Annotated in this window: 193 protein-coding genes and 1 riboswitch (2 of these 194 only partly in view); of the genes, 78 read left to right on the top strand and 115 right to left on the bottom strand. The window is 55.6% G+C overall.

What is annotated here, in order from left to right; genetic code table 11:
* On the top strand, nucleotides 1–1,367 hold the 3' portion of the coding sequence (proS, locus tag ABLU86_RS14335; RefSeq protein ID WP_126338388.1) for a proline--tRNA ligase. Its footprint begins 352 nt before the window's first position; 1,367 of the gene's 1,719 nt are visible here — the last part of the coding sequence; the start codon falls outside the window, past its left edge; its stop codon occupies nucleotides 1,365–1,367.
* A 62-nt stretch (nucleotides 1,368–1,429) separates the two neighbouring features.
* Here the strand turns inward: proS and nlpE are convergent, their stop codons facing one another.
* The 3 genes from nlpE to ABLU86_RS14320 are packed head-to-tail and all read right to left on the bottom strand — an operon-like array spanning nucleotide 1,430 to nucleotide 3,126.
* Complete coding sequence (gene nlpE, locus ABLU86_RS14330) at nucleotides 1,430–2,128, bottom strand: envelope stress response activation lipoprotein NlpE (RefSeq protein ID WP_015704456.1); 699 nt, start codon at nucleotides 2,126–2,128, stop codon at nucleotides 1,430–1,432.
* Nucleotides 2,129–2,170: 42 nt separating this feature from the next.
* The gene (gene arfB, locus ABLU86_RS14325) at nucleotides 2,171–2,584 is read right to left on the bottom strand and encodes an alternative ribosome rescue aminoacyl-tRNA hydrolase ArfB (RefSeq protein ID WP_015368143.1); all 414 of its coding nucleotides are present in this window, start codon (nucleotides 2,582–2,584) and stop codon (nucleotides 2,171–2,173) included.
* Nucleotides 2,581–3,126 (bottom strand): YaeQ family protein, encoded by a 546-nt coding sequence (locus ABLU86_RS14320; protein WP_015368144.1) that lies wholly within the window; start codon nucleotides 3,124–3,126, stop codon nucleotides 2,581–2,583. The genes arfB and ABLU86_RS14320 overlap by 4 nt, the downstream gene beginning before the upstream one ends.
* Before the next feature lie 196 nt (nucleotides 3,127–3,322).
* On the opposite strand from ABLU86_RS14320, the gene ABLU86_RS14315 reads away from it, so the two are divergent.
* Nucleotides 3,323–3,523 carry a YaeP family protein gene (locus ABLU86_RS14315; protein ID WP_015368145.1) on the top strand — a complete coding sequence of 67 codons (201 nt, stop codon included), beginning with the start codon at nucleotides 3,323–3,325 and terminating at the stop codon, nucleotides 3,521–3,523.
* Nucleotides 3,510–3,770, top strand: coding sequence for a Rho-binding antiterminator (gene rof, locus ABLU86_RS14310; RefSeq protein WP_015368146.1), 261 nt, complete (start codon nucleotides 3,510–3,512; stop codon nucleotides 3,768–3,770). Before ABLU86_RS14315 ends, rof begins: the two co-directional genes overlap by 14 nt.
* 15 nt (nucleotides 3,771–3,785) lie before the next feature.
* On the opposite strand, the gene tilS is transcribed toward rof, so the two are convergent.
* From tilS to rpsB, 21 genes are all read right to left on the bottom strand, one after another.
* Nucleotides 3,786–5,087 carry a tRNA lysidine(34) synthetase TilS gene (gene tilS, locus ABLU86_RS14305; RefSeq protein ID WP_142689476.1) on the bottom strand — a complete coding sequence of 434 codons (1,302 nt, stop codon included), beginning with the start codon at nucleotides 5,085–5,087 and terminating at the stop codon, nucleotides 3,786–3,788.
* A 68-nt stretch (nucleotides 5,088–5,155) separates the two neighbouring features.
* A complete protein-coding gene (locus tag ABLU86_RS14300; protein ID WP_015704453.1) occupies nucleotides 5,156–5,545 on the bottom strand; it encodes a VOC family protein in 390 nt (129 codons plus the stop codon).
* Between the two features lie 62 nt (nucleotides 5,546–5,607).
* On the bottom strand, nucleotides 5,608–7,746 hold the full coding sequence (locus ABLU86_RS14295; RefSeq protein WP_142689475.1) for a lysine decarboxylase LdcC: 2,139 nt from the start codon (nucleotides 7,744–7,746) through the stop codon (nucleotides 5,608–5,610).
* 100 nt (nucleotides 7,747–7,846) lie between these two features.
* Nucleotides 7,847–9,631, bottom strand: a complete 1,785-nt coding sequence (locus ABLU86_RS14290; RefSeq protein WP_045359003.1) for a chitinase — start codon at nucleotides 9,629–9,631, stop codon at nucleotides 7,847–7,849.
* Between the two features lie 191 nt (nucleotides 9,632–9,822).
* The gene (gene accA, locus ABLU86_RS14285) at nucleotides 9,823–10,782 is read right to left on the bottom strand and encodes an acetyl-CoA carboxylase carboxyl transferase subunit alpha (protein ID WP_015368151.1); all 960 of its coding nucleotides are present in this window, start codon (nucleotides 10,780–10,782) and stop codon (nucleotides 9,823–9,825) included.
* Between the two features lie 12 nt (nucleotides 10,783–10,794).
* Complete coding sequence (gene dnaE / locus ABLU86_RS14280; RefSeq protein WP_142689474.1) at nucleotides 10,795–14,277, bottom strand: DNA polymerase III subunit alpha; 3,483 nt, start codon at nucleotides 14,275–14,277, stop codon at nucleotides 10,795–10,797.
* A gap of 17 nt (nucleotides 14,278–14,294) precedes the next feature.
* The gene (rnhB, locus tag ABLU86_RS14275) at nucleotides 14,295–14,894 is read right to left on the bottom strand and encodes a ribonuclease HII (protein ID WP_015368153.1); all 600 of its coding nucleotides are present in this window, start codon (nucleotides 14,892–14,894) and stop codon (nucleotides 14,295–14,297) included.
* Nucleotides 14,891–16,039: a lipid-A-disaccharide synthase gene (gene lpxB / locus ABLU86_RS14270; RefSeq protein WP_015704449.1), complete on the bottom strand. Its 1,149-nt coding sequence runs from the start codon at nucleotides 16,037–16,039 to the stop codon at nucleotides 14,891–14,893. The genes rnhB and lpxB overlap by 4 nt, the downstream gene beginning before the upstream one ends.
* Nucleotides 16,039–16,827, bottom strand: coding sequence for an acyl-ACP--UDP-N-acetylglucosamine O-acyltransferase (gene lpxA / locus ABLU86_RS14265; protein ID WP_015368155.1), 789 nt, complete (start codon nucleotides 16,825–16,827; stop codon nucleotides 16,039–16,041). Before lpxA ends, lpxB begins: the two co-directional genes overlap by 1 nt.
* 3 nt (nucleotides 16,828–16,830) lie before the next feature.
* Complete coding sequence (gene fabZ / locus ABLU86_RS14260; RefSeq protein WP_004145858.1) at nucleotides 16,831–17,286, bottom strand: 3-hydroxyacyl-ACP dehydratase FabZ; 456 nt, start codon at nucleotides 17,284–17,286, stop codon at nucleotides 16,831–16,833.
* Between the two features lie 107 nt (nucleotides 17,287–17,393).
* Nucleotides 17,394–18,419 (bottom strand): UDP-3-O-(3-hydroxymyristoyl)glucosamine N-acyltransferase, encoded by a 1,026-nt coding sequence (gene lpxD, locus ABLU86_RS14255; RefSeq protein ID WP_142689473.1) that lies wholly within the window; start codon nucleotides 18,417–18,419, stop codon nucleotides 17,394–17,396.
* A gap of 3 nt (nucleotides 18,420–18,422) precedes the next feature.
* Nucleotides 18,423–18,908: a molecular chaperone Skp gene (skp, locus tag ABLU86_RS14250; protein WP_015368157.1), complete on the bottom strand. Its 486-nt coding sequence runs from the start codon at nucleotides 18,906–18,908 to the stop codon at nucleotides 18,423–18,425.
* Nucleotides 18,909–19,030: 122 nt separating this feature from the next.
* A complete protein-coding gene (bamA, locus tag ABLU86_RS14245) occupies nucleotides 19,031–21,451 on the bottom strand; it encodes an outer membrane protein assembly factor BamA (protein WP_015704448.1) in 2,421 nt (806 codons plus the stop codon).
* A 31-nt stretch (nucleotides 21,452–21,482) separates the two neighbouring features.
* The gene (gene rseP / locus ABLU86_RS14240; RefSeq protein WP_015368160.1) at nucleotides 21,483–22,835 is read right to left on the bottom strand and encodes a sigma E protease regulator RseP; all 1,353 of its coding nucleotides are present in this window, start codon (nucleotides 22,833–22,835) and stop codon (nucleotides 21,483–21,485) included.
* A gap of 11 nt (nucleotides 22,836–22,846) precedes the next feature.
* Nucleotides 22,847–23,704 carry a phosphatidate cytidylyltransferase gene (gene cdsA, locus ABLU86_RS14235; protein WP_015368161.1) on the bottom strand — a complete coding sequence of 286 codons (858 nt, stop codon included), beginning with the start codon at nucleotides 23,702–23,704 and terminating at the stop codon, nucleotides 22,847–22,849.
* A 12-nt stretch (nucleotides 23,705–23,716) separates the two neighbouring features.
* Nucleotides 23,717–24,478 carry a (2E,6E)-farnesyl-diphosphate-specific ditrans,polycis-undecaprenyl-diphosphate synthase gene (gene ispU, locus ABLU86_RS14230; protein WP_015368162.1) on the bottom strand — a complete coding sequence of 254 codons (762 nt, stop codon included), beginning with the start codon at nucleotides 24,476–24,478 and terminating at the stop codon, nucleotides 23,717–23,719.
* A 266-nt stretch (nucleotides 24,479–24,744) separates the two neighbouring features.
* Nucleotides 24,745–25,929, bottom strand: coding sequence for a 1-deoxy-D-xylulose-5-phosphate reductoisomerase (gene ispC / locus ABLU86_RS14225; protein WP_045411616.1), 1,185 nt, complete (start codon nucleotides 25,927–25,929; stop codon nucleotides 24,745–24,747).
* Nucleotides 25,930–26,158: 229 nt separating this feature from the next.
* Entirely contained in the window at nucleotides 26,159–26,716 is a 558-nt protein-coding gene (gene frr / locus ABLU86_RS14220) for a ribosome recycling factor (protein WP_015368165.1), read from the bottom strand.
* Nucleotides 26,717–26,866: 150 nt separating this feature from the next.
* Nucleotides 26,867–27,592, bottom strand: a complete 726-nt coding sequence (gene pyrH / locus ABLU86_RS14215; RefSeq protein WP_004098747.1) for a UMP kinase — start codon at nucleotides 27,590–27,592, stop codon at nucleotides 26,867–26,869.
* 150 nt (nucleotides 27,593–27,742) lie between these two features.
* Nucleotides 27,743–28,594 carry a translation elongation factor Ts gene (gene tsf, locus ABLU86_RS14210; protein ID WP_015368168.1) on the bottom strand — a complete coding sequence of 284 codons (852 nt, stop codon included), beginning with the start codon at nucleotides 28,592–28,594 and terminating at the stop codon, nucleotides 27,743–27,745.
* A 119-nt stretch (nucleotides 28,595–28,713) separates the two neighbouring features.
* Entirely contained in the window at nucleotides 28,714–29,439 is a 726-nt protein-coding gene (gene rpsB, locus ABLU86_RS14205) for a 30S ribosomal protein S2 (RefSeq protein WP_004858107.1), read from the bottom strand.
* Nucleotides 29,440–29,761: 322 nt separating this feature from the next.
* On the opposite strand from rpsB, the gene map reads away from it, so the two are divergent.
* The 5 genes from map to ABLU86_RS14180 all read left to right on the top strand — a co-directional run bounded on the left by map (nucleotide 29,762) and on the right by ABLU86_RS14180 (nucleotide 37,813).
* Nucleotides 29,762–30,556 (top strand): type I methionyl aminopeptidase, encoded by a 795-nt coding sequence (gene map / locus ABLU86_RS14200; RefSeq protein ID WP_015704444.1) that lies wholly within the window; start codon nucleotides 29,762–29,764, stop codon nucleotides 30,554–30,556.
* A 57-nt stretch (nucleotides 30,557–30,613) separates the two neighbouring features.
* Entirely contained in the window at nucleotides 30,614–33,277 is a 2,664-nt protein-coding gene (glnD, locus tag ABLU86_RS14195) for a bifunctional uridylyltransferase/uridylyl-removing protein GlnD (RefSeq protein WP_020079581.1), read from the top strand.
* 31 nt (nucleotides 33,278–33,308) lie between these two features.
* Nucleotides 33,309–34,133, top strand: a complete 825-nt coding sequence (gene dapD, locus ABLU86_RS14190; protein WP_015368172.1) for a 2,3,4,5-tetrahydropyridine-2,6-dicarboxylate N-succinyltransferase — start codon at nucleotides 33,309–33,311, stop codon at nucleotides 34,131–34,133.
* A gap of 107 nt (nucleotides 34,134–34,240) precedes the next feature.
* Nucleotides 34,241–34,627 (top strand): DUF3461 family protein, encoded by a 387-nt coding sequence (locus tag ABLU86_RS14185; RefSeq protein WP_015368173.1) that lies wholly within the window; start codon nucleotides 34,241–34,243, stop codon nucleotides 34,625–34,627.
* 198 nt (nucleotides 34,628–34,825) lie between these two features.
* Nucleotides 34,826–37,813 (top strand): putative mucin/carbohydrate-binding domain-containing protein, encoded by a 2,988-nt coding sequence (locus ABLU86_RS14180; RefSeq protein WP_348796421.1) that lies wholly within the window; start codon nucleotides 34,826–34,828, stop codon nucleotides 37,811–37,813.
* 36 nt (nucleotides 37,814–37,849) lie between these two features.
* Here ABLU86_RS14180 and ABLU86_RS14175 read toward each other — a convergent pair whose 3' ends face one another.
* From ABLU86_RS14175 to dgt, 3 genes are all read right to left on the bottom strand, one after another.
* On the bottom strand, nucleotides 37,850–39,007 hold the full coding sequence (locus ABLU86_RS14175; RefSeq protein WP_015368175.1) for a CdaR family transcriptional regulator: 1,158 nt from the start codon (nucleotides 39,005–39,007) through the stop codon (nucleotides 37,850–37,852).
* 175 nt (nucleotides 39,008–39,182) lie between these two features.
* Complete coding sequence (gene degP / locus ABLU86_RS14170; protein WP_015704441.1) at nucleotides 39,183–40,616, bottom strand: serine endoprotease DegP; 1,434 nt, start codon at nucleotides 40,614–40,616, stop codon at nucleotides 39,183–39,185.
* Nucleotides 40,617–40,757: 141 nt separating this feature from the next.
* Entirely contained in the window at nucleotides 40,758–42,272 is a 1,515-nt protein-coding gene (gene dgt / locus ABLU86_RS14165; RefSeq protein WP_059305356.1) for a dGTPase, read from the bottom strand.
* Between the two features lie 83 nt (nucleotides 42,273–42,355).
* On the opposite strand from dgt, the gene mtnN reads away from it, so the two are divergent.
* Genes mtnN through ABLU86_RS14150 form a run of 3 tightly spaced genes read left to right on the top strand, consistent with a single transcriptional unit; the run spans nucleotide 42,356 to nucleotide 44,508 of the window.
* The gene (gene mtnN, locus ABLU86_RS14160) at nucleotides 42,356–43,054 is read left to right on the top strand and encodes a 5'-methylthioadenosine/S-adenosylhomocysteine nucleosidase (protein WP_015704439.1); all 699 of its coding nucleotides are present in this window, start codon (nucleotides 42,356–42,358) and stop codon (nucleotides 43,052–43,054) included.
* A complete protein-coding gene (gene btuF, locus ABLU86_RS14155; RefSeq protein ID WP_059305355.1) occupies nucleotides 43,047–43,847 on the top strand; it encodes a vitamin B12 ABC transporter substrate-binding protein BtuF in 801 nt (266 codons plus the stop codon). The genes mtnN and btuF overlap by 8 nt, the downstream gene beginning before the upstream one ends.
* A gap of 34 nt (nucleotides 43,848–43,881) precedes the next feature.
* Nucleotides 43,882–44,508: a TRIC cation channel family protein gene (locus ABLU86_RS14150; RefSeq protein ID WP_015704437.1), complete on the top strand. Its 627-nt coding sequence runs from the start codon at nucleotides 43,882–43,884 to the stop codon at nucleotides 44,506–44,508.
* A 76-nt stretch (nucleotides 44,509–44,584) separates the two neighbouring features.
* Here the strand turns inward: ABLU86_RS14150 and erpA are convergent, their stop codons facing one another.
* Both erpA and clcA read right to left on the bottom strand, forming a co-directional pair.
* Entirely contained in the window at nucleotides 44,585–44,929 is a 345-nt protein-coding gene (erpA, locus tag ABLU86_RS14145) for an iron-sulfur cluster insertion protein ErpA (RefSeq protein ID WP_015368181.1), read from the bottom strand.
* 81 nt (nucleotides 44,930–45,010) lie between these two features.
* Nucleotides 45,011–46,429 carry a H(+)/Cl(-) exchange transporter ClcA gene (gene clcA / locus ABLU86_RS14140; protein WP_075206038.1) on the bottom strand — a complete coding sequence of 473 codons (1,419 nt, stop codon included), beginning with the start codon at nucleotides 46,427–46,429 and terminating at the stop codon, nucleotides 45,011–45,013.
* A 179-nt stretch (nucleotides 46,430–46,608) separates the two neighbouring features.
* Between clcA and hemL the strand changes: the two genes are divergently transcribed.
* Nucleotides 46,609–47,889 (top strand): glutamate-1-semialdehyde 2,1-aminomutase, encoded by a 1,281-nt coding sequence (hemL, locus tag ABLU86_RS14135; protein WP_015368184.1) that lies wholly within the window; start codon nucleotides 46,609–46,611, stop codon nucleotides 47,887–47,889.
* 222 nt (nucleotides 47,890–48,111) lie between these two features.
* Here hemL and fhuB read toward each other — a convergent pair whose 3' ends face one another.
* The 6 genes from fhuB to hrpB all read right to left on the bottom strand — a co-directional run bounded on the left by fhuB (nucleotide 48,112) and on the right by hrpB (nucleotide 59,644).
* The gene (gene fhuB / locus ABLU86_RS14130) at nucleotides 48,112–50,094 is read right to left on the bottom strand and encodes a Fe(3+)-hydroxamate ABC transporter permease FhuB (RefSeq protein ID WP_045411611.1); all 1,983 of its coding nucleotides are present in this window, start codon (nucleotides 50,092–50,094) and stop codon (nucleotides 48,112–48,114) included.
* The gene (gene fhuD, locus ABLU86_RS14125; protein ID WP_020079586.1) at nucleotides 50,091–50,981 is read right to left on the bottom strand and encodes a Fe(3+)-hydroxamate ABC transporter substrate-binding protein FhuD; all 891 of its coding nucleotides are present in this window, start codon (nucleotides 50,979–50,981) and stop codon (nucleotides 50,091–50,093) included. The genes fhuB and fhuD overlap by 4 nt, the downstream gene beginning before the upstream one ends.
* Nucleotides 50,981–51,778 carry a Fe3+-hydroxamate ABC transporter ATP-binding protein FhuC gene (fhuC, locus tag ABLU86_RS14120; protein ID WP_072383422.1) on the bottom strand — a complete coding sequence of 266 codons (798 nt, stop codon included), beginning with the start codon at nucleotides 51,776–51,778 and terminating at the stop codon, nucleotides 50,981–50,983. The genes fhuD and fhuC overlap by 1 nt, the downstream gene beginning before the upstream one ends.
* A gap of 45 nt (nucleotides 51,779–51,823) precedes the next feature.
* The gene (gene fhuA, locus ABLU86_RS14115) at nucleotides 51,824–54,049 is read right to left on the bottom strand and encodes a ferrichrome porin FhuA (RefSeq protein WP_015368188.1); all 2,226 of its coding nucleotides are present in this window, start codon (nucleotides 54,047–54,049) and stop codon (nucleotides 51,824–51,826) included.
* 242 nt (nucleotides 54,050–54,291) lie between these two features.
* Entirely contained in the window at nucleotides 54,292–56,844 is a 2,553-nt protein-coding gene (mrcB, locus tag ABLU86_RS14110) for a bifunctional glycosyl transferase/transpeptidase (protein ID WP_015368189.1), read from the bottom strand.
* Nucleotides 56,845–57,214: 370 nt separating this feature from the next.
* On the bottom strand, nucleotides 57,215–59,644 hold the full coding sequence (gene hrpB, locus ABLU86_RS14105; protein ID WP_348796422.1) for an ATP-dependent helicase HrpB: 2,430 nt from the start codon (nucleotides 59,642–59,644) through the stop codon (nucleotides 57,215–57,217).
* 72 nt (nucleotides 59,645–59,716) lie between these two features.
* Between hrpB and thpR the strand changes: the two genes are divergently transcribed.
* From thpR to panD, 9 genes are all read left to right on the top strand, one after another.
* Entirely contained in the window at nucleotides 59,717–60,253 is a 537-nt protein-coding gene (gene thpR, locus ABLU86_RS14100; RefSeq protein ID WP_015368193.1) for an RNA 2',3'-cyclic phosphodiesterase, read from the top strand.
* A complete protein-coding gene (gene sfsA, locus ABLU86_RS14095) occupies nucleotides 60,253–60,969 on the top strand; it encodes a DNA/RNA nuclease SfsA (protein WP_015368194.1) in 717 nt (238 codons plus the stop codon). Before thpR ends, sfsA begins: the two co-directional genes overlap by 1 nt.
* Before the next feature lie 163 nt (nucleotides 60,970–61,132).
* A complete protein-coding gene (gene dksA, locus ABLU86_RS14090; protein ID WP_007373199.1) occupies nucleotides 61,133–61,588 on the top strand; it encodes an RNA polymerase-binding protein DksA in 456 nt (151 codons plus the stop codon).
* 60 nt (nucleotides 61,589–61,648) lie between these two features.
* Complete coding sequence (gluQRS, locus tag ABLU86_RS14085; RefSeq protein ID WP_015368195.1) at nucleotides 61,649–62,530, top strand: tRNA glutamyl-Q(34) synthetase GluQRS; 882 nt, start codon at nucleotides 61,649–61,651, stop codon at nucleotides 62,528–62,530.
* A gap of 119 nt (nucleotides 62,531–62,649) precedes the next feature.
* On the top strand, nucleotides 62,650–64,047 hold the full coding sequence (pcnB, locus tag ABLU86_RS14080) for a polynucleotide adenylyltransferase PcnB (protein WP_026612395.1): 1,398 nt from the start codon (nucleotides 62,650–62,652) through the stop codon (nucleotides 64,045–64,047).
* Nucleotides 64,044–64,523 (top strand): 2-amino-4-hydroxy-6-hydroxymethyldihydropteridine diphosphokinase, encoded by a 480-nt coding sequence (gene folK / locus ABLU86_RS14075; protein ID WP_015368197.1) that lies wholly within the window; start codon nucleotides 64,044–64,046, stop codon nucleotides 64,521–64,523. The genes pcnB and folK overlap by 4 nt, the downstream gene beginning before the upstream one ends.
* A 120-nt stretch (nucleotides 64,524–64,643) precedes the next feature.
* Nucleotides 64,644–65,435: a 3-methyl-2-oxobutanoate hydroxymethyltransferase gene (gene panB, locus ABLU86_RS14070; RefSeq protein ID WP_015368198.1), complete on the top strand. Its 792-nt coding sequence runs from the start codon at nucleotides 64,644–64,646 to the stop codon at nucleotides 65,433–65,435.
* A gap of 11 nt (nucleotides 65,436–65,446) precedes the next feature.
* Nucleotides 65,447–66,301 carry a pantoate--beta-alanine ligase gene (panC, locus tag ABLU86_RS14065; protein ID WP_063411261.1) on the top strand — a complete coding sequence of 285 codons (855 nt, stop codon included), beginning with the start codon at nucleotides 65,447–65,449 and terminating at the stop codon, nucleotides 66,299–66,301.
* 80 nt (nucleotides 66,302–66,381) lie between these two features.
* On the top strand, nucleotides 66,382–66,762 hold the full coding sequence (gene panD / locus ABLU86_RS14060; protein ID WP_015368200.1) for an aspartate 1-decarboxylase: 381 nt from the start codon (nucleotides 66,382–66,384) through the stop codon (nucleotides 66,760–66,762).
* 34 nt (nucleotides 66,763–66,796) lie between these two features.
* On the opposite strand, the gene ABLU86_RS14055 is transcribed toward panD, so the two are convergent.
* The 4 genes from ABLU86_RS14055 to ABLU86_RS14040 form a co-directional block, all read right to left on the bottom strand.
* Complete coding sequence (locus ABLU86_RS14055; protein ID WP_015368201.1) at nucleotides 66,797–68,050, bottom strand: polysaccharide deacetylase family protein; 1,254 nt, start codon at nucleotides 68,048–68,050, stop codon at nucleotides 66,797–66,799.
* A gap of 56 nt (nucleotides 68,051–68,106) precedes the next feature.
* On the bottom strand, nucleotides 68,107–68,547 hold the full coding sequence (locus ABLU86_RS14050) for a PTS sugar transporter subunit IIA (protein WP_015368202.1): 441 nt from the start codon (nucleotides 68,545–68,547) through the stop codon (nucleotides 68,107–68,109).
* Nucleotides 68,548–68,670: 123 nt separating this feature from the next.
* A complete protein-coding gene (locus tag ABLU86_RS14045) occupies nucleotides 68,671–69,441 on the bottom strand; it encodes an ABC transporter permease (protein WP_015368203.1) in 771 nt (256 codons plus the stop codon).
* Nucleotides 69,438–70,364 (bottom strand): ABC transporter ATP-binding protein, encoded by a 927-nt coding sequence (locus ABLU86_RS14040; protein ID WP_015368204.1) that lies wholly within the window; start codon nucleotides 70,362–70,364, stop codon nucleotides 69,438–69,440. Before ABLU86_RS14040 ends, ABLU86_RS14045 begins: the two co-directional genes overlap by 4 nt.
* A 230-nt stretch (nucleotides 70,365–70,594) precedes the next feature.
* Between ABLU86_RS14040 and can the strand changes: the two genes are divergently transcribed.
* A complete protein-coding gene (gene can, locus ABLU86_RS14035) occupies nucleotides 70,595–71,257 on the top strand; it encodes a carbonate dehydratase (RefSeq protein ID WP_015368205.1) in 663 nt (220 codons plus the stop codon).
* A 57-nt stretch (nucleotides 71,258–71,314) separates the two neighbouring features.
* Here can and hpt read toward each other — a convergent pair whose 3' ends face one another.
* The gene (gene hpt, locus ABLU86_RS14030) at nucleotides 71,315–71,851 is read right to left on the bottom strand and encodes a hypoxanthine phosphoribosyltransferase (RefSeq protein WP_015368206.1); all 537 of its coding nucleotides are present in this window, start codon (nucleotides 71,849–71,851) and stop codon (nucleotides 71,315–71,317) included.
* A gap of 202 nt (nucleotides 71,852–72,053) precedes the next feature.
* On the opposite strand from hpt, the gene ABLU86_RS14025 reads away from it, so the two are divergent.
* Nucleotides 72,054–74,444, top strand: a complete 2,391-nt coding sequence (locus ABLU86_RS14025; protein WP_015704425.1) for a glucose/quinate/shikimate family membrane-bound PQQ-dependent dehydrogenase — start codon at nucleotides 72,054–72,056, stop codon at nucleotides 74,442–74,444.
* Nucleotides 74,445–74,522: 78 nt separating this feature from the next.
* Here ABLU86_RS14025 and cueO read toward each other — a convergent pair whose 3' ends face one another.
* Nucleotides 74,523–76,118, bottom strand: a complete 1,596-nt coding sequence (gene cueO, locus ABLU86_RS14020; protein ID WP_087877142.1) for a multicopper oxidase CueO — start codon at nucleotides 76,116–76,118, stop codon at nucleotides 74,523–74,525.
* Between the two features lie 145 nt (nucleotides 76,119–76,263).
* On the opposite strand from cueO, the gene ABLU86_RS14015 reads away from it, so the two are divergent.
* From ABLU86_RS14015 to speD, 5 genes are all read left to right on the top strand, one after another.
* Nucleotides 76,264–76,611, top strand: a complete 348-nt coding sequence (locus tag ABLU86_RS14015; protein ID WP_015704423.1) for a YacC family pilotin-like protein — start codon at nucleotides 76,264–76,266, stop codon at nucleotides 76,609–76,611.
* 264 nt (nucleotides 76,612–76,875) lie between these two features.
* Nucleotides 76,876–77,289, top strand: coding sequence for a hypothetical protein (locus ABLU86_RS14010; RefSeq protein ID WP_020079597.1), 414 nt, complete (start codon nucleotides 76,876–76,878; stop codon nucleotides 77,287–77,289).
* Between the two features lie 8 nt (nucleotides 77,290–77,297).
* Nucleotides 77,298–78,587, top strand: a complete 1,290-nt coding sequence (locus ABLU86_RS14005) for an FKBP-type peptidyl-prolyl cis-trans isomerase (RefSeq protein WP_125992540.1) — start codon at nucleotides 77,298–77,300, stop codon at nucleotides 78,585–78,587.
* Nucleotides 78,588–78,708: 121 nt separating this feature from the next.
* The gene (gene speE, locus ABLU86_RS14000) at nucleotides 78,709–79,569 is read left to right on the top strand and encodes a polyamine aminopropyltransferase (protein ID WP_015704420.1); all 861 of its coding nucleotides are present in this window, start codon (nucleotides 78,709–78,711) and stop codon (nucleotides 79,567–79,569) included.
* 24 nt (nucleotides 79,570–79,593) lie between these two features.
* Nucleotides 79,594–80,388 (top strand): adenosylmethionine decarboxylase, encoded by a 795-nt coding sequence (speD, locus tag ABLU86_RS13995; protein ID WP_015368213.1) that lies wholly within the window; start codon nucleotides 79,594–79,596, stop codon nucleotides 80,386–80,388.
* A gap of 74 nt (nucleotides 80,389–80,462) precedes the next feature.
* Here the strand turns inward: speD and yacL are convergent, their stop codons facing one another.
* Together yacL and acnB are read right to left on the bottom strand one after the other, a co-directional pair.
* Nucleotides 80,463–80,825, bottom strand: a complete 363-nt coding sequence (yacL, locus tag ABLU86_RS13990) for a protein YacL (RefSeq protein ID WP_015368214.1) — start codon at nucleotides 80,823–80,825, stop codon at nucleotides 80,463–80,465.
* A 186-nt stretch (nucleotides 80,826–81,011) separates the two neighbouring features.
* Nucleotides 81,012–83,609: a bifunctional aconitate hydratase 2/2-methylisocitrate dehydratase gene (gene acnB, locus ABLU86_RS13985; RefSeq protein WP_072201386.1), complete on the bottom strand. Its 2,598-nt coding sequence runs from the start codon at nucleotides 83,607–83,609 to the stop codon at nucleotides 81,012–81,014.
* Nucleotides 83,610–83,964: 355 nt separating this feature from the next.
* Between acnB and ABLU86_RS13980 the strand changes: the two genes are divergently transcribed.
* Nucleotides 83,965–85,578 carry a DUF3300 domain-containing protein gene (locus ABLU86_RS13980; RefSeq protein WP_125992539.1) on the top strand — a complete coding sequence of 538 codons (1,614 nt, stop codon included), beginning with the start codon at nucleotides 83,965–83,967 and terminating at the stop codon, nucleotides 85,576–85,578.
* A gap of 10 nt (nucleotides 85,579–85,588) precedes the next feature.
* Nucleotides 85,589–86,395: a DUF2950 family protein gene (locus tag ABLU86_RS13975; RefSeq protein WP_015368218.1), complete on the top strand. Its 807-nt coding sequence runs from the start codon at nucleotides 85,589–85,591 to the stop codon at nucleotides 86,393–86,395.
* Between the two features lie 44 nt (nucleotides 86,396–86,439).
* Here the strand turns inward: ABLU86_RS13975 and ABLU86_RS13970 are convergent, their stop codons facing one another.
* The 5 genes from ABLU86_RS13970 to pdhR all read right to left on the bottom strand — a co-directional run bounded on the left by ABLU86_RS13970 (nucleotide 86,440) and on the right by pdhR (nucleotide 94,010).
* Nucleotides 86,440–86,724, bottom strand: a complete 285-nt coding sequence (locus tag ABLU86_RS13970) for a hypothetical protein (RefSeq protein WP_015368219.1) — start codon at nucleotides 86,722–86,724, stop codon at nucleotides 86,440–86,442.
* Nucleotides 86,725–86,888: 164 nt separating this feature from the next.
* The gene (gene lpdA, locus ABLU86_RS13965) at nucleotides 86,889–88,313 is read right to left on the bottom strand and encodes a dihydrolipoyl dehydrogenase (RefSeq protein ID WP_015368220.1); all 1,425 of its coding nucleotides are present in this window, start codon (nucleotides 88,311–88,313) and stop codon (nucleotides 86,889–86,891) included.
* 206 nt (nucleotides 88,314–88,519) lie between these two features.
* Complete coding sequence (gene aceF / locus ABLU86_RS13960; protein ID WP_015704415.1) at nucleotides 88,520–90,412, bottom strand: pyruvate dehydrogenase complex dihydrolipoyllysine-residue acetyltransferase; 1,893 nt, start codon at nucleotides 90,410–90,412, stop codon at nucleotides 88,520–88,522.
* A 14-nt stretch (nucleotides 90,413–90,426) separates the two neighbouring features.
* A complete protein-coding gene (aceE, locus tag ABLU86_RS13955) occupies nucleotides 90,427–93,090 on the bottom strand; it encodes a pyruvate dehydrogenase (acetyl-transferring), homodimeric type (RefSeq protein WP_015368222.1) in 2,664 nt (887 codons plus the stop codon).
* Nucleotides 93,091–93,230: 140 nt separating this feature from the next.
* Nucleotides 93,231–94,010 carry a pyruvate dehydrogenase complex transcriptional repressor PdhR gene (gene pdhR / locus ABLU86_RS13950; protein ID WP_015368223.1) on the bottom strand — a complete coding sequence of 260 codons (780 nt, stop codon included), beginning with the start codon at nucleotides 94,008–94,010 and terminating at the stop codon, nucleotides 93,231–93,233.
* Nucleotides 94,011–94,655: 645 nt separating this feature from the next.
* Between pdhR and aroP the strand changes: the two genes are divergently transcribed.
* The 3 genes from aroP (at nucleotide 94,656) to ABLU86_RS13935 (ending at nucleotide 98,557) form a co-directional block, all read left to right on the top strand.
* Nucleotides 94,656–96,029: an aromatic amino acid transporter AroP gene (gene aroP / locus ABLU86_RS13945; protein ID WP_161801884.1), complete on the top strand. Its 1,374-nt coding sequence runs from the start codon at nucleotides 94,656–94,658 to the stop codon at nucleotides 96,027–96,029.
* A 171-nt stretch (nucleotides 96,030–96,200) separates the two neighbouring features.
* Nucleotides 96,201–97,607 (top strand): MFS transporter, encoded by a 1,407-nt coding sequence (locus ABLU86_RS13940; RefSeq protein ID WP_045411574.1) that lies wholly within the window; start codon nucleotides 96,201–96,203, stop codon nucleotides 97,605–97,607.
* Nucleotides 97,607–98,557 (top strand): family 43 glycosylhydrolase, encoded by a 951-nt coding sequence (locus ABLU86_RS13935; RefSeq protein WP_020079602.1) that lies wholly within the window; start codon nucleotides 97,607–97,609, stop codon nucleotides 98,555–98,557. The genes ABLU86_RS13940 and ABLU86_RS13935 overlap by 1 nt, the downstream gene beginning before the upstream one ends.
* 178 nt (nucleotides 98,558–98,735) lie before the next feature.
* Here ABLU86_RS13935 and ampE read toward each other — a convergent pair whose 3' ends face one another.
* Together ampE and ampD are read right to left on the bottom strand one after the other, a co-directional pair.
* Nucleotides 98,736–99,590 (bottom strand): beta-lactamase regulator AmpE, encoded by an 855-nt coding sequence (gene ampE / locus ABLU86_RS13930; protein WP_032709890.1) that lies wholly within the window; start codon nucleotides 99,588–99,590, stop codon nucleotides 98,736–98,738.
* Nucleotides 99,587–100,150, bottom strand: a complete 564-nt coding sequence (gene ampD / locus ABLU86_RS13925) for a 1,6-anhydro-N-acetylmuramyl-L-alanine amidase AmpD (protein ID WP_015704411.1) — start codon at nucleotides 100,148–100,150, stop codon at nucleotides 99,587–99,589. The genes ampE and ampD overlap by 4 nt, the downstream gene beginning before the upstream one ends.
* 137 nt (nucleotides 100,151–100,287) lie before the next feature.
* On the opposite strand from ampD, the gene nadC reads away from it, so the two are divergent.
* From nadC to hofC, 4 genes are all read left to right on the top strand, one after another.
* Nucleotides 100,288–101,181 (top strand): carboxylating nicotinate-nucleotide diphosphorylase, encoded by an 894-nt coding sequence (nadC, locus tag ABLU86_RS13920; RefSeq protein ID WP_348796302.1) that lies wholly within the window; start codon nucleotides 100,288–100,290, stop codon nucleotides 101,179–101,181.
* A 180-nt stretch (nucleotides 101,182–101,361) separates the two neighbouring features.
* The gene (gene ppdD, locus ABLU86_RS13915; protein WP_142689466.1) at nucleotides 101,362–101,793 is read left to right on the top strand and encodes a prepilin peptidase-dependent pilin; all 432 of its coding nucleotides are present in this window, start codon (nucleotides 101,362–101,364) and stop codon (nucleotides 101,791–101,793) included.
* A gap of 10 nt (nucleotides 101,794–101,803) precedes the next feature.
* Complete coding sequence (gene gspE, locus ABLU86_RS13910; RefSeq protein ID WP_032706646.1) at nucleotides 101,804–103,189, top strand: type II secretion system protein GspE; 1,386 nt, start codon at nucleotides 101,804–101,806, stop codon at nucleotides 103,187–103,189.
* The gene (gene hofC, locus ABLU86_RS13905; protein ID WP_348796303.1) at nucleotides 103,179–104,384 is read left to right on the top strand and encodes a protein transport protein HofC; all 1,206 of its coding nucleotides are present in this window, start codon (nucleotides 103,179–103,181) and stop codon (nucleotides 104,382–104,384) included. Before gspE ends, hofC begins: the two co-directional genes overlap by 11 nt.
* Nucleotides 104,385–104,414: 30 nt before the next feature.
* Here hofC and ABLU86_RS13900 read toward each other — a convergent pair whose 3' ends face one another.
* Complete coding sequence (locus tag ABLU86_RS13900) at nucleotides 104,415–105,458, bottom strand: GMP reductase (protein WP_015368234.1); 1,044 nt, start codon at nucleotides 105,456–105,458, stop codon at nucleotides 104,415–104,417.
* A 337-nt stretch (nucleotides 105,459–105,795) separates the two neighbouring features.
* Here ABLU86_RS13900 and coaE point away from each other — a divergent pair, with 337 nt between their 5' ends.
* The 3 genes from coaE to yacG are packed head-to-tail and all read left to right on the top strand — an operon-like array spanning nucleotide 105,796 to nucleotide 107,363.
* Nucleotides 105,796–106,416 carry a dephospho-CoA kinase gene (gene coaE, locus ABLU86_RS13895; protein ID WP_042894009.1) on the top strand — a complete coding sequence of 207 codons (621 nt, stop codon included), beginning with the start codon at nucleotides 105,796–105,798 and terminating at the stop codon, nucleotides 106,414–106,416.
* Entirely contained in the window at nucleotides 106,416–107,159 is a 744-nt protein-coding gene (zapD, locus tag ABLU86_RS13890; RefSeq protein ID WP_042894006.1) for a cell division protein ZapD, read from the top strand. Before coaE ends, zapD begins: the two co-directional genes overlap by 1 nt.
* Nucleotides 107,160–107,168: 9 nt before the next feature.
* The gene (gene yacG / locus ABLU86_RS13885; protein WP_015368237.1) at nucleotides 107,169–107,363 is read left to right on the top strand and encodes a DNA gyrase inhibitor YacG; all 195 of its coding nucleotides are present in this window, start codon (nucleotides 107,169–107,171) and stop codon (nucleotides 107,361–107,363) included.
* A 67-nt stretch (nucleotides 107,364–107,430) separates the two neighbouring features.
* Here the strand turns inward: yacG and mutT are convergent, their stop codons facing one another.
* From mutT to leuO, 23 genes are all read right to left on the bottom strand, one after another.
* Nucleotides 107,431–107,823, bottom strand: a complete 393-nt coding sequence (mutT, locus tag ABLU86_RS13880) for an 8-oxo-dGTP diphosphatase MutT (protein ID WP_015368238.1) — start codon at nucleotides 107,821–107,823, stop codon at nucleotides 107,431–107,433.
* Nucleotides 107,824–107,883: 60 nt separating this feature from the next.
* Nucleotides 107,884–110,589 carry a preprotein translocase subunit SecA gene (secA, locus tag ABLU86_RS13875; RefSeq protein ID WP_015368239.1) on the bottom strand — a complete coding sequence of 902 codons (2,706 nt, stop codon included), beginning with the start codon at nucleotides 110,587–110,589 and terminating at the stop codon, nucleotides 107,884–107,886.
* Nucleotides 110,590–110,650: 61 nt separating this feature from the next.
* Complete coding sequence (secM, locus tag ABLU86_RS13870) at nucleotides 110,651–111,148, bottom strand: secA translation cis-regulator SecM (RefSeq protein WP_015368240.1); 498 nt, start codon at nucleotides 111,146–111,148, stop codon at nucleotides 110,651–110,653.
* 322 nt (nucleotides 111,149–111,470) lie between these two features.
* Nucleotides 111,471–112,388, bottom strand: a complete 918-nt coding sequence (gene lpxC, locus ABLU86_RS13865) for a UDP-3-O-acyl-N-acetylglucosamine deacetylase (RefSeq protein WP_015368241.1) — start codon at nucleotides 112,386–112,388, stop codon at nucleotides 111,471–111,473.
* Between the two features lie 100 nt (nucleotides 112,389–112,488).
* A complete protein-coding gene (gene ftsZ, locus ABLU86_RS13860; RefSeq protein WP_004857884.1) occupies nucleotides 112,489–113,640 on the bottom strand; it encodes a cell division protein FtsZ in 1,152 nt (383 codons plus the stop codon).
* A gap of 62 nt (nucleotides 113,641–113,702) precedes the next feature.
* The gene (ftsA, locus tag ABLU86_RS13855; protein WP_002888625.1) at nucleotides 113,703–114,965 is read right to left on the bottom strand and encodes a cell division protein FtsA; all 1,263 of its coding nucleotides are present in this window, start codon (nucleotides 114,963–114,965) and stop codon (nucleotides 113,703–113,705) included.
* Entirely contained in the window at nucleotides 114,962–115,795 is an 834-nt protein-coding gene (gene ftsQ, locus ABLU86_RS13850) for a cell division protein FtsQ (RefSeq protein WP_015368242.1), read from the bottom strand. Before ftsQ ends, ftsA begins: the two co-directional genes overlap by 4 nt.
* A 1-nt stretch (nucleotide 115,796) precedes the next feature.
* Nucleotides 115,797–116,717 carry a D-alanine--D-alanine ligase gene (locus ABLU86_RS13845; protein WP_015368243.1) on the bottom strand — a complete coding sequence of 307 codons (921 nt, stop codon included), beginning with the start codon at nucleotides 116,715–116,717 and terminating at the stop codon, nucleotides 115,797–115,799.
* Entirely contained in the window at nucleotides 116,710–118,185 is a 1,476-nt protein-coding gene (gene murC, locus ABLU86_RS13840; protein ID WP_020079611.1) for a UDP-N-acetylmuramate--L-alanine ligase, read from the bottom strand. Before murC ends, ABLU86_RS13845 begins: the two co-directional genes overlap by 8 nt.
* 47 nt (nucleotides 118,186–118,232) lie before the next feature.
* Nucleotides 118,233–119,303: an undecaprenyldiphospho-muramoylpentapeptide beta-N-acetylglucosaminyltransferase gene (murG, locus tag ABLU86_RS13835; RefSeq protein ID WP_015368246.1), complete on the bottom strand. Its 1,071-nt coding sequence runs from the start codon at nucleotides 119,301–119,303 to the stop codon at nucleotides 118,233–118,235.
* Nucleotides 119,300–120,574: a cell division protein FtsW gene (ftsW, locus tag ABLU86_RS13830; protein WP_015368247.1), complete on the bottom strand. Its 1,275-nt coding sequence runs from the start codon at nucleotides 120,572–120,574 to the stop codon at nucleotides 119,300–119,302. Before ftsW ends, murG begins: the two co-directional genes overlap by 4 nt.
* A complete protein-coding gene (gene murD, locus ABLU86_RS13825) occupies nucleotides 120,574–121,890 on the bottom strand; it encodes a UDP-N-acetylmuramoyl-L-alanine--D-glutamate ligase (protein ID WP_015704401.1) in 1,317 nt (438 codons plus the stop codon). The genes ftsW and murD overlap by 1 nt, the downstream gene beginning before the upstream one ends.
* Before the next feature lie 2 nt (nucleotides 121,891–121,892).
* Nucleotides 121,893–122,975: a phospho-N-acetylmuramoyl-pentapeptide-transferase gene (mraY, locus tag ABLU86_RS13820; protein WP_004204335.1), complete on the bottom strand. Its 1,083-nt coding sequence runs from the start codon at nucleotides 122,973–122,975 to the stop codon at nucleotides 121,893–121,895.
* Nucleotides 122,969–124,327 (bottom strand): UDP-N-acetylmuramoyl-tripeptide--D-alanyl-D-alanine ligase, encoded by a 1,359-nt coding sequence (gene murF / locus ABLU86_RS13815; protein ID WP_260576903.1) that lies wholly within the window; start codon nucleotides 124,325–124,327, stop codon nucleotides 122,969–122,971. Before murF ends, mraY begins: the two co-directional genes overlap by 7 nt.
* Complete coding sequence (gene murE / locus ABLU86_RS13810) at nucleotides 124,324–125,811, bottom strand: UDP-N-acetylmuramoyl-L-alanyl-D-glutamate--2,6-diaminopimelate ligase (RefSeq protein ID WP_015368250.1); 1,488 nt, start codon at nucleotides 125,809–125,811, stop codon at nucleotides 124,324–124,326. Before murE ends, murF begins: the two co-directional genes overlap by 4 nt.
* Nucleotides 125,798–127,564, bottom strand: coding sequence for a peptidoglycan glycosyltransferase FtsI (locus ABLU86_RS13805; protein WP_015368251.1), 1,767 nt, complete (start codon nucleotides 127,562–127,564; stop codon nucleotides 125,798–125,800). The genes murE and ABLU86_RS13805 overlap by 14 nt, the downstream gene beginning before the upstream one ends.
* Nucleotides 127,565–127,579: 15 nt before the next feature.
* Nucleotides 127,580–127,945, bottom strand: a complete 366-nt coding sequence (gene ftsL / locus ABLU86_RS13800; RefSeq protein ID WP_015704398.1) for a cell division protein FtsL — start codon at nucleotides 127,943–127,945, stop codon at nucleotides 127,580–127,582.
* Entirely contained in the window at nucleotides 127,942–128,883 is a 942-nt protein-coding gene (gene rsmH, locus ABLU86_RS13795) for a 16S rRNA (cytosine(1402)-N(4))-methyltransferase RsmH (protein ID WP_015368254.1), read from the bottom strand. The genes ftsL and rsmH overlap by 4 nt, the downstream gene beginning before the upstream one ends.
* 1 nt (nucleotide 128,884) lies before the next feature.
* Complete coding sequence (gene mraZ, locus ABLU86_RS13790) at nucleotides 128,885–129,343, bottom strand: division/cell wall cluster transcriptional repressor MraZ (RefSeq protein ID WP_015368255.1); 459 nt, start codon at nucleotides 129,341–129,343, stop codon at nucleotides 128,885–128,887.
* A 638-nt stretch (nucleotides 129,344–129,981) separates the two neighbouring features.
* Nucleotides 129,982–130,986 carry a catabolite repressor/activator gene (gene cra, locus ABLU86_RS13785; protein WP_015368256.1) on the bottom strand — a complete coding sequence of 335 codons (1,005 nt, stop codon included), beginning with the start codon at nucleotides 130,984–130,986 and terminating at the stop codon, nucleotides 129,982–129,984.
* A 197-nt stretch (nucleotides 130,987–131,183) separates the two neighbouring features.
* The gene (gene ilvN, locus ABLU86_RS13780; RefSeq protein ID WP_015368257.1) at nucleotides 131,184–131,675 is read right to left on the bottom strand and encodes an acetolactate synthase small subunit; all 492 of its coding nucleotides are present in this window, start codon (nucleotides 131,673–131,675) and stop codon (nucleotides 131,184–131,186) included.
* A gap of 2 nt (nucleotides 131,676–131,677) precedes the next feature.
* Nucleotides 131,678–133,402 (bottom strand): acetolactate synthase 3 large subunit, encoded by a 1,725-nt coding sequence (gene ilvI, locus ABLU86_RS13775; protein ID WP_032706640.1) that lies wholly within the window; start codon nucleotides 133,400–133,402, stop codon nucleotides 131,678–131,680.
* A gap of 389 nt (nucleotides 133,403–133,791) precedes the next feature.
* Nucleotides 133,792–134,760 carry a transcriptional regulator LeuO gene (gene leuO, locus ABLU86_RS13770; protein WP_015704394.1) on the bottom strand — a complete coding sequence of 323 codons (969 nt, stop codon included), beginning with the start codon at nucleotides 134,758–134,760 and terminating at the stop codon, nucleotides 133,792–133,794.
* A 603-nt stretch (nucleotides 134,761–135,363) separates the two neighbouring features.
* Between leuO and leuL the strand changes: the two genes are divergently transcribed.
* From leuL to aroD, 9 genes are all read left to right on the top strand, one after another.
* Complete coding sequence (leuL, locus tag ABLU86_RS13765) at nucleotides 135,364–135,450, top strand: leu operon leader peptide (RefSeq protein ID WP_020079614.1); 87 nt, start codon at nucleotides 135,364–135,366, stop codon at nucleotides 135,448–135,450.
* Between the two features lie 93 nt (nucleotides 135,451–135,543).
* Nucleotides 135,544–137,115 (top strand): 2-isopropylmalate synthase, encoded by a 1,572-nt coding sequence (gene leuA / locus ABLU86_RS13760; RefSeq protein WP_015368261.1) that lies wholly within the window; start codon nucleotides 135,544–135,546, stop codon nucleotides 137,113–137,115.
* Entirely contained in the window at nucleotides 137,115–138,206 is a 1,092-nt protein-coding gene (gene leuB / locus ABLU86_RS13755) for a 3-isopropylmalate dehydrogenase (RefSeq protein WP_045359089.1), read from the top strand. The genes leuA and leuB overlap by 1 nt, the downstream gene beginning before the upstream one ends.
* 2 nt (nucleotides 138,207–138,208) lie before the next feature.
* A complete protein-coding gene (gene leuC, locus ABLU86_RS13750; RefSeq protein ID WP_015368263.1) occupies nucleotides 138,209–139,609 on the top strand; it encodes a 3-isopropylmalate dehydratase large subunit in 1,401 nt (466 codons plus the stop codon).
* Between the two features lie 10 nt (nucleotides 139,610–139,619).
* A complete protein-coding gene (gene leuD, locus ABLU86_RS13745; RefSeq protein ID WP_047058206.1) occupies nucleotides 139,620–140,225 on the top strand; it encodes a 3-isopropylmalate dehydratase small subunit in 606 nt (201 codons plus the stop codon).
* A 369-nt stretch (nucleotides 140,226–140,594) separates the two neighbouring features.
* A complete protein-coding gene (locus tag ABLU86_RS13740; RefSeq protein WP_020079615.1) occupies nucleotides 140,595–142,628 on the top strand; it encodes an FAD-dependent oxidoreductase in 2,034 nt (677 codons plus the stop codon).
* 11 nt (nucleotides 142,629–142,639) lie between these two features.
* Nucleotides 142,640–143,503: a shikimate dehydrogenase gene (locus ABLU86_RS13735; RefSeq protein ID WP_015704391.1), complete on the top strand. Its 864-nt coding sequence runs from the start codon at nucleotides 142,640–142,642 to the stop codon at nucleotides 143,501–143,503.
* Nucleotides 143,504–143,513: 10 nt separating this feature from the next.
* Complete coding sequence (locus tag ABLU86_RS13730) at nucleotides 143,514–144,728, top strand: MFS transporter (RefSeq protein ID WP_015368267.1); 1,215 nt, start codon at nucleotides 143,514–143,516, stop codon at nucleotides 144,726–144,728.
* Between the two features lie 30 nt (nucleotides 144,729–144,758).
* The gene (aroD, locus tag ABLU86_RS13725; protein ID WP_015704389.1) at nucleotides 144,759–145,514 is read left to right on the top strand and encodes a type I 3-dehydroquinate dehydratase; all 756 of its coding nucleotides are present in this window, start codon (nucleotides 144,759–144,761) and stop codon (nucleotides 145,512–145,514) included.
* A gap of 37 nt (nucleotides 145,515–145,551) precedes the next feature.
* On the opposite strand, the gene ABLU86_RS13720 is transcribed toward aroD, so the two are convergent.
* Nucleotides 145,552–146,448 carry a LysR family transcriptional regulator gene (locus ABLU86_RS13720; RefSeq protein ID WP_042893987.1) on the bottom strand — a complete coding sequence of 299 codons (897 nt, stop codon included), beginning with the start codon at nucleotides 146,446–146,448 and terminating at the stop codon, nucleotides 145,552–145,554.
* Between the two features lie 230 nt (nucleotides 146,449–146,678).
* Here ABLU86_RS13720 and ABLU86_RS13715 point away from each other — a divergent pair, with 230 nt between their 5' ends.
* Complete coding sequence (locus tag ABLU86_RS13715; protein ID WP_015368270.1) at nucleotides 146,679–147,989, top strand: MFS transporter; 1,311 nt, start codon at nucleotides 146,679–146,681, stop codon at nucleotides 147,987–147,989.
* Nucleotides 147,990–148,032: 43 nt separating this feature from the next.
* On the opposite strand, the gene ABLU86_RS13710 is transcribed toward ABLU86_RS13715, so the two are convergent.
* On the bottom strand, nucleotides 148,033–149,217 hold the full coding sequence (locus ABLU86_RS13710) for a sugar efflux transporter (RefSeq protein WP_015704386.1): 1,185 nt from the start codon (nucleotides 149,215–149,217) through the stop codon (nucleotides 148,033–148,035).
* 160 nt (nucleotides 149,218–149,377) lie between these two features.
* Entirely contained in the window at nucleotides 149,378–149,530 is a 153-nt protein-coding gene (gene sgrT, locus ABLU86_RS13705) for a glucose uptake inhibitor SgrT (protein WP_015704385.1), read from the bottom strand.
* An 87-nt stretch (nucleotides 149,531–149,617) separates the two neighbouring features.
* On the opposite strand from sgrT, the gene sgrR reads away from it, so the two are divergent.
* From sgrR to thiQ, 4 genes are all read left to right on the top strand, one after another.
* Entirely contained in the window at nucleotides 149,618–151,273 is a 1,656-nt protein-coding gene (gene sgrR, locus ABLU86_RS13700) for an HTH-type transcriptional regulator SgrR (RefSeq protein ID WP_348796304.1), read from the top strand.
* A 37-nt stretch (nucleotides 151,274–151,310) separates the two neighbouring features.
* A riboswitch (TPP riboswitch) is annotated at nucleotides 151,311–151,530 on the top strand.
* Between the two features lie 31 nt (nucleotides 151,531–151,561).
* On the top strand, nucleotides 151,562–152,545 hold the full coding sequence (gene thiB, locus ABLU86_RS13695; protein ID WP_042893984.1) for a thiamine ABC transporter substrate binding subunit: 984 nt from the start codon (nucleotides 151,562–151,564) through the stop codon (nucleotides 152,543–152,545).
* Entirely contained in the window at nucleotides 152,521–154,131 is a 1,611-nt protein-coding gene (gene thiP / locus ABLU86_RS13690; protein WP_116326372.1) for a thiamine/thiamine pyrophosphate ABC transporter permease ThiP, read from the top strand. Before thiB ends, thiP begins: the two co-directional genes overlap by 25 nt.
* Entirely contained in the window at nucleotides 154,115–154,816 is a 702-nt protein-coding gene (gene thiQ, locus ABLU86_RS13685) for a thiamine ABC transporter ATP-binding protein ThiQ (RefSeq protein WP_213193359.1), read from the top strand. Before thiP ends, thiQ begins: the two co-directional genes overlap by 17 nt.
* Here the strand turns inward: thiQ and ABLU86_RS13680 are convergent.
* A complete protein-coding gene (locus ABLU86_RS13680; RefSeq protein ID WP_015368276.1) occupies nucleotides 154,803–155,570 on the bottom strand; it encodes a DedA family protein in 768 nt (255 codons plus the stop codon). The two genes, thiQ and ABLU86_RS13680, sit on opposite strands and share 14 nt — an antisense overlap.
* Nucleotides 155,571–155,698: 128 nt before the next feature.
* A complete protein-coding gene (gene araC / locus ABLU86_RS13675; protein ID WP_015368277.1) occupies nucleotides 155,699–156,544 on the bottom strand; it encodes an arabinose operon transcriptional regulator AraC in 846 nt (281 codons plus the stop codon).
* A 334-nt stretch (nucleotides 156,545–156,878) separates the two neighbouring features.
* Here araC and araB point away from each other — a divergent pair, with 334 nt between their 5' ends.
* The 6 genes from araB (at nucleotide 156,879) to rluA (ending at nucleotide 167,534) form a co-directional block, all read left to right on the top strand.
* Nucleotides 156,879–158,588 (top strand): ribulokinase, encoded by a 1,710-nt coding sequence (araB, locus tag ABLU86_RS13670; RefSeq protein ID WP_348796305.1) that lies wholly within the window; start codon nucleotides 156,879–156,881, stop codon nucleotides 158,586–158,588.
* A 10-nt stretch (nucleotides 158,589–158,598) separates the two neighbouring features.
* Nucleotides 158,599–160,101, top strand: coding sequence for an L-arabinose isomerase (araA, locus tag ABLU86_RS13665; RefSeq protein ID WP_015368279.1), 1,503 nt, complete (start codon nucleotides 158,599–158,601; stop codon nucleotides 160,099–160,101).
* Nucleotides 160,102–160,154: 53 nt separating this feature from the next.
* The gene (gene araD / locus ABLU86_RS13660; RefSeq protein ID WP_015368280.1) at nucleotides 160,155–160,850 is read left to right on the top strand and encodes an L-ribulose-5-phosphate 4-epimerase; all 696 of its coding nucleotides are present in this window, start codon (nucleotides 160,155–160,157) and stop codon (nucleotides 160,848–160,850) included.
* Nucleotides 160,851–161,466: 616 nt separating this feature from the next.
* Nucleotides 161,467–163,824, top strand: a complete 2,358-nt coding sequence (gene polB / locus ABLU86_RS13655) for a DNA polymerase II (RefSeq protein ID WP_348796306.1) — start codon at nucleotides 161,467–161,469, stop codon at nucleotides 163,822–163,824.
* Nucleotides 163,825–163,955: 131 nt separating this feature from the next.
* Complete coding sequence (rapA, locus tag ABLU86_RS13650) at nucleotides 163,956–166,862, top strand: RNA polymerase-associated protein RapA (protein ID WP_015704377.1); 2,907 nt, start codon at nucleotides 163,956–163,958, stop codon at nucleotides 166,860–166,862.
* 12 nt (nucleotides 166,863–166,874) lie between these two features.
* Nucleotides 166,875–167,534, top strand: a complete 660-nt coding sequence (gene rluA / locus ABLU86_RS13645; RefSeq protein ID WP_002888348.1) for a bifunctional tRNA pseudouridine(32) synthase/23S rRNA pseudouridine(746) synthase RluA — start codon at nucleotides 166,875–166,877, stop codon at nucleotides 167,532–167,534.
* 61 nt (nucleotides 167,535–167,595) lie between these two features.
* Here the strand turns inward: rluA and citX are convergent, their stop codons facing one another.
* Nucleotides 167,596–168,135, bottom strand: coding sequence for a citrate lyase holo-[acyl-carrier protein] synthase (gene citX / locus ABLU86_RS13640; protein ID WP_015368283.1), 540 nt, complete (start codon nucleotides 168,133–168,135; stop codon nucleotides 167,596–167,598).
* A 169-nt stretch (nucleotides 168,136–168,304) separates the two neighbouring features.
* Nucleotides 168,305–169,669 (bottom strand): 2-hydroxycarboxylate transporter family protein, encoded by a 1,365-nt coding sequence (locus ABLU86_RS13635; protein WP_015368284.1) that lies wholly within the window; start codon nucleotides 169,667–169,669, stop codon nucleotides 168,305–168,307.
* Between the two features lie 275 nt (nucleotides 169,670–169,944).
* Between ABLU86_RS13635 and ABLU86_RS13630 the strand changes: the two genes are divergently transcribed.
* Nucleotides 169,945–171,570: a sensor histidine kinase gene (locus ABLU86_RS13630; RefSeq protein WP_348796307.1), complete on the top strand. Its 1,626-nt coding sequence runs from the start codon at nucleotides 169,945–169,947 to the stop codon at nucleotides 171,568–171,570.
* Entirely contained in the window at nucleotides 171,560–172,258 is a 699-nt protein-coding gene (locus ABLU86_RS13625; protein WP_015368286.1) for a response regulator, read from the top strand. The genes ABLU86_RS13630 and ABLU86_RS13625 overlap by 11 nt, the downstream gene beginning before the upstream one ends.
* A gap of 32 nt (nucleotides 172,259–172,290) precedes the next feature.
* Here ABLU86_RS13625 and djlA read toward each other — a convergent pair whose 3' ends face one another.
* A complete protein-coding gene (djlA, locus tag ABLU86_RS13620; RefSeq protein WP_047041562.1) occupies nucleotides 172,291–173,130 on the bottom strand; it encodes a co-chaperone DjlA in 840 nt (279 codons plus the stop codon).
* A 241-nt stretch (nucleotides 173,131–173,371) separates the two neighbouring features.
* Between djlA and lptD the strand changes: the two genes are divergently transcribed.
* The 6 genes from lptD to apaH all read left to right on the top strand — a co-directional run bounded on the left by lptD (nucleotide 173,372) and on the right by apaH (nucleotide 180,205).
* Nucleotides 173,372–175,720, top strand: coding sequence for an LPS assembly protein LptD (lptD, locus tag ABLU86_RS13615; RefSeq protein WP_020079626.1), 2,349 nt, complete (start codon nucleotides 173,372–173,374; stop codon nucleotides 175,718–175,720).
* Between the two features lie 54 nt (nucleotides 175,721–175,774).
* The gene (surA, locus tag ABLU86_RS13610; protein WP_045397288.1) at nucleotides 175,775–177,061 is read left to right on the top strand and encodes a peptidylprolyl isomerase SurA; all 1,287 of its coding nucleotides are present in this window, start codon (nucleotides 175,775–175,777) and stop codon (nucleotides 177,059–177,061) included.
* A gap of 112 nt (nucleotides 177,062–177,173) precedes the next feature.
* Entirely contained in the window at nucleotides 177,174–178,154 is a 981-nt protein-coding gene (pdxA, locus tag ABLU86_RS13605; RefSeq protein WP_049052656.1) for a 4-hydroxythreonine-4-phosphate dehydrogenase PdxA, read from the top strand.
* Complete coding sequence (gene rsmA, locus ABLU86_RS13600; RefSeq protein WP_032713334.1) at nucleotides 178,151–178,972, top strand: 16S rRNA (adenine(1518)-N(6)/adenine(1519)-N(6))-dimethyltransferase RsmA; 822 nt, start codon at nucleotides 178,151–178,153, stop codon at nucleotides 178,970–178,972. Before pdxA ends, rsmA begins: the two co-directional genes overlap by 4 nt.
* 2 nt (nucleotides 178,973–178,974) lie before the next feature.
* On the top strand, nucleotides 178,975–179,352 hold the full coding sequence (apaG, locus tag ABLU86_RS13595; protein WP_015368292.1) for a Co2+/Mg2+ efflux protein ApaG: 378 nt from the start codon (nucleotides 178,975–178,977) through the stop codon (nucleotides 179,350–179,352).
* 4 nt (nucleotides 179,353–179,356) lie between these two features.
* Complete coding sequence (gene apaH, locus ABLU86_RS13590) at nucleotides 179,357–180,205, top strand: bis(5'-nucleosyl)-tetraphosphatase (symmetrical) ApaH (RefSeq protein ID WP_015368293.1); 849 nt, start codon at nucleotides 179,357–179,359, stop codon at nucleotides 180,203–180,205.
* Nucleotides 180,206–180,835: 630 nt separating this feature from the next.
* Here the strand turns inward: apaH and folA are convergent.
* From folA to kefF, 3 genes are all read right to left on the bottom strand, one after another.
* The gene (gene folA, locus ABLU86_RS13585; protein WP_015368294.1) at nucleotides 180,836–181,315 is read right to left on the bottom strand and encodes a type 3 dihydrofolate reductase; all 480 of its coding nucleotides are present in this window, start codon (nucleotides 181,313–181,315) and stop codon (nucleotides 180,836–180,838) included.
* A gap of 197 nt (nucleotides 181,316–181,512) precedes the next feature.
* Complete coding sequence (gene kefC, locus ABLU86_RS13580; protein WP_015368295.1) at nucleotides 181,513–183,378, bottom strand: glutathione-regulated potassium-efflux system protein KefC; 1,866 nt, start codon at nucleotides 183,376–183,378, stop codon at nucleotides 181,513–181,515.
* The gene (gene kefF / locus ABLU86_RS13575; RefSeq protein ID WP_015704370.1) at nucleotides 183,371–183,904 is read right to left on the bottom strand and encodes a glutathione-regulated potassium-efflux system oxidoreductase KefF; all 534 of its coding nucleotides are present in this window, start codon (nucleotides 183,902–183,904) and stop codon (nucleotides 183,371–183,373) included. The genes kefC and kefF overlap by 8 nt, the downstream gene beginning before the upstream one ends.
* Before the next feature lie 370 nt (nucleotides 183,905–184,274).
* On the opposite strand from kefF, the gene ABLU86_RS13570 reads away from it, so the two are divergent.
* Nucleotides 184,275–187,085, top strand: coding sequence for an autotransporter outer membrane beta-barrel domain-containing protein (locus ABLU86_RS13570; RefSeq protein WP_173426169.1), 2,811 nt, complete (start codon nucleotides 184,275–184,277; stop codon nucleotides 187,083–187,085).
* A gap of 52 nt (nucleotides 187,086–187,137) precedes the next feature.
* Here ABLU86_RS13570 and ABLU86_RS13565 read toward each other — a convergent pair whose 3' ends face one another.
* From ABLU86_RS13565 to citC, 9 genes are all read right to left on the bottom strand, one after another.
* Nucleotides 187,138–187,371, bottom strand: a complete 234-nt coding sequence (locus ABLU86_RS13565; protein WP_015704368.1) for a YgdI/YgdR family lipoprotein — start codon at nucleotides 187,369–187,371, stop codon at nucleotides 187,138–187,140.
* A 167-nt stretch (nucleotides 187,372–187,538) separates the two neighbouring features.
* Entirely contained in the window at nucleotides 187,539–190,763 is a 3,225-nt protein-coding gene (carB, locus tag ABLU86_RS13560; RefSeq protein ID WP_020079631.1) for a carbamoyl-phosphate synthase large subunit, read from the bottom strand.
* A gap of 17 nt (nucleotides 190,764–190,780) precedes the next feature.
* Nucleotides 190,781–191,929 carry a glutamine-hydrolyzing carbamoyl-phosphate synthase small subunit gene (gene carA / locus ABLU86_RS13555; protein WP_015704367.1) on the bottom strand — a complete coding sequence of 383 codons (1,149 nt, stop codon included), beginning with the start codon at nucleotides 191,927–191,929 and terminating at the stop codon, nucleotides 190,781–190,783.
* Between the two features lie 455 nt (nucleotides 191,930–192,384).
* Nucleotides 192,385–193,206, bottom strand: a complete 822-nt coding sequence (dapB, locus tag ABLU86_RS13550; RefSeq protein ID WP_015704365.1) for a 4-hydroxy-tetrahydrodipicolinate reductase — start codon at nucleotides 193,204–193,206, stop codon at nucleotides 192,385–192,387.
* Nucleotides 193,207–193,433: 227 nt separating this feature from the next.
* Entirely contained in the window at nucleotides 193,434–194,342 is a 909-nt protein-coding gene (citG, locus tag ABLU86_RS13545; RefSeq protein ID WP_015368305.1) for a triphosphoribosyl-dephospho-CoA synthase CitG, read from the bottom strand.
* Between the two features lie 19 nt (nucleotides 194,343–194,361).
* Complete coding sequence (gene citF / locus ABLU86_RS13540; protein WP_045411537.1) at nucleotides 194,362–195,888, bottom strand: citrate lyase subunit alpha; 1,527 nt, start codon at nucleotides 195,886–195,888, stop codon at nucleotides 194,362–194,364.
* A gap of 10 nt (nucleotides 195,889–195,898) precedes the next feature.
* On the bottom strand, nucleotides 195,899–196,768 hold the full coding sequence (citE, locus tag ABLU86_RS13535) for a citrate (pro-3S)-lyase subunit beta (protein ID WP_015368307.1): 870 nt from the start codon (nucleotides 196,766–196,768) through the stop codon (nucleotides 195,899–195,901).
* Nucleotides 196,765–197,058 (bottom strand): citrate lyase acyl carrier protein, encoded by a 294-nt coding sequence (gene citD / locus ABLU86_RS13530; protein ID WP_012542888.1) that lies wholly within the window; start codon nucleotides 197,056–197,058, stop codon nucleotides 196,765–196,767. Before citD ends, citE begins: the two co-directional genes overlap by 4 nt.
* A 30-nt stretch (nucleotides 197,059–197,088) precedes the next feature.
* Nucleotides 197,089–198,117: a [citrate (pro-3S)-lyase] ligase gene (gene citC, locus ABLU86_RS13525; protein WP_046883337.1), complete on the bottom strand. Its 1,029-nt coding sequence runs from the start codon at nucleotides 198,115–198,117 to the stop codon at nucleotides 197,089–197,091.
* Between the two features lie 255 nt (nucleotides 198,118–198,372).
* Here citC and citS point away from each other — a divergent pair, with 255 nt between their 5' ends.
* The 6 genes from citS to ABLU86_RS13495 all read left to right on the top strand — a co-directional run bounded on the left by citS (nucleotide 198,373) and on the right by ABLU86_RS13495 (nucleotide 205,714).
* Nucleotides 198,373–199,713, top strand: coding sequence for a citrate/sodium symporter CitS (gene citS / locus ABLU86_RS13520; protein ID WP_042893961.1), 1,341 nt, complete (start codon nucleotides 198,373–198,375; stop codon nucleotides 199,711–199,713).
* 157 nt (nucleotides 199,714–199,870) lie between these two features.
* Nucleotides 199,871–200,119: an oxaloacetate decarboxylase subunit gamma gene (locus tag ABLU86_RS13515; protein ID WP_015703617.1), complete on the top strand. Its 249-nt coding sequence runs from the start codon at nucleotides 199,871–199,873 to the stop codon at nucleotides 200,117–200,119.
* Nucleotides 200,120–200,134: 15 nt separating this feature from the next.
* Nucleotides 200,135–201,901: a sodium-extruding oxaloacetate decarboxylase subunit alpha gene (gene oadA / locus ABLU86_RS13510; protein ID WP_110916580.1), complete on the top strand. Its 1,767-nt coding sequence runs from the start codon at nucleotides 200,135–200,137 to the stop codon at nucleotides 201,899–201,901.
* A gap of 15 nt (nucleotides 201,902–201,916) precedes the next feature.
* The gene (locus ABLU86_RS13505; RefSeq protein WP_020079636.1) at nucleotides 201,917–203,218 is read left to right on the top strand and encodes an oxaloacetate decarboxylase subunit beta; all 1,302 of its coding nucleotides are present in this window, start codon (nucleotides 201,917–201,919) and stop codon (nucleotides 203,216–203,218) included.
* Nucleotides 203,219–203,388: 170 nt separating this feature from the next.
* Complete coding sequence (locus ABLU86_RS13500; protein WP_045358816.1) at nucleotides 203,389–205,017, top strand: sensor histidine kinase; 1,629 nt, start codon at nucleotides 203,389–203,391, stop codon at nucleotides 205,015–205,017.
* Nucleotides 205,010–205,714 carry a response regulator gene (locus ABLU86_RS13495; protein WP_015368314.1) on the top strand — a complete coding sequence of 235 codons (705 nt, stop codon included), beginning with the start codon at nucleotides 205,010–205,012 and terminating at the stop codon, nucleotides 205,712–205,714. The genes ABLU86_RS13500 and ABLU86_RS13495 overlap by 8 nt, the downstream gene beginning before the upstream one ends.
* Before the next feature lie 5 nt (nucleotides 205,715–205,719).
* Here the strand turns inward: ABLU86_RS13495 and ABLU86_RS13490 are convergent, their stop codons facing one another.
* On the bottom strand, nucleotides 205,720–206,349 hold the full coding sequence (locus ABLU86_RS13490) for an alanyl-tRNA synthetase (RefSeq protein WP_032715994.1): 630 nt from the start codon (nucleotides 206,347–206,349) through the stop codon (nucleotides 205,720–205,722).
* A 92-nt stretch (nucleotides 206,350–206,441) separates the two neighbouring features.
* Between ABLU86_RS13490 and ABLU86_RS13485 the strand changes: the two genes are divergently transcribed.
* Complete coding sequence (locus tag ABLU86_RS13485; protein WP_047080133.1) at nucleotides 206,442–207,374, top strand: LysR family transcriptional regulator; 933 nt, start codon at nucleotides 206,442–206,444, stop codon at nucleotides 207,372–207,374.
* Here ABLU86_RS13485 and ABLU86_RS13480 read toward each other — a convergent pair.
* The 5 genes from ABLU86_RS13480 to ABLU86_RS13460 all read right to left on the bottom strand — a co-directional run bounded on the left by ABLU86_RS13480 (nucleotide 207,319) and on the right by ABLU86_RS13460 (nucleotide 214,089).
* Nucleotides 207,319–207,684 carry a DUF805 domain-containing protein gene (locus ABLU86_RS13480; protein WP_047080134.1) on the bottom strand — a complete coding sequence of 122 codons (366 nt, stop codon included), beginning with the start codon at nucleotides 207,682–207,684 and terminating at the stop codon, nucleotides 207,319–207,321. The genes ABLU86_RS13485 and ABLU86_RS13480 overlap by 56 nt on opposite strands.
* A gap of 189 nt (nucleotides 207,685–207,873) precedes the next feature.
* The gene (locus ABLU86_RS13475) at nucleotides 207,874–210,159 is read right to left on the bottom strand and encodes a hydratase (RefSeq protein WP_348796308.1); all 2,286 of its coding nucleotides are present in this window, start codon (nucleotides 210,157–210,159) and stop codon (nucleotides 207,874–207,876) included.
* A gap of 54 nt (nucleotides 210,160–210,213) precedes the next feature.
* Complete coding sequence (locus tag ABLU86_RS13470) at nucleotides 210,214–211,476, bottom strand: SLC13 family permease (protein ID WP_045388739.1); 1,263 nt, start codon at nucleotides 211,474–211,476, stop codon at nucleotides 210,214–210,216.
* Nucleotides 211,477–211,555: 79 nt separating this feature from the next.
* Complete coding sequence (locus ABLU86_RS13465) at nucleotides 211,556–212,989, bottom strand: anion permease (RefSeq protein WP_163389678.1); 1,434 nt, start codon at nucleotides 212,987–212,989, stop codon at nucleotides 211,556–211,558.
* A gap of 44 nt (nucleotides 212,990–213,033) precedes the next feature.
* A complete protein-coding gene (locus ABLU86_RS13460; protein WP_348796309.1) occupies nucleotides 213,034–214,089 on the bottom strand; it encodes a 4-oxalomesaconate tautomerase in 1,056 nt (351 codons plus the stop codon).
* Nucleotides 214,090–214,355: 266 nt separating this feature from the next.
* Here ABLU86_RS13460 and ABLU86_RS13455 point away from each other — a divergent pair, with 266 nt between their 5' ends.
* Entirely contained in the window at nucleotides 214,356–215,294 is a 939-nt protein-coding gene (locus ABLU86_RS13455) for a LysR family transcriptional regulator (protein WP_020079641.1), read from the top strand.
* A 3-nt stretch (nucleotides 215,295–215,297) separates the two neighbouring features.
* Here the strand turns inward: ABLU86_RS13455 and rihC are convergent, their stop codons facing one another.
* The 6 genes from rihC to ribF form a co-directional block, all read right to left on the bottom strand.
* Nucleotides 215,298–216,212 (bottom strand): ribonucleoside hydrolase RihC, encoded by a 915-nt coding sequence (rihC, locus tag ABLU86_RS13450; protein WP_020079642.1) that lies wholly within the window; start codon nucleotides 216,210–216,212, stop codon nucleotides 215,298–215,300.
* Between the two features lie 67 nt (nucleotides 216,213–216,279).
* A complete protein-coding gene (gene ispH, locus ABLU86_RS13445) occupies nucleotides 216,280–217,230 on the bottom strand; it encodes a 4-hydroxy-3-methylbut-2-enyl diphosphate reductase (protein WP_015368325.1) in 951 nt (316 codons plus the stop codon).
* Nucleotide 217,231: 1 nt separating this feature from the next.
* Entirely contained in the window at nucleotides 217,232–217,681 is a 450-nt protein-coding gene (gene fkpB / locus ABLU86_RS13440; RefSeq protein WP_015368326.1) for an FKBP-type peptidyl-prolyl cis-trans isomerase, read from the bottom strand.
* Nucleotides 217,682–217,806: 125 nt separating this feature from the next.
* Nucleotides 217,807–218,304 carry a signal peptidase II gene (lspA, locus tag ABLU86_RS13435; protein WP_015368327.1) on the bottom strand — a complete coding sequence of 166 codons (498 nt, stop codon included), beginning with the start codon at nucleotides 218,302–218,304 and terminating at the stop codon, nucleotides 217,807–217,809.
* Entirely contained in the window at nucleotides 218,304–221,120 is a 2,817-nt protein-coding gene (ileS, locus tag ABLU86_RS13430) for an isoleucine--tRNA ligase (RefSeq protein WP_015704353.1), read from the bottom strand. Before ileS ends, lspA begins: the two co-directional genes overlap by 1 nt.
* A gap of 45 nt (nucleotides 221,121–221,165) precedes the next feature.
* The gene (ribF, locus tag ABLU86_RS13425) at nucleotides 221,166–222,104 is read right to left on the bottom strand and encodes a bifunctional riboflavin kinase/FAD synthetase (RefSeq protein WP_015704352.1); all 939 of its coding nucleotides are present in this window, start codon (nucleotides 222,102–222,104) and stop codon (nucleotides 221,166–221,168) included.
* Nucleotides 222,105–222,434: 330 nt separating this feature from the next.
* Between ribF and rpsT the strand changes: the two genes are divergently transcribed.
* Nucleotides 222,435–222,698 (top strand): 30S ribosomal protein S20, encoded by a 264-nt coding sequence (rpsT, locus tag ABLU86_RS13420; protein WP_001518655.1) that lies wholly within the window; start codon nucleotides 222,435–222,437, stop codon nucleotides 222,696–222,698.
* A gap of 72 nt (nucleotides 222,699–222,770) precedes the next feature.
* On the opposite strand, the gene nhaR is transcribed toward rpsT, so the two are convergent.
* The 9 genes from nhaR to ABLU86_RS13375 all read right to left on the bottom strand — a co-directional run.
* Complete coding sequence (gene nhaR, locus ABLU86_RS13415; RefSeq protein ID WP_015368331.1) at nucleotides 222,771–223,670, bottom strand: transcriptional activator NhaR; 900 nt, start codon at nucleotides 223,668–223,670, stop codon at nucleotides 222,771–222,773.
* A 50-nt stretch (nucleotides 223,671–223,720) separates the two neighbouring features.
* Nucleotides 223,721–224,893: a Na+/H+ antiporter NhaA gene (nhaA, locus tag ABLU86_RS13410; RefSeq protein WP_015704351.1), complete on the bottom strand. Its 1,173-nt coding sequence runs from the start codon at nucleotides 224,891–224,893 to the stop codon at nucleotides 223,721–223,723.
* Nucleotides 224,894–225,013: 120 nt separating this feature from the next.
* Nucleotides 225,014–225,304, bottom strand: a complete 291-nt coding sequence (locus ABLU86_RS13405) for a hypothetical protein (RefSeq protein WP_015704350.1) — start codon at nucleotides 225,302–225,304, stop codon at nucleotides 225,014–225,016.
* Between the two features lie 59 nt (nucleotides 225,305–225,363).
* Nucleotides 225,364–226,203 (bottom strand): DsbA family protein, encoded by an 840-nt coding sequence (locus ABLU86_RS13400; RefSeq protein ID WP_048230094.1) that lies wholly within the window; start codon nucleotides 226,201–226,203, stop codon nucleotides 225,364–225,366.
* 58 nt (nucleotides 226,204–226,261) lie between these two features.
* Nucleotides 226,262–226,960 (bottom strand): pili/flagellar-assembly chaperone, encoded by a 699-nt coding sequence (locus ABLU86_RS13395; RefSeq protein WP_046883347.1) that lies wholly within the window; start codon nucleotides 226,958–226,960, stop codon nucleotides 226,262–226,264.
* Entirely contained in the window at nucleotides 226,953–227,471 is a 519-nt protein-coding gene (locus tag ABLU86_RS13390; protein WP_032710055.1) for a fimbrial protein BcfF, read from the bottom strand. The genes ABLU86_RS13395 and ABLU86_RS13390 overlap by 8 nt, the downstream gene beginning before the upstream one ends.
* 10 nt (nucleotides 227,472–227,481) lie before the next feature.
* Entirely contained in the window at nucleotides 227,482–228,018 is a 537-nt protein-coding gene (locus tag ABLU86_RS13385) for a fimbrial protein BcfE (protein WP_046883348.1), read from the bottom strand.
* Nucleotides 228,019–229,026, bottom strand: a complete 1,008-nt coding sequence (locus ABLU86_RS13380) for a fimbrial protein BcfD (protein ID WP_047036877.1) — start codon at nucleotides 229,024–229,026, stop codon at nucleotides 228,019–228,021.
* A protein-coding gene (locus ABLU86_RS13375; RefSeq protein ID WP_164514947.1) for a fimbrial biogenesis usher protein crosses the window boundary here: on the bottom strand, nucleotides 229,027–230,686 show its 3' portion. It continues 944 nt past the right edge of the window; only the last 1,660 of its 2,604 coding nucleotides appear in the window; the start codon falls outside the window, past its right edge; its stop codon occupies nucleotides 229,027–229,029. It lies immediately after the preceding gene.

Genomic DNA, 230,686 nt, shown 5'->3' with positions numbered 1-230,686 from the left:
TTCGCAATGAGCTGAACTCGTACAAACAGCTGCCGCTGAACTTTTATCAGATTCAGACCAAGTTCCGCGATGAAGTTCGCCCGCGTTTTGGCGTGATGCGCTCCCGTGAGTTCCTGATGAAAGATGCTTACTCTTTCCATACCTCTCAGGAATCGCTGCAGGAAACCTACGATGCGATGTATACCGCTTACAGCAAAATCTTCAGCCGTATGGGGCTGGATTTCCGCGCGGTACAGGCTGACACCGGTTCGATCGGCGGTAGCGCTTCCCATGAGTTCCAGGTACTGGCGCAGAGCGGCGAAGATGACGTGATCTTCTCTGACAGCTCCGACTACGCGGCGAACATTGAGTTTGCCGAAGCCGTCGCGCCGAAAGAGCCGCGCGCAGCCGCGACGCAAGAAATGACGCTGGTAGACACGCCGAACGCGAAAACCATCGCCGAGCTGGTTGAGCAGTTCAATCTGCCAATCGAAAAAACCGTTAAGACCCTGCTGGTGAAAGCGGTAGAAGATAGCAGCTACCCGCTGGTCGCCCTGCTGGTACGCGGCGATCACGAACTCAACGAAGTAAAAGCGGAAAAACTGCCGCAGGTCGCCAGCCCGCTGACCTTCGCCAGCGAAGAAGAGATCCGCGCTATCGTTAACGCCGGCCCGGGTTCTCTCGGTCCGGTAAACATGCCGATTCCGGTGGTTATCGACCGTACCGTCGCGGCCATGAGCGATTTCGCCGCCGGCGCCAACATTGATGGCAAACACTATTTCGGCATTAACTGGGATCGCGATGTCGCGACTCCGGAAGTTGCTGATATTCGTAATGTCGTTGCCGGCGATCCGAGCCCGGATGGTAAAGGTACTCTGCTTATCAAGCGTGGTATCGAAGTGGGACACATCTTCCAGTTAGGCACCAAGTACTCGCAGGCGATGAATGCCGCGGTACAGGGTGAAGACGGCCGCAACCAGGTCCTGACCATGGGCTGCTACGGTATTGGGGTGACCCGCGTGGTGGCCGCCGCTATTGAGCAGAACTTTGACGATCGCGGCATTATCTGGCCGGACGCCATCGCGCCGTTCCAGGTCGCTATTTTGCCGATGAACATGCACAAGTCCTATCGCGTGCAGGAGCTGGCAGAGAAGCTCTACGCCGAGCTGCGCGCACATGGCATCGACGTGCTGATGGACGACCGTAAAGAGCGTCCTGGCGTGATGTTCGCCGATATGGAGCTGATCGGCATCCCGCACACCATCGTGCTGGGCGACCGTAACCTCGATAACGATGATATCGAATACAAACATCGTCGCAACGGCGAGAAGCAGCTGATTAAGACCGGGAATATCGTGAACTACCTGGTGCAGCAAATTAAGGGTTAATTTCCCCTTAAAAGCTAAAAGGCCTCGCAATAGCGAGGCCTTTTTTATAGCAACTGCAAGAATTAATTACCGCAGTCTTTACCCGGAATAAATTTGCTGTCTTTATCCGTCATTAGCGTTTTCATCATCTCGCCGGTATCGGGATTCGCTTCGAGGGTAAAGTGCCCTTCAACCACCAGCAATACCGGACGAGTATCGGTCCCGCGCGCTGCCGCGTAATCACGTTCAAGCTGGGCGTTATTGGCAACCGCCACCGTTTTACCAGTGACGCAATCGGTAAAGGTTGCCGCATCCGCCATATAGAAATACATCCCGCGCATCGCCATCGGCGTTGTCGGCAGGCTGGCCTTCACCGACTCCAGCGTATAGTTAAGCGCAGAGTTAATCGGGTTGCCGTCGCGATCGAGCATCTCAAGCTTATCGCCTTTCGCCCGATAGTAAGATTTCTCGCCTTTACTGTTGGTCAGCACTAGCTTATCAGCGGTACGCGCCCAGGTGCCATACGAAGCGAAAGATGACGGCTCGCGGCTAACGCCCTGATAACGTTCGTTCATTACCCAGGTGCCATCTTTCTCAAGAAATAACGAAGTCTCAATCCCTTCGCAATCCGCGCAAGGCAAAATACCGCGCCAGCTTTGCTGCATCGGCTTCAGCTCTTCCATTGCCGTCGGCTGTACCGTCTCCACCTCAGCGCGATGGTTACAGCCAAACAGCGCAAAGAGCGAACAGGCCGCTGCGAGCGAAAATACAATTTTCTTCACTGTGAATTCCTTATAATCCATTCCACCCGTCCGCCATGCCGCTCAATGGCGAACTTTCCCACGCAGCGCTTTGACTGAGGACTTTTGTGCCTTGGAGGCAAGTCGTCGCTCTTTTGACGCCCGAGTCGGTCGCGTCTCCCGGCGGCTTTTTTGCACTGCGGTTAATTCTTTTATTAACGCAACCAGCCGCGAGATCGCCGCTTCGCGGTTCATCTCCTGGCTGCGATATTCCTGAGCCTTAATGATAACCACACCGTCAGCAGAAATTAAGTGGTGACTGGCGGCAAGCAGGCGCTCTTTATAAAACTCCGGCAGGCTCGATGCTTTAATATCAAAACGTAAGTGAATCGCCGTCGAAGCCTTATTCACGTGCTGACCGCCCGCCCCCTGTGCGCGGACCCCGGTAAGCGAAATCTCCTCATCCGGGATGGAAACGCTGCGGCTAATCATGATCATGCCGGCTGCTGCCAGGCCGTTAAATGAATTTCCAGATTATTCCGATCGTCAGATAACCAGATGCCGCCGTCCTGCAGGGTTGCCTGCAGCGTCATGGTGCGATCGGCAAAAGCGCTCAGCTGCGCCAGTTGCGCATCATCAAGATACCAGATGGTCAGCTTCGGATACGCCGCAAGCTTATTCTGATTCTGCTGCCACCAGATTTCAGCCGCCCGGCTATTATAGGCGAATAGCGCCACCTCCTGCGCCCGCGAGCAGGCTTTCTTGAGGCGCTTCTCGTCCGGCAGCCCCAGCTCAATCCACAGATCGATGCCCAAATGGTCGTTTAACTGCCATAGCTCCGGTTCATCATCCGAGGACAACCCGCGGGTGAACTGCAGGCGCTCGTTGGCATATTTTATCCACGCCAGCAGGCGCAGCATCATACGCTCCTGGGTTTCGGAAGGATGTTGCGCCAGCGTCAGGTTAGCATCCAGAAACTGGTTGCGATCCAAATCGGCAACGTTAACCACAGCTTTATAAATCGTCGCTTTCAGCGCCATGAATAAACTCCTGAAAAAAATGGCATACATTGTAGCGAAACTAGCGACAAAAGGCTGTCGTCAATCGCGGGTCCTCCTTTCATCCTGCTGATATTGCTTAGATGACTATGGTATAGTCACCTTGCTAAACAGAGTTTATCTTCGTAGGCTTAAACTTGCATCCCACGGTTAAGTCAGAACGCTGACAGGAGGGCATGTGGATCAATATTGTGAGTTAATACGCAAGCGGTATGCGGAAATAGCCAGCGGAGACTTAGGGTATATCCCGGATGCGCTGGGCTGCGTGTTGAAAGTATTAAATGAGGTTGCGGCGGATCAGGCCCTTTCGGAGTCAGTCAGGGAAAAGGCCGCTTATGCGGCAGCAAACTTATTGGTGAGCGATTATGTCAATGAATGATACTTATCAACCCATTAACTGCGATGATTATGACAACCTCGAGCTTGCCTGCCAGCATCACCTGGTGCTGGCGCTGGCCCTGAAAGATGGTGAACAGCTGCAGGCCAAAGCAAACGATCTTATCTCGCGTAAAAATGTCGAGTATCTGGTGGTAGAACTTGGCGGTAACGTCCGTGAGCTACGTCTGGATAAAATCGCCAGTTTCAGCCATCCTGAAATCGGCACCGTGGTGGTCAGCGAATCCTGAAGCCCATCGGGCGGCTTAGCCGCCCGTTTTCCGCCATACCAGCTGTAACCCCTCGCCTTCCTGTACTTGCCCCTCTCTGGTGACAAACAGCCCATCGGCCGCCGCGATCAACGTTTCGCCATAAAACAATAGTGGCGTGGTATCGCGACGCCAGGGCGCGACCGCCATTTCCTGCCAGATTTTCTTAAGCTTACGCCCGCCCGGACGCCCGACGATGTGCAGATTACCGCTGGCGCGAAAACGTATCGTTACCGGTTCATCCGCGCGTGGCGCGCGTAGCGGCCCACCGGGCTGCAACGCCAGTTCTCCCAGCGTTTCCGGTAGTGTCAGCGCTTTAGTCGCATCACCCCATGGTATTTCCCGTTCCGTCAGGCTTGCCAGATGCTTTACCCAAAACAGGCGCTGCTGGTAGCGCCGGACGGCAAAACCGCCTAACCGCAGACAAGGCGCGGCGTCTTCACGCGCCAGCGCCACTTCCTGCCAGATGCGCTCCGGCATTTCGCGCGACGGCATCGGCGCCTGTTGGGATGCCAGCCAGCGGCGCAACAGCGCCGCACGACGCGGCGCGCTCATCGCGCTCAGCGGTTCTATCGCCAGCGAACCACGCTCATCAACCAGCGCGGCAAGCTCCGCCGACAGCATTTCATCAAGCAACTGTTCCTGTTCGCCACATAAGCTGGCACTGCGGGCGACAGCATCGGCAAAATGCGGCCAGCGCTCGCTCAGCAGCGGCAGTACTCGCAGGCGCAGAAAGTTGCGATCGTAGGCATCGTCCTGATTACTTTCGTCTTCAATCCACCGCAGTTGATGAGTCAGCGCCCATTGATGCAGGGATTCACGGCTCTCATTGAGCAGCGGACGTAGCAATTTTCCGCCAGCGAACTCGCTACTGGCGGCCATCGCCGACAAGCCGGTCGGGCCGCTACCGCGCTTAAGCGCCAGCAGGAAGGTCTCGCATTGGTCGTCGAGATGTTGTGCCGTCAATAACGCCTCGCCTGGCAGCAGCGCCTCACGGAAAGCCTGATAGCGCGCCTGGCGAGCATGCGCTTCGATCCCCAATCCCTCATCCGCCAGCGTCACGCGCACCACCTGTAACGGTACCTGCCATTGCTGGCAAATCTGTTCGCAATGCTCAACCCAATGGTCAGCGTTGGCGCTCAGGCCGTGGTGAATGTGAATCGCGCGCAGCTGAATCGCTGGCTCGCGCTGGCGCCAGCGTACCAGCCGGTGCAGCAGGACGGTTGAGTCCAGGCCGCCGCTGAAGGCCAGCAGAAACTGACGATGTGGTCGAAGCGATGAGGCAATATCCGGCGTCATGATCGTGCTTACGCAGCTAAGAAGAGATAGCCCGGCACGTTACGCGCCAGGGCTGGTTCTGGCAAGTATTACTGTTGGTAAATCTCCAGCGGCAGGCCGTCGGGATCGTTGAAGAAGGTGAAACGCTTATCGGTAAACGGATCGATGCGGATAGCTTCACAGGCGACGCCATGCGCCTGCAAATGCGCAACCGCGGCATCAATATCGTCGACGCTAAACGCCAGGTGGCGCAGACCACAGGCTTCCGGACGGCTTGGGCGCGCAGGAGGGAACGGGAACGAAAACAGCTCGATAACGTACTCGCCGTTCAGCGCCAGGTCGCCCTTCCATGAATCACGCTCGGCGCGGTAGAACTCGCTCTGCAGCGTAAACCCGAGGATGTCGCAATAGAACGCTTTGCTCTTCGCGTAGTCTGTCGCGATGATGGCAATATGGTGAACTCGTTTTAAACCCAGCATGGTTGTTCTCCTCCTGTTGAAGCCCAACACGTTACTCGCGCCGCCCGCCGCCGCGCAAGCCCCTAATTATTTTTTAAGACTCGTACACGGTAGACGCCGTCTTCATCGCGTTTGGCCCCGTGGATGTCGGTTTCAAAACCTGGGTAGTGGCGACCGATCGAACAGAGCATCAACAGGAAGTCGAGCACCGCGCGGCTCTCTTCGGTGATCATCTCCCCCGGCATCAGCAGCGGCACGCCAGGCGGATACGGCAGGATCATGTTTGCCGAAATACGCCCCACCAGATTCTCCAGTTCGATGGTTTCGACTTCGCCCTTAATCTGCCGCTGCCAGGCCTGATGCGGGGTCATTTTCATCTCCGGCAGCACGTCGAACGCCCGCAGCATCAGCTGTGAGAGCTGATGCTGACGGATCAGGCGGTGGATCCCCTGCGCCAAATCCTGGATGCGCATATTGCGGTAGAAGTCAGGATCCTCAGCATAGAGATCCGGCAACATATTTTTCACCCTCAGGTTGAGATCGTAGGCGCGTTTAAACTCGGTCAGACCGCGCAGCAGGCCCATCGCCCGGGTTTTATCGATACCGATACTGAACAAGAACAGCAGATTGTACGGTCCGGTTTTCTCCACCACCACGCCGCGCTCATCGAGGAATTTGGCCACCAGCGCCGCCGGGATCCCCTCCTCCGCCATATTGCCCTGTTCATCCATACCCGGCGTGAGAATGGTGACTTTGACCGGGTCGAGGAACATATGGTCGGCATCGGCATCCTGGAATCCGTGCCACGCTTCTCCTGGGGAAACTGGCCAGCATTGCGCTTCGTCGACCTCCTCCGGTTGCCAGATATCAAAGAACCAGCCGTCGGCCTCCTCACGCAAGCGCTGCACCTCCTTACGGAAATGTAGCGCGCGTTCGATAGAGCGCTGAATCAGGCGTTTTCCGGAGTTGCCGCGCAGCATCGCCGCTGCGGTTTCTATCGAGGCGACGATCGGATAGCTCGGTGAGGTAGAGGTATGCATCATAAAGGCTTCATTGAAGGTATCTTCATCGTAGCTGCCTTTAATATGGATCAACGAAGCCTGCGACAACGCCGCCAGCATTTTATGCGTCGACTGGGTTTCGAAGATCACTTTCCCCGGTACGCGATCGCCGCTCATGCCGCTTTTCCCCTGATAAATCGGGTGAAAGTGGGTATAAGGCACCCAGGCGGAATCGAAGTGGATCGACGGCACGTCAAGGGTCTGTTTAATCCAGGTGGTGTTATACAACAGCCCGTCATAGGTGGAGTTGGTGATCACCGCATGCACCGGCCACTGCGCGCCGCGAGTTGTCTCTACTTTGCGCTGGACGCTGTCGCGGGTAAATTCCCGTTTCGGAATGCCGCCGAGGATCCCCAGCGCGTTACGCGTCGGTTTTAGCCATAGCGGCACGATATCGCTCATCATCAGCAGATGCGCCAGCGATTTATGACAGTTACGATCGATAAGCAGCGTACTGCCGGCAGGCGCCGTATACATGCCGACAATTTTATTTGAAGTCGAGGTACCGTTGGTCACCATGTAGCTCTGCTCGGCGCCAAAGGCGCGAGCGATATACTCTTCCGCTTCCAGATGCGGGCCGGTATGGTCCAGCAGCGACCCCAGTTCGGTAACAGAGATAGAAACATCGGCTTTCAGCGTATTACCGCCGAAGAAATCATAAAACAGGCAGCCGACCGGGCTTTTCTGATAGGCGGTTCCCGCCATGTGTCCGGGTGTACAAAAGGTATATTTCCCCTCCTGCACATAATTAAACAACGCTTTGGTAAATGGCGGCGTGATGTTGTCCAGATACTCATTGGTATACTGGCGAATACGGGTAGCGATATCTTCCGCCAGACCCAGCGCATATTCGAAGAACCACAACGCCATCCGCAGGTCCTGGCTACTGACGTCCATCGTCGAGTGCGTATTGATAAAAGCATACAGCGGGAGATATTCGTTCAGGCGATTGATATCGCTGCATAAATCAACGCTGTACTCGTCCCAGTCGAAGATCACGCCGCAGATACGCGGGTTGTGCTCGATAAACTGCAGCAGGTCGGCGCTGTTTTGCGGCCAGATAGTCTGGAATCCTTGCTTCTGCAGAGCGGCTTCCAGCTCTTTGATCGGTTCGTCTTTATGGTAGACGCCGTGGGGCCCCATGATGGCGATGATATTCACGCTTTCCTCCTGGATTTACCTAAGGTAAGCATAATATCAATCGCGCCAGTGCTTAGCACTGGCGGATTTATCTTAGTCCTGAGTCATAGCAAAGCGATGATTACAGCGCTTTCCACGCATCACCCCAGGCCAGACCTGCGCCAGGTTCGTAGTAGGTTGGCGCCACGTTGCACCATGCCCCTTCCGGCAGCGGTTTACACTGGAAAAGCGCGCCGTGGTTATTGACGATGTCACCTGGTTTCCAGCTCTGGCTGGCGCTCCACGCTGGATAGTTGATAACGCCGCTATCGCCTGCCGGCTCATCCTTCGCGTCATCCGCCGCCGCCTTCGCCTTCACATTCAGAGTATAGGTGGCCGTGCTGGATAAACTGCCATCGCTAACGGTCAGGCTAACGACATACTGGGCATCTTTGTCGCTCTCTGGTGCGCTAAAATTGATCACCGCTTTATCCGCGCCGCTCAACGTCTGGCCATCCTGCGACATCCAGCTATAGCTCAGCTTATCGCCGTTGGCATCGGTAGAGGCTTCCGCGCTCAGCGACACCAGGCTACCGGCTTCGACTGCGCCGACCGGGCCGGCAATACGCGCCACCGGCGCGACGTTTACCTGTGGAGCAGGCGTAACATCATCCGTCTTATCAGACGCGCCATCACTACCCGCATCATCAACCACGGTTACGTTGAAGTAGTGCTGCACGCATTTGCTGTAATCCCCCTCTTTAAACGCGCTGTACGGCGTCTGATAGCTCACCAGCTGGCAGGCATTGGTTTTACCGTCCGCGGTGTTCGGATCCCATCCCCAATCCTGTTCCCAGTAGATTGGCAGCGCGCCGGCGCCGCCTTCATCAAACTGCTTCATGTTCTTACAGCCCAGCACTTCATCATCGGCAATAGGTACTTTGAGGTAGTTGGCGAACTCTTTGTAATAGGCAATACGGTTAAGCGATTGGGCGTTTTCCGTTGCGCCGCCGCACTCGACGCCGCCGTTGATGATCTGGATGCTCACGCCAAACCCTGGCACCAGGCCATTGCTCTTATCGCGATCGTTGGGCTGCCAGGTACCGTCGATAACGTGCAGCATGGAAGGTTTTGGCGGCTGCGGATAGACAAAGAAGAACACGGCGCTGGCGAGGTTCATCCATAAATCGGCCACCAACTGTGGTTTATCCAACAGCGGGCGAACGTCGCCATACATCGCCTCTGAGAACGGGCCGTAGTTGTAGTTATAGGAGAGCTGTTTAGCGCCGCGGCCAAAATAGCTGAGGAAATCGCCATCAGCATCTTTACCGCAAGGCCAGGTCTGCCCCTGCCAGACATCCGGGTTACATTCGCCGTTATAACCGCCCTTTTGACCTTCGGTCCAGCCGACTTCGCGCAGATAGACCAGCGCCTGGCGCCATTCCGGAATATCGCGCCAGCTTTCGTGGCCGCCGGTTTCCTGAGCAAAGTGGGCAAACATCGTCGCCAGCGATTTACGGCAGATAGCATCGCTATCGCGACCATCGGTATAGGTACCGCATACCGCCGGGAATTTACCGATCGCCTTCAGGAAATTGCTGTAGGTATATTCCGGCGCGCGCATCGGGAACAGATAATCCCAATCCTGCTCGCTAAGCATGCCTTCAACGCGCTTAACGTTCTCCGGATTCGCCGCCCTGCCGGGTTCAATCTGCTCCACCACGGCATTATCGAGGGTGCGAATAGAGGATTTAACCGCTTCCATCAGCGGAAAGTCGGTTAGCGCTTTTTCTTTTGCCGCCAGTTCGCTGGCGGTCATGGTGGTTGTTTCAGTGGCGCTGAGCAGCGGCGCCGCCTGTGCGGCCCCCAGACTTAACATGATCCCTGCCGCCACGGCGCTTAAGGCGACGGTTTTATGAATTGCCATAATATTATTCTCCTTTCCCTTATGAACGGTCTGCCCAGGCGTTGTCCCCGGCAGTGAGCGCAGTGTCACGGGAAAAAGACATCATCGGCTAATCACATCACCTCATTGACGTATCATCTTACCTCAGTGAAAAAATGATAAAAAAAGGGCCGGAAATCCGGCCCCTTAGAGAATTGTGATGCGCTGATAAATCAGGCGTAGCCGTAGCTCATCAGACGCTGATAGCGGCGATTACGCAGCTCTTCTTCGCTGAGAGTATCCAGGTCAGCCAGGTCGGCCAACAGCTGTGCCTTCAGGCTCGCCGCCATCGCTTCCGGGTTACGATGAGCGCCGCCCAGCGGTTCTGGAACGATGGAATCAATCAGCTTCAGCTCTTTGAGGCGTGGCGCGATGATACCCATCGCTTCCGCGGCCAGCGGCGCTTTATCCGCGCTTTTCCACAGAATGGACGCACAGCCTTCCGGCGAGATAACTGAATAGGTGCTGTACTGCAGCATGTTGACTTTATCACCTACGCCGATCGCCAGCGCGCCGCCGGAGCCGCCTTCGCCAATCACGGTGCAGATAACCGGCACGCTCAGACGCGACATTTCACGCAGGTTGCGGGCAATCGCTTCCGACTGGCCGCGCTCTTCCGCGCCAACGCCCGGATAGGCGCCAGGGGTGTCGATGAAGGTAATGATCGGCATTTTGAAACGCTCAGCCATTTCCATCAGGCGCAGCGCTTTGCGGTAGCCTTCCGGCGCCGGCATACCAAAGTTACGACGGATCTTCTCTTTGGTTTCACGGCCTTTCTGATGACCGATGATCATCACCGGGCGACCATCAAGACGCGCAATACCGCCGACGATAGCTTTATCGTCAGCATAAGCGCGATCGCCTGCCAGCTCGTCAAATTCGTCGAAAGCCAGGCGGACATAATCCAGGGTATAGGGACGACGTGGATGACGCGCCAGCTGGGCTACCTGCCATGCGCCAAGATCGGCGAAGATTTTGCGCGTCAGCTCTACGCTTTTTTCGCGCAGACGATGCACTTCTTCATCGATGTTAATATCCAGTTTCTCATCCTGACGGCTTACAGCAGTCAGGGAATCGATTTTCGCTTCCAGCTCTGCGATAGGCTGTTCAAAATCTAGGAAATTCAGACTCATAGTATTCCTGTATTAGTCAAACTCCAGTTCCACCTGCTCCGAGCCGATAAGGCCACGCAGATCGTTGAGTAAACGATCGCTCGGAGAGACGCGCCATGTTGCGCCAAAACGCAACCGCGCGCGCGCATCCGCCCTCTGATAATAGAGGTGTACTGGAATGGTTCCCGAACGGTGGGGTTCCAGAGACTGACGGAGTCGGTTTAAAAGCTGGTCATCAATTTGCCTGTCCGTCAGCGAGATAGCAAGCCCGCGAGCATATTTTTCCCGGGCTTCGTCAATATCCATGACTTCACGGGCGGTCATTTTAAGGCCCCCGCTGAAGTCATCAAAGCTGACCTGTCCGCTGACGATAAGTATGCGGTCTTTTTCCAGCAACTGCTGGTATTTATCCAGCGCGTCGGTGAATAACATCACCTCCAGACGCCCGGAACGGTCATCCAGCGTACAGATGCCGATACGATTGCCGCGCTTGGTGACCATTACCCGCGCAGCAATAACCAGCCCCGCCGCCGTGGTCACTTTACCACGATCGGTTGGGTGCATGTCTTTGAGTCTCACGCCGCCAACGTAGCGTTCGATCTCTTTTAGATATTGGTTAATCGGGTGGCCGGTCAGATATAGCCCCAGCGTTTCCCTTTCACCATCCAGCACCACCTGCTCTGGCCACGGCTGGCAGCTGGCGTAGGATTGCTCGATTTGTTCCGGCTCTTCCGCCAGCACGCCGAACATATCCGCCTGACCGATGGCTTCGGCTTTGGCGTGCTGATCGGCGGCTTTCAGCGCATCGTTCAGCGAGTTCATCAGCGCCGCACGATGCGGGCCGAGGCGGTCGAACGCCCCGGACATAATCAGTTTTTCCAACACCCGGCGATTGAGTTTTTTAATATCGGTACGGGCGCACAGGTCAAACAGCTCGCGGAAGTAACCGCCATTGTTACGCGCTTCAATGATGGCTTCAATCGGGCCTTCGCCGACGCCTTTAATGGCGCCGATACCATACACGATTTCCCCATCATCGTTGACGTGGAAATGATACAGGCCGGAGTTAATGTCCGGCGGCAGGATTTTCAGCCCCATGCGCCAGCACTCATCGACCAGGCCCACCACCTTCTCGGTGTTGTCCATATCGGCAGTCATCACCGCCGCCATAAACTCGGCCGGATAGTGGGCTTTCAGCCACAGCGTCTGGTAGGAGACCAGCGCATAGGCGGCGGAGTGGGATTTGTTAAATCCATAACCGGCGAATTTCTCCACCAGGTCAAAGATTTTCATCGCCAGTTCGCCGTCAACGCCATTTTTCTTCGCACCTTCTTCGAAGACAGAACGCTGCTTGGCCATCTCTTCCGGCTTTTTCTTACCCATCGCACGACGCAGCATATCCGCGCCGCCGAGGGTATAACCAGAGAGCTCCTGGGCTATCTGCATGACCTGTTCCTGGTACAGAATGATGCCGTAAGTCGGCTCCAGTACAGGTTTCAGACATTCATGCTGCCACTGCACGTCCGGGTAGGAAATCTCTTCACGGCCGTGCTTACGGTCGATAAAGTTATCTACCATCCCCGACTGCAGCGGGCCCGGACGGAACAGGGCCACCAGTGCGATCATGTCTTCGAAGCAGTCAGGCTGCAGGCGCTTAATCAGATCTTTCATGCCGCGCGATTCAAGCTGGAATACCGCGGTGGTTTCCGAGCGCTGCAGCATGTCGAAGCTTTTCTTGTCATCCAGCGGTATCGCGGCGATATCCAGCGGCCCTTCGCCGTTCTTCGCCCGGCGCTTGTTGATCATCTCCAGCGCCCAGTTGATGATGGTCAGCGTACGCAGGCCGAGGAAGTCGAATTTTACCAGCCCGGCATATTCAACGTCGTTCTTATCAAACTGGGTAACCGGGTGCAGCCCCTGCTCATCGCAGTACAGCGGCGCGAAATCGGTGATTTTGGTCGGCGCGATAACCACGCCGCCCGCGTGCTTACCGGCGTTACGCGTTACGCCTTCAAGCTTACGCGCCATATCGATCAGCGCTTTAACTTCTTCGTCCGCTTCGTAGATTTCCGGCAGCTGTGGTTCCGCTTCAAAGGCTTTCGCCAGCGTCATGCCAGGATCCGGCGGCACCAGCTTAGAGATTCGGTCAACAAAGCCGTAAGGGTGGCCCAGCACGCGGCCCACGTCGCGAATAACCGCCTTCGCCGCCATGGTACCGAAGGTGATGATCTGCGATACCGCGTCGCGGCCATACATATCCGCCACGTGCTCAATCACCTGGTCGCGTTTCTCCATGCAGAAATCGACGTCGAAGTCGGGCATCGAAACACGTTCCGGGTTGAGGAAACGTTCGAACAGCAGGTCGAACTCCAGCGGGTCAAGGTCGGTGATTTTCAACGCATAGGCTACCAGCGAGCCGGCGCCGGAACCTCGCCCCGGCCCTACCGGCACGCCGTTATCCTTGGACCACTGGATAAATTCCATGACGATCAGGAAGTAGCCAGGGAACCCCATCTGGTTGATAACCTGCAGTTCCACATCCAGACGTTGGTCATATTCCGGGCGACGCTTAGCGCGCTCTTCGGGATCCGGGAACAGGAATTCGAGACGCTCTTCCAGCCCCTCTTTCGACTTCATCACCAGAAAATCTTCGGTAGTCATGTCGCCGGTCGGGAACTGCGGCAGGAAGTATTCGCCAAGGCGCACGGTGACGTTGCAGCGTTTGGCGATCTCAACGGTGTTTTCCAGCGCTTCCGGGATGTCAGCAAATAGCTCGCACATCTCCTCCTCGCTGCGCATATATTGCTGCGGCGAGTAGTTACGCGGACGCTTCGGATCGTCGAGGGTGAAGCCATCGTGAATGGCGACGCGGATTTCATGAGCGTCGAAGTCGCCGGTTTCCAGGAAGCGCACATCGTTGGTCGCCACTACCGGCAAACCATGCTCTTCCGCCAGTTGAACCGCGGCATGAAGATAGCTTTCTTCGTCCTGACGACCGGTACGGATCAGCTCCAGATAGTAGCGATCCGGAAAATGTTGTTGATAGAAGGCGAGACACTGCTCTACCAGCGGCATATTTCCGCGGATCAAGCTGACGCCAATGTCGCCTTTACGCCCGCCGGACAGCAGAATCAGCCCTTCCTGATGCTCAACCAGCCAGTCGCGATCGATCCATGGCCCCAGCGCGCCATAGCCGCGCTGATAGGCACGAGAAATGAGCAGAGTCAGGTTCTGATAGCCGGTATTGTTGGCCGCTAAAACCGTCAGCTCGGTGAATTCATCGCCAAGCAGATCGCACTGAACATGGAAGTCAGCGCCGACAATGGGTTTAATCCCGGCGCCATGGCCCGTTCCGTAGAACTTAACCAGACCGCAGAGGTTGGTGAAATCGGTGATCGCCAGCGCAGGCATGCCCAAAGCGGCCGCCTTTTTCACCAGCGGCCCGGTTTTCGCCAGCCCATCGATCATGGAATAGTCGCTGTGCACCCGCAGGTGTACGAAACGTGGTTCAGACATCTTTAGATCCCAGTGACTTAGTTGGACGCCAGGCCCAGCGCGCGTTTCACCGGGCCGAAACTACGCCGGTGGTGCTCTGTTGCGCCGTGTTCCTGCAGTTTTTGCAGATGTACAACGGTAGGATAGCCTTTGTGCTGGGCAAAACCGTATTGCGGAAATGCAATATCCAGCGTAGCCATTTCGGCGTCGCGAGTGACTTTAGCCAGAATAGACGCTGCGCTGATTTCCGCCACCCGGCTATCGCCTTTCACTACCGCCTGCGACGGCATCGGTAGCGATGGACAGCGGTTGCCGTCGATAAGCACGAACTCAGGGGTAATACTCAGACCAGCGACGGCGCGCTGCATCGCCAGCATCGTGGCATGCAGGATGTTTAGCTCGTCGATTTCATGCGGCTCGGCGCGCCCCAGGCTCCAGCACAGCGCTTTGTCTTTGATTTCATCAAACAGCGCCAGGCGGCGCTTTTCGCTTAATTTTTTAGAGTCGTTGAGGCCTACGATAGGCTTACGCGGATCAAGGATTACCGCGGCAGTGACCACCGCGCCGACCAGCGGCCCGCGGCCTACCTCATCGACACCGGCGACCAGATGGGTATGTGGATAAACGAACTCCATCATTTTGCTAACTCCAGTACTGCGTCCGCCGCCTGCTCGTCCGCGTTGCAGCGGATCTGCTGATGCAGCGCGCGGAAAGTATCATGCATATCGTGGCTGGTTTTGCCGTCGGCCAGCAGCGGTTTCAGAGCGGCGGCCAGCGCCTGCGGCTCGCATTCATCCTGCAGCAGCTCTTTCACCAGCTCGCGCCCGGCCAGCAGATTTGGCAAGGAAACATAATCGGTTTTCACCAACCGCTTCGCCAGCCAGAAGGTAAACGGCTTCATGCGGTAGCCAACGACCATCGGGCATTTCGCCAGCATGCACTCCAACGCCGCCGTCCCCGAGGCCAGCAGCGCGGCATCACTGGCGATCATCGCATCGCGCGCCTGACCATCCAGCATATGTACCGTCATATCCGGCGCCGTCTCAGCTTTGATTCGCTCAAACTGTTCCCGCCGTTTGGCATTGACCAGCGGCACCACAACCTGCAGGTCGGGATAAGCATTACGCAGAAGCTGCGCGGTTTTCAGGAAGTCGGCGCTGAGCATTTCGACCTCCGCGCCGCGGCTACCGGGCAGCAACGCCAGGCAGTGAACGTCATGCGGGATGCCCAGACGGTCACGCGCTGCGCCCTTATCAGGATCCAGCGGCATGGCATCCGCCATGGTGTGGCCGATGAAACGGCAGGGAACGTTAAATCTATCGTAAAACGCTTTTTCGAAAGGCAGGAATGCCAGGACCAGATCGGTGGATCTGCCAATTTTGAAAACGCGTTTTTGTCGCCATGCCCAAACGGACGGGCTGACGTAATGAATGGTTTTGATGCCCTGCTTTTTCAGGTTACCTTCGAGGGTAATATTGAAATCAGGGGCGTCGATGCCAACGAAGACATCGGGACGCAGTTCACCGAAGCGGCGCGTTAAATCGGCGCGAATATGCAGTAAGCGGCGCAGTCGACCAAGCACTTCAACAATGCCCATCACGGCCAGCTCTTCCATTTCGTACCAGGCTTCGCATCCTTCCGCCTGCATCAGCGGCCCCGCCACGCCGACAAAGCGCGCATCCGGGACGCGAGCTTTGAGGGCGCGGATGAGACCGGCGCCAAGAATATCGCCGGAGGTTTCTCCGGCGACCAGGGCAATCGTCAGGGGACGCTGTTCGGCCATTAACGAATCAAGCCGCGAGTTGAACGGGCAAAGAAATCGACAAATGGCTGAACTTCAGGATGCTGAGCCGCCAGTTCGGCGATTTCCGGCTTGGCTTCGTCCAGCGTTTTGCCACTGCGGTACAGCAGTTTATAGGCGTTACGAATCGCGGTAATCGCTTCACGGCTAAAGCCGCGGCGTTTCAGACCTTCGATGTTGACGCCAAACGGCGTGGCATGGTTGCCTTGGGCAATCACGAACGGCGGAACGTCCTGAGCGACGCCGGAGCAGCCGCCTACCATAACGTGCGCGCCGATGATGCAGAACTGATGTACTGCAGTCATGCCGCCGATGATGACGAAATCATCCAGAGACACGTGACCGGCCAGCGTCGCGTTGTTGGCCAGGATGCAGCGGTCGCCAAGCGTACAATCGTGCGCCACGTGGGCGTTGATCATCAGCAGGTTATCGCTGCCCACCTTCGTTAATCCACCGCCCTGTACTGTGCCGCGATGAATGGTGACGCTTTCGCGAATGCGGTTGCGATCGCCAATTTCCACTCGAGTCGGCTCGCCAGCATATTTCAGATCCTGGTTAACTTCACCGATCGAAGCGAACTGGTAGATCTCATTGTCGCGGCCAATTTTAGTGTGGCCATTCACAACGACATGAGACTTCAGTACGGTGCCCTCGCCAATTTCGACGTTGGCGCCCACAATACAAAACGGACCAATGTGGACGTTAGCGCCAATGACGGCGCCTTCTTCTACAATGGCGGTAGGATGAATAAAGGCGGTTTTATCAATCACGTATCAGGCCTCCCGGCTACGCGCACACATCATCGTCGCTTCGCAAACCACTTTACCGTCAACCAGCGCAACGCCTTTGAAACGGGTCAGGCCGCGGCGGGTTTTCTCGAAAGTGACTTCCATAATCATCTGGTCGCCTGGCACTACCGGACGTTTGAAACGCGCTTCATCGATACCCGCGAAGTAGTACAGTTCGCCCGGTTCAAGTTTTCCAACGCTTTTGAAAGCCAGAATGCCGGTGGCCTGCGCCATCGCTTCCAGAATCAGCACGCCAGGTAAAATCGGCTTACCAGGGAAATGCCCCTGGAAAAACGGCTCGTTTACGGAAACATTTTTTACTGCGCGCAGAAAACGACCTTCTTCAAAATCCAGCACGCGGTCTACCAGCAGGAACGGGTAACGGTGAGGCAGAAGTTCCAGAATCTCTTCAATGTGCAGAGTATGAGTGTCAGTAGTCAAAATACTCTTCCTGTCTAAATATACTAAAAGGCAATAATAACACGGCCTGCGGCAATCTTATTAACGAATGCAACAGGCCGGGAATGTAACGTGACCGAATGATGAATTTAGTCTTGTTGATTAACCTTGCGCTCAACCGCTTTAAGGCGCTTGCTCATCTCGTCAATATTCATCACCAGCGCCGCAGTTTTACGCCACGCCTTGTTCGGCTGCAGCGGAATACCTGAGGAATAGACGCCAGGTTCAGAGATAGGACGCATAACCATCCCCATCCCGGTTACGGTGACTTTATCGCAGATTTCCATATGGCCGTTAATCACGCTGGCGCCGCCAATCATGCAGTAACGCCCAATTTTCAGGCTGCCGGCCATAATCACGCCGCCAGCGACGGCGGTATTGTCGCCAATCACCACGTTGTGCGCAATCTGGCACTGGTTATCAATGATAACGCCATTGCCGATCACGGTATCGTCCAGCGCGCCGCGATCGATGGTGGTACAGGCGCCGATCTCCACACGATCGCCAATAATAACGCGACCAAGCTGCGGGATCTTCACCCAGTTACCGCGATCGTTAGCGTAACCGAAACCGTCCGCGCCGATCACCGTACTGGACTGGATCAGGCAATTTTCACCGATCTCAATCTCGTGGTAAATGGTAACGTTGGCCCATAAACGCGAGCCGGCGCCGATTTTGCTATTTTTGCCAACGAAACAGCCAGCGCCGATAACCACGTTATCGCCCAGCACCACGCCGGATTCGATAACGGCATTCGCGCCGACGGAGACGTTGTTACCCAGCTTCGCCGTTGGGTCGATCGCCGCGCTTGCGGCGATGTCTTGCGCCGGCTGCGGCGTGGTATCTAAAATTTGAGCCATGCGCGCGTAGGTCAGGTAGGGATTACGCACTACCAGCGCGGCGCTATGGGCAAACGGTAAATCGTCCGGCGTCATGACAACGGCGGAGGCCTGGCAAGCGGCCAGGTGTCCACGGTATTTCGGGTTTACCATGAAAGTAATTTGGCCTGCTTTAGCGCTCTGCATGGACGCAACGCCGGTGATGACGATATCGCCATCACCGTGTAATTCTGCATCCAACTGCTGTGCTAAGTCAGCCAGTCGAATTGAAGGCATTACTTATTTAACCTGTTTCAGTACATCAGCGGTGATGTCTTTAACATCGCTGCTGTTGTATGCCACGGCATTAGAGTCAACAACCAGATCGATGCTCTGATCTTTCGCTACGCTCTGAACGGCAGTCTGGATACGGGTAACCAGTTTGCCACGTTCTTCATTGGAACGACGTGCGCGATCCTGCTCAAAAGCCTGTGCTTTCTGAGAGAAGGTCTGACGCTGAGACATCACGTCTTTTTCCAGTTTGGTACGATCTGCGCCCGGTTTCATGGACTGCAGACGCTGCATTTTAGACTGCAGATCGCCTTCCATACGCTGCAGTTCGCTAGCGCGGCCTTTGAACTCGTTCTCCAGCGTTTTGGAAACGCCAGTTTTCTGAGCAACCTGCTGGAACAGGTTATTCATGTTAACCAGAGCAATTTTATCTGCCGCCTGAGCGGAAGTTACCATTGCTAAACCCAGACCTGCAGCTAATAACCACTTTTTCACAATTGACTCCTTACCATCCCATGAGTACCCAGGGGTACCGTTATTTGCGTGGCCAGGCGATAGCATCCGCCATCGCCTACAGTCAGCGCTATACTGCACTTACATTCCGTTGTCGCCGACAATTACCAGGTTTTACCAATGTTAAACTGGAACTGCTCGGCTTTGTCTCCATCGTACTTTTTAAACGGTTGGGCGTAGGAGAAGACCAACGGCCCCAACGGCGACATCCACTGTACCGCGATACCCGCAGACATACGAATGTTGCTTGGATCGCTGTAATCAGGGTAGCCACCGTACTTCGTGGAATCCCAGTTAGTATCCCAGACGGTCCCCATATCCATAAACACGGAAGTACGCACCGAGTTAGCGTATTTATCGCTGATAAACGGCGTTGGGGTAATCAGCTCAAGGCTGGCGACCGCCATGGCGTTACCGCCCACCGCATCGTCCGATTTACAAGGCGCGCTTTCAGTGCTCGCACATTCCGTATCATAGTCATCACGACTGGTAGTTGAAGGGAGATAAACCGCTTTCGGACCAATCGTATTCGACTGGAAGCCGCGAACGGTACTTGAACCACCGGCATAGAAGTTCTCATAGAACGGCATCTCTTTACCGCCGAGTCCATCACCGTAACCGAAGCGCGTACGACCAAGCACGACCCACTGATGATCGTCATCGATCGGTACATAGGTCGCAGTATCCAGCGTCACTTTGTAGTATTCGTTATCAGAGCCCGGAATAGTGACTTTACCGTTCAGGTTGACACGCGAACCTTCAGTCGGGAAGTAGCCGCGATCGAGGCGGTTGTACGTCCAACCATAGTTGAAGGTGAAGTCGTCGGCGCTAAACGAGTTATTATCGTTAGTGGTATCCGGGTACTGCCCCATCGAATTCAGGTAACGCCACATCGCCACCTGCGGCTGCATATTGGACAGGGAGTTATGAACGTAACCTAAACCTGCGCGCAGCGAGTTGTATTCGTTGATCGGGAAGCCGAGGGTGACGTCTGTACCATAGCTTTTGTTGGTATAGTCAGACAGATCCGCGTCGTTCGCATCGAAGTCGTTATAGAAGATGCGGCCGCCGAGGCTCACGCCATCTACGGTGAAATACGGGTTGGTGACCGACAGTTCAGCATAGGTCTGGTAGTCGTTCTTGGTCCCGTTAATGCCAACAGAGTAGCCGGTGCCTAACCAGTTATCCTGCTGAACGCCTGCCTGGAAGCTGACGCCGCTTTCGGTACCGTAACCGATACCGAAGTTCAGGCTACCGGTGTTACGCTCTTTCACCTTGTAAACGACATCGACCTGATCCGGGCTACCCGGCACGCGCTGGGTATCGGTATCGACGGTTTCGAAATAACCTAAACGGTTAAGACGGTCTTTACCCTGATCGACCAGGTCACTGCCCAGCCACGCCCCTTCCATCTGGCGCATTTCGCGGCGCAGGACGGAATCTTTGGAGGTGTCGTTACCTTCGAAGCGAATTTTACGCACGTAGTAACGGTTACCGGCATCAACGTTGATATGCAGCTTCACGGTTTTATCCGTGTCGTTGATTTCCGGCTGCGACTGGACGCGCGGATAGGCGTAGCCATAGCGACCGAGGAGTTTCTTAATATCATTCTCCATTTTGGTCACTTTGGTGCCGTTATACAGCTCGCCCGGCTCAATTTTGGTCAGCGATTCGATTTCCGCGGAATGGCCCGCCAGATCGCCCGTAATCTGCACGCCGGAGAGCTTGTACTGCTCGCCTTCGGTGATGTTTACGGTGATATAGATGCCTTTCTTGTCCGGCGTCAGGCTAACCTGCGTCGAATCGATGTTGAAACGCGCGTAGCCGCGATCCAGATAGTAACTGCGCAGGGTTTCAAGGTCGCCCGCCAGTTTCTGTTTCTGGTATTTACGATCGCCGACGACGTTCCACCACGGCACTTCATCGCGCAGTTGGAAGTGAGAAATCAGTTCGTCAGTGGTGAAAGCGTGGTTACCGACAATGTTAATCTGCTGGATTTTCGCCGAGACGCCTTCCTGGAAAACCAGTTTCAGGTCGACGCGGTTACGCGGCAGCGGCGTCACGACAGCTTTAACGCTGGCGCTATATTTACCGACGCTGTAGTAGAAATCTTCCAGCCCTTTTTCGATATCGGCAAGCTTGGTGCGATCGAGAGATTCCCCAACGCGAACGCCGGATGCCTCAAGGTTTTGCTTGAGCATGTCATCCTTCACCGACTTGTTGCCGGAGAAGGTAATGCTCGCAATCGTTGGGCGCTCTTTCACCTGCACCAGCAGGGTATCACCATCGCGCAGGACGCGGACGTCCTCAAAGTTGCCAGTGGCAAACAGAGCGCGAATGGTGTTACTGATATCATCATCGGTCACCGTATCGCCAGGACGCACTGGCATGCTGAGGAGGGCCGCACCAACAGCGACACGCTGCAAGCCTTCGAAATGAATGTCCTTCACCACGAACCCTTCAGCACCGTATACAGTCGCGCTGCTAAACAGCAGCGACGCTATGAGCAACTTTTTCATCGCCATCGTTATTATGCGTTCTTCCTAACAAACTCTCTTACAACCGAGAGAAATCATTGAAAAGTGCAAGCCCCATTAACAGCACCAGCAGTATTGAGCCAATGCGATAACTAAAGTCTTGAACTCGCTCGGATACCGGTCCGCCCTTCAGCTTTTCAATCGCCAAAAACAGCAGATGCCCCCCGTCGAGGACGGGTAGCGGGAACAAGTTGATTATTCCAAGGTTCACGCTAATCAGCGCAAGGAACATCAGATAGTAAATCAACCCAAATTCCGCTGACATTCCAGCCCCCTGAGCGATAGAAATCGGCCCACTGAGGTTGTTCAGTTTGACATCACCGGTTATCAATTTGCCCAGCATCCTGACCGTTAACGACATCAGTTGCCAGGTTTTATCCGTGGCTTCGGCGATGGCGGCAAACGGCCCGTACTGACGCACTGTCTTGTATTCATCAGGCAGCGGGATAACCTTTGGTACTACCCCTGCAAACCCTTCAGCCTTGCCTTTCACCGACTTCGTATCCGGAGTCAAAGTCAACGACAGCGGCGTACCTTGTCTGTCGACCTCCAGAGCCAGCGCCTTGCCCGGATTATCGCGCACCAGATTAACAAACGTCATCCACTGCGTTAACGGTTGACCATCGACTTTAACGATCCTGTCTCCCGCTTGCAAACCTGCTTTCTGCGCGGCCGACTGAGGTTGTACCTCAGCCAGGGCGGTATCAATCTGCGCGCTATGCGGCTTGATACCCAGCGAGGCCACCGGATCTTGTTTATCCGGCTCAAACGCCCAGTGACGCAGATCGAGGATTTTATCCTGACGTTGGTTCGTCCCGAAAGGGGCGACGGTAAGTATTGTTTGTTGGTCGCCGATCTTCGCGACTAACGCCATACGAACTGCATCCCAATCAGGCGTTTCGATGCCATCTATCGCTTTAAGTTCCATTCCTTTTGCAATTTGTGCTTGCGCAGCTATGGAATTGGGCGATATTTCATCAACAACCGGACGTACGCCAGGGACGCCGATGATAAACACCAGCCAGTAAGCAAAGATGGCAAAAATGAAGTTGGCGATAGGGCCTGCGGCAATGATGGCCGCACGCTGACCGACGGTTTTATTGTTGAACGCATAATGGCGTATTTCCGGCGCCACTGGCTCAACGCGTTCGTCGAGCATCTTCACATAGCCGCCGAGTGGGATCAGCGCGATAACGAACTCGGTACCCTGCTTATCCACACGGCGCCACAACGCTTTACCAAAACCAATGGAAAAACGTTCAACACGCACGCCGCAGCGACGAGCCACCCAGAAATGGCCGAACTCGTGCACGGTGATCAGTACGCCAAGCGCAATAATAAAAGCGGCCAAATTCCAGAGAACGCTCAGCATAAAACCTTCCGTCAAATCGTCCTGAAGACTAACAACAGCAGACAAGCGAACACCGGCACCGCAGCCGTCAGGCTATCAATGCGATCTAAAATACCGCCATGTCCAGGGATCAGATGCCCGCTATCCTTGATGCCGGCTTCACGCTTAAACATACTTTCCGTCAAATCGCCCAGCACTGAAGCCAGCGCCGCCACCACCGAGCAAATCAGCAACACAGTTGGGGTGACATCCAGATGAGCCCACATGCCGTACGCCCAGGAGATAACCGCGGCCGTCAGCAGGCCACCGAAGAAACCCTGCCAGGTTTTCCCCGGGGAAACCTTTGGCGCCAGCTTATGCTTGCCGAACATTTTACCGAACATGTAGGCGCCCGAATCCGCGCCCCACACCAGAATCATGACGTACAGCAGCCACACCGCGCCGCTATAGTGGTTATCGGCATAATGCCAGGCCCGCAGCGCCAGCATGCCCCAGAAAAACGGGACAATAGTCAGCACGCCGAAGATAAGACGCAGCGCTTTCGAATGACGCCACAACGCCGCCGAAGCCGGATAAGAGAGTACCAGCACCAACGCGACAATCCACCAGCCAAACGAAGCCCATAACGATCCCTCAACCATCGGTTGATGAGCGTCATAGTGATATTCGGGCAACATAAAGAGCATTAGCGCCAGCAGCAGGCCACAAAGCACCGCCAGCCACACGCGCTGCGTCGTTGAGGTGAAACCGCTTAATTGCCCCCACTCCCACGCGGCGAGCATACAAACGACCAGTGTGACAATAGCAAAGCCCGCGGGCGGCAATAGAAAAAGCGCCGCAATAACGACGGGAATTAAAACGAAAGCGGAAATCAGGCGATACTTCAGCAAAAGTGACCCCCATCAGGCATGACTGCCACCCGGCTCTTCTGTGCCGCCAAAACGACGCTCTCGACTAACGAATGCATGGAGTGCACCTTCAAAGTCCTGTTCAGCAAAATCGGGCCAAAGAACATCCGTAAAGTAAAGTTCGGCATAGGCAATTTGCCAAATCAAAAAGTTACTTATTCGGTGCTCTCCCCCGGTCCTAATAACTAAATCGACGGGAGCCAGTTCATGCATACACACTTGCTGGCTCAGCAACTCTTCCGTGATCTCTTCAGGTTTTAACAACCCGTTTTGTACCTGTTCTGCCAGTTGACGCGCCCCCTGGACAATATCCCAGCGGCCGCCGTAATTAGCGGCGATATTCAGCGTTAACCCCGTATTGTTTGCCGTTAACGCTTCCGCCTTACGAATGCGCTCCTGCAGTCGGGCATTAAAGCGTGTCGTCTCGCCGATAATCCGCAGGCGGACATTGTGACGATGCAGGCTTTTTACTTCGCTATCCAGGGCCCAGACAAACAGTTCCATCAGCGCGCTCACTTCCTGCGCCGGACGGTTCCAGTTTTCACTACTGAATGCGTAAAGCGTTAATGCTTCAATACCATTATTCGCCGCGAAGGAGACCGCGCGACGAACAGATTTCGCTCCAGCTTTATGGCCAAAGGCGCGAATTTTACCTTGTTGTTTCGCCCAACGACCGTTGCCGTCCATGATAATGGCGACATGGCGACAACCATGCGCAGGCGACATTTTGCTGACAGTTTGATTAGCAGACAACATAACGCGTTTTAAGTCCATAATAAGGATTAGCTAAGCCACAACACACACGCCGCCGGGCAGCGCTGAATACGCATTTTTATCCGGCGCCGGAGCTACAGCCAATCGCAGAGAACAACCAAAAGCTTTACGCAAAAAAGCCGTGTCTTGCCACGGCCACCGTAATCTTTCACAACAAAATGCAACGATCGGGTGGCGCAGACTATATCACCGAAGCCCAGCGCCCACAAATATCACAACGCGTTACAGGGGCTCCCCTACGCCATGTGTTATCGGAGTTGTCGCTGTGCGGCGACGCGCGCTTCGGCATCAATCGCAACCACTTCATCAATACTTTGCGGTTCATTGAGCGCCATACTATCCAGCACCGCCTGGTTAACCGCCGCAATATCGGTAAAGCGGATTTCGCTATTCAGAAACGCCGCCACCGAAACTTCGTTAGCGGCATTCAACGCCGTCGTCGCAGCCTGGCCGACATCAAAAGCGTCCATTGCCAGCTTCAGGCACGGATAGCGATCGTAATCCGGCGCTGAGAAACTCAGGTTGCTCAATTGACAGAAGTCCAACGGTTTAACGCCGGAGTTCAGGCGCTGCGGCCAGCCCATGGTATGGGCGATCGGCGTGCGCATATCCGGCTCGCCTAATTGCGCCAGCACGCTGCCGTCCTGATAGCGAACCATGGAGTGAATCACCGATTGCGGATGAATAATGACTTCCATCTGCTGAGCAGAGGCATTAAACAGCCAGCGGGCTTCGATGTACTCCAGCCCTTTATTCATCATCGTGGCGGAATCAACGGAAATTTTGCGTCCCATTGACCAGTTCGGATGGCGGCAAGCCTGATCCGGCGTCATTGCCGCCAGCTCAGAAATCGCCGTTTCCCGGAAAGGTCCACCGGAACCGGTCAGCAGAATCGACGAGACGCCGTTCTGCGTCAGGTCAGCGTATCCCAGATGGTTTTGAATTGTTTCCGGCAAACTCTGAAAAATCGCGTTATGTTCGCTATCAACCGGCAACAGGCGAGCGCCATACTGCTGAACCGCGTCCATAAACAGGCGGCCGCAGGTCACCAGCGACTCTTTATTCGCTAACAACACCGTTTTGCCAGCGCGAATGGCCGCCAGCGTCGGCGCCAGACCGGCCGCGCCAACGATGGCCGCCATCACCTGATCGATTTCATCCAGCGCCGCGACGTCGGCCGCCGCCTGCTTACCGCTCAGCACTTCCGTGCGGCAGCCCTGTTCACGTAGCAGCGTACGCAAACGCTCAGCGCTTTGCGCATCATCCATCACCGCAAAGCGGGGGGAAAATTCCAGACATTGTTCAACCATACGGTCGACATTTTTCCCCGCGACCAGCGCGGCGACGGAAAAGCTTTCGGGATTATGGCGCACCACGTCCAGCGTGCTGCAGCCGATTGAACCGGTCGAACCGAGAACGGTTAATTGCTTCATGAGACGTCCAGAAGAATTGTGACAGGATAAAAAGCAAAACGCCGCCAGCAAGCCCTTTATGCATCAATCCTCGGGGCTAAAACGGCGGCGAATGACCTTCGGTATAGAACGGAAGGCTACAAGGCCAGCTATTTTAACGCAATCCCAAATATTGAGCGTACGGTCTTCTGTACGGCGTTTCAGACTTTACGCAGCCCCGAATATCCCGGGCCCGCGTAACGGCAGAAAATCAGAACTGCATCAGTTCCGCTTCTTTCTCTGCCAGCGCCGCATCAACTTTCTTAATGGCGGCGTCAGTCATTTTCTGCACGTCGTCCTGAGAACGGCGATCGTCATCTTCGCTGATCTCTTTCTCTTTGAGCAGAGCTTTAACTTTGTCGTTCGCGTCACGGCGAACGTTACGCACGGCGACACGCGCCTGCTCAGCTTCGCCACGCACGATCTTGGTCAGATCTTTACGACGTTCTTCTGTCAGCGGCGGCAGCGGAACGCGGATATCGCTACCCGCAGAGCTTGGGTTCAGACCCAGGTCAGACGCCATAATCGCTTTTTCAACGGCCGGGCTCATAGAGCGGTCGAAGACGTTGATTTTCAGCGTACGGGAATCTTCTACCGTAACGCTTGCCAGCTGACGCAGCGGAGTCGGCGTGCCGTAGTATTCTACAATGATGCCATCCAGCAGGCTTGGAGAAGCACGACCCGTGCGAATTTTGCTGATTTGGTTTTTGAATGCTTCAACGCATTTTTCCATGCGTACTTCAGCATCTTTTCTGATATCGCTAATCACGTTACGAATCCTTGAAAACTTGTCTCAGACAGACCACACGGTCGCTCACCGCAAAAGTGAGCTAAGTATAGTCCGGATTAATTCAATTAACCGGGCAACTTCCCCGCTAAAGTAAAGCGGAATATTACCCGGAATTAGCGCCGACGGGAATTATTCCGTAATCAATGTGCCTTCTTTTTCGCCCATCACCACACGACGCAGCGCGCCAGGCTTGTTCATGTTAAATACGCGAATCGGCAGTTTGTGGTCGCGCGCCAGGGTAAAGGCGGCAAGATCCATCACTTTCAGCTCTTTATCCAGCACTTCGCTGTAGGTCAGCTGATCATACATGGTGGCGGAAGGATCTTTCGCCGGGTCAGCGGTAAACACGCCGTCAACCTTGGTCGCTTTCAGTACCACGTCGGCTTCGATTTCAATACCGCGCAGGCAGGCTGCGGAGTCGGTAGTAAAGAATGGGTTGCCGGTACCTGCGGAGAGGATCACCACGCGATTGTTACGCAGCAGGCTAATCGCTTCCGCCCAGCTGTAGTTGTCACACACGCCGTTCAGCGGGATTGCGGACATCAGGCGAGCGTTCACATAGGCGCGATGGAGCGCATCACGCATTGCCAGGCCGTTCATGACCGTTGCCAGCATGCCCATGTGGTCGCCCACAACGCGGTTCATACCCGCTTTCGCCAGACCAGCACCACGGAACAGGTTACCGCCACCAATCACTACGCCAACCTGAATACCCAGTTCAACCAGTTCTTTGATTTCCTGAGCCATACGGTCAAGTATGCTTGCATCAATACCGAAGCCTTCTGAACCCTGCAGAGCTTCGCCACTTAACTTCAGCAGAATACGTTTGTAGACGGGTTTTGCATTGGTAGCCATGTTTCTTTCCTGAGACTGTCAACGATTGAGATGAGTTAATTCTGACGACATTGTATGTCATCGTTCAGCGCAGTCACTATAAGCGATTGGCTGATTTTACAAGAGAGGCGCAAAAAGAAGCCGCCCTCAGGCGGCTCCTTTTTTTAAAAATTAAGACTGCTTGGACATCGCAGCAACTTCTGCTGCAAAGTCAGTCTCAACTTTCTCGATGCCTTCGCCCACTTCAAAGCGGATGAAGCCAGTAACGTCGGCGTTGTGCTCTTTCAGCAGCTGACCAACAGATTTGCTCGGTTCCATAACGAAAGGCTGACCAGTCAGAGAAACTTCGCCGGTGAATTTCTTCATACGGCCTTCAACCATTTTCTCTGCGATTTCTTTCGGCTTACCGGACTGCATCGCGATGTCCAGCTGAACCTGGTACTCTTTTTCTACTACTTCAGCAGAAACGTCTTCCGGCTTAACGAATTCCGGCTTGCTTGCAGCAACGTGCATTGCCAGCTGCTTAACCAGCTCTTCGTCAGCGCCTTTAGCGGCAACCAGAACGCCAATGCGCGCACCGTGCTGGTAGCTGCCCAGAACGTCGCCTTCCAGGATAGCGATACGACGGATGTTGATGTTCTCACCGATTTTAGCAACCAGGGCAACACGTTCTTCTTCGAACTGTGCTTTCAGAACTTCAACGTCGGAGATTTTACCAGCAACAGCGGCGTCCAGTACTTTGTCAGCAAATGCCTGGAAACCACCATCTTTAGCAACGAAGTCAGTCTGGCAGTTAACTTCCAGAATGTAACCGTAGTTGCCGTCGATTTTGGTTTTGATCACGCCGTCAGCAGCAACGTTGCCTGCTTTTTTCGCCGCTTTGATCGCGCCGGATTTACGCATGTTTTCGATTGCCAGCTCGATGTCGCCATTAGCTTCAGTCAGTGCTTTTTTGCAATCCATCATGCCTGCGCCAGTACGTTCGCGCAGCTCTTTTACCAGGGAAGCGGTAATTTCAGCCATTCTAAAATCCTCGGGAGATGTGGAAACTGCCCGGCCTGCGGCCAAACAGCATAAATTGAAAAAAGGGGCCTAAAATTGGCCCCTATTCATACACGGTACTAATAAGGGCTTAAACCTTATTATTCAGCTTCTACGAAGCTTTCTTCCGCCTGAGAAGCCAGGTCCTGAGAGCGACCTTCACGAACGGTAGCTGCAACAGCGCCCAGGTACAGGCTAACTGCGCGGATTGCATCGTCGTTACCCGGGATAACGAAGTCTACGCCGTCCGGATCAGAGTTGGTATCAACGATAGCAAATACCGGGATACCCAAGTTGTTTGCTTCTTTGATAGCGATGTGCTCGTGGTCAGCGTCGATAACGAACAGTGCGTCCGGCAGGCCGCCCATGTCTTTGATACCGCCCAGGCTGTTTTCCAGCTTGTCCAGCTCACGAGTGCGCATCAGCGCTTCTTTCTTGGTCAGCTTCTCGAAAGTACCGTCCTGGGACTGAGTTTCCAGGTCTTTCAGACGTTTGATGGACTGACGAACGGTTTTCCAGTTAGTCAGCATACCGCCCAGCCAGCGATGGTTCACGAAGAACTGGTCGCAGCTGTTAGCAGCTTCTTTTACCGCTTCGCTTGCAGCGCGCTTAGTACCAACGAACAGGATCTTGCCTTTACGGGCAGAGATTTTGTTCAGCTCAGCCAGAGCTTCGTTGAACATCGGTACAGTTTTCTCAAGGTTGATGATGTGAACTTTGTTACGCGCGCCGAAGATGAAAGGCTTCATTTTCGGGTTCCAGTAACGGGTCTGGTGACCGAAGTGAACACCAGCCTTGAGCATGTCGCGCATGGAAACAGTTGCCATGTTTAAAACCTCTATAGATTAAATTGGGGTTATGCCTCCACGTATCCCATATTACCGACCCCAAAGGGCACCCCGGAATATGTGCCGATACGTGTGTGTTATTTACACAATATGAGTATGTCGCTTACGCCCATCCTTGTGTATCTGAGATGGAACGGAAGTCCGGCGCGCTTTATACCACAAAACCTGGCCAGACACCAACTCTTGTTGACGTCTCGTGCTGTTAATGATTCTCAATTTGGCACCAGCGTACCCGGACTGTTACCATTGACAGGACTTAATCTATTATTGTCGAAAAAATCGACACTGCTGGACATATTCCATGGCTATCTCTATCAAGACATCTGAAGATATCGAAAAAATGCGCGTTGCCGGCCGCCTGGCCGCCGAAGTGCTGGAAATGATCGAACCCTACGTCAAACCGGGCGTCAGCACCGGCGAGCTGGATCGCATCTGCAACGACTACATTGTTAATGAACAGAAAGCGGTCTCCGCCTGCCTCGGCTATCACGGCTTCCCGAAATCGGTCTGTATCTCTATTAATGAAGTGGTGTGCCACGGCATCCCGGATGACGGCAAACTGCTGAAAGACGGCGACATCGTCAATATCGACGTGACCGTGATTAAAGATGAGTTCCACGGCGATACCTCAAAAATGTTCATCGTCGGTAAACCGACTATCCTCGGCGAGCGCCTGTGCCGCATCACCCAGGAAAGCCTCTATCTGGCGCTGAAGATGGTTAAACCGGGGATCAACCTGCGCGCGATCGGCGCGGCGATCCAGAAATTCGTTGAAGCGGAAGGTTTTTCCGTGGTGCGCGAGTACTGCGGGCACGGTATCGGCCGCGGCTTCCACGAAGAACCGCAGGTACTGCACTATGATTCGCCGGAAACCGACGTGGTGCTCAAGCCTGGTATGACCTTCACCATCGAACCGATGGTCAACGCCGGTAAGAAAGAGATCCGCAGCATGAAGGACGGCTGGACGGTGAAAACCAAAGACCGTAGCTTGTCTGCGCAGTACGAGCATACTATTGTGGTAACCGATAACGGCTGCGAAATTCTGACGCTACGCAAGGATGACACCATCCCGGCGATAATCTCGCACGACGAATAATGAAAAGCCGGCGCCCGCCGGCTTTTTTATTAGATAGTTTTTTCTTATGGTGACGCGATGAGCAACTCTTTACCTGACACAGCCTCCCCTCTTCTGCCCATCCCGCCGGAACATCCGGTGAACTGGCCGCAGGGCGATCTGAACTGTGCCGCAATCAAGGCGCACATCGATACCTTCCAGCACTGGCTCGGAGAGGCATTTGATAACGGCATCGCCGCAGAGCAGCTCATCGCGGCGCGCACCGAGTTTATCGACCAGCTGCTGCAGCGGCTGTGGGTCGACTATGGTTTTGAATCCGTCTGCGACCTGGCGCTAGTGGCCGTTGGCGGCTATGGCCGCGGCGAGCTGCACCCGCTCTCCGACGTCGACCTGCTGATTCTGAGCCGTAAAAAGCTGCCGGACGAGCAGGCGCAAAAGGTCGGCGAGCTCCTGACCCTGCTGTGGGACGTTAAGCTCGAAGTCGGCCACAGCGTGCGTACCCTCGAAGAGTGTTTGCTCGAAGGGCTTTCAGATCTTACCGTCGCCACCAACTTAATTGAATCCCGCCTACTCATCGGCGATGTCGCGCTGTTTCTTGAACTGCAAAAACATATTTTCAGCGACGGCTTCTGGCCGTCGGAAAAGTTCTTCGCCGCCAAGGTTGAAGAGCAGAATGTTCGCCACCAGCGCTACCATGGCACCAGTTACAACCTGGAGCCGGACGTCAAAAGCAGCCCCGGCGGCCTGCGCGATATACATACCCTGCAGTGGGTGGCCCGCCGCCACTTCGGCGCCACCTCGCTTGATGAAATGGTCGGCTTCGGCTTCCTCACCGAAGCCGAACGCAACGAGCTTAACGAGTGCCTGCACCAGCTCTGGCGCATCCGTTTTGCTTTGCACCTTGAAGTTAATCGCTACGATAACCGCCTGCTTTTCGATCGTCAGCTGAATGTCGCCCACCGCCTCGGCTATGAAGGCGAAGGTAATCAGCCGATCGAACACATGATGAAAGATTTCTTCCGCGTCACGCGTCGGGTGAGTGAACTCAATAACATGCTACTGCAGTTGTTTGACGAGGCGATCCTCGCGCTAACCGAGAACGAAAAGCCGCGGCCTATTGATGATGATTTCCAACTGCGCGGCACCCTGATAGACCTGCGTGACGACACCCTGTTTATGCGCGAGCCGCAGGCGATTCTGCGGATGTTCTTTATTATGGTGCGCAACAGCAGCATCACCGGCATTTACTCCACTACTCTGCGTCATCTGCGCCACGCGCGCCGCCACCTGACGCAGCCGCTGTGCTATATCCCGGAGGCGCGAACTCTCTTCCTCAGCATGCTGCGCCATCAGGGCGCGGTGAGTCGCGGCCTGCTGCCGATGCATCGCCACAGCGTGCTGTGGGCCTATATGCCGCAGTGGTCGCATATTGTCGGTCAGATGCAGTTCGACCTGTTTCACGCCTATACCGTCGACGAACACACCATACGCGTCTTGTTAAAGCTGGAAAGCTTCGCGAAAGAAGAGACCCGCAGCCGCCATCCGCTGTGCGTTGAGCTGTGGCCGCGGCTGGCCCATCCTGAACTTATCCTCATCGCCGCCCTGTTTCACGATATCGCCAAGGGCCGCGGCGGCGATCACTCGATTCTCGGCGCCGAAGACGTGCTGAAATTCGCCGAGCTCCACGGGCTCAATTCGCGGGAGACGCAGCTGGTCGCCTGGCTGGTACGCCAGCATCTATTGATGTCGGTAACCGCCCAGCGCCGCGACATTCAGGACCCGGAGGTGATTAAACAGTTCGCCGAAGAGGTACAGACCGAAAATCGCCTGCGCTATCTGGTATGCCTGACCGTCGCCGATATCTGCGCCACCAACGAAACGCTGTGGAACAGCTGGAAGCAAAGCCTGCTGCGCGAGCTCTATTTCGCCACTGAAAAACAGCTGCGTCGCGGTATGCAGAGCACGCCGGATATGCGCGAACGGGTACGCCACCATCAGCTGCAGGCGCTGGCGCTGCTGCGCATGGACAATATCAATGAAGAGGCGCTGCACCAGATTTGGAACCGCTGCCGGGCGAACTACTTTGTGCGGCATACGCCGAACCAGCTCGCCTGGCACGCCCGCAACCTGCTGAAGCACGATCTCAGTAAGCCGATGATCCTGCTGAGTTCGCGGGCCACCCGCGGCGGCACCGAGATCTTCATCTGGAGCCCGGACCGCCCTTACCTGTTCGCCGCCGTCTGCGGCGAACTGGATCGGCGCAACCTCAGCGTTCACGATGCGCAGATCTTCACTACCCGCGATGGCATGGCGATGGATACCTTTATCGTACTTGAACCCGACGGCAGCCCGCTTTCCGCCGATCGCCACGAGGCGATTCGCCACGGTCTTGAGCAGACAATAACTCAACGCAGCTGGGAGCCGCCGGCCCCGCGTCGCCAGGCGGCTAAACTACGTCATTTTTCCGTCGCCACTGAGGTGAATTTTCTGCCGACCCATACCGACCGGAAATCATTTCTTGAGCTCATTGCGCTCGATCAGCCAGGGCTGCTCGCCCGCGTCGGCCAGGTGTTCGCCGACCTCGGAATATCGCTTCACGGAGCCCGAATTACGACAATTGGCGAGCGAGTAGAAGATTTATTTATAATCGCCACCGCCGACCGGCGTGCCCTTAATAATGAGCTGCAACAAGAAGTGCAACAACGGTTGACAGAGGCCCTCAATCCAAACGATAAAGGGTAACGTATTTTTTTTAAGTGAATGGAAAGAAACAATGCAGCAGTTACAGAACGTTATTGAGTCCGCCTTTGAGCGTCGCGCCGACATCACGCCGGCAAATGTGGATACCGTCACCCGCGAAGCGGTGAACCAGGTTATTGCCCTGCTGGATTCCGGCGCGCTGCGCGTCGCTGAGAAGATCGACGGTCAGTGGGTGACGCATCAATGGCTGAAGAAAGCGGTACTGCTCTCTTTCCGTATTAACGATAACCAGGTTATCGATGGTGCGGAAAGCCGCTACTTCGATAAAGTTCCAATGAAATTCGCCGACTACGATGAAGCACGCTTCCAGAAAGAAGGCTTCCGCGTAGTGCCGCCGGCGGCAGTCCGCCAGGGCGCGTTCATCGCGCGCAATACCGTGCTGATGCCGTCCTACGTCAACATCGGCGCTTATGTTGATGAAGGCACCATGGTTGATACCTGGGCCACCGTCGGCTCTTGCGCGCAGATCGGCAAAAACGTTCACCTGTCCGGTGGCGTAGGCATCGGCGGCGTTCTCGAGCCGCTGCAGGCTAACCCGACCATCATCGAAGATAACTGCTTCATCGGCGCGCGCTCTGAAATCGTTGAAGGCGTTATCGTTGAAGAAGGCGCGGTGATCTCCATGGGCGTGTACATCGGCCAGAGCACCAAAATCTACGATCGCGAAACCGGCGAAGTCCATTACGGCCGCGTGCCGGCGGGCTCGGTTGTCGTTTCCGGCAACCTGCCGTCGAAAGATGGTAAATACAGCCTGTACTGTGCGGTGATCGTGAAAAAGGTTGATGCGAAGACCCGCGGTAAGGTCGGTATCAACGAACTGCTGCGTACCATCGACTAAGCAGAACAAAAAGCGGGAGATATCCCGCTTTTTTTATATCTGACGCTGGCGAAGATGAATTTTTTCGTTAATTATTCAATGGTTATGATGATATCAAAGGTACCGTTATGTACGATAATCTGAAAAGTCTTGGCATTACCAATCCTGATGAAATCGATCGCTATAGCCTGCGCCAGGAAGCTAACAACGACATCCTGAAGATCTATTTCCAGAAAGATAAAGGCGAATTCTTCGCTAAAAGCGTGAAGTTTAAATACCCACGCCAGCGTAAAACTGTGGTCGCCGACGGCGTCGGTCAGGGCTACAAAGAAGTGCAGGAGATTAGTCCGAACCTGCGTTATGTCATCGACGAACTGGATCAGCTCTGCCAGCGCGATCGTACTGAAATCGACCTCAAGCGTAAGATCCTTGACGATTTACGCCATCTGGAAAGCGTCGTCACCAATAAGATCAGTGAAATTGAAGCCGATCTGGAAAAACTGACGCGCAAATAAATCCGCCTGCTACGGGCCAGCTACTGGCCCTCTTCCCCGACTCCATCCTCAATTTTGTCACCCGTAGATCATCTTCGCTAACAGCAAAACTCAGTTATACCTCACTAACATCATTTCACATCACAACCATATCTATATGAATTACTTAATTTTTCCATTTCATTTATGTTCAATTTCCACCTAAAAGGAGATCAAGCTATGACACAGGAAATTGAACAAAAATGTTATACCCTACAATCCGCCAGCTGGCTGGATAACGCAGGTTTTGAAAAAGGACGAAAACACGATCGTCAGGCGCTGGGCTTTATTCTGCCCGCCAATACGGTGCTGAAAATTCGGCAAACCGATCTCAGCAACGGCATCTCGACCCTGCGCCTGATGTGTGATGATAGCGCTGTGGAAAAATCCAGCGCTTTGACCACCAACTGGACAACGATTAGCACCACCGTCGATTCTGTGCCGTTTGTCGATACGTTGTTTACCGACAGCCCCTGCGAGTTCTCCGTGATTTACCAACAACCCGCGGCGACGAAACCGCTCCCCAGCTGGAAATCAGGACAGTCTGAAGAGACGTTTTTCCTGGATTGGGAGAATAATAAATCGTCTTTCGCGCTGGTGGATCTGGATGTTATCAATCTGCTGTTGCCCTACGCCGACCGCGACAACGCGATGAAAGCGGGATTAGCGTCGTTACACCGTTTTTATAACCACCTTTTCACCAGCTATAACGATTGGGCCGGACTAAGCGAAAATCCCGATTCGCAATGGAATCAGAACGTTGCCAACCGCTACTTTTTGCGGGCGGATAAACATGGCGTCGGTTCGGCTTATTATAATACCAACTGGTGCGCGCAGACCGCCGCCACGGTTGGCGAAGGCTGGCTGGATAACGTCGCCACGCAGTGGGTTATCCTGCATGAAATCGGCCACGGCTATCAGGGTAAATTTATGCAGGATCCCACGCTTTCCGTCAGCGAAGTGTGGAACAATATTTACGCTTCCTTCTATCAACAGCTCACGCTGAGTCAGGATAATCATCTGTATACCGATGGCTGGCTATACAACTACGGTAAGCTGGCCGCGCAGGAAGCACAGTTGGTTAACTATATTACCGACAAGACGCCGGTCACCAGTTGGGGTTTGCGTTCTCGCCTGCAATTCCTGATGCTGATGTTATTCAAAGCAGGTATCGCATCCTTCCGCACCTTTAATCAGAACTATCGCCAACTTGCCAATAGCGAGAGCTTCCAGCAGTCGGATCATCAGCTTGCCGATATGCTGGCAACCGCCATCGCTACCTCCGCGGGATATGATGTGACGCCGTTTATCGAGCTCTGCGGTTTAACGCTGAAAAACGCCACCCGGGAAAATATCGTCTCGCTGGCGACAAAACCGCTCTATCCGCTGTATCGTTTTCTACCGCAAAGCGAATGGGATAGCGCGCGCCAACAGTTAGGGCTGGATTCCTTCTTCTGGCTGGTGGATAACAGCGAACTGGCAATATTAGGCAAAACGGGGGCGCTGACCCTGACGCTGAATATCGATCGCCCGGAGCAAATTTACGGTCAGACGCTGGCTATCAAGGATAATTGCGGCAACCATTATTCACTGGTGATTAATAGTGACGTCCTGACCCTGAAGGACATGCCAATCGGCGTGTATCAGATCGAACTGCCTAAAGGCCGCTCGCAAAAATATCGCCCGGATATCAGCTATATCACCGTAAAAGAAGGCGCCAATACGGTCACCGTCAACTACGTTCAGCAAAACGATACCAGCGAACGTAACGTGACGATCTCCTTTTTAGGTTATAGCGATGCGCCTTTTGCCCACCTGGATGTTGATTACGAAAACCAGCAGCTTATTCTCAATGTGACCAGCGCCAACCCGCACAGCTACTACCCCGGGACATTGTATGCCGCAGTCAGTGTACTCTCCGCCAACGGTGAAAAAGTGTTTGAGCGTAAGATGACCGGCACCAACTGCGCGACGGGTAAAGTGATTATTCCATTCAGCCCTCACTATCACTTATATATCACCCACATGGAGCCGGGACGGCTGAAAACCTCACCGGGATATTTAACGCTGGTTGCGCGTGAGAAATACCAACTGATGCGCATTGATGATAATGGTCTGTATAACTTTATTCTCGGCAATAGTCCGGCGGATGACTTAGAGGCGATTTTCGAGCATAACGCTCAGGCTATCCGTACTCAGCCCTCGCTGGTAGCGCAGGAAGAGTGCGTCTGTAAAAACGATCTTTGGCTGATGCTCCCCCATATTGAAGAGCCCCGGCGCAGTGAACTGCTTAAAGCGTATGCCGATGTCCTGCCTCAGGATAATAACGCTCCGGGCGAGCTAACGGGCAAAAGCGTGACGCTCAATCTCCGCGGCCAGGGCAATAACGAGTTTTGCCAGGTCGTTATCGATAATAAACAACGCGCAATGACGGTCGCGACACGGGCCGGCACACCGCACTCGTATTACACCACCCATACCTATGCCAGCATTACGGTTACTGCCGAGGACGATACGGTTGTTTATCAACGCAGCTACGCCGGTGCTACCAACAATCTGGCAAACAGCGAAACCATCGCCCTCGCGGAAGGGATGATCATCGAGATTTTCCATGATGAACCATACCGCTCCAGCGCCACTAATGGCACGACCCAAAACGCCGTCACGCTGAAACAGCATAACCGCTGGCGCGTAGTGAAAACGGGCCTCGAAGTCTATGCGCTCGCGCCTGATGAACCGGATGAGGAAGCCACTAGTACAGAAGAGGAAACTCAGGAGACCACCGCACTGTATGGCGATCGCTTCAGTTGGCAACTGCTTGGCGATGATGATGTTTGCTTTGCCGGGATGGAGATGGATATTGGCAGCGGCGCGTTGACCTTTAGCGCCAATGCGGTGGTACCAAATAAGCACTTTACGACCACTTACGCCACGGTCAATGTCTACAATACGCGTGGTTCGGTGGTGTATCGCCAGTCGATTAAAGGATCGTCGCAGCTTGGCGACTATGTAGATACCGCCATCCTGGATGAGGGCTATACCATTGAAGTCTTCCATGCCGAAGCGGGAAATCGTTCCGTTATTATTAATCCACTCAATGGCAATAGCTGGCAACAACCCAATACCGTCACCTGGCAAGTGACCCCCCGCGGGCTGCAGCGCCTGTAATCCGTCATTTCCACTCCCGCCTGAGGCGGGAGTGTGTCAGCGTTGCTCATCCAGCTGCAATGCAATGTACAGTAGCAGACGGTCGTCAAAACTTCCCAGGTCCAATCCGGTTAGTTCCGAAATCCGATTGAGCCGATACTCCAGGGTATTACGATGAATAAACAGCGCCTTTGAGGTGGCCAACGGCTGCACGTTATGACGAAACCATGCCTGCAAGGTGCGGCGCAACAGGCCGTTGTTATCCATCGCCTTCAGCCGCGTCAGCGGGCGCGCCAGCTCATTGGCCTGCCAGCCGCCGCGCAGGCTATCCAGCAGCACCGGCAGCATCAGATCCTGATAAAAGTAGCTGCGGCTTTCCGGCATCCGCTGCTTCCCTACCATCATCGTCGTACGCGCGGTCCGATAAGAGCGTGCGATACTGCCCGGACCAGTAAAGAAATTACCTAACGCAACGCGGAACTGCAGTTGGCCGTTCTCTTTCATACGGGCAATCAGTTGCTCAACGCGCTTGCAGTGGTCGTCGGCGTCCCAGCGGCCAAAGGCATTTAACGCGGGTTTCAATACCACCATCTCGGTCAACGAGACAATCGCCACCAGGTTGTTGCGATCCGGCGTGGTCAGCGCTGTCTGCAACTGCTGTAGTTCCGCCATCGCGCTATCGACGCCAAGCTGGCCGCTATCAACTTCAATCATCGCCACCACCCGTGGTTGATTGAGGTCGATGCCCAGTCTCTGCGCCCATTCGTTGAGCGCCGGGGTATTTTCTTCCGCCTGAATCAGGTTCATGACCAGTTCTTCACGCAGGCGGCTGTCCTGCGCCAGCAGATGCATCAGCCGCGACTGTTCGAGCATCATCTCCGCGGTCATACACACCAGCTCACCATACTTACGCAGTGATTCGGGCTCGCCGGTTAATCCGATAACGCCGACGATTTCCCCTTCAAGACGCAGCGGCAGGTTAATCCCCTGACGCACGCCGTGCAGATGGCGAGCGACCGCATCATCGATATCAACTACCCGCCCCTGCGACAACACCAGCAGCGCGCCTTCGTGCAATTCACCAATACGCTCACGATCGCCGCTGCCAATAATGCGCCCGCGGGCATCCATTACGTTAATATTGGTATCAATGATGCGCATCGTGCGCGCCACGATATCCTGCGCCATTTTGGTATCAAGATGCCAGCCAGCCATGTAACCCTCCCCTGAGCAGGGCATCAGCATAAAAGAGTGTCTGAAACTACGCACTGTGCATATGCACAAAGCGTGACAGAGAAGTATGGAGTTGTGGGGGGAATCACAGAACTTGCGGGCAGAATAAAAAAGCCCCTTTCCCGGCACGGGAAAGGGGCTTATGCGCGCTGATAGATTATTGCATCAGCAGGTAGATAGAGGTATCACCACGCTGAATATTCAGCGCCAGTACGGACGGTTTTGCATCGAAGATTTTGCGCAGGTCAGCGATGTTTTTCACCGGCTGCTGGTTAGCGCCGACAATGATGTCGCCTTTCTTCAGACCAATCTGCGCCGCCGGCGTGCCCGCTTTCACGTTGCTCACCACCACACCTTTGTCCTGGCCCTTGTTGCTCATTTCCGCGCCTTGAATGCCGTTAAAGATGCTGCTGGAGTCAACCTGGTTCTGATTGCTCTGCTGCAGTTCAACGGTAACGTTGACCGGCTTGCCGTCGCGCAGCAGGCCAAGCTCGACTTTGCTGCCGATAGGCATCGTACCGACCTGCGCACGCAGCGCAGCGAAACTGCTGATCGGCTTGCCGTTCAGGGTGGTAATCACGTCGCCAGCTTTAATACCCGCTTTCGCCGCCGCAGAGCCCGGCATCACCTGGCTTACAAACGCGCCGCGCTGGGCATCAACTTTCATTGCCTTCGCCAGCTCGGAGTTCAGCTCGGTACCCATGATCCCCAGTTCGCCGCGTTTCACCTGGCCAAACTTGACCATCTGCTCGGTCAGGTTTTTCACCATGTTGCTCGGAATAGCAAAGCCGATACCGATGTTGCCGCCGTCCGGAGCAAGGATTGCGGTGTTGATACCGATCAGTTCACCGTTGAGATTCACCAGCGCGCCGCCGGAGTTACCGCGGTTAATAGCCGCATCGGTCTGGATAAAGTTTTCATAGTTTTCCACGTTCAGGCCGCTGCGGCCCAATGCGGAGACGATACCGGAAGTCACGGTTTCGCCGAGGCCGAACGGGTTACCGATCGCCACGGTGTAGTCGCCGACGCGCAGCGCGTCAGAGTCGGCAAGCTTAATCGCCGTCAGGTTTTTCGGATCCTGAATTTGAATCAGCGCGATGTCGGAGCGCGGGTCTTTACCGACGACTTTCGCATCGAACTTACGGCCATCGCTCAGCTGAACTTTAATGGTGGTGGCATTATCGACCACGTGGTTATTGGTCACCACGTAGCCTTTGGCCGCATCAATAATTACCCCGGAACCGAGCGCCATAAATTTCTGCTGCTGCGCGTTATCGCCAGGGGCGCCCTGGCCGCCGCCCTGACAGAATGGAGAGCTCTGGAATGGCGAACCATCCTGGCAGAACGGCGAGTTGTCACCGAAGAATTGCTGGAAGTTACGCGGCATCCGCGGCGTGTTAACAGTCGTGCTGCCCTCAACGTTGATGCTCACCACAGACGGCATCACTTTTTCCAGCATCGGCGCCAGGCTCGGCATCTGCTGCGCAGTGGTCGCCGAGGAAGCCGTTTCAGCCGCGCTCGCAGAGAGCGGGGACAACGCCAGACCTAAACTCAGAGCCAGAGCACTCATTGCTAACGTGGTTTTTTTCATAGGTTTCAATCTCAATTTCAAATTTCGGATAACGAAAAAGTTGCTGTGTACGCACTCTCAGAGTCATTTTATAGCGCGAAGTTCCAGAGTTAAGTTTCGGTAAAAGTAAAAATTTATTGTCCGTCTTTACAAAACTCAGACTTATTCCACCGCCATCAGACGGCGATATTCATCCCACGCATACAAATCCGTCATTCCGCTGATATAGTCCTGAATCAATCGACAGCGGTAATAATACTCCAGCACGGGATATTCTTCGGTATCGCGCGAAAGCTTATTTACCGCCTCCACATAAGCCAACCGATGTCGGGTCGAGAGTTTCTGGAACAACCTCGAAGCAATAGGCAAACTGCGTACCCGATCTTGTTCCACCAATTGGCTGAACTCCTCCAGCGATAATTTCAGTAGCGGCTCGTAGATATCCAGCAGACCGCTGATAACCCGGTAGCCCTGTAATTCCAGCTGTTCAACATCAGGATGACTAAACACCTGTTTTATGGCGACGTTTTTATAAAGTTCAAGTAGCTGACTACAATCGCTGTCGTCCTCTAACAGCGCATGATTAAAATCGCCGTTAAAAATAGCCGGTAAGTTTTCGATAAACCGATGCGCCGCATAAGGCACCAGTTTATTCAACGTATTAACCCGTAAATACATAAAGAACTGATCTTCAGTGCTGCGGCTCAGTGAATTTGCGCGCGATTTCTCCCACGCGTTTTCTACAACTTGGGCGAACAAGGATCCTTTTTCATGAGTGCCCCACGCGTCATAGAGATGTTGATACAATTGCTCCGCGCTGAATATTCGTTTTTCTACCGCATCTTCGAGGTCAGCAACGCAATATGAGATATCATCGGCAGCTTCCATAATCCACGTTAATGGAAAACGATTGTAAGGCGCCAGATCCAATTCTTTACGCAGCCGCGCGATATACTCTTCTTCGGCTAAATAATAACCAGGTTTTTTCATTAAGTAGCTATGGCTGGCAAGCGTCTCTCCCCGCCACCACGCCGGCCGCGTATATTTCAGAATGCAGCCGACCTGGGTCCAGGTCAGGTTCATACGCATCAGCGTATGCACCAGACGGATGCCCTGAGCATTGCCTTCAAAGCAGCACAAATCCTGACGCACTTTACGCCGCAGTTCGTTGAGCACCCCTTCGCCGTCGTGCAGACGCAGCGCGTCAACCTGGCAGCGATCCTGGCTTAACGGCTGGCTGGCGGCATCTTTCGGCGCCAGCCGTTTTCTGAACCAATCGTTAATTGCCGCCTCGCCAAAATGGCCAAATGGCGGATTGCCGATATCGTGCATCAGACAGGCCATCTCCACCACGCTTTCAAACGGGCCGCTCAGTTCATCCAGACCGTAGCATTCCAGCAGCTTTTGCTCTTTCAGGCGGCTTAGCACCTCTTTGGCGATGTAGCGCCCGACCTGCTGGACTTCGAGCGAATGGGTGAGTCGGGTGCGGACCGCCGCGTTACGCTCAAGTGGAAAGACCTGGGTTTTTTGCTGCAGGCGGCGGATGGCCGGTGAATTGATAATGCGCCCGCGATCGCTTTCAAACACCCGCAGGATCTCGCGTTCCGTCTCTACACCCTGCGGCGAACGGTAGCGCCGACGCCAGTGAATCTTGTTGCGAAAATCAATATTTGCCATAGCCTCTCCCGCGCGAGCAATACGCTTCCCCTTAAGCGCATGATAGACTATGCAGCTAATCCTGACACATCGCGAGTAAATCTATGAAAATTGGCATTATTGGCGCCATGGAAGAAGAAGTTACCCTTCTGCGCGACAAAATCGAGAACCGCCAGACTATCTCTATCGGCGGTAGCGAAATCTATACCGGCCAACTTCACGGTACCGAGGTTGCTCTGCTGAAATCCGGCATTGGTAAAGTGGCAGCCGCCATGGGCGCCACCCTGTTGCTGGAGCGCTGCAAGCCGGATGTGATTATCAATACCGGTTCCGCGGGCGGTCTGGCGCCGACGCTGAAAGTCGGCGACATCGTGGTCTCTGACGAAGCGCGTTATCATGATGCCGACGTCACCGCGTTCGGCTACGAATACGGCCAACTACCTGGCTGTCCGGCGGGTTTCAAAGCTGATGACAAACTGATTGCCGCCGCGGAAACCTGCATTAAGGCGCTGAATCTCAACGCCGTTCGTGGGCTGATCGTCAGCGGCGACGCATTCATCAACGGCTCGGTAGGGCTGGCGAAAATCCGCCACAACTTCCCGCAGGCCGTTGCCGTAGAGATGGAAGCGACCGCCATCGCCCACGTCTGCCATAACTTCAGCATTCCCTTTGTGGTGGTGCGCGCAATCTCTGACGTCGCTGACCAGCAGTCGCATCTCAGCTTCGACGAGTTCCTCGCCGTCGCCGCCAAGCAGTCCACCCTGATGGTGGAAAACCTGGTGCAGAACCTGGCGCGTGGCTAAGTCGCTACAGAAAGCGTTAACCGCCCTGCTGTTACTCGCCCCGGCGTGGCTTTTCGCCGCGCCGCGGGTGGTGACGCTCTCCCCGGCCAACACCGAATTGGCTTTTGCTGCCGGCATTACGCCGGTCGGCGTCAGCAGTTATTCCGACTACCCTCCCGCCGCGGCGAAAATCGAACAAGTCGCCAGTTGGCAGGGAATGAACCTTGAACGTATTGTCGCTCTGAAGCCCGATCTGGTGCTGGCGTGGCGCGGCGGCAATGCCGAACGCCAGGTGAATCAGCTCAGTTCGCTGGGAATCAAAGTTATCTGGGTTGAAACCGGTTCGATTGAGCAAATCATCAGCGCTCTGCAGATGCTAGCGCCGTGGAGCCCACAGCCGGAAACAGCTCGTCAGGCTGCCCAGAAGATGCAAGACGATTACCTTGCGCTAAAAGCCCGCTATGCCAACGCGCCGAAAAAACGCGTATTTCTGCAGTTTGGCGCCAACCCGCTGTTCACCAGCAACAGCGCCTCGATCCAGAATCAAGTATTGAGCCTGTGCGGTGGGGAAAATATTTTTGCCGCCAGCCGCGTTCCCTGGCCGCAGGTCAGCCGCGAACAGGTGCTGTCACGGCATCCGCAGGCGATCGTCATCACCGGCGACGCCAGTAAAATTCCCGCCGTGGACCGCTATTGGCAAAATCAGCTCACAATTTCGCTCATCGCCTTACATAGCGACTGGTTTGAACGCGCGGGCCCACGTATTATCCTTGCCGCAAAACAACTCTGTACTGCGCTTGAGCAGGTAAAATAACCGCCTGGCAGCAGGCTTTTAGCGGGAACTGACGATGCTTGTCTATTGGCTGGATATTATTGGCACAGCCGTATTTGCTATCTCCGGCGTATTGCTGGCAGGAAAATTACGCATGGACCCTTTCGGGGTGCTGGTATTAGGCGTGGTTACCGCCGTGGGCGGCGGGACCATCCGCGATATGGCGCTGGCCAATGGCCCGGTGTTCTGGGTTAAGGATCCTACCGATCTGGTGGTAGCGATGGTCACCAGTATGTTAACGATTCTACTGGTCCGCCAGCCGCGGCGCATGCCGAAATGGGTACTGCCGGTGCTGGATGCCGTCGGCCTGGCGGTGTTTGTCGGCATCGGCGTGAATAAAGCCTTTATTGCCCATACCGGCCCGCTGGTAGCAATCTGCATGGGCGTGGTCACCGGCGTCGGCGGCGGGATTATCCGCGACGTGCTGGCGCGAGAAGTTCCGATGATTCTGCGCACCGAAATCTACGCCACTGCCTGCATTGTCGGCGGTATCGTACACGCGACGGCGCACTATACCTTTCAGCTGTCGCTGGAAAACTCGGCGATGTTAGGCATGATGGTGACGCTGGTAATACGCCTGGCGGCGATTCGCTGGCACCTGAAGCTACCGACCTTTGCGTTGGATGATAACGGACGTTCATAAAAGCAAAACGGTAACCTTGAGGTTACCGTTTTTCGTGTTCGTTGCTCTCTGTGGCAGAGGGCTGGTATGACTATCTTTAAACGCTGAACGAGGAGCCGCAGCCGCAGGTGCTTTTCGCGTTCGGGTTAGTCACGATGAAACGTGAACCTTCCAGGCCTTCGGTATAGTCGACGGCGCCGCCAACCAGATACTGCAGGCTCATCGGGTCAACCACCAGGCCGACGCCCTGTTTCTCGATGGTCATATCGCCTTCGTTGATCTGATCGTCAAAGGTGAAGCCATACTGGAAACCGCTGCAACCGCCGCCGGTGATGTACACGCGCAGTTTCAGGTTCGGATTATCTTCATCCGCAATCAGATGTTTTACTTTGTTCGCTGCGGCTTCGGTGAACTCCAGCGGCAACGCTACGTCATCACTCATTTTTTGCTCCCATTGATACTTCCGGCCGATTAAAGAATAACCGGGCCTTTTGAGCCATTATCTAATACCCTGGTAAATCGTTCAAGTATTCTCCCGGGGTACCTGCTGCGCTTTCGCCGCCTCTTCGGCCTTCTGTTTCGCCAGGGTACGCTGCAGAATGGTCGAATACAAAGGCTTACCTCCGAGGAACTGCGCCAATAGTGTTGCCCCAAGGCAGGTAATAATCATTGGCAAAATGAGCTGATAGTTATCGGTCATCTCCAGCACCAGCACAATTCCGGTGAGCGGCGCGCGTACCGAAGCCGCCAGCAACGCCCCCATCCCGGCGATAGCGAAGGTACCAGCATCCAGATGATAGGAGGGAAACAGCGGGATGGCAGCCATGCCGAATGCCGTTCCCAGCAGCGTCCCCAGCGCCAGCATCGGGGCGAAAATCCCCCCCGGCGCGCCGGAAGAGAAGCACAGCAGCGTGGTAATGACGCGAGCAATAAAGATGAACAGCAGCAGCCCAACCGAGAAGTTACCGGCAGCAGCGATGGGGATCAGATTAAAGCCGCCGCCTACCGCCGTGGGCTGCATCAGGCCCAGCAGGCCGCAAAGACCGCCGATAAGCCCGCCAATCAACACCCATTTTTTGATATTGCCGCCGTGGAAGCGCTGGAACATATCCTGCGTCCGCAGCACCAGAGCATTAAACAATGGCCCGAAACAGCCAAAGATCATGCCCAGCACCAGATACAGCCACAGGGTATTCACCGGCGCATTGCTTAACTTGCCGACTTCGATAATCGCCCCTTCGCCGTTAAAAATACGAAACACGATGCTCGACATGATCACGCCGGTAAATACGGCTTTAATCGAAATCAGATTGTAGCGGAACTGCGGGCGCATCTCTTCGATGATAAACAGGATGCCCGCCAGCGGCGCGTTGAAGGCCGCGGAGAGGCCTGATGCCGCGCCGGTGGCCAACAGCGTGTGCCGCGTTTCCGGGCTGCGCAGACGAAACACATCCACCACCATGCGCCCGATATTGCCGCCAAGCTGCACCATCGGCCCTTCGCGCCCCAGCACCATCCCGGCGCCCAGCGTCCCCATACCACCGATGAATTTTACCGGTAGCACGCGCCACCAGCGTACCGGGCGCAACTCTTCCAGCGCGCCTTCGATTTCCGGGATCCCGGAACCGCCGGCCTCCGGCGCAAAGCGGCGCACCAGAAAATAGCCAACCATCGCCAGCAGCCCCGACAGAATGAAGGCCAGCGGCCAGACGAGGTACCAGTGGTCCGCCACCTGCACCAGGGCGCCAATTCGCTGGTTCTGCACCCAGTTCACGCTCTTTTCAAACGCCACGCCCACCAGCCCGGCCAGCGTGCCGACCACCGCCGCCATCAACAATACCGCCAACGGCGTTTTGTCGCGTTGAATCAAACGGCGGACCGCATCACTACGGCGCACGCGAACAAACTGATGTGCTTCAAAAGAGGGAGTTTCTGCTTTCATGCCATTATCATTTATTGGTAATACAAATGAGAAGAGAGGCATTCTAGCCGCCTCCGCGCCGCGCGTCGCCAAAAAATTGTTTCGTCCGCTTAATGTTTCAATTGGGCAAAACTTTCATAACCTTCATGGAATAACTTAGAATAGCCCGATAACTTTATTCACGAACCAGGATCCTGGCCATGAGCAAATCTGAAAATCTGTATAACGCCGCCCGCGAACTTATCCCCGGCGGCGTCAACTCGCCGGTCCGCGCCTTTACTGGCGTCGGCGGCACCCCGCTGTTTATTGAACGTGCGGATGGCGCCTACCTGTACGATGTCGATGGTAAAGCTTATATCGATTATGTCGGTTCCTGGGGCCCAATGGTGCTGGGTCACAACCATCCGGCCATTCGTAACGCGGTGATTGAAGCGGCAGAGCGCGGGTTAAGCTTCGGCGCGCCAACCGAAATGGAAGTCAAAATGGCGGAACTGGTTACTGAACTGGTGCCGACCATGGATATGGTGCGCATGGTAAACTCCGGCACCGAAGCCACCATGAGCGCCATTCGCCTGGCACGCGGCTTCACCGGCCGCGACAAAATCATCAAGTTCGAAGGATGCTACCACGGTCACGCCGACTGCCTGCTGGTGAAAGCCGGCTCCGGCGCACTGACTCTCGGCCAGCCGAACTCGCCGGGCGTACCGGCGGATTTTGCGAAGCATACCCTGACCTGCACCTATAACGATCTTGCCTCGGTACGCGCGGCGTTTGAGCAGTATCCGCAGGATATCGCCTGTATCATCGTCGAACCGGTGGCCGGTAATATGAACTGCATTCCGCCGCAGCCGGAGTTCCTGCCGGGCCTGCGCGCACTGTGCGACGAGTTTGGCGCGTTGCTGATTATTGACGAAGTGATGACCGGCTTCCGCGTCGCGCTGGCGGGCGCCCAGTCTTATTACGGCGTGGAGCCGGATCTGACCTGTCTGGGTAAAATCATCGGCGGCGGTATGCCGGTGGGCGCTTTCGGCGGTCGCCGCGAGGTCATGGACGCGCTGGCGCCGACCGGTCCGGTATACCAGGCCGGTACGCTGTCAGGCAACCCTATCGCCATGGCCGCAGGCTTCGCCTGCTTAAGCGAAGTGGCGCAGCCGGGCGTGCATGAAACCCTGACCGAGCTGACCAATCAACTGGCGGATGGCCTACTGAACGCGGCGCGCGAAACCGGGATCCCGCTGGTGGTGAATAATGTCGGCGGCATGTTCGGTATCTTCTTTACCGAAGCCGAAACCGTCACCTGCTATCAGGATGTGGTGAAGTGCGATGTTGAACGTTTCAAGCGTTTCTTCCACCTGATGCTGGAAGAAGGGGTTTACCTCGCCCCGTCGGCGTTTGAAGCCGGCTTTATGTCCATCGCCCATAGCGAAGCGGATATCAACAACACTATCGATGCCGCGCGTCGGGTGTTTGCCAAACTGTAAGGTACTTGAATGCCTGGTGGCGCAGGGATTTTCCCGGAGGCGGCGCATTGCGCCTTATCCGGGCTACCAAATCGCACAGCGCTGTAGCCCCGGTAAGCACTAGCGCCACCGGGGATTTTCCCGGAGGCGGCGCATTGCGCCTTGTCCGGGCTACCAAATCGCACAACGCTGTAGCCCCGGTAAGCGCTAGCGCTACCGGGGATGTTGAGGCCATCGGGATCGTTAGCGGCTCTGCTTTCTTAATAAATAGATAAAATACGGCGCGCCGATAAACGTCGATAACAGCCCTGCCGGGATTTGGTAGGGGAACATGATCATTCGCCCGCACCAGTCGGCGAACACCAGCAGCATCCCGCCAATCAGCCCGGAAATGACCATATGCGGCATCGTCCGGCGAAAGCCCATCATCCTCGCAATGTGCGGCGCCATCAGGCCAACAAAACTTAACGGCCCAATGGTTAGCGTCGCCGTTGCCGTCAGGCTCGCCGCCAGCAGCAGCAACCCAATACGCGATGGCGTCAATGCCATCCCTACCGCTCGCGCCGCCTCGCCGCCGAGCGGCAGGATGGTCAGCCAGCGGCGACAGAGCGGCGCCAGCGCCAATAGCGCCAGCATTACCACGCCGCTACGCAGCACCATCTCAGGCGTCGCGCTATAGGTCGAACCGGACATCCACGTCAGGATCTGCGCCATGCGCGGATCGCCGCTGGCCTGTAGCATCATCAATAGCATGGTGAAGGCGGTACTTAGCGCCATCCCCGCCAGCAGCATCCGGTGCGGCGAGAATCCGCCGCGCCCGGCGGCGACCAGGATGACCAGCAGCGTCGCCGCCGCGCCAAGACTGCCGGCTGGCAGCAGCCAGACAAAAGCGTTGCCCGGCACGAAGAACAGCATCAACACCACGCCGAACGCCGCGCCGGAGCTGATACCCAGCACTTCCGGGCTGGCCATCGGGTTACCGGTCAGGCGTTGAATAATACAACCCGCGACGGCAAGCATCACCCCGGCGAACAGCGCCGAGAACACCCGCGGCCAGCGCCAGGGCATCAATTGTTCCAGCAGATCGCCGCTGGCCCATTGCCACCCCTGCGCATCGCGGCCAAAGGTCAGCGCGGCGGTTACCGCCAACAACATCAGCGCCAGTCCGCCCAGCGCGAACCACTGCACGTTGCGGCGCTCAATCAGCGCTTTATCGCCGCCATTCATCACCGGCGCGCTGATGCTACGCAGCCGCGGCAGCAGCCACAGTAATAAAGGCGCGCCAATCAGCGCGGTGACTGACCCGGTAGACACTTCTCGCCATATCCGGCTGAGCCAGAGAATAATTTGGTCGGAAAGCCACAGGATCAGCGCGCCAAGCAGCGCCGCCAGCACCAGCCGCGATAGCAGGCGGCGGGCGCCGAGCATTTTCGCCAGTAGCGGCGCGAACAGACCGATAAAGCCGATAATACCGACCGCGTTGACCAGCAGCGCGCTTATTACTATCGCCAGGGTCAAGACGCCAAGGCGCGCCAGAGAGAGCGCCAGCCCGAGATTCCGCGCCACGCCATCATCCAGCCCCATCAACGTTAACGGGCGTAACAACAGCAGCGTCAACATCGCGCCGCCAAGCAGCTGCGGCCACAGGCGCTGCGCCACGCTCCAGTCGGTCTGCGTCAGCGTACCGGTACTCCACAGGAACATGCTTTGCAGCTGGTCGTGATGGAAAATCACCATCAGTTGATTGACCGCGCCGCAATAGAGACTCACCACCAGACCGGCCAGAATCAGCGTCACCGGCGATAGACGTTTGCCCCACGAGACGCCGAACACCAGCGCGCCGACCAGGCAAGCGCCAGCCAGCGCGGCAAACTGCGACGCCAGCACACCGGGGATCGCCCATAGCGTCGTCACCGTCATTCCGAGCTGCGCGCCGGTGGCGACGCCGAGCGTGGTCGGCTCCGCCAGCGGGTTACGCAGTACCTGCTGGAACAGTACGCCAACGAGCCCCAGTCCGGCGCCGACCAGCAGCGATACAGCCAGCCTCGGCAGCAGGCTGTAATGGAACAGCATCTGGGCGATATTATCGCTATCCGGCTGCCACAGCGCCTGACGCCACTGCGCGTAAGGTAAAGCCACCTGAAGGTTAACGATGCTCAGCGCGAAAGCGGCAACCAGCAGTACGGCCAGCAGGATCATAGCTAACGGCGAGAAACGTGCGTTCATACTGCCCTCCCCTGCGTATCAGCCAGTACGCGAGCGAAATGCATCGCCGACAGCGTCGCGCCATAGAACCACACCGCCGGAAGACGCTGGAAACGCCCCGCACGCACGAAAGGCATCGCCTGCCACAGCGGGGTCGCCATCAGTTGGGCCATCTCCCGATCGTTACCATGATCGAAACAGATGACATCGGCTTCTTTAAATTCCGCCAGCCGATCGATGCCTACGGTGATACTGCCCCAGAATGCCGCTTCGCCGTGCCAGGCGTTTTTGATGCCAAAGCGATCGAGCACTTCCTGGAACAGGCAGTTCTCGCCGAATACCAGTACATGGCGAGCATCAAGTAGCGAAATCATCAGCAGCGGACGATCGTCACGGTCGACAAATCGTGGACGCAGGCTTTCCATCAACGCGTCGAACTCCGCCAGATGGCGCTTCGCCTGCTGTTGCTTACCCAGCAGGTCGGCCATTTCCTGCAGCGAACGCTGGGCCATCGCCAGCGGCCGTTTGCCGTCGCTGAAGGTGAAACCGCGACCGGGCGCGATACGCGCCAGCTTTTCCGGCGACGGGCCATAGCCTGCTGACCAGACGATAAACGACGGTTTCATCTGCGTCAGTAATTCAAGATTGGGTTCAGTGCGCAGGCCGACATCAATCACCGAGGCGGGTAACGCCGGTTCATTCACCCACAGGTTATAGTTGGGAATGTCGGCCACGCCGTAGGGCGTAACGCCGAGCGCCAGCAGCAGTTCGGCCGGCAGCCACTCCAGCGCGACGACGCGCTGCGGATCAACGTTCGCCGCCTGCGCGCCGCGCATCTGCCACAGCAGCGGCGACAGCGCCATTGCCGTCAACAGGCGTCGGCGTGAGAAGAAGTTCGAATTTTCCATCAATAGACAAAACTTACCGGCGCTGCACCCGCCGGGTGCGGCAGGATCCCCATCGGGATGCCGTAGATTTGTTCCAGCGTTTCGCTGCGCATCAGTTCCGCCGGCGTCCCCTGGGCGATCATTTCGCCGCCGCGCAGCGCCACCAGATAATCGCAATAGCGGGCGGCCATATTAATATCGTGCAGGACCGCGATCACCGTCAGGCCACGCTGCTGGCTGAGACGATGCACCAGCGCCAGCACATCGACCTGATGGGCGATATCCAGCGCCGACGTCGGTTCATCGAGCAGCAAACAGCGGCTATCCTGCGCCACCAGCATGGCGATCCACGCGCGCTGGCGTTCGCCGCCGGAAAGACTGTCCACCAGCCGATGCGCCAGCGGTTTCAGCCCCACCAGCGCAATGGCCTCTTCTACTTTTTCGCGATCCGCCGCGCCGAAGCGCCCCAGCGCGCCGTGCCACGGATAGCGACCAATCGCCACCAGTTCGCGCACCGTCATCCCTTCCGCCGCCGGCAGTTGCTGCGGCAGATAGGCCACTTTGCGGGCAAACGCCTTGTTGCTCCAGCTGTCCAGCGGCTGGCCGTCAAGCAGCACATCGCCCTCGGAAGGCGGCTGATGGCGGCCAAGCATTTTCAGTAACGTGGATTTGCCGGAACCGTTATGGCCTATCAGGCCAGTGACTTTTCCTGCCGGGAAGGTTAACGAAAGGGGATGAAGCAGCGTGCGGCCAGGCACGCGAAAGGTCACGCGATTTAACGCAAACGTCGTTTCAGAGTACGGAGTCTGTTCCTGCATAGCAACAACCTGATATTGGGCGCGGCGAACCGCGCCCGTAAGTAGTTAGAAGCGGAAGGTTGCGGTAGCAACAACCTGACGTTCTGCGCCCCAGAAACAACCATATGTTTCAAAGCAGCTGGCAACATATTCACGATCGAGCAAATTATTAACGTTCACCGCGATATTTGAACCAGCCATACCAAAGCGCGCCAGATCATATTTGACAACAGCATCCATCACCGCAGCACTTCCTACCTTAAAGGTATTTGCTGGATCTCCATAACTGGAGCCGATAAAACGACCACCAGTACCAAGGGTTAAGCCAGACAAGGGCCCATCGTAGAAGGTGTAATCCCCCCACAACGAAGCCATGTGTTTAGGTACTTGAACAACCGTATTTCCTTTCAGATTAGTATCTTTGGTATAGATAGCATCCGTGTAGGTATATGAAGCGGTCATATTGATATTGGCATTCAAAGCCGCTTTCGCCTCTAGCTCAACACCCCGAGAACGAATTTCACCTGCCGGAACCTGATTAAGTGCATTGTTAGGATCCGCCATCAATGTATCTGACTTAGTTAGCTGGTAAACGGCACCAGTAACAACAACGGGCATATCTTTCGGCACATATTTCACCCCCGCTTCGTACTGCTCACCTTTAGAAGGCTCATAGGCAACACGTGGAGTACTATACAAGCTAAAAGCATTCGGTTCGAAGGACTGGCTGTAACTAACGTACGGCGATATTCCGTTATCAAACAGATAGTTGATTCCCCCACGCCAGGTAAATTGGTGGTCATTACGCTCAATATAACCATTGTCACTACGTACGGTGGTCGCTTGTTTAGACCAATCGTAGCGCCCGCCCAACGTCAAAACCCATTTATTCCACTCGGCTTGGTCCTGAAGATAAATCCCTGTCTGCTTACTTTCATTCATTTGATAAGGAACAGCATCACCAAAATCAACGCTGCTCATAGACGGTAAATTATTAAGATCAAGTGACGGTGCATTACCAAACAGGGCACTAATATCGTTACGCATACGCATATAGTCGACACCAGTCAGCAAAATATGATCGACGTTCCCTGTTGAAAAATTGCTTTGCAGCTGGGTATCAACACTAAAATTCTGTAAACGCTCGTTATCAACGACTGTACCTCGTCCTAAATAATGAGCCTGCTGCTCTGGAGTCAGTGATTGGCAATAGGAGTTGAAGGCATTCATACTGTTGTTGCACAGCCCGGTACCATAGGCGCTTTTCTGCGCAACCTTCATTTCAGAGAAACGTAAATTCTGGCGTACTGTGAAGGTATCGTTAAAACCATGCTCGAAACTATAACCCACCATCTTTTGATTACGTGAATAGGTATTATTAGTCGCGCCTTCGTTAAAGCTGGTTGGTAGATGGCCGCCATTAGGGAGTGGCTGAACAGTACCTTCTTTCGGCAACCAACCGTAATAACCCGTTTCCGGCTCATTTTGGAAATAGGATAAGAAAGTAAAGTTCGTCTTATCGTCAGGACGCCATGAAAAAGAAGGCGCTATCGCATAGCGCTGCTGCTCCGCATTCTGTTGCTGTTCATTATTAGAGCGAGCAACCCCCGTCAAACGGTACGAAAACACACCATCCTCATCCAGTGCGTCACTAAAATCAAAACCTGTCTGGAACAGGTTATCTGTTCCCATCTTAAACTGAACTTCTTTTAGTGGCTCAGTCGTAGGCCGTTTACTAACCATACTGACAATGCCACCGGGATTACTTTTCCCATAAAGTACCGATGTTGGCCCGCGCATTACCTCAACGCGCTCCAGCATGTACGGATCAACGACAGCATCGTTGTAAAAATCGCCTTGTAACTTCAACCCGTCTAGATAGTTATTCTGGTTCAAGCCTACTGACGAGAACCCCCGGATGATAACAAAATCATAAGTGTTCGATGCACCCCGGCTGCTAACCGTCACCCCAGGCGTATATCCAAGTGCTTCCTTAACGGATTGGAATTGATGCATTTGCATCTCTTCATTTGTCACCACGGAGATAGATTGCGGCGTTTTTTCAATGGGAGTATCGGTTTTGGTCGCCGTGGCGGAACGCTTCGCCGCGATAGTCGGGGCCGGCCCCCAGGCGCTTTCCTGGCTGGCGGGCGCCGCGGTAACGACGAGGGTTTCTTCTTTCGGTTGTTCCGCAGCCTGTGCATAAACAGACATGCCGCTAACCGCCGTGGCTACTACGACTGCGATTTTACGCAGCGAGTGATTTGGCTGAGCAGTTTTAAGACGCGCCATTGGTATATCTCTGATGAAAGTGAATGATAACGTAAACGAGAATTATTATTATGACGGGTGACATAATAGGCGAAACGCGGAATCTAAGGCAAGCGCTATGCCGGGCAGGAAGCGCCAAGGGATTAATAAATAACCAGACGGTTATTAAGGAGTTATCACGGTGTTACGCAGATGCCTGCAATAAAAAAGCCCCCTAATACCTTCGTATTAAGGGGCTGTTCAGACGTTCGGCTTAAACGGTTTTAGTTGCCGCCAAACATATCTTTAATCCAACCGGCAACGCCATCGCTCTTCTCCTGCTTCGCAGGTTGCTGCTGTTGCTGCTGCGGTTGGTTAGCAGGCTGCTGCTGCCCGGACTGGTTGAACGGGTTATTGGCTTCCTGTTGTTGCTGCTGCTGTTGCTGCAGGGCTTCGCCCTGACGGCACAGCGCATCCGGCGAGGTGGTCCACACCGGCAGCGTACGCATACCGCCGCTGCACTGGAAGTAACCATTGCTGTCCACGCCCATATCCACCACGTCTTCCGGCGGCGTCAGCGCCAGCGGCGTCGGGGTCTGGTTAGCCAGGTAGCGCTGATAAATCGACATCGCGCCGCTGGCCCCGTACAGCTTGGTCGGCTGGTTGTTATCGCGGCCAACCCAGGTAATCGTCACCTGGCTGCCATCGATACCGGCAAACCAGGTATCCACGTTGTTGTTGGTGGTCCCGGTTTTACCCGCCAGATGCAGGCCAGGATATTTGGCACCAAGCTGACGGCCGGTACCGCGCTGCACCACCTGCTGCATGGTCCACAGGGTCATATAGGCCGCCTGCGCCGGAACGGCGCGTTCCGCCTGCGGGTAGCTCTGGTACAGCACCGTACCATCTTCAGCAATCACGGAACGCAGCGCCGACAGCGTCGCGCGGTTACCGCCGCTGGCGATGGTCTGGAATGCCTGCGCCACTTCGATTGGCGTCAGGTTAAGGGCGCCGAGGATCATCGCCGGTACCGCATTCAACTGGTCTTTCGGCACGCCCAGCTTCTGCCAGGTATCGGTGATCGCCGGCAGCCCCAGCGACATCCCGAGGTTAACCGTCGGCACGTTCATCGAACGGGTCAGGGCATCCACCAGCATCACCTGACCGCTAAAGCGGCGATCGTCGTTCTGCGGCGACCAGGTCTGGCCGTTCGACAAGCGAATCGTCACCGGCGCATCGGCAATCCACGTATTCAGGCGATACTGGTTCGGCTGGCTCAGCGCGGTCAGATAAGTGGCCGGTTTTGCCAACGAACCAATCGAACGACGCGCCTGCATCGCGCGGTTGTAGCCGGCAAATTGCGGCTCCGCGCCGCCGACCATCGCCCGGACTTCACCGGTAAAGCGATCGACCACCACCATGGCGGTTTCCAGATCCGGCAGCTTACGCTGTTTCTTCAGCACCGGGATCCCTTCAATGGCCGCTTTTTCCGCCGCATCCTGAGCCACCGGGTCAAAGGTGGTAAAGATCTTCACGCCGGAGAGATCTTTCACTTTATCGCCCAGTTTCGCCTGCAGCTCCTGGCGCACCATCTGCATGAACGCCGGCTGCGGTGAAATCACTCCGCCGCGCGGCTGCACGCCCAGCGGACGCGCGCTCAGCATATCGTACAGCTCCTGGTCGATAATATTCTGCTGCTGCAGCAGACGCAGCACCAGGTTACGCCGCTCCAGCGCCAGTTTCGGGTTACGCCACGGGTTATAGATTGACGCCCCTTTGACCATCCCGACCAGCAGCGCCTGCTGATCGAGGCTCAGCTCTTCTACCGGACGGCCAAAGTAGTACAGGCTCGCCAGCGGGAAGCCGCGGATTTCATTATCGCCGCTCTGACCGAGGTACACCTCGTTCATATACAGCTCAAGGATACGATCCTTGCTGTAACGGGCGTCAACAATCAGCGCCATATAGGCTTCGTTGGCCTTACGCCAGTAGGAGCGCTCGCTGGACAGGAACAGGTTCTTCACCAGCTGCTGGGTCAGGGTACTCGCCCCCTGCACCGTACGCCCCGCCGTCAGGTTCGCCAGCACCGCGCGGCCCATTGAGTACAGGCTGATGCCGTCATGCTCATAGAAGTGGCGGTCTTCGGTCGCCAGCAGCGTATCCACCAGCAGATCCGGGAAACCGCTGCGCTTCACGAACAGGCGCTGCTCGCCGTTCGCCGACTGCAGCATGGTGATCAGGCGCGGGTCGAGACGGAAGAAACCGAACTGACGGTTGTTATCCATATTCTCGATGGTATCCAGATGATCGCCATCGAAGGTCAGACGCGCGCGCACCTGCCCCTCTTTGCTATCCGGGAAATCGAACGGACGGCGGATCATCTCGATACTGTTAGCCTGTACGGTGTATTCGCCAGGACGCGTCATTGCGCTGACCTGACGGTACTGGGTCGCATTAAGCAGGCGCACCATCTCGTTTTTGCTGATCTGCATATCCGGCTCAAGGTTGACCATCCGGCCATACACTGCCGCCGGCAGTTCCCAGACTTTACCGTCAATACGGCTGCGAATTTTCTGGTCGAGGTAGACGCCATAGGCGGCAATAATTACCGCAAAGACAATCCCCAGCTTAACCAGCAGCCACAGCCAGCTGCGCTTACGACGAGGCTTGTTGCCTTTGCCCTTTCCTTTCTTCGGCATTGGTCGTTCATCCTCATAATCGTCATCGTAATCATCGTCGTAGTCCTCTTCCCGGACCCGGCGACGGGTGACTTTTTGTTTTGCCGGGCGTGAAGGTCTCCCTTTACGTCCGATAGGCTCGCGGTCATCTCCCGCCATGCTTTTTCTCCGCAACTTTCAGGCGTAAAGGCCTGATTCTCAATACTTCCCCCTGCAGGAGGAAGAAGATATCTCTCAATTTCACACCCGCCGCGCTGCCGCGGCCGACGTCTTTCATATCATCTTCGAAGAATAATTCATTAAACAAATCATATAATTATCTGTTTAAGCTGAAGAATATCTCCGGACATAGCACGAATTGTCCAGGCCACAGAGAATAGCACTAATCCGCGACATTCTTAACCAGCATTTTACAACCGTAAAACGCGATAAACGGTAAAATATGATGTTTTTTAATAACATAAATGTTGCGCCGCGTGACTGCGGCCAGCGATTTTCGGAACCACGCCCACAGCAAGGGCGCGGCGCCTCAGGAGTATTTTTTCGTCCGCCGGGTCGGCGCGGTATTCGCCGGGTCATCCGGCCAGACATGTTTCGGATAGCGCCCTTTCATCTCTTTTTGCACCTCGCGGTATGCCCCCTGCCAGAAGGCGCTTAAATCCCGGGTAATTTGTAATGGTCGCTGCGCCGGCGAGAGTAACTCCAGCACCAGGGGAACCCGTCCTTCGGCAATGCGCGGCGTCGCCGCCTCGCCGAACATCTCCTGCATCCGTACCGCCAGCGCCGGCGGGTTATCTTCATGATAACGAATAGCGATACGGGTGCCGGTCGGCACCGTGTAATGGGTCGGCAGCTCGCTATCCAGCTTCTGGCGTAACGTCCACGGCAGCCAGTTTTGCAGCGCCTGCCGCAGGTCCACCGCCTTGAGCGCCCGAAGCGAATGCACCCCGGTCATCTGCGGCAACAGCCACGCCTCCAGCGAAGCTAACAGCGATGCGTCATCAACGGCGGGCCAGTCCGCTTCCGGCAGCCACTGCGCGGCGCAGTGCAGCCGCAGGCGCAGTTGTTCAGCCTCCGGCGTCCAGTTCAATATCCCGAGCCCCTTATCGCGAATACCGTTGAGCATTGCCTGATGCAGCTCCGCTTCCGACGGTTTCGCCAACGGCTGAGTTTTTATCACCAGCTGGCCAATGCAGCTACGCCGCCAGGCTTTTAGCGTCCCCTGCGCTTCATCCCACTCCACGGTATCGGAGCGCTGTATCAGCTCAGGACGCTGCGCCACCAGTTGATCAATATCCAGCGGCAGCGCCAGCAAAATTCGCGCATCGGGCGCCGAACTGCCCTGTAGTAGCAGCGGCGCAATTAGCCATTCGTGACGCCCGAGCGCGTCATCGGCATCCAGCATCGCGCCCATACCGTTAGCCAGCTGATAGCGCCCTTCCTGGCCGCGTCGACGGGCGATCCGGTCGGCAAAGGCTGGAGCCAGCAACGCCGCCATCCGCGCAGCGTCTGGCTGACCGCCGCGACTGGCCAGCCGCTTCAATAACTGCTGCGTCCGCTGCTGCCAGTTGCCCTTCTGGCGCGCAAACGCGGCGCCTAAATCGCTGCTGCCGCCGCGCGGCGGCTCCTCAAGAATAGCGGCGAGTTTCGCCGCCGTCGCCGCGTCATCCGCGGAATCGGCCGCTGTCAGCATGGCCGCCAGACGCGGGTCGTTACCCAGCGCCGCCATTTGGCGCCCGTGAGCCGAAAGGCGTTCGCCCTCCAGCGCCGATAACGCCGTCAACAGACGCCGCGCCGCCGCCAGATTGATCGCCGGCGGTAGATCCAGCCAGCGAAGCTCGGCCGGGTCGCGGCAGCCCCACTGCAGCAACTCCAGCAGCAGCCCCGACAGATCGCTTTGCAGAATTTCCGGATCGCTCTGCGCCGCCGCGCGCTCCGCCTGCTCTTTCGCCAGCAGATGCAGGCAGATCCCCGGCTCCAGACGCCCGGCACGACCAGCGCGCTGGGTCATTGACGCCTGGCTTATCCGCTGGGTGATTAGCCGGGTCAGGCCGGTGCGCGGATCGAAACGCGCGACCCGTTCCTGAGCGCTGTCGACCACCAGGCGAATGCCTTCGATCGTCAAACTGGTTTCAGCGATATTAGTCGCCAGCACCACTTTGCGCATCCCGGCAGGCGCCGGGAGAATCGCTTTGCGCTGTTCGCTCAGCGGCAGCGCGCCGTATAACGGGCATAACAGCACATCGCTGGCTACACGCTCGCTCAATTGTTCCTGTACGCGCTGAATTTCGCCAACGCCCGGCAGGAATAACAGCATCGAGCCCTGCTCCTCACGCAGCAGATCCGCGGCGGCGATCGCTACCGCTTCGGCAAAACGCTGATGGCTCGCCAGCGGCGTAAAGCGACGTTCAACCGGGAATGCACGCCCTTCGGAAACTACCACCGGCGCTTCCGGCAACAGGCGCTGCAGACGATCGTTATCCAACGTCGCCGACATGATCAATAACTTGAGATCGTCACGCAGCCCCTGCTGAACGTCCAACAACAACGCCAGCGCCAGATCGGCCTGCAGGCTACGTTCATGAAATTCATCGAGGATCACCAGTCCCACGTCGGAAAGTTCCGGATCGTGCTGCAAAGTACGGGTTAAGATCCCTTCGGTGACCACTTCCAGACGGGTATTTGGCCCAACGCAGCTTTCGGCGCGCATCCGGTAGCCTACCGTTTCTCCCGGTTTTTCTCCCAGCAGCTCCGCCAGACGCTGAGCGACGTTACGCGCCGCCAGCCGCCGCGGCTCCAGCAGAATAATCCGGCCATCAATGTTGCCATCGGCGAGGATCTGTAGCGGCAGCCAGGTTGATTTACCCGCGCCGGTAGGCGCGTTAAGCAGCACCTGCGGCGCCTGCTGCAGGGCGGAAAGAAGTTCGGGAAGAATTGCGGCAACCGGCAATGAGGACACGAAAGGCTCCGGAGGTTAACATTCGAGGGCAAGCATTGTAGCATCCCCGTAATTCATTACCGAGTCTCTATCATGTCCGAGCCGAAACGGCTGTTTTTCGCTCTTGAACTGCCGAAAGCGATACAGAAACAGATTATTCACTGGCGCGCCGCCCATTTTGCCGACGATGCCGGAAGGCCGGTCGCCGCCGATAACCTACATCTGACGCTGGCGTTTCTCGGCGACGTCAGCGCTGAAAAACAGCGCGCGCTGTCGGCAATGGCCGGACGCATTCAACAACCGCCATTTACCCTGACGCTCGACGACGCCGGCCAGTGGCTGCGTTCGCGCGTAGTGTGGCTCGGTACCCGCCAGCCGCCGCGCGGCATGCTGCAGCTGGCAAATATGCTGCGCGCTCAGGCAGCGCGCAGCGGCTGCTATCAAAGCCCGCAGCCGTTTCATCCGCATATCACCCTCCTGCGCGACGCCCGCCACGCGGTGCCGATCCCGCCGCCGGGTTTTTGCTGGCAGGTGCCGGTCAACGAATTCGTGCTTTATGAGTCCAGCTTTATCCGCGGGCGCACCCGCTACAACGCGCTGGAACGTTATCCATTTACCAGGGAACTCTGATGCTGTTCACTCCGCCTTTGCAGTCCGCCACTTTAATTAAACGTTACAAACGGTTTCTGGCCGATGTCATCACGCCGGAGGGCCAGGCGCTGACGCTGCACTGCCCGAATACCGGCGCCATGACCGGCTGCGCCGCGCCGGGAGATACCGTCTGGTATTCCACTTCCGATAATCCTAAACGTAAATATGCGCATACCTGGGAATTAACTGAAACCCGGCAGGGGGCCGTCATATGCGTTAACACCTTGCGGGCAAATACCCTGGCGAAGGAAGCGGTACTCGCCGGAAATATCCCTGAGCTTGCCGGGTATAACATTCTGAAAAGCGAAGTAAAATATGGTGAAGAAAATAGCCGAATCGACCTTATGTTACAGGCAGAAGACCGCCGTAACTGCTATATTGAAGTGAAATCGGTTACGTTGGCGGAAAAAGAGTACGGTTATTTTCCCGATGCCGTTACCGCACGCGGTCAGAAGCACCTGCGGGAACTCATGAGCGTCGCTGCCGCGGGCCATCGGGCCGTGATTTTATTCGCCGTGCTGCATTCGGCGATAGACCGTTTCTCACCCGCGCATCATATTGATGCCAAATACGCACAGCTGTTGATAGAGGCGCAGGAAAAGGGGGTAGAAATTCTCGCCTGGAAAGCGGAACTTTCTACCAAAATGATGACTCTGAATAAGCCGATCGCCGTGGCGTTAACCCCCGGTAATTAAAAGGCTAAATTGTGTCCGGTTCGCGAGCGCAAATACGCTTTTCTTCACAGCGTTGTCAAGTGTAACGTTTAGATAATTGCTATCCGGAAAAGCATCTGCTATTTATAGCGGCCTGATTTTTCCCCCACATGGGGATCGATAGTGCGTGTTAAGGAGAAGCAACATGCAAGAAGGGCAAAACCGTAAAACATCGTCCCTGAGTATTCTCGCCATCGCTGGGGTGGAGCCGTACCAAGAGAAGCCGGGCGAAGAGTATATGAACGAAGCCCAGCTGGCGCACTTCAAGCGCATTCTTGAAGCATGGCGTAATCAACTCAGGGATGAAGTGGATCGCACCGTAACGCATATGCAGGATGAAGCTGCTAACTTCCCGGACCCGGTCGACCGTGCCGCGCAGGAAGAAGAGTTCAGCCTGGAGCTGCGTAACCGCGACCGCGAACGTAAACTCATCAAGAAGATTGAGAAAACACTGAAAAAAGTCGAAGACGAAGACTTCGGCTTCTGCGAATCCTGTGGCGTGGAGATTGGCATTCGCCGTCTGGAAGCGCGTCCAACAGCTGACCTGTGCATCGACTGCAAGACGCTGGCGGAAATTCGCGAAAAACAGATGGCGGGTTAATTCCCAGCTACCTCACTCTCTGGCGGGAGTTTCTCCCGCCTGATTCCCCTTGTGTTTAACATGACCGATTCAGACTATATAGGGCGCTTTGCTCCCTCACCTTCCGGCGAACTCCACTTCGGCTCATTAATCGCCGCCCTTGGCAGCTATCTACAGGCGCGGGCGAAAGGCGGTATCTGGCGCGTACGCATTGAAGATATTGACCCGCCGCGGGAAGTTCCCGGCGCCGCCGACACCATTTTGCGACAGCTCGATCGCTACGGTCTGCACTGGGACGGCGAGGTACTGTGGCAATCCCAGCGGCACGATGCCTATCGCGAGCGCCTCGCCTGGCTGCGCGATCGGGATCTCTGCTACTACTGCACCTGCACCCGCGCGCGCATTCACAGCGTCGGCGGGATCTACGACGGTCACTGTCGCGATTTGCGCCTTGGCGCCGAAAACGCCGCGCTGCGCCTGCGCCAGACCCGTCCGGTACTGGAATTTTATGACCAGTTGCGCGGGACCCTCGTCGCCGACGAACCGCTGGCGAGGGAAGATTTCATCATCCATCGTCGCGATGGGCTGTTCGCCTATAACCTGGCGGTAGTGGTTGACGACCATTTTCAGGGGGTCAGCGAAATCGTCCGCGGCGCCGATCTCATCGAGCCAACGGTACGACAAATTTCGCTGTATCAACACTTTGGCTGGCCTGTACCAGATTACGTACACCTGCCGCTGGCGCTGAATGCCGAAGGTAATAAGCTCTCAAAACAGAACCACGCCCCGGCCCTGCCGGAGGGCGATCCGCGCCCGGAAATTGTGCGGGCATTAACATTTTTGAATCAGGATGTCGTTGAGGATTGGCAAGCCCTGAGTATTGACGATTTACTCAAACAAGCGATAGCCAACTGGCAGCCAGCAAAAATCCAGCATTCTCAAATGGCTCCCGCTGAGCTATGATTAGCCGCTATTTTTGCTCGTCGCCCTTCAGGTTGCCCCTGAATTTGCCGTTTAAATGCAACCTGAAGCCCATAGAGTAATGTTTTATCCGAAGTTCGTCTGACACTACGAGGTGCACCATTTTTACCCGAGTCGCTAATTTTTGCCGCAAGGTGCTAAGCCGTGAAGAGCGCGAGGCAGAGGCTGCCGCCGTCGAACAAACGCATATGACGGTGATCCCGCGTGAACAGCATGCAATTTCCCGCAAAGATATCAGTGAAAACGCGCTCAAGGTGCTCTATCGACTGAACAAGGCGGGCTACGAAGCTTACCTGGTCGGCGGCGGCGTTCGCGACCTGCTGCTGGGCAAGAAACCAAAAGATTTTGACGTCACCACCAGCGCGACCCCGGACCAGGTACGTAAACTGTTCCGCAACTGCCGCCTGGTGGGCCGTCGCTTCCGCCTGGCGCACGTGATGTTCGGGCCGGAAATCATTGAGGTCGCCACCTTCCGCGGCCATCACGAAGGCCACACCAACGACCGCGTCACCTCCCAGCGCGGCCAGAACGGCATGCTGCTGCGCGATAACATCTTCGGCTCTATCGAAGAGGATGCCCAGCGCCGCGACTTCACCATCAATAGCCTTTATTACAGCGTGGCGGACTTCACCGTACGCGACTACGTTGGTGGAATGCGCGATCTGCAGGAAGGGGTGATACGCCTGATTGGCGACCCGGAAACCCGTTACCGTGAGGATCCGGTGCGCATGCTGCGCGCGGTTCGTTTCGCCGCCAAACTGCATATGCGCATCAGCGCCGAAAGCGCCGAGCCAATCCCACGTCTGGCTACCCTGCTGCACGACGTACCGCCGGCGCGTCTGTTTGAAGAAGTGCTGAAACTGCTGCAGGCGGGTTATGGTTATGAAACCTACCAGCTGCTGCGCGAATACAGCCTGTTCCAGCCGCTGTTCCCGACGATCACCCGCTACTTCACCGAGCGCGGCGATAGCCCGATGGAACGCATCATCATTCAGGTGCTGAAGAACACCGATAACCGCCTGCATAACGATATGCGCGTTAACCCGGCATTCCTGTTCGCGGTCATGTTCTGGTATCCGCTGCTGGAAATGGCGCAGAAAATCGCGCAGGAGAGCGGGCTGGCCTATTACGACGCCTTCGCGCTGGCAATGAATGACGTGCTGGATGAAGCCTGCCGGACGCTGGCGATCCCTAAACGCATCACCACCCTGGTGCGCGACATCTGGCAGTTGCAGCTTCGTATGTCCCGCCGTCAGGGCAAACGCGCGTGGAAACTCATGGAGCATCCGAAGTTCCGCGCCGCCTATGACCTGCTTGAACTGCGCGCAGGCGCCGAGAACAACCACGAACTGCAGCGCCTGGCCAAATGGTGGGGCGAGTTCCAGGTGGCCGCGCCGCCGGAACAGAAAGATATGCTCAACGACCTCGGCGACGATCCGGCTCCGCGCCGCCGCCATCGCCGCCCGCGTAAACGCGCGCCTCGTCAGGGTAACGCATGACCCTGGTCTATATCGCCATTGGCAGTAATCTCGCCTCGCCGCTCGAACAAGTGAATGCGGCTATCCGCGCGCTGGCCGACATTCCGGACAGCCGCGTGGTGAGCGTATCTTCACTGTACCGTACACCACCGCTGGGGCCACAGGATCAGCCTGACTATCTCAATGCCGCCGTCGCGCTTGAAACCTCGCTCGCGCCAGAAGCGCTGCTCGATCACACTCAGCGCATCGAACTGCAGCAGGGGCGGGTGCGCAAAGCCGAACGCTGGGGGCCGCGTACGCTGGACCTCGACATCATGCTGTTTGGCGACGCAATCATTAACAGCGAGCGCCTGACGGTGCCGCACTACGATATGAAAAATCGCGGTTTTATGCTCTGGCCGCTGTTTGAAATCGCCCCGCAGCTCCACTTCCCCGATGGCCTCGCCCTTCGCGCCGCGCTGGAAAATCTGGGCGCCGAAAAGCCTGCCATCTGGTAACCCCTACTCCCTTTTTTAGCATTTACGGCGATAGTGGTAATCGGTTGCCCAAAATCATTGCCCCCCTGAATGCTGCTGTTAGAATGCCGGTTAATATGACTTTCATCATCAGGAAACGTTATGAAACCGACCACCATTGCCCTGCTGCAGAAATGCAAACAGGAGAAAAAGCGCTTCGCCACTATCACCGCCTACGACTACAGTTTCGCTAAGCTTTTTGCCGACGAAGGCATTAACGTCCTGCTGGTGGGCGATTCGCTGGGGATGACGGTACAGGGACACGATTCCACGCTGCCGGTGACCGTTGACGATATCGCTTACCATACCCGTGCTGTGCGCCGCGGCGCGCCGAACAGCCTGCTGCTCGCCGACCTGCCGTTCATGGCCTACGCCACGCCGGAGCAAACCTTCGAAAATGCCGCTGTAGTGATGCGCGCCGGCGCCAATATGGTCAAACTTGAAGGCGGCGCCTGGCTGGCTGATACCGTCAGGATGCTGGCGGAGCGCGCGGTACCGGTTTGCGGTCACCTCGGCCTGACGCCGCAGTCGGTGAACGTGTTCGGCGGCTATAAAGTTCAGGGCCGCGGCGATGCGGCGCAGGCGCTGTTTGATGACGCGTTAGCCCTGGAAGCGGCCGGCGCGCAGCTGCTGGTGCTGGAGTGCGTGCCGGTAGAGCTGGCAAAACGCATCACCGAAGCGCTGACGATCCCGGTTATCGGCATCGGCGCAGGCAACGTGACCGACGGGCAAATTCTGGTAATGCATGACGCTTTCGGGATCACCGGCGGCCATATTCCTAAATTCGCGAAGAATTTCCTCGCAGAAGCGGGCGACATCCGCGCCGCGGTACGGCAGTATATTGCCGAAGTCGAATCCGGGGCCTATCCGGGCGAAGAACATAGTTTCCATTAAGGAGTCTTGTTGTGCTGATAATTGAAACCCTGCCGCTGCTGCGCCAGCATATCCGTCGTTTACGCCAGGAAGGCAAGCGCATTGCGCTGGTTCCCACCATGGGCAACCTGCACGATGGCCATATGAAGCTGGTCGATGAAGCCAAAGCCTGCGCGGATGTCGTGGTGGTCAGTATCTTCGTGAATCCGATGCAATTTGACCGCCCGGACGATCTGGCGCGCTATCCGCGCACCCTGCAGGAGGATTGCGAAAAGCTGAACAAGCGCAAGGTCGACTTTGTCTTTGCTCCGGCGCCGGCGGAAATTTATCCGCAGGGTACTGAAGGACAGACTTTCGTTGACGTTCCTGGCCTGTCGACCATGCTGGAAGGCGCCAGCCGCCCTGGCCACTTCCGCGGCGTCTCGACCATTGTCAGCAAACTGTTCAACCTGGTGCAGCCGGATGTCGCCTGCTTCGGCGAGAAAGATTTCCAGCAGCTGGCGCTGATCCGCAAAATGGTCGCCGATATGGGCTACGACATTGAGATCGTCGGCGTGCCGATCATCCGCGCTAAAGACGGCCTGGCGCTGAGCTCGCGTAACGGTTATCTGACCGCCGAGCAGCGTAAAATCGCCCCCGGTCTGTACAAAGTGCTGAGTACGGTAGCGGGCAAACTTGCCGCAGGCGAGCGTAACCTTGAGGAAATCATTGCCATCGCCGAGCAGGAGCTAAATGAATCAGGTTTTCGTGCCGACGATATGCAGATCCGTGATGCCGACACTCTGCTGGAGCTAACAGAAGCCAGCAAACGCGCGGTGATCCTGATGGCGGCATGGCTGGGCCAGGCGCGCCTGATTGATAACAAAATCGTCGAGCTGGGCCAGTAGCCTGGAACGAAAAATCGGGTTATTTTCTCAAAGCGGATGCCGTGTCCGCTTTGCTACATAAAGGTTGGAAGGTAGAAGTTATGATGCGTAATATGCTGCAGGGCAAGCTCCATCGCGTTAAAGTCACGCAGGCTGACCTGCATTACGAAGGTTCCTGCGCCATTGACCAGGATTTCCTCGAAGCGGCCGGTATTCTGGAAAATGAAGCCATTCATCTGTGGAACGTGACCAACGGTAACCGTTTCTCAACTTATGCGATCGCCGCCGAGCGTGGTTCGAAGATTATCTCCGTCAACGGCGCTGCGGCGCACTGCGCAAGCGTCGGCGATATCCTCATTATCGCCAGCTTCGTGACCATGTCTGACGAAGAAGCCCGCACCTGGCAGCCGAAAGTCGCCTATTTCGAAGGCGATAACGAAATGAAGCGCCAGGCGAAAGCTATTCCGGTGCAGGTCGCCTGATTCTTACGGCGCTGCGCTCAGCCGCAGCGCCAGTTTACCCTTGCGGCTGATTGCTGATAAGCCGCGACATCGTCTCCAGCGAATCGGTACGTAAGATATACAACCGCTTCAGCAGGAACGGATTATCCCCCGGTTTCACCTTCCCTCTCACCGTCGTTACCGCCAGATGAAAACCGGCATCGTTCGCCGCCTTGACCGCCGTGGCGTTATAGCCGCCAAACGGATACGAAAGATACAGCACGTGCGGATTAAACTGACTCAGCGCCCGCCGGGAACGCTCGAAATCAAAGAGAATGTTGTGATAATTCCGGCTGAGCAATATCGGGTGACGGGCGGCATCGACCCGGTGCAGAAAATGGGTATGCGACTGCACATCAAACACGTCCTGAATCTGCCTGAGCTCAGAGATACTCATAAACTGCAGCGATTTCGGATCCCACTTTTGCGGATGACGTTTGATCCGCGACGAGATAATAAACGCCGTCGCGTGGAAGCCGTACTGCTTGAGGATTGGATAAGCGTAGCGATTCACCGACTTGAGGCCATCATCAAAGGTAATCACCACCGAGCGTGCAGGCAGATTAACCTTGTTACGCAGATACCCTTCCAGTTGATACATCGTCAGGGTGGTATAACCCTGGTCACGCAACCAGGTCATCTGGTTACTGAAAGCGCGCACCGAAGTGGTGGTGGAGGTATGGCGAAAACGGCTATTTTCTTCATCACGCAGAATATGGTGATAAGTCAGTAGCGGAATGCCGTTATCCTCCTGCGCATCCAGACTACTCACCCACGCCAGCCGGTTGCCGATACGAATCTGATACCAGGTCTGATTAAGGCGATCTTTCAGCTTGCTGATAATGGGATAGCGCAGGTTATTCGCTAATGTACCAAACGGCGGGCTGCCCACTGATGGCGCATCGTATACCGGCGTATCTTTCCAGGTCAGCAGGTTCTGGTTGCTCAATGGCTGGCGTAAATCGCCCAGGCTATCCTCAACCCGTTTTGCGCCCTGCACCGCCCCCAGATGTCCTTTATCAATAAAACCGGTACCGAAGCCGAAATTGAATTCATAATAGTCTGCCGTGGTCGGCACCACGGCAAGGATCTGCCCGGCGCGAACGTTGCCGACGCTCACCACATGGTTGCCGACCTGCGCCCAGATATCGGCATCTTCCGTGACTTGCATATAGCGTGCGGGAACGCCCTGCTGGCTGAGCAGACTGGCGGAAACGCTGGCAGATGCCAGAAAAAGGAACAATGTAATGACTCGGGCAAACATGCGCATCGAACCGGTAAACCTGAATGCCGCCATTGTAACAAAAGCGGCATCAATGCTAATGCCTAATTTCCGAACGTATCATGCAGGAGACGAAAAGGCGGGTTCTTTTGCTGCTGATGCCACAGGCTGCTCACCGTGGGGCCTCCGGCGCTAACGATAGCATTACGGAAGGCGTCACTGCTGAGGGTATAGCGCTGTAAATACATTTCCTCCAGCAATGGATAGCGAATGCCGGAAATGACTTCACAGTGGGTATGTTTGTGACTCATCAGCGCAGCGGCGCGATACGGCGCGGCGCCGGTTTTATCGGTGAGAAAAATCACCCCATCGCCGCAGTCGGTGGCATGCAGCGCGTCGCACATCATGCGGCTCAGCATATTGACGCTCAGATTACGCCAGTAATTCACCGCCCGGCATTGCGCCAGCGGGCCAAACTTTTTCTCCAGACGATCCAGCATCTCCTGCGCCAGCTCATCATGACAGGTAATTACCCAACCTAACATCGCCTACCTCCTTAGCAGGCAAACAATTTAGCAGGGCAAGCGTTGAGATGGGGTGATGGGTATCAAAAATTACCGCTTAGCGCCCCGCCACAGTGAAATTAGCGGGGGCGCTAACAGAGAGGATTAGCTACGCAGGCCGCGCCCGCGCTGGATCAGATACCAGCACAGAATATAGAAGGCCACGATAAACACCACCAGTACGCCAAAGGTGGTCGCCAGCGGGACGTCATGAATGCCGAGGAAGCCAAAACGGAAGCCGCTAATCATGTAGACGATCGGGTTGAGATGCGACAGCGCCTGCCAGAACGGCGGCAACAGCGTCAGCGAATAGAACACCCCGCCAAGATAGGTCAGCGGCGTCAGCACGAAAGTCGGGATCAGGCTGATGTCGTCGAAGGTTTTCGCAAATACCGCATTGAGCAGGCCCGCCAGCGAGAACAGGATTGCCGTCAAAATCAGCGTCAGGGCGACGAACAGCCAGGAATGAACCTGGAACGGGACGAAGAACAGCGAGATAGCCGTAACCAGAATCCCGACGCACAGCCCGCGCGCCACCCCGCCGCCGACGTAACCGGCGATCACCACGTGGGTTGGCACCGGCGCCACCAGCAGTTCCTCAATGTTGCGCTGAAACTTGGCGCTGAAGAACGACGAGGCGACGTTGGCGTAGGCATTGGTGATCACCGCCATCATAATCAGCCCCGGCACGATAAACTGCATGTAGGTAAAACCGTGCATCTCGCCGATCCGTGAGCCGATCAGATTGCCAAAGATGACGAAATAGAGGGTCATGGTGATCACCGGCGGCACCAGCGTCTGAACCCAGATACGCATAAACCGGTGGATCTCTTTGGTCCAGATGCTTTTCAGCGCGACCCAGTAAAGCTGCATCATGCTGATTCTCCTTTTTTGTCGTGCACCAGCGTGACAAACAGCTCTTCCAGACGGTTGGCCTTGTTACGCATACTTAATACCTGCACGCCCTGGGCACTTAGCTGGGCGAAAACGCTGTTAATCCCCTGCTCGCGCAGGACTTCAACTTCCAGCGTCGAGGTATCAACCAGCCGGTATTGATATCCATCGAGGGTCGGCAGCGGGCTTTTCGGCGCCAGATCGAGGATAAAGGTTTCCGATTTCAGCTTTGCCAGCAGCGCCTTCATTGAGGTGTTTTCCACCAGCTCGCCGCTCTGGATAATGCCGATATTGCGGCACAACATTTCCGCTTCTTCCAGATAGTGGGTCGTGAGGATAATGGTGGTGCCTTTATCGTTGAGATCTTTGAGGAACCCCCACATCGAGCGACGTAGTTCGATATCAACGCCAGCGGTGGGTTCATCAAGAATGAGCAGCTTCGGCTCATGCATCAGCGCGCGGGCAATCATCAGGCGGCGCTTCATCCCGCCGGAGAGCATACGCGCGCGTTCATTGCGCTTTTCCCACAGATCGAGCTGTTTCAGATACTTTTCGCTACGCAAGATAGCTTCTTTACGCTCAACGCCATAGTAACCCGCCTGGTTAACCACGATCTGCTGTACGGTTTCGAACGGGTTGAAGTTGAACTCCTGCGGCACCAGCCCGAGCTGGCGTTTGGCGTTCACAACATCTTTTTCCAGGTCGTAACCAAATACATTAACCTGACCGGAGGTTTTATTGACCAGCGAACTAATGATGCCGATAGTCGTGGATTTCCCCGCGCCGTTCGGGCCCAGCAGCGCATAAAAGTCGCCGGCTTCAACCTGCAGGTCAATGCCTTTCAGCGCCTGAACCCCGCCGGGATAGGTTTTCTTGAGCTGTTTTAATTCCAGAGCAATGGTCATTAAATATCTCTTCTCGTGTCTTCACATCTAATTTACCCAAATAATTCATGTTGCAGGAAGGCGGCAAATGAGCGAATCCCCAGGAGCTTACATAAGTAAGTGACTGGGGTGAACGAGTGCAGCCAACGCACCTGCAGCATGAAGTATGACGGGTAAAGATTGTTTTCAAAAAGGTGAGCTTACCCTATATTAGCGCAACGCACTTACTTGGTTACAGGCCGTAAACGTCCATGAATGATATAGATACACTCATCAGCAATAATGCACTATGGTCAAAAATGCTGGTGGAAGAGGACCCCGGCTTCTTTGCGAAATTGTCGCAGGCGCAGAAACCGCGTTTTCTGTGGATTGGCTGTTCCGATAGCCGCGTCCCCGCAGAGCGCTTAACCGGCCTGGAACCCGGTGAGTTGTTCGTGCACCGTAACGTTGCCAATCTGGTGATCCACACCGACCTGAACTGTCTGTCGGTGGTGCAATACGCCGTTGACGTGCTGGAAGTCGAACACATTATTATCTGCGGCCACTACGGCTGCGGCGGTGTACAAGCGGCGGTCGAAAACCCGGAATTGGGGCTTATTGATAACTGGCTGCTACACATTCGCGATATCTGGTTTAAACACAGTTCGCTGCTCGGTGAAATGCCGGAAGAGCGGCGTCTGGATACACTTTGCGAACTGAACGTGATGGAGCAGGTATACAACCTGGGACACTCGACGATCATGCAGTCGGCGTGGAAACGTGGACAAAAAGTGACGATCCACGGTTGGGCTTATGGTATTCACGACGGACTACTGCGCGATCTTGATGTCACCGCCGTCAGCCGGGAAACCCTCGAGCAGCGCTATCGCCACGGGATTTCCAATCTCAAGAGCAAGCACGCCAACCATAAATAGCCGCCGCCCTCACCGCCCCGGATAAAGCGCTCGCCTTATCCGGGACCGCAACAATAATTACTCGTCCAGCAGGATCACTTTGCCGACGTACGGCAGATGACGATAGCGCTGAGCGTAGTCGATACCGTAGCCCACCACGAACTCATCCGGAATCGCAAAACCGACAAACTCCACCGGGACGTTCACTTCACGACGGCTTGGTTTATCCAGCAGCGTACAGATAGCCAGCGATTTCGGCTCGCGCAGGCTGAGGATTTCGCGCACTTTAGACAGGGTGTTGCCGGAATCGATGATGTCTTCGACGATCAATACGTCTTTACCGCGAATATCTTCATCCAGGTCTTTAAGGATTTTGACATCGCGGGTGGTGGACATGCCGCTGCCATAGCTGGAGGCGGTCATAAAGTCGACTTCATGCGGCACCTGAACCTCACGGCACAGGTCAGCCATAAACATAAATGAACCGCGCAGCAGACCCACCAGCACCATTTCACTGCCGCTGTCTTTGTAGCGTTCATTAATTTGACGACCCAGTTCGGCGATACGCGCTTTGATCTCGGCTTCCGGGATCATCACTTCTACAGTATGTTTCATTAAACTAACCATTTGATTCTTAGGATAAATCTTCAAAGCCGTTGCTTTCACATCGACGTTGACCGGCAAGCGATACAGTATACCAGCAAAACGAAATCTTCGGTGCAGTGAATAATAAAGCCATATTTGTGATTCCGATCACAGTTGTTAAATCCTATAATTAATTGCAGTTAAAAAATTAACAACTGAAGAGTGTCTTTCTATGGCAGAAACAAAATCTCAACAATCACGGTTACTTGTCACGCTGACGGCGCTGTTTGCCGCCTTCTGTGGCCTGTATCTGTTAATCGGTGGGGTATGGCTGGCCGCTATCGGCGGTTCCTGGTACTACCCTATCGCAGGCCTGGTGATGCTGGCCGTCACCGTTATGCTGTTCCGCGGCAAGCGCGCTGCGCTGTGGCTGTACGCCGCCCTGCTGCTGGCAACCATGATTTGGGGGGTATGGGAAGTCGGTTTCGACTTCTGGGCGCTGACGCCGCGTAGCGACATCCTGGTCTTCTTCGGCATCTGGCTGATTCTGCCATTTGTCTGGCGTCGTCTGCCGGTCCCTTCCGCCGGCGCCGTTGGCGGTCTGGTTATCGCCCTGCTGATTAGCGGCGGGATCCTGACCTGGGCCGGTTTCAACGATCCGCAGGAAGTGAACGGTACGCTGAGTGCTGACGCGACGCCGGCCGCGCCGATTTCTACCGTCGCCGATAGCGACTGGCCGGCTTATGGCCGCAACCAGGAAGGCCAGCGTTATTCACCGCTGAAGCAAATTAATACCGATAACGTGAAGAACCTGAAGGAAGCCTGGGTATTCCGCACCGGCGACCTGAAGCAGCCGAACGATCCGGGTGAAATCACTAACGAAGTGACGCCGATTAAAGTTGGCGACATGCTGTATCTGTGTACCGCCCACCAGCGTCTGTTCGCGCTTGACGCGGCCACCGGTAAAGAGAAGTGGCATTTTGACCCGCAGCTGAACGCCGATCCGTCGTTCCAGCACGTGACCTGCCGTGGCGTTTCCTATCATGAAGCCAAAGCAGATAACGCGCCTGCCGACGTCGTCGCCGACTGCCCGCGCCGTATTATTCTGCCGGTCAACGATGGCCGTCTGTTCGCGGTGAACGCCGACAACGGTAAGCTGTGCGAAACCTTTGCCAACAAAGGCATTCTCAACCTGCAAACCAATATGCCGGTAACCACGCCGGGTATGTATGAACCGACGTCGCCGCCGATTATCACCGATAAGACTATCGTCATTGCCGGCGCGGTAACCGATAACTTCTCAACCCGCGAGCCATCAGGCGTGATCCGCGGCTTTGATGTGAATACCGGTAAACTGCTGTGGGCCTTCGACCCGGGTGCGAAAGACCCTAATGCGATCCCGAGCGATGAGCATCACTTCACACTCAATTCACCTAACTCCTGGGCGCCTGCCGCCTATGACGCGAAGCTGGATTTAGTCTATCTGCCGATGGGCGTTACCACGCCGGATATCTGGGGCGGCAATCGCACGCCGGAACAGGAACGTTACGCCAGCTCTATCGTAGCGCTGAACGCAACCACCGGGAAACTGGCATGGAGCTACCAAACCGTACACCACGATCTGTGGGATATGGATATGCCGTCGCAGCCGACGCTGGCCGACATTGATGTGAACGGTAAAACCGTACCGGTGATTTACGCTCCGGCCAAAACCGGCAACATCTTCGTGCTGGATCGCCGTAATGGCGAGCTGGTGGTCCCGGCGCCGGAAAAACCGGTTCCGCAAGGTGCGGCGAAAGGCGATTATGTTGCTAAAACCCAGCCGTTCTCCGAGCTGAGCTTCCGTCCGAAGAAAGACCTGACCGGCGCAGATATGTGGGGCGCCACCATGTTTGACCAACTGGTGTGCCGCGTTATCTTCCATCAGATGCGCTATGAAGGTATCTTCACTCCGCCGTCTGAACAGGGCACGCTGGTCTTCCCGGGGAACCTGGGGATGTTTGAATGGGGCGGTATCTCCGTCGATCCAAACCGTCAGGTGGCTATCGCCAACCCGATGGCGCTGCCGTTCGTCTCTAAACTGATCCCACGCGGCCCGGGCAACCCGATGGAACCGCCAAAAGACGCGAAAGGCTCTGGTACCGAGTCCGGCGTTCAGCCGCAGTATGGCGTCCCGTTCGGCGTCACGCTGAACCCATTCCTGTCGCCGTTTGGCCTGCCGTGTAAACAACCGGCATGGGGTTATATCTCGGCGCTGGATCTGAAGACCAACGAAGTGGTGTGGAAAAAACGCATCGGTACGCCGCAGGATAGTCTGCCGTTCCCGCTGCCTGTTCCACTGCCATTCAATATGGGTATGCCGATGCTGGGCGGACCGATCTCAACCGCCGGTAACGTGCTGTTTATCGCCGCCACCGCCGATAACTACCTGCGCGCTTACAACATGAGTAATGGTGAAAAACTGTGGCAGGCGCGTCTGCCTGCAGGTGGCCAGGCGACGCCGATGACCTATGAAGTGAATGGCAAGCAGTACGTTGTCATCTCTGCCGGCGGTCATGGCTCGTTCGGTACTAAAATGGGCGACTACATCGTTGCCTATGCGTTACCGGATGACGCGAAATAAAACGCAAAACGGCAACGAAAGTTGCCGTTTTTTTGTTTGCCCCCTCCCCTATGGGAGAGGGCGGCAGGCCGCACACTCCTAAACGGTGAACCCCAACATCATCCCGGTGTCTTCATGCTCCAGTAGATGACAGTGCGCCATATAGGCAAACTCCTTGGGCGCCTGATGATCGAACTTCACCAGCACTTCACTCACCCCGCCCTCCACTCTTACCGTATCCTTCCAGCCGCGACGATGCGCCGCTGGCGCCTGGCCATTTTCACTCAGAATACGGAATTGCGTGCCATGAATATGGAAAGGATGCAGCATCATGTCGCCCTTGCCGGAGATCAGCCAGCGCTCGTACTGCCCCCTGGCCGCGGCGAACATCGGCACATTCATATCAAAGGCTTTACCGTTGATACGGTTGGCGTTATGGAAATCGAAGCCCTTATCAGATGAAGCGCCATGTCCCATTCCGCCACCATGGTTCATATTCTTCATCTGACCGTGATTCATATTGCCCATGTCGCCATGATCCATCATCATCCCATGGTTCATACCGGACATCGCCTGGTCGCCATATTTCTTCATCAGCGCCTGCATTCCCATCATATCGAGCATCGGATCCATCGACAGCTGCAGCGTGCGCTGCGTCAGCCCCTCCAGTGACGGCAGCGCGGGCATCGCCGCCAAAGTATCGGGTAGCTTACCGGATGCCGGGATCAATAGCGGCTGTATACGGAGCACCGGCTGCGGCTTATCAAATGGCGCAATCGCCATCCCCATCTGGCTCACCGGCAGCGTCAGGAGATCAAATGCCTTTCCGTCGCGGGTATCAATCAATACCTCAAAGCGCTCGCCCATTAGTACCGGCAGTTCGCTCACTTTGACCGGTTCCGCTAACAGGCCGCCGTCGCTTGCTACTACATACATTGGGCGGCGATCGCTGGTAGCGAAATTCAGCGAGCGGGCATTACAACCATTAAGCAGACGCAGGCGCAGCCAACCGCGCGGCGGAGCGTGTTCGGGATACAGCGCGCCGTTAGTCAACAGGGTATCGCCAAACCAGCCAACGGCGGCGCTCATGATATCGAGCTGGTAATCTATTTCTCCATTGGCATTGAATCTTTTGTCCTGCACGATCACCGGAACATCATCAATTCCCCACTGCTTCGGCAGCAGTAATTGCCCGCTCTCGACATCTTCAATCAGCACCAAACCCGCCAGCCCCATCGCGACCTGACGGCCGGTTTTACCATGCTGATGGGGATGGAACCAGCAGGTCGCCGCTCGCTGCGTCGGCGTAAAACTCACCGTCCTTGAGGCTCCTGCGGCGATGACGCCCTGCGGGCCGCCATCGACTTCGCCAGGCACTTCCAGCCCATGCCAGTGGACCGTGGTCTCCTCCGCCAGGCGGTTATGAATATCTACCGTCACCGCTTCACCTTGCTTCAGCTTCAACGCAGGCCCGAGGAGGTTGCCGTTATAACCCCAGGTCGTCGCAAGATGCGGGCCAAACTGTGTCTTTCCGGCTTGAATCGTCAGCGTAATGCGATTGCGCGCGTCGGCGGTCAATAAATCCGGGACCGGCAAAGCCGGACGGCCAGCAGCGAATACCGAACGGCTCCAGAGCGGTAAGGCGCTGACCGCGCCAAGCGCGGCGCTTAATTTGATAAACTCACGACGTTGCATTTTCACATCCTTTTATTCTGCTGGTGAATATTTAAGCTTAAACCCTCCCGCAACGGGAAGGTCAAGCAGAAGCTTGTGAATAAAGCTCTGCGTGGTGTAAAGAAGTATGCTAACTTTGATTGTCCGTGTTTCAATGGTAGAAAAAATGAAGACGTTTTTCAGAACAATGCTGTTTGGCAGCCTGCTCGCCCTCTCCGCCAATAGCTATGCATTAAGTGAATCCGAAGCGGAAGATATGGCTGATTTAACGGCGGTATTTGTATTCCTGAAAAACGATTGCGGCTATCAAAATTTGCCAAATACGCAAATTCGCCGCGCGTTGGTCTTTTTTGCCCAGCAAAACCAATGGGACCTCAGCAACTACGACAGCTTTAATATGAAAGCATTAGGTGAGGACAGCTATCGCGATCTCAGCGGTATCAAAATCCCAACAGCCAAAAAATGCAAAGCTCTGGCCCGAGACTCCCTCAGCCTGCTGGCCTATGTGAAGTAAGCCTATCTGCAGCCGCGGCGATGCGGCTGCATCTGTGTATTCACGCCTCACCCTCTCCACCAGCATTGACGAAATATGAATTCATTAACCGATATTTTTTATTTCACGCCCCTATTTTTCTTTATTTTTATTAACTAACCAAAAGTTTAATTTATCCGTAAAAATCACATTCGAGAGTAAATAATTCAACTCCTCATTTATTGCAAAGACCAACAGGACAATTAAAATCGCCTGCAACCTCTCTTATTGCCATGGAATGACATTTTGAATATCTCACCTATTTTTCGCTTATTTCCCTTCGCTATTATCATGTTAGCGGGTTGCCAGGCACATCGTCAGGCTAACGCTCCCATAACGCCGCCAATCGTCATCGCCACCGATGCGCAACAGAATGAAAAGCTGCGACTGGCCGCTGAGCAGGAGCGGCTTAATGCCTGCCGCCAGGCGTTGGATTCGTTAAAAGAAGTTAATCCGAAAGAAGCCTCAAGACTGGGTAGTGAATTCACCGCCCTGATAGGTGCGGCGTCGCAATATAATTCAGTGCGAACGAAAGTCGCCGATCCCACCCGTCAGGGCATCGATTCCATGTATCAATTTAAATCCATTAAGCTTTGCGCCGATATTGAAAAGTCGCTGATCGATAGTCTGGTCATGCGCGGCGATAATGCGGTGAAGTGACAGGCGCTATGATAATTCGCCTTAATATATTGACGCTGGCCTTCATTTTGCTGGCGTCCTTTTTTATTGGTCATGCGCAAGCGGATGACGGCGCGCCTGCGTTTCTCAACTATGTCCAGCAGCAGGAGAAAAAAGAGAACAAAGAGAAGAAAGAGATACCTCCGGCACCGGAGGTCAGTAAACCCGCCAGGGCTCGCGACAACAATACGGCAGCACTGCAAAAAAAACTGGCCGCGCAAAAAAGTCTCATCGCCGACAAAGATAAGACCATCCGCCAGCTGCAGGCACAGCTAAAATCACAACCTCCCGCCGTCACGCCAGCGCCGGTAGATAATTCAGCGTTGAATAACACCATCGCACAGCTTCAGGGCCGGATAACCGCGCTGGACACGGAAAACAAGCGGCTTGTTCAGCAAGCCCGCACCTTCCAGCAGGAAAAAGCCGAGGGCGCAGATAATCTCAAACGCTCTGCCGCCTCTCTGCAGGCGCAAACGGTAAAGCTCAACGCGCTGGAGAGAGACAAGCAGGCCCTGAGCGACAAGCTGGCTGCGGCAATGGCGGAGAAACAGAAACTGAGCGCCGAACTCGCCGCAGTAAAAACCACCACCGCGGCAACCAAATCATCCGCGCTAAACCTCAGTAATGCCCCACAGCAGCAGGCATACTCCGTCGGTGTATCAATAGGGCAAGATGCGCTTAAAACGCTGTCCAGCCAGGCAGCGAAAGGGTTAAATCTGCAACAGGAGACCGTTATTAAGGGCATTAACGATGTTTTTGCCGGTAAGCTGGCGCTGGATGAACAAGCGCGCAATAAGGCGCTTTTCGACGTGTCGCAGCGGTTATACAAAAACATTGATAAAATTGAGCAGCAAACCCTCCGCGAAGGTAAAGAGTATCAGCAGCAATTTGCCGCGCAGAAAGGCGTTCTACTCAAAGGCGGGATCTATAGCCGCATTGACTACCCCGGCAAAGGTGAAATTGATGATAACGATATCGTCACCGTCGTTATCAAAGAAAGCTTGATCGACGGTACCGTGATAAACGATATGGAAGCCGAAGATAAGGTCTGGTCACAGGCGCTAAGTCAGTATCCCCCGACCTTCCGTGAACCGCTTAAACGCCTGAATAACCATGGCGCCATCACTATCGTGGTTCCACCGGAGCGGGCTTACGGCAGCAAAGGGATCCCTGGAAAAATTCCGCCGGGCGCGACGATGGTGTATACCGTCCGAATTGTTGACGTCAGGCCCAATAGCGATCAACAACCCAAAACACCTGCGCCGAAAACCTCACGCTAGCGAGAGTTCAGCCAAACAGTAGAAGGTTCACTATTCGCCATATCAATCTCTATCTATAGTTGGCTATGATGGGGTGCCCGCTTTGTGGGCACCACAGAAGTTAACAAAGGAGGAGTAAGCCATGGCCGAGAGTAATCAGTGGCATGAGACGCTGCACGACCATTTTGGTCAATATTTTACCGTTGATAACGTGCTGTACCATGAGAAGACCGATCATCAGGATTTAATCATCTTCGAAAATGCGGCATTTGGCCGCGTGATGGCGCTTGATGGCGTGGTGCAAACCACCGAGCGCGATGAGTTTATTTACCATGAAATGATGACCCACGTTCCGCTGCTGGCCCATGGTCACGCAAAGCACGTGCTGATCATCGGCGGCGGCGATGGCGCGATGCTGCGTGAAGTCTCCCGCCACCAACATATCGAAACCATTACCATGGTGGAAATCGACGCCGGAGTGGTATCGTTCTGCCGTCAGTACCTTCCAAACCATAACGCCGGCGCCTATGACGACCCGCGCTTTACGCTGGTGATTGATGACGGCGTGAACTTCGTCAACCAAACGTCACAAACTTTTGATGTCATTATCTCCGACTGTACTGACCCGATCGGCCCCGGTGAGAGCCTGTTTACCTCGGCGTTTTATGCTGGCTGTAAACGTTGCCTGAACCCCGGCGGAATTTTCGTTGCCCAGAACGGCGTAAGCTTCCTGCAGCAGGATGAAGCGGTAGGCAGCCATCGCAAACTCAGCCACTATTTCACCGATGTCAGCTTCTACCAGGCGGCGATCCCGACCTACTATGGCGGTATCATGACCTTTGCCTGGGCGACCGATAATGAAGCCCTGCGTCATTTGTCGACGGAAATTATTCAGGCCCGCTTCCATAGCGCCGGGCTGCAATGCCGTTATTACAACCCGGCAATTCATACCGCGGCTTTCGCGCTACCGCAATACCTGCTGGACGCGCTGACCGCCAGCTAACCTGAAACGAGGAGGTGAACCAAATTGAAAAAGCTTAAGCTGCACGGCTTCAACAACCTGACTAAAAGCCTGAGTTTTTGTATTTACGATATCTGCTACGCTAAAACCGCCGAAGAGCGCGATGGCTATATCGCCTATATCGATGAACTCTATAATGCCAACCGCCTGACGGAAATCCTCTCCGAGACCTGTTCAATCATTGGCGCCAACATACTCAACATCGCACGCCAGGATTATGAACCGCAGGGCGCAAGCGTCACCATTTTGGTTAGCGAAGAGCCTATCGATCCGCAGCTTATCGATCAGAGCGAGCATCCGGGCCCGCTGCCTGAGACCGTGGTCGCACATCTCGATAAAAGCCACATCTGCGTGCATACCTATCCGGAAAGCCATCCGGAAGGCGGTCTGTGCACCTTCCGCGCCGATATTGAAGTCTCCACCTGTGGAGTGATTTCACCGCTGAAGGCGCTGAACTACCTGATTCACCAGCTGGAATCCGATATCGTAACCATTGATTATCGCGTGCGTGGTTTCACCCGTGATATCAACGGCATGAAGCATTTTATCGATCATGAAATCAACTCTATTCAGAACTTCATGTCAGAAGATATGAAGTCGCTCTATGACATGGTGGACGTGAACGTCTATCAGGAAAATATGTTCCATACCAAAATGATGCTGAAAGAGTTCGATCTGAAACACTACATGTTCCACACCAAACCGGAAGAGTTAAGCGAACAAGAGCGCAAGGTGATTACCGACCTGCTGTGGAAAGAGATGCGGGAAATTTATTACGCCCGCAATATCCCTGCGGTGTAATGACTGAAATGCCCGGCGGCGCTTTTGCTTGCCGGGCCTACGGGGTTCCGCGCCGCCCGGCACCGAACGAATCATTAACGCTGCTGCATAAATTCACGGTATGCGGCAACCACCTGCAGGAAATCCTCCACGCCGCAAAGAGAGAGGCTCTCTTCGTCGTAGTAATTCATCCCCTCTTCCATTTCATCGCCGGAAAATTCCAGTTGGTTGGCGCGGATCATCACTTCTTCGCCATCCAGCCACAACGTATATTCATGGCCGGCCCGCTGCCAGGAACGTTCACTGCCTTTCACGGTGCGCGCTGCCTGTTCCACTTCATCCAGAAGGGCCAGGTTATCTTTCACCTCTTCGTTGAACCAGTGACCAATCGCCTCGTGGTCCATCGACATTCGCACCTTTACCACACCGGTAATATCGCGCAGAAATTCGTAATCCATAATCTTTTCCTCTGCAAGGGCAATGCGTCACCGCTGCACTGTACCCATAACCTAATTATCGCAGCAGAAAGGAAGAAAAAAAGCGCAACGGGTGGGAGGTTTAAAAATAAAAATGCCCGCTGATGCAATGTTCAGCGGGCATTGGAGAGTTTGTAGCCAAACGGTCAGCCGGGCTGACCGAACGGATTACACGGCGGTCTGGAAGATCACGCCGTCAGCTTTTTCAGTGTACTGATCCAGCTGGTTAAAGTTCAGGTAGCGATAGGTATCTTCCGCCGTCTTATCAACCTGAGCGACGAAGGTCTGATACTCTTCCGGCGTCGGCAGTTTGCCCAGCAGAGAAGCGACCGCCGCCAGTTCGGCAGAGGCCAGATAGACGTTGGCGCCGGTACCTAAACGGTTCGGGAAGTTACGGGTAGAGGTCGACACGACCGTCGCGCCGTCAGCCACGCGCGCCTGGTTGCCCATACACAGGGAACAGCCAGGGATTTCGATACGCGCGCCGCTCTTACCAAACACGCTGTAGTAGCCTTCTTCAGTCAACTGCGCGGCATCCATACGGGTTGGCGGCGCCACCCACAGGCGAGTCGGCAGTTGGCCTTTGTGGCTGTCCAGCAGTTTACCGGCAGCACGGAAGTGGCCAATGTTGGTCATGCAGGAACCGATAAACACTTCGTCGATCTTCTCGCCCTGCACGTCTGACAGCAGACGCGCATCGTCCGGATCGTTCGGAGCGCACAGAATAGGCTCTTTGATATCCGCCAGATCGATGTCGATCACTGCCGCGTATTCCGCATCAGCGTCGGCTTCCAGCAGTTGCGGATCCGCCAGCCATTTTTCCATGCCCTGGATACGGCGCTCCAGCGTACGGCGATCGCCGTAACCTTCCGCGATCATCCACTTCAGCAGGACGATGTTGGAGTTCAGATACTCGACGATCGGCTCTTTGTTCAGCTTGATGGTACAACCAGCAGCAGAACGCTCGGCGGAAGCATCGGTCAGTTCAAATGCCTGCTCGACTTTCAGATCCGGCAGACCTTCGATTTCAAGGATGCGGCCAGAGAAGATGTTTTTCTTCCCTTTCTTCTCAACGGTCAGCAGGCCCTGCTTGATAGCATACAGCGGGATGGCGTGAACCAGGTCGCGCAGGGTAATGCCCGGCTGCATTTTACCTTTGAAGCGCACCAGTACTGATTCCGGCATATCCAGCGGCATCACGCCGGTCGCGGCGGCGAAGGCCACCAGACCTGAGCCCGCCGGGAAGGAGATACCAATCGGGAAACGGGTATGGGAGTCGCCGCCGGTACCTACGGTATCAGGCAGCAGCATACGGTTCAGCCAGGAGTGGATAACGCCATCGCCCGGACGCAGTGAAACACCGCCGCGGTTCATGATGAAGTCCGGCAGAGTGTGGTGCGTGGTGACGTCAACCGGCTTCGGATAGGCTGCAGTGTGACAGAAGGACTGCATCACCAGGTCAGCGGAGAAGCCCAGGCACGCCAGGTCTTTCAGCTCATCGCGGGTCATTGGACCGGTGGTGTCCTGAGAACCGACGGAGGTCATTTTCGGCTCGCAATAAGCGCCCGGACGAATACCGGCAACGCCGCAGGCGCGGCCAACCATTTTCTGCGCCAGAGAGAAGCCGCGGTTGCTTTCCGCCACATCTTTCGCATGACGGAAGACGTCGCTGTGCGGCAGACCCAGCGCTTCGCGCGCTTTGGTCGTCAGGCCGCGACCGATGATCAGCGGAATACGGCCACCGGCGCGCACTTCGTCGATCAGTACATCGGTTTTCAGTTCGAAGCTTGCCAACAGCTCGTTGGTTTCGTGGTTACGCACTTCGCCTTTGAACGGGTAAACGTCAATGACGTCGCCCATGTTCAGGTTGCTCACGTCCACTTCAATAGGCAGCGCGCCCGCATCTTCCATGGTATTGAAGAAGATAGGCGCAATTTTGCCGCCCAGGCACAGGCCGCCGCCGCGCTTGTTCGGTACGTTCGGGATATCGTCGCCCATGAACCACAGCACCGAGTTGGTGGCGGATTTACGCGAAGAACCGGTACCGACAACGTCGCCAACGTAGGCCAGCGGGAAGCCTTTCTGCTGCAGCGCTTCAATTTGTTTAATCGGACCGACTGCGCCCGGCTGATCCGGCTCAATACCTTCACGCGCGTTTTTCAGCATCGCCAGAGCGTGCAGTGGGATATCCGGACGGGACCAGGCATCAGGCGCCGGAGACAAGTCATCGGTATTGGTTTCGCCGGTAACTTTGAAGACGGTAACGGTAATTTTTTCCGCCAGTTGCGGACGGTTCAGGAACCACTCGGCGTCAGCCCAGGATTGCATAACCTGTTTAGCGTATTCATTACCCGCTTTGGCTTTCTCTTCTACGTCATAGAAGTTATCGAACATCAGCAGGGTATGGGACAGCGCTTTCGCCGCAATCGGTGCCAGTTTGGCATCGTCCAGCGCTTCAATCAGGGGATGAATATTGTAACCGCCCTGCATGGTGCCCAGCAGTTCAACGGCTTTTTCAGGGGTAACCAGTGGGGAGGTCGCTTCGCCTTTGGCGATAGCGGCAAGGAATCCGGCTTTAACATAGGCGGCTTCATCGACGCCCGGCGGTACACGGTTGGTAAGCAGATCTAACAGGAATTCATCTTCACCCGCTGGCGGGTTTTTCAGCAGTTCTACCAGCGCGGCCATTTGGGTTGCGTCTAAGGGTTTGGCAACAATCCCCATGGCGGCACGCTCAGCTACGTGCTTACGGTATTCTTCTAGCACGACGGTTCTCCTCGCTCTCATTGTAAAATGCGGTAGGCGATTTTCTTCACGCTCCTGTGAGACAGCAGTTTGTAGGGTAAATGCCCGATACCGCGAGGGCAGCATAGCAGGATTTTTGAAGGGTGTTAATCTGTTTACAAAAAAGCAACATTAAAATTTAGCTGAATCGTTAAGGGCAGGATATTGCAGGCTTTCTGTTCAAATGCTGGTAGATAAATTTATTTCTGTTACAGATTTAATGTCAGGATCCCAACAAAAATCAAAAAAAACAATATCGTCTTCATATACTCCCGTAACGTACCGTTTTCGCCGATACTTGAGCGAGATGGGTAACATTTCTGTGTCAGGAGCTTCCATGTCACTACCGTTCAAACCCCATATTATCGCCCTGCTCTGCAGCGCCGGCTTACTCGCGGCGGCGGGAACGCTATATGTTAAAAGTCGTACCCCAGAGACTATCGCTGAAGCGCCGGTGACGGCGCAGCCTGTGCCAACGTCAGCACCAGCGACTGCGCCAGCGCAACCTGTCGCCGCCACCTATACCCAGGCGCAAATCGACCAATGGGTCGCGCCAATCGCGCTCTACCCGGACAGTTTACTCTCGCAGGTACTGATGGCCTCCACCTATCCGGACAACGTCATGCAGGCGGTGCAGTGGTCGCAGGATAACCCGTCGATGAAAGGCGACGCTGCCGTGCAGGCCGTTGCCAACCAGCCGTGGGATCCGAGCGTTAAATCCCTCGTCGCTTTTCCCGCCCTGCTGGCAATGATGGGCGAAAACCCGCCGTGGGTAGAAAACCTTGGCGATGCATTTTTAGCCCAGCCGCACGACGTGATGGATTCCGTACAGCGCCTGCGCGCTATTGCCCAACAAACCGGAACATTAAAATCCACACCGCAACAAAAGGTGACCGTCACGGCCGCCGCGCCGGCCTCTTCGAGGTCATCGAATAGCAGCACGGTATCAACCTCAACAACCTCAACGCCATCGCCTTCGCAGATCATCAAAATTGAACCGACCAATCCGCAGGTGGTATACGTTCCAAGCTATAACCCTTCGACCGTCTACGGCAGTTGGCCGAATAGCGCCTATCCCCCGGTCTATCTGCCGCCGCCTCCTGGAGAGCAGTTCACCGATAGCTTCGTCAAAGGTTTTGGTTACAGCCTTGGCGTCGCCACCACCTGGGCGCTCTTCAGCAGCATCGACTGGGATGATGACGATGATTACCATCACGGCGGTTACCAGCACAATGGCGATAACATCAATATTAATGTGAATAATTTCAACCGCATTACCGGGCAGAATCTGCCGGGTAACCATGTTAACTGGCAGCACAACCCCGCCTATCGCGGCAACGTGCCTTATCCGAATAATAATGTCGCCCAGCGCTATCATCAGACCAATGTGCCCGGCGGACTCAGCGCAACCCAGCATGCGCCGGTCGATCGCAATGCTCAACGGCAAGCGGCGATGACGCAGCTCCAGCATCCCAACGCCCCTGCCGCCAGCGCAGGCAAACTGGCGGCCACTAGCGCCTCGCGCGATGCGCAGCGTCAGGCAGCCTCTCAACAATTGAAGCAGGCCACCCAGCGCAGCAGCTACCGTGGCTACGACAGCACGCCGACGCCTGCCAAACAGCAGCGTCGCGAAGCGGCGAAAACGCAGCTGCAACACCCAACGCCACAGCAGCAACAGCATCGCGAGGCCGTGAAGAGCCACGTGCAGAATCCAACGCCTCAGCAACAACAGCGCCGTCAGCAGATTCACTCCGCGACGCCGGCCCAACGTCAGCAAGCGGTGAGCACGGTACGCGCCAATGCCTTAAGCGGCAACGAAAGTCGCTCCCCCTCCTGGCAATCACAGCAGGCGCGCGGGCTGCAAAGCCGTAATATTTCCGGCTTGAGCAGCGAACAGCGCGGCGCCGCCAGAGAGCGTCTTTCCGAACATCATGAATTGCGTCGTCGCTGAGGATGAGCAGATGAGAAAACCATTACAGATCGCCCTATTATCGCTAATGCTGTCGCCGCTCGCCGCCTTCGCCCAGCAACCGTTCCCCACGCCGGAGAAAGCCGCAAGCGCGCTGGCCGATGCGCTCAATCATCGTGATAAAGCCGCGCTCAATAATCTGCTCGGCGATAACTGGCAGCAGTTTTTACCCACCGATGGTATTGATCCCAATGCCGTCGACCGCTTTCAGCGCGACTGGCAGGTGAAACACGTCATTGTCCAGCAGGGTAATAGCGCCTGGCTTGATGTCGGTAGTGAAGCGTGGCGGTTGCCGATTCCCATTGTCAAAGATGAACAGGGCTGGCGTTTTGATATGGCGGCCGGAGAAGATGAAATTCTCACACGCGCCATCGGCCGCAATGAATTGTCGGCAATTGCCGCCATGCACGCCTACGTTGATGCCCAGCAGGATTACTATCAAATGAATCATCGCTGGGCGCAAAAAATCATCAGCAGCGAAGGCAAAAAAGATGGCCTGTACTGGCCAACCTCACCGGGCGAAACGCCCAGCCCGCTGGGGCCGGCCTTTAGCCCGGCTGAGCCCGGCGCCGGTTATCATGGCTACCGCTTCCGCATTATCGCCGATAACGATAACCAAGGCGTCGCCTTACTGGCCTGGCCGGTGGAATGGGGAGAAACCGGGGTGATGAGCTTCATGATCGATCAGAATGATCAAGTCTGGCAGGCGAACCTGGGCGAAGAGAGCGCGACGAAAGCGCAGGCAATTACGCATTTTGCCCCCGATTCAGCAGCGGGATGGCAGCCGATCAATCAATAAAAAAATGCCCGGTTGCGCGATAGCAACCGGGCACTCTCTTATGCTTAGCCCTGGTGCGGCATCAGCTCCGGATAACCGGCAAAAGCAGGTTTCTGACTGGTCAGCGCCGCTTCATCCGAGCTGATGCTCCCGGAATTTGCCGCCCACACCCCTTCATTCGTCTTCGTCACCAATTGATGCTGCGCATTCAGATCCTGGCCCATCGCCGCAATATGGGTACTTTCGGTACCGCCGCTGTTCGCCGCCCATGGAATGGTTACATCAGCCGCGCAGGCCATACCGGATACGAACATCGTGGCTAACAGCGCCGTGGTCAATAAGCGTTTCATCTCACACCTCAGATACATAATTAACTACCTATTAGTTTACTAGGTGACTATTTTCAAAGTATGTATGAGGTGTAGCGGTTTGTGAACAGGGACATAGTTCTAAACATTAGCGATAAAAAAAGCGGCTCTTAGAGCCGCTTATGCATTTTAGCTGAAAGAAAAAGTTACTTTTTCTTCGCTTTCGCGTTTGGCAGGTCGGTAATGCTACCTTCGAAGACTTCTGCCGCCAGGCCAACGGACTCATGCAGAGTCGGGTGAGCGTGGATAGTCAGCGCGATGTCTTCAGCGTCGCAGCCCATTTCGATAGCCAGACCGATTTCACCCAGCAGCTCGCCGCCGTTGGTGCCGACAATCGCGCCGCCGATAACACGGTGGGTCTCTTTGTCGAAGATCAGTTTGGTCATACCGTCTGCGCAGTCGGAAGCGATAGCACGGCCGGAAGCAGCCCACGGGAAGGTGGCGGTTTCGTAGCTGATGCCTTTCTCTTTCGCTTCTTTCTCAGTCAGGCCAACCCATGCCACTTCTGGCTCGGTGTAGGCGATGGACGGGATCACTTTCGGATCGAAGTAGTGTTTCAGGCCGGAGATAACTTCTGCGGCAACGTGACCTTCGTGTACGCCTTTGTGCGCCAGCATCGGCTGACCGACGATATCGCCGATAGCAAAGATGTGCGGCACGTTGGTGCGCATTTGTTTGTCAACGCGAATGAAGCCGCGATCGTCAACTTCCACGCCGGCTTTGCCTGCGTCGAGGTTTTTACCATTCGGCACGCGGCCGATAGCTACCAGCACCGCGTCGTAACGCTGCGCTTCCGCCGGGGCTTTTTTGCCTTCCATGGAAACGTAAATACCGTCTTCTTTTGCTTCAACGGCAGTCACTTTGGTTTCCAGCATCAGGTTGAATTTCTTGCTGATACGCTTGGTGAAGACTTTAACCACGTCTTTGTCGGCAGCCGGGATAACCTGGTCGAACATTTCAACCACGTCAATCTCTGAACCCAGCGCATGGTATACGGTACCCATTTCCAGACCGATGATACCGCCGCCCATAACCAGCATGCGTTTCGGTACAGATTTCAGTTCCAGAGCGTCGGTGGAATCCCAAACGCGCGGATCTTCATGCGGGATAAACGGCAGTTGAATCGGACGGGAGCCCGCCGCGATGATCGCATTGTCGAAGTTAATCACGGTTTTGCCGTTTTCGCCTTCAACTTCCAGGGTGTTAGCGCCGGTGAATTTACCCAGACCGTTAACCACCTTCACTTTACGACCTTTGGCCATGCCAGCCAGACCACCGGTCAGCTGAGTGATAACTTTTTCTTTCCAGGTGCGGATCTTGTCAATGTCGGTTTTCGGTTCGCCGAAAACGATGCCGTGTTCGGCCAGCGCTTTCGCTTCTTCGATAACTTTAGCAACGTGCAGCAGTGCTTTAGAAGGGATACAACCCACGTTCAGGCAAACACCGCCCAGGGAGCTGTAACGTTCTACGATGACGGTTTCCAGACCTAAATCAGCGCAACGGAAGGCTGCAGAGTAGCCTGCAGGACCTGCCCCAAGTACCACGACCTGAGTTTTGATTTCAGTACTCATCATGACCTCTGTAATTTATATCCGGCGGGTCTGACGCTTTTATTATTACGCCCAAGTCCACCGGGACGTTCTATCCGCGTGTATTTTACAAAATTGTTAACAATTTTTAAACAACAAACGGCAAACGATTTTGTCCTTTGTTGCTGATAATCCTCAACAGCCTGAGGTTATCAGAAAAAAGCCGGCCGTCAGGCCGGCTTTTTCGCTTACATCACCAGGCGGCGAATGTCGCTCAAGGTGTTGTTAATGATGGTAATGAAGCGGGCACCATCAGCACCGTCGATGACGCGGTGGTCGAAGGACAGAGAGATCGGCAGCATCAGACGCGGAACGAACTCTTTACCATTCCATACCGGCTCCATCGCGGACTTAGACACGCCCAGGATGGCCACTTCCGGCGCGTTAACAATCGGCGCGAAGTGGGTAGTACCCAGGCCGCCGATGCTGGAGATGGTGAAGCAACCGCCCTGCATTTCGCCAGCAGTCAGCTTGCCATCGCGCGCTTTCTTCGAGATGGTGGTCAGCTCGCGAGACAGCTCGGTGATGCTCTTCTTGTTCACGTCTTTAAAGACCGGAACCACCAGACCGTTCGGAGTATCAACCGCCACACCGATGTTGATGTATTTCTTCAGCGTCAGGCGCTGACCGTCTTCGGACAGCGAGCTGTTGAAGCGCGGCATCTGCTCAAGCGCAGCGGCAACGGCTTTCATGATGAAGACCACTGGGGTGAATTTCACGTCCAGTTTGCGCTTCTCAGCTTCGGCATTCTGCTGCTTGCGGAACGCTTCCAGATCGGTGATATCGGTTTTGTCGAAGTGCGTAACGTGCGGGATCATCACCCAGTTACGGCTCAGGTTAGCGCCAGAGATTTTCTGGATACGACCCAGTTCCACTTCTTCGATTTCGCCAAACTTGCTGAAGTCAACTTTCGGCCATGGCAGCATGCCCGGCAGACCGCCGCCTGCGGCAGCAGCCGGTGCGGATTCAGCGCGTTTAACCGCTTCTTTCACGTAAGCCTGAACGTCTTCGCGCAGGATACGACCTTTACGGCCGGTCCCTTTCACTTTCGCCAGGTTTACGCCGAACTCGCGCGCCAGGCGGCGAATCAGCGGAGTCGCGTGAACGTAAGCTTCGTTTTCAGCGAATTCGGTTTTACCTTCTGCTTTCGCAGCCGGCGCGGCAGCTTTCTGAGCCGGTGCAGGTGCAGCAGCCGGTGCCGGTGCCGCGGCCTGAGCCGGAGCAGCAGCAGGCGCGGCGCCTTCCACTTCGAAGACCATGATCAGAGAGCCGGTGGATACTTTGTCGCCGGTGCTGATTTTGATCTCTTTAACGGTACCCGCGAACGGCGCCGGAACTTCCATAGAAGCTTTGTCGCCTTCGACGGTGATCAGTGACTGCTCAGCAGCCACTTTATCGCCAACTTTTACCATCACTTCGGTAACTTCAACTTCGTCGCCGCCGATATCCGGTACGTTAACGTCTTTCACGCCAGCCGCTGCAGCTGGTGCCGCGGCAGCCGGAGCGGCAGCCTGTGCCGGAGCGGCTGCAGGCGCAGCGCCCGCCACTTCGAAGATCATGATCAGGGAGCCGGTGGACACTTTGTCGCCGGTGTTGATTTTGATCTCTTTAACGGTACCCGCGAACGGCGCCGGAACTTCCATAGAAGCTTTGTCGCCTTCGACGGTGATCAGGGATTGCTCAGCGGCAATAGTGTCGCCCACTTTAACCATGATCTCGGTGACTTCAACTTCATCGCCGCCGATATCCGGTACGTGAACTTCTTTCGCTGCGCTTGCCGCCGGCGCTGCTGCCGGTGCCGGAGCAGCCGCTTTCTCTTCCTGCGCAGGTGCAGCGGCTGCTGCACCTTCGGCGGAATCGAAAATCATGATCAGTTTGCCAGTCTCGGTTTTGTCGCCGACGGAGACTTTAATCTCTTTCACGACGCCAGCCTGCGGAGACGGAACTTCCATAGAGGCCTTGTCGCCTTCTACGGTGATCAGCGACTGTTCAGCTTCAACTTTGTCGCCAACTTTGACCAGGATCTCGGTGATTTCAACTTCATCAGCCCCGATGTCCGGTACTTTGATTTCGATAGCCATTATTCTCTTACCTCTTACGCCAGACGCGGGTTAACTTTTTCTGCATCGATGTCGAATTTAGCAATGGCGTCAGCCACAACTTTCTTATCGATTTCACCACGTTTAGCCAGTTCGCCCAGCGCCGCAACGACCACGTAGGAAGCATCAACTTCGAAGTGGTGACGCAGGTTTTCACGGCTGTCGGAACGACCGAAGCCATCGGTACCCAGTACGCGGTAATCATCAGCCGGTACGTAAGTACGAACCTGCTCGGCGAACAGTTTCATATAGTCAGTGGATGCTACAGCCGGAGCGTCGTTCATCACCTGAGCGATGTACGGTACGCGCGGAGTTTCCAGCGGGTGCAGCATGTTCCAGCGTTCGCAATCCTGGCCATCACGCGCCAGTTCGGTGAAGGAGGTGACGCTATACACGTCAGAACCTACGCCGTAATCTTTCGCCAGGATCTGCGCTGCTTCACGAACGTGACGCAGGATAGAACCGGAGCCCAGCAGCTGAACTTTACCTTTGCTACCTTCGAGGGTTTCGAGTTTGTAGATACCTTTACGGATACCTTCCTCGGCGCCTTCCGGCATGGCCGGCATGTGGTAGTTTTCGTTCAGTGTAGTGATGTAGTAGTAAACGTTCTCTTGCGCTTCGCCGTACATACGTACCAGACCGTCATGCATGATGACAGCGACTTCGTACGCGTAAGACGGGTCGTAGGAGATACAGTTCGGGATAGTCAGCGACTGAATGTGGCTGTGACCATCTTCGTGCTGCAGACCTTCGCCGTTCAGCGTAGTACGACCGGAAGTACCGCCAATCAGGAAGCCGCGAGCCTGCTGATCGCCAGCCGCCCAGCACAGATCGCCGATACGCTGGAAGCCGAACATCGAGTAGTAGATGTAGAACGGAATCATCGGCAGGTCGTTGGTGCTGTAGGAGGTCGCAGCAGCCAGCCAGGATGCGCCTGCGCCCAGCTCGTTAATACCTTCCTGCAGAATCTGGCCTTTCTCGTCTTCTTTGTAGTATGCAACCTGCTCACGGTCCTGCGGGGTGTACTGCTGGCCGTTCGGGCTGTAGATACCGATCTGACGGAACAGACCTTCCATACCGAAAGTACGCGCTTCATCGGCGATGATCGGCACCAGACGATCTTTGATCGACTTGTTCTTCAGCATCACGTTCAGGGCACGAACGAAAGCGATAGTGGTAGAGATTTCTTTGTTTTGCTCTTCCAGCAGCGCGCTGAAGTCGGCCAGAGTCGGCAGCTCCAGTTTCTCAGTGAATTTCGGCTGACGAGTCGGCAGGTAGCCGTTCAGCTTTTCACGTTGAGCGTGCAGGTAAGTGTGCTCTTCGGAACCTTCCGGGAAGGTCACGTACGGCAGTTTTTCGATATCGGCATCAGCCACCGGCACGTTGAAACGATCGCGGACGTAGCGAACGCCGTCCATGTTCATTTTCTTAACCTGGTGCGCGATGTTTTTACCTTCCGCGGTGTCGCCCATACCATAACCTTTAATGGTATGCGCCAGAATCACAGTCGGCTGGCCTTTGGTTTCCTGCGCTTTTTTCAGTGCAGCGTAGACTTTCTTCGGATCGTGACCGCCACGGTTCAGGGCCCAGATCTGCTCGTCAGTCCAGTCGGCAACCAGCGCGGCGGTTTCCGGATATTTACCGAAGAAGTGCTCACGAACGTAGGCGCCGTCTTTGGATTTGAAGGTCTGGTAGTCGCCGTCAACGGTTTCGTTCATCAGCTGAATCAGCTTACCGCTGGTGTCTTTACGCAGCAGCTCATCCCAACGACCGCCCCAGATAACCTTGATAACGTTCCAGCCAGCACCACCGAAGATGCCTTCCAGTTCGTTAATGATTTTACCGTTACCGGTGACCGGGCCGTCCAGACGCTGCAGGTTGCAGTTGATGACGAAGACCAGGTTATCCAGTTTTTCACGGGTCGCGATGGTGATAGCGCCTTTAGATTCCGGCTCATCCATCTCGCCATCGCCCAGGAAGGCGTAAACGGTTTGCGCAGAGGTGTCTTTCAGACCACGGTGTTCCAGATATTTCAGGAATTTAGCCTGATAGATTGCGCCCAACGGCCCCAGACCCATTGATACGGTCGGGAACTGCCAGAATTCCGGCATCAGTTTCGGGTGCGGATAAGAGGACAGACCATTACCGTGAACTTCCTGACGGAAGTTGTTCATCTGCTCTTCAGTCAGACGACCTTCCAGGAAGGCACGTGCATATACGCCCGGAGAGATGTGGCCCTGGAAGTAAACCAGATCGCCGCCGTCTTTCTCAGTGCGCGCACGGAAGAAGTGGTTGAAGCAAACTTCGTAGAAGGTAGCGGAAGACTGGTAGGATGCCATGTGGCCACCCAGCTCCAGATCTTTCTTCGATGCGCGCAGAACGGTCATGATGGCGTTCCAACGGATCGCTGAACGAATACGGCGTTCCAGCTCCAGATTGCCCGGGTATTCCGGTTCATCTTCAACGGCAATAGTGTTGACGTAATTATGCGCTGCCGCACCGGCCGCTACTTTCACGCCGCCTTTGCGGGCCTCAGAAAGAAGCTGGTCGATCAGATACTGAGCACGCTCAACACCTTCTTCACGGATGACCGATTCGATCGCCTGTTGCCAGTCGCGAGTTTCGATCGGATCCACGTCATTCTGGAAACGTTCTGACATGGGGGTATTCCTTATCTATCTAATCGTTGATTTAACTGGAACCTGTCCCATTGAACTCTTTAGCGTTTCACTCTGATGAACAACCAAGAATTCAATAAGACAGGTTCTGCGTTTAGTTGCCGCGCTCTAAAAAATGGCGCTTAAGAACCGGAGTTCTCGTCCTTTCGTTGCTGTAAACGACGCAGTGAACGTTCTCTACGACTCTGTTCACGGCTACGATCCAGCAAAATTTCCTCAATGAACGCCAGGTGACGGTGCGACGCCTCACGCGCCTGCTCCGGCTCCCCGGCCATTATCGCCTCGAAAATGCGAGTACGATGGTTGCTGACCAACGGGAGCATTTCCCGGCGGGCATACAGCAATTCAAAGTTCTGACGAACGTTTTGTGCCAGCATCGGCTCCATACACCTTAGCAGATGGAGCAACACCACATTGTGCGCCGCTTCGGTGACGGCGATTTGGTACTGGACGACAGCGCCGGATTCGGCGTCGAGATCGCCGGACTGTTGGGCCCGCTCAATGGCTTGATGCAGCTCGCGAATACGGTCGCGATCTTCATCATTGCTGCGCAGCGCCGCGTAATAAGCCGCGATGCCTTCCAGCGCGTGACGGGTTTCCAGCAAATCGAATTGGGATTCAGGGTGGTCGGACAGGAGCTCGACCAACGGGTCGCTAAAGCTCTGCCACAGGCTGCTTTGTACAAAGGTTCCACCGCCCTGGCGACGAAGCAACAGGCCCTTGGCTTCGAGGCGTTGAATCGCCTCACGGAGCGAGGGACGGGAAACGTCGAACTGTTTTGCCAGTTCGCGTTCAGGCGGGAGTTTTTCACCGGGGCGCAACGTCCCCTCAAGAATCAGAAACTCCAGCTGCTGCTCTATCACATCAGAAAGTTTTGGTTGGCGGATCTTGCTGTAGGCCATATTCCCTGTCTCTGCCATTCGCCCGGAGTCAATTGGTCTTACCAATTTAAAGTTCGTAGCGCTAAAGTAACAAAGTATTCACCTCCTGTCCATACAGGTTTTGATTGAAATCAGTAAACCTGGCCTTTTTTAACAACCTTACAGAAATAACGTTTCAGAAATGTAACCTTGCACAAAACTTACATTTACCCAGCAAGGGGTAGCATTAACTTTATATAAACGAAAAATTACGCTTTCTGAACCGATTCAAGAAGCGAAAAAGTGCATTTATAAACCAATAAAGTGAATAGATAACCAATAAAGGGTAGCGGTGGCGGTGGTAAGAAAAAATGACAAACGGTGTCTTTTTGTTCGTTCCGTCATCATCCCTTCATAAAGCAGGTGCATTCGCACGCCCTTACCATTATTCTGCATCAGGCGAAAGGTCTTTGAGGGAATTTCCGCTTTGCTTTCCGTAAAGAAATCAATACAAAAATGGAATTTCATAATTACACAAACACAACAATGTGTGCGTTGCGTCACTCGGGTAAAAACTGGCCTCAAACACCTTGAAATTAGCTAACTATGCTATTTGGCAGAGACGGACAGCAAAGCAGCAACCTGAAGGATGAAGCGTATAAACATAATAACCACACACGAGGTTTCATGATGGAAGGTCAACAGCATGGCGATCGACTCAAGCGCGGCTTGAAGAACCGCCATATACAGCTCATTGCGCTAGGAGGCGCTATTGGTACGGGCTTATTCCTGGGTAGTGCGTCAGTGATTCAATCTGCAGGTCCTGGTATTATTCTCGGCTACGCTATCGCCGGGTTTATCGCCTTCCTGATCATGCGTCAACTCGGCGAGATGGTCGTCGAAGAACCGGTGGCCGGTTCATTCAGCCATTTTGCTTATAAATACTGGGGCGGCTTTGCCGGCTTTGCCTCCGGCTGGAACTATTGGGTGCTGTATGTGCTTGTCGCCATGGCGGAGCTGACCGCCGTGGGCAAATATATCCAGTTCTGGTGGCCGGAAATCCCTACCTGGGCCTCCGCGGCGGTCTTCTTCATCGCCATTAACGCCATTAACCTGACCAACGTAAAAGTGTTCGGCGAAATGGAGTTCTGGTTCGCGATTATTAAAGTCGTCGCGGTAGTGGCCATGATTCTGTTCGGCGCCTGGTTGTTGTTCAGCGGCAACGGCGGCCCGCAGGCGACGGTCAGTAACCTGTGGGATCAGGGCGGTTTCCTGCCGCACGGCTTCACCGGGCTGGTAATGATGATGGCGATCATTATGTTCTCCTTCGGCGGCCTGGAACTGGTGGGTATCACCGCGGCGGAAGCGGACAACCCGGAAAAGAGCATCCCGAAAGCCACTAACCAGGTTATCTACCGTATCCTTATTTTCTATGTAGGCTCCCTGGCCGTGCTGCTCTCACTGCTGCCGTGGACGCGCGTCACCGCCGATACCAGCCCGTTCGTCCTGATCTTCCACGAACTCGGCGACACGCTGGTGGCAAACGCCCTCAACATCGTAGTGCTGACCGCCGCGCTCTCGGTTTACAACAGCTGCGTATACTGTAACAGCCGTATGCTGTTCGGCCTGGCGCAGCAGGGTAATGCGCCGAAAGCGCTGCTGACCCTCGATAAACGCGGCGTACCGGTCAACACCATTATGGTATCCGCCGTAGTCACCGCGCTGTGCGTGCTGATCAACTACCTGGCGCCGGAATCGGCGTTCGGACTGCTGATGGCGCTGGTTGTCTCCGCGCTAGTGATTAACTGGGCGATGATTAGCCTCGCGCACATCAAATTCCGTCGCGCCAAGCAGCAGGAAGGCGTGAAAACACGTTTCCCGGCGCTGTTCTACCCGTTGGGTAACTGGGTATGCCTGCTGTTTATGGTCGCGGTACTGGCCATCATGCTGATGACCCCGGGGATGGCGATTTCGGTGTGGCTGATACCGGTATGGATTGCCGTTCTCGGCGTTGGCTATCTGTTTAAACAGAAAAGCGCCGGCGTCGTAAAAGCACAATAATACATCTCGTCACGCCGTGTCCGTCCTTTAGCGACGGGCACGGCGCATTGTTATCTGCTTCACACTTTCCTTCCTGTAACAGTTTTATCCATATCGATGACGGATTACTGCAACGTAATTCCCGACGCTAAGACCAATAATTCTCTCCAGACTGCAATGGAGAGTTCCAGGATGACAGGCAATAAACTTTCGCTGAAAGAAAAGATTGGCTACGGGATGGGCGATGCCGGATGTAACATTATCTTTGGCGCCATCATGTTGTTCGTTAACTATTTTTATACGGATATTTTTGGTCTTGCCCCGGCGCTGGTTGGGGTGTTGCTGCTTTCGGTGCGCGTCATCGACGCCGTCACCGACCCGATCATGGGGGCGATGGCCGACCGCACTCGCAGTAAATATGGCCGCTTTCGCCCATGGCTGCTGTGGATGGCCTTCCCCTACGCCCTGTTCAGCGTGCTGATGTTCACCACCCCGGAATGGACCTACAACAGCAAGGTTATCTATGCCTTCGTCACTTACTTCCTGCTGTCGATAACCTATACCGCGATTAACATCCCCTACTGCTCTTTGGGGACGGTGATGACATCCGACCCGCAAGAACGTGTCGCCTGCCAGTCATACCGCTTTGTGCTGGTCGGTATCGCGACGCTTCTGCTCTCGCTGACTCTGCTGCCTATGGCGGAGTGGTTCGGCGGCGCTGATAAAGCCAAAGGTTATCAAATGGCGATGACCGTATTGGCGTTCATCGGCATGTGTATGTTTTTGTTCTGCTTCGCCACAGTACGCGAGCGCATCCGCCCGGCGGTCCAAACCAACGATGAGCTGAAAAAAGATCTCAAGGACGTGTGGAAAAACGACCAGTGGGTTCGCATTTTGCTCTTAACCCTGTGCAACGTTTGCCCCGGCTTTATCCGCATGGCCGCCACCATGTACTACGTCACCTGGGTGATGGGGCAAAGCACCCACTTCGCCACCCTGTTTATCAGCCTTGGCGTGGTCGGCATGATGATCGGCAGCATGCTGGCGAAAGTGCTGACCGACCGCTGGTGTAAACTGCAGGTCTTTTTCTGGACCAACATTGTACTGGCTGTCTTCTCCTGCGCGTTCTACTTCTTTAATCCGCATGCTACAACGCTGATTCTGGTGCTCTACTTCCTGCTCAATATCCTGCATCAAATCCCGTCGCCGCTGCACTGGTCGCTGATGTCCGACGTTGATGACTACGGCGAGTGGAAAACCGGTAAACGGATCACCGGCATCAGCTTCTCCGGTAACCTGTTCTTCCTGAAAGTGGGGCTGGCGGTCGCCGGGGCCATGGTGGGTTTCCTGCTGTCGTGGTACGGCTACGATGCCGGCGCGAAGCAGCAAAGCGCCTCGGCGCTAAACGGTATCGTACTGCTGTTCTCAGTGATCCCCGGCGTTGGCTACCTGATTACCGCAGGCGTCGTACGCCTGTTGAAAGTTGACCGTGATCTGATGCGCCAAATCCAGAGCGATCTGGAAAAACGCCGCAGTAACTACAGCGAACTGAATGAACTCCAGGAATTGAAAACCAGTGAACACGTAAGGAAAGCCTGATGAACAACTGGCCGAATCCCTTTATTGAACAACGCGCGGACCCTTTTATCCTGCGCCATCACGACAGCTACTATTTTATTGCCTCCGTGCCGGAATACGATCGGCTGGAGATTCGCCGTGCCGCCACGCTGGAAGGCCTGCGTGAAGCCGAGCCGGTGACCGTCTGGCGCAAGCCGCAAAGCGGTCCGATGAGCCAGCTGATTTGGGCGCCGGAGCTCCACCACATCGACGGCAAGTGGTATATCTATTTCGCCGCCGCCCCGACCCATGACCTCGACGCCCAGGGGATGTTCCAGCACCGGATGTTCGCCCTTGAGTGTACCGACAGCGATCCGCTCAGCGGCCGCTGGCAGGAAAAAGGGCAAATTATCACCCCGTTCGATACCTTCGCCCTCGATGCCACCACTTTCTGCCATCAAGGGAAACGCTGGTATTTATGGGCGCAGAAAGACCCGCAGATCGCCGGCAATACCAATCTCTATCTGGCGGAGCTGGAAAACCCGTGGACGCTAAAAGGCGCGCCGATCATGCTGAGTAAGCCGGAGTTTGCCTGGGAATGCCGGGGATTTATGGTCAATGAGGGGCCTGCGGTGCTGGTACACGGCGATAAGCTGTTTATCAGCTATTCCGCCAGCGCGACCGATGAAAACTACTGCATGGGATTATTATGGATAGATATTCAGGCCGATCCGCTACAGCCGGCTAACTGGCACAAATCCCCGCAGCCGGTATTTCGCACCAGCTACGAAAACCGCCAGTATGGTCCCGGCCACAATAGCTTTACGCAAACGCCGGAGGGGGAAGATGTGCTGGTGTACCACGCGCGCAACTACACCGAAATCGAAGGCGACCCGCTGTACGATCCTAACCGTCACACCCGGCTGAAGTTAGTGCGCTGGCAAGAAAACGGGATGCCCGACTTCGGCATCCCCCCTGCTGATACGCTGTAGCGAGTGAACAGCGAGCCGTCCGGGATCCAACGCCACCACTGGGATTTTCCCTGCTTGCGCTGCGCTTAGCAGGGCTACCACTTCTGCGCTTACCGGGCCGCGGACCGTAGGCCGGATAAGCGCAGCGCCATCCGGCGACATGAGTGCGCCAAGCCTAGCAGCGCCAGGCTTCGGGCCGTTAAATCAACGTTCCGTAGATGGTCAGCAGCGCCATAATCACCACCACCACCAGCGAGGTTTTCTTCGCCATGGAAACCGCCGCTTTTGGCGTCTCAACCGCATCGACGTGCGGCTCGCGGGCCAATGAGAACTGGGCCAGACGAGTTAATACCTGATACTGTGAAGAGTGACGATCGCCTAGCGAGGCAAACCACGCAGGCAGCGCTTTTTCGCCGTGCCCCAGCAGCGCGTATACCACGCCAACCAGGCGCACCGGCACCCAATCGACAATATGCAGAATACCGTCAATGCCGGACTGTAAACGATGGCGCGGCGTCTGATAGCGCGCAAGCCAGGTCTGCCAGGCGCGCAGGACGCTATAAGCGGTTAGCGTCAACAGCCCCCACGGGCCGCCGACCACCAGCCAGAACAGCGGCGCGAGATAGTAGCGATAGTTGATCCATAGCAGTGCGTTTTGCAGCTCGCGGAGATACTCCTGACGATCGCAGCCCGGCGGCACGCCGTGAATAAGCGTTAGTTCGCTGGCCATAGAATCGCAGGCGTGGCTATCGTTGTTCGCCGCCGCCTTCAGATAGGCATGATAATGCAGGCGCACCTTGCCCGCGCCAATGCACAGCAGGCCAAGCAAAATCCAGAACACCAGCAGCGGTACGTTAAATAGCTGCCCCTGTAGCAGGCGTTGAATAACGTACACCACCGCCACCGCGACGACGGTCATCAGCACGGTGCCGAACAGCGAGAAATGCCTCACGCGGCGGAACAGTACCTCCAGGCGATGATCGAGCTGCCAGTGCTCGCCAAGCTTGAACAGACGCTCGGCGATGAGAACCAGCAGCGTAGTAAACAACGTCATGGTATCTCCTTATGTGACGATGCGGCCAACATACCGCGGTATTTTGCCCAATCAAAGGCCGGGCCGGGATCCGTTTTACGTATCGGCGCGATATCGCAATGGCCGGTAATATTATCAGCAATACCAGGATAACGCTGGATGAGCGCCTGGGTAATCACCACTAACTGCTGGTACTGCGCCTCGGTGTAGGCCTGAGTATCCGTCCCTTCCAGCTCAATGCCGATCGAAAAATCATTGCAGCGCTCACGGCCGTGATAGCTGGAGACGCCCGCATGCCATGCGCGCTTATCAAAGGGTACATACTGGACTATCTCGCCATCGCGGCGAATCAGACAATGCGCCGAAACGCGCAGATGAGCAATCCCGGCGAAGTAAGGATGCGCGTCGGCATCCAATGTACCGGTAAATAGCGCGTCAATCCACGGGCCGCCAAACTCCCCCGGCGGCAGGCTGATATTATGTACCACCAGTAAAGAAGGGTTTTCATCGTCCGGGCGGCAATCGTGATGCGGCGAAGGCACCCGACGCGCGCCCACCAGCCATCCGCCATTCAACTGCATGGGGAATCTCCTTTCGCAAACGTGGATCCCGGCGGCCCCACAGGCGACGCGAAATCCATTGGGTATGAGTGGTACAGAAACGTGGTTCAGGTTAGCATGTTTCCCACTTCTGAATCTTATCTATCTGGAGCTTTATCATGACGCCTCGTCGCTACAGCCCCGACCGCCGCCGTGACGCGCTGCTGGAACGTATTAATCTCGATATTACCGACGCCGTCGCGCAATCACTACGCGAAGATCTGGGCGGCGAAGTTGACGCTAACAACGATATTAGCGCGCAATTATTGCCATCGGACGCGCGCTCTCACGCCGTCGTTATCACCCGCGAAGATGGGGTATTCTGCGGTAAGCGTTGGGTAGAAGAAGTTTTCATTCAGCTTGCCGCCGACGATGTCCGCATCACCTGGCACGTGGCTGACGGCGATACGGTAAAAGCCGATCAGCCGCTGTTCGAACTGGACGGGCCGTCGCGGGTGCTGCTGACCGGCGAACGCACCGCGCTGAATTTCGTGCAGACCCTCTCCGGGGTAGCAAGCGAAGTACGCCGCTACGTCGACCTGCTCAAAGGCACCAAAACGCAACTGCTTGATACGCGTAAAACGTTACCAGGCCTGCGCACCGCGTTGAAGTATGCGGTGCTGTGCGGCGGCGGCGCGAACCACCGTCTGGGCCTCTTCGACGCTTTCCTGATCAAAGAAAACCACATCATCGCCTCCGGTTCGGTACGCCAGGCGGTGGAAAAAGCCTTCTGGCTGCACCCGGATGTACCGGTGGAAGTCGAAGTCGAAACCCTGGATGAGCTGGACGAAGCGTTAAAAGCCGGCGCTGATATCATCATGCTCGACAATTTCACCACCGACCTGATGCGCGAGGCGGTAAAACGTACCAATGGCCAGGCGGCGCTGGAAGTCTCCGGCAACGTTACCTTCGATACCATTCGCGAATTCGCGGAAACCGGCGTTGACTATATTTCCGTCGGCGCACTCACCAAGCACGTACGGGCCCTCGACCTGTCCATGCGTTTTCGTTAATTCTCTCCCCGATATCCGCCGGGTATCGGGGTTATTTTTGCGAGACGCCTCGCACGCTTCCCGTGCATCTTTGAAAGCGCTACCGAAAAGCTGGATGCCTGCATCCTAAGCGTATTTTTCCTCCTCGCCGCCGCGACGTAATCGCGCCAAAGTCACCCCACAACCAACAAGGAGTGACTTATGGATAAGCAACGTGGTTTTACCCTGATCGAATTAATGGTGGTTATCGGCATTATCGCCATCCTCAGCGCCATCGGCATCCCTGCCTACCAAAACTACCTACGCAAAGCCGCCCTCACCGATATGCTGCAAACCTTTGTGCCCTACCGCACGGCAATAGAGCTGTGCGCGTTGGACCACGGCGGACTAACCAGCTGCGATGGCGGCAGTAACGGAATCCCTTCACCGTCGACTACCCGCTATGTATCGGCGATGAGCGTCGCCCAGGGGATGGTCACGCTGACCGGGCAGGAGAGCCTTAACGGCCTGGCCGTCACCCTGACCCCTTCCTGGGATAACGCCAACGGTATCACCGGTTGGCAGCGCGTCTGCGCCATCGGCGATGACAGCGCGTTAAAGCAGGCCTGCGAAGATGTCTTCCGCTTTAACTGAGGTGACAGCCATGAAAACCGAACAGCTACTCTCACTCTGTCAGCGCCATCACGCACTGTTGTTGAAGAGCGACGAGCAGACCATTGTTATCGCCGTTGTGGATACGCCGTCGCCAGAACTGATGGAAGCGCTGCGCTTCGCTACCCAAAAGCGCATCGATATTGAATGCTGGAGCCAGGAGCGGATGGATAAGCATCAGCATGAGGCACCGCGGTCAGCAGCAGACTCCGCCACGGGTAACCCCCAGGGCGTAACCGATCTACTGAATCAAATTCTGGAGCAGGCGCTGCGCCAGCGAGCCTCTGATATCCATATTGAGCCGGCGGAAAATCAGCTGCGGATACGCCTGCGTGTCGATGGCGTGTTGCATGCTCTACCGTTACTTGAGGCCGCGCTGGCTGCGCCAATAGCCGCACGGCTTAAGGTGCTGGGCAACCTCGATATTGCCGAGCATCGTCTACCGCAGGATGGACAGTTCACTCTGACGCTTACCGGGCGCACGGTCTCCTTTCGCATTGCAACCCTCCCCTGCCGCGGCGGGGAGAAAATCGTCCTGCGTTTATTACACCAGGTGGAGCAGGCGCTGGATCTGGAAGCTCTGGGGCTCTCCTCTCGTCAGCTTGCTTTTTTCCGCGCCGCATTGAACCAGCCGCAGGGGTTGCTACTGGTTACCGGGCCTACGGGGAGTGGCAAAACCGTCACCCTGTACAGCGCGCTGCAGGCGCGAAACCGCGAAGAGGTCAATATCTGCAGCGTGGAAGATCCGCTGGAGATCCCGCTTACCGGGCTCAACCAAACGCAGATCAACCCGCGATCCGGGCTTACCTTCCAGAGCGTCCTGCGGGCGCTGCTGCGTCAGGATCCGGATATCGTCATGGTCGGAGAAATTCGCGATGCCGAAACCGCGGAAATCGCCATTAAAGCCGCACAAACCGGGCATCTGGTGCTCTCTACATTGCATACTAACTCCACCAGCGAAACGTTAATTCGCCTGCAACAAATGGGCGTAGCGCGCTGGATGATCTCCTCGGCGCTATCGCTGGTGGTCGCCCAGCGGCTGGTGCGAAAACTGTGTCCCCACTGCCGGCGCGATGGCGGCCGCCCTACCGAGGTGCCGCACAGTCTTTGGCCACGCCCATTACCCGGCTGGCTGGCGGTTGGCTGCCCACAGTGCTACCACGGTTACTACGGCCGCCTGGCCTTATTCGAACTGCTGCCGGTGGATAGCGCGCTGCGTCAGGCCATTAATCGCGATCTCAGCGCGGCGGAAATCGAAACGCTGGCCCGCGAAGCCGGCATGATGACGCTGTTTGAAAGCGGCTGTGAAGCGGTGGAGCGTGGATTAACCACTCTTGAAGAGATTATCCGAGTGCTGGGGATCCAGCATGGCGACTAAGCAGCTTTGGCAGTGGCGGGGGATAGATAAGCAAGGAATGCAGTGTGAGGGCGTCCTGTGGCACGAGACGCGCGCGCAGGCGCTGGCATCACTGGAACAGCAGCGGATCCTGCCGCTGGAGCTGCGGCGTAAAACGGTACAGAATTCGCTGTGGCGCCCGCGCTACAGCGGTGAGGTTATCCGCCAGCTTGCCACGCTGCTGCAGGCTGGTTTACCGCTGGCTGAAGGGCTGGAGCTGCTGGCCCAACAACAGCCGCACAAACAGTGGCAGGCGTTGCTACGAGTGCTGGCGCAGGAACTGGCAAATGGCGTTTCTCTCTCCAGCGGCCTGGCGCAATGGCCGCAGGTCTTCCCCCCGCTCTATCTGGCGATGATCCGCACCGGCGAGCTCACCGGTAAGCTGGAACGCTGCTGCTTTCAACTCGCGCAACAGCAGCAAGAACAACAGCGTCTGACAGAAAAGGTAAAGAAGGCGCTGCGCTATCCGATCGTTATCCTGACATTAGCGCTGGCGCTGGTCGTGGCGATGCTGTTTTTCGTTCTGCCCGAATTTACCGCCACCTATCGGACCTTCAACACGCCGCTCCCCTTGCTGACGCAAATGGTCATTCACCTTGGCGATGCGTTGGCCCGCTACTGGCCGTTGCTGCCGCCTCTTTTTGCTATTCTACTTTTTCTCAACCGGCTAGCCCGGCGTCGGCCACGCTGGCTGCTGTTAAGGCAAAGATTATTTCACGCGATTCCAATAGCGGGTCGGCTGATCAACGGTCAGCAACTGAGCCAGATATTTACCATTCTTTCACTGACACAAAGCGCGGGTATAAGCTTTGTCCAGGGGCTGGAGAGCGTCGAGGAAACCGTGGGCTGCCCGCTGTGGCGGCAGCGGATTGCACAGGCGCGCGCAGAGATTATCCATGGCCAACCAATCTGGCAGGCGCTGACGAATTGTGGCGGATTTACCTCGCTGTGCCTGCAGCTCATTCGTACCGGCGAGGCATCAGGAGCGCTGGATACGATGCTCGATAACCTGGCGCGCCATCATAGCGAGCAAACTCATCAGCAGGCGGATAATCTGGCGACGCTGCTGGAGCCAATACTGCTGGTGGTGACCGGAACGATCGTCGGTGTGCTGGTGGTAGCGATGTACCTACCTGTTTTTCATCTGGGGGACGCGCTGGGCACAATGGGGAGTTAATGGCTGGCGCCAGAGCGCCAGCCATCGTCATTACAGGCTGTTGAACACGCGGTTCTCTTGTTCCTGTACGCGGATAAAGGTTGTACGTTTGGTCAGCTCTTTCAGGCGGGAAGCGCCAACATAGGTGCATGCTGAACGCAGGCCACCGAGGATATCACGCGCGGTATTATCAACCGGGCCGCGCAGCGGCAACTTAACGGTTTTACCTTCCGCGGCACGATATTTCGCGACGCCGCCGACGTGGCGAGTCATCGCCGATTCAGAGCTCATACCGTAAAACAGCATGAATTTTTCACCGTTCTCTTCCACCACGGTACCGCCGCTCTCTTCGTGACCCGCCAGCATCCCGCCGAGCATGACAAAATCGGCACCGCCGCCAAAAGCTTTCGCAACATCACCCGGCATGGTGCAGCCGCCGTCGCTGATGATCTGGCCGCCGAGACCGTGCGCGGCATCGGCACATTCAATCACCGCAGACAGCTGCGGGTAGCCAACGCCGGTTTTCACGCGGGTAGTACAGACGGAGCCAGGGCCAATGCCCACTTTAACGATATCAGCGCCGGAGAGAATCAGTTCTTCACACATTTCACCGGTCACCACGTTGCCGGCGATAATGGTTTTTTGTGGCCAGGCGGCGCGCGCTTTCGCCACAAACTGAACGAAGTGTTCAGAGTAGCCGTTAGCCACGTCTATGCAGACGAAGTTCAGCTGTGGATTCTGGGTCAGGATCTGCTGAGTTTTTTCAAAGTCCGCGTCAGAGGTACCGGTGGAAACCATCACATGCTGCAGCACTTCTGCGGACTCGCTCTGCACAAACGCCTGCCATTCTTCAACGCTGTAGTGTTTGTGCACGGCGGTCAGAATTCCAAAAGCGGACAAGGCTTTCGCCATGCTGAAGGTACCGACGGTATCCATGTTAGCAGCGATAATCGGTACGCCGGACCAGGTCTGGCCTGAATGCTTAAAGGTGAATTCTCGTTCCAGTTGAACATCAGAACGGCTTTTGAGGGTAGAGCGTTTCGGGCGGATAAGAACGTCTTTAAAACCTAGCTTCAGATCTTCTTCAATACGCATGTGCGAATTCCTGGGGTTAATTGCATTAATGTGAGAGCACAACTCCAGTGACGCTATCATACGCACGAATCATAGCCGCGCAAGACTGCGATTTTCACTTTTTTTAAGCTACAATCGTTAAAATTTACCTGGTGAATAGCGAAAAACACGTTCGTGTGCTTTCCTTACCATTGCGTCATTTTTAACCAATTGTTTTTTATATATAAAGTGAATCACAATTCACATTATGGATACTTTTTCGATTTAACAAAATCTTGATTAAGCTATCCTCTGGGTCTGAATGGCGCGGTGAATCGCCAGGGTTTTGAACAATAATGTGACATCGGGATTGAAGTGTATGGGGTATACGGTAGCGTTAACAGGCGGCATCGGTAGCGGTAAAAGTACCGTCGCCGACGAATTTGCTCACCTGGGCGTAACCGTCATCGACGCCGATATTATTGCGCGTCAGGTTGTAGAGCCCGGTACTCCCGCCCTGCTTGCTATCGCTGAAAGGTTTGGTCCACAGATGATCAACGACGATGGCAGTCTGAATCGCCGCCGCTTACGCGAACGCATTTTTGCTCATAGCGAGGACAAGGCCTGGCTTAACGCGCTGCTGCATCCGCTGATTCAGCAAGAAACGCGCCGTCAGATGCAGGCCTCAACCTCACCTTATCTCCTCTGGGTCGTACCCTTGCTGGTCGAAAACCGCCTGACCGATAAAGCCGATCGCATACTGGTTGTCGATGTGCCAAAAGAGACGCAAATCGAGCGCACCATACGCCGCGATGGGGTCAGTCGTGAACACGCTGAACATATTCTTGCCGCCCAGGCGACGCGCGAACAGCGTCTTGCCGCAGCGGATGATGTTATTGAAAACATGGGCTCCGCGGATGCCGTCGCATCCCACGTCGCCCGCCTGCACGATAAGTATTTAATGCTGGCATCGCAGGCCGCCTCACAGGAAAAACCGTAATGCATACCCCTGTTCTCTTCGAACATCCGCTCAATGAGAAAATGCGCACCTGGCTGCGCATTGAATTTTTATTTCAGCAGCTCTCTTCCCGCCCGGCCATTGCCAGCTACGCGGACGCTCTCCATTTTTTCCGCAATACCGGCGATCTACTGGACGTGCTGGAACGTGGCGAAGTGCGTACCGATTTGCTGAAAGAGCTGGAGCGACAACAGCGGAAATTACAAACCTGGGCCGAAGTGCCCGGCGTCGATCAGCAGCGTATTGAAGCCCTACGTCAGCAGCTCAAACTGTCCGGCAGCACCTTGATCTCCGCTCCGCGTATTGGCCAGTTTCTTCGTGAAGATCGGCTGATTGGCCTGGTGCGCCAGCGTCTGAGCATCCCTGGCGGCTGTTGCGGCTTTGATTTGCCAACTCTGCATATCTGGCTGCATATGCCGCAAGAGTATCGCGATGAGCAGGTGGCAAAATGGTTAGCGAGCCTGACGCCGCTGATGCAGTCGCTGGAGCTGATCCTTGATTTGATTCGTAACTCCGCGCCTTTCCGTAAGCAGACCAGCCTCAATGGCTTTTATCAGGATAATGGCGACGATGCCGATCTGCTGCGCCTGCGCCTGGATCTCACCAGCCAGCTGTACCCGCAAATTTCCGGCCATAAAAGCCGCTTCGCCATCCGCTTCCTGCCGCTGGACAGCGAGCATGGTATCGTGCCGGAACGCTTTGATTTTGAACTGGCTTGTTGCTAAGGAGACACTATGTCAGAAGAGACTATCGTTAACTGCCCAACCTGCGGTAAAAACGTCGTCTGGAGCGAGCAAAGCCCGTTTCGCCCTTTTTGCTCGAAGCGCTGCCAGCTGATCGATCTTGGCGAGTGGGCGGCGGAAGAGAAACGTATCCCCAGTTCCGGCGACTTATCAGACAGCGATGACTGGAGCGAGCCGCAGCAGTAACCTTTCCCATCGCTAATCCGGGACGTTCCGGATTAGCGTTTCAGGCCTGCGCCGGGTTGCCCGGCGCTCAGGCAAGCGTAATAAGTTTATTAATTATCGGCTCGTTCGCCGGCGGAAATGCCTGCGGATCCAACGCCTGCTGCGCCATCCATTGCCCCGGTTGTCCTTCTTTGCCCCACGGCTCACCTTGCCAGTTTTCCACCAGGAAGAACCATAGCGTGATATGGCGGTCCGGGAATTGATACTCCAGTTTGTCGAACAACGTGGACGTCGTCACCGTAATCCCGACCTCTTCCTGCAGTTCACGTACCAGCGCCTGTTCCGGCGTCTCACCTGATTCTATTTTTCCGCCGGGGAATTCCAGTTTATTGGCCATATGCGCGTCTGCAGCACGCTGGGTAATAAAAATTTCGCCTTGCGGATTGCGAATTATCCCGACGGCGATTTGCAGTTTTTTCATTGAAACAGCTCCATAAAAAAGGCGCAGAAATCTGCGCCCTGGTTTGCTTTTTATCAGCCCTTAGCTCAGACGGCCGTGGCACTGTTTGTATTTTTTACCGGAACCGCACGGGCACGGATCGTTACGCCCGACTTTACGGTCGCCGGTCTGTTCAGCCAGCGAGGCGGCAGCCAGTGTATCGTCATCCTGATGGCTCAGCTGCTGCATCTGCGCGAGACGCTCTGCCTCTTCGCGACGTTGCTGTTCCATCTCTTCGACTTCTTCCGGCATCCGCACCTGTACCTTGCTCAGCGTGCTGATAACTTCATACTTCAGCGATTCGAGCATAGCGGCAAACATCGAGAAGGATTCGCGCTTGTACTCCTGCTTCGGATCTTTCTGCGCGTAGCCGCGCAGATGGATACCCTGGCGCAGGTAGTCCATCGCCGCCAGGTGCTCTTTCCACAGGGAATCCAGCGTTTGCAGCATGACGCCTTTCTCGAAGTGACGCATCATTTCGGCGCCGACCACTTCTTCTTTACGCTGGTAGGTTTCTACCGCGCTCTGCAGAATACGTTCACGCAGGGTCTCTTCGTGCAGCTCCGGCTCTTTATCCAGCCACTCTTTGATTGGCAGCTCAAGGTCGAAGTCGTTTTTCAGACGTTCCTGCAGGCCTTCAATATCCCACATCTCTTCCAGCGACTGTGGCGGAATATGCGCATCAATAGTGGCTTTGAAGACGTCTTCGCGGATGCTGTTGATGGTTTCGCTCACGTCGGAGATATCCAGCAGCTCGTTACGCTGGGTATAGATAGCGCGACGCTGATCGTTGGCGACGTCATCATATTCCAGCAGCTGTTTACGGATATCGAAGTTGCGGCTTTCCACTTTACGCTGAGCGTTGGCAATCGCTTTGGTCACCCACGGGTGCTCGATAGCTTCGCCCGGCTTCATCCCCAGTTTACGCATCATGCCGGATACGCGATCGGAGGCGAAGATACGCATCAGGGCATCTTCCATCGACAGGTAGAAGCGGGAAGAACCGGCATCACCCTGACGGCCAGCACGGCCACGCAGCTGGTTATCGATACGGCGGGATTCATGACGCTCGGTACCGATGATGTGCAGACCGCCTGCGGCCAGTACCGCATCGTGGCGCACCTGCCAGTCAGCTTTGATTTTTTCAATCTGCTCCGGCGTTGGATTTTCCAGCGCGGCGACTTCTGCCTGCCAGCTACCGCCGAGCATAATATCGGTACCACGACCCGCCATGTTGGTAGCGATGGTGACCGCAGCCGGATAACCCGCCTGGGCGACGATATCCGCTTCGCTGGCGTGGAACTTGGCGTTCAGGACGTTGTGCTTGATGCCGGCTTTCGTCAGTTCGCGGGAAACCACTTCAGATTTTTCGATTGAGATAGTACCGACCAGCACCGGCTGACCGGCGGCGGTACGATCTTTAATATCTTCGATAATCGCCTGAATTTTTTCCGCTTCGGTCATATAGACCAGATCCGCCATATCCTTACGGATCATCGGACGGTTAGTCGGGACGACAACGGTATCCAGTTTATAGATGGAGCTGAATTCAAAGGCTTCGGTATCCGCGGTACCGGTCATCCCCGCCAGCTTCTCGTACAGACGGAAGTAGTTCTGGAAGGTGATGGATGCCAGAGTCTGGTTCTCGTTCTGGATCTCCACGCCTTCTTTGGCTTCTACCGCCTGGTGCAGGCCATCGGACCAGCGACGCCCCTGCATCGTACGGCCGGTGTGTTCATCGACGATGATGACTTCGCCATCTTTCACGATGTAGTCAACGTCGCGGGTAAACAGCGCGTGGGCGCGCAGCGCGGCGGTAACATGGTGCATCAGCATAATGTTGGTCGGAGAATACAGCGATTCGCCTTCCTCCATGATGCCTTCCTGCACCAGCAGCTCTTCGATCAGTACCAGACCGCGTTCGGTCAGGTTAACCTGGCGAGCTTTCTCATCCACGGAGAAGTGGCCTTCACCGGTAAAGGTGTCGGAGTCTTCCTTTTCCTGGCGGATCAGGTGCGGAATAATTTTGTTCACCTTGCGATACATTTCGGAGCTGTCTTCAGCCGGGCCGGAAATGATAAGCGGGGTACGCGCTTCGTCGATCAGGATGGAGTCCACCTCATCCACCAGCGCATAGTGCAGTTTACGCTGTACGCGCTCTTCCGGGCTGAACGCCATGTTATCGCGCAGGTAGTCGAAGCCGTATTCGTTGTTGGTGCCGTAAGTGATGTCGGCCGCGTAGGCTTCACGCTTCGCCGGCGCAGGCAGGCCGGACATATTGATGCCCACGCTCATACCAAGGAATTCAAACAGCGGACGGTTGTTTTCGGCATCACGCTGCGCCAGATAGTCGTTGACGGTAACGACGTGAACGCCTTTACCGGTCAGCGCGTTAAGATACGCCGGTAACGTCGCGGTCAGGGTTTTACCTTCACCGGTACGCATTTCCGCGATGCAGCGGTCGTTCAGTACCATACCGCCCAGCAGCTGCACGTCGAAGTGGCGCATGCCGAAGACGCGTTTACTCGCTTCACGCACCACGGCAAACGCTTCCGGGATCAGGCTTTCCAGGCTTTCACCTTTCTCCAGACGCGCGCGGAATTCCCCGGTTTTGGCTTTCAGCTCGTCATCAGAGAGCTTTTCCATCGCCGGTTCCATACCATTGATGATGTTGACGACTTTGCGCATACGACGCAGCGTACGGTCGTTACGGCTACCGAACACTTTAGTTAACATTTTAATTAGCATAATAAAATCTCAAACGCCCCGCGGTGCGGAGTCAAAAAAATAGGATGGTCCGTGTTTATTTTCAGCTGAGACGTTGAGGCCCTGCGCGGATCCCCGCTACCTGGCTTATCCAGGCGCTGACGCGGAAGGCAGAATAAGAAGAAGGGATATAAGCCGCCTGGCGGATAACCACCGGCGGTTTGCTGTCCTGGGTCAGCAGCGCGCTGAGCGTATCGAGCAGGGCCAGATGCTGGGCCTGCAGCGGCGATGATTCTTCCGCCACCGGCAAAGCCTGCGGCGCCATCGCAAACGACAGATGGCGAATGACGGTGCGAATCGCATGCTGATGCCAGTAGTCGACGGTAAAGTTCGGCCGACGATTGGCCTCCAGCAGCGCCAGCTGGGAGAAGTTAACTTTATTCGGATTATGGTTGCTGGCCGTGGCTTTCGCCGGCGTAGTGGTTTCGTGGCTGTTGTTAAGCGCAGGCAGGCCGAGGCTAGCCGCGACCATCCCCAACAGGAGATGCGGCCAAAAATACCGTCTGCCAAACTGTCGCCAACGCGTCAGCAATCCACTCACTTTCTTTACCTTTAGTTGGTATTCCTGCGTCCTTTCAGGCGGTCCATTTTATTGGCGGTCTTCGCAGTACAGCCTGAAATCGACAGGATAAAGCAACCCAGAGAAAAATTTTGCGCCCAAATACTAACATTAATACCGCGCCGAGACAGCAGGAATGAACGCTAATGCTGCGGGAAAACGCTTAATAAAGCAGCGAACGCGCACATATTATTGCCGGCGAAACACAGTGAAAAGCGGTTTGGGGAGGCTAAAAAGAAAAACGACTGGTTCCCTGGACGGAGAGAGTACCAGGTTACCAGTCGAATTTACTGAATGGTCAGGCTTACGCCAGAACCATTGACGGTGCGCGGAATGCCAGCGGCAGTTTTGCGTCGTCTTCGAAGGTCACATACTCCCAAGCTTCCTGTTTTGCCAGAACAGCCTGTAGCAGTTTGTTATTTAACGCGTGACCGGATTTGAACGCCGTGAATGCGCCGATAATGTTGTGACCACACATAAACAGGTCACCGATCGCATCCAGCATTTTGTGGCGAACAAATTCATCTTCAAAGCGCAGACCGTCTTCGTTCAGTACGCGATAATCGTCAACAACGATGGCACAATCGAAGCTGCCGCCCAGGCACAGGCCACGGGACTGCAGATATTCGATATCACGCATGAAACCGAAAGTACGAGCACGGCTAATCTGACGCATGAACGCATCGGCCGAGAAGTTCAGCGCATAGCGTTGGGTGCTGGAGTCGATCGCCGGATGGTTAAAGTCGATGGTAAAGTCCAACGAAAAACCATTATACGGCTTAAACTCAGCCCATTTGTCGCCATCTTCAACGCGAACCGTCTCTTTGATACGCACAAATTTCTTGGCGCTGTTCAGTTCATCGATGCCGGCATCCAGCAACAGATAAACGAACGGAGCGGCGCTACCGTCCATAATCGGGATTTCCGGCGCATCGACTTCAACAATAATGTTGTCGATGCCCAGGCCAGCCAGTGCGGCATTTAAGTGCTCGACTGTAGAAATCCGCACGTCATGCTCGTTCACCAGGCAAGTACAGAGCATGGTATCACGCACAGATTTGGCATCAGCCGGAAAATCAACCGGTGGATTCAAGTCGGTGCGACGATAGATGACCCCGGTATTTGCCGGCGCAGGGCGTAAAGTCAGCGTGACTTTCTTGCCGGTATGCAAACCGACACCAGTCGCCTGAACAATACGTTTAAGAGTCCTTTGTTTGATCATCGTATAATCTCGCCAAGTTACCTATCCAACCGAAGTGTACTATACATTCGGCAGGGCAGTTTAGCACAAAGAGCGCAGATGCCCAACTTCCAGCCAATTCTTAATCGGCTTGCTTACGCAGGAAAGCTGGAATATCCAGATAATCCGGCTCTTTCGCGGTTTGCGGCGTATTGTCGTTCACCACTTTCGCCACCGGTTTCTGCTCTTGCGTTAATGGAGCCATACCGTGCTGCTGGTAGCGATCCATTACCGGCTGCTGTACCTGTTTGTTGGTCACCAGGGTAATTTCCGGACGCTTGTCCATACCGATACCGGTGGCAACAACGGTTACGCGCAGCTCGTCGTTCATATCCGGGTCCAGAGAGGTACCGATAACCACGGTCGCGTTATCCGAAGCAAAGGCGCGGATAGTGTTACCAACGGTTTCGAACTCATCCAGACGCAGGTCGAAGCCAGCGGTGATGTTGACCAGAACGCCGCGCGCGCCGGACAGATCGATGTCTTCCAGCAGCGGAGAAGAGATAGCCATTTCAGCCGCTTCTTCCGCACGGTCTTCACCGCTCGCCACGCCGGAGCCCATCATCGCGTAGCCCATTTCCGACATCACGGTACGGACGTCCGCGAAGTCGACGTTCATCAGACCCGGACGGGTAATCAGTTCGGCAATACCCTGCACCGCACCTTTCAGTACGTCGTTTGCCGCGCCGAAAGCGTCGAGCAGAGAGATACCGCGGCCCAGTACTTTCAGCAGCTTGTCGTTCGGGATGGTGATCAGTGAGTCAACGTGCTTGGACAGCTCGGTGATCCCCTGCTCAGCAAACGCCATGCGCTTCTTGCCTTCGAAATTAAATGGCTTAGTGACGACCGCAACGGTCAGGATACCCAGATCCTTCGCCACTTCCGCGACCACTGGCGCCGCACCGGTACCGGTACCGCCGCCCATACCCGCCGCGATAAAGACCATGTCCGCGCCATCAAGCGCAGCGCGCAGCGCTTCACGGTCTTCGTCAGCCGCATTACGGCCCACTTCCGGGTTCGCGCCTGCACCCAGACCTTTGGTAATACCGCTACCGATCTGGATAGTCTGGCCAACAGCCGTTTTACGCAGCGCCTGCGCATCGGTGTTCACCGCGAAGAATTCAACACCCTCAATGCGCTCGCGCACCATGTGTTCAACGGCATTACCGCCGCCGCCACCGACGCCGATGACTTTAATCACCGCGTCGTTGGTCAGTTCCATAGGTTCAAACATAGTTTCTCTCCGTCTTGTGCCTGTCGCCTGAGAACGCTAATTGTCTGCGTTCTCTTAAAAAATTAAAACTCTTTTCGCAGCCAGCTGTTGAGTCGCTTAATCCACGAGCCCACTGACGCCGTCACGCGTTTTTCTACTTCTGCTTCACCACTGAGATGTGACTCTTTTCCGTAGTGCAGCAGCCCAACCGCCGTCGAATAGTACGGCTCCTGAGCGTAATCCGTTAAACCGGTGATGTTCAGAGGCGCGCCAATGCGCACCTGCGTATGGAACACGCGCTGCGCGCAGGCCGCCAGGCCTTCAATTTGCGCGGCGCCGCCGGTTAATACAATCCCCGCCGCCAGATGGTGTTTGACCCCTTGCTGACGGAGCTGTTCCTGCAGCTGCAGGATTTCTTCGTTAACCAGATTGAGCAGTTCGGTATAACGCGGTTCAATCACCTCTGCCAGCGTCTGACGCTGCAGGCTGCGCGGCGGACGTCCGCCCACGCTCGGTACTTCCACGTTTTCGTCTTTACCGACGATTGAACCTAATGCGCAACCGTGACGAACCTTGATGGCTTCGGCGTCGCTCGGCGGCGTACCGAAGGCATAGGCGATATCGCTGGTCACCACGTTGCCCGCGTAAGGGATCACTTTGGTGTGACGCAGCGCGCCGCCGGTATACACGGCGATATCCATTGTACCACCGCCGATGTCCACGACGCAGACACCCAGCTCACGTTCGTCTTCCGTTAATACGGAATAACTGGCCGCTAAACCGGCGAAAATAAGTTGGTCAACTTTCAGACCACAACGTTCAACCGCTTTAACAATGTTTTTCGCCATATCGTTATGGCAGGTAATCAGATGTACCTTCGCCTGCATACGCACGCCGGATAACCCTACCGGATTTTTAATGCCTTCCTGGTAGTCGATGGCGTATTCCTGCGGGATGACGTGCAGAACGCGATGTTCGTCGCGTACGCGTACCGATTTCGCGGTATGAACGACGTTTTCCACGTCATCCTGCGTCACCTCTTCTTCGGAGATAGGCACCATGCCAATCTCATTTTGACAGCTAATATGCTTACCTGAAAGCGCCAGATACACTGATGAGATCTGGCAATCGGCCATTAGTTCAGCCTGGTCGATAGCGCGCTGTACGCATTTCACTACCGACTCGAGGTCATTCACCCCGCCTTTATCCATGCCGCGCGATGGGCAACTGCCCACGCCAATGATATTAATCATACCGTCGGGCAGAACTTCCCCTACTAAAGCGGCAACCTTCGCGGTGCCAATCTCCAGTCCAACTACCAGTTTTCTGTCCGTCGCCTTGATCATCGTTGTTCTGCCTGTGCCTGATTCTGTTGTTGATTATTTTCCTCTACGGGAGCAGGTACCCAACCTACCGCCGCACCCGAGTCATAGCGCAAATCAACGTAGCTTATCCGTTTGCCGTCGGTCTGTGCCTGCTGCTGAAGAACCGGGTAGAGTTCCATAAAGCGCTGAAGCCGTTTCATGGTGTCGCCGCGGCCAAGGTTGAGCTTAATATCGTTATTAAGCGTCAACTGCCAGGAGCGACGCGCGGTCATTGCCGCCACTTTCAACGTGAACTTATTCTTTGCCAGCACCTGTCCCATGTCGCGGTATCCCTGAAGCACTTCATTTTCGCTGCCTTCCGGGCCGTATAACATCGGTAAGTTCTGTTTGCTGGTACGATCCGCCGGCACGCTGAAAGAATTTCCTTCGACGTCTACCATATGTTGATCATTCCAGCGCGCAATCGGCACATATTCAACCAGATGAATCTTCAATTCATCGGGCCATTGTTTTCTTACGCTCGCCTGTTTAATCCACGGCAGGCGCTCAATTTGGCTCTGGATGATGTTGACATCCTGAGTCATAAAGGTGCCCGGCGAGCCCAACGCCAGAATAGCCTGACGGATATCATCGTTACGCGTGTAGTGACGTTCGCCGGTGACGACCATTTTCGACAACGGCAGACGTTGCGCATCTTCCATCCAACCAAGAACCATCCATCCGCTGACCAACACGGTACACAACACCGCCAGCAGGAAAACGATCCCTGCCAGCCGGGTTCCATTATTCCGACGCGAAGAAGCAATCGATTCTTCTTCCTGGTTCCGCGTATTCAGCGCCGCCTGCGACATATCACCCCGCCAGGTCCAGAATTCGTACAACAAGCTGCGAGAAGCTCATCCCCGCCTGACGGGCCGCCATCGGCACCAGACTATGGCTGGTCATCCCCGGTGAGGTGTTCGCTTCCAGCAGATAAAACTGGCCATCGCTGTCCAGCATCACATCAATACGTCCCCATCCTTTGCAACCCAGAACATTCCAGGCTTTAAGCACCAGGCTCTGGATTTCTGACTCGCGGGCGGGTTCCTCAAAACCAGGGCAGAAATATTGCGTCTCATCAGAGAGATACTTCGCCTCATAATCATAGAAGGTTCCAGCCGTCTGGATACGAATTGACGGTAAAATTTCTTCACCGACGATAGCGACGGTAAATTCCGGGCCACTGAGCCATTTCTCAATCAGAACTTCATCATCATGCTGAAAAGCCAGCGCCAATGCATCCTGCATTGCACAACTTTCGCTAACTTTCGACATGCCGACGCTGGACCCTTCGCGGCTCGGCTTGATAATAACCGGCAGCCCCAGCGCCGCAATCTGCTCAGAAACGCCAGCAGAAAGTCCTGCGTTGAACTGCGCGCGGGTCAATGCAACCCACGGCGCGACCGGTAATCCCGCTCCCTGCCACAGTAATTTACTGCGCAGCTTATCCATAGAAATAGCGGAAGCCATTACGCCGCTGCCGGTGTACGGCAGTTGAATGAGCTCAAGAAGGCCTTGCAGCGTGCCATCTTCGCCGCCGCGCCCGTGCAGGGCAATAAACGCTTTCTTAAAGCCCATGTTCTTCAACTGGGTGATATCAACGTCGCGCGGATCGACCGGGTGAGCATCCACCCCGCCTTCACGCAGCCCGGCCAACACCGCAGCGCCTGAATTCAGCGAGACTTCACGTTCAGCGGAGGTTCCGCCGAAGAGAACCGCGATTTTATCAGCCATGTCGGTCCTCCTCCGTTTTTTGCGGTACCAGTTTGATTTCAGCCAGGTGACGTGCGATTTTTCCTATGTTGCCGGCGCCCTGCACCAGCACCAGATCGTCGCCGGTCAATACCGATGCCAGCATCTCCGCGGCCTGCGCCGGATCGGAAACCAGAATCGGGTCAACTTTGCCGCGACCGCGGATCGTGCGGCACAGCGAGCGGCTATCGGCGCCTGGGATCGGCGCTTCGCCCGCCGGATACACATCCAGCATCAGCAGCGCATCAACCTGGGTCAGCACGTTGGCAAAATCATCGTACAGATCGCGAGTACGGGTATAACGGTGCGGCTGGAATACCATCACCAGATTTTTATCCGGCCAGCCGGCACGCGCCGCTTTGATAGTGGCGTCAACTTCCGTCGGATGATGGCCGTAATCGTCAATTAGCATCGCGCTACCGCTCTTGCCGTTGACTTCCGCCAGCGGATATTCGCCAAGGAAGTCGAAACGGCGGCCGGTGCCCTGGAAACTCTCCAGCGCGCGCAGAATCGCCTCGTCTTCAATACCCTCTTCCGTCGCGACGGCAACGGCCGCGGCAGCGTTGAGCGCGTTGTGGCGACCCGGCGCGTTCAGCGTCACCTGCATGACCTCTTTATCCTGGCGTACCAGGCGGAAATGGCCCTGCGCGCCCACCTGACGATACTCTTCAATGCGTACGTCGGCGTCATCGCTAAAACCATAGGTGGTGATTTGGCGGCCGACGCGCGGCAGCAGTTCACGAATCACCGGGTCATCCACGCACATCACCGCGCGCCCGTAGAACGGCAGATTGTGCAGGAAGTTAATAAAGGTCTGCTTCAGGTTCTCGAAGTCGCCATGATAGGTATCCATATGGTCAGCTTCGATGTTGGTCACAATGGCGACCATCGGCTGCAGATGCAGGAACGACGCATCGCTCTCATCCGCTTCCGCAATCAGGTAGCGGCTATGGCCAAGACGGGCATGTACGCCCGCCGCCTTCACCAGCCCGCCGTTGACGAAGGTCGGATCGAGGCCGGCTTCGGCGTAAATGCTGGATACCATCGCGGTGGTCGTGGTTTTGCCGTGCGTACCGGCAATCGCAATCCCGTGACGGAAACGCATGAGTTCCGCCAGCATTTCCGCGCGGCGGATCACCGGAATGCGCGCTTCGTGCGCGGCGACGATTTCCGGGTTATCCGCGGAGATCGCGCTGGACACCACGACAACGCTGGCATCGCGCACGTTTTCCGGGCGATGGTTGAAATAAATGGTGGCGCCAAGCTGCGACAATTGCTGAGTCACCGGATTCGGCGCGAGATCGGAGCCGCTAATCTGGTAGCCTTCATTCGCCAACACTTCGGCAATACCGCCCATACCGGCACCGCCGATGCCGACAAAGTGAATGTGCCGGACGCGACGCATCTCGGGCACTATGGAACGCAGTTTTGCCAAATCTTGTGTATTCATTCTTTACGCCATCAACTTCTTTATTCGGGCGGTGAAAATCACCGCGATTAGCGCGCCAAAGCTACGGCGCTGACCTCTTCCGCTACCCGCTCGGTAGCATCCGGAATCGAAGCGCCACGCGCTCGTTCCGCCATATCCATCAGGGTTTCCCGATCCCAACCGGCCAGGGTGGCCGCCACAGCATCCGCCGTGAACTCGGGTTGTTCGAGAATTTTCGCCGCGCCGGCTTTTTCCAGCGGCAGCGCATTCCAGTACTGCTGACGATCTTTGTGCTGGAACGGGACGAACAATGCCGGTAAACCTGCGGCAGCGATTTCGCTGACCGTCAGCGCGCCGGAACGACAAACAACCACATCGGCCCAGGCATAGGCTGCCGCCATATCATCAATAAACTCAGTCACTTTATGCTGCGGCTGACCGGCGGCGGCATACGCCTGGCGCACGGTATCCATGCCGCCTTTTCCGCTCTGATGCCAGATAGTCACCGCATCGCCAAGCTTCGCGGCCACCTGCGGCATAGTCTGGTTCAGTACGCGCGCGCCTTGGGAGCCGCCAACCACCAGCACGCGAATCGGCCCCTGCCGCCCCACCAGACGCTGTCCCGGCAGCGGTAGCGCGAGAACGTCAGTACGCACCGGATTCCCGACGACATCTGCATGCGGGAAGGCGCCGGGAAACGCCTGCATCACTTTCTTCGCAATCTTTGCCAGCCATTTATTAGTCAGGCCGGCAATCCCGTTTTGTTCATGCAGCACCACAGGGATCCCGAGCGACCATGCCGCCAGGCCGCCAGGCCCGGAAACATAACCGCCCATGCCCAGCACCACATCCGGCTGGAAACGTTTCATGATCGCCCGCGCCTGCCGCCAGGCGTTGAAGATCCGCACCGGCGCTAACAGTTGCGCTTTTAGCCCTTTGCCACGCAGGCCGGAGATGCGGATAAAATCGATATCAATGCCGTGTTTCGGCACTAAATCCGCTTCCATACGATCGGCGGTGCCCAGCCAGCGAACCTGCCAGCCCTGGTCCATTAAATGGTGCGCGACCGCCAGCCCCGGGAACACGTGTCCGCCAGTGCCGCCCGCCATCACCATTAACCGCTTTTCCTGACCGCTCATCGAACACCCCGTGTAAACGCCTGCGCTTTCTCGAGGCGCGTTTCATAATCAATTCGCAATAAAAACATAATGGCCGTCGACATAATCAGCAGACTGGAACCACCATAACTAATCAATGGCAGGGTCAGACCTTTGGTCGGCAGCATCCCCGCCGCCGCCCCGACGTTAACCAACGCCTGGAAGCTAAACCACACGCCGATTGCACAGGCCAGGAAGCCGGAGAAGCGGTGGTCAATCTCCAGCGCTTTGCGACCAATCGACATGGCGCGAAAGGCGACGAAGAATACCATTAAAAGCGCGAGTACCACACCGATATAACCGAGTTCTTCGCCGATAATGGCGAAGATGAAGTCGGTGTGCGCTTCCGGTAAATACTCCAGTTTCTGCACCGAGTTGCCGAGGCCCTGTCCCCACATCTCGCCGCGACCAAAGGCCATCAGCGATTGGGTCAGCTGATAGCCGCTGCCAAACGGGTCTTCCCACGGGTTCCAGAAGGAAGTGACGCGGCGAATACGATACGGTTCGGCGAGGATCAGCAGCACCACCGCCGAGATCCCCATGCCGATAATGGCGATAAACTGCCAGAGCTTCGCGCCGGCCAGGAACAACATCGCCAGCGTGGTCACGAACAGTACGACAACCGTACCGAGGTCAGGCTGCGCCAGCAGCAGAATCGCCAGTACGAAAATCACGCCCATCGGTTTTAAGAAGCCGCGCAGGTTGTTACGCACCTCATCCGCTTTACGTACCAGATAGTTGGCGATGTAGCAAAACAGCGACAGTTTGGTGAACTCCGCCGGCTGAATACGCAGCGGCCCGAGCGCGATCCAACGCGAGGCGCCGTTAACTGAGCTCCCCACCACCAGTACGATCAGCAGCATCACAATCGAGGCGATCAGCATCGCGGTACTGTGGCGCTGCCAGAACTCCATCGGCAGACGGAGCGTAATCATCGCCAGCGCGAAGGCCAGCACAATGTACAGACCATCACGCTTAGCAAACAGGAACGGATCGTTCGCCAGACGCTGTCCGACCGGCATTGATGCCGAGGTCACCATGATAAAACCGATCGCCGCCAGGCCGAAGGTCAGCCACAGCAGCATCCGGTCATACATGACCAGGCTATCGTTATCTTTCGGGCGCGAGCCCATCACCCAACCTTTCAGCGCGGCGAACAGCCAGGCAAAAATAAACATCCCCGGCAGTCGCGGCAGCTTCAACCGGGGCAGGCCCAGCTGTGGCATTTTCAGGCGTGGGAGAGAGAAACGCATCAACCTAACTCCTTCGCCAGACGGGTAAAGACATCACCCCGTTGTTCAAAGTTTTTAAACTGGTCCAGGCTCGCGCAGGCTGGCGACAGTAAGACCATATCGCCTGATTTGACCTGCGAAGCGATCTGCCGCATCGCCTGTTCCATGGTTTCGGTTTGCACCGCGATTTCCGGACGCAGCGCCGCCAGTTGAGCGCCGTCGCGGCCGAAGCAGTACAGACGAACGTTATCGCCGCCAAGATAGCGTTTCAGCGGCGTGAAGTCGGCGGATTTACCGTCGCCGCCCAACAGCAGATACAGCGTGCCGTCGAGATGCAGGCCGTTCAGCGCCGCCTCGGTACTGCCGACGTTGGTCGCCTTGGAGTCATTGATCCAACGCACGCCGTTATGCTCCAGCGCCAGCTGGAAACGGTGCGCCAGGCCGGTGAAGGTGGTCAGCGCCTTCAGGCTACTGGCGCGCGGCAAGCCCGCGGCATCCGCCAGCGCCAGCGCCGCCAGGGCATTGCTGTAGTTGTGCTGGCCGCTGATGGTCATTTCCTTCACGTTCAGCACTTTCTCACCCTTCACCCGCAGCCAGGTTTCGCCCTGCTGGCGGTTAAGGTGATAGTCGCCAACATCGACGCCGAAGCTGACGCAGCGTTCGTCAGCGCCGCGTACCGGCATGGTCAGCGCGTCATCGGCATTCACCACGCAGGTTTTAGCATTTTCATAGACCCGCAGTTTCGCCGCGCGATACTGCTGCAGCCCCAGCGGATAGCGGTCCATATGGTCCTCAGTCACGTTGAGGATGGTTGCCGCGACGGCTTTCAGGCTGGAGGTCGTCTCCAGCTGGAAGCTGGAAAGTTCAAGCACGTACAGTTCGCGCGCCGGATCCAGCAGCATCAGCGCCGGCAGGCCGATATTGCCGCCAACGCCGACGTTCACGCCCGCCGCCTTCGCCATCTCGCCCACCAGGGTAGTGACGGTGCTTTTTCCGTTAGAGCCGGTAATGGCGATAATCGGCGCCTGCGCCTCGCGGCAAAACAGCTCGATATCGCCGACGATTTCCACGCCAGCGTCGGCCGCGGCGCTCAGTGAAGGGTGCGCAAGGGCAATCCCCGGACTTGCGACAATCAGATCCGCCGCCAGCAGCCAGTCGTCGTTAAGACCGCCCACGTGGCGCTCAACGGCTTCCGGCAGCTTATCAAGCCCGGCTGGGGCGACGCGGGTATCCATCACGCGCGGGGTTACGCCGCGCGCCATGAAAAAGTCCACGCATGACAGGCCGGTCATGCCCAGCCCAATAATGACGACTTTTTTACCCTGATAATCTGCCATGATTAACGTACCTTCAGCGTCGCCAGGCCAATCAGCACCAGCATCAGCGAAATAATCCAGAAGCGCACGATAACGCGCGGTTCCGGCCAGCCTTTCAGTTCATAGTGGTGGTGAATCGGCGCCATACGGAAGATGCGCTGGCCGCGCAGCTTGAACGAACCGACCTGCAGGATAACCGACAGGGTTTCCACGACGAAAACGCCGCCCATAATCACCAGCAGGAATTCCTGGCGCAGCAGTACGGCGATAATGCCCAGCGCGCCGCCGAGCGCCAGCGAACCGACATCGCCCATAAAGACCTGCGCCGGGTAGGTGTTGAACCACAGGAAACCCAGGCCCGCGCCGACAATCGCCGTACAGACGATAACCAGCTCGCCGGCGTGACGCAGATAAGGAATATGCAGGTAGTTGGCGAAGTTCATGTTCCCGGTGGCCCACGCCACCAGCGCGAAGCCGGCGGCGACGAAGACGGTCGGCATAATCGCCAGGCCGTCGAGGCCGTCGGTCAGGTTGACCGCATTGCCGGTACCGACGATGACGAAGTAAGCCAGCAGGATGTAAAACAGTCCCAGCTGCGGCATCACGTCTTTAAAAAATGGCACTACCAGCTCGGTCGCCGGGGTGTCTTTCCCCGCCAGATACAGCGCGAACGCTACGCCCAGCGCAATCACCGACATCCAGAAATACTTCCAGCGGGCAATCAGGCCCTTGGTGTCTTTGCGCACGACTTTACGGTAATCATCGACAAACCCGATGATGCCGTAGCCGATTAATACCGTCAGCACGCACCAGACGTACGGGTTGGATGGATAGGCCCACAGCAGGACGGAAACGGTAATCGCGGTAAGGATCATGATCCCGCCCATGGTTGGGGTACCGCGTTTGCTGAAGTGGGACTCCGGGCCGTCGTTACGAACGACCTGACCAAAGGACAGTTTTTGCAGACGGGCGATCATGCGCGGGCCCATCCACAGAGAGATGAACAGCGCGGTCAGCAGGCTGACGATGGCGCGAAACGTCAGATAGGAAAAGACGTTAAAGCCGGAATAATATTTGACCAGATGTTCGGCCAGCCATACTAACATGTCGCAATCTCCTGTAATGCGCGTACTACCTCTTCCATAGCGGCACTACGTGAACCCTTCACTAAAATGGTCATGATTTTATGCTCTGCCAGCAGCTCGCGCAGGCGAGCTACCACGGCGGCTTTATCGTTAAAATGTTCGCCCACGCCGCTGGCGCTGCTGATATCCGCGCTCAGGGAACCGACGCTGAGGACGCAATCCAGCCCCGCCGCTTTCGCCGCTTCGCCCACTTCGCGATGACAGGCCGCGCTTTCCGCGCCGAGTTCAGCCATATCGCCGACTACCATCGCCCGGAAGCCCGGCATTTCCGCCAGTACCTGTACCGCGGCGGTCATCGAACCGACGTTGGCGTTGTAGGAGTCATCCAGCAGCAGCTGATTTGCGGCAAGCTGAATAGGGAACAAACGTCCCGGTACCGCTTTCAGCTGCGCCAGTCCAACTTTCACCGCGGCAAGATCGGCGCCGACCGCCATGGCCAGCGATGTCGCCGCCAGCGCGTTAGCGATGTTATGGCGCCCCGGCAGCGGCAGCAGTACGTCGACATTCCCGAACGGAGTTTGCAGCGTAAATTCGGTACCATGACTAGTGATATGAACGTTGGTCGCCGTGAAGTCGCTGTTTGCCGCGTTCGGCGAGAAGCGCCACACTTTGCGATCGCCGATCACGCTCTGCCAGTTCAGCCAGTCGTTATTGTCGGCATTCAAAATCGCGGTGCCGTTTTGCGGCAGGCCGGTAAAGATTTCGCCCTTCGCTTTCGCCACGCCCGCCAGCGAGCCGAACCCTTCGAGGTGCGCGGCGGCGAGGTTGTTGACCAGCGCTGCTTCCGGACGCGTCAGGCTGACGGTCCAGGCGATTTCGCCCTGATGGTTGGCGCCGAGTTCAATCACCGCATACTGGTGATCTTTATTCAGACGCAGCAACGTCATCGGAACCCCGATATCGTTGTTCAGATTACCGGCGGTATACAGCGTGTTGCCGCACTGACTGAGGATCGCCGCGGTCATCTCTTTCACCGAGGTCTTACCGGACGAACCGGTGAGCGCAACGACGCGGGTCGGCACCTGCTGACGCACCCAGGCCGCTAACTCGCCGAAAGCCAGACGGGTATCTTTCACCACCACCTGCGGTAAATCGCAGGCCAGCGGGCGGCTAACCAGCAGCGCGCCTGCGCCCGCCGCTTTCGCTTGTTCGGCAAAATCATGCGCGTCGAATCGCTCGCCCTTCAGCGCCACAAACAGGCAACCTGCCGTGACTTTGCGGGTATCGGACGTCACGTCATCGATAGCGATATCGCGACCCTGCAGTTCGCCGCGGGCGATCTCGGCGAGCTGGCTTAATGTAAAGCGAATCATGCTACCGCTCCCAGCAGACGCGCAACGGTAACGCGGTCGGAATAATCCAGACGGCGGTTACCGACGATCTGATAGTCTTCGTGGCCTTTGCCCGCTACCAGCACAACGTCGTTCGCTTTCGCCTGCATCACCGCGCCGGTCACCGCTTCCGCGCGGCCTTCCATCACCTTCACCTGCCCAGCATCAAGCATGCCAGCCAGAATGTCATTGATAATCGCCCGCGGTTCTTCGGTACGTGGGTTATCGTCAGTCACGACCACGATATCGGCAAACTCTTCCGCGATAGCGCCCATCAGCGGGCGTTTACCTTTGTCGCGGTCGCCGCCGCAGCCGAAGACGCACCACAGCTTGCCGCTGCAGTGCAGACGCGCGGCCTGCAGCGCTTTTTCCAGCGCGTCAGGCGTATGGGCGTAATCAACCACCACGGTCGGTTTGCCCGGCGCGCTGAACACTTCCATACGGCCACACACCGGCTGTAAACGCGAAGAGGTTTTCAGCAGATCCGCCAACGGATAGCCCAGCGCCAGCAGCGTCGCCAGCGCCAGCAGCAGGTTGCTGACGTTAAAGGCGCCCATCAGGCGGCTTTCGATTTCGCCCTTGCCCCAGCTCGAGTCAAACTGAATGGTCGCACCGCTGTCGTGATAGTTGACCGCGGTCGCCTTCAGCCAGCGGCCGTGGCAGTTCGGATTGATATGATCTTCCATCGACACCGCCACCGCATCCGGCAGTTTCGCCAGCCAGCGACGCCCGACTTCATCGTCAGCGTTAACAATGGCCTGGCCGCAATGGTGGGTGGAATAGAGCAGCCATTTCGCCGCTTCGTAATGTTCCATGTCGCCATGGTAGTCGAGGTGGTCACGGCTCAGATTGGTAAACACCGAGGCGGCAAACTGCAGCGCCGCCACGCGATGCTGAACCAGCCCGTGAGAAGAGACTTCCATCGCGCCGAAAGTCGCCCCCTGCCCTACCAGGCCGGAAAGCACGTGCTGAACATCGACCGCAGAGCCGGTGGTGTTTTCGGTCGGCACCACTTTATCCAGCAGGCCATTACCGACGGTACCCATCACCGCGCTGGTTTCGCCGAGCAGCTTTGCCCACTGCGCCAACAGCTGCGTAGTCGTGGTTTTACCGTTAGTACCGGTGACGCCCACCAGACGCATCTGCTGCGAAGGTTGTTGGTAAAAACGCCCGGCCAGCGCGGATAACCGCTCGTTCAGTTGGCTCAGGTAGATGACCGGCACGCCGTGCATCTCGCGAACTTCGCCGTCTGCGGCCTCGCCCTGCGCCTCAGCAATAATGGCAGCAACACCTTGCGCTATCGCCTGCGGGATATAACGACGCCCGTCCGCCTGATGACCCTGTACCGCGACAAAGAGGTCGCCGGACGCCGCCACGCGGCTGTCCAGCGTCATCTCTCGCAGAATTCGCTCCGGCGCATTTGGCACCCACGGAGCGAGAAGGTCGCGCAAATTACGATCTGCCACCTGTTCCCTCGCCTTGATTAATCACAAATTCACTTTTTTCGCCCGTTGCCAGCGCATCCGGTTCGACGTTCATGGTGCGCAATACGCCGCCCATGATGGCACCGAATACCGGCGCGGAAACGGCGCCACCGTAGTATTTACCTGCCTGCGGGTCGTTGATCACCACCACCAGCGCGAAACGCGGGTGGCTGGCGGGCGCAACGCCTGCGGTGTAAGCAATATATTTGTTGATGTAGCGGCCATCCGGCCCCACTTTTTTCGCCGTACCGGTTTTAATCGCGATGCGATAGCCTTTGATCGCCGCTTTCACGCCGCCGCCGCCGGGCAGCGCCACGCTTTCCATCATATGAACGACGGTACGAACCAGTGATTCCGGGAACACGCGCTCACCCGGAACCGGTGGATCAACTTTGGTAATCGACAGCGGGCGATAGATGCCGTAGCTGCCAATCGTTGCGTAGACTCGCGCTAACTGTAACGGAGTTACCATTAGCCCGTAGCCGAAAGAAAAGGTGGCCCTCTCTATGTCAGACCACCGTTGTTTTTGAGGATATAAGCCACTGCGTTCTCCGACCAACCCCAAATTGGTCGCCTTTCCAAGCCCAAAACGTGAGTAAGTATCTACTAACGCTGAGGACGGCATCGCTAACGCCAGCTTAGAAACGCCGACGTTACTCGACTTCTGTAGCACCCCGGTCAGGGTTAATTCGCTATAGCGCGCCACGTCTTTGATTTCGTGGCCGTTAATTCGATATGGAATGGTGTTCAGCACGGTATTTTCATTGACGATGCCGCGCTGCAGCGCCGTCATCACCACCATCGGTTTGACCGTTGAACCCGGTTCGAATACGTCGGTGATGGCGCGGTTACGCATGGTATCTTTGGACGTACCCGCGAAATTATTCGGGTTGTACGACGGGCTATTCGCCATCGCCAGCACTTCACCGGTGTTGACGTCGACCAAAACGGCGGTGCCTGATTCCGCTTTGTTGAACGCCACCGCATTATTCAGTTCGCGATAAACCAGCGCCTGCAGGCGCTCGTCGATGCTCAGCGCGAGGTTATGCGCCGCCTGGCTGTCGGTGGAAGAAATGTCTTCGATCACGCGACCATAGCGGTCTTTACGCACGATACGCTCGCCCGGCTGGCCGGTCAGCCACTTATCAAAGCTTTTCTCAACCCCTTCAATCCCCTGGCTATCGACGTTGGTGAAGCCAATGAGGTGAGCGGTTACTTCGCCTGACGGATAGTAACGGCGAGACTCCTCACGCAGATGAATCCCCGGCAGCTTCAGTTTTTTGATGTAGTCAGCCATGTCAGGGTTCACCTGACGCGCCAGATAGATAAAACGCATCCGCGGGTTGCTGTTGATGCGCGATGCCAGCTGGTCCAGCGGCATGTTCAGCGCATCGGCTAACGCTTTCCAGCGGTTATCGAGCGTCACGCCTCCGGCATCATGCAACTCTTTCGGGTCGGCCCAGATGGCTTTTACCGGCACACTGACCGCCAGCGGGCGGCCGGAGCGGTCGGTAATCATGCCGCGCGCGGTTGACACTTCCTGCACACGCAGGGAACGCATATCTCCCTGACGCACCAGCATGTCCGGGCTCACCACCTGCAGCCACGCGACGCGGCCAAGCAGGAAGGCGAGAGCGATTAAAATACATCCGCACAGCAACGCAAAACGCCAACTAATAAAGTTGGCCTGTTCTTCCTGACGTTTTGCTTTTGGCGTTTTCGGCGCTGCTTTCATGCGTCGCAATAATCCTTATTTCTGTACCACTATATTTTCTTGTGATGGATCAACGTGTTGCATCTGCAACTTCTCTGTCGCGATCCGCTCAACCCGACTGTGATCACCAAGGGCATTCTCTTCGAGGATCAGGTTGCGCCATTCAATATCCAGAGCGTCACGCTCCAGAACCAATTGTTCACGCTGCGCGGTTAACAGACGGGTATGGTGCGCCGTCGTCACCACGGTCACTGCCGTTATGATGATGCAAATGAACAGGCAGAGTGGCAGCTTCCCAAACCGCAGAAGATCGTCCCCGATAACGCCAGGCAAGGCATGGCGCTCGTTGCTTCCTAACGATCCTTTAACTTTGCTTAAGGCTACTGTCACTCTGCCGATCATGCGTTCGTCCTCTCTGCGATACGCAGCACTGAACTACGGGCGCGTGGATTCTCTGCCACCTCTTCTTCGCCCGGCATCAACTTGCCTAGTGCTCGCAACTGACGGCCGCCCAGTTTCCTGAGCTGCTCTTCAGTCATCGGGATCCCTGCTGGAACCTGCGGACCGCGGCTTTGCTCACGCATAAAGCGCTTCACAATGCGGTCTTCCAGCGAATGGAAACTGATAATCGACAGCCGACCGCCGGGGGCCAGCACGCCGAGCGAGCTTTTTAGCGCCTGCTCTATCTCCTCCAGTTCACTGTTCACCCAAATGCGCACCGCCTGGAAGGTACGGGTCGCGGGATGTTTGTGCTTATCTTTCACCGGCGTTGCCGCCGCGATAACTTCCGCCAGCTCTTTGGTACGGGTCATCGGCTCAATGCGGTTACGCTCAACGATCGCGCGCGCGATACGTTTACCGAAACGCTCCTCGCCAAAGGTTTTGATTACCCAGGCGATGTCGGCTTCTTCGGCGGTCTGTAACCATTCGGCGGCGGACTGACCGCGAGTCGGATCCATGCGCATGTCCAGCGGACCATCGCGCATAAAGGAGAACCCGCGTTCCGCGTCGTCCAACTGCGGTGAAGAAACGCCAAGATCGAGAAGAATACCGTCGATCTTGCCGGTAAGATTGCGCTCGGCGACGTAGTCAGCCAGCTGCGAGAAAGGACCATGTACGATGGAAAAGCGTGGGTCATCGATGGTTTGCGCAACGGCAATAGCCGTCGGGTCGCGATCGATTGCCAGCAGGCGCCCTTCCGCCCCCAGTTGGGAGAGGATCAGACGCGAGTGACCACCGCGGCCAAAGGTTCCATCAATGTAGATACCATTTGGACGAATATTCAGGCCGTTAACGGCTTCATCCAGAAGTACCGTAGTATGTTTAAAATTTTCCATCATTTTATAAAGACAAATCCTGCAGGCGCTCCGACAGTTCACCGGTAGCGGACTGCTCAGCGTCGATATCTTCCTTGACCCGTTGATACCAGGTCGTTTCATCCCACAGTTCAAATTTATTAAACTGTCCGACCAGCATCACTTCTTTTGTCAGCCCGGCATGTTGCCGCAGCACCGGCGCGATTAGCAATCGTCCGGCGCTATCCATCTGACATTCGCTGGCATGCCCCAAAAGCAGGCGCTGTACGCGCCGCTCAACGGGATTCATGCTCGACAAACGCGACAATTTTTGCTCGATGATTTCCCATTCAGGCAAAGGATAAAGCAGCAGGCACGGGTGATGAATGTCAATGGTGCATACCATTTGACCAGAAGCATCCTCGATCAGCCCGTCGCGGTAGCGCGTCGGTACGGCCAAACGGCCTTTACTGTCGAGATTGACTAACGTTGCTCCACGGAACATGCCAGCCTCACCCCTTTTCGCCACTTTACCCCACAAATTCCCACCTAAAGGAGTTTACGGAGCGGAGGAAAAGCTTGTCAAGCCAGCACTAATGCCAACAGAGCGCAAAAACCCATTATTTACAGCCGATATTAGCCCTGATGAATAAATCACCAACAAACGAGGCAAATTAACGTTATGAATACGTGTAAGAAAATAACCAACAAACCCGTAACAGTTAAAAACGACAAAATATCTTCAACGGGAAAATATAAAGTGTCAGTTTGCGACGCGAGCGGCATTTTAGGTCATTCTGATGTCCGTTAACAGTGCCGGTTGTGGACGGAGAAGCACTTGTGCCGCGGCCTGACGCTCTCAGCGGCGGGGAAGGTGGGATAAAGCGATTGTTAATTCAGCAATTATTACGAAGAATGTAACAAAACAATTCAAATTAATGCCGCTGCGCTTTTTCTTGCACCATTTGGATACAAAAAAAGCCTGCTCCAGAATAAAACAAAATAAGGCGTAAAGAAGTTTAGGGATTTGTCTGAAAGCGAATAGATTTACGAATCTCTACGTAAATTGTATGGAATATCGCCAGATGCTGATCCATCTGGCGAATAACCTACGAAGAATCTTAACCTTTTTTCGCAAATGAATCAGCGACGATTCAAACTTCCGCGATGATAGAGGTTACGACGTATACGACTTAAGCCCGGTTTCGGCTTACGTGGTTCATCCAGGCTTGCCAGTACAATCTCTAAAACGCGCTCGGCAACGTCGCGATGACGCTGCGCGACCGCCAGCACCGGGCACTGCAGGAAGTCGAGCAGTTCGTTATCACCGAAGGTGGCGATGGCCAGCTCAGATGGCAGTTTGCCCTCACGGCGCAGCGTGACATCCATCACCCCCTGCAGCAGCGGGAAAGAGGTGGTGAACAGCAGTTGCGGCATCGGATGCGTTTCCAGCCACTTTTCAAACAGCTGGGCCGCGGCTTCGCGTTCATAGCTGTTGGCATAGAGGAAGTTCACCTCGCGCGGGTCGTCTTTCCAGGCTGAACGGAACCCCTGCTCGCGCAGGAAGCTCACCGACAGCTCCGGCAGCGCTCCCAGATAGAGCACTCGGTCACCGGGGAATTTGCGCAGCTCGGCGGCAAGCATCTCAGCGTCGTCCTGATCGGCGCCGACGACGCTGGTAAAGTGTTCACGATCGAGCGCGCGGTCGAGCGCGACAATCGGGAAAGGATCGTTCGCCCAGCGCTGATAGAACGGGTGCTCCGGCGGCAGCGAAGTCGAAACGATAATTGCATCCACCTGACGCTGCAGCAGATGCTCAATACAGCGCATTTCGTTATCCGGCTGATCTTCCGAGCAGGCGATCAGCAACTGGTAGCCGCGCTGACGCGCCTGGCGCTCCAGATAGTTCGCAATACGGGTATAACTGGTATTTTCGAGATCCGGGATCACCAGACCGATTGAACGCGTGCGTCCTGCGCGCAGGCCAGCAGCGACCGCATTCGGGTGGTAGTTGTGCTCGCGCACCACCGCCATCACCTTCTCGACCGTTTTATCGCTGACGCGATACTGCTTCGCTTTGCCATTAATCACATAGCTCGCGGTGGTTCTTGAAACACCGGCCAGCCGGGCGATTTCATCCAGTTTCACAATTGCCCCTTGGGTAAGAAGTACAAAAAACAACCATTAAATAGACATACTCATTAGAGTATAGAGTTCCATTTTTATAACATCTAAACGCAGAATAGATAGCGCGGCAACCGCTTTCGTCCACAGTTCCTACGGAATTCGCAAAAAAATAACCCGACAGTTCGTGTCGGGCTGTTTTTACGTCAGTTTGTCAGGGGTTAGCGCATGATTTTATCGCCGCGCGACAGGCCGACTACTCCGGATCGCGCCACTTCAACAATGCGCGCGACATCGCGTAAAGAAGCCAGGAACGCATCCAGCTTATCGCTGGTTCCGGCCAACTGCACGGTATAAATAGATGGCGTGACGTCAATGATCTGCCCGCGGAAGATCTCGGTGTTGCGTTTCACCTCTTCGCGGCCATAACCGCTGGCCTGCACTTTCACCAGCATGATTTCACGTTCGACGTGGGAGCCCTGACCCAGTTCGCTGACCCGCAGCACGTCCACCAGCTTATGTAATTGCTTTTCAATCTGCTCAATGGCTTTTTCGTCGCCCACCGTCTGGATGGTCATGCGGGACAACGTCGGATCGTCGGTTGGCGCTACCGTCAGGCTTTCAATATTGTAGCCGCGCTGCGAAAAGAGGCCGATCACCCGGGATAACGCTCCCGATTCGTTCTCCAGTAATACAGATAATATCCGGCGCATAATCAGGTTCTCTCCGTTTTGCTCAACCACATTTCGTCCATGCCGCCGCCGCGGATCTGCATGGGATAAACATGCTCGCTACCATCAACCGTAACATCAACGAACACCAGACGATTATTACGCACCTGCTCCAGGGCTTCCGCCAGCTTCGCTTCAAGCTCTTGCGGCTCGCTGATACGAATACCAACGTGGCCATAAGCCTCGGCGACGCGAACGAAGTCCGGCAGCGATTCCATATAGGACTGCGAATGGCGGCCAGAATAGAGCATATCCTGCCACTGCTTTACCATTCCGAGGTAGCGGTTATTCAGGTTCAGCACCAGCACCGGCAGTTCATACTGCAGGGCGGTGGAAAGCTCCTGAATGTTCATCTGGATGCTGCCATCGCCGGTCACGCAGATAACGGTTTCTTGCGGTAGCGCCATCTTCACGCCCAGTGCCGCTGGCAGGCCAAAGCCCATCGTGCCGAGGCCGCCGGAGTTAATCCAACGCCGTGGTTTATCGAATGGATAATAGAGCGCGGCGAACATCTGATGCTGTCCAACGTCGGAAGTCACGTAAGCATCACCGTTGGTCAGGCGCCAGATAGCCTCGATTACCGCCTGTGGTTTGATCTTGCCGCTTTGCGTGTCGTATTGCAGACAGTGACGGGAACGCCACTGTTCGATCTGCTGCCACCAGTCGCGGATCTCATCCAGCGGCTGCTGGCTCTCTTCCTGCTCAAGCAGATCAAACATCTGGTCAAGCACCTGGCGCGCGTCGCCGACGATCGGCACATCCGCCGGGACGGTCTTGGAGATCGACGTGGGATCGATATCAATATGCAGCACCGTGGCGTTCGGGCAGTACTTAGCCAAATTGTTGGTGGTACGATCGTCAAAGCGGACGCCGACTGCAAAAATAACGTCGGAATGATGCATGGTCATGTTGGCTTCATAGGTACCGTGCATCCCCAACATCCCCAGCGCCTGCTGATGAGTCGCCGGAAAAGCGCCTAAACCCATTAATGAAGAGACCACCGGTAGCTTCAGCTTTTCGACCAGCGTACGCAGCTGTGCTTCACACTGCGAATTGATTGCCCCACCGCCAACGTATACGACCGGTTTTTTCGCCGCCACCAGCGTTTGCAACGCACGTTTGATCTGCCCTTTATGACCGCTGGTTGTCGGGTTATAGGAACGCATGCTGACCGCATCCGGCCAAACATAAGGCAGCTTTTTCGCCGGATTGAGAATATCCTTCGGCAAATCGACCACTACCGGCCCCGGTCGGCCGCTGGCCGCCAGCCAGAAGGCTTTCTTTAAAATACCGGGAATATCTTCAGTCTGTTTCACGAGGAAGCTGTGTTTAACCACCGGGCGCGAGATACCGACCATATCGCACTCCTGGAAGGCATCGTAGCCAATCAGCGAGGTGGCGACCTGCCCGGAAAGAATGACCAGCGGAATAGAATCCATGTAAGCCGTGGCGATACCGGTAATAGCGTTAGTCGCTCCCGGGCCGGAGGTCACCAGCACCACCCCGACTTCGCCGGTTGCGCGCGCCAGTCCGTCGGCCATATGCACCGCCGCCTGCTCATGGCGGACCAGCACATGGTCAATGCCGCCGAGGGTATGTAATGCATCATAGATATCGAGGACCGCGCCTCCGGGATAGCCGAATACTTGCTTGACGCCCTGATCGACAAGCGATTGGACGACCATCTCGGCTCCTGACAACATCTCCATGGTTTGCCTCCAGGCTTATTGTTTTCACGACGGCGGAAGTCATTTTCCGCGCGCGTCGTATGATGCGCCGTCAAGACAGCGCATTGAGGTGAACGACTTGCTGTGCATTAACATAACTGCTCGCCAACAGGCAGGCAATTCGCCTGAGAGCGTATAGCGCGCCTCTTAAAAGCAGAAAAGAAAGCATCTGGAGAAATATATGGAGGATTGCTTCAGGAATAACAAAATGAGATAGCCAATACTCGGGAGAAACGGCTTACGGCAGAAAATCATCCATTTTTCACCGTCGGGTTGCGAGAACCCGCGGTGATAAACAGAATAATATTCTGCTTTTTTAAAGTTTACTCAGATAAGCTGGCGCTTTCGCCGCCGTTGGTCGATAACGTCGATTAGCGCTGACAGATATTCGCCAATAACTCTTCCATCCATTGATGGCCTTTATCACGACCGGCCGCTTCGTGCCAGGAGAGGAAGCAGGTACGGCTGTTGACCTTCAGCGGCAACGGTAAGATCTGCAAATCTAATTTATCAGCGAATTCATTGGCCAACCAACGTGGCGCTATTGCCACCATGTGGGTTTGCGACACCACGTTTAATACGCTAACCATGGCATTACCCTGATAAGCAATACAGGATTGTTTATCCACGGAGTCATACCACGGCTGGCTAAATGACGCATAACGATCCAATGCGACGACCGCGTGCTCTTCCTGATAAATATCCGCTTCCGTTAGCGGCCCGGAAATACGCGGATGTTTACGGTTGGCCACCAGAACCATTTCATCTTTGAATAAAGGTATGCAGGCAAACTCCGGGCGACGGAACTCTTCATAACCGATAACGAATTCAATTTCCTGATAACGCAGCTGATGTTCGGTGTTTTGATGTAGCGCTGATTTAAAGACCAGATGAATATTTGGCGCGATTTCACCAACTTTATTAAATATTAGCGAGGTTAAGTAATTATCCAATGGGCTACAAACGCAGAGGTTAAATACGCGCTCACTGCTCAGCGGTTCAAAACCGGAACCCGGCAACTCATTTTGCACCAGTTGCAATGCCTGGCGTACTGAGCCGAACAGCTGATAGGCCCGCGCCGTTGGCTGAATGCCACGCCCATAGCGAACAAACAGTTCATCATTAAACATCACCTTGAGACGAGATACCGCGTTACTCACCGCCGGTTGGGACATGCCGAGAGTGTGGGCCGCACGGGTAATATTTTGTTCCTGCATCACCGCATCAAAGACGGTCAGCAGGTTGAGATCCACCATCCGCAGTTGTGGTTTGACGACTTCCTGTCCCGGGGCTGATTTATATTCAGTATTTTCAATTAACATATCTAACTCCACCGTCACGCTAAATTCCTTTTACCAAAGTGCAGTAATTAATTAAGACAATATCATTTATCATGCATATTAAATCTGCAAAAGGGCAAAATGGAATTTTAGGAATATATCAAGGTTATGAGTAGCGACGAAAAACCTCACTGGATATCACCGGAACCCGCCTAAAACATATCATTTACTTGATGATATAAAGTGTACCCATAGATCACAGGAATAAACAACACCACCAATAGTTAATTGCAATTTAAGTATTAATTAACTATCTATTTTTTACCTGATTAAAATTAACACTTCGTTATCCTTTCGAACGACTCAATGCGGCAGCGCATAAAGGTAAAAGGCATATAACACTTTATGTTTCATTACCTTATCAACCAGGCATCCCCCATTGACATTGAGTCCTTGAATGAAAATTATTTTTTCTAATTGTTTTATTTTTCCAGCAGTCGATGAATGTCTCAAATAGGATCGTCGGCGAAATGAGGGATAATCCAGCACAATTAGCTAATTCACCTGACAGGTAAAAAACAGTTTTTATCTTGCCTGGGGTTGACATCAAAACCGCTATCCAGTAACTCTAAAAGCATATCGATTTCAACTGGAGTATGACGCATGATTCGCACCACTCGCTTCACCAGCCTACTACTACTAAACGCATCCATTGTGCGCGGTAGGCTGTTGGGCGACGTTCAGCGTTAAGTCATCTTCCAGCAAGACACTAAACCCGCGCCATTGCGCGGGTTTTTTTATGCTCGAAGCAAGGCGCCAGGCAACAGATTAAGGATCTCAACCATGAGCCAGCAAGTCATTATTTTCGATACGACCTTACGTGATGGGGAACAAGCGTTACAGGCCAGCCTGAGCGTGAAAGAGAAGCTGCAGATCGCCATGGCCCTCGAGCGTATGGGCGTCGATGTAATGGAAGTCGGTTTCCCGGTTTCTTCCCCGGGCGATTTTGAATCGGTACAGACCATCGCTCGCACCATCAAAAATAGCCGCGTTTGCGCGCTGGCGCGCTGCGTTGAGAAGGATATCGACGTGGCGGCGGAATCCTTAAAAGTGGCGGAAGCGTTCCGCATCCACACCTTCATCGCCACGTCTCCGATGCATATCGCCACCAAGCTGCGCAGCACGCTGGATGAAGTCATCGAACGCGCTATTTATATGGTGAAACGTGCGCGTAACTATACCGACGACGTGGAATTCTCCTGTGAAGACGCAGGCCGTACGCCGATCGACGATCTGGCTCGCGTCGTTGAAGCGGCTATCCGCGCCGGCGCCACGACCATTAATATCCCGGATACCGTCGGCTACACCATGCCATTCGAATACGCCAACATCATCAGCGGCCTGTATGAACGCGTACCAAACATTGATAAAGCAATTATTTCAGTCCACACCCATGATGATTTAGGTATCGCCGTCGGCAACGCCCTCGCCGCCGTCCACGCTGGCGCTCGTCAGGTAGAAGGCGCGATGAACGGTATCGGCGAACGCGCCGGTAACTGCGCGCTGGAAGAAGTCATCATGGCGATCAAGGTGCGCAAAGACATCATGAACGTGCACACCAACATCAATCACCATGAAATCTGGCGTACCAGCCAGACCGTCAGCCAAATCTGCAATATGCCGATCCCGGCTAACAAAGCTATCGTCGGTACCGGCGCCTTCGCCCACTCTTCCGGTATTCATCAGGATGGCGTGCTGAAGAACCGCGAAAACTACGAAATCATGACCCCGGAATCCATCGGCCTGAACCAGGTACAGCTGAACCTGACTTCACGCTCCGGTCGCGCGGCGGTGAAACACCGTATGGAAGAGATGGGCTACAAAGAGAGCGACTACAACCTGGATCATCTGTATGACGCGTTCCTGAAGCTGGCGGATAAAAAAGGCCAGGTCTTCGACTACGACCTGGAAGCGCTGGCATTTATCAATAAACAGCAGGAAGAGCCAGAGCATTTCCGTCTGGACTACTTCAGCGTCCAGTCTGGCTCCAGCGATATCGCTACCGCCTCTATCAAGCTGGCCTGCGGTGATGACATCAAAACCGAAGCCGCCAACGGCAACGGCCCGGTTGACGCTATCTACCAGGCAATCAACCGTGTGACAGACTACAACATCGACTTAGTGAAGTATGGCTTAAGCGCCAAAGGCCACGGCAAAGATGCGCTGGGTCAGGTGGATATTGTCGTGGAATACAACGGTCGCCGCTTCCACGGCGTCGGCCTCGCGACCGATATCGTCGAATCTTCAGCAAAAGCGATGGTACATGTGCTTAACAACATCTGGCGCGCCGCCGAAGTCGAAAAAGAATTGCAACGCCAGGCTCAGAATAAAGAGAACAACAAGGAAACCGTGTAATGTCGAAGAATTATCATATTGCCGTTTTGCCGGGTGATGGAATTGGCCCGGAAGTGATGAACCAGGCGATGAAAGTACTGGAAGCCGTTCGTAACCGTTTTTCAATGCGTATCACCACCAGCCAGTACGACGTGGGCGGCATCGCCATCGACCGTCAGGGCATGCCGCTGCCGCAAGCCACCGTTGATGGCTGCGAGCAGGCTGACGCGATTCTGTTCGGATCCGTCGGCGGCCCGAAGTGGGAACATCTGCCGCCGGCCGATCAGCCGGAGCGCGGCGCGCTGCTGCCGCTGCGTAAGCACTTCAAATTATTCAGCAACCTGCGCCCGGCTAAACTGTATCAGGGGCTGGAAGCATTCTGCCCGCTGCGCGCCGATATCGCCGCCAATGGCTTCGACATTCTGTGCGTGCGCGAACTGACCGGCGGCATCTACTTCGGTCAGCCGAAAGGTCGTGAAGGCAGCGGCCAGCATGAAAAAGCTTTCGATACTGAGGTATACCACCGCTTTGAAATCGAGCGTATCGCGCGTATTGCCTTTGAATCGGCGCGCAAGCGTCGTCATAAAGTGACGTCAATCGATAAAGCCAACGTCCTGCAGTCTTCTATCTTGTGGCGCGAAATCGTCAACGAGATTGGCAAAGAGTATCCGGATGTCGAGCTGGCGCATATGTATATCGATAATGCCACCATGCAGCTTATCAAAGATCCGTCGCAGTTCGACGTACTGCTGTGCTCCAACCTGTTTGGCGACATCCTGTCCGACGAGTGCGCGATGATCACCGGCTCTATGGGCATGTTGCCGTCCGCCAGCCTCAACGAGCAAGGTTTTGGACTGTATGAACCAGCGGGCGGCTCGGCGCCAGACATCGCGGGCAAAAATATCGCCAACCCGATTGCGCAAATCCTGTCGCTGGCGCTGCTGCTGCGCTACAGCCTGGATGCGGGCGACGCGGCGAGCGCCATTGAACGCGCTATCAACCGCGCGTTAGAAGAAGGCATTCGTACCGGCGACTTAGCGCGCGGTACGGCAGCGGTCAGTACAGATGAAATGGGCGATATCATTGCCCGCTATGTCGCGGAAGGGGTGTAATCATGGCGAAGACGTTATACGAAAAATTGTTTGATGCGCACGTGGTGTACGAAGCGCAGAACGAAACCCCGCTGCTGTATATCGACCGCCATCTGGTGCACGAAGTCACCTCTCCGCAGGCGTTTGACGGGCTGCGCGCCCATGGCCGCCAGGTGCGTCAGCCGGGTAAAACATTCGCCACCATGGATCACAACGTCTCGACGCAGACCAAAGATATCAACGCCTCCGGCGAAATGGCCCGCATCCAGATGCAGGAACTGATTAAGAACTGCAAAGAATTTGGCGTTGAGCTGTATGACTTAAATCACCCGTTCCAGGGCATCGTACACGTGATGGGCCCGGAACAGGGCGTCACCCTGCCGGGGATGACCATCGTGTGCGGCGATTCCCATACCGCGACCCATGGCGCATTCGGCGCGCTGGCATTCGGTATCGGCACCTCTGAAGTTGAACATGTGCTGGCGACTCAGACCCTGAAACAGGGGCGCGCGAAGACCATGAAAATCGAAGTCCGTGGCAAAGCGGCGCCGGGCATTACCGCGAAAGACATTGTGCTGGCAATCATTGGTAAAACCGGTAGCGCCGGCGGTACCGGCCATGTCGTCGAATTCTGCGGCGAAGCCATTCGCGATCTGAGCATGGAAGGCCGTATGACTCTGTGCAATATGGCAATCGAAATGGGCGCCAAAGCGGGTCTGGTCGCGCCTGACGAGACGACATTCAATTACGTGCAGGGCCGCCTGCACGCGCCGAAGGGCCAGGATTTCGCCGACGCGGTGGAATACTGGAAAACGCTGAAAACCGATGATGACGCCACCTTCGATACCGTGGTGACGCTGCAGGCGGAAGAGATTGCGCCGCAGGTCACCTGGGGCACCAATCCAGGCCAGGTCATCTCGGTTACCGATATTATCCCGGATCCGGCGTCGTTCAGCGATCCGGTCGAGCGCGCCAGCGCCGAAAAAGCGCTGGCCTATATGGGTCTGAAATCTGGCGTACCGTTGACCGAGGTCGCGATCGACAAAGTCTTTATCGGTTCCTGTACTAACTCGCGAATCGAAGATTTACGCGCGGCGGCGGAAATCGCCAAAGGACGTAAAGTGGCGCCGGGCGTACAGGCGCTGGTCGTTCCCGGCTCCGGCCCGGTGAAAGCGCAGGCGGAAGCCGAAGGTTTGGATAAGATTTTCATCGACGCCGGTTTTGAGTGGCGCTTACCAGGCTGCTCCATGTGCCTGGCGATGAACAACGACCGCCTGAATCCCGGCGAACGTTGCGCCTCTACCAGCAACCGTAACTTTGAAGGCCGTCAAGGCCGCGGCGGCCGCACCCATTTAGTCAGCCCGGCGATGGCCGCGGCAGCAGCGGTTACCGGCCATTTCGCCGATATCCGTAACTTGAAATAAGGAGACCATCATGGCAGAGAAATTTACCCAACATACTGGCCTGGTGGTTCCGCTGGATGCCGCAAACATCGATACCGATGCGATCATTCCTAAGCAGTTCCTGCAGAAAGTGACGCGTACCGGCTTTGGCGCGCACCTGTTTAACGACTGGCGTTTCCTCGACGACCAGGGGCAGCAACCGAACCCGGAGTTCGTGCTGAACTTCCCGCAATATAAAGGGGCGTCTATCCTGCTGGCGCGTGAAAACTTCGGCTGCGGCTCCTCGCGCGAGCACGCGCCGTGGGCGTTGACCGATTACGGTTTCAAAGTGGTGATTGCGCCAAGCTTTGCCGATATCTTTTACGGCAACAGCTTTAATAACCAACTGCTGCCGGTGACGCTCAGCGATGAGCAGGTGGACGAGCTGTTCAAGCTGGTACAGGCGAACCCGGGCATCAGCTTTGAAGTAGACCTTGAAGCGCAGGTGGTTAAAGCCGGGGATAAAACCTACAGCTTTAAAATCGACGACTTCCGCCGCCACTGTATGCTCAACGGCCTGGATAGCATCGGCCTGACGCTGCAGCATGAAGAGGCGATTTCCGCCTACGAACGCCAACAGCCCGCCTTTATGAACTAATCTTCAAGCCCGGTGAACAAGCCGGGCTTTCTCTTTTTGCCCCTCTCAGGCGCATATTAATACCTATAATTAATAGATAATTTTATCCTTCCCATCCCTCATCGTGCATTTATACCGGCATTAGCAGGCTATTTTTGTATATATCCACAATGACAAGTAAATAATCAACGGAAGTATTTAAAACAAACCGAGCAATATGTGAATTAACGGTTAACTCCATAGAAAACCCCTATAGCTCAGCGCAAAAAAAAGCATTATTTTTCCCCTCCCCGGCTCGTTATCTTTCCAGACAGAGAAATATTAACTTTAGATACGCCACGCCGCCTACATCACCTCGTGGGCCGCCGGGCGTTCTTGTGGAGAGCCTAAATGAGCCACTATCCTCACCTATTCAGCCCGCTGACCATCAACGGGATGACCATAAAAAACCGTATTATTATGCCGCCGATGGGCACCAATATGGCTACCCTCAACGGCGAGGTCTCGCAGGAACAGCTTGAATACTACGAGCTGCGGGCGAAAGGCGGCACCGGGCTCATTACCGTGGAAAATATCTGCATCGATTTTCCCTTCGCCTCCAATGGTACAACGCAGTTACGCATCGATAACGATCAATATATCCCACGCCTGTTTAAATTAACCGAAACCCTTCATAAACACGGCGCTTGCGTAGCGATTCAGCTGAACCACGCGGGCGCTTCGGCTTATGCTTATCGCCTGAATGGACAGACGCCGTTATCCGCTTCCAGCACGCCGTCGAAAAAGCACGGTAATATTCCGCGGCCAATGACCCATGAGGAAATTTATCACGCGGTGGACAAATTCGGCGACGCCGCGGAGCGCGTGCGCCGCGCCGGATTTGACTGTGTAGAAATTCATGGCGGCCATTCCTATTTAATTAGCCAGTTTTTGTCACCGTTATTTAATAAACGTACCGACGAATTTGGCGGCAGTATCGAAAACCGCACCCGCATATTAAGCCTGATTATCGATAAGGTTCGCGCCTGCGTCGGGCCGCGTTTCCCAATCAGCCTGCGCATCAGCGCCGACGATTTCTTAAAGGGCGGCAACACGCTGGAAGATTCGCTGCGCATCCTCGAACTGTGCCAGGACAAAGTCGACATCATTAACGTCTCTGCCGCGCAGAACGATAACCTGAACCTGCAAATCGACCAGATGTCGCTGGAAGACGGCTGGAAGCGCTACCTCTCTCGCGCGGTACGCGACAAATTCCATAAGCCGACGGTCATCGCCGGCAACATTCGTTCGCCAAAAATCGCCGAAGATATCCTCGCTACCGGCGATGCCGATCTGATCGCCATTGGTCGTGGGTTGATTGCCGAGCCAGAATGGGTGCAGAAAGTACAAAGCGGCAATGAGCGTCTGATGCGCAAATGCATCTCCTGCAATATCGGCTGTGCGGATCACCGTATCGCCCGCTCTCGCCCGCTGCGCTGCTCGATCAATCCGGACATTATCCACGGCGACGCTTACAAGCAGCAGCGTGTCTCACGAGAAACCAACGTCGTGGTGATCGGCGCCGGCACGGCCGGAATGGAAGCCGCCTGTACCGCCGCGGAAGTCGGCTGCAACACCTGGCTGCTGGAAGAGAAAAGCCACGTCGGCGGCCTGGCCAGCACCATTGCGCTGCTGCCGGAGAAAAAACGGATCGCTGATTTCCCGCAGTTTATGAAAAACCGCCTTTCCGGGCTAAGCAATCTGATGCTGCAGGTCGGTAAACGCGCCGATGTCGCTTCAGTCGCCGCGCTGCATCCACAGCTCATCGTCAATGCCACCGGCTCGGTTCCTCTGCTGCCGCCTATCGACGGCCTGCGCGAGAACATTGACGCCGAAGGTGGTCGCCTGTTCTCGATAACCGGAATGATTAACCATCTGGACACCTTTGCCGATGCCGCAGGTAAACGCATCGTGGTGGTTGGCGGCGGCGCCGTCGGCCTGGACGTCATTGAATACTTCTCCGCGCGCGGCGCCGAGACGGTGCTAATTGAAATGCAAGACGCGCCGGGACAGGACCTCGACATTATTACCAAAAACGCGATGTTGACCATGCTGGAAGAACACCAGGTGGAACAACACATGCGGACCCGATTAACCGCCGTAGCGCCAGACCATTTCACCGTGAGTACCGCCAGCGGCACGTTCGATATTCCCTTCGACTACGGCTTTGTCTGCCTGGGAATGCGCGCCAACCGTGCTGGTCTCGACGACATCGCCCAGTGGGCCGCCGCCAACAACGTAAAAATCATGAATATCGGTGACAGCCTGTCGGCCCGGCGAATTATCGACGGCGTGCGCGAAGGCCGCAACGTGCTGGAGATACTCGAAGACATGGGCGTACTCGGCAATCGCGAAGCGCAACAGATTCCATTTTTAACATATTGAGGATATTTATCATGGCAGAACGTCTTACCGGTCATACCGAACTGATTGGCTTAATCGCTACCCCGATTCGTCATAGCATGTCGCCGACTATGCACAACGAAGCCTTTGCGCATCTTGGCCTGGATTACGCCTACCTGGCGTTCGAAGTCGATAACCAGGAGCTAAAAGATGTCGTACAGGGTTTCCGCGCGCTGAAGCTGCGCGGTTACAACGTCTCAATGCCGAATAAAACCGAAATTTGCCAGTATCTCGATAAGCTCTCGCCGGCGGCGCAGCTGGTCGGTGCGGTCAATACCGTGGTCAACGATAATGGCGTGTTAACCGGCCACATTACCGACGGCACCGGCTATATGCGCGCGCTGTCGGAGGCTGGTATCGATATCATCGGCAAAAAGATGACCATCCTCGGCGCAGGCGGCGCGGCTACCGCCATCAGCGTACAGGCCGCGCTCGACGGCGTGAAGGCCATCTCGATCTTCAACCGCAAAGACAAGTTCTTCGCCAATGCCGAGCAGACCGTGGCCAAGATCCGCGATAACACCGACTGCGAGATCCACCTTTTCGATCTCGACGATCATGACAAGCTGCGCGCCGAAATCGACAGCAGCGTGATCCTCACCAACGCCACCGGCGTCGGTATGAAGCCTTTCGAAGGCCAAATGCTGCTGCCAAACGACAGCTTCCTGCGCCCGGACCTGATTGTCTCCGACGTCGTCTATAACCCGCGTAAAACCTATCTGCTGGAAGTGGCGGAGAAAAAAGGCTGCCGGACCCTCAACGGCCTGGGAATGATGCTGTGGCAAGGCGCGCGCGCGTTCGAAATCTGGACGGGCAAAGAGATGCCGGTTGAATACGTCAAGAGCATTCTGTTCTAAGAGGCCAGAGATGAAAAATAAATACATCCCTACTGCGGCAGGGCTGTATCTCAACTACCTGATCCATGGCATGGGGGTGCTGTTAATCACCCTCAACATGGCCCATCTTCAGGAACAGTGGGGAACAGACGCTGCCGGCGTATCGATCGTTATCTCCTCATTAGGTATCGGTAAGCTGGCGACGATCGTGACCGGCTTTTTGTCGGATCGCTTTGGTCGTAAGCCTTTTATCTATCTAGGGATCCTGAGTTATCTGATCTTCTTCGTCGGCATTCTGCTGACCAAAAATATCTATCTGGCCTACGTGTTCGGCATCATGGCTGGTCTGGCGAACAGCTTCCTCGACTCCGGAACCTATCCGGCGCTGATGGAGTCTTTCCCGCACTCCGCCAGCCGCGCTAACGTGCTCATCAAAGCCTTCGTTTCCGCAGGGCAGTTCCTGCTGCCGTTCATTATCAGCCTGCTGATATGGGCAAATCTGTGGTTTGGCTGGTCGTTTGTGATTGCGGCGGCTCTGTTTATCTTGAGCGCAATCTATCTGCTCAAGATGCCGTTCCCCGATAGCCAGGCGGCCAAAAAAGAAGAGATCCCCGCGGCGCAGGCAGCGGCTTCCGCTAAACCGCAAGCCAACAAACTGGACATGGTAATCTTTACCCTGTACGGCTATATCGGCATGGCGACCTTTTACCTGGTAAGCCAGTGGCTGGCGCAATATGGCCAGTTCGTGGTCGGTATGCCTTATGCCTCGGCGATCAAGCTGCTGAGTATCTATACCGTCGGTTCACTGGTCTGCGTCTTCGTGACCGCCGCCTTCGTCAAAGAGGTGTTCAGTTCCGCGGTAGCCATGATCATCTACACCTGTCTGTCGATGGTCTCACTGCTGTTAGTGTGCTTATTCCCGACACCGGTGATGGTTACCGGTTTTGCCTTCGTCATCGGCTTTGCCGCCGCCGGCGGGGTACTGCAGCTGGGGGCAACCATCATGGCAATGAGCTTTCCGAATGGCAAAGGCAAGGCAACGGGGATCTTCTACACCGCAGGCAGCATCGCGAGCTTCACGATCCCGCTTATCACCGCAAAGCTTTCGCAGATTAGCATTGCCAGCATTATGTGGTTTGATTTCCTGATCGCCGTCATCGGCTTTGTGATCGCCCTGTACATCGGCTATCGTCAACTTCAGGCTCGCGCGGCGCAAAGAGTGTCTCGCACCACCGTCACCGCCTGAGGTTCAACGACAACAATAATGGATACCTACATGACAACTGCAGTAACCGTAAAGAACATCACCTTCAAGGAAGGCGAAACCTTAATTTGCGTACCGCTGATCGGAAAAACGCTGGATGAACTGCTGACTAATGCTCAAGGCCTGGTTGACGCGGGCGCTGATATTATCGAATGGCGCGTTGACCATTTTACTCACGTCCGGGAAATCCCCCAGGTGCTGGCCGCACTGGCGGAAATCCGTCATACCCTGAAAGCACTCCCGCTGCTGTTCACCTTCCGCAGTAAGAAAGAAGGCGGCGAAACGGAAATCAGCGACGAAGCGTATTTTGAACTTAACCGCCAGGCGGCGCTAAGCGGATTAGTCGATGTTATCGACATCGAGTTGTTTAACGATGAAGCGCAAATTCGCGCGCTGGTGAACGACGCCCATCAGGCCGGCGTAAAAGTGATCATGAGCAACCATGATTTCCATAAAACACCGGCGCAGGAAGATATCATCTATCGACTGCGTCGAATGCAGGATCTGGGTGCCGATCTGCCGAAGATCGCGGTGATGCCGCAGACGCCTCAGGACGTTCTCACTCTGCTTTCCGCCACGCTGACCATGAAAGAGAAGTATGCGACGCGCCCGCTGATCACCATGTCGATGGGCAAATCCGGCGGCGTTAGCCGGGTAACCGGTCGCTTGTTCGGTTCAGCGATGACCTTTGGCACCGTCGGCCAGGCCTCCGCGCCGGGCCAAATAGCCATCGCTAAGCTGCGCGAACTAATGGACATTTTGTCCTGATAAACAGGCTGCCCGGAGCCAGTCTCCGGGCGCTTGCTCAGTTGATTCTCTGGCTATCGTTAATGATGACGTTTTTAAACGATTGAATCGCTGAGGAAAGTACCCTTTCCTTCATTGTTGCGAGGTAAATATAACGAGGTGGGATCGCATTTTTAATCTTCAGAATGCGCACGTTATAATTTGCCAGTGCGGAGATTCTCGGCATAATCGCAATGCCATAGTCGATGCTAACCAGCCCTGCCATCGCAGTATCTTCATCGACGTAGCAGGCGATATCCGGTACCAGTTTTTGTTGCATAAAGACATTATCAATAAAAGGCCGCAGACCGCTGTTCTCTGAAAAATAGATATAGGGATAGTGAACCGTCTCTACCAAATCGACCTCATTATCATACAGCCGGGCAAGCGGATGATCTTTCGCGGTCACCACCACCAACTCCTGCTGAATAATAGGAATAAAGTCGATTTCGGGTTCATCGGCAATATATGAACAAATCGCCAGATCGGTTTTTCCTGCCTTTAACGCCTGTAATAACGAAAGCGAAGTGCCTTGCGTAAAGGAAAAAGTCACCTTGTGACTGGAAGGTGAATTAGTGTATTTATTAATTAACTGCGGAACAACAGATTCACCCATCGTATAAATAAAGGCGATACGAATATTCTCTTTCTTTTCACTATCATTGTTTTGCAGCGTCAGACGCCCGTTCTCCAGAGAAGCGAGCGCATCCTCCACATAGGGCAAAAAACGTTTACCGTTTTGCGTAATTTTGACGTTGCGTCCTTTTCTGGCAAACAGCGCCACGCCAAGTTCCTTCTCCAGCTCAGATATGGCGTGGCTTAGCGAGGGTTGAGTAATGAACAGACTGGATGCTGCCTCGGTGTAATGCTCCGTCTCGCTCAATCGCTTAAAATAATAAAGTTGCTTCAGGTTCATTATTTTTGTCCGTATAATATAAGAATAAGACCACTGCGTTTAATATACCATGCGGCAGGTTGATAATACGCTACAACGAGTCAATATCAGATTCACATCAAATATTATTTGATATTTCCTTTTGTGCGTAACAAAGCATTGCCATTCATAGACCCAGTCTATGAATCCTTAGAGTATTTCTGCATGCATAAATACATGCAAAAATATTTTAAACTTTAAAGGAAATCTTTATGTGCATACCTGACGCTCAAGGGAGTCTGGCATCATCGCCCGGCACGCTAAAAAGAAGCAGAACGCGTATTTTTATTTTATCGCTGTTATCGCTGGGTACGATGATTAATTATCTCGATCGTACCATTCTTGGAATCGTTGCTCCAAAATTAACCACTGAAATCCATATTGATCCGGCGATGATGGGCATTGTTTTTTCCGCTTTTGCCTGGACTTATGCGCTGGCGCAAATTCCTGGCGGCATGTTTTTAGACCGATTCGGTAATAAATTGACCTACGCCCTCTCCATCTTCTTTTGGTCTCTGTTTACGCTGCTGCAAAGCTTCTCTCTGGGGCTGAAATCTTTGCTCCTTTTGCGTCTGGGCCTGGGCGTCAGTGAAGCCCCCTGCTTTCCGGCCAATAGCCGCATCGTCAGCAAATGGTTTCCCCAGCATGAACGGGCCAGGGCTACCGCAACTTATACGGTTGGTGAATACATTGGGTTAGCCGCCTTCTCGCCATTGTTATTTTTAATCCTCGAACACCACGGCTGGCGCACCTTATTTTTTCTGACCGGAGGGCTTGGAATTTTATTCACTTTCGTATGGTGGCGTTTTTATCATGAGCCACATGAATCGAAAACAGCAAATAAAGCAGAACTGGATTATATTGGCGCCAACCAGATTGCCAATAAGAGTGAAAACATTCCATTTAACTGGCGTGATGCCAGGCGGCTACTGTGCTGCCGACAAATTATCGGCGCCAGCCTGGGGCAGTTTGCCGGTAACACCACGCTGGTCTTTTTCCTCACCTGGTTTCCAACCTATCTGGCCAACGAACGCCATCTACCGTGGCTTCATGTAGGTTTTTTCGCCACCTGGCCCTTCCTGGCCGCCGCGGTTGGCATCATCTTCGGCGGCTGGCTTTCCGACAGGCTACTTAAGCGTACCGGCTCGGCAAATATAAGCCGAAAACTTCCAATAATTTCTGGATTACTCCTTTCCAGCTGCATTATCGCCGCCAATTGGGTCAGCGCGAATTCGACGGTGATTATTATTATGTCGATCGCTTTCTTTGGTCAGGGAATGGTCGGTCTGGGCTGGACGTTAATATCTGATATTGCCCCGGATAATATGGCTGGATTGACCGGCGGTATATTTAACTTCTGCGCCAACCTGGCATCAATTATTGCGCCACTCATCATTGGCGTGATTATATCAGCCACCGGTAACTTCTTTTACGCCCTCATTTACGTTGGCGTGACCGCGCTGATCGGGGTGATTGCCTACATCTTTATTATCGGCGACATCAAGCGAATCGTACTGAAGTAACGCTATCCCGCGCCGGGCCAGCATGGCCGGCGCGGGAGATGACTTAAATATCTTTAACCCGGCTGGTCAAAAACAGCGTCAGCAGAGAAATCGCCGCGATTGTCCAGTACACACTACCGTGACCATAGCTTTGCGACAGCGCTCCCTGAATCACTCCGGCCAGAATAACTCCGGTGGAGATACTATTGGTAAACAGCGTGGTCGCCGCCCCGGCGCGCCCCGGCATCAGATCCTGGAACCACAACATGCCGATCCCGGCGATAATACCGATGAAAATAGCATTGAATAGCTGCAGCGCCAGCAGCGCCGTGCGGCCATGGAACATAATCAGCCCCACATAGAACAGCACGCCGGCGGCGACTGCCGCCACCATCATTTTGCGTTTACCCCAACGCTTAACGTAGTAGCCAGCCAGGATCATCGCCGGAATTTCAAGACCGGCAGCCGTGCCCATCAGTATCCCCGCCAGGCTATCCGGCAGGCCAAGATCGCTACTGATCCACAACGGCATATCGATGATATACATTGTGTTGCAGGTCCACATCAGCGTAGAAGCGATAAACAGCATGCGCACGTTTTTATCGCGCCAGCCGCCTTCCAGCTCCGGCAGGCTGCTGCCTTCCTGCAGTTGCGTCACTCGCGCCACCGAAGGCAGCTTAAAGGCAATCAGCGCCAGGCTGATGACAAAAATCCCGGCGGCAATGGAGAACATGGTCGTAAAGCCATAATTCAACGCCAGCATAAAAGCCAGCGGTGGACCAATGACCCACGCCAGCGACAGCTGGGCGCGCATCACCGAGCTGAACATCACCACTTCGCGGGCAGAGCTATCGGCGTATTCGCGGGCGAGGGCAAACAGCTGCGGCATCGCCGCATTAGCGACCGAAGCCAGCATGACGCCGCAGGTAATAAGCGTCAGATAATGGCGGTTGAAAGCGAACAGCAGCGCGTTACCCACTGCCATCAGGCAGCAGAACATAATTAACCGCCGACGATCGCCGCGGCTATCGGATCGTTTGGCCAGCGCCAGGCTCACCAGGATACCGGCAATCGCATTCACCGTATAAAACAGGCCAACCCAGAACGGCTGCGCGCCGACTTCACGGCTGAGAAACAGGCTAAGCGTCGGCGCCTGCAGCGCCCCGGCCACCCCCATCATAAAAGCCACCAGCATAAAGGCGGCGTAGACGCCGTTTAGCCGTCGCCCCATCGTCATCAACCACAGCATGAAATATCCTTAACACACGCGAAGTAAACGAAAAAAGCCAGCAGAAGCAATCTGCTGGCGGGTGATTCAATACTCTGGATTTCGAGTTGCAGCCAATGCGCTTGCAGCCTGAAGATGGCGAGTATAACACCAATACTCAGTCACACATGATGTCGGCAAGTCAACGATCGGAGGTCGGCGACGTAACTCCCCACTGCATCAATTCCTCCAGCATTTTCTGCTGCCTACCTGCTAACTGGCGGGCCAGCCAGGACGCTCCCTGCGTCGCAGAAAAGTACCGTTGATAGAACTGCTTAGTGGTTGACCTCGTCATATTCATCTCCTTACTTCATCGAGGTCCATTATTGGCTTAATATAGGAACTGATAAATTGCTGAGTTTTCGTCAGGAGTTCCCCTTTTATGCCTTCCAGTCGTCTGCAACAACAGTTCATCCGCCTGTGGCAATGCTGCGACGGTAGGTCGCAGCAGACCACCCTCAACGAACTGGCGGAAATGCTCAGTTGTTCGCGCCGCCATATGCGCACCTTACTTAATCTGATGGAAGCGCGCGGCTGGCTTGCCTGGGAATCCGAAGCCGGGCGCGGCAAGCGTTCCCGACTGACCTTCCTTTATACCGGTCTGGCGCTACAGCAGCAGCGCGCCGAGGATCTACTGGAGCAGGATCGCATCGATCAGCTGGTGCAACTGGTTGGCGATAAAACCGCGGTCAGACAGATGTTGATCTCCCATCTTGGCCGCAGCTTCCGCCAGGGGCGCCACATCCTGCGCGTGCTTTACTATCGGCCGATGAAGAATCTGCTGCCCGGCAGCGCGTTGCGCCGTTCGGAGACCCACATCGCACGGCAAATTTTTAGCGCGCTGACGCGGGTAAATGAGGAAAATGGGGAACTGGAGGCCGATATCGCCCACCACTGGCAGCAAATTTCGCCTAACCACTGGCGCTTTTTTCTGCGTCCCGGCATTCATTTCCATCATGGCCGGGAGCTGGAGATGGCCGACGTTATCTCCTCGCTACAGCGCAGCAGCGAACTGCCGCTATTTTCCCATATCGAGCAAATCGTCTCGCCGACCGCCTGGACGCTGGATATTCACCTCAGCCAGCCGGATCGTTGGCTGCCCTGGCTGTTAGGCCAGGTCCCGGCGATGGCGTTGCCGCAGGAATGGCGGACGATGGAGAACTTTTCCAGTATGCCTATCGGTACCGGCCCTTACGCGGTCGCGCGCAATAATCAAAACCAGTTAAAAATCCATGCCTTCGAAGAGTACTTCGGCTATCGGGCGCTGATCGATGAGGTTAACGTCTGGGTGCTGCCGGAAATTAGCGAAGAACCCAACGGCGGCTTAACCCTGCAGGGCAATACCGAGAGCGAAAAAGCCGTAGAGAGCCGCCTGGAAGAAGGGTGCTATTACCTGCTCTTTGATAGTCGCAGTCCGCTGGGCGGTAATGATGACGTGCGCCGCTGGTTAAGTTATCTGTTCCAGCCCGCCAACCTGCTGTATCACGCCGGCGAGCACTATCAAGGCAACTGGTTCCCGGCCTACGGCTTGCTGCCGCGCTGGCACCACGCCCGCAGTCACGCCTGCGATAAACCAGCCGGCCTGGAGTCAGTTACCCTCACCTACTATCGCGATCATGTGGAACATCGGGTCATTGGCGGGATCATGCGGGCGCTGCTGGCGGAACATCAGGTGAGGCTGAACATTCAGGAGCTGGAGTACGACGACTGGCATCGCGGCGAAACGGTGAGCGATATCTGGCTCAACAGCGTCAATTTCACGTTGCCGATCGATTTTTCCCTGTTCGCCTATTTATATGAAGTGCCGCTGATGCATCACTGCATTCCCATCGACTGGGAGGCAGACGCCAACCGCTGGCGCGCAGGCGAGTTCAACCCGGCGACCTGGAGCCAGCAACTGCTGGAGAAGCAGCATATTGTACCGCTGATCCACCACTGGCTAATGATTCAGGGCCAGCGCAGTATGCGCGGCGTGCGCATGAACACCCTCGGCTGGTTCGACTTTAAATCGGCGTGGTTCGCCCCGCCGGAGCCCTGAATGCTTTGCGTCATCTAACAAAATCATTACACTATCGCCGTTCTCAACGGGGTGCTAATAAACATACGCAATATCATTCAAGTTGCATCAAGGCAGCAAGCGGGTGAATCCCCTGGAGCATAGATAACTATGTGACTGGGGTGAACGCGCGAAGCTAACCCAGATGCGGCTTGAAGGATGAAGCGTATGGGCTGAGAAAATACCCGTCGAACCTGATCCGGATAACGCCGGCGAAGGGATTTGAGGCCTACTCAAAATCCTTTGCCTCCCCATATACTGAGGTGCAAAGTGTTGAAAAAACTGCTTCCCCTGCTGGCGCTGGTCGCCGCCCCGGTCTTTGCTAAACCGGTCCTGACCGTATACACCTACGATTCATTCTCCGCCGACTGGGGTCCTGGCCCGGCGGTGAAAAAGGCCTTTGAGGCCGATTGCGGCTGCGAACTGAAATATGTCGCCCTCGAAGATGGCGTCTCGCTGCTTAACCGGCTGCGAATGGAAGGCAAAAACAGCAAAGCCGATGTCGTGCTCGGCCTTGATAACAATCTGCTGGCAGCGGCGGCGCAGAGCAAACTGTTTGCCAAAAGCGGCGTGCCGGCCAGCGCGCTTAGCGTACCGGGCGGCTGGGATAACGACACCTTCGTGCCTTACGACTACGGCTACTTCGCCTTCGTGTATGACAAAAACAAACTGAAAAACCCGCCGAAAAGCCTGAAAGAGCTGGTCGAGAGCCCGCAGAAATGGCGCGTGATTTACGAAGACCCGCGCACCAGTACGCCGGGGCTCGGCCTGCTGCTGTGGATGCAAAAGGTGTATGGCGATAAGGCGCCGGAAGCCTGGCAGAAGCTGGCGGCCAAAACCGTCACCGTCACCAAGGGCTGGAGCGAAGCCTACGGCCTGTTCCTGAAAGGCGAAAGCGACCTGGTGTTGAGCTATACCACCTCGCCGGCTTATCACCTCATCGAAGAGAAAAAAGATAATTATGCCGCGGCGGACTTTACCGAAGGCCACTATCTGCAGGTTGAAGTCGCCGCGCGTACCGCCGCCAGCAAGCAGCCGGAACTGGCTGAGAAGTTCCTGAAATTTATGGTCTCGCCAGGCTTCCAGAACGCCATCCCCACCGGCAACTGGATGTACCCGGTGACCCAGGTGGCGCTGCCGGCCGGCTTCAATACGCTAACCAAACCGCAAACCACGCTGCAGTTCACCCCGCAGCAGGTCGCCGCTGAACGTCAAAACTGGATCGGTTCATGGCAACGCGCCGTCAGCCGCTAAGTTTCGGCTGGCTGATCCCCGGCGGCGCCGCGGCCTGCTTACTGGTCATCGTAGCGCTGGCGGCGTTTCTGGCGCTGTGGCTGGAGGCGCCGCTGGCGCCCTGGCAGACGATCCTCAGCGATAGCTATCTCTGGCACGTCGTACGCTTCTCTTTCTGGCAGGCGTTTTTGTCGGCGCTATTTTCGGTAGTGCCGGCGATATTCCTCGCCCGCGCCCTGTATCGCCGCCGCTTTCCGGGGCGCACGCTGCTGCTGCGCCTGTGCGCGATGACGTTGATCCTGCCGGTACTGGTGGCGGTGTTCGGCATCCTCAGCGTCTATGGCCGCCAGGGGTGGCTCGCCGCGCTGTTCCACGCGCTCGGCTGGCAGTGGGATTTCTCGCCGTATGGCTTACAGGGCATCCTGCTGGCCCATGTGTTCTTTAATATGCCAATGGCGACCCGCCTGCTGCTGCAGGCGCTGGAAAACATCCCCGGCGAACAGCGGCAAATCGCCGCTCAGCTCGGCATGCGCGGTTTCGTCTTCTTCCGTCTTGTGGAATGGCCGTGGCTGCGTCGACAGATCCCACCGGTGGCCGCGCTGATCTTTATGCTGTGCTTCGCAAGTTTTGCCACCGTGCTGTCACTAGGCGGCGGGCCGCGGGCCACCACCATTGAGCTGGCTATCTATCAGGCGCTGAGCTTTGATTACGACCCGGCACGGGCGGCGCTGTTAGCGATTATTCAAATGATCTGCTGCCTTGGGCTGGTGCTGCTGAGCCAGCGCCTGAGCAAAGCCGTGGCTATCGGCGCCAGTCAGTTACAAGGCTGGCGCGACCCCGACGACCGTCTGCATAGTCGCCTGTGTGATTACGCGCTAATCGCGCTCGCTCTGCTGCTGCTGCTTCCGCCGCTACTGGCGGTGATCGTCGATGGTCTCAACGTCAATCTGCCGAAGGTGCTGGGCCAAGCCGCGCTATGGCAGGCGCTGTGGACCTCGCTGCGTATCGCCCTCGCCGCCGGTGTGCTCAGCGTCATTCTGACCATGATGCTGCTGTGGAGCAGTCGCGAACTGCGCGCCCGCAACCTGCCGCTGGCCGGGCAGACGCTGGAGCTCAGCGGTATGCTCATCCTCGCCATGCCGGGGATTGTGCTGGCGACCGGTTTCTTCTTGCTGCTCAATAACAGCGTCGGCCTGCCGGAATCCGCCGACGGGATTGTCATCTTTACCAACGCGCTGATGGCTATCCCCTATGCCCTGAAAGTGCTGGAAAATCCAATGCGCGATATTGCCGCCCGCTATGGCGCTTTGTGTCAGTCGTTGGGGCTCCAGGGTTTTAATCGGCTGCGGGTGGTGGAGCTGCGGGCGCTGAAACGGCCGCTGGCGCAGGCTTTGGCTTTCGCCTGCGTGCTGTCTATCGGCGACTTCGGCGTGGTGGCGCTGTTCGGCAATGAATCCTTCCGCACGCTGCCTTTCTATTTGTATCAACAAATAGGCTCCTACCGCAGCCAGGACGGCGCGGTCACCGCGCTCCTGCTACTGTTGCTGTGCTTTATCCTTTTTACCTTGATCGAGAAACTACCGGGACGCGATGCTAAAACTCAATGATGTCACCTGGCTGTATCAGCATTTGCCGATGCGCTTTACGCTCAGCGTCGAGCGCGGAGAGCGCATCGCCGTGCTGGGCCCCAGCGGCGCCGGCAAAAGCACGCTGCTGAATCTGATCGCCGGTTTTCTGCCGCCGGCCAGCGGCAGCCTGCTGATCGACGGCGAGAAGCATAACGCCACGCCGCCGGCGCAGCGTCCGGTTTCCATGCTGTTTCAGGAGCACAACCTGTTTAACCATCTTACCGTCCGGCAGAATATTGGCCTCGGCATCCACCCCGGCCTGAAGCTGAACCGCGAGCAGCACGCGCAGGTCACGGCGATAGCCGGGCAGATGGGAATGGATACGCTGCTGGATCGTCTACCGGGCGAGCTTTCCGGCGGTCAGCGGCAGCGGGCGGCGCTGGCCCGCTGTCTGGTGCGCCAACAGCCGGTGCTGCTGCTTGATGAACCCTTCTCGGCGCTTGATCCGGCACTGCGCCAGGAGATGCTAACGCTGGTCGCCGATGTCTGTCAGCGGCAGCAGTTGACGCTGTTGATGGTATCGCACAGCGTGGAGGATGCGGCGCGCATTGCGCCTCGCTCCATCGTGGTCGCCGAAGGGCGCATTGCCTGGGACGGCGCCACTGACGACCTGTTAAGCGGCAACAGCAGCGCCTCGGCGCTGTTGGGAATTAGCGCGAAATGACCTTATGCAGTATCTCAAGGTAGACCGGCATCAGGGGGTGGCGGAAGACAAACGTTAGCGCCGCTACCGCCAGCGTCACCATCAACGGCGTCAGCCACAGCAGGCGTCCACGCGGTAACCAACGGGTCAGACGATCGCCGGAAGTTTTTGCGCTCCGCCACAGCCGCCAGCACAGCCAGCCCGCCAGCCACGCCAGCAGCGCCGCGCCCAGTAGCAGCCACTTGAAGCTGGCGCTGTTTTCATCGGCAGGAATATCTATCGCCGCCCCCGCCAGAATGCCGGGGAGGAAATAGAGCGGCGGCCAGAGCAGGCAGCCAATAATATTCGGCAGCACGAACTTCGCTACCGGCAGGTCGAGCATCCCGGCGACCATCGGCACCAATGGCCGCGTCGGCCCGACAAAGCGGCCAATCAGAATCGTCACCATGCTGTGCTGGTGCAGCGCGTGTTCGGTTTTCTCCAGCAGCGCGCGATTTTTTTTCATAAACGACCAGCGGTGTAACGGCTTTTTAAAACGCCAGCCGAGCCAGAATGAGATCCAGTCTCCCAACAGGCAGCCGACAATCCCCGCCAGCCACGCCTGCCAGAAGTTAACTTCGCCGCTGCCGATAAGCGCCCCCAGACCAGCCATCATGACCGTGCCGGGTAAGATAAGCCCCACCAGCGCCAGCGACTCAAGAAATGCCACCAGCATCACGGCTATCAACGAGTAGACCGTGGATTGGGTGATAAAGTGTTCCAGCAATGCCTGCATAATGTACCCGGTTAAAAAACGAAGCCCGGATTCTCCGGAGCCGTCACGTCGTCGTCAAGCCACCAATTGTCTTAATAGTTTACTGGCTGTGACATTTAAGCGGGTCATCATTTCACTTTCTTTACTTTTTATTCACATCCTGCGCGGAATTCACTGGGGCTGGCGCCGGTGCATTTTTTAAAGACTCGCGAAAAATAGAGCTGATCTTCGAAGCCAACGTTGCGGCCGACGCTGGCAATCGGCATCCGGGTGGTACTCAACAGCAGTTTGGCCTGGCTAATTCGCTGGTCTTCCCGCCAGCCAAGTACGCTTATCCCCAACTGCTGGCGAAACAGATGCGACAAACGAGAAGGCGACAAACAGACGTGCTGGGCGACGCTGGCGATATCGAAATGGCTGTCCGCCAGATGGTCGCTGATGTACTGACAGGCGTCGCGCACCCGGTTATCCAGCGGCGGATGCAGCGATTCGTTAATCGCCTCCATGCGCCGCAGTAGCAACTGTTCCAGCAGGTTAATCGCCAGCAGTTCGGAATAGCGCCCCGCCCCCTGCCCGGCGTCAACGATCTGCCCGAACAGTTCGCCAAACCGCGCCTGCCATTGCTCATCCGGGCGGAAGAAACCGGTATGGGCGAAGATCGTTGGCCAGTTGAGCCATTCATGCCAGTAGGCGCGTGGGCGAAAATAGACCCACTGGTGATACCACTCGCTGGCGTCGGGATGGCGGCCATAGTGGTGAATCTCCCCCGGCGGAAACAGCAGCATATCGCCGGGGCGACAGACGAACTGTTCGCCGTGGTTGTTGATCACCCCCTCGCCGCGGATCGTCAGGTTGAGAATATAGCCTTTCATGCCCAGCGGGCGGTCGATAAAGAAATCGAGATATCCCTGCGCCTCAATCGGCGTCAGGCCAGTGACCAGATGGGCGTTAAAGGAGTAGCCCGGCAGCAGCGGATCGTTTTGCGTTTCGGCCATAAGCGTCGTTCTCCACGAGTTTTTTGACACCAATTGTCCATATTCATCATTTTATCGCCATCCACGCCGTTTCGACTGCGATACCGGTGGGAATTTAGACAAAAACCCGCACGGCTAGCGAAAAAAGCGCTACCAGCACGCATTCCGCGTTGATCCAGCGCATAACAAAAGTGTCTATAAATACGGCAGGAAAGTCCACATCGAATATTTGCACGGCGTCACACTTTGCAAGGTGACAGCAATATAATCCATAAGATTAGCGAATACGGCCTGACGGATTTGGCCGGGGATATCTACTGTTGCTGCATGAATGATTTCAGCATGGAGTAACAAGATGGCAATTGCGATTGGCCTCGATTTTGGTAGTGACTCAGTACGCGCGTTGGCGGTGGAATGCGCTACCGGCGCGGAACTGGCCGCGAGCGTAGAGTGGTATCCACGCTGGCAGGAAGGGCTGTTCTGCGATGGGCCGAATAACCGCTTCCGCCATCACCCGCGTGATTACATTGAATCCATGGAATCAGCGCTGAAAAGCGTACTGGCGGCATTAAGCGCTGAACAACGGGCGACGGTGGTCGGTATCGGCGTCGACAGCACCGGCTCAACCCCGGCGCCGATTGATGCAGACGGAAACGTGCTGGCGCTGCGCGAAGAATTCGCTGACAACCCGAACGCCATGTTCGTGCTGTGGAAAGATCACACCGCGGTGGAAGAGGCGGAGGCCATCACCCGCCTGTGCCACGCGCCGGGTAAAGAAGACTACTCGCGCTATATCGGCGGCATCTACTCCAGCGAATGGTTCTGGGCCAAGATCCTTCACGTCACTCGCGAAGATAGCGCCGTCGCGCAGGCCGCGGCGTCGTGGATTGAGCTTTGTGACTGGGTACCCGCCCTGCTTTCCGGCACCACCCGTCCGCAGGATATCCGTCGCGGTCGCTGTAGCGCCGGCCACAAATCGTTGTGGCACGAAAGCTGGGGTGGACTGCCGCCCGCCAGCTTCTTCGACGAACTCGACCCGATTATTAACCGCCACCTTGCCTGGCCGCTGTTCCGCGACACCTGGACTGCGGATCTCCCCGTCGGCAACCTGACCGCCGAATGGGCGCAGCGCCTCGGTCTGCCGGAAACGGTGGTAATTTCCGGCGGCGCCTTCGATTGCCATATGGGCGCGGTCGGCGCCGGCGCGCAGCCTAACGCGTTGGTTAAAGTGATCGGCACCTCCACCTGCGACATTCTGATCGCCGATAAACAGAGCGTGGGCAACCGCACGGTGAAAGGTATCTGCGGCCAGGTGGACGGCAGCGTGGTGCCGGATTTCATCGGTATGGAGGCCGGTCAGTCGGCATTCGGCGATATCTATGCCTGGTTTGGCCGCATTCTCGGCTGGCCGCTGGAACAGCTGGCCCAACAGCACCCTGAATTGCGCGAGCCAATCAAAGCCAGTCAAAAACAGCTGCTGCCTGCGCTCACCGAAGCCTGGACCAATAATCCGTCCCTCGATCACCTGCCGGTGGTGCTGGACTGGTTCAACGGCCGCCGCACGCCAAACGCCAACCAGCGGCTGAAAGGTGTCATTACCGATTTAAATCTGGCCACCGACGCCCCGGCATTGTTCGGCGGATTGATTGCCGCCACCGCCTTCGGCGCTCGCGCCATTATGGAGTGCTTCACCGGGCAGGGCATTCCGGTGAATAACGTGATGGCGCTCGGCGGCATCGCGCGCAAGAACCAGGTCATCATGCAGGCCTGCTGCGACGTCCTGAACCGCCCGCTGCAGATTGTTGCCTCCGATCAATGCTGCGCGTTGGGCGCCGCCATCTTCGCCGCCGTCGCCGCGGGCGTCTATCCGGATATCCCTGCCGCGCAGCGCAACATGGCAAGCGAGGTGGAAAACACCCTGCAGCCGCGCGCGCAACAGGCGCAACGTTTCGAACAACTGTATCAGCGCTACCAGCAGTGGTCGGCTAGCGCGGAACAACACTATCTCCCTTCGGCTGCAAAGGCGGAAAACGCCCCGCAATCTCCGGCAGCGCTCACCCATTAAGGATACGAAAATGACGATTTTTGATAACTATGAAGTATGGTTCGTAATTGGCAGCCAGCACCTGTATGGCCAGGAGACCCTGCGCCAGGTGACGAAACATGCCGAACATGTGGTGAATAGCCTGAATGCGGAAGCAAAACTGCCGTGCAAGCTGGTACTGAAACCGCTCGGCACCACGCCGGATGAAATCACGCATATTTGCCGCGACGCCAACTACGATGATAAATGCGCCGGATTAGTGGTCTGGCTGCACACCTTCTCGCCGGCGAAAATGTGGATTAACGGCCTGACGCTCCTCAACAAGCCGCTGCTGCAATTCCATACCCAATTCAACGCCTCCCTGCCATGGGACAGCATTGATATGGACTTTATGAACCTCAACCAGACCGCGCACGGCGGCCGCGAATTCGGCTTTATCGGCGCGCGCATGCGTCAGCAGCACAGCGTCGTCACCGGCCACTGGCAGGATAAAGAAGCGCACCAGCGCATCGGCGCGTGGATGCGCCAGGCGGTTTCTAAGCAGGATACCCGTCATCTGAAAGTGTGCCGCTTTGGCGATAACATGCGCGAAGTGGCGGTAACCGACGGTGATAAAGTGGCGGCGCAGATTAAGTTCGGCTTCTCGGTCAACACCTGGGCGGTCGGCGATCTGGTGCAGGTGGTGAATAGCATCAGCGACGGCGATATCAACGCGCTGGTCGATGAATACGAAAGCAGCTACCGCCTGACGCCAGCAGCGCAGGTGCACGGCGATAAGCGCCAGAACGTGCTGGACGCCGCGCGCATCGAACTGGGGATGAAACGCTTCCTTGAGCAAGGCGGTTTCCACGCCTTTACCACCACCTTTGAAGACCTTCACGGCCTGAAACAGCTGCCGGGTCTCGCCGTACAGCGCCTGATGCAACAGGGCTACGGCTTTGCCGGCGAAGGCGACTGGAAAACCGCCGCTCTGCTACGCATCATGAAAGTGATGTCGACCGGTCTGCAGGGCGGCACCTCTTTTATGGAGGATTACACCTATCACTTCGACAACGGCAACGATCTGGTGCTGGGCTCGCACATGCTGGAAGTGTGCCCAACTATCGCTACCGCCGAGAAGCCGATCCTCGACGTCCAGCCGCTGGGCATTGGCGGCAAGGCCGATCCGGCCCGTCTGATCTTCAACACCCAAACCGGCCCGGCGATCGTCGCCAGCCTGATTGATTTAGGCGATCGCTTCCGCCTGCTGGTCAACACCATCGAAACCGTCGCGACGCCGCACGATCTGCCGAAGCTGCCGGTGGCCAACGCGTTGTGGCAGGCGCAACCGGATCTACGTACCGCCTCGGAAGCCTGGATCATCGCCGGCGGCGCGCACCATACCGTCTTCAGCCATGCGCTAACCCTCGACGATATGCGCCAGTTTGCCGAGCTGCAGGATATTGAACTGACCGTCATCGACAACGACACCCGCCTGCCGTCGTTCAAAGACGCGCTGCGCTGGAATGAAGTCTATTACGGTAGCAAACGCTAAGCGCACAAGCATAATGCCCGATGACAATCCGCTCATCGGGCAGGGAGAACAAGATGTTAGAAGATCTCAAACGCCAGGTGCTGGAGGCCAACTTAGCGCTACCGCAGCATAATCTGGTGACCTTAACCTGGGGTAACGTCAGCGCCGTCGATCGTGACAAAGGGGTATTGGTTATTAAACCCTCCGGCGTGGATTACGGCCTGATGACCGCTGACGACATGGTCGTCGTCAGCCTGGAAACCGGTGAAGTGGTGGAAGGCAACAAAAAGCCCTCTTCCGATACGCCGACCCATCGCCTGCTGTATCAGGCGTTTCCGACGCTTGGCGGGATTGTGCATACCCATTCGCGCCACGCCACCATCTGGGCGCAGGCCGGACAATCTATTCCGGCGACCGGCACCACCCACGCAGACTATTTTTATGGCCCGGTCCCCTGCACCCGGTTGATGACCGATGCGGAGATCAACGGCGAATATGAGTGGGAAACCGGCAATGTGATTGTCGAAACCTTCCGTCAGCAGGGAATCGATCCGGCGCAAATGCCCGGCGTGCTGGTGCATTCCCACGGCCCGTTTGCCTGGGGTAAAAACGCCGAAGACGCGGTACACAATGCCATCGTGCTGGAGGAGATCGCCTATATGGGGATCTTCTGCCGCCAGCTGGCGCCGCAGTTGCCGGATATGCAGCAGACGCTGCTCGATAAGCACTATCTGCGTAAGCACGGGGCCAAAGCCTACTACGGCCAATAACGGCCGCTGGTTGGGCCATGTTGTAGAAACTGTTGTCGGTTTACAACTGTTTTGGTCCGGGAAAAACGTGTGTTTTGTGTTAATTCAGAGCACATTGCGCTCCCGGTTAATTTTTCTGCGTTATGTCTCTCATGGCGCAGGGAGCGCACAGAGGGCGGCCAGTCGCCGCCGCCCTCTGTACTCCCGGGCTCTGGCCGCCAAAATCGCCACTTCGTGGTGCCTTCGACTTATCCCTGCAGGCTTCGGGTCGGGCCGAGGCAGCGTCCTTGCAAATCACGGCCCTCAGCCCGCATCCATGCGGGCTGCCCCGGCCTTCCGGGAACGTCTCAGCGATTTTGAGGCCACCAACACCGGCAGTTTCAGCCAGCATGGTGAATAGAACCGTAGGCCGGATAAGGCGCAGCCGCCATCCGGCGCAAAGCGGCACCTGATCCACGGATATTGCCCGGCGGCGCTGCGCTTGCGCGGCCCTACAGATCACATGCCGGGCGTAGCCCGGATGAGGCGCAAGCAGAAATCCGGGGCAACCGCGGCGCTGAATGCCTGTATAAAACCCCAGCACCCATCGTGAAACCAGGCTATAATCAGGCCTGGTTTTTTATCGTTGAGAGCACGCGTGACGCAGCCGCAAGCAGGATTTTTACTCACCCGTCACTGGCGGGATACCCCGCAGGGAACGGAACTGGCCTTCTGGCTGGCGACCGATAACGGCCCGCTGCAGGTCACGCTGCCGCCGCAGGAATCCGTGGCGTTTATCCCCGAAACGCAGCGGCGGCAGGCTGAAAGCCTGTTGCAGGGTGAAAACGGCTACCGTCTGGCCCCGCTTGCGCTAAAAGATTTCCACCGCCAGCCGGTTTTCGGCCTGTACTGCCGCGCGCATCGCCAGCTGATGCGGCTGGAAAAAAAGCTACGTGAAAACGGCGTCACCGTTTACGAAGGCGATATCCGCCCGCCGGAGCGTTACCTGATGGAGCGCTTTATCACCGCTCCGGTTTGGGTAGAAGGCGAAACGCGCGGTTCACAGCTGGTTAACGCGCGCATGAAACCGCATCCGGACTATCGCCCGCCGCTGAAATGGGTCTCGCTGGATATCGAAACCAGCCGCCACGGCGAGCTCTACTGCATCGGCCTGGAAGGCTGCGGCCAGCGGGTGGTCTACATGCTGGGCCCCGAGCCCGCTACGCCGCCGGATGTGGGCTTCAGCCTGGTCTACGTTGCCAGCCGTCCGCTGCTGTTGGAAAAGCTCAACGCCTGGTTTGCCGAACACGATCCCGACGTGCTGATCGGCTGGAACGTGGTGCAGTTCGATCTGCGGGTCCTGCAAAAACACGCCGAGCGCTACCGCATCCCGCTGCTGCTCGGCCGCGGCAATAGCGAGCTGGAGTGGCGCGAGCACGGTTTTAAGAACGGCGTCTTTTTCGCCCAGGCCAACGGCCGGCTGATTATCGACGGCATCGAAGCGCTAAAATCGGCGTTCTGGAACTTCTCCTCATTTTCACTCGAGGCCGTCGCCCGCGAGCTGCTGGGCGAAGGTAAAGCTATCGACAACCCGTGGGATCGGATGGACGAAATCGATCGCCGCTTTCATGAAGATAAACCGGCGCTGGCGACCTATAACCTACAGGATTGCGAGCTGGTGACGCGGATCTTCCACAAAACGGAGATCATGCCGTTTCTGCTCGAACGGGCGACGGTCAATGGTCTGCCCGCCGATCGCCACGGCGGATCGGTCGCCGCCTTCAGCCATCTCTATTTCCCACGCATGCACCGGCTGGGCTACGTGGCGCCGAATCTCGGCGAAATTCCCCCGCAGGCCAGTCCCGGCGGCTACGTCATGGACTCCCGCCCCGGCCTGTATGACTCGGTACTGGTGCTGGACTACAAAAGCCTGTATCCGTCGATCATCCGCACCTTTTTAATCGATCCGGTCGGCCTGGTTGAAGGGCTGGCGCAGCCCGATGACCGCCACAGCACCGAAGGATTTCTCGGCGCCCGCTTCTCGCGCGAAAAGCACTGCCTGCCAGGCATCGTCGGGCAGATCTGGCACGGCCGCGATGAAGCCAAGCGTCAGCATAATAAGCCGCTGTCGCAGGCGCTGAAGATCATCATGAACGCCTTTTACGGCGTGCTGGGGACCAGCGCCTGCCGCTTTTTCGATCCACGGCTGGCGTCGTCGATCACCATGCGCGGCCACGCGATCATGCGCCAGACCAAAGCGCTGATTGAAGCCCAGGGCTATGACGTTATCTACGGCGATACCGACTCCACCTTCGTCTGGCTCAAGCGCCCGCATAGCGAAGCGCAGGCGGCGGAAATCGGCCGCAAGCTGGTTGCCTATGTCAACGACTGGTGGGCGCAGGAACTGGGTAAAAGCCAACTGACCAGCGCGCTGGAGCTGGAGTATGAAACCCACTTTTGCCGCTTTTTAATGCCGACGATCCGCGGCGCCGATACCGGCAGTAAAAAACGTTATGCCGGGATGATTCAGGAAGGCGATACCCAGCGCATGGTGTTCAAGGGGCTGGAGACGGTACGCACCGACTGGACGCCGCTGGCCCAGCAGTTTCAACAGGAGCTGTATCTACGCATCTTCCGCCATCAGCCGTATCAGGATTATGTGCGGGAGACTATCGCCAGGCTGATGAACGGCGAGCTCGATGAGCAGCTGGTTTATCGCAAGCGCCTGCGCCGACCGCTGGCAGAGTATCAACGTAACGTGCCGCCGCACGTGCGCGCCGCGAGACTGGCGGATGAACACAACGTGAAGCTTGGGCGGGCGCAGCAGTATCAGCAGCGCGGCACCATTAAATACGTCTGGACTACCGGCGGCCCGGAGCCGGTGGATTACCAGCAGTCGCCGCTCGATTACGATCACTATCTGTCAAAGCAATTGCAGCCAGTGGCGGAAGGAATCCTTCCCTTCGTCAACGACGACTTTGCTACAATAGTGACAGGGCAACTGGGGCTATTTTGACAGGTGACTAACACCGCGGCATCCAGTACCATAGCGCCCTTTCCATTCCTGGACCCAATTTTGATTCCTCAGCGTAACTATGCTGAGGATGCACTATTGCCTGCAATTAAAGAACAAAGAGCCGAACACATATGCCTTTTACACTTGGTCAACGCTGGATTAGCGATACAGAGAGCGAACTAGGACTAGGGACAGTGGTAGCGCTGGATGCGCGCATGGTCACTCTCCTTTTCCCCGCCATCGGCGAAAACCGTCTGTACTCTCGCAACGATTCCCCGATTACCCGCGTGATGTTTAACCCGGGTGATACCATCACCAGCCACGAAGGCTGGCAGCTCCACGTTGACGAAGTAAATGAAGAAAATGGGCTGCTGTCCTACACCGGCACCCGCCTGGATACGCAAGAAGAACATGTTACCCTGCGCGAAGTCCTGCTCGACAGTAAGCTCGCCTTCAGCAAGCCGCAGGACCGCCTGTTCGCCGGGCAAATCGACCGGATGGACCGCTTTGCCCTGCGCTACCGCGCGCGTAAGTTCCAGAGCGAACAGTACCGCATGCCGTGGAGCGGCCTGCGCGGCCAGCGCACCAGCCTGATCCCGCATCAGTTGAACATTGCCCACGACGTAGGCCGTCGTCACGCGCCGCGCGTTCTACTGGCCGATGAAGTGGGCTTAGGTAAAACCATCGAAGCCGGGATGATCCTCCACCAGCAGCTGCTCTCCGGCGCCGCCGAGCGCGTGCTGATCGTGGTCCCGGAAACCCTCCAGCACCAATGGCTGGTGGAAATGCTGCGCCGCTTCAACCTGCGCTTCTCGCTGTTCGACGACGAACGCTATGCCGAAGCGCAGCACGACGCCTACAACCCGTTCGAAACCGAACAGCTGGTGATCTGCTCCTTAGACTTCGTACGCCGCAGCAAGCAGCGCCTGGAGCACCTGTGCGACGCCGAGTGGGACCTGATGGTGGTCGATGAAGCGCACCACCTGGTGTGGAGCGAAGAGGCGCCGAGCCGTGAATATCAGGCCATTGAACAGCTGGCCGAACGCGTGCCGGGCATCCTGTTGTTGACCGCGACGCCGGAACAGCTGGGCATGGAGAGCCACTTTGCGCGCCTGCGTCTGCTGGATCCAAACCGCTTCCACGATTTTGAACAGTTTGTTGAAGAACAGCAAAACTATCGCCCGGTCGCCGACGCCGTCGCCCTGCTGCTGGCGGGCAACAAGCTGAACGATAATGAACTCAATACTCTTGGCGATCTGATCGGCGAGCAGGACATCGAGCCGCTGCTGCAGGCTGCCAACAGCGATCGTGAAGATGCTCAGGCCGCGCGTCAGGAGCTGGTTTCAATGCTGATGGACCGCCACGGCACCAGCCGCGTGCTGTTCCGTAACACCCGTAACGGCGTGAAAGGTTTCCCGAAACGCGAGCTGCACACTATTCGCCTGCCGCTACCGACCCAGTACCAGACGGCCATCAAGGTCTCCGGTATTATGGGCGCACGCAAAACCGCGGAAGAGCGCGCGCGCGATATGCTTTATCCGGAGCAGATCTATCAGGAGTTTGAAGGTGATACCGGCACCTGGTGGAACTTCGATCCGCGCGTCGAATGGCTGATGGGTTACCTGACCAGCCACCGTTCGCAGAAGGTACTGGTGATTTGCGCCAAGGCCGCTACCGCGCTGCAGCTGGAGCAGGTACTGCGCGAGCGTGAAGGTATCCGCGCCGCGGTATTCCATGAAGGCATGTCGATTATCGAACGCGACCGTGCCGCGGCGTGGTTTGCCGAAGAAGACACCGGCGCGCAGGTGCTGCTGTGTTCCGAAATCGGCTCCGAAGGGCGTAACTTCCAGTTCGCCAGCAATCTGGTGATGTTCGACCTACCGTTTAACCCGGATCTGCTGGAGCAGCGTATTGGCCGTCTCGACCGTATCGGCCAGGCGCACGATATCCAGATCCACGTGCCGTATCTGGAAAAAACCGCGCAGTCGGTGCTGGTGCGCTGGTATCACGAAGGGCTCGACGCCTTCGAACATACCTGCCCGACCGGCCGTACCGTCTACGACAGCGTCCATGATGAGCTGATAAACTACCTTGCCGCGCCAGAATCCACCGATGGCTTCGACGATCTGATCAAATCCTGCCGCCAGCAGCATGAAGCGCTGAAAGCGCAGCTGGAACAGGGTCGCGACCGTCTGCTGGAGATCCACTCCAACGGCGGTGAAAAAGCGCAGGCTCTGGCGGAGAGCATCGAAGAGCAGGATGACGATACCAGCCTGATCGCCTTCTCGATGAACCTGTTTGATATCGTCGGCATCAACCAGGATGACCGCGGCGAAAACCTGATCGTCCTGACCCCGTCCGATCATATGCTGGTGCCGGATTTCCCGGGCCTGCCGGAAGATGGCTGCACCATTACCTTCGAGCGTGACGTGGCGCTGTCGCGTGAAGACGCGCAGTTCATCACCTGGGAACACCCGCTGATTCGCAACGGTCTGGATCTGATCCTCTCCGGCGATACCGGCAGCAGCACCATTTCGCTGCTGAAGAACAAGGCGCTGCCGGTCGGCACGCTGCTGCTGGAGCTAATCTACGTCGTCGAAGCGCAGGCGCCGAAGCAATTACAGCTTAACCGCTTCCTGCCGGCGACCCCGGTTCGCATGCTGCTGGATAAAAACGGCAACAACCTCGCCGCGCAGGTGGAGTTCGAAAGCTTCAACCGCCAGCTGAGCGCGGTCAACCGCCATACCGGTAGCAAACTGGTCAACGCGGTGCAGCAGGACGTTCACGCGATTCTGCAGCAGGGCGAAGCGCAGATAGCCAAAGCGGCGCAGGCGCTGATCGACGCGGCGCGTAACGAAGCCGATGATAAACTGACGGCGGAACTGTCGCGTCTCGAAGCGCTGAAAGCGGTGAACCCGAACATCCGTGACGACGAACTGGCGGCGATCGAAAGCAACCGCCAGCAGGTGATGGATGCGCTGGCGCAGGCCGGGTGGCGTCTGGACGCGCTGCGTCTGATCGTCGTCACTCACCAGTAACGGAACGCGAAAATGGCGATGGAAAACTACAATCCGCCGCAGGATCCCTGGCTGGTGATTCTGTATCAGGATGAGCACATTATGGTGGTCAACAAGCCGAGCGGCTTGTTGTCCGTGCCCGGCAGGCTGGAGGAGCATAAGGATAGCGTGATGACGCGTATCCAGCGCGATTTCCCGCAGGCCGAATCGGTGCATCGCCTGGATATGGCTACCAGCGGCGTGATTGTGGTGGCGCTGAATAAGGCCGCCGAGCGTGAACTAAAGCGTCAGTTCCGCGAGCGCGAGCCGAAAAAGCAGTACGTCGCCCGCGTCTGGGGTCATCCGCAGCCTGCGGAAGGTCTGGTGGATTTACCGCTAATTTGCGACTGGCCGAACCGGCCAAAGCAGAAGGTGTGTTACGAAACCGGCAAAGCGGCGCAAACCGAATATGAAGTGCTGGAGTACGCGGAGGACAACACCGCCCGCGTGCGCCTGAAGCCGATTACCGGGCGCTCGCATCAGCTTCGCGTGCATATGCTGGCGTTAGGGCATCCGATCCTCGGCGACCGCTTTTACGCCACGCCGGAGGCGCTGGCGATGGCCCCGCGCCTGCTACTGCATGCAGAAACGTTAACCATCACCCATCCCGCCTACGGCAACGCGATGACCTTCCGCGCGCCGATCGACTTTTAAGTCGTTATCCGGACGCCCCGGTCGCGCTACGCCGCCGGGGAAATCTCTAACGCTAACGCGATTAATCGCGGGCAAACCACGCATCAATCATCTGTTCAACGCGAGCGACCACCAGCCCGGTGTCGTGACGACGGCTGCGTGCGCAGGCGTGGGCCGGTTCATCGCACAGCAGGCAGCGGCGCATCGCTTCGCCCTGCGCCTGGCGGCTAATCAGCCCCGCTTGCGGGCAAATGACGTCGATATCCCACAGGCGACCCAGCGGATGATTCTGTTCCAGTTCGCTGCATAGCGCTTTGATCTCTTCCGCGGAGTGCTCAACGCACCACATCGCTTCCGGGCCGGTAGGCAGCCACAACACCTGGCGGTCGAGCGTTTTCCAACGCTGCTGCCACAGAAGTTGGTCACAGGCCTGCAGCGCAACACCCATCATATTGCGATAGCGAATACTGTCTTTTACCGCCCCAGGCGTTACCAGGGTGAGAGAAATGACCGGTTGTTGATAATGGTTGAGCCAGTCTTGTTGACGGGCTGCGCGCTGCTCTTTCGCCGCCAGCAGATTTTCCATGCTGACGCCCGCCCGGGCGGGAGTATGCACTGACATTCTTTCCTCTCCTTTAATGATCAAAAAGGCAGCTCGGAGCTGCCGTCGCTATCGCGGATAACGCCGCCTATTGTATCGCTAATTGCACAGAATTTAGGGCGCAGGACAAAGAAATTTTCTTCGTCCTGCGGAGGGAAATGGCAGTTTTTGCTATTAGCGCAGCACTAAATCACGATAAGAAATGACTTAAGAACAGCAGCCCTAACGACACATTAATCGCGCCGCCGATACGGGTGGCTATCTGGGCGAAGGGCATCAGGTTCATACGGTTGCCGGAAGTCAGGATGGCGACGTCGCCGGTGCCGCCCTGCCCGCTCTGGCAACAGGAGACAATCGCCACGTCGACCGGATGCATCCCCATTTTTTTGCCGACGAAGAACCCGGTGGCCACCAGCGCCGACACGGTGCAAACAATGACCAGCAGGTTGGTCAGCGTGAAGGCGTTTACCAGCTCCTGCCACGGGGTAATCGCCACGCCAACGGCAAACAGAATCGGGTAAGTCACCGCGGTACGGAAGAATTTATACACCACCTGCGAGCCCTCCTGCAGACGCGGCGAAACGACATTCGCCAGCTTCAACAGCACCGCGAGGAACAACATGCCAACCGGCGCCGGCAGGCCAATCAATTTGTGTCCCAGCATGCCCATCATATACAGCAGCACCGCCAGCAGCGCGCCAGAGGCCAGCGTCGCCACATCCGTTTTACCGCCAAATCCTTCGCTTTCGCTCAGGCTGCGGGTTTCATTACTGCGGTTCGGCATTAGCTGGCCTTCGCCGGTCAGATGCGGGAAGCGTTTACCAAGCTGGTTCAGACAGCCGGCGATGACAATCGCCGTCAGGCTGCCCAGCATCACCATCGGCAGCACGCGTCCCAGCGCAACGCCCTGATCCATATGCATCAGCGCCGCATAGCCAATCGACAGCGGGATCGCCCCCTCGCCCACGCCGCCGGCCATAATCGGCAGCACGATAAAGAAGAAGACCTGGAACGGATCCATCCCCAACAGACTGCCAACTCCCACGCCGACCAACATACCGACAACTTCGCCGCACAGCATCGGCAGGAAGATCTTCAGGAACCCCTGAATCAACGTGGTGCGGTTCATGCTCATAATGCTGCCAACGATAATGCAGCAGATGTAGAGATAAAGAATATTGGTCGATTTATAGAATTTGGTGGTGGATTCAACCACCACATCCGGCAGCAGGCCGTAATGGACCAGCGCGGAAGGAATAAAGGTGGCGCAAATCGCCGCCGCGCCAAGCTTACCAAGTACCGGCAGGCGCTTGCCGAACTCGCCGCAGGCAAAACCGAAGAAGGCCAGCGTCGCCACCATCACCACGATATCGCTCGGCAGCTTGCCGCCAAGGCAGTCCAGCGCGATAAGACCGCCGGCCAACAAAAATAGCGGCAGCGGGATAATCCCCACTTTCCAGCTATCCATCACGTGCCACCAGCGCTGCTTCAGCGAGGCCTTCGGTTTGTTAATAGGTTCAAGGGTTGCAGAGAATGCGTTGTCTGTGGTGCTCATAAATTCAGCCCTGTAGTTATTATTCCTGTTCAGGGTAGAGGGGGGAGCACGGCGTTAATGTGAGAAAAGGCAGATTAAAAAAGAAGTTTTAATGGTCATTATGGTTTTTATGGTTTCTATTGACTCTAGTGATATATATCTAATTTCTTAGCGTGGTTTTTATGGTTTTTTTAATAACCGGATAATTACCCTTTATAAATAGGTGCCAGTAGATAAATTGTCCCTCTGGCCGCTGACGATATCGTTGCCGCATCTCAAATACTGTGCGCATAACTATGAAAGTTTCATTTCAATTTAAGCTGTTCATCTCCCTGGTGGCCTTTTTCTCCATCTTATTCGCTTTGCTTGGCGTTTATTATTATCTCGACGCCAGCCGCCAGCTGTATCAGGAAATGAGCGCCAGGGCGAAAATTCAGGCCGAAGAGATTGCGTTGATGCCCAATCTGCGCCAGCAGGTTAGCCTGCACGACCCGCAGGCTATCGGCGCTTTCATGAAGCAAATCGCCGTCCACAGCGACGCCAGCTTTATCGTCATCGGTGATGATAAAGGCGTTCACCTGTTTCATTCCGTCCACCCGGAATGGGTCGGCACGCGCTTAGTGGGCGGCGATAACCAGGCGGTGCTGGAAGGCAAAACTATCACCACCATCCGTAAAGGTGGTTTAGGCGTCTCGCTACGCAGTAAAACGCCCATTGTCGATGATAACGGACGGGTGATTGGCATTGTCTCCGTCGGCTATCTGACCAGCTATCTCGACAGCATCACCGTGCAAAAGGTGGTGAATATTTTTGTCGCCGCCATTCTGTTGCTGATCGCCCTGTTTATCTTCTCCTGGTATTTTACCCGCAGTATTAAAAAACAGATTTTTTCGCTGGAGCCGCGCGAAATTGGCCTGCTGGTACGCCAGCAAAAAGCGATGATGGAATCGATTTTCGAAGGGGTTATCGTTATCGACAGCCAGCGACGGATTGAGGTGATTAACCACGCCGCCCGCAGCCTGCTGGGGCTTAAGCAGCCCGCGCATCTGCTGCGCGGCAAATCGATTGATAGCGTGATCGCCCCTCAGCCGTTCTTCGCCAGCGGCGCAATGCTGGCGAATGATACTCACGATGAACTGTGTCGCTTTAATCAGTTGACGGTACTCGCCAGCCGGGTGCGCATCATGCTGGAAAACTCGCTGCAGGGTTGGGTGATCACCTTCCGCGACCGCGATGAAATTAACGCCCTCACCGCTCAGCTAAGCCAGGTGAAACGCTATGTCGATAACCTGCGCATTATGCGCCACGAACAGCTCAACCGCATGACCACGCTCTCCGGCCTGCTGCATATGGGCCACTACGACGAAGCTATTCGCTATATACAGGCGCAATCGGAGCATGCTCAGGAGCTACTGGACTTCATCTCCTCGCGTTTCCGATCGCCGACGCTATGCGGCCTGCTGCTGGGTAAAGCCACCCGCGCCTATGAAAAAGGCGTTGAACTGAGCTTTGATCCGGCCTGCCGTATCGATCGCCCGCTGCCGTCGCTGATGGAGTCTGAACTTATTTCGATCATCGGCAATCTGCTGGATAACGCCATTGAAGCCACGCAACGCGCCGAACTACCGCACGAGCCGGTCGAGGTACTGATTCAACTCAACGCCCGCGAGCTGATGATTGAGGTGGCCGACCGCGGTGTCGGTATCCGCCCGGATATCCGCGAGCGTATTTTTGAACGTGGAGTGACGACGAAAACCCGTGGCGATCACGGTATTGGTCTGTATCTTATTGAACATTATGTGACTCAGGCTGGCGGCACGATTGAAGTCGCCGATAATACGCCGCGCGGAACGATATTTACTCTGTTTATTCCCGCCGACCCGCCAGCCCATCCGCAACCGGAGACCAACGATGCATCATGATCTGGTCGATGTGCTGATCATCGAAGATGAAAACGAGCTGGCCCGCCTGCACGCCGAGCTCATTCAGAAACACCCGCGCATGCGGCTGGCGGGAACGGCCGCCTCGCTTTCCCAGGCACGGCAGATGCTGAACGCCAGACCGCCGCAGTTGGTCCTGCTGGATAATTATCTGCCGGACGGCAAAGGCGTTACGCTGATGACCGACCCGCTTCTGGCCAACGCCAATTGTTCGGTCATTTTCATCACCGCCGCCAGCGATATGGAAACCTGCAGCCAGGCGATACGCAATGGCGCCTTCGACTACATTCTCAAGCCGGTCTCATGGAAACGGTTGAGCCAGTCGCTGGAGCGCTTTATTCAGTTTTATGACCAGCAGCGGGAATGGAAAATCGTTGATCAGCAAAACGTTGATTCCCTGTATCAGCTGCAGGCCAAAAATTTTCGCGCCGATAACGGCAGTAAGGGCATCGAGGAAAAGACCCTGGCGCTGGTGCAAAATTTATTTCATGGCCGCGAAACGCACTGCTTTTCAGTGGACGAAGTGGTCAGCGAAACCGGACTGAGCAAGACCACCGCCCGTCGTTATCTCGAGCACTGCGTAGAAGTGAGTTTTCTGGAAGTGGAAATGCTGTACGGTAAGATTGGCCACCCGCGGCGGATGTATCGCCGCGCGCGGGGCGCGAACTAAGGCTTCTCCCCCCAGGAGAAGCCTCACGGTTTTCAGAAGCCGCGCTGCTCTTTGATGAGCTCCCAGGCTTTCTGGATCTCCTGCGCTTTCTGCTTCGCCATTTCCATCATCTCCGGCGGCAGCCCTTTGGCCACCAGCTTGTCCGGATGATGTTCGCTCATTAATTTACGATAGGCGCGCTTGACGGTTGTGGCGTCATCGGTCGGTTTCACGCCGAGCACGTTACAAGCGTCTTCAAGGGTCGGGCCGCGCTGCGCCTGTTGCCAGCTGCCATTGCCGCCGCGCTGACCATAGGATTGCTGTTGCGAGCCGCCGCCGAACTGCGCGCCGAACTGCGCGCCGCCCTGCATCATACGCAGGAACTGCTCGAACTGCGCGCGCGAGATACCGAGCTCGTCGGCGATAACAAACAATACTTCGCGCTCATTGGGATGTAATTCGCCGTCGGCGAAGGCCGCCTGCAGCTGAATTTCCAGAAACATCCTAATTAAATCGAAGCGACCAAAGCAGACGCTGCGCAGCTGACGCATTTTCTCGCGCAGCGGATAATTATCGGCCTTACCGGCGCGAAAAGCCTGCTGCGCCGCGGTGCGCGACTCGCCGTGCAGGTTCATTCGATCCATCAGCACATTCGCCACATGAATATCGGCTTCCGTGACGCGGCCTTTCGATTTGGTCAGATGCCCCATCACTTCAAAAGTGGTGGAAAAGAACAGCGACTGCCGCTCCTGCTGGTTGGCAAATAAATTCAGGCGACGGCTACGGGCCCGGTCAAACATATGGCCGACTAAAAAGCCAAGCACCACGCCCCAGAAGCCGCCACCCATCAATAATGCAACCGCTACACCAATCACTTTACCCAAATACTGCATAGACTCCCCAATCTTTCCGCTACCAGTTAAGCTATATCTGACCGCACGTTACCAAGCGTTGACGCCACGGTCATGTGGGACATCGCCTATAATTTGCTTTATCATACTCGCCATTCTACACGGTGCCTAACGCTCAGAAACGAAACGAGCGGATTAAGACTAGCGCGATTAAGATGAGTACGTTAGGCTCTGACCGTTTGCAAGCCGCTGCCACAAGATGACGGAACAACAAATAAAACGTATGAAAAAACGTATCCCCAGCCTCCTGGCCACCATGATCGCCAGCGCCTTGTATAGCCAACAGGGCATGGCCGCCGATCTCGCCACGCAATGTATGCTTGGCGTGCCAAGCTATAATCGCCCTCTCGTTGAAGGGAAGCCTAACGATCAGCCGGTGACGATTAACGCCGATCATGCGAAAGGCAACTACCCTGATAATGCCGTATTTACCGGCAACGTTGATATTAATCAGGGGAATAGTCGCCTGCAGGCCGACGAGGTGCAGTTGCATCAGCAGCAGCCAGCGGGACAACCGCAGCCGGTGCGTACCGTTGATGCGCTTGGCAACGTTCATTACGACGATAACCAGGTTATTCTGAAAGGCCCGAAGGCGTGGTCGAACCTGAATACCAAGGATACCAACGTCTGGAAAGGCGACTATCAGATGGTTGGCCGTCAGGGGCGCGGTACTGCCGACCTGATGAAGCAGCGCGGCGAAAACCGCTATACCATACTTGAAAACGGCAGCTTCACCTCCTGTCTGCCGGGCTCTGATACCTGGAGCGTCGTCGGCAGCGAAGTTATCCATGACCGCGAAGAGCAGGTTGCCGAAATCTGGAACGCGCGCTTTAAGCTTGGTTCCGTCCCTATTTTTTATAGCCCGTATCTGCAGCTTCCTGTCGGCGATAAGCGCCGTTCCGGTTTCCTGATCCCTAACGCCAAATACAGTACTAAAAATGGCGTTGAGTTCTCGCTGCCTTATTACTGGAATATCGCACCGAATTTCGACGCCACGATTACGCCGCACTACATGAATAAACGCGGCGGCGTGATGTGGGAAAACGAATTCCGCTATCTGACCCAGGCGGGCGCAGGTTTATTTGAATTCGATTATCTGCCGTCTGATAAAGTGTACGAAGACGATCATCCTAACGACAGCAACAGCCGCCGCTGGATGTTCTACTGGAACCACAACGCGGTTATCGATCAGGTCTGGCGTCTGAACGCCGACTACACCAAAGTCAGCGATCCGGATTATTTTAACGACTTCAGCTCCAAGTACGGTTCCAGTACCGACGGCTACGCGACGCAGAAATTCAGCGCCGGTTACGTTAACCAGCATTTTGACGCCACCGTGTCGACTAAGCAGTTCCAGGTCTTCGACCGTAGCTCAAGCAACTCCTACGGCGCCGAACCGCAGCTGGATGTTAACGCCTATCAGAATGACGTTGGCCCGTTCGACACCCATCTGTATGCGCAGGCGGTGCACTTCGTCAACACCAACGGTGATATGCCGGAAGCAACGCGTCTGCACATGGAGCCGACGATCAACCTGCCGCTGTCTAACGGCTGGGGAAGCATCAACACCGAGGCGAAGCTGCTGGCGACGCATTACCAGCAGAGCAATCTCGATAAGTACAACGCGGCCAACGGTACCGATTACAAAGATTCCGTTAACCGCGTGATGCCAGAGTTCAAAATTGACGGCAAATTGGTCTTCGAGCGCGATATGCAGGAGGGTTATACCCAAACCCTGGAACCGCGCATGCAGTACCTGTATATCCCGTATCGCGACCAGAGCCACATCGGCGTCTACGACTCGACCCTGCTGCAGTCCGACTATAGCGGCCTGTTCCGCGACCGCTCCTACAGCGGTCTGGACCGTATTGCCTCGGCAAACCAGGTCACCACCGGTCTCACATCTCGCGTATATGATGACGCGGCCGTTGAACGTTTTAATATTTCCGTTGGTCAAATCTACTATTTCACCGAGTCTCGGACCGGTGCGGACAACATCAACTGGGAGAATAACGACACCACGGGTTCACTGGTGTGGGCCGGCGACACTTACTGGCGCATCTCCGATGACTGGGGTTTACGCGGAGGGATCCAGTATGATACGCGTCTGGATAACGTCGCAACCGGCAACGGAACCATTGAATACCGCCGCGACGAAAACCGCTTAGTGCAACTGAACTACCGTTATGCGAGTCCGGAATATATTCAGGCGACGCTGCCTTCGTATTCCACCGCTCAGCAGTACAAAGAGGGTATTTCTCAGGTAGGTATGACCGCCAGCTGGCCGATTGTCGATCGTTGGTCAGTGGTCGGCGCATACTACTTCGATACCAATACCAAAAAAGCGGCTAACCAGATGTTAGGGGTGCAGTACAACTCTTGCTGCTACGCTATCCGCCTTGGCTACGAACGTAAGCTCAACGGCTGGGATAACAACAGCAACGGCGGCGAGAGCAAATACGATAACACCTTCGGTATCAACATCGAACTGCGTGGTCTGAGCTCCAACTACGGACTTGGCACCCAGCAGATGCTGCGCTCGAACATTTTGCCGTACCAGAGCTCCCTGTAAGGCGTCTGGTTTAAAACGTAATCCGCATTTGCGGTTAATTGAAATGGAAAAAGTATGAAGAACTGGAAAACGCTGCTTCTCGGTATCGCCATGATCGCGAATACCAGTTTCGCCGCCCCGCAGGTGGTCGATAAAGTAGCGGCTGTCGTCAATAATGGCGTTGTTCTGGAAAGCGACGTCGATGGTCTGATGCAGTCGGTGAAGCTCAACGCTGGTCAGGCGGGACAGCAGCTGCCGGATGACGCGACCCTGCGTCATCAGATCCTCGAAAGATTGATCATGGACCAGATCGTTCTGCAAATGGGTCAGAAAATGGGCGTGAAAGTCAGCGACGATCAGCTTGACCAGGCCATCGCCAACATAGCCAAACAGAACAACATGTCGATGGATCAGATGCGTAGCCGTCTGGCCTATGAAGGCATCAACTACAACACCTACCGTAACCAGATCCGTAAAGAGATGCTGATTTCGGAAGTACGTAACAACGAAGTGCGCCGCCGTATCACCGTGCTGCCGCAGGAAGTTGAAGCGCTGGCTAAGCAGATTGGCGATCAGAACGATGCCAGCACCGAGCTGAACCTGAGCCACATCCTGATCGCGCTGCCGGAGAACCCGACCTCCGATCAGGTTGCGGCTGCGGAAGAGCAGGCGAAGTCCGTCGTTGAACAGGCCCGTAACGGCGCTAACTTCGGCAAACTGGCTATCACCTACTCTGCTGACCAGCAGGCGCTGAAAGGCGGCCAGATGGGCTGGGGGCGTATTCAGGAGCTGCCGGGTATCTTCGCTCAGGCGCTGAGTACCGCGAAGAAAGGCGATGTTGTCGGTCCGATTCGTTCCGGCGTCGGCTTCCATATCCTGAAAGTTAACGATATGCGCGGCGGCAGCCAGAACATCTCCGTCACCGAAGTTCATGCCCGTCACATCCTGCTGAAGCCGTCGCCGATCATGAATGACGCCCAGGCCCAGGCGAAGCTGGAGCAGATTGCGGCAGACATTAAGAGCGGTAAAACGACTTTCGATAAAGCAGCGAAAGAGTTTTCTCAGGACCCGGGCTCCGCCAACCAGGGCGGTGACTTAGGCTGGGCGACGCCGGATATCTTCGATCCCGCGTTCCGCGATGCGCTGATGCGTCTGAACAAAGGCCAGACCAGCGGCCCGGTTCACTCCTCCTTCGGCTGGCACCTGATCCAACTGATGGATACCCGCAACGTCGACAGAACCGACGCCGCGCAGAAAGACCGCGCTTACCGCATGCTGATGAACCGCAAATTCTCTGAAGAAGCGGCAACCTGGATGCAGGAACAGCGCGCCAGCGCCTACGTCAAAATTCTGAGCAACTAAAGTTCTCCCCTCTCCATGTCTTTAAGGCATAGCGGGAGGGTAGACCGGTCGCCCCAGCAACGGCTGGGGTCGACTGCGCAGCCGGGCCACCCTGGCCCGAAGGAACGTTTCTATGCAACGTGTTGTTATCACTCCCGGCGAGCCCGCGGGGATTGGTCCCGATCTTGTCGCCGAGCTTGCGCAGCGCGACTGGCCGGTTGAACTGGTTATCTGCGCCGATGGCGCCCTGTTAACTGACCGAGCCCGCCAGCTCGATCTTCCTTTATCGCTTATCCCTTACGATCCCTCACGTCTGCCGCAACCTCAGCGGGCGGGCACGCTCACTCTGCTTCCCGTCACCCTCAACGCGCCGGTGCAGCCGGGCGTGCTCAATGTCGAGAATGGCAGTTATGTGGTGGAAACGCTGGCGCGCGCCTGCGATGGCTGCCTTAATGGCGAATTCGCGGCGCTGATTACCGGGCCGGTGCACAAAGGCAACATTAACGACGCCGGTATCGCCTTTACCGGTCATACCGAGTTCTTCGAAGAGCGCGCTCACGCCAGTAAAGTGGTCATGATGCTGGCGACCGAAGAGCTGCGGGTCGCGCTGGCCACGACCCATCTTCCGCTAAAGGCAATAAGCGAGGCGATTACGCCGGAGCTGCTGCGCGAAGTGATTACCATCCTGGATGCCGATCTGCGGCATAAATTTGGCATCGCTCAACCGCACGTGCTGGTTTGCGGCCTGAATCCCCACGCCGGCGAAGGTGGCCACATGGGGACGGAAGAGATCGATACCATCATTCCGGTGCTGGAAGAGATGCGGGCGAAAGGCATGAATCTTAGCGGTCCACTGCCTGCGGATACCCTTTTTCAGCCAAAATATCTCGATAATGCCGATGCGGTACTCGCGATGTACCACGATCAGGGCCTGCCCGTGCTAAAATACCAGGGCTTTGGCCGTGGCGTGAATATTACGCTCGGTTTACCTTTTATTCGTACCTCCGTTGACCACGGTACCGCGCTGGAATTAGCCGGTCAGGGAAAAGCGGACGTCGGCAGTTTTATCACGGCGCTTAATCTCGCCATCAAAATGATTGTTAATACCCAATGAATAATCGAGTCCATCAGGGCCATTTAGCCCGTAAACGCTTCGGGCAAAACTTTCTCAACGATCAGTTCGTGATCGATAGCATTGTCTCGGCCATCAATCCACAGAAAGGCCAGGCGATGGTCGAAATTGGCCCGGGTCTCGCCGCGCTGACCGAACCGGTCGGCGAACGCCTCGATCAATTAACCGTTATCGAGCTGGACCGCGATCTGGCGGCCCGCCTGCAGACGCATCCGTTCCTCGGGCCTAAGCTGACCATTTACCAGCAGGATGCGATGACCATGAACTTCGGCGAACTGTCGGAGAAAATGGGCCAGCCGCTGCGCGTCTTCGGCAACCTGCCGTACAACATCTCAACGCCGCTGATGTTCCACCTCTTCAGCTATACTGATGCCATTGCCGATATGCATTTTATGCTGCAGAAGGAAGTGGTTAATCGTCTGGTTGCCGGGCCGAACAGTAAAGCGTATGGTCGTTTAAGCGTAATGGCGCAGTACTACTGCCAGGTGATCCCGGTACTTGAAGTTCCGCCGACCGCCTTTACGCCGCCGCCAAAAGTGGATTCCGCCGTCGTGCGCCTGGTGCCGCACCGCACCATGCCGTACCCGGTGAAGGATGTCCGCGTGCTGAGCCGTATCACCACTGAAGCCTTCAATCAGCGCCGTAAGACCATTCGTAATAGTCTCGGCAATCTGTTTAGCGTTGAAGTGCTGACGGAGCTGGGCGTCGACCCGGCAGTACGTGCGGAAAATATTTCTGTAGAGCAGTACTGTAAGATGGCCAACTGGTTATCCCACAATCTGCCTTCGAAGGAGAGCTAGCCATGATTAATTCGCCTCGTGTTTGCGTCCAGGTGCAAAGCGTCTATATCGAATCGCAATCTTCTCCGGAAGAAGAGCGCTACGTCTTCGCTTACACCGTCACCATTCGCAACCTGGGGCGGAGTCAGGTTCAGCTTCTCGGCCGCTACTGGCTTATCACCAATGGACACGGTCGCGAGACGGAAGTCCAGGGTGAAGGGGTGGTCGGCGAACAGCCGCACATCCCTGCCGGCGAAGAGTATCAATATACCAGCGGCGCGGTTATCGAAACGCCGCTGGGTACCATGCAGGGTCACTATGAGATGATTGATAGCAACGGCGTGCCGTTCAATATCGAGATCCCTGTCTTCCGTCTCGCAGTTCCAACGCTTATACATTAAAACAATGGCTACATACCTTATTGGCGACGTTCATGGTTGCTACGATGAACTGATCGCATTGCTGGAGCAGGTGGAGTTTAACCCTGATACGGACACGCTGTGGCTCACCGGCGACCTGGTCGCACGCGGCCCCGGCTCTCTGGAAGTGCTGCGGTTTGTGAAAACGCTCGGCGATAGCGTGCGCATCGTATTAGGCAACCATGACCTGCACCTGCTGGCGGTATTTGCCGGCATCAGCCGCAACAAACCCAAAGACCGCCTGACGCCGCTGCTGGAAGCGCCCGACGCTGACGAACTCCTTAACTGGCTGCGTCGCCAGCCGTTGATGCAGGTGGACGAAGAGAAAAAGCTGGTGATGGCTCATGCCGGCATCACGCCGCAGTGGGATCTGGAAACCGCCAAACAGTGCGCGCGCGATGTCGAAGCCGTGCTGGCCAGCGACTCCTATCCGTTCTTCCTCGACGCGATGTACGGTGATATGCCGAACCACTGGAGCAATGAGCTCAGCGGCCTGGCGCGCCTGCGCTTTATCACCAACGCCTTCACCCGCATGCGCTATTGCTTCCCGAACGGCCAGTTGGATATGTACAGCAAAGAGGCGCCGGAAGACGCGCCTGCCCCGCTGAAACCATGGTTTGCCATTCCGGGCCCTGTCGCTCGCGAGTACAGTATTGCCTTTGGCCACTGGGCGTCGTTGGAAGGCCGCGGTACGCCGGAAGGGATCTACGCGCTGGATACCGGCTGCTGCTGGGGGGGCGATCTGACCTGCCTGCGCTGGGAAGATAAAACGTATTTCACCCAGCGTTCAAACCGCCAGAAAAGCCTCGACGAAGGCGAAGCAGTCGCCTCCTGAGTCGCTCCCGGATAGCGGCGCGCTGCGCCTTATCCGGGCTACCCGCGGCGCCGTTTGTTTACCGGGTGGCGGCTACACCTTACCCGACCTACGGCCTGTACCGTTGTGAGCTGAAGCTCTCAACTCTACCTCTCTCCCCATGGCTACTGAAACTGCCGGTGTTGGTGGCCTCAAAATCGCTGAGACGTTCCCGGCAGGCCGGGGCAGCCCGCATGGATGCGGGCTGAGGGCCGTGTTTTGCACGGACGCTGCCTCGGCCCGACCCGAAGCCTGCAGGGATAAGTCGAAGGCACCACGAAGTGGCGATTTTGGCGGCCAGAGCCCGGGAGTACAGAGGGCGGCGGCGACTGGCCGCCCTCTGTGCGCTCCCTGCGCCATGAGAGACATAACGCAGAAGAAATATTGGGAGCGCAATATGTTCGGAAACAGCACAGAACAACCGCTTTTCCAGGAGCGAAACCATTGCAAACTGATAACAGTATCTACCCACGGCGCCGTTTGTTTACCGGGTGGCGGCTACGCCTTACCCGACCTACGGCCTGTACCGGATGGTCGCCGGAATATTCCTGATAAAACAAAACCCCGGCCACGCCTGACGCGACCGGGGTTTTTTAATCCATGCGATTTCGCTTAACGGCGCTCGAGGATCTCGAAGCAGTAGCTATGGGAGTTTTGCGCATCAGCATCGTGGAACTCGCTGAATACCGACTCCCATTCGTCCGGATCGTAATCCGGGAAATGGGTATCCCCTTCCACTTCCGCATCAATATGGGTCAGGTAGAGTTTGTGCGCTTTTGGCAAGAACTGCTCGTAAACGCGGCCACCGCCGATCACCATAATCTCTTCCGCGTCGCCGCAGGCGGCAATCGCTTCATCAACAGACTTCACCCACTGCACGCGATCGTCGCTACCCGGCTTGCTACTGATAACGATATTTTTACGTCCTGGCAACGGGCGACCGATGGATTCCCAGGTCAAACGCCCCATAACCACCGGCTTGTTTAAGGTATTACGTTTAAACCAGGCGAGATCGGCAGGCAAGTCCCATGGCATAGCGTTCTCCATGCCAATTACGCGATCTACAGCTAACGCCGCAATCAGACTAATCATTGAAAATTTCCCGAATGCAAAAAATTGCCGCCACTATACGGAAAGCGTAATACTTCGTCGACTGAACGAAGAGTAAAGAACATGAAAATTTTTAGATTTGCTGGCGAGCCCACGTAACCCTTATGAGCCGCCAGATCAGGAACTAAATTGAAAACAAAATGTTAGCTGTAAAGTTAACGCAACATTTGCTTACCACCTCAGGTTGAAGGCTTATTCTCCGGCTCATCGCGAACGTCTCCGGTGTGCCGTCCTTCTTCAGTACCTTGCCAGCCGTGGCGCTGCACCAGCGACAGATGATTACGGTCCTCGTTGATAATGCCGGTAAGCATATCGCTGGTCCGTTTAAACACCGCCACCCGCGAGGCGGCATCATTTTCCGCCATCGCCACCATCTCTTCTACCATCTGTTGGTTGAAACGACGGAACAGATCGGCGCGCTCGCGGGCCTCATAAGCGCCAAGGCCCAGGGCTTCCAGCGTCATGCGACCGCTTTTCAGCGCCGATTCGAAGGTCTCACGCTCCGGCGCTTCCACACCGGCCTGGCGCAGCTGAATGTAGTGATCGACATCGCGGGCACGCGAAATGATCTGCAGATGCGGGAAGTGCTCTTTCGCCAGCTCCACCAGCTGCAGGCTGGCCTGCGGGTCGTCGATGGCGTTAATCAGCACTTCTGCCTTTGCCGCCCCTGCCGATTCCAGCAGATCCACTCGCGTGGCATCACCGTAAAACACCTTCATATCGAACTTGCGCAGGGTATCAACGTGATCCGGATCGTGATCGAGGATAACCATTTTCACGCCACTGGAAAGCAGCACGCGCCCGGCAATCTGCCCATAGCGGCCAAAACCGGCGATAATCACTCGCGGCTGCTCTTCGTCAATCTCGTCCGCTTCGCGCTCCTGGCCGCTGGCGGATTTCTCCATCCGCGTCAGCAGCACCAGCAGGATGGGCGTTGCCGCCATGGATAACGCCACCGCCAGCGTCAGCGCCTTCGCCCATTCACTATCCAGCACATCGGCCATCTGCGCGGCGCCGAAGACCACGAAAGCAAACTCACTCCCCTGCCCCAGCAGCACGGCAAACCAGCGGCGCTGCGCGCGCGGTACGCCCAGCGGTTTAGCAATCAGCCACAGCATCAGGGCTTTGATCGCCAGGAAACCCACCAGCAGAATCAGGATACGTAGCGGATGGGTGACGAGGGTACCGAAGTCAATAGACATGCCGACGCCGATAAAGAACAGCCCCAACAGCAACCCTTTAAACGGTTCGATATCGCTCTCCAGCGCATGGCGGTATTCCGAACTTGCCAGAAGCACCCCGGCAAGAAACGCGCCCATCGCCATCGACAGCCCGACTTCCTCCAGCAGCAATCCGAAGCCGAAGACCAGGAACAGAGCCACGGCGCTGAATACTTCGCGCAGACCGGAGCGGGCAACGAAGCGCAGCACCGGCCGGGTCAGATAGCGCCCTAATAGCACCACCAGCGCCAGCGCGCCGGCGACTTTCAATGCCGACAGCGCAAACGCGGCCAGGGTCGTTGAGCCGCCGCTGGCCGCCAGCAACGGGATCATCGCAACCAAAGGAATAGCGGCGATATCCTGGAACAACAGCACGGCAAAGGCGCTACGCCCCAGTTGCGTCACCGTCAGGTTACGTTCATTCATCGCCTGCATCGCAATCGCCGTCGACGACAGCGCCAGCGTCATCCCGATGAGCTCCGCAACCTGCCAGCGCAATCCAAGCAGCATGCAGAACAGCCCGATAAACGCGCCGCACACCACCATTTGCAGCGCGCCGCCGCCAAATACCGAGGCGCGCAGCTTCCATAAGCGCTGCGGATCCAGCTCAAGACCGATGACAAACAGCATCAGTACGACGCCGATTTCGGCGAAATGCAGAATCGCCTCAGCGTCAGTGACCAAGCGCAGCCCCCACGGGCCGATAACGCAGCCGGCGATCAAATACCCCAGTACCGACCCCAGCCCCAGACGCACGGCGATCGGCACGATAAGCGCAGCGGATCCGAGGTAGATCAGCGCCTGTATTAGCGTATGGCTATCCATTGTTATGCGCCTCCTGCCATTCGATTAAGCGTTGACGATAATGACGGGCCTGCGCCTGCAGCGTTTCGTCATCGCAGATAAAGGTACAGTGCATGGCAAACGGCGGCAGCCATTTCATGCCACAGTACAGCGCCGTCGCCTGCAGAGGCTGCGCCAGCACGTCAAAGCCGGGGAATGAACCAATATCGAAATGGCTTTCGCCACCGCCGGTAGTAACCGCCCACATCAGCGATTTACCATGCAACGCAATACCATTGTGGCCGTACGCCCAGCCGTGAGACAGCACTTTATCCATCCACAGTTTTAGCAGCGGCGGTACGCTGTACCACTGCATTGGATGCTGCCAGATAACCAGATCGGCGCGCGCCAGCGCCGCCTGCTCGGCAGCGATATCGATATTGAAGTCGGGATATAGCTCATAGAGGGAGCGTATCTCTACGCCATCAAGCGTCCCTGCTTGCTCAAGCATCCGTTTATTCGCATGCGAGTGATGCGGATAAGGATGCGAGTAAATTATCAGAATCATGAATGGGCCTGTCTTTTGTATTCTTGTAGCAGTGAGTGTAGACAGTTAACTCGCTCACTGAAAGGGGGGAACGCCCAGGGAAAAGTCAATCGCAGCTATTGGCAAGCTTTCCTGTCGTGCTGACATGTTTGCCAGAAAAACCCACCCTGCTGCCGAAATAATCCACTCTACGAATTAATGATTAGCAATAATACAATCGTCATATATTTTAAGAGGGCCTAAAAGCATTATTTAATAAATAACCCTATACACCATAGAAAGTAAATCCAATAATTTTACGCTCTTCGTTTTGAGCCCATTCTTTACACTAAATATAAACACTAATTTATAGCGATATCCCGGACCGCTATTTACTCAAATGGATGTGTACATGAGCAATAAACACTTTGAACTAAACAGAACAACCAAAACGCTGGCAAGGATATTTCCCGCCTTATTAATGTTAACGCCAATAGTTGTCGGCGCGGCAACCATTGACCAGTCAACCTCCACGCCGCAAGACTTCTCGGCTGATAGCGAATACGTTATTAATAGAGACGTTACCGTCTCCTCCGCAGATAACACCCCAGCGGTATCCGTTAGCGGGATAAACGTCGAAAAAGTCACCAACGAAGGTAATATTGCCGGAGCGGGTATCGGTCTGGATATTAATATCAATGCGCAATCAGTCGAAATTAATAATAATGAAAATGCAATTATTTCATCTGCAACTGATAATGCCGTTAACGTGCAATCAATGGCGGGTGTCCTTAATAATAGTGGAATCATTACTGGCGCCAACAACGGTATTTTCGTTAGCGAAGAGTCATCGGCAATTAATATCACCAATACCGATACCGGCGTGATCAGCGGCAAAAACGGCCTGAGTTCGCAAATTGGCGTCGGGTTAGATAACAGCGGCGCCATCACTGGTACCGCTGGCGATGGTATTGCGTTAAGCGACGGCAACAGCAAAATCAACAACAGCGGCACCGTGCAGGGCAGCGAGAACGGGATCAACGTTGTTGATAGCGCGAAAGCCGATATCATCAACAGCGGTTTACTCGGCGGCGGCGGTACGGCCGTCATGTTTGCCAGCAGCAAACATAACAGCCTGGTGCTCAATACCGGCTCTTCCCTCATCGGCGATGTCATCTCCACGGGCTCAACGGGTAATACACTCTCGCTGGTCGGTTCTGGCACAGAAGACAGCAACTTCGTCGGCCTGAATGACGGCGACGGTTTTGCCTCCGTGAAAATGAACGGCGAGGCCTGGACGCTCACCGGCAACCTGGACATCATCGGCAGCGGCGATTCCCTCCAGGTTAATAGCGGTCAGTTAACGCTGGCGGGCGCTGTCGCTAATAGCGGCAACACGCTGGTCGCGGAAGCGGCCACGCTACAGTTGGGCAACGGGCAGAAAACCGCAACCCTCACCGGCAGCATGACCAACAACGGCACAGTGATCTTCAATCAGGGAAGCGACTCTACGTTTGCCACCAGCATCATCGGTAGCGGCAATGTGGAAAAAGTCGATGCCAATACCCTGACCTTAACCGGCACCAATAGCTATACCGGTAATACCCTTCTGAAAAACGGTACTACTCTGGTCGCGGAAGGCGCCACTCTCGGTGTAGCAGACAGCGACGCCACCATCACCATCGAAAATGGCGCGCAATTTGCCAGCGCCGGCGAAGTGAATAACAACATTGATATCCTCAGCGGCGGTATCCTCGCGGCGTGGAATGCGGTTGAAGGTAACGCAACGCTAAGAACATCCGGCGTCGATACGATTAACGGCAATGTGACCAACAGCGGTACGCTGTTACTCAGCGCCGCCGATAATAGCGTTGGCAACAATTTTACCATTAACGGCGACTATACCGGTTCCGCCGGCAGCCAGATCGTGATGAACAGCCAACTTGGTGAAGACAGCTCGCCGACCGACCATCTGTCCATCACCGGCAGCAGCTACGGGCAGTCTGGCGTCAGCATCGCCAATATCGGCGGGCTGGGCGCGCAAACCGTTAATGGTATGGAGATTGTCAGCGTCAGCGGCAGCTCCGAAGCCCAGCTAACCTTATCCAAACCGGTTGTCGCCGGGGCTTATGAGTATGGTCTGTATCAACACGACAACGGCAACTGGTATCTGGAATCCAAAGCGACCCCGTCTGACGATCCGTCGGATGATACTGACGATGGTGATAGCGGCACTGATGGCGGCAGCGATAACGGCAGCAATACCGATAATGGCGGTCAATCCGCGCCAGAAGTGATGGCGCCGGAAGTCGGCGCTTATCTGGGTAACTACCTTGCTGCACAGAGTATGTTCCTGCATAAACGTGACGATCGCGACCAGCTCACGTTCCGCAACGAAGACAATCTGAACACCTGGATGTACGTTAAGGGCCGCTATCATGAGAACGATGCCGGCGGCGATAAAGTCAGCTATGACACCACTACCACCGTGCTTCAGGTCGGCAGTGATTTCATGAGCAAGCCGATGGACAAAGGGATACTGCGTGCCGGCGGCATGTTTGGCGCGGGCCAGGCGAAAACAGACTCGGATGCGAAACACAACGTGCGTGACGCGCAGGGTAAAGTCGACGGTTTCAACGTTGGCCTGTACGCGACCTGGCAGGAAGATCCGAAATTACGTCTGGGCAGCTACATCGATACCTGGGCGTCCTACAGCTGGTATAACAACACGGTCACCAGCAATCGCAACAATGAAAAGTATGATAGCAAAGGCTTTGCCGCCTCTGTCGAAGTCGGCCATGCATGGGTGATCCCTTCAGACAATGCGCGTACCTGGAAGATTGAACCTCAGGCGCAGATGATCTACAGCTATCTCGATCAGGAAAATCATACCGATCCGGATGGCGTGCGGGTAACGACCGTGGATAACAATAGCCTGTTTGGCCGTCTCGGCGTGAAGAGCAGCTATTTCGAGCAACACGATGTTAAAGCGTGGCAGCCTTATGTTGCCGTGAACTGGCTGAAAGGCGCGGGTCAAAACGATCTGGCCTTCAATGGCGAAAAAGTCAGCAATGATACGCCAGACGATCGCGGTCAGTTAGAGCTGGGCATAACCGGCAATGTGAACGAGACCACCACTCTCTCGCTGCGCGCCAGCGGCGAATGGGGTGAAAACAGCTACGCCGCGTATGGCGGCCACATTCTGCTGAATCACCGTTGGTAATCGCTATACCCTGAAAGGTAAAAAGCAGTGGCCGAAGCCACTGCTTTTTTTTTTAGTTATCCAGCTCGTCCATTGACTTCACCTGGTCGCGATTAATCTGCTCCACGCGACCGGTTTCCGCATTTTTGTAGGATACAAGGCCTGTATCATCATCGACCTGCGGCTTACCGCTGGTCACAATTGTTTTGCCATCTGTCGTTTTGAGCGACTGATTTGATGAGCAACCTGCCACAAATACCATCGCCGTTGCCGCCAGCGCGGATGCCACCAGAATTTTGTTCCGCATTGTATCCTCCTGTCTTTTCATCAATTGGTATCGTTATCGTGCTAACTATAGTTAGCCTGACCCGGCAGGCAGATAAAAGCAGAACTCTCCGAAGATGATTGCCATAAAAAAAAGGGCCGACGATATCGTCAGCCCCTGTGTGTCGCTATCCGGCCCGGCCGGTACGCTTATTTGGTGATTTGCGCGTGCATTTCCTGCACCGAAATCACCTTCTCGGTCGCATCGGCATTCAGCGCCATCGCGGTGGCGAAGCCGCCGTTCAGGGTGGTGTCGTAATGCACCTTGTATTGCAGCGCGCTGCGGCGAATCAGCTTGGAGTCTTCAATCGCCTGACGTCCTGCGGTGGTGTTGATGATGTAGGTATATTCGCCATTCTTGATACGGTCCTGAATGTGCGGACGACCTTCATGCACCTTGTTCACCAGACGCGGATTGATACCGGCTTCACCCAGAACAATCGCGGTACCGTGGGTTGCATCCAGCTCGAAGCCCTGTTTCAGCAGTTTTGCCGCCAGGTCGACAACGCGCTCTTTGTCGCCTTCGCGAACGGAGAGCAGCGCGCGGCCTTGTTTCTTCATCGTGGAGTTGCTGCCCAGTTGCGCTTTGGCGAACGCTTCCGCGAAGGTGCGGCCCACGCCCATCACTTCCCCGGTAGAGCGCATTTCCGGCCCTAACAGCGGGTCAACGCCCGGGAATTTGTTGAACGGCAGCACCACTTCTTTGACCGAATAGTACGGCGGGATGATTTCTTTGGTGACGCCCTGCTGCGCCAGCGTTTTACCGGCCATTACGCGTGCCGCCACTTTCGCCAGCGGTACGCCGGTGGCTTTCGACACGAACGGTACGGTGCGCGCCGCGCGTGGGTTGACTTCAATCAGGTACACTTCGTTGTTTTTCACCGCGAACTGTACGTTCATCAGGCCGCGAACCTGCAGTTCGAAGGCCAGTTTCTGCACCTGCTCACGCATCACATCCTGAATCTCTTTGCTCAGAGTGTAGGCTGGCAGAGAACAGGCGGAGTCGCCGGAGTGCACGCCCGCTTGTTCGATATGTTCCATGATACCGCCAATCAGCACCATTTCGCCATCGCAGATAGCGTCGACGTCGACTTCAACCGCGTCGTCGAGGAAACGGTCCAGCAGTACCGGCGCATCGTTGGAGACGCTCACCGCGGTCAGGAAGTAACGGCGCAGGTCAGCTTCGTCATAAACAATTTCCATCGCGCGGCCGCCGAGCACGTAAGACGGGCGCACCACCAGCGGATAGCCGATCTCTTTTGCCTTCTCAACCGCTTGCTCAATCGCGGTCACGGTGGCGTTCGCCGGCTGCTTCAGTTTCAGGCGGTCAACCGCATGCTGGAAGCGCTCGCGGTCTTCAGCGCGGTCGATGGCGTCCGGGCTGGTGCCGATAACCGGCACGCCTGCGGCTTCCAGTTCACGCGCCAGCTTCAGCGGGGTCTGGCCGCCGTACTGCACGATAACGCCTTTTGGCTTCTCGATACGCACGATTTCCAGTACGTCCTCAAGCGTTACCGGCTCGAAGTACAGACGGTCGGAGGTGTCGTAGTCGGTCGAAACGGTTTCCGGGTTACAGTTGACCATGATGGTCTCGTAACCGTCTTCGCGCAGCGCCAGCGAGGCGTGTACGCAGCAGTAGTCAAACTCGATACCCTGGCCGATACGGTTCGGGCCGCCGCCGAGCACCATGATTTTATCGCGGTCAACGGACGGATTAGATTCGCACTCGTCTTCATAGGTAGAGTACATGTAGGCGGTATCGGTGGCGAATTCCGCCGCGCAGGTATCCACGCGCTTGTAAACCGGGTGCAGGTTGTAGTGATCGCGCAGCTTGCGGATTTCCGCTTCGCGCACGCCCGCCAGTTTCGCCAGACGCGCATCGGCAAAGCCTTTACGCTTCAGGTGGCGCAGGAAGTCAGCGTCGAGGCCGTTGATGCCCACAGCCGCTACTTTCTCTTCCAGGCGCACCAGCTCTTCGATTTGTACCAGGAACCAGCGGTCGATATTGGTCAGGTTGAAGACGCCGTCGACGGAGAGGCCGGCGCGGAAGGCATCAGCGATGTACCAGATACGCTCGGCGCCCGCATCTTTCAGCTCGCGGCGGATTTTGGTCAGCGCTTCCGGATCGTCGAGGCTGACTTTCGGGTCGAAGCCGGTGGCGCCCACTTCCAGGCCGCGCAGCGCTTTCTGCAGAGATTCCTGCTGCGTGCGACCAATCGCCATCACTTCGCCGACGGATTTCATCTGCGTGGTCAGACGGTCGTTAGCGCCAGCAAATTTTTCAAAGTTAAAGCGTGGAATTTTGGTCACAACATAGTCGATGGACGGTTCGAAGGAAGCCGGAGTACGGCCGCCGGTAATGTCGTTCATCAGCTCATCGAGGGTGTAACCTACCGCCAGCTTCGCCGCGACTTTGGCAATCGGGAAGCCGGTCGCTTTCGAGGCCAGCGCCGAAGAGCGGGAGACGCGCGGGTTCATTTCGATAACGATAAGGCGACCATCTTTCGGGTTCACCGAGAACTGTACGTTAGAACCGCCGGTTTCCACGCCGATTTCACGCAGTACCGCCATCGAGGCGTTACGCATGATTTGGTATTCTTTGTCGGTCAGGGTCTGCGCCGGGGCGACGGTAATGGAGTCGCCGGTATGAATCCCCATGGCATCGAAGTTTTCAATCGAGCAGACGATGATGCAGTTATCGTTCTTATCGCGCACCACTTCCATCTCGTACTCTTTCCAGCCGATCAGCGATTCATCAATCAGCAGTTCGTTGGTCGGAGAGAGATCCAGGCCGCGTTCGCAGATTTCTTCGAACTCTTCGCGGTTATAGGCGATACCGCCGCCGGTGCCGCCCATAGTAAAGGACGGACGGATGATGCATGGGAAGCCAACTTCAGCGGCCACCGCCAGCGCTTCTTCCATGGTGTGCGCAATGCCGGAACGCGCGGTGTCGAGACCGATTTTTTTCATCGCCACGTCGAAGCGACGGCGGTCTTCCGCTTTATCGATCGCATCGGCGGTCGCACCAATCATGGTCACGCCGAACTCTGCCAGCACGCCCTGACGCTCCAGCTCCAGCGCGCAGTTCAGCGCGGTCTGGCCGCCCATGGTCGGCAGCACCGCGTCCGGACGCTCTTTTTCGATAATTTTACGCACCACTTCCCAGTGAATCGGCTCGATATAGGTCGCATCGGCCATTTCCGGGTCGGTCATGATGGTCGCCGGGTTAGAGTTCACCAGAATAACGCGGTAACCCTCTTCGCGCAGGGCTTTACAGGCCTGTGCGCCAGAGTAGTCAAACTCACACGCCTGACCGATAACAATCGGGCCCGCGCCCAGAATCAGGATACTTTTTATGTCTGTACGTTTTGGCATGGCTCTTTTACTCCTGATTATTTCGCGGACTGACGGTATTGCTCAATTAACTCGATAAAGTGGTCGAACAGCGGCGCGGCATCGTGCGGGCCCGGGCTCGCTTCAGGGTGCCCCTGGAAGCTAAACGCCGGCTTGTCGGTACGATGGATCCCCTGCAGGGTGCCGTCGAACAGTGACTTGTGGGTCACGCGCAGGTTGGCAGGCAGCGTCGCTTCGTCAACGGCAAAGCCGTGGTTCTGAGCGGTAATCATCACTACATTGTTATCGATATCTTTAACCGGGTGGTTACCGCCGTGGTGGCCGAATTTCATCTTAATGGTCTTCGCGCCGCTCGCCAGCGCCAGCAGCTGATGGCCGAGACAGATGCCAAAGACCGGAATATCGGTGGTGAGGAATTTTTCAATCGCCGCGATGGCGTAATCGCACGGCGCCGGGTCGCCAGGGCCGTTAGACAGGAAAATACCGTCCGGATTCAGCTTAAGCACGTCTTCTGCCGACGTTTGCGCCGGAACGATAGTCAGGCGGCAGCCGCGGTCAACCAGCATCCGCAGGATATTGCGCTTGGCGCCGAAGTCATAAGCCACGACGTGGAACGGCAGATCGCTTTCCGCCTTCGCTTCCGGCAGGTCGCCCGCCAGTGTCCAGCTCCCCTGGGTCCAGGCGTAAGTCTCTGCGGTCGTGACCTCTTTCGCCAGGTCCATGCCGTTCAGACCAGGGAATGCCTGGGCTTTTTCCAGCGCCAGTTGGGCATCAAGATTATCGCCGGCGATGATGCAGCCATTCTGCGCCCCTTTCTCACGCAGTAAACGCGTCAGCTTACGGGTATCGATATCGGCAATGGCCACAATGTTATGGCGCTTCAGGTAAGAAGAAAGGTCTTCGGTATTGCGGAAGTTGCTGGCAATCAGCGGCAGGTCGCGAATGACCAGACCTTGTGCATGTACCTGAGAAGATTCTTCATCGGCGGCGTTGGTGCCGACATTTCCAATATGGGGATAAGTAAGAGTGACGATTTGGCGGGAATAGGAAGGATCAGTGAGGATTTCTTGATAACCGGTCATTGAAGTATTGAAAACGACTTCCCCAACCGCCGTGCCGGTTGCCCCGATGGCCCGACCGTGAAACTGGGTTCCGTCTTCCAGAACCAAAAGCGCTGACTTAATCAAAACACCCTCCAGAGAATATTCACTCACTTTATTTGCATATTAATTCAGACATAGATCTGAATCAATGCAAATTTTTGCCCGCAGAATTTTGGCAAACGGCGGCATTCTGGAGAGATGTCGGGTAAAAGTCAACTTAAAGCAGATATTTTTAACCTTATTTTACGCCACTGGCGCGTAACGGGCGATTTTTACGGTAAAAAGATCAACTAACCTGGTTGAGAAAACGCTTGCGGGCGTGGAAAACTGTAAAATCACTCACCGGAGGGGAAAAAAGTGGACCAGATGGTAAAAATTTACAATCTAATAACCATAAATAATTAGATAAGTCAGATTTTTAAAACACTAACAAAGAAAAACAGTTCAAGATGCAAAAATAAAAAAGGGCAATAAAACATTGCCCTTTGCAATCAATCACATATTGAATGCAATAACCACATCACGATGGGTAATAATCATTATAAAGCATTCAGATCAAGCACATCTTTCATGTCAAAGAGACCACTTTTTTTGTCTTTCAACCACAAAGCAGAACGAACGGCGCCATTGGCAAAAGTCATCCGACTGGAAGCCTTGTGGGTAATTTCGATACGTTCCCCGATATCGGCGAACATCGCCGTATGTTCGCCGACGATGTCGCCCGCGCGAACGGTAGCAAAGCCAATGGTACCCGGAACGCGTTCGCCGGTATGACCTTCACGACTGTAGACGGCGCAGTCCTTCAGATCTTTGTTCAATGCCCCGGCGATCGCCTCGCCCATCGCCAGCGCGGTACCTGATGGCGCATCCACTTTATGCCTGTGGTGCGCTTCGATAATTTCGATATCGGTATAATCGCCCATCACCTTCGCCGCCTTCTCCAGCAGCTTTAACAGCACGTTGACGCCAACGCTAAAGTTAGCGGCAAAGACGATGGCAATGTCCTGCGCGGCATCGCTAATCGCCTGCTTTCCGGCATCATCAAAACCGGTGGTGCCGATCACCATCCCTTTGCCGTGCTGACGGCAGAAAGCCAAATGGTTGAGCGTGCCTTCCGGGCGAGTAAAATCGATCAATACATCGAAATCATCGTTTACCGCCGCCAGGCTACTTTGTACCGTAACGCCTGATTTGCCTGCGCCTGCCAGCTCGCCCGCATCGCTGCCCACCAGGCTTGAACCTTCGCGCTCCAGCGCCGCGCCAAGCGCCACGCCTTCCATCTGCAGCGCAGCCTGAATTAACTGGCGTCCCATCCGGCCTCCCGCGCCGGCGATGGCCACGCGGATTTGTGCATCTTGCATAGCTATTCTCTTTTGTTAACTTCACGTGAATTGTTTTCAGAGTAACCAGCCCGTTGCATAGCCGCTACTCAAAAACGCCGATAATTAGAAATTTATGACAAACGGCGGTCGATATCAGTAAAAACTATATGATTGTGCCGCGATTCGGCGTTTAAGTAGTGGAATTCGGGTGGGGGTACGGTAGCGCCCCGCCCGCGCGGTGCGGGCTAAGGCGTTGTTGTACTAAATCAAAGAGGGAAAAGCTCACCGGCGGGAAAAGCGGACAAAAACCATGTTACCGCCAACAAATCGGCGCTGCCGCCGGGGCTAAGGTGGCGGGCAATCAGTTCGTCATCGAATTGACGCAACGCCTCCAGCCCGCCGTCAGCCATGACGCCGCCCTGCCACAACAGCCGCTGCGCCTCCTGCTGCACAAAGTTCAAGCCGGCAAGCCCGCCGCGTGAGACCAGATTGGTGTCATCATTCCACGCCATCAGATGCAGCAAGGTTTGCAGCAACGCCAGGTTGCTATCGCCAGTCTCTTCCATCATGCGGTTGAACACCGGTAGCGCCTGGGTACGCACGGTACGAAAGCCGCTCTCAGCCTCGCCGCGGGCGCCGGAGAGACCATAACGTAGAAAATGGGCTTCGCCTTTGCTTAACGGTTCGCCGCTGGAAGCGGAGAGTTCTTGCATAACCATGCCGCGACAGAATCGCGCCACCTGGTCGCACAGCCGATGCTGTTCAATCGGCTCGCCTTTCGATACCAGCCTTCCCGCCGCCGCGCTCAGCAAACCGAAAGCGAAGATCGCCCCGCGATGGGTATTCACCCCGCCGGTGACCTCCAGCATATCGTTCTCACAGGCCATTCCCACTGGACGCAGCATCATTAACACCTGTTCCGGCACGATCGCCGCGGTATCGTGGCCCATGATGAAAAATTTCTCCATCCACGGCGCCACCACCGCGGTACTGGCCTCAAACGAGGCCAGGTCCATATCGTGATGGGCGCCAGCGTTACGAATATCCACCAACCCGGGCTTTGGGGTCAGGCGAACTTCGGTCAACAGCGCTCGCTCTACCGCGCTGACCACCTCTTCAGCGTTCAGCGGTTTCACGCGCAGCGAACGCTGCGGATTGATTAACACTTCGCTCATTGCCCTTCCCCCTCTGCATTTAGTCGCTGTTTTTCACCTGACGAATAACATCAAGCACGGAGCCATCGCGATAGCGCACCACCGCCACCACCCGATCGGTAAACTCGATCGGCTGCGGCTTGCCGGTTAGCAGTTCCGCACGCTGCTGCAGTTCCTCAATAGTCATCAGCGGAATGCCCGCGTTGCGCAAATTGTCGATCAGATCCTGGCGCGCCGGGTTTACCGCTATGCCGTGGTCGGTGACCAGCACATCTACGCTGGCTCCCGGCGTGACGCGGGTCAGCACTTTTTCCACGACGCAGGGAATACGGCCGCGAACTAATGGCGCGGTAATGATGGTCAAATCCGCGCCGGCGGCGGTATCGCTATGGCCGCCGGACGCGCCGCGCAGCACGCCGTTAGAGCCGGTCATCACGTTAACGTTAAAGTCGGTATCGATTTCCAGCGCGCTGAGCATCACCACGTTTAAGCGCTCGCAGGAGGCGCCTTTAGAGCCCGGGCTGGCATACTGGTTGGTGGAGATCTCAACGTGGTTTGGGTTCTGCGCCAATGAACGCGCCGCGTCGCCATCGAACGATTGGGTATCGAGCAGCGTTTTAATCAACCCTTTTTCGTGCAGGTCAACCATCGTCCCGGTGATGCCGCCAAGGCCGAAGCTGGCGGTAATACCGTTACGGCGCATTTTATCTTCGAGGAAGCGGCTCACCGCCAGCGAGGCGCCGCCGGTACCGGTCTGCAGCGAGAAACCGTCTTTAAAGTACCCGGAATGCTCAACGACTTTCGCCGCCTGGCGGGCGATCAGCAGCTCACGCGGGTTGCTGGTCAGACGGATCGCGCCAGCGGTGATTTTTTCCGGATCGCCGACTTCGTCCACCTGGACTATCAGATCGACCTGATCCTGGGCGATACTGGCCGGATAGTTAGGATAATCCACCCACTCTTCGGTCAGCAGCACTACGCATTTGGCATGTTCCGCATCAACGCGCGCGTAACCCAGCGAACCGCAGCGTGATTTACCGCTAAAGCCGTTGGCGTTGCCAAACTCATCACAGCAAGGAACGCCGAGAAACGCGACATCAATCGACAGCTCGCCGCTTTGAATCAGCTGTACGCGACCGCCGTGGGAGTGGATCTGTACCGGGTTTTCCATCAAACCGGCGGAGATCTCCTCGCCCAACTTGCCGCGCAGGCCGGAGGTGTAGATCTGGCGGATCACGCCATTTTTAATATGCTCGATCAGCGGCCAGTGGGCGTCGATCAGCGAACTGGATGCCAGCGTCAGATCGCGAAAACCCATTTCCGCCAGCTTCGCCACTACCATATTGACGACTTTGTCACCGCCGCGAAACGCGTGGTGGAACGAAATGGTCATGCCGTTTTGCAAACCGGAACGACGAATCGCCGTTTCCAGCGAATCGCAGATTTTACGCTGACGTTTTTCGCTTTCGCTCGCCAACCACGGGCTTTTCGCCGTCACGCCCGCATAAGGCGCTAACCCTTCCGGCATCACGTACTGCTGATTAAGCATTGTTACTGTCTCTTTCATCTTATTCCCCTTAATCACGAATACCGGAAGCCGAGAGCGCCACCACTTTGCGAGCATGGTCGATAATCGGTCCATCGATCATCTTGCCGTTCAGCGATACCACGCCAAGACCTCGCGTTTCGGCTTCTTCCGCCGCGGCAATCACTTCCAGCGCGTGATCGACCTCTTTGCGCGTCGGGGCATAGACCTGATGCAGGAGTTCAATTTGTCGTGGGTTAACCAACGATTTGCCGTTAAAACCGAGGTTTTTGGCCAGATTCGCTTCCGCCAGGAAGCCCTCTTCGTTATTGATATCCGACCACACCACGTCATAGGCGGCGATGCCGGCAACGCGCGCGGCATGCAGTACAGCGCAGCGGGCGTAGAACAGTTCAGTACCGTCGCCGCGGGAGGTGCCCATATCCATGACGTAATCGAAGGCCGCCAGCGCGATCGCCGCCAGACGCGGGCTGGCGCGGGCGATCTCCACCGCGTTCACCACGCCCAGCGCCGACTCGATCGCCGCCATTAACTTGGTGCTGCCCACTTCCCGGCCGCACTCGCGTTCAATTCGCTCAACATGCGCTTCCAGCTCATGGATATCTTCTTTGCTGTCGGTTTTCGGCAGACGCACCATATCCACGCCCGCGCGGACTACCGCTTCAAGGTCGGCGAGACCGAACGGCGTATTCAGTGGGTTAATGCGCACCACGGTTTCGATATCCTGATACAGCGGATGCTGCAGCGCCTGATGCACCAGCAGGCGGGCGGTATCTTTTTCGCGTAGCGAAACGGCATCTTCAAGGTCGAACATCACCGCATCGGCGCCGTAAACGAATGAAGTGCTTAACATGGCGGCATTAGCGCCAGGGATGAACAGCATACTGCGACGTGGTTTCATAGCTGGCTCCATTGTAATTGGGACTGTTGCGCCGCGCGCAGCGCCGCGGCCTGTACGCGGGCCCGCAGTACGCACTCCAGCGCGCCTTTATCATCGACCACCACGTTGGCCTGCTTCACGCCAAGCTGCGCCAGCGTTTCTCTAACTACCTGCTCAATTGCGGCGCCAAACTGCTGTTTCACAATGCTGTCGATTTCCAGCTGAATGCCCGGCTGCGCCGCCGGTCCAATCCTGACCATCACATCGCTGGATTCCAGCGTGCCGGCCAGGGCGTCAATCTTCATTTCCATAGGGGAAAATCCTTAGTTAGGGCATAAAAATCAGGCGGTTTGATGTTCGCTTTCCGCCAGTTGCATCAGAAAAGAGAGGGTCCCCGGCGGTACCAGCGCCGCTACCGCCTGCCAGTTGCGCTGTCGATAGAGTTCGCGCACTCGGGAGGCCGACACGGGTCCGCCATTTTTTTCGATTCGCGCCAGCTCAACCACTTCAATGGGCGGCGCGTCGCCTGGCGCTTCCAGCAGGGACTTCATGCGCTGGTTGTAATTACGGGTCAGGGGACACAGCGGCTCGGTGCCAACAAAGCGATGGGTAATCTGTAGCGCCGGGGCCAGACGCTCGCGGAAGAGCTGCAGGTCAATCTGGCTGTGGCAGTCATCAACCACCCCCTGCTCTTTCAGGAAATAGCCGGGGAACGTCGCCCGCGAGATCAGATACGCCGAACCGGGGTGCAGCGTCACCTTATCGATGCCGGTAATCCCCTGTTCAATGAGTTTGAAGCGATCGTGATAGGAAAAGCAGGACGCATCTTCTTTGACCACAAACAGATGTAGCCAGTCGCACTGGCTGGCCGCCTGTTCCACCAACCAGCGGTGGCCAAAGGTGAAGGGGTTGGCGTTCATCACGATAGCGCCGATTTTTCTTCCCGGCTGACGGTACATCGCCAGCTGTCGGCAGTAACGAGTCAGTCGTTCGCGGCTATTTTCCATTAGCACGGCGCGGTCGCCCGCCTGGGCTATCGGCCAGAAGCCGGCGCCGGAAAATAGCGCGGCATTGCAAGGTTTAGTGAACAAAAACAGTTCGCTACGCCCCAGTTCATAGGCCAGCGTCAGGAGCTCGGTCAGTAATTTAAGGCTTAGCCCTTCCCCCTGCAGCGAGGGATCGATGGCAATACATTTCAGTACATTGCCGGCAATAGCACCGCAGCCGACCAGCCGCTGTTGATACTCGGCGACGATCGCCATTTCACAGTCGGCTTCTAACGACAGCTGATGCTGGCGAAGAAACCGATCGATCGCTTCTCGCCGCGGTTTATCTTTTAATAGCTGAACGCGTTTTAATATCAGAGTCATTTTTAGCGCTTCGTTATTCCAAAACGAACTGTATTTCGCCAGCGTTCGGCTGTTGATACTTGTATTTAAGTCACAGTTTTTCTCGTGGCTTAATTGGCTTTATGGTTTTTATGTTGTTAATTAATTCAGCATCATTAAACCAATTAAATTAATAAAAAACACGAGTATTCAGTGAAGGTAATCACACCTTACCACTAAAGCTATTTATTACTATGCGCCGGTATTATTACTCCATCAATAAACAGGAAAACGTTTATGACTAACATGAGTCAGGCTCCGGCGACGGAGAAGAAGGGTGTTAGTGACCTGCTGGGATTTAAAATCTTCGGTATGCCGCTTCCCCTTTACGCGTTTGCGTTAATTACGCTATTACTTTCACATTTTTATAACGCTTTACCCACCGACATCGTCGGCGGTTTTGCCATCATGTTTATCATCGGCGCTATATTCGGTGAAATTGGCAAACGCCTGCCAATATTCAACAAATATATAGGTGGTGCTCCAGTAATGATTTTCCTGGTAGCCGCTTATTTTGTTTACGCCGGTATTTTTACGCAGAAAGAAATCGATGCTATCAGCAACGTTATGGATAAGAGTAACTTCCTTAACTTATTCATCGCGGTATTAATTACCGGAGCAATTCTGTCGGTGAACCGCCGCCTGCTGCTGAAATCTCTGCTCGGCTATATTCCAACCATCCTGATGGGCATTGTCGGCGCGTCTATTTTCGGCATCGCTATCGGCCTGGTGTTCGGCATTCCGGTGGATCGCATCATGATGCTGTATGTCCTGCCGATCATGGGTGGCGGCAACGGCGCGGGCGCGGTTCCGCTGTCGGAGATCTATCACTCCGTCACCGGTCGTTCTCGCGAAGAGTACTACTCAACCGCTATCGCTATTCTGACCATCGCTAACATCTTCGCCATCGTCTTTGCCGCCGTCCTCGATATCATCGGCAAAAAACACACCTGGATGAGCGGCGAAGGCGAACTGGTGCGTAAAGCCTCGTTCAAAGTCGAAGATGACGAGAAAGCGGGACAAATCACGCATCGTGAAACCGCCGTCGGTCTGGTGCTTGCCACGACCTGTTTCCTGCTGGCGTACGTCGTCGCGAAGAAAATCCTGCCAAGCATTGGCGGCGTTTCGATTCACTACTTCGCGTGGATGGTGCTGATCGTTGCAGCGCTGAACGCCTCCGGCCTGTGTTCACCGGAAATCAAAGCCGGCGCCAAGCGTCTGTCTGATTTCTTCTCTAAACAGCTGCTGTGGGTACTGATGGTCGGCGTCGGCGTTTGCTACACCGACCTGCAGGAAATCATCAACGCCATCACCTTCGCTAACGTCGTTATCGCCGCCATTATCGTTATCGGCGCAGTGATCGGCGCGGCGATTGGCGGCTGGATGATGGGCTTCTTCCCAATTGAATCAGCGATCACCGCTGGCCTGTGTATGGCTAACCGCGGCGGTTCCGGCGACCTGGAAGTTCTTTCTGCCTGTAACCGTATGAGCCTTATCTCTTATGCGCAAATCTCCTCCCGTTTGGGCGGCGGTATTGTGCTGGTCATCGCCAGCATCGTGTTCGGCATGATGATTTAACCCATACGCACGATGGCGCCGTTGAGCGGCCGAAGAAGTTGACCCAGTCAGGGACCAGCGCCGGGGGCGGCTGCGGGAAATCCACCCTGCTCCTTAGCCGGAAGCGTCGACAAGCTCGCCAACCAACGCGCCATCGTGCCCTTATTCGAGATTTTTTATGACTGATGCCGTTCTGTTAGGCGAAGGCTTCACCCTGATGTTCCTCGGCATGGGCTTCGTGCTGGCGTTTCTGCTGCTGCTCATTTTCGCCATCCGGGGAATGTCTCTCGCCGTTACCCGTCTGTTCCCTGAGCCGCCTGCCGCGCCCAAACCGGCGCCTGCGGCCGTCGCGCCCGCTGACGACTTCGCCCGTTTAAAGCCGGCGATTGTCGCCGCCATTCATCACCATCGCCGCCTTAATTCTTAATTCACGGAGGAATTCATGACCGTTGCCATTACCGATGTCGTCCTGCGCGACGCCCACCAGTCCCTGTTCGCCACCCGTCTGCGTCTCGACGATATGCTGCCCGTTGCGGCTGCGCTCGACGACGTCGGCTACCGCTCCCTCGAATGCTGGGGCGGCGCCACCTTTGACGCCTGCATCCGCTTCCTCGGCGAGGACCCGTGGCTCCGCCTGCGCGAGCTGAAAAAGGCGATGCCGAAAACCCCGCTGCAGATGCTGCTGCGCGGCCAGAACCTGCTCGGCTACCGCCACTACGCCGATGACGTGGTGGAGCGCTTTGTCGAGCGCGCCGTCAAAAACGGCATGGACGTCTTCCGCGTCTTTGATGCCATGAACGACCCGCGCAACATGCAGGCCGCCCTGCAGGCGGTCCGCCGCCACGGCGCCCACGCCCAGGGCACCCTCAGCTACACCACCAGCCCGGCGCACACCCTGCAGACCTGGCTCGACCTTACCGAACAGCTGCTGGAGACCGGCGTCGATTCCATCGCCATCAAGGACATGTCCGGCATCCTCACCCCGCATGCCGCCTTTGAGCTGGTCAGCGAAATCAAAAAACGCTATGACGTCACCCTGCACCTGCACTGCCACGCCACCACCGGCATGGCGGAGATGGCGCTGCTGAAGGCCATTGAAGCCGGCGTCGACGGCGTCGATACCGCCATCTCCTCGATGAGCGCCACCTATGGCCACCCGGCCACCGAAGCGCTGGTGGCTACCCTCGCCGGCACGCCGTACGACACCGGCCTCGATATCCACAAGCTGGAGAGCATCGCCGCCTACTTCCGCGAGGTGCGCAAAAAATACCACGCCTTCGAAGGCCAGCTGAAAGGCACCGACAGCCGTATCCTGGTCGCCCAGGTGCCGGGCGGCATGCTCACCAACCTCGAAGGCCAGCTGAAGCAGCAGAGCGCCGCCCACCGTCTGGATGAGGTACTGTCGGAAATCCCCCGCGTGCGCGAGGACCTCGGCTTCATCCCGCTGGTCACCCCGACCTCGCAGATTGTCGGCACCCAGGCGGTGCTCAACGTGCTGGGCGGCGAGCGCTACAAAACCATTGCGAAGGAGACCGCCGGTATCCTGAAAGGCGAATACGGCCACACCCCGGCGCCGGTTAACGCCGCCCTGCAGGCGCGGGTGCTCGACGGCGCTGACGCCGTCACCTGCCGCCCGGCCGACCTGCTGAAGCCGGAGCTGGCGGAGCTTGAAGCCGACGTCAAACGCCAGGCGCAGGAAAAGGGCATCACGCTTGCCGAAAACGCCATCGACGACGTGCTCACCGTGGCGCTGTTCCCGCAAATCGGCCTGAAGTTCCTCGAAAACCGCCACAACCCGGCGGCCTTTGAGCCGGTGCCGCAGGTGGAAGAAGCCACCTCTGCCGCGCCGGCAAAAGCCGCCGCCTCCGGTATCTACACCGTGGAAGTGGGAGGCAAAGCCTTCGTGGTCAAAGTCAGCGACGGCGGCGACATCAGCCAGCTCAGCGCCGCTGCGCCGGTAGCCGCTGCTGCCCCGGCCCCGGCCCCGACTGGCGCCGGCACCCCGGTGACCGCGCCGCTGGCGGGCACCATCTGGAAGGTGCTGGCCAGCGAAGGCCAGGCGGTGGCGGAAGGCGAGGTGCTGCTGATTCTGGAAGCCATGAAGATGGAAACCGAAATCCGCGCCGCGCAGGCCGGTACCGTACGCGGTATCGCAGTGAAATCCGGCGATGCGGTGGCGGTCGGCGACACCCTGCTGCAGCTGGCGTAAGGACGAGGAGCGCAAATGGAAAGTCTGAACGCCCTGATTCAGGGCATGGGGCTGATGCACCTGCAGGCCGGCCAGGCCGCGATGCTGCTGGTCAGCCTGCTGCTGCTGTGGCTGGCGATTGCGAAAAAGTTCGAGCCGTTACTGCTGCTGCCGATTGGCTTCGGCGGCCTGCTCTCCAATATCCCGGAGGCCGGGCTGGCGCTGAGCGCGCTGGAAAACCTGCTGGCCCATCACGACCCGGTCCAGCTGGCGGTGATTGCCGCGAAGCTTAACTGCGCGCCGGACGTCCACGCCATCAAGGAGGCGCTGGCGCTGGCCCTGCCGTCGGTACAGGGGCAGATGGAGACACTGGCGGTGGACATGGGCTACTCCTCCGGAGTGCTGGCCATCTTCTATAAGGTGGCGATTGGCTCGGGTATCGCGCCGCTGGTGATCTTTATGGGCGTCGGGGCGATGACCGATTTCGGCCCGCTGCTGGCCAACCCGCGCACCCTGCTGCTGGGGGCGGCGGCGCAGTTCGGGATCTTCGCCACCGTACTCGGGGCGCTGACGCTGAACTACTTCGGCTTCATCCACTTCACCCTGCCGCAGGCGGCGGCCATCGGCATCATCGGCGGCGCCGACGGCCCGACGGCTATCTACCTGTCGAGCAAGCTGGCGCCGGAGCTGCTGGGGGCCATCGCGGTGGCCGCCTACTCCTATATGGCGCTGGTGCCGCTGATCCAGCCGCCGATCATGAAGGCGCTGACCAGCGACAAAGAGCGGAAGATCCGCATGGTGCAACTGCGTACGGTGAGCAAACGCGAGAAGATCCTCTTCCCGGCGGTGCTGTTGCTGCTGGTGGCGCTGCTGCTGCCGGACGCCGCGCCGCTGCTGGGGATGTTCTGCTTCGGCAACCTGATGCGCGAAAGCGGCGTGGTGGATCGGCTGAGCGATACGGTGCAGAACGCGCTGATCAATATCGTCACCATCTTCCTCGGACTGTCGGTGGGGGCCAAGCTGGTGGCGGACAAGTTCCTGCAGCCGCAGACGCTGGGGATCCTGCTACTGGGGGTGATCGCCTTCTGCGTGGGTACCGCCGCCGGGGTGATCATGGCGAAGCTGATGAACGTGTTCAGTAAACACAAGATCAACCCGCTGATCGGTTCCGCCGGGGTGTCGGCGGTGCCGATGGCAGCAAGGGTGTCCAACAAGGTGGGTCTGGAAGCGGACGGGCAGAACTTCCTGCTGATGCACGCGATGGGCCCGAACGTGGCCGGGGTGATCGGCTCGGCGATCGCCGCCGGGGTGATGCTCAAGTACGTGCTGGCGATGTAAGCCGGCATCCTTCCCGGGTTGCGGCTGGCGCCCAACCCGGGCAACCACACCAGCGCCCGACTCAATGGCTTTTGATCGGGCGTTTTTCTGAAATTATTGGATCTGTGTGCCATCTGGTAGCACGCAGGCCGCCAAACGAGGAAACTAACTATTTAATGTCTATCGGCCCTATGTCTACCCGCAAAATCACCCACTGGTTTGCAAGGCGATCCTTTCAAAACCGCATCTTCCTGCTGATCTTATTTACCTCGACCGTCGTCATGTTGGCCATGTCCTGGTATCTGACAGACATTACAGAGGAACGTCTTCATTACCAGGTCGGACAACGGGCGCTGATTCAGGCGATGCAAATTTCGGCGATGCCGGAGCTGGTGGAAGCGGTCCAGAAACGCGATCTCGCGAGAATCAAAGAACTTATCGACCCCATGCGTTCATTCTCTGACGCCACCTACATTACCGTTGGCGATGCGCAAGGCCGACGTCTGTACCACGTTAACCCTGATGAAATCGGCAAATCGATGGAGGGGGGCGATAGCGATGAGGCGCTGTATAACGCCAAAAGCTACGTCTCTGTGCGCAAAGGTTCATTAGGATCATCGTTACGGGGTAAATCGCCGATTCAGGACGCCAGCGGGAAAGTCATCGGCATCGTGTCGGTCGGCTATACCATTGAACAGTTAGAAAACTGGCTCAGCCTGCAGATAAGTTCGCTACTGATCCCGATGGCGATTATCCTGCTATTACTGCTGTATTGCGCCCGCCGCTTCTCGTTGCATATCAAAAAGCAGATGCTCAATATGGAGCCCCAGCAGCTATCGCAACTGCTCATCCAGCAAAGCGTGCTCTTTGAATCGGTGTTTGAAGGGCTTATCGCCATAGACTCAAACTATAAAATAACCGCGATAAATCAGACCGCCCGCCGTCTGCTTAATCTGAGCCAGCCAGAGCCGACGCTAATCGGCAAAGGGATCAGCAGCGTTATTTCGCAAGAGGCCTTCTTCTACGATGCGCCTCACGAGAATAAGAAAGACGCGATCGTCACTTTTAATCAGATCAAAGTGATCGCCAGCCGTATGGCGGTGATCTTAAATAATGCGCCCCAGGGATGGGTAATTAGTTTTCGTAGCAAAGATGATATCAATACCCTCAGCCTGCAGCTCAGCCAGGTGCAGCAGTACGCCGATAACCTGCGCGCCGTACAGCATGAACACCGTAATTTGATCTCGACTATCGCCGGACTGCTGTTTCTCAAACGCTACGATCACGCATTGGATCTGATTCAGCAACAGTCAGAAAGCCACCAGAAGGTGCTCGATTTTATTGCGCGTAATTTCCAGGATAATCACCTTGCCGGGTTACTGATCGGTAAATATTACCGGGCCAAAGAGCTCGGCCTTGAACTGGTGTTCGACCCATCCTGTTTCGTCGATAAACTTCCCGGCGCGCTTTCGCACAGCGAATGGATCTCGATCGTGGGGAATCTTCTCGACAACGCCTACAATGCCACTTTGCGCCAGCCGCTGGGATCGAAACAGATCGAATGTTTGATTAACAGCGATGGTCATGAACTGATTGTCGAGATCGCCGATCAGGGTTGCGGCATTGACGAGGCGCTACGCGATCGGATCTTCGAACGCGGCGTCACCAGCAGCGCCAGCGGCGATCACGGTATTGGGCTCTGGCTGGTACGCAGTTACGTAGATCAAGCAGGCGGCAGTATCGTCGTCGAAAATAATATTCCTTTTGGCACCATCTTTACTCTTTATATCCCCCTGACCCGAGATGAACATCATGGATAGCATTACTACTCTTATCGTTGAAGACGAACCTATGCTGGCGGAAATCCTGGTGGATACCATCAAACAGTTCCCCCAGTTCAACGTTATCGGCATTGCGGATAAACTGGAAAGCGCAAAAAAAATGCTGCGTCTCTACCAGCCGCAGCTGATCCTGTTAGATAACTTTCTCCCTGATGGCAAGGGATTGGATCTGATTCGCCACGCCGTCAGCACCAACTACAAAGGGCGAATCATTTTTATTACCGCTGATAATCATATGGATACCATCAGTGAAGCCCTGCGTCTGGGGGTATTTGATTACCTGATTAAGCCGGTGCACTATCAACGTCTACAACACACCCTGGAGCGCTTCGCCCGCTACCGCAGTTCGCTGCGTTCAAGCGAACAGGCCAGCCAGACTCACGTCGACGCCCTGTTTAATATTCAGGCTCGCGAGCAAACAGAGCCCGCTGAAGCGCCGCTGCGCGGGATCGATGAAAGTACCTTTCATCGTGTGCTGCAGCTGTTCTCTGACCCGAAAGTAGTGCATACCGCTGACTCTCTGGCTCGCATCCTCGGCAGCAGTAAAACCACCGCCCGCCGCTATCTGGAACAAGGCGTTAAAAACGATTTTCTGGAAGCGGAAATTAGTTATGGCAAAGTCGGCCGACCGGAGCGCATTTATCGCGGCAAGCATCCCTATCCGGAGCATGCCTGAAACACTTACTCGAGGTTATAGCTGACGATCATCTGCCCTTTTTTCATTTTCAACTGGCTGATAACAATATTCCCCAGCGCCGCCAGACCGGCAACATGGGTACCGCCGCAGGGATAAGCCGGCAAATCGCCAAATCCCACCGCGCGCAAGCCATTAGCAAAGGTGATGCGGCGCGGTAAATCCTGTCGTTGCCACGCGCTCACCTGCGCCAGCAGTGCGCTGGCTTCCGGTAATACGGCGCCAGCGCCGGCAGCAAACGTAATCCGCCCCTCTCCCGGCCAATGATGCGCCTTCACCGGCCGCCAGCCAAACTGCTCGCCTGCCAGCCCCAGCAAATGACCGGCTGAGTGCTGGCGGGCATGTAGCTGCCGCGCAGAGGCATCGATTCGTATCTTCACCTCGCCCAGCGGCAGCGGCTGCTCAACAATATGCAGTACGCTATCGCCGCGTGTAGCGACCGTCATTACGACCTGCTCGTCGATCCAGCCGCTATCCGACGGCTGGCCGCCGCCCTGTGGATGAAACAACGTACGATCAAGTTCAATGGCGTAACGGCCATCGGCTTCGGCGCGACAGCCGATAATCTGTGCGCGCCCTTCGGTGGCGTCGCTGGCGTAATAAACACGTTCAGTCATGGTTGTTCTCCTCTCTGTCAGCACAGTATATTGATAATATTGACAGCGATAATCTCCTCTACAACCAATGCACTTTTGCTCCAAGGGCACAAATGAATTTAAACCTTCTACCTGACCTCGCCCTCTTTGTACAAATTGTCGAGCAAGGCAGCTTTTCCGCCGTCGCCCGCCAGAACGGCCTTACCCCCTCCGCCGTGAGCCGCAGCGTCTCGCGGCTGGAGCAGGAGATGAGCTGCAAGCTGCTGCACCGAACCACCCGCAAACTACGGCTGAGCGATGCCGGGAAAGCGGTGTATGAACCTGCGCTTGAAATGCTGGAAGCAGCGCGACAGGCCATGGACTCCGCCGGGAGTACCCAAACGGTGGCTCAGGGCAAACTGACCCTGAGCGTGCCGAAGGCCGTCGGACGCTTTGTCATCCATCCGCTAATGATGAGCTTTTTCAACCAATATCCGCAGGTAGACGTCTGCTTACGGTTGGAAGACCGCGACCTTGATTTTATCGATGACGGCATTGATCTGGCGCTACGCATCACCCATAGCCCCTCCCCTGGCCTGCATGGCAAACCACTGATGCCGATCGCGCATCTCATCTGCGCCACTAAGGAGTATTTACAGCGCCACGGTACGCCGCATACCCCGCAGGATCTGCGCGCGCATAGCTGCATCAGCCTTGGCGAAACGCCCGCCGACGCGCGGTGGAAATTTCGTCGCGAAGGCAAAAGCGAAACGGTGCAGACGCATGGGCGCTACGCCGCTAACCACACCGCCGTGCGTCTCGATGCCGTTAAGCAACATCTGGGTATCGGCAGTCTGCCGCTGTTTACCGCTCGCGAAGCGCTGGCAAAGGGTGAAATTGTGCAAGTGCTGCCGGAATGGGAATTTATCAGCAGCTATTCCGGCAATCTGTGGTTGTTATGGGCAGGCCATAAGCATATGCCCGCCAGGATGCGGGCAATGATTGATTTTCTTAGCGAGAAGGTGCCGGCGCTGAACGCAGGCAACACATTGCCAGCGATAAAATAAAAAACCACGGGAAAATGAACCCCGGTAAGAACCAAAGACCGGATCGGCCAATGTCATGCATTCGACGGAAACCTACCGCCAGCATCGGAATAGTCATTGGCAATAGCAGCACAATATCCACTGGAACGACAAACAGGATAAACATCCCGTAATCATCGTTGTATGACATCGCCAGATACCACAGCAGCAGCGGCGCTGACAATATCAGTAAATTGAAGATCAAAAATGCCCAGAACTCCAGTCGACCAGCGCGACCGGTAAAATTAAAGGCCTCTTTCCAGCCGTTCAGATATGCCTGTCCATAGGTCATGATTTTTCTCTCCCTGAGCATGACGTTAATTATGGTGGATCGGTGTAATAGCTACCTTATCAGGTACAACTGACCTGAGGGTAGATAATCCACTATGAATAATAAATGAACTGGCGCAAGAAATGGATTTATAAACCTGAAAAAAATAAGGCTGGCAGCGACACCGCTGCCAGCATGGGTTGAAATCAATTAATGACTACTGGTTAATTGATTTTTATTATAATTAATAAGGCCACCGGCTTTGATAATATCTTGTTCTGATGAAGTTAATTTCTCCATATACAGCGTTATCTGCTGCACCGGGCGATGGTCGCTAACGACAAAAGCGGTGATATCACTTAACTCGCCCTTCAGCGCGCTTTTTATTGCCGGGATATAGATAAAATCGCCGACCTCGAAATCAGGCGCCTCTTTCATCTGCAGCGGCAGCATTCCCCAGTTAATCACATTGGAACGATAGCGCTTGGTCGCGTACTCCTGACAAATATTTGCCAACCCGCCAAGTACTCGCTGGCAGCTGGCAGCCTGCTCTCGCGCCGAGCCATCACCGGGTTTCACCGCATAGATCATGCTACCGATCTCCGTCTGCGCCGCGGTAATATTTTCCTGACCCGGCAGCAGCCGTATCTGGGAAAATATATTTTCCAGCTGTGGATTTAAACGGCAAAGATCTTCACCATTGACGCGTTGTTGCTCGATGGCGGCAATTTTTTTAGTCCGCTCCACATACTGCGGATCGCGTCGGGAAAGGGTAAATTCCGCCAGGCCTAACGGGTTTGAACGAAACGATGATGTTTCACCTGATGGTATCAGTTCGTCGGTAGTGGTCACCGGATCCATTATTTTTGAAGTAACGGCTAACAGAATATTATCCGTTAACGCATTCATTTCCGGCCAGTCTTTGATATTTGGGCCATAGATCAGCGGTTGCTGCGTAACACCTTTAACGAATCCCTGATAAACCCGGTTTTTATAGGGGGAAACATCAAATTCATATTCCTGAGCTTCGTGCCAACAATCAAGCTCCGCCGCCGAGGTTAACAATCCCCCGTTAGCGGCCGTCGCGGCAATTGAACGCGCATCCATCAGCGCCACCGCTGACATTTGCCCATTACCAGGCTTGGAACCTTCACGGTTCGGAAAGTTACGCGTCGTATGACGGATGCTCAAGCCGTTATGCATCGGGGTATCGCCGGCGCCAAAGCAAGGGCCGCAGAATGCGGTACGAATAATGGCGCCCGAGCTCATTAAATCATTGATCATCCCCCTTTTCGTTAACGCCATCAGCACCGGCTGAGAGGAGGGATATACAGAAAGTGAGAAAATATTGTCGCCACAGGAATGATGCCTCAGGGCATTAGCCGCCTGCGCCACGTTGACATAATTTCCTCCCGCGCAACCAGCAATAATCCCCTGCTGAACGCGTAATTTGCCATTCTCTATTTTGTCCAATAGGGACAGCTTCGCGCGCCCCAGCGAGATTTTCTCAGATTCAATTTCAACTTCGCGTAAAATATCCGGCAAATTCTGATTAAGCGTATCAATTTCATAGACATTGGCAGGGTGAAACGGTAGCGCGATCATCGGCTTGATGGTGCTTAAATCGATCTCAATGCAGCCATCGTAGTAAGCCATCTCTTTGGCTGACAGCGCCCGATAGTCTTTCTCTCTACCATGAAGCCGCAAAAAGGTTTTCGTCTCTTCATCGGTCTGCCAGATGGAGGACAAGCAGGTGGTCTCGGTAGTCATTACGTCAATACTGTTTCTGTAGTCGGTCGACATACTGGCCACGCCGGGGCCGACGAACTCCATCACTTTGTTCTTCACATAACCGCTTTTGAATACCGCACCAATCATTGCCAGCGCAATATCCTGAGGGCCAACGCCAGCGGCAGGTTTACCGGTTAAATACACCGCGACAACATCGGGATAATCAATATCCCAGGTGCTTCCCAGTAGTTGTTTAACTAACTCACCGCCCCCTTCACCGACGGCCATCGTCCCCAGCGCGCCATAACGCGTATGGCTATCCGAGCCCAGTATCATTTGGCCACCGCCGGCCATCATCTCGCGCATGTATTGGTGAATAACGGAAATATGCGGCGGTACATAAATGCCGCCATATTTCTGTGCTGATGTAAGACCAAAAATATGATCGTCGCTGTTAATGGTACCGCCCACTGCACAAAGTGAATTGTGGCAATTGGTTAAAACATACGGCAAGGGAAAGCGCGTCATTCCAGAGGCCTTAGCCGTCTGGATGATGCCCACGAAGGTGATATCATGGGAAGCCATGGAATCAAACTTTATTTTTAATTTCTGTTCATCGCCAGAAATATTATGTGCTGACAGTATTGACCAGGCGATGGTTCCCTTCCGCGCAATATCTTTAGCGACAGGATTTGCGCACTCCTCTTCCGGAATGATCCCGTACTGATGGGATAAATATACCCCACGATCGTGTAATTTGATCATGACTAGCATCCTTAAGATAGATTAAATAATAACGGTGTTCTTTTATTCGTGACTCTACGAATAAAAAGGAAAGAATATCGGCAGCAAAATAAAACTGACAATTACCGAGATGGCAATCAGAGGTAATCCGACTCTGACATAATCCATAAAGCGATATCCCCCGGCGGAAAAAATCATCATATTCGCCGGCGTGCCAACCGGTGTCGCATAGGCACATGAACAGCCAATGACAATAGCCATCAACACCGCTCGGGGATCAGCGCCCATTGAATTTGCAATAGACAGGCCAATGGGAATAAGCAAGGCCGCCGTTGCGGTATTCGACATAAAATTGGTTAATACGCAGGAAATAATCAAAACGGCACTTAACAATAAGAACGGTGAAGCCTGTTGACCAAGCAGATCGATAATTGAGCGGGCCATGATTGCACCAGCGCCAGTGGTTTCGAGTGCTTTCGCTAAAGCTAATGTGCCGCCAAAAAGGAAAATCGTCTGCGAGTCAATTGACTGATACGCCTGTTTTTCAGTAATCACGCGTGTAATAACCAAGAATAAAGCGCCAATTGAACCGATAATCGCAATCGGCAAACCAATGACGTTCTCAAAAATCATCCCCAGTACGGTAAATACCAACACTAAAACAGCAATTACTTGCTTATATTTTGGACAGTCAACTTTCCTGCTCTTTTCTGATTTCCCCGCAGTACTCACAGATTGCGCTGGCAGCAGTTTATAACCGATGGTCAAAAAGTAGATGATCCCGCAAAGCAGCATGGGGATACCCAGTTTGGCATACTCGAAAAAACCGAAGCGCTGCCCGACTTGCTCCAGAGCTGACTGGGCGATCAGATTACCCGGCGAGCCAATAAGCGATAAGTTTCCGCCCAACGCTGAAGCAAACGCCAATGGCATCAACAAACGGGATTGCGCATAGCCGGACTTAACCGCGGCACCAATGACCACCGGAATCAGTACCGCAGCGGTTCCCGTATTAGACAGAAAACCGGAGAGTATTCCGCAAACCAACATAATAATAACGATGAGCTGCTTCTCCGAGCGAGCGTAACGGGTAACGATTCCGCCAATTTTATCCGTCACCCCTGTCTCAAATAAGGCGCCGCCAACCACGAACATTGCCACAAATAAAATAACGTTCTGATTAATAAACCCCGCAAAAGCCGTTTTTACATCAAAAACGCCTGTTACGACTAAAGTAATACAGACGATCATAGCCGTAGCGGCCAGAGGGATTTTTTCCCAAACAAACATCACAATTGAAAATAACAACAGTGACAATGTAATTGCTACTGGTGACATAAAGTTATAACACCTCTTTTCAGTGTGTGAATTTAATAATTAGTCTAAGCAGGTGATGCAGCGTTTTATAAACTTCAAGTTAAATCACTTTCCAGTACATTAATAATTCCCACCACCATACCCCAACGGTGATATGCAGAATAAAAGTTAACAGCGCTAATATACCGCCAACAATCCACCAGGATTTAATATCATTATAACCAACCCCAAATATAACCGGGCCAGCCGCGCCACCATAATGGGTGACCATACCGCCATAGGAATTACTAAACAGCAGCGCTAAAGCGGTTAACATAACTGGCGCACCGGAAACATTCGCCAGCATGGCAAAGACCGGAACCATCGCCACAATATAGGCGCTGCCCGAGGCAAAGAAATAACGAACCAGTATACTCAACGCGACGATGACAACGAATGCCAGCGTGCTATGGCTGCCAAATGAAATGTTATCTTTCAGTAACTCGGCCAACCACAAGAAAAAATCAACTTTGGAAAGCAAAGAACTCAAACCAATGATACCGCCGTACCAAATTAGCGTGTTCCAGCCACCTTTATTTTTAATGACATCATCCCAGGTAACAATTTTTAATATCAGCATCAACGCCATGACGCAAATCGCCACCGTTGATTCATTAACCCCAAGAGAAGTGCTAAATACCCAACCCGCTAACGCCATCACAAACAAGCAGGAGAGCATTTTCTCACGTAAGGTCATCGGCCCTAAAGACTCAAGACCTTCTTTGGCAATGGCTTTATTATCTACTTTTTTTAATTCGGGCGGGTATAGCTTATAGGTTATAAGCGGTGTCAGTAACAGCATGATTAAGCCTGGCAATATGCCAGCCAATGCCCATCCGCCCCAGCTCAATTTGATATGGCAAATATCCTCAATCATTTTGAGCGCCAGGATATTACCCGCCATGGCGGTAAAGAACATATAACTGGTGGTTTTGGTAACCATATAGACGTTCATCATTAAATAATGACCAACGCGTTTTGCCGTATGCTCTGGTTCCGATCCTAGCGCGACAGCCACGCTATTGATGATAGGTAATACGATACCGCCAGCACGGGCCGTATTCGACGGTGTCGCGGGTGAAAGAATCAGATCCAGAAAGGCGGTAACATAGCCTAAGCCAAGTGTGGTACTCCCTATCTTGCCAATAAGAATGTATGCAATCCGTTTACCTAAACCAGTAATAACAAAAGCGGCACTTAAGGTAAATGCAGAAAACACCAACCAGGTGGTACCTGATGCATAACCACTTAATACGCTCGATGATTTTATTGAACCATCACCTAAATTGCCAATGACAACCATGGAGGCAGCCACAGCGACTAACAGTATGACTGGTTCAGAAAATGGTTTAATCACTAAACCAACAATTGCAGCCAGATAAATACCTGACAATACCCATGCAAGTTCAGTCAACCCAGCCGGGGCCGGAAATAGACTAATAAGCAATGGAATAGCAACAAGCAATAATAGCTTGCATAATGTTTTTTTATCCATTTTAATCCCTTACCTGAATGAATTTTATAAGTGCGCAGCCGCAATTATTCAGGGAGATAAACCATGCCAGAAAGAATTTTACGTGCGGTACGAATCACCGATGCGCGAATATTTTCAGGAGTTTCATTAGCATTACTTAAATTAACGTCAATACTTCCGCTAGGGTGTTCAACTCTGATTAATCCCTCACCCGATATTCTCGTCAGCTCGTTAACTACGGTATCAGCAATAATACAAGAACTAGCCAGACCGATAGCGCCCGTAATAGCCAACGATTTATGACAGTTGTGGGGCATGAAATACCGAACACTCAGCGTTCCACCGTGTTGAGGTGGGGCAACCAGCACTGGTTTAGGTATTACCATGTTCGAGACATCGCCAAACCCCATTGCCACGCCTGCTTGCTTACGTATTGATTCAAGGCGCTGAAAAAATTCTTTATCCTGATCTAATTCCGCCGCCGATTCATACCCTGTTTTACCCAAGCTATGCGCTGGAATAATAACCATCGGCATCGCCATATCGATACAGGTGACGCGAGTATCATCAAAAATATCAACCCGGTTGCCGGTTGGGAAAAGCTGGCCCGATTTCGCCCCGGCGGCGTTTAAGAATGTCAGGCCTACCGGGGCCGCATGCCCTGGAACGCCATCAATATGGGTATCTCCTTCATAAACAACCTGGCCGTCCGGGGTTTGAATGTCTGCGTCAACAAAGGTGTTGGTATTGACGTTTCTGATTCGCACCCGCGTTACTGGGGAATTCGCCGCGACAAGTCCTTTTTCGATAGCAAACCCGCCGACTGCGCACAGCATGTTGCCGCAATTAGGCGTAATATCAACCCGTCGCTCATTGACAATGACCTGTACAAATAAGTAGTCAATATCCGCTTGCTGGCTGGTCGATTTACTGACAATAGCCACTTTACTGGTTTGCGGACTCCCGCCGCCAATGCCATCAATTTCCAGTTCATGGCCAGAACCCATGATAGTTAATAATGTTTCATCACGTTTTTGAATATCTTCTGGTAGATCATCTGCTAACAGGAAAGCGCCTTTTGATGTTCCACCACGCATGAGAACACACGGAATTTGTTTCATAACATGTTCCTTACAAATATAAAAAGATTAAATAAACGGGGCGTAAATTTAATGCACTTAATGTATTTAAAGTTTTTTATTTACTTTATTATTCATTTACTCGCACAACCGTTTACCATCTGATTCTACTTGCAAGGAAGATAGTGATTGATAAAATATAAAAATAAGACTTATACCTACAAAACATTAATAACAACTATCGTCATGGCAATAATTAACAGAGCCATTCTATATATAAATTATTTATTTCTGATTACGGAGCAGCAATGAACAATGAACTATCCGGAATGAAAGCTTTTGTCACTGTTGCCGAGCTGGGTTCATTTAGCAAAGCGGCAGAAGTACTTAACCTGACGCAACCCGCATTGACCCGCAAAATACAAAAAATAGAAAGTAACCTCAATACAGCCCTTTTCGAAAGAACCACCCGAAAAATCATGCTCACTCAAGCAGGAAAAATGCTTCTTCCAAAGGCAAAGTCACTGATTGCCAGCCTTGATGCCGCCATTTTTAACATCAGCAACCTGACTTCTAATGTGCATGATACGGTAACGCTTTCTTGTATCCCGACGGCGGTATTTTATTTTTTACCTCGCGCCATCGTTCAATTTAATCAGCGTTACCCCCATATCAAAGTTCGAATTTATGAACAAGGTATAGAAAATTGCATGGCCTCGGTGAGAAAAGGCGAAGTCGATTTTGGAATAAATATGAACTTCATCACACATCCCGACATCGAATTTAGCCCACTCGTTAATGAACCCTTCGTGCTGGCTTGCCGGCAGGATCATCCGCTGGCCAGTAAAAAATTAGTGGAATGGCGGGAGCTCGTCTCGCAGAGATTAGTTGGCGTCAGACGCTCGAGCGGTAATCGGCAACTGATTGAAAGTTGCCTGCAGGATAAGCCATGGAAATTAGATTGGTTTTACGAAGTCAGACACTTATCCACCTCTCTGGGTCTGGTCGAGGCGGGGCTTGGCATATCGGCCTTGCCCTGCCTGGCCATGCCGCATCACGCTAACAGCGCTGTCGTCAGCGTGCCGCTGGTCGAACCGGTAATCAGGCGCACGCTTGGCATGATTCGCGTTAAAAACCGCCCTCTTTCCGCAGCGGCTGAACGCTTCGCGTCATTATTACTGCTCATGTGGACGGATGAAGCGAGCGAGTTATGGTGTAATGTGGTCGATTCACACCAGCAGCTATAACTGTCACGGCGCGAGAGCGAAAACCTCCGCCGCCCAATGTTGAAAACCCGCGACATCCAAATCCAACGCCACCTGTGCGTTGGCCGGTTGTCCCAGACGCCCTTCGATATCTACCACGGTAGCGCCAGCCGTCCAGGTCCCCTGCGTCTCTACCGCCACAAAGCAGGGTTTGAGCGTAAACAGATCCGGACGAACCAACCACGCAATAGCGCATAAATCATGCATTCTCAGACCGCTGCTCATACTGCCGCTGCGATAATGGCTAAATAACGCATGAAGCATTTTGCCTGTCTGATTGAGCGTTGGCAGTGTGACCAGATAGTCCGCACTCAGCATCGCTTTATTGGTGACGTCCAGCCCACACATCACAATCTCCAGCCCGCTCTGGAAGACTTTCGCAGCGGCTTCCGGATCAATGGCGATATTAAACTCGGCGTTGGGGGTAAAGTTGCCGCGCCCGGCCGAGCCGCCCATCAGCACCAGTCGACGAATATTAAACAGGCACTCAGGATACTGCGTTATCAGCAAGGCAATGTTGGTTAGCGGGCCGATGGCCACCAGGGTCACGGGTTCCGGCGCGTGTATCAACGCATCGCGGATCGCCTGAAATGCCGGTTTTGCCAGCGGTTGACGGTTATGTTCGACGAAAGCATAACCCTCCATGCCGGACTCGCCATGCACCGAGGCGGCATTGCGCAACGGACGTACCAGCGGCATCGACGCGCCTTGCGCCAGCGGTACATCGGCATTCCAGAAATGCAGCAGTTGCAGCGCGTTGCGGGTCGTCTTTTCCACCGAGACGTTGCCCGCCACCGTGGTCATTAATTGCAAATCCAACTGTGGCGAGAAGAGCGCGGCGGCGATCGCCGCCGCATCGTCAATACCCGGATCGGTGTCGAGAATAATCGGTAAGCGCATGGTTTTCTCCCAAAAAAAATGCCAGACGTTAAGTCTGGCATCTTCTCATACTGCTGGGTGAAAGAACTTATTCTACTTCACGGACATCTACACGCAGCTCTTTCGGCACCTCGAAAACGATATTCTCTTCACGGCCTTCCAACGGCACCGCTTCGCCGCCGCCCAGCTCCTGCAGACGGGCAATCACATTCTGCACCAGGATATCCGGGGCCGACGCGCCCGCCGTTACCCCAACGCAGGCAGCAGACTTAACCCATTGTTCCTGGATATCGGTGGCATCGTCGATAAGATAGGCCGCTTTCCCCATCCGCTGCGCCAGTTCAGCCAGGCGATTGGAGTTCGAGGAGTTTTTCGAACCGACCACCAGCACCACATCAGCCTGCTCCGCCAGCGCGCGCACGGCTTCCTGACGGTTGGTGGTGGCGTAGCAAATATCGTCTTTACGCGGGCCGACGATTTTCGGGAAGCGCTCGCGCAGCGCGTCGATAACGTCAGAAGTATCATCGACGGAGAGCGTGGTCTGGGTCATAAACGACAGTCGGGCATCGTTTTTCACTTCCAGCGTCAGCACATCCTCCGGCGACTCAACCAGATACATGCCCCCTTCGGGGTTATTGTACTGGCCCATGGTGCCTTCAACTTCCGGATGCCCGGCGTGGCCAATCAGAATCGACTCTTCGCCGCGGCGGCTGGCGCGGGCGACTTCCATATGGACTTTAGTTACCAGCGGGCAGGTAGCGTCGAAAACCGTCAGGTCACGACTCTTCGCTTCGTTGCGTACTGCCTGCGAAACCCCGTGGGCGGAGAAAATCAGGATCGCGCCGTCCGGCACTTCGCTAATCTGTTCGATAAAAATCGCCCCACGCTGGCGCAGGCTATCGACGACGTAGCGGTTATGGACAACTTCGTGACGAACGTAGATCGGCGCGCCGTACAGCGTCAGCGCGTTTTCGACAATGCTGATAGCGCGGTCAACGCCGGCGCAAAAACCGCGCGGGTTAGCCAACAGGATCTGCATCTTACCCCTCCAGCGCCGGATCGACTTCCAGCACTTCAATATCAAAATGAACGGTACGCCCGGCCAGCGGATGGTTGAAGTCGACGGTGATGGAATCGCCGTTCACTTCGCGGATCACACCGGGCATTTCGCTGCCATCCATTGCGGTAAAGAGCATAATCGCGCCGATTTCCGGCTCGCCGGCGTCGATAAACTCGCGGCGAGAGAAGTACTGGATCAGATCCGGGCTAGGTACGCCAAAGGCGGCGTCAGGTTCCAGCGAGAACGTGGTTTTATCGCCGGCTTTCAGCCCCAGCAGATGCTGCTCCAGCCCTTCGGAAAGCGAGGCATCACCAAGACGAAACAGCGCTGGTTTGCCGTTGCCGCGCGTGGATTCGGCGGTGGAGCCATCATCCAGTTTCAGCGTGAAGTGCACCAGCACCGCGCTGTTGCTCTGTACAGAGTTAGACATGCAGGTTTGCTCTTTTATATTGCCGCCGCTTGTTTGCCCGATGGCGCTGCGCTTACCGGGCCTACAAAGGGCGATATATACTGTAGGCCGGATAAGACGCTTTAGCGTCGCCATCCGGCAATTTTTTATGATGTTTTTTTATCACTGGAAGGCAAGAAGCCTTCCAGCACGATCAGCGCCGCGCCGATGCAGATGGCGCTATCGGCAAGGTTGAAGGTGGCGAAATGCCAGTCGCCGACATAGAAGTCGATCATATCGACCACAAAGCCGTGCCACAGACGGTCGAACAGGTTACCCAGCGCGCCGCCAATGATCAGCGCGTAGGCAATGTTGTTCAGCTTTTGCGTCGCCTTCGAACGATACATCAGCACCGCCAGCACCACGCAGATACCAACGGCAATCCCAGCGAAGAACCAGCGCTGCCAGCCGCCGCTGTCGGCGAGGAAGCTAAAAGCCGCGCCGTAGTTGCGCGCATAATGCAGATTAAGCGATGGAAACAGCGAAACCGTCTCCCCCAGAGCGAAGTTCTGGAGGATCAGGAATTTGCTGCCCAGATCGATAATCAGCACGGCTACGACGACCCACAGCCAGCGTAGCCCCGTTGAACAGATCGATTTACTCATCAGGCGAATTTACGTTGCTCGCCGTCACCGGCGACGTTACTGACACAGCGACCGCAGATTTCTGCGTGTTCCGCCACCTTGCCGACATCGCTGGTGTAATGCCAGCAGCGTGGGCACTTCTCGCCCTCGGCTTTGCTCAGGACCACTTTCAGCCCTTTCAGCAGATCGCTCTGCCAGGCATCAGCCGGCGCCTGTGCATAATCGGCAACGTTAGCGCCGGAGGTCAACAGGACAAATCGTAATTCTTCGCCCAGCGCGTTGAGCTTGGCCGCCAGGTCAGCATCGGCATACAGCGTAACCGCCGCTTCCAGAGAACCACCGACTTTCTTATCAGCACGCGCCTGTTCGATCACCTTGTTGACTTCGCCGCGCACTTTCAGCAGTTCATCCCAGAAATCGTCGTTCATCGCTTCGTCGTCGGCCAGGCCGAACAGGCCTTCATACCACTCGCCGGTGAAGACGTATTTTTCACGCTCGCCCGGCAGATAGCCCCAGATTTCGTCCGCGGTGAAGGACATGATCGGCGCCATCCAGCGTACCAGCGCTTCCACGATATGGAACAGCGCGGTCTGGCAGCTGCGACGCGCCACGCTGTCCGCTTTCGCGGTGTACTGGCGGTCTTTGATGATGTCGAGATAGAACGAGCCCATTTCGATGGAGCAGAAGCGCATCAGGCGCTGCACCACTTCGTGGAAGTCGTAGGATTCGTAGGCTTTGAGGATATCTTCCTGAGCCGCCTGCGCGCAGCCGACCGCCCAGCGGTCCAGAACGACCATCTCTTCCGGTTTAACCATATCTTTTGCCGGATCGAAACCGTTAAGGTTCGCCAGCAGGAAGCGCGCGGTATTACGGATACGACGATAGCTGTCCGCGGCGCGTTTGAGGATCTCATCAGAGACCGCCATTTCGCCGGTATAGTCGGTGGAAGCCACCCACAGGCGCAGAATATCGGCGCCCAGTTTGTTCATCACGTCCTGCGGGCTAACGGTGTTACCGATAGACTTGGACATTTTGCGGCCCTGACCGTCGACGGTGAAGCCGTGGGTCAGTACCTGACGATATGGCGCTTTGCCTTTCATCGCCGTGGAGATCATCAGCGAAGACATGAACCAGCCGCGATGCTGATCGGAGCCTTCCAGATACATGTCCGCGGCGTGACCGGCGAATTCCGGACGCACATCGACCACAGAAGAGTGGGTGGACCCGGAGTCAAACCACACGTCGAGGGTATCCGGCACTTTTTCGTAGCTGTCGGCGTCATCGCCAAGGATGTCGCGGGAATCGAGATCCCACCACGCCTGGATGCCGTCAACTTCAACGCGTTTCGCCACTTCTTCCATCAGTTCGAGGGTGCGCGGGTGTAGCTCGTGGGTTTCTTTATGCACGAACAGCGACATCGGCACGCCCCAGGTACGCTGACGGGAGATACACCAGTCAGGACGGTTGGCAACCATCGATTCGATACGCGCCTGGCCCCAGTCCGGGATCCACTGCACGCCTTTGATCTCTTTCAGAGACTGCGCGCGCAGGCCTTTTTGATCCATGCTGACGAACCACTGCGGGGTAGCGCGGAAGATGATCGGCGATTTGTGGCGCCAGCAGCACGGATAGCTGTGCTGCATTTTTTCCACGTGCAGCAGCGCGCCGCTGTCACGCAGCATCTCGACGATGATGTCGTTGGCTTTGAAGACGTTGATACCATCCAGAGACGGGTAAGTCCCCGGCAGATAAGAACCGTCCGGGCCAACCGGGTTGGCGATTTCCAGTCCATATTTCTGGCTGATAGTGTAGTCGTCCGGGCCGTGGCCGCCGGCGGTATGTACCGCGCCGGTACCCGCATCCAGCGTCACGTGGTCGCCAAGGATCGCCGGCACATCGAAATCGAGGAACGGATGCTTAAAGCGCATCAGTTCAAGCTCGGAACCCTGTACCGCCGCCAGGATGGTGTAATCCGCCACGCCAATGCGCTGCATCACGCTTTCCACCAGGTCTTTCGCCAGGATCAGCGCCTGGCCGTCAACCTGCACCAGCGCATAGTCGAACTCAGGCGACAGAGAGATGGCGCGGTTAGCCGGCAGGGTCCACGGCGTCGTGGTCCAGATAACCAGCGAAACCGGGCCAGTGACGTCGGCTACGCCGAATTTGGCCAATACCGCGGCTTTATCTACCGCGTGGAACGCCACATCGATAGACGGAGACGTTTTGTCATAGTACTCAACTTCCGCTTCCGCCAGCGCGGAACGGCAGTCAACGCACCAGTGCACCGGCTTAGCGCCTTTATGCAGGTGACCGTTGCCGATGATTTTACCCAGCGCGCGGATGATATTGGCTTCAGTTTTGAAGTCCATGGTCAGGTACGGACGCGACCAGTCGCCCAGCACGCCCAGGCGGATAAAGTCTTTACGCTGGCCGTCGATCTGCTCGGCGGCATATTCACGGCACTTGGCGCGGAATTCTGCGGCGGTGAATTTCTCACCCGGCTTGCCGTATTGCTGCTCGACTTTCAGTTCGATCGGCAGACCGTGGCAGTCCCAACCCGGAACGTACGGCGAGTCAAAACCCGTCAGTCCTTTGGACTTAACGATAATGTCTTTCAGAATCTTGTTAACCGAGTGACCAATATGAATGCTGCCATTCGCATAAGGAGGGCCATCATGCAGAATGAAGGTTTTTTTGCCTTTTTTCGCCGCACGGATGATGCCGTACAGGTCATCATCGGTCCAACGCGCCAGCATTCCCGGCTCGCGTTTGGCGAGGTCGCCACGCATCGGGAACCCTGTTTCCGGCAAATTCAGGGTGGATTTATAGTCACTCATCAGATTCTCGGTTCCGTTATTTCGGTTTGATAAATACCAGTAGGATTATCCCTGCCTGGTGAGCCCAAAGTACTCGCGGGCCGTTAACTCATCTCGTGCGATTTGCGCTTTTAGCTCATCCAGCGACGCAAAACGCTGCTCGTTACGTATTTTTTTACGCAGTATTACATCTATATGGCGACCGTAGAGGTCCATTACAACGTCCAGAAGGTGAACTTCCAGCTGCTGTCGCACGCCGGAGACCGTTGGACGAGTGCCAATGTTGGCGACGCCGGGTAATGGCTTATCGCCGAGCCCTGTCACTTCTACCGCAAAGACCCCTTTAACCGGGGAAACCTGACGACGCAGCGGTAAGTTCGCCGTCGGGAAACCTATGGTGCGCCCCAGCTCATCGCCGTGGACGACGCGACCTGAGATGGTAAACGGATGCCCCAGCAGGTTTTCCGCCTGCGCGAGGTCATCGTCGGCCAGCGCCTGACGCACCGCGGTGCTGCTAATACGTACGCCGCCTTCGCAGAAGGTCTGGGTACTGGTGACGTCAAAACCGTACTCCGCCCCGGCCTTCTGTAATAACAAGAAATCCCCCTGACGACCAGCGCCAAAGCGGAAATCATCGCCGACGGCAAGGAACCGCACGCCCAACTGGCGCACCAACAGTTCGCTGATGAAATCTTGCGCCGTCAGCGCCGCGAAACGCCGGTCGAAACGGACACACAGCACGTAGTCGACACCGCTTTCCGCCAGGTAGCCAAGCTTCTCACGCAGCCGCGTGATCCGCGCCGGCGCTTTATCGGCGGCAAACAGCTCCAGCGGCTGCGGCTCAAAAATCATCACCACAACCGGCAGACCGAGCTGGCGGCCCTCTGCGCGCAGGCGCTGCAGCAGCGCCTGATGCCCGCGATGCACGCCGTCGAAATTTCCAATGGTCAGCACGCACCCGTGCGGGGCCTGACTGAGATTATGTATGCCGCGTATCAGCTTCATGTCTGGCTCAAAACAGTGAAAATCGTCCGAGTATACCTTGTACAACAGGCGACGTTAACCAGCGATTGCACCTCGATTACGAAAGATCCTGCTAATTCATTCACTCAGCGTAATAATGCAGGAAAAACTATACGCAGCCGTCGATTTTTATGGTGGAAAGACTGTATTCGACTACAACAAGCTGGTAGAATCTTGCGCCATCACTACGTAATGAAGCCTCGTTATCTTAAACGGCGCTTATTTGCACAAATCCATTGACAAAAGAAGGCTAAACGGGCATATTCCTCGGCCTTTGAATTGTCCATATAGAACACATTTGGGAGTTGGACCTTGGCTAATATCAAATCAGCTAAGAAGCGCGCCGTTCAGTCTGAAAAGGCTCGCAAGCACAACGCAAGCCGTCGCTCTATGATGCGTACTTTCATCAAGAAAGTATACGCAGCTATCGAAGCTGGCGACAAAGCTGCTGCACTGAAAGCATTTAACGAAATGCAACCAATCGTGGACCGTCAGGCTGCTAAAGGTCTGATCCACAAAAACAAAGCTGCGCGTCATAAAGCAAACCTGACTGCACAGATCAACAAACTGGCTTAATCGCCCGCTTGCTGAACTTTGTTAAAAAAACCCGCGAAAGCGGGTTTTTTTATGTCTGTTGTTTGCCGGTACTTAGTTTTGCGGCTGCGCAAATAGCGATGAATAATCGCGGTTGCAGATACGCTGTACCGCGGGATGCTGAATCATTCGCTCGGCAAAAATAGCGTGATACTCCTCCATCACGTTTTCCATGCGGCCAATTTCAACAATCGACTCATCGGCATAGAAATCGTGAGCATAGAGGGTTGGCGCCACAAAAATCGCATTATGCGCCGCGCCGAAGGCTTTCATAAGCGCCGCATCGTCGAACTCGCCGAGAATTTCCACCTGCAGCCCCTGCGAATTAAACCAGTTCAGCAATTTGCGCCCGAGCATGGAACGGCGACCGGGAATGAGCAGACGACGTTCCTCAAGACAGGCGGGAAACGGTTTTTCCGGCGGCGGGTTCATACACCAGAAGCTCACCCCGCATTCACCGATTTTCACCGAGAACAGCCCTTCCTGCTGGGTTGAATCAATCGGGCAATCCGAGATAATCATATCCAGCTTATGCTGGCTCAGTTGCTCCAGCAGCATCTCGTGGGTGGATTCAAAACAGCGCAGGTGAATTTGTTCATCTTCTACTACCGCCGCATCCAGAACGCCGCTCACCAGCCGCTTGGATAGCGCATCGGCGACACCGACATCAAACAGCAGGTTCGACTCTTTGCGATAATTGACGATATCGAGCATCTCCTGGCTCAGGGTGAACATGCGATCCGCGTAGCGAAACACCAGCTCTCCCAGCTCACTGGGTTCCAGGCCTCGTCCTTTACGTTTAAAGAGTTTGCCCTGTAATCGTTCTTCCAACGCCTTAATCTGCCCGGTAATCGTCTGCGGCGTCAGATACAGCGCCTCGGCGGCGCCGACGACCGAGCCTTCCCGATAGACGTGCCAGAAGTAGTACAAATGGTTGTAATTGATATGCGACATGCTTCTCTCCCTGATATGCCCCGGAGAGCCCGCAGGCTCTCCCGATGATGTTACACGCTGTGAGGATCCGTTACGCGCTTACGCAGAATCATGTAGCCAATGATGGCTGACAGAATCGACCCGATCAGAATGCCCAGCTTGGCCCAGTTGATCAATCCGGGGTCAACGCTACTGAAGGCGAGCGTGGCGATGAAAATCGACATGGTGAAGCCGATTCCGCACAGTACGCCGACCGCCATAATCTGCGGGAAGCGGGTTCCTGGCGGCAACGAGGCCCACTTAAACTTCAGCGCCAGCCAGCAGAACAGGCTAATGCCAAGCGGCTTACCGACAAACAGCCCGGCAATAATCCCCAGAGGCAGCAGCGAAGTCAGCCCTGCGAACGTGACGCCCTGCAGCGAAACCCCGGCATTGGCAAAAGCGAACAGCGGCAGGATTAGAAACGCAACCCACGGATGCAGCACATGCTCAAGCTGCTTCGCTGGCGATTTACCATTCTGCTCCTTCAACGGGATCATAAAGCCGACGATAACCCCCGCCAGGGTCGCATGTACGCCGGATTTCAGTACTGCCGTCCACAGCACCGCACCAACCAGGATATAGATACCGGTGCGCCGCACGCCGCAGAGATTGAGCGCCGCCAGTACCACAATCGCGCCAGCGGCGACGGCCAACGACAGTACCGACAGATCGTTGGTATAAAACAGCGCGATAATCACAATCGCCCCGAGGTCATCAATAATAGCCAGCGCCATCAGGAAAATTTTCAACGCCGTTGGTACCCGGTTGCCTAATAGCGCCAAAACGCCAAGCGCAAAGGCGATATCGGTCGCCGCCGGGATAGCCCACCCTTCCCGCGCAACGGGATCCTGGGCATTGAAGGCTAAATAGATAAGCGCTGGCACCACCATGCCGCCAATCGCGGCAACCACCGGGAACACCGCCTGACGGCGGCTGGCGAGCGCCCCCTGGATCATCTCACGCTTCACCTCCAGGCCAATTAACAGGAAAAACACCGCCATTAGCGCATCGTTGATCCACAACAGCATGTTTTTGTTAATTTCCAGCGCGCCGACGCGCAGCTGTACCGGGGTATCTAAAAAAGCATGATACAGACCGCTGGTGACGCTGCTATTGGCCATCATCATCGCCAGTGCGGCGGCGCAGATTAGAATAATGCCCCCGGAAGCATCGCTACTGAAAAATCGTTGCAGATGTTTCACTTTTACTCTCACCTTATTGGTCAATAACTCGATAAAAGTATGATACAGCCGCAAACACATCGAAAAAAACAGATTTAAATTGCCATTAGAATCGCTTTTTCCGATCTTTATCGATATTTGTTAATCATAGACCACCCGCAGCAGAGTGAGCTGCTTGTCGGCATCGAGATAACTTTTCTCCACCGTTGCGTAAGCCGAAGCCAGCGAAGTGGTGATATTTTCCACAATCACGTGGCGTTCGATGCGATCGGCGCGCTGGCACAAAATCTCGCTACTTTCCGTTTCGTTCCAGCAACTTTCAGTAACTACATTGCCAAAAAATTGGATATTACCGGCAGTGTGAGCCCGCGCGCCGCCAATTGTGAACAGTGAAATGGCCGCCAGCCCTAACCAGCCTTTCTTGAATTGCATACGCCAAATCCTCGGTCTGAGGAAGCTGATAACCGGGTACAGTGCCCCGGTGCTGAGACTTAACCTTTAGCTTTCTGAATTGCCATCTGCAACGCATCCTGCGACGTGCTGCCCGGCACTACCGAGATACGCCCGGCATCCGGAGCCGCTGCCTGCGGCATCACCACAAAAGCCGGGGTTCCGGAAAAGTTCATATGCTGCGCCAGCGCCTGATTGCTCAGCAGCGCATCATGTACCGCCCCGCTCTGCTGGGCAGTTTTAACCGCCCTAATCTGCGGCTGGGTGAGATAGTGCGACGCCAGCGCGTAAACATCCTGCTCGGTGAGCTGTCCCTCCACTTTACCCGTGGCGTACAGGGCATTATGCCAGGCCAAATACTTTGCCCCGCCATCGTTCAGCCACACCTGTTCGCCGATTCTCGCCGCCAAACCAGACACCGGCCAGCGGGATGAAAAGATCGGAAACTCTTTAAAGATAAAACGCGTATCAGGATTCGATTTCACCATCGCTTCCACCACGGGCGACATCTTGCTGCACCAGGAACACTGGTAGTCAAAAAACATCACCACCGCCGCTTTAGCATCCGCCGGGCCAACGGAGGGAGAGCTGTCGCTCAGCAGCTCAGAGCGGTACTGCAGCGCCAGCTGCACATAAGCCTGCTTCTGGGCAACCTGCTGGCGCTGATGTAGCGTTTCGCTGGCGGCAATCAGGAATTCGGGATGATCCGCCAGATAGGTCGCTACCGCTTCGCCAACTTTATCCGGATGGCTGGCGATATACGCCTCAGCGGTCGGCCCAATATCACCTATCGCCGGGTCGGTCTTCGCCGCCAACGTGGAAAAAGAGATGATGCCGCCAAGCGCTAGCCACGCCGCCGATTTACAGGAAAGTTTGCGCATTATTGAGTTCTCATTATCAAGTTCAGGGGATGCCCACAGGGGCGGAATAAAATCGTCATCACCGTTGCATCGTTACCGTGACCGGCGGCATTACGCCCCCGGCATCGTTGAGGCTTTGCCACCGCACGGCGCAGCGCGTCGTTTGTCGACACCAGTCTGTGCGGCGGGTAGAAAACGGCGCGACCACGCCGGCGGCGTCGATCGGCGACCCGTTGACGCGGGTTGAAAAGAGGGTGACGTAATAGGGACCTGGATTACGTACCGTCAGCCCATCCGCCGTTAAGTTCCAGACCAGTTGACGATAGGCCTGCTGCGGATCGCCGGTTAGCCCCACAGGTCGATAAATCAGTTTTAACGCCGAGCGAAATGCCATCTGCACGCTATTGGCGCCGGTTTTTCCCGATGGAATAGCGGCAATGCTCAGCGCAAACAAGCTTTCACGATCCCGCGCCAGCGCCTCGCCGCTCCATGCGACACGCAGTGTGTTCTCCTGGCCTGCGCGCAATAAAAAGAGCGGCGGCGTGACCACGAATGGCGGTTTTCGAGGCGACAAATCATCGGCGCCGGGCCAGCGTCCACTGCTCAGTACGTGGCTGTCCACCAGCCAGTCACTATCCGAGGTATTGCGCAGCGGAACGCTCAGCGTCGTCCGCTCGGCGTGATAAATAAAGCGCGTGCCGCCAATCACCACGCCTGCATGGCTTATTGCTACGGGCAGCAGCCAGAGCCCTGGCCAGTAGAAAAGTCTTCTATTCATAACTCAGTACGAAAGTCGCGGAAGCATCGGCAGCCCCCGGCGCCACCGGGGCGCCATCAGCCACATAGCGGGCATAAAACTGTAAACGTTCGGACGCGGCGCCCGCGGTGAGCGCCAGCACATCGCTCTGCGCCCCCGGCGCGATTTGCTGTTTATTCTTGTCATAGAGCGCAATTCCTATACCGCTTGCGGTATCCGCTCCGGTATTCACCGCGAACAAATCGCCATCTTGCGGATCGCTGGTACCGCTAAAGCTCACCGTTACGCCGCTGGCAGTACTGCCGCAATTTTGTAGCGTGATCGAAAAAGGCTGCCACTCCGCGCCGGCGCCTGCCTGATAAAACTGGCGGTTGCTAACGGTTCCCATATCGACCTGAATGTTCTCGGAATCCGGCGACAGCGTGCAGGTGTTGTCGGTAATGGTTCCGGTGACGTAGACCCGGCCGTCATGGGCCAGCGCACCGCTTGCCGCCAGAGCCAGCCCCCAGCAGAGGTACAGTTTTTTAATCATTGCCGCGCGCCTATTCATATTGCAGGTCGAAATACATCACCGCCGTCGCATTGCCGGAGGTCACGGTTGGCCGGGTAGATTTGTAGCGGATATAGAACGATAAGGTATTGCGGCCCGTTTTCAGCGGGTAGACCACCGAACTGGTGTTATTGATGCTGACGGCATCCTGGTCCTCATCAAGGATCTCCACGCCAACGCCGCTTGCCAGCATTTTTTCGCTACCCATGCCGGTATCGCTCAATGCCAGCAGCGCCGGGTTGTCGCTGTCGGCAGTGCCGGTAAACCAGATTTTGCTGCCGGTAATGCCGCGCGAGCAGTTTTTCAGGTTGATGTTGAACGGCTTGAACTTCGTCGTCGTACCGGTAGAGGGGAAATCCTCCACAGAGAACTGACCTAAATCGATACTCTGGCTGAGGCTGGAAATTTCGATATCGCAGGTTTGCGCGACAATGGTGCCGGTGAATTCCAGGTTGTAGCCGCTATCGTCGGCATAGCAACCGCTGCCGCATAGCAGAATGAATAAGAAGAAGTAACGAATCAGGCGCATTTAGTCGAAATCCACCCGTAAGTTAGCCAGCGCGGTGAAGGCCCCCTCCGCCGGCGTCTGGCCGGTGGTACTGACTGGATACGCCTGTAGGGAAATAGTCGCGCGTCCGTATTCATCCGTCGTGAAAGGCTCGACGCTGCTGGCGTCATTCGGCGTTAATACCGCGCCGTCGCTGCTCTCAACCACCACGCCAACATCAGGATTGTCGGAGGCAATGGCCTGGCTTAAGTGGCTATCGGCGGTGGCTATCAACCGCAGACTTAAGTTGACCTGTGAATCCACCCCACTGCACTTCACCGGCACGGTGAATCTTTTCTTACGGACACCGCTCGGTTTTTCCCCGGCGCGATTGAAGCCGCCGCTGTACAGCGAGCCAAAATCCACAAGAATGGTTTGCCCGGCGTTAATTTCGCAGCTTTGCGGCACGGTCACGCTGCCGCTGTAGACAATGCTGTACACCAGATTACTCAGTGGATCGTCGCCAGTGGTAGTGACATAGACATTAAACATGGTCTTCGGCTCGATATTTACCGTGCCAATAAATGGCTTCACAACCTTAAGCTGGAATACCAGATTCGAATCATGTACCGGAAAAGGCGAGCCATTGTTAACGTTGGCGTCATAGCCCATATAGACATAATCCATTGGTGGATAAAATTCCCCGGCCGCCGAATCTTCAATGCGCATTGCTCCTTCAAGATAGGTGCCATCCAGCTGCATATATTTCCAGTCGCCGTTGGTTTCCACTATCGATGAAGAAGCGACATACGAACGATACGTTCGCCCCGAATCCGAAGAGCCGGCGGGACAAACCGCCTGCACGTTCACATCCTGGTTTTTACTAAGTTGCGTGGTCGTACCGGCCTGATTCTGCGCCGCCGTTAGCGTCGTCGTCAGGTCATAATCGACCGTTGCAGGCGAGCCATTGGTGTTCTGGCAAACGGCCGCCAGACTACCGCGGGCCAGCAGCAGCCCCATTAACAGCACAAGAAAAGAGACAGGCTTCATTTAGCGACATTCCAGATGCTGACGCGCCAAAGGCTGGCTAACGTCAGGGAGATGATAATGAGTGAGACATTGTTGGTCAGGATGCTGTCCCCATTGTGCTTTCAGCGTGCCCTGCGGGCTAAGGCCTGAGAGATACACTTCGCCATCGTCGCCAACGATGCCTTCTTCCGCCGCGCCAGCAATGGATACCGTAGCGCCAAACGGCAGCGGTTTCCCGTAATGGCTTAGCGTCAATAGCGCGCGCTCGCCGATCCGGGCAGTAAAGTTGGCCAGCACCAACGCCCCTTGGGTGGGAACGACATTGATCACCGCATCATCGATATCGACATCGTCTTTTAGCGAGTTGACGTCCAGCGCCATGCGATTCTGGCGGTAAGTAGTGGCATACGGTACCACCGCGTAGCCGCGGCCATCGGTGTGGATCCCCGGCTGATCTTCGATATTGACATTCCCTGCCCCCGGCACGGCGATAAGAACATTGGTATCGCCCAACGGCTGGCTGAGGGTCAGACCATGAGCATGCGCGACCATGCCGCCGCTGAGGCCATAGTTCAGTTGCCGATAATCACCATGGTTGCTTTTGTTGTAGCCGACATTCAGGTTGCCCTTTGCCCCGTCGTATTCGAGGCTGGCGGAGCCGCTCGCACCACCCCCCTGATTCTGATAGCCCTGCTGGACGCTATAGCTCAGGTTGTTTTGATCCAGTAACATGCCGCTGATACCGCTATTTTGCGTCACGCCGCCGTGTCCATCGCTACTGGTGGAAAACGTCGCATAAACGTTATGACGACGCTGGGTAATATCGTCGCCGTGAGAAAGCCACTGGCTGAGCGGTAGCGAAAGATTGAGCGCCAGCGCCTGGTCCCGTTCCTCCTCGCCGGGCGCGCGGCTGCTGCTATATGACAGGCTCCACGAGACCCCAGCCAGCGTGTCGCTGTAGCCGATTTGCAGTAATTTATTGGTTTCATCGGTGTGCCAATAGCTCTGTTGGCTACCGGTGACATACAGTGAGCCAAAATGACCGAACTGTTGAGAGAGGTTGATCTGTACCTTGCCGCGTTTGGTGTAATACAGGTTGTAGTCATCGCCAGTATCGCGATCGCCGTCATCCTCCTGAGGGTCGTTATAGCCTGACATCCGCTTCCACGCGGTATCATCAAGGGTATAAAAACCAGAGGTTGAGTAGCGATACCCCAACAATTGAAAATGGGTGCCCAGGTCGTTTAAGGATTTGGCATATAAAAAGCGCAGCGATTGCCCCTGATGTTCGCTCTCATCCGCCAGCGTACTGTAGGCTTGCGTAAGATCGACGGAAATCGCCCCCCAGTCGCCGAAGTTAGCTCCAGTGCCCAGCGCCAGGGCGCGGTAATCGGAGGAAAACTGCGTTCCGCCGTACAGCGTAAAGCCATGCGGCAACCCCCACATCAGGGTCGCCTGGCCGAAACTCACCTCTCGTTTCTGGCTGCTATCACCGCGATAGGTCGCCGCGGTGGCGGCATATTTCACCCGCCCCTCGCGTTGCAGAACCGGTACGGCGGCATAAGGCACGTTATAGCTGGAGATGCTGCCGTCGGACTCCTTGATCTCGACGTTGAGATCGCCGCTGGAGGAGGTCGGATAGAGATCGTCGATGGTGAATGCGCCAGGCGGTACATAGCGC

It is taken from the genome of Klebsiella sp. JN_Kp121, assembly GCF_040062145.1.
Lineage (GTDB): Bacteria > Pseudomonadota > Gammaproteobacteria > Enterobacterales > Enterobacteriaceae > Klebsiella > Klebsiella aerogenes.
The sequence above is the reverse complement of the archived record's forward strand: the minus strand, read 5'-3'. Positions and strand labels throughout refer to the sequence as shown.

Bases quoted from the DNA above. Each gene is read 5' to 3' on its own strand.
- arfB (WP_015368143.1), bottom strand. From the start codon at position 2,584: ATGATCATGATTAGCCGCAGCGTTTCCATCCCGGATGAGGAGATTTCG.
- ABLU86_RS14320 (WP_015368144.1), bottom strand. From the start codon at position 3,126: ATGGCGCTGAAAGCGACGATTTATAAAGCTGTGGTTAACGTTGCCGAT.
- rof (WP_015368146.1), top strand. From the start codon at position 3,510: ATGTCAATGAATGATACTTATCAACCCATTAACTGCGATGATTATGAC.
- tilS (WP_142689476.1), bottom strand. From the start codon at position 5,087: ATGACGCCGGATATTGCCTCATCGCTTCGACCACATCGTCAGTTTCTG.
- ABLU86_RS14300 (WP_015704453.1), bottom strand. From the start codon at position 5,545: ATGCTGGGTTTAAAACGAGTTCACCATATTGCCATCATCGCGACAGAC.
- ABLU86_RS14290 (WP_045359003.1), bottom strand. From the start codon at position 9,631: ATGGCAATTCATAAAACCGTCGCCTTAAGCGCCGTGGCGGCAGGGATC.
- accA (WP_015368151.1), bottom strand. From the start codon at position 10,782: ATGAGTCTGAATTTCCTAGATTTTGAACAGCCTATCGCAGAGCTGGAA.
- dnaE (WP_142689474.1), bottom strand. From the start codon at position 14,277: ATGTCTGAACCACGTTTCGTACACCTGCGGGTGCACAGCGACTATTCC.
- rnhB (WP_015368153.1), bottom strand. From the start codon at position 14,894: ATGATGGAGTTCGTTTATCCACATACCCATCTGGTCGCCGGTGTCGAT.
- lpxB (WP_015704449.1), bottom strand. From the start codon at position 16,039: ATGGCCGAACAGCGTCCCCTGACGATTGCCCTGGTCGCCGGAGAAACC.
- lpxD (WP_142689473.1), bottom strand. From the start codon at position 18,419: ATGCCTTCAATTCGACTGGCTGACTTAGCACAGCAGTTGGATGCAGAA.
- bamA (WP_015704448.1), bottom strand. From the start codon at position 21,451: ATGGCGATGAAAAAGTTGCTCATAGCGTCGCTGCTGTTTAGCAGCGCG.
- rseP (WP_015368160.1), bottom strand. From the start codon at position 22,835: ATGCTGAGCGTTCTCTGGAATTTGGCCGCTTTTATTATTGCGCTTGGC.
- ispU (WP_015368162.1), bottom strand. From the start codon at position 24,478: ATGTTGTCTGCTAATCAAACTGTCAGCAAAATGTCGCCTGCGCATGGT.
- ispC (WP_045411616.1), bottom strand. From the start codon at position 25,929: ATGAAGCAATTAACCGTTCTCGGTTCGACCGGTTCAATCGGCTGCAGC.
- pyrH (WP_004098747.1), bottom strand. From the start codon at position 27,592: ATGGCTACCAATGCAAAACCCGTCTACAAACGTATTCTGCTGAAGTTA.
- tsf (WP_015368168.1), bottom strand. From the start codon at position 28,594: ATGGCTGAAATTACCGCTTCCCTGGTAAAAGAGCTGCGCGAACGTACT.
- rpsB (WP_004858107.1), bottom strand. From the start codon at position 29,439: ATGGCAACTGTTTCCATGCGCGACATGCTCAAGGCTGGTGTTCACTTC.
- map (WP_015704444.1), top strand. From the start codon at position 29,762: ATGGCTATCTCTATCAAGACATCTGAAGATATCGAAAAAATGCGCGTT.
- glnD (WP_020079581.1), top strand. From the start codon at position 30,614: ATGAGCAACTCTTTACCTGACACAGCCTCCCCTCTTCTGCCCATCCCG.
- dapD (WP_015368172.1), top strand. From the start codon at position 33,309: ATGCAGCAGTTACAGAACGTTATTGAGTCCGCCTTTGAGCGTCGCGCC.
- ABLU86_RS14185 (WP_015368173.1), top strand. From the start codon at position 34,241: ATGTACGATAATCTGAAAAGTCTTGGCATTACCAATCCTGATGAAATC.
- ABLU86_RS14180 (WP_348796421.1), top strand. From the start codon at position 34,826: ATGACACAGGAAATTGAACAAAAATGTTATACCCTACAATCCGCCAGC.
- ABLU86_RS14175 (WP_015368175.1), bottom strand. From the start codon at position 39,007: ATGGCTGGCTGGCATCTTGATACCAAAATGGCGCAGGATATCGTGGCG.
- degP (WP_015704441.1), bottom strand. From the start codon at position 40,616: ATGAAAAAAACCACGTTAGCAATGAGTGCTCTGGCTCTGAGTTTAGGT.
- dgt (WP_059305356.1), bottom strand. From the start codon at position 42,272: ATGGCAAATATTGATTTTCGCAACAAGATTCACTGGCGTCGGCGCTAC.
- mtnN (WP_015704439.1), top strand. From the start codon at position 42,356: ATGAAAATTGGCATTATTGGCGCCATGGAAGAAGAAGTTACCCTTCTG.
- ABLU86_RS14150 (WP_015704437.1), top strand. From the start codon at position 43,882: ATGCTTGTCTATTGGCTGGATATTATTGGCACAGCCGTATTTGCTATC.
- erpA (WP_015368181.1), bottom strand. From the start codon at position 44,929: ATGAGTGATGACGTAGCGTTGCCGCTGGAGTTCACCGAAGCCGCAGCG.
- clcA (WP_075206038.1), bottom strand. From the start codon at position 46,429: ATGAAAGCAGAAACTCCCTCTTTTGAAGCACATCAGTTTGTTCGCGTG.
- hemL (WP_015368184.1), top strand. From the start codon at position 46,609: ATGAGCAAATCTGAAAATCTGTATAACGCCGCCCGCGAACTTATCCCC.
- fhuB (WP_045411611.1), bottom strand. From the start codon at position 50,094: ATGAACGCACGTTTCTCGCCGTTAGCTATGATCCTGCTGGCCGTACTG.
- fhuD (WP_020079586.1), bottom strand. From the start codon at position 50,981: ATGGAAAATTCGAACTTCTTCTCACGCCGACGCCTGTTGACGGCAATG.
- fhuC (WP_072383422.1), bottom strand. From the start codon at position 51,778: ATGCAGGAACAGACTCCGTACTCTGAAACGACGTTTGCGTTAAATCGC.
- fhuA (WP_015368188.1), bottom strand. From the start codon at position 54,049: ATGGCGCGTCTTAAAACTGCTCAGCCAAATCACTCGCTGCGTAAAATC.
- mrcB (WP_015368189.1), bottom strand. From the start codon at position 56,844: ATGGCGGGAGATGACCGCGAGCCTATCGGACGTAAAGGGAGACCTTCA.
- thpR (WP_015368193.1), top strand. From the start codon at position 59,717: ATGTCCGAGCCGAAACGGCTGTTTTTCGCTCTTGAACTGCCGAAAGCG.
- sfsA (WP_015368194.1), top strand. From the start codon at position 60,253: ATGCTGTTCACTCCGCCTTTGCAGTCCGCCACTTTAATTAAACGTTAC.
- dksA (WP_007373199.1), top strand. From the start codon at position 61,133: ATGCAAGAAGGGCAAAACCGTAAAACATCGTCCCTGAGTATTCTCGCC.
- gluQRS (WP_015368195.1), top strand. From the start codon at position 61,649: ATGACCGATTCAGACTATATAGGGCGCTTTGCTCCCTCACCTTCCGGC.
- folK (WP_015368197.1), top strand. From the start codon at position 64,044: ATGACCCTGGTCTATATCGCCATTGGCAGTAATCTCGCCTCGCCGCTC.
- panB (WP_015368198.1), top strand. From the start codon at position 64,644: ATGAAACCGACCACCATTGCCCTGCTGCAGAAATGCAAACAGGAGAAA.
- panD (WP_015368200.1), top strand. From the start codon at position 66,382: ATGATGCGTAATATGCTGCAGGGCAAGCTCCATCGCGTTAAAGTCACG.
- ABLU86_RS14055 (WP_015368201.1), bottom strand. From the start codon at position 68,050: ATGCGCATGTTTGCCCGAGTCATTACATTGTTCCTTTTTCTGGCATCT.
- ABLU86_RS14050 (WP_015368202.1), bottom strand. From the start codon at position 68,547: ATGTTAGGTTGGGTAATTACCTGTCATGATGAGCTGGCGCAGGAGATG.
- ABLU86_RS14045 (WP_015368203.1), bottom strand. From the start codon at position 69,441: ATGATGCAGCTTTACTGGGTCGCGCTGAAAAGCATCTGGACCAAAGAG.
- ABLU86_RS14040 (WP_015368204.1), bottom strand. From the start codon at position 70,364: ATGACCATTGCTCTGGAATTAAAACAGCTCAAGAAAACCTATCCCGGC.
- can (WP_015368205.1), top strand. From the start codon at position 70,595: ATGAATGATATAGATACACTCATCAGCAATAATGCACTATGGTCAAAA.
- hpt (WP_015368206.1), bottom strand. From the start codon at position 71,851: ATGAAACATACTGTAGAAGTGATGATCCCGGAAGCCGAGATCAAAGCG.
- ABLU86_RS14025 (WP_015704425.1), top strand. From the start codon at position 72,054: ATGGCAGAAACAAAATCTCAACAATCACGGTTACTTGTCACGCTGACG.
- cueO (WP_087877142.1), bottom strand. From the start codon at position 76,118: ATGCAACGTCGTGAGTTTATCAAATTAAGCGCCGCGCTTGGCGCGGTC.
- ABLU86_RS14015 (WP_015704423.1), top strand. From the start codon at position 76,264: ATGAAGACGTTTTTCAGAACAATGCTGTTTGGCAGCCTGCTCGCCCTC.
- ABLU86_RS14005 (WP_125992540.1), top strand. From the start codon at position 77,298: ATGATAATTCGCCTTAATATATTGACGCTGGCCTTCATTTTGCTGGCG.
- speE (WP_015704420.1), top strand. From the start codon at position 78,709: ATGGCCGAGAGTAATCAGTGGCATGAGACGCTGCACGACCATTTTGGT.
- yacL (WP_015368214.1), bottom strand. From the start codon at position 80,825: ATGGATTACGAATTTCTGCGCGATATTACCGGTGTGGTAAAGGTGCGA.
- ABLU86_RS13980 (WP_125992539.1), top strand. From the start codon at position 83,965: ATGTCACTACCGTTCAAACCCCATATTATCGCCCTGCTCTGCAGCGCC.
- ABLU86_RS13975 (WP_015368218.1), top strand. From the start codon at position 85,589: ATGAGAAAACCATTACAGATCGCCCTATTATCGCTAATGCTGTCGCCG.
- ABLU86_RS13970 (WP_015368219.1), bottom strand. From the start codon at position 86,724: ATGAAACGCTTATTGACCACGGCGCTGTTAGCCACGATGTTCGTATCC.
- lpdA (WP_015368220.1), bottom strand. From the start codon at position 88,313: ATGAGTACTGAAATCAAAACTCAGGTCGTGGTACTTGGGGCAGGTCCT.
- aceF (WP_015704415.1), bottom strand. From the start codon at position 90,412: ATGGCTATCGAAATCAAAGTACCGGACATCGGGGCTGATGAAGTTGAA.
- aceE (WP_015368222.1), bottom strand. From the start codon at position 93,090: ATGTCAGAACGTTTCCAGAATGACGTGGATCCGATCGAAACTCGCGAC.
- pdhR (WP_015368223.1), bottom strand. From the start codon at position 94,010: ATGGCCTACAGCAAGATCCGCCAACCAAAACTTTCTGATGTGATAGAG.
- aroP (WP_161801884.1), top strand. From the start codon at position 94,656: ATGATGGAAGGTCAACAGCATGGCGATCGACTCAAGCGCGGCTTGAAG.
- ABLU86_RS13940 (WP_045411574.1), top strand. From the start codon at position 96,201: ATGACAGGCAATAAACTTTCGCTGAAAGAAAAGATTGGCTACGGGATG.
- ABLU86_RS13935 (WP_020079602.1), top strand. From the start codon at position 97,607: ATGAACAACTGGCCGAATCCCTTTATTGAACAACGCGCGGACCCTTTT.
- ampE (WP_032709890.1), bottom strand. From the start codon at position 99,590: ATGACGTTGTTTACTACGCTGCTGGTTCTCATCGCCGAGCGTCTGTTC.
- ampD (WP_015704411.1), bottom strand. From the start codon at position 100,150: ATGCAGTTGAATGGCGGATGGCTGGTGGGCGCGCGTCGGGTGCCTTCG.
- nadC (WP_348796302.1), top strand. From the start codon at position 100,288: ATGACGCCTCGTCGCTACAGCCCCGACCGCCGCCGTGACGCGCTGCTG.
- ppdD (WP_142689466.1), top strand. From the start codon at position 101,362: ATGGATAAGCAACGTGGTTTTACCCTGATCGAATTAATGGTGGTTATC.
- gspE (WP_032706646.1), top strand. From the start codon at position 101,804: ATGAAAACCGAACAGCTACTCTCACTCTGTCAGCGCCATCACGCACTG.
- hofC (WP_348796303.1), top strand. From the start codon at position 103,179: ATGGCGACTAAGCAGCTTTGGCAGTGGCGGGGGATAGATAAGCAAGGA.
- ABLU86_RS13900 (WP_015368234.1), bottom strand. From the start codon at position 105,458: ATGCGTATTGAAGAAGATCTGAAGCTAGGTTTTAAAGACGTTCTTATC.
- coaE (WP_042894009.1), top strand. From the start codon at position 105,796: ATGGGGTATACGGTAGCGTTAACAGGCGGCATCGGTAGCGGTAAAAGT.
- zapD (WP_042894006.1), top strand. From the start codon at position 106,416: ATGCATACCCCTGTTCTCTTCGAACATCCGCTCAATGAGAAAATGCGC.
- yacG (WP_015368237.1), top strand. From the start codon at position 107,169: ATGTCAGAAGAGACTATCGTTAACTGCCCAACCTGCGGTAAAAACGTC.
- mutT (WP_015368238.1), bottom strand. From the start codon at position 107,823: ATGAAAAAACTGCAAATCGCCGTCGGGATAATTCGCAATCCGCAAGGC.
- secA (WP_015368239.1), bottom strand. From the start codon at position 110,589: ATGCTAATTAAAATGTTAACTAAAGTGTTCGGTAGCCGTAACGACCGT.
- lpxC (WP_015368241.1), bottom strand. From the start codon at position 112,388: ATGATCAAACAAAGGACTCTTAAACGTATTGTTCAGGCGACTGGTGTC.
- ftsZ (WP_004857884.1), bottom strand. From the start codon at position 113,640: ATGTTTGAACCTATGGAACTGACCAACGACGCGGTGATTAAAGTCATC.
- ftsA (WP_002888625.1), bottom strand. From the start codon at position 114,965: ATGATCAAGGCGACGGACAGAAAACTGGTAGTTGGACTGGAGATTGGC.
- ftsQ (WP_015368242.1), bottom strand. From the start codon at position 115,795: ATGTCGCAGGCGGCGCTGAATACGCGGAACCAGGAAGAAGAATCGATT.
- ABLU86_RS13845 (WP_015368243.1), bottom strand. From the start codon at position 116,717: ATGGCTGATAAAATCGCGGTTCTCTTCGGCGGAACCTCCGCTGAACGT.
- murC (WP_020079611.1), bottom strand. From the start codon at position 118,185: ATGAATACACAAGATTTGGCAAAACTGCGTTCCATAGTGCCCGAGATG.
- murG (WP_015368246.1), bottom strand. From the start codon at position 119,303: ATGAGCGGTCAGGAAAAGCGGTTAATGGTGATGGCGGGCGGCACTGGC.
- ftsW (WP_015368247.1), bottom strand. From the start codon at position 120,574: ATGCGTTTCTCTCTCCCACGCCTGAAAATGCCACAGCTGGGCCTGCCC.
- murD (WP_015704401.1), bottom strand. From the start codon at position 121,890: ATGGCAGATTATCAGGGTAAAAAAGTCGTCATTATTGGGCTGGGCATG.
- mraY (WP_004204335.1), bottom strand. From the start codon at position 122,975: ATGTTAGTATGGCTGGCCGAACATCTGGTCAAATATTATTCCGGCTTT.
- murF (WP_260576903.1), bottom strand. From the start codon at position 124,327: ATGATTCGCTTTACATTAAGCCAGCTCGCCGAGATCGCCCGCGGCGAA.
- ABLU86_RS13805 (WP_015368251.1), bottom strand. From the start codon at position 127,564: ATGAAAGCAGCGCCGAAAACGCCAAAAGCAAAACGTCAGGAAGAACAG.
- ftsL (WP_015704398.1), bottom strand. From the start codon at position 127,945: ATGATCGGCAGAGTGACAGTAGCCTTAAGCAAAGTTAAAGGATCGTTA.
- rsmH (WP_015368254.1), bottom strand. From the start codon at position 128,883: ATGATGGAAAATTTTAAACATACTACGGTACTTCTGGATGAAGCCGTT.
- mraZ (WP_015368255.1), bottom strand. From the start codon at position 129,343: ATGTTCCGTGGAGCAACGTTAGTCAATCTCGACAGTAAAGGCCGTTTG.
- ilvN (WP_015368257.1), bottom strand. From the start codon at position 131,675: ATGCGCCGGATATTATCTGTATTACTGGAGAACGAATCGGGAGCGTTA.
- ilvI (WP_032706640.1), bottom strand. From the start codon at position 133,402: ATGGAGATGTTGTCAGGAGCCGAGATGGTCGTCCAATCGCTTGTCGAT.
- leuL (WP_020079614.1), top strand. From the start codon at position 135,364: ATGATTCGCACCACTCGCTTCACCAGCCTACTACTACTAAACGCATCC.
- leuA (WP_015368261.1), top strand. From the start codon at position 135,544: ATGAGCCAGCAAGTCATTATTTTCGATACGACCTTACGTGATGGGGAA.
- leuB (WP_045359089.1), top strand. From the start codon at position 137,115: ATGTCGAAGAATTATCATATTGCCGTTTTGCCGGGTGATGGAATTGGC.
- leuC (WP_015368263.1), top strand. From the start codon at position 138,209: ATGGCGAAGACGTTATACGAAAAATTGTTTGATGCGCACGTGGTGTAC.
- leuD (WP_047058206.1), top strand. From the start codon at position 139,620: ATGGCAGAGAAATTTACCCAACATACTGGCCTGGTGGTTCCGCTGGAT.
- ABLU86_RS13740 (WP_020079615.1), top strand. From the start codon at position 140,595: ATGAGCCACTATCCTCACCTATTCAGCCCGCTGACCATCAACGGGATG.
- ABLU86_RS13735 (WP_015704391.1), top strand. From the start codon at position 142,640: ATGGCAGAACGTCTTACCGGTCATACCGAACTGATTGGCTTAATCGCT.
- ABLU86_RS13730 (WP_015368267.1), top strand. From the start codon at position 143,514: ATGAAAAATAAATACATCCCTACTGCGGCAGGGCTGTATCTCAACTAC.
- aroD (WP_015704389.1), top strand. From the start codon at position 144,759: ATGACAACTGCAGTAACCGTAAAGAACATCACCTTCAAGGAAGGCGAA.
- ABLU86_RS13720 (WP_042893987.1), bottom strand. From the start codon at position 146,448: ATGAACCTGAAGCAACTTTATTATTTTAAGCGATTGAGCGAGACGGAG.
- ABLU86_RS13715 (WP_015368270.1), top strand. From the start codon at position 146,679: ATGTGCATACCTGACGCTCAAGGGAGTCTGGCATCATCGCCCGGCACG.
- ABLU86_RS13710 (WP_015704386.1), bottom strand. From the start codon at position 149,217: ATGCTGTGGTTGATGACGATGGGGCGACGGCTAAACGGCGTCTACGCC.
- sgrT (WP_015704385.1), bottom strand. From the start codon at position 149,530: ATGACGAGGTCAACCACTAAGCAGTTCTATCAACGGTACTTTTCTGCG.
- sgrR (WP_348796304.1), top strand. From the start codon at position 149,618: ATGCCTTCCAGTCGTCTGCAACAACAGTTCATCCGCCTGTGGCAATGC.
- thiP (WP_116326372.1), top strand. From the start codon at position 152,521: ATGGCAACGCGCCGTCAGCCGCTAAGTTTCGGCTGGCTGATCCCCGGC.
- thiQ (WP_213193359.1), top strand. From the start codon at position 154,115: ATGCTAAAACTCAATGATGTCACCTGGCTGTATCAGCATTTGCCGATG.
- ABLU86_RS13680 (WP_015368276.1), bottom strand. From the start codon at position 155,570: ATGCAGGCATTGCTGGAACACTTTATCACCCAATCCACGGTCTACTCG.
- araC (WP_015368277.1), bottom strand. From the start codon at position 156,544: ATGGCCGAAACGCAAAACGATCCGCTGCTGCCGGGCTACTCCTTTAAC.
- araB (WP_348796305.1), top strand. From the start codon at position 156,879: ATGGCAATTGCGATTGGCCTCGATTTTGGTAGTGACTCAGTACGCGCG.
- araA (WP_015368279.1), top strand. From the start codon at position 158,599: ATGACGATTTTTGATAACTATGAAGTATGGTTCGTAATTGGCAGCCAG.
- araD (WP_015368280.1), top strand. From the start codon at position 160,155: ATGTTAGAAGATCTCAAACGCCAGGTGCTGGAGGCCAACTTAGCGCTA.
- rapA (WP_015704377.1), top strand. From the start codon at position 163,956: ATGCCTTTTACACTTGGTCAACGCTGGATTAGCGATACAGAGAGCGAA.
- rluA (WP_002888348.1), top strand. From the start codon at position 166,875: ATGGCGATGGAAAACTACAATCCGCCGCAGGATCCCTGGCTGGTGATT.
- citX (WP_015368283.1), bottom strand. From the start codon at position 168,135: ATGTCAGTGCATACTCCCGCCCGGGCGGGCGTCAGCATGGAAAATCTG.
- ABLU86_RS13635 (WP_015368284.1), bottom strand. From the start codon at position 169,669: ATGAGCACCACAGACAACGCATTCTCTGCAACCCTTGAACCTATTAAC.
- ABLU86_RS13630 (WP_348796307.1), top strand. From the start codon at position 169,945: ATGAAAGTTTCATTTCAATTTAAGCTGTTCATCTCCCTGGTGGCCTTT.
- ABLU86_RS13625 (WP_015368286.1), top strand. From the start codon at position 171,560: ATGCATCATGATCTGGTCGATGTGCTGATCATCGAAGATGAAAACGAG.
- djlA (WP_047041562.1), bottom strand. From the start codon at position 173,130: ATGCAGTATTTGGGTAAAGTGATTGGTGTAGCGGTTGCATTATTGATG.
- lptD (WP_020079626.1), top strand. From the start codon at position 173,372: ATGAAAAAACGTATCCCCAGCCTCCTGGCCACCATGATCGCCAGCGCC.
- surA (WP_045397288.1), top strand. From the start codon at position 175,775: ATGAAGAACTGGAAAACGCTGCTTCTCGGTATCGCCATGATCGCGAAT.
- pdxA (WP_049052656.1), top strand. From the start codon at position 177,174: ATGCAACGTGTTGTTATCACTCCCGGCGAGCCCGCGGGGATTGGTCCC.
- rsmA (WP_032713334.1), top strand. From the start codon at position 178,151: ATGAATAATCGAGTCCATCAGGGCCATTTAGCCCGTAAACGCTTCGGG.
- apaG (WP_015368292.1), top strand. From the start codon at position 178,975: ATGATTAATTCGCCTCGTGTTTGCGTCCAGGTGCAAAGCGTCTATATC.
- apaH (WP_015368293.1), top strand. From the start codon at position 179,357: ATGGCTACATACCTTATTGGCGACGTTCATGGTTGCTACGATGAACTG.
- folA (WP_015368294.1), bottom strand. From the start codon at position 181,315: ATGATTAGTCTGATTGCGGCGTTAGCTGTAGATCGCGTAATTGGCATG.
- kefC (WP_015368295.1), bottom strand. From the start codon at position 183,378: ATGGATAGCCATACGCTAATACAGGCGCTGATCTACCTCGGATCCGCT.
- kefF (WP_015704370.1), bottom strand. From the start codon at position 183,904: ATGATTCTGATAATTTACTCGCATCCTTATCCGCATCACTCGCATGCG.
- ABLU86_RS13570 (WP_173426169.1), top strand. From the start codon at position 184,275: ATGAGCAATAAACACTTTGAACTAAACAGAACAACCAAAACGCTGGCA.
- ABLU86_RS13565 (WP_015704368.1), bottom strand. From the start codon at position 187,371: ATGCGGAACAAAATTCTGGTGGCATCCGCGCTGGCGGCAACGGCGATG.
- carB (WP_020079631.1), bottom strand. From the start codon at position 190,763: ATGCCAAAACGTACAGACATAAAAAGTATCCTGATTCTGGGCGCGGGC.
- dapB (WP_015704365.1), bottom strand. From the start codon at position 193,206: ATGCAAGATGCACAAATCCGCGTGGCCATCGCCGGCGCGGGAGGCCGG.
- citG (WP_015368305.1), bottom strand. From the start codon at position 194,342: ATGAGCGAAGTGTTAATCAATCCGCAGCGTTCGCTGCGCGTGAAACCG.
- citF (WP_045411537.1), bottom strand. From the start codon at position 195,888: ATGAAAGAGACAGTAACAATGCTTAATCAGCAGTACGTGATGCCGGAA.
- citE (WP_015368307.1), bottom strand. From the start codon at position 196,768: ATGAAACCACGTCGCAGTATGCTGTTCATCCCTGGCGCTAATGCCGCC.
- citD (WP_012542888.1), bottom strand. From the start codon at position 197,058: ATGGAAATGAAGATTGACGCCCTGGCCGGCACGCTGGAATCCAGCGAT.
- citC (WP_046883337.1), bottom strand. From the start codon at position 198,117: ATGACTCTGATATTAAAACGCGTTCAGCTATTAAAAGATAAACCGCGG.
- citS (WP_042893961.1), top strand. From the start codon at position 198,373: ATGACTAACATGAGTCAGGCTCCGGCGACGGAGAAGAAGGGTGTTAGT.
- ABLU86_RS13515 (WP_015703617.1), top strand. From the start codon at position 199,871: ATGACTGATGCCGTTCTGTTAGGCGAAGGCTTCACCCTGATGTTCCTC.
- oadA (WP_110916580.1), top strand. From the start codon at position 200,135: ATGACCGTTGCCATTACCGATGTCGTCCTGCGCGACGCCCACCAGTCC.
- ABLU86_RS13505 (WP_020079636.1), top strand. From the start codon at position 201,917: ATGGAAAGTCTGAACGCCCTGATTCAGGGCATGGGGCTGATGCACCTG.
- ABLU86_RS13500 (WP_045358816.1), top strand. From the start codon at position 203,389: ATGTCTACCCGCAAAATCACCCACTGGTTTGCAAGGCGATCCTTTCAA.
- ABLU86_RS13495 (WP_015368314.1), top strand. From the start codon at position 205,010: ATGGATAGCATTACTACTCTTATCGTTGAAGACGAACCTATGCTGGCG.
- ABLU86_RS13490 (WP_032715994.1), bottom strand. From the start codon at position 206,349: ATGACTGAACGTGTTTATTACGCCAGCGACGCCACCGAAGGGCGCGCA.
- ABLU86_RS13485 (WP_047080133.1), top strand. From the start codon at position 206,442: ATGAATTTAAACCTTCTACCTGACCTCGCCCTCTTTGTACAAATTGTC.
- ABLU86_RS13480 (WP_047080134.1), bottom strand. From the start codon at position 207,684: ATGACCTATGGACAGGCATATCTGAACGGCTGGAAAGAGGCCTTTAAT.
- ABLU86_RS13475 (WP_348796308.1), bottom strand. From the start codon at position 210,159: ATGATCAAATTACACGATCGTGGGGTATATTTATCCCATCAGTACGGG.
- ABLU86_RS13470 (WP_045388739.1), bottom strand. From the start codon at position 211,476: ATGTCACCAGTAGCAATTACATTGTCACTGTTGTTATTTTCAATTGTG.
- ABLU86_RS13465 (WP_163389678.1), bottom strand. From the start codon at position 212,989: ATGGATAAAAAAACATTATGCAAGCTATTATTGCTTGTTGCTATTCCA.
- ABLU86_RS13460 (WP_348796309.1), bottom strand. From the start codon at position 214,089: ATGAAACAAATTCCGTGTGTTCTCATGCGTGGTGGAACATCAAAAGGC.
- ABLU86_RS13455 (WP_020079641.1), top strand. From the start codon at position 214,356: ATGAACAATGAACTATCCGGAATGAAAGCTTTTGTCACTGTTGCCGAG.
- rihC (WP_020079642.1), bottom strand. From the start codon at position 216,212: ATGCGCTTACCGATTATTCTCGACACCGATCCGGGTATTGACGATGCG.
- ispH (WP_015368325.1), bottom strand. From the start codon at position 217,230: ATGCAGATCCTGTTGGCTAACCCGCGCGGTTTTTGCGCCGGCGTTGAC.
- fkpB (WP_015368326.1), bottom strand. From the start codon at position 217,681: ATGTCTAACTCTGTACAGAGCAACAGCGCGGTGCTGGTGCACTTCACG.
- lspA (WP_015368327.1), bottom strand. From the start codon at position 218,304: ATGAGTAAATCGATCTGTTCAACGGGGCTACGCTGGCTGTGGGTCGTC.
- ileS (WP_015704353.1), bottom strand. From the start codon at position 221,120: ATGAGTGACTATAAATCCACCCTGAATTTGCCGGAAACAGGGTTCCCG.
- ribF (WP_015704352.1), bottom strand. From the start codon at position 222,104: ATGAAGCTGATACGCGGCATACATAATCTCAGTCAGGCCCCGCACGGG.
- nhaR (WP_015368331.1), bottom strand. From the start codon at position 223,670: ATGTCGCATATCAATTACAACCATTTGTACTACTTCTGGCACGTCTAT.
- ABLU86_RS13405 (WP_015704350.1), bottom strand. From the start codon at position 225,304: ATGCAATTCAAGAAAGGCTGGTTAGGGCTGGCGGCCATTTCACTGTTC.
- ABLU86_RS13400 (WP_048230094.1), bottom strand. From the start codon at position 226,203: ATGCGCAAACTTTCCTGTAAATCGGCGGCGTGGCTAGCGCTTGGCGGC.
- ABLU86_RS13395 (WP_046883347.1), bottom strand. From the start codon at position 226,960: ATGAATAGAAGACTTTTCTACTGGCCAGGGCTCTGGCTGCTGCCCGTA.
- ABLU86_RS13390 (WP_032710055.1), bottom strand. From the start codon at position 227,471: ATGATTAAAAAACTGTACCTCTGCTGGGGGCTGGCTCTGGCGGCAAGC.
- ABLU86_RS13385 (WP_046883348.1), bottom strand. From the start codon at position 228,018: ATGCGCCTGATTCGTTACTTCTTCTTATTCATTCTGCTATGCGGCAGC.
- ABLU86_RS13380 (WP_047036877.1), bottom strand. From the start codon at position 229,026: ATGAAGCCTGTCTCTTTTCTTGTGCTGTTAATGGGGCTGCTGCTGGCC.